Consider the following 230,686-nt stretch of genomic DNA (forward strand, 5'->3'; position numbering starts at 1 on the left):
CCAGGCACCTAATACGAAGAACCCCAGTACCGTTGGTACTGGGGTTTTTTCGTATTGGGCGGCGATGCCGCCCCTTACTACACAGGCCCATGTGACAAACCGATGCACCGCAGGTGCAGGTTTGGACGTCGGCTACGCCGACGCCCGTAGGGTCAGAAGCAGCGCTTCTGATCACTGTAGGTCATCCTTTAAGCTACTTCCGAACGCTGGCAGAATAAGCCCCGGAAGGCAGGCACCTAAAGCAGGTCATCGCTGTTCCCCCTTCAGCCAAGCTCAGCTCCTCACCATCGACTTATGACAGTCAACGCTCCGACGCTTAGGACCATCGCTCGCGATGAACGCAGTTCATCCACATAGCCTTTTCCACGCAGAGAACGACCTACGCATAACCCTAAGAGCAATCAGGGCGAGGGCGCCCCTCCTACGATAAGCATTCCCGCCACGGCTCCAGAGCAGGAGGTACGCCCTGGTGCCGATTGAAGCCAGCACTGTGGATAAATCAAAGCCAGTCGGCAAAGCGCGATGAGGACGTCGCTCCACTAATCAGGCGATACAGCGCCTCAGATGAATCATCCAGGCAGTGAGGAATATTGGAGAAGAGCGGAAGTGATGAAATGACCAGAGCGGCTTAAAAAGGAGAGGCCCGGTACACTTCCGTGTAGCTACGGGCCCCGTCAGGCTTCCTTTCCAGTCTTACGTCATCCATGAAGTAAGAGAGGGCATGCATCCAGTCATCTCACACGCATCCTTGCGACCCTCGATGGTTATTTTCACGGATAATGAAAAGGGTTTGTATAGGAAAAAATCCTATTTTACGGCTGCCTTCATGCGAGGCTTTAGAGTGGCTGCTACTGCAGTGGTCTTAGCTTTCCAGCATAAACGTGACAGGGCCATCGTTTTCGAGCGTGATCTTCATATCTGCACCGAACTCACCGGTCTGTATGCGGTTGTCGGACTCCTCAGCCCTGGCGACGAAATACTTATAAAGGGCTTCGCCCAATTCAGGAGGAGCGCCCCGGGAGAAGCCGGGACGCATACCCTTACGGGTATCGGCGACCAGGGTGAACTGGGATACCACCAGCATTTCGTAGCCGGTGTCAGCCAGGCTCAGATTCATGCGGCCGTCTGCATCGGGAAAGATGCGGTAATTCATTACCTTATGGAGCAGTTTATCTGACTTCGCCTGGTCATCTTCCTTGTCTACACCCAACAGTAAGAGAATGCCTTTCTGGATTGAGCCTATCTCTTCACCGCTTACACGAACGGAGGCATGGTTAACGCGTTGAATCAGTCCTTTCATCTCTTTTCTCTGTCAGGCGAGGCTTTCAGCAAATCGGTCAGTGGCACGAACCAGGTTATCGCTTATGCCTGGTTCAAAGGCGGAGTGCCCCGCATCACGAACAATGTGGAGTTCCGCATGTGGTGCGGCCTGCTGCAGTGCAAAGGCCTGCTCCACCGGGCAGACCATATCGTAGCGGCCATGCACTATGGTGAGTGGTATATCTTTCAATCTGTCGGCATCTTCCAGGATCTGATTTGGCCTTATGAATGCGCCGTTAATAAAGTAGTGAGCCTCTATCCTGGCCATAGCCAGGGCGAAGTGCGGGTCGGCGAAGTGATCGACAATCTCCGGGTTCGGATCCAGCGTTGAGCAGCGTCCCTCCCAGACTGACCAGGCTTTCGCAGCGGCCATGCGCACCAACTCGTTATCAGAGGTGAGTCGTTCATAATAGGCAGTGAGTAGGTCGTTACGCTCTTGCTCTGGAATCGGCTCCAGATAGTCCTGCCAGAAATCGGGGAAGACGAAGCTCGCGCCATCCTGATAGAACCAGCGGATATCGCGTTCCCGGCAAAGAAAAATTCCCCTGAGGATCAGCCCGCAAACGCGCTTCGGATGAGTCTGTGCATAAATCAGGCTCAGGGTGGAGCCCCAGCTGCCGCCGAAGAGCAGCCATTGCTCTATACCCAGGTGTTCACGAATCTGCTCCATATCACAGACCAATGCCTGGGTAGTGTTGTCGCTCAGGCTTGCATGGGGCGTTGAGCGTCCACAACCGCGCTGGTCAAACAGAATGATGCGGTACTTCTCAGGATTGAAGAAGCGGCGATGAGTGGGGGAGCAACCTCCTCCAGGCCCACCATGAATGAACAGAACGGGGGTGCCGCTAGGATTACCACTTTCTTCGACATGGATTCGATGACCCTGTCCGACCTCAAGAAGGTATTCCTGATTAACCTGGATTTCGGGGTAGAGGGTGCGCATTGAGGCTCTCCATGTCTGCTGGCTGGAGCTCTCAGTATAAGACGGCTGGTGGTGGGTAAAACAGGGGGTGAAACAAGAAGGGGCAGCGAATGCTGCCCCTTGGTCATACTAGAAGTAGGTTTTACTTCTTGCTGTTTGCACGCTTGCGCTCGTTTTCCTTGAGCAGCTTCTTACGGATGCGGATGCTCTCCGGCGTCACTTCGACCAGCTCGTCATCTTCGATGAAGTCCAGCGCCTGCTCGAGGGAGAACTTAATCGGCGGAGTCAGTACGATGTTTTCATCGGTACCAGAGGCGCGTACGTTGGTCAGCTGTTTGCCCTTGATCGGGTTGACTACCAGATCGTTGGAGCGGTTATGGATACCCAGCACCATGCCTTCATAAACCTCGATGTTCGGGTCGATGAATAGACGGCCGCGTTCCTGCAGGTTAAACAGCGAGTAACCGAGCGCTTTGCCATCAACCATGGAGACCAGGACGCCGTTGTTACGCGATACCATATCGCCCTGGAACAACGGACCGAAGTGGTCAAACACCGAGGTCATGATACCGGTGCCGGAGGTCATGGTGAGGAACTGGCTGCGGAAACCGATCAGGCCACGTGAAGGGACCATGAAGGTCAGACGCACACGGCCCTTGCCGTCAACTTCCATATTGGTCATTTCGGCGCGGCGCTGGCCGAGCTCTTCGATAACAGAGCCCTGGTGCTGATCTTCAACGTCGATCATCACCAGTTCGTAAGGCTCCTGGATTTCGCCGTCGATCTCCTTCTGAATAACTTCAGGACGTGATACACCCAGCTCAAAGCCTTCGCGGCGCATGGACTCGATCAGCACCGACAGGTGTAGCTCGCCACGGCCGGATACCTTGAATTTCTCTGGCGTCTCGCCGGGCTCAACACGCAGAGCCACGTTGTGGATCAGTTCGCGCTCAAGGCGGTCCATGATGTTGCGGCTGGTAACGAACTTGCCTTCTTTACCGGCGAAGGGGGAGTCGTTGACCTGGAAGGTCATGGAGACGGTCGGCTCATCAACGGTCAGAGCCGGCAGCGCTTCAATCAGCTCTGGATCACACAGGGTATCGGAGATGTTGAGTTCATCAAGACCGGTGATACAGATGATGTCGCCCGCCTGGGCCTCAGCCACTTCGACACGCTCAAGACCATGGTAGCCCATGATCTTCAGAACACGGCCGCTGCGGGTTTTGGCGTGACGATCGACGACTTTGACCTGGGTGTTGGTTTTGATCTGGCCACGGGTGACGCGACCAACACCGATAACACCGACGTAGGAGTTGTAGTCGAGGGCAGAGATCTGCATCTGGAACGGGCCGTCAACGTCAACCTTGGGCGCCTCAACATGTTTGACGATCGCTTCGAACAGCGGCGTCATGTCTTCAGCCATCTCTTCCGGATCGTTACCGGCGATACCGTTCAGTGCGGAGGCGTAAACCACCGGGAAGTCCAGCTGCTCATCGGTTGCTCCGAGGTTGTCGAACAGGTCGAAGACCTGGTCCATCACCCAGTCAGGGCGTGCGCCGGGGCGGTCAACCTTGTTGATAACCACGATCGGGCGCAGGCCGCGAGCGAAGGCTTTCTGGGTTACGAAGCGGGTCTGCGGCATCGGGCCGTCGACAGCATCGACGAGCAGCAGTACGGAGTCGACCATGGAGAGTACGCGCTCAACCTCACCACCGAAGTCGGCGTGTCCCGGGGTGTCGACGATGTTGATATGATAATCGTTCCAGCCGATAGCCGTGTTTTTCGCCAGAATGGTAATGCCGCGCTCACGCTCCTGATCGTTGGAGTCCATGATGCGCTCGGCGCCTTCGTCACGGCGTGCAAGAGTGCCAGACTGCTGGAGAAGTTTGTCGACAAGGGTCGTTTTGCCATGGTCGACGTGCGCGATAATGGCGATATTTCTGAGTTTTTCGATCACACGGATATACCTGGTTTGATTCTAAAGGCCAGCATTATACGCAAGGGGTGGAGAACAATCGATTACTGTCTGAACATTAGCAGAGGGATAGCGGCATTTAGCTCATTTGAGGTCATCTATCAGAGACCGCTGCCGCACCTTGAGGTATGATCGAAATGTCGCCGCGCAGAGGGTCAGCATAGCGGTTGATTGTGTTCTATATTGGTGCGTTAGTGTTTATTTGGCACTAATATGGTGCTTTGTGGCTCAGGGGCTCGGTTTTTCGTGCCCGATTTCATGGGGTGGGAGCACAATTTAGGTGCTGGCATGTATGTTGCTTTAAAATGCGGCATGGTTAGCCTGTTGGAAAAACGGGCGACTGAAACAGAATTAAGCGTCTGGCAAATTCATCGAGTGGAGAGAGTCACATGTCAGAGAAAACTCTGAATCTCATTAAAGAAAGCGAAGCACGCTGGGTCGACCTGCGTTTTACCGATTCCAAAGGTAAGGAACAGCACCTGACCCTGCCGGTTACCGAAGTTGGCGAAGACTTCTTCGAAGAAGGCAAAATGTTCGATGGTTCTTCCATCTCGGGCTGGAAAGGTATCAACGACTCCGACATGATCCTGATGCCGGATGATTCCGCTTCTCTGCTGGATCCGTTTGCTGAAGATGCTACCGTTATCGTGCGTTGCGACATCGTTGAGCCGATGACTGGTCTGGGCTACGAGCGTGACCCGCGTTCTGTTGCCAAGCGCGCAGAAGAATACCTGAAGTCTACTGGTATCGCTGACAGCGCCATGTTCGGTCCTGAGCCGGAGTTCTTCGTATTTGACTCCGTTGAATGGCACACCAACATGAGCGGTTGCGGTTACACCGTCAACTCTGAAGAAGCTGCCTGGTCTTCCTCTATGAAGATCGAAGGTGGTAACACCGGTCACCGTCCGCGCGTCAAAGGCGGTTACTTCCCGGTTCCCCCGGTTGACTCCCTGCATGATCTGCGTGGCGCTATGTGCGACGCCATGACCGCTATGGGTCTGGAAGTTGAAGTACACCACCACGAAGTAGCAACCGCTGGTCAGTGTGAAATCGGCGTTGCCGGTAACACTCTGGTAGCCAAGGCTGACGAAGTACAGGTCCTGAAGTACTGCGTACATAACGTTGCTCACTCTTACGGCAAAACTGCTACCTTTATGCCGAAGCCGATCGTTGGCGACAACGGTTCTGGTATGCACGTTCACCAGTCCCTGTCCAAAGATGGCGTTAACATCTTTGCAGGCGACGCTTACGCTGGTCTGAGCGAAACTGCCCTGTACTACATCGGCGGTATCATCAAGCACGCTAAAGCGCTGAACGCACTGTGCAACCCGGGCACCAACTCTTACAAGCGTCTGGTACCTGGCTTCGAAGCTCCGGTAATGCTGGCTTACTCTGCCCGTAACCGTTCTGCTTCCATCCGTATTCCTTACGTCACCAGCCCGAAAGGCCGTCGTATCGAAACTCGCTTCCCGGATCCGATCGCTAACCCGTACCTGGCGTTCGCTGCTCTGATGATGGCTGGTCTGGACGGTATCCAGAACAAGATTCACCCGGGCGATGCAGCTGACAAGGATCTGTACGATCTGCCGGCTGAAGAAGCGGCTGAAATCCCGACTGTCTGCGAAACTCTGGCTGAAGCTCTGGACGCTCTGGAAGCTGACCGTGAGTTCCTGACCAAGGGTGGTGTATTCACCGACGACATGCTGGATGCTTACATCGAGCTGAAGCGTGAAGAAGTAGCTACCGTCAACATGACTACTCACCCGGTTGAGTACGACCTGTACTACTCCGTATAAGTAAGACTTTCTGTCTTCGAAAAGGCCTCCTTCGGGAGGTCTTTTTTTTATCACTTCATTTTTTCACGTCTGCTGGTGGGTAAAACGAGTGCCAGTATGAAGTGCGTGTATATTTCTTGTTTGCACATTTATGGTGCAATATGAGTCCTCTGATTTAGTGTCCTGTACAGTGATGCTCCGAATATGCGCAGTTGTGGCGCTTTAGCGGGCACTCATTAGTTGGCGCTTAACTTGCATAATTGATCGACATTGAACTAGATAGAGCGGGTAGATGTTTCGTCAACAGTCACATAAACAGATCCTGGATAACCTGACCTCGTCGGTGTTGTTGCTCGACGAGTCGCTGTGCATTCAGTACATGAACCCCGCCGCCGAAATGCTCCTTGAGGCGACCCTTCGGCGTCTGAAAAGCCGCCCGATCGAGGAGTGGCTATCTCCCAGCGAAGAGGAGCTTAAAGTCCTTCGTGAGTCTTTCGATAGCGGTCACCCCTACAGTAAGCGTGAAGCGCGGCTGATTACCCAGAGCGGCCAGGAACTGATCGTCGACTACAGTGTGAACCCGGTTCCCCAGTCTGGTCTTCTGCTGGAGATACAGGCCAGGGATCGCCTGATCCGGATTGAACGCGAGGAGGAGATTCTCACCCGCCATGCGACTGCCCGCACACTGGTGCGCGGACTGGCTCACGAGATCAAGAATCCGCTGGGCGGTATTCGTGGTGCCGCGCAGTTACTGGAGCGTGAACTGGAAGATGAAAGTCTGCACGAATACACCCGCATCATTATCGAAGAAGCCGATCGCCTGCGTAATCTCGTGGACCGCCTGTTGGGACCGCACAAACTACCGAATATAGAGCTGGTGAATATCCATGCGATCCTGGAGCGGGTATGCAGTCTGATTCAGGTTGAGTCGGGCGGCCAGATTCGACTGGTGCGTGATTACGATCCGAGCATCCCCGAGTTTGAGGGGGATAGCGAGCAGCTGATTCAGGCCACATTGAACATTACGCGTAACGCGATGGAAGCGCTGCAGGAGGCGAAAACGCCAGAGCCCCAGATTGTTCTGCGCACCCGTGCCTTGCGTCAGATTACCCTGGGTACCGAGCGCCACCGGCTGGTGTGCTCCGTTGAAATTATCGATAACGGACCGGGTATTCCCTCAGACCTTCTCACATCCATTTTCTATCCCATGGTGACCGGACGAGCGGATGGTTCAGGGCTTGGTCTGTCGATCGCCCAGTCCATTGTTAACCGTCACCATGGGTTGATCGAATGCAACACGGAGCCGGGCGAGACCCGCTTCCAATTGTTTATACCGCTGGAGCAGAATCATGAAAACCTCAGGTAACGTCTGGGTTGTCGATGACGACCGTTCAATTCGCTGGGTGCTGGAAAAGGCGCTGTCTTCGGCGGGGGTGGAGACCCAGGTTTTTGAAAGTGCGGATGATCTTATGCGTCGGTTGGAGCGTGAGCAGCCAGACGCCGTAGTCAGCGATATTCGTATGCCGGGTACTGGTGGTCTTGAACTGCTCGATCATCTGCAGCAGGTGAACCCCGATCTGCCGATTATTATCATGACGGCCCATTCGGACCTGGACAGTGCAGTGGCCTCATACCAGGGCGGTGCGTTTGAATACCTGCCCAAGCCTTTTGATGTGGACGAGGCTGTAGCTCTGGTAAAGCGTGCCATTGAGCATGCCCATGAGCGTCGCGAAAAGGTGACCGAGCAGCAGGTCGACGCCAGCGCCGAAATTATCGGCGAAGCGCCCGCAATGCAGGAGGTGTTCCGCGCAATCGGTCGCCTGTCACACTCCAACATCACGGTTTTGATTAACGGTGAATCGGGTACCGGTAAAGAGCTGGTAGCGCATGCGCTGCATCGCCACAGTCCCCGTGCATCCGGGCAGTTTATTCCGTTGAACATGGCGGCGATCCCCAAGGATCTGATCGAGTCCGAGCTCTTCGGTCATGAAAAGGGCGCTTTTACAGGTGCCCAGGCTGCGCGCCGTGGCCGCTTTGAGCAGGCGGATGGTGGCACCCTGTTCCTGGATGAGATCGGTGATATGCCGGCCGACACTCAGACCCGTCTGCTGCGCGTGTTGGCTGATGGCGAATTCTACCGTGTCGGGGGACATACCCCGGTTAAGGTGGACGTGCGTATCATCGCGGCGACGCACCAGAACCTGGAGCGCCTGGTGAAAGAGGGGCGCTTCCGTGAAGACCTTTTCCATCGCCTTAACGTTATTCGTATTCACATTCCCAAGCTGGCTGAGCGCCGCGAAGATATTCCGCGTCTCGCGCGCCACTTCCTGGCCCACTCCGCTGAAGAGCTGGCGGTTGAACCGAAGATGCTCAGGACCGATACCGAGCAGTTCCTCTGCGATCTACCCTGGCCGGGTAACGTGCGTCAGCTGGAAAACATCTGCCGCTGGTTGACTGTCATGGCATCGGGGCGTGAGGTTCTGATCTCCGATCTGCCCACCGAACTGATCGAATCCCAGGAAGAGGGTGTTCCGGTTAGTGGCAGCTGGGAGCAGGCATTGCGTCTCTGGGCCGATCAGCAGTTGACCCGTGGTCAGCAGGGTATCCTTAATGAAGCGGTACCTCAGTTCGAAAAAGTGATGATCGAGGTAGCGCTAAAGCACACAGCCGGTCGCCGTCGCGATGCGGCCCAGCTGCTGGGCTGGGGGCGCAACACCCTGACCCGCAAGATCAAGGAGCTGGGCATGGACAGCGAAGATATGGGTGATGAGGACAGTGACGACTAAGTCCGTCACGGGTTAAGATCCGGCTCCCAGAGTTCGGGAGCCGGATAACATGTTAAACGTCGTACTTTACCAGCCAGAAATTCCCCCCAATACCGGTAACATCATCCGCCTCTGCGCGAATACCGGCTTCCATCTTCATCTGATTGAACCTCTCGGCTTTGAGCTCGATGACAAACGTCTGCGTCGTGCTGGCCTGGATTATCGCGAGTATGCCGAAGTGCGTACCTGGCCGACCCTGGCCGCCTGTGTCGAGTCGATAAAGCCTGAACGGGTCTGGGCGCTGACTACGAAAACCGATCGCTGCTATACCGAGGCTCAGTTCAGTGCCGGTGATATTCTGCTGCTGGGGCCTGAGACCCGCGGATTACCGCAGGATGTAAGGGAAAAGTATGACAGCCTCCGGTTGCCGATGCTGGATGGGAGTCGCAGTATGAACCTCTCCAATGCCTGTGCGGTCATTGTATTTGAAGCCTGGCGGCAGCTGGGATTTGCGGGAAGCAGCGTGGGAAAATCCGGTTGATGTGGGAGTGTAAACTGATGCAGCAGGTTCTGATAATCAACCGTCTGATACCGGAAAAGGATGCCAGTGGCGCGTTGGTTCGCCTCAGTGGCGTGACCCATGACGGACGGGCGGTCTCCTTCGAGAGTTGTGCGGAGCAGCGCATTAACCTGTTGGCGCTGGAGTTTCAGCAGACTCCTTTGGTGATGCTGACCGATCGGCTGATACAGCCGTTTTCCGAGATCTGGCAGGTACCAGCGGACGCGCTGGTGGCGGTGGTCCCGATCCCCGCTGACCAGGTACGCGCGCTGCTTGAACGTGGAGAGGGAGACAGCCTCAGGGATGCGGTAAAGGATCAGTTGTCAGCGGAGCCAGGCAGCGCATAGGTGTAACCAGCGATGGCGTCTGCCTGGGCGTTGCTTAGTTGCGGCAGGGAGAAGGTCGGATGCTCCCCGCTATAGTCCTGCGTTAGCATTAAAACGATCTCGTACTCCTGCATTTTGCGCTGGTTGAGCGGTAGCTTTTCCAGATGCCGACCCAGCCCTCGCTCTTCGTGACAGCCAGCGCAGTAGTATTCGTAGAGCTCATCGCCCTGGCTGAGGCGGGTGGGATCCTTGCTGTCGCAGGCCGCTAGGATCAAGAGGCCGGGTATCAGAACGAAGTGCCTTGCAACCATAGTAGGTCGGCTTAATCCAGGGTCCGTTGCCAGGGGAGCTGGCAGCCGGCCAGTGAGAGCGTGATCTGATTAAGCAGCAGCCAGGGATCATCGGAGCGCTGTCCCTTGATGGCCATATCCACCTCCGAGGCCAGGTCCAGCAACTGTTCAAGCTGTTCAGGTCTGAGTCTGCGGGTGGCATTGCGGACCAGATTCTTGCGCTTGCCGAAGATCCGTTCCCGCTGACACAGGGTATCCCAGGCCTGGCCGTTGGCTACACCACGGATGACCCTGTGCAGCATGCGAATATCCCGTGTCAGTGCCCAGAGCACCACCGGGGGTTCGTTACCCTCCTGGCGCAGTACCTGAAGGATGTGCTGACAGCGTCCGGCATCGCTCTGCAGGGCGGCATCGGTTAGTGCAAAGATATCGAAGCGGGAGCTGTCGCTGACCGCTTCTATCACCTGCTCGGCACTGAGGCGTTGTCCTGGGTAGAGCAGGGCCAGCTTATCCAGCTCCTGGCGTGCAGCCAGCAGGTTGCCCTCGATTCGGTCCGCCATCAGTTGTAGTGCTTCAGACTCCAGCTGAACGCCCTGGCTGGCGGCGCGCTGGCCCAGCCATTGCACCAGTTGATCGGCCTCGATCGGCCAGACCTCTACGACCGCGCCGCATTGCTCAACCTTTTTGAACCAGGCGCTCTGTTTAACGGAGCGGTCCATACGGTCGCAGATGATCAGCAGGGCGTTATCCGGTGCCGGGTTGGCGAGGTACTTTTGCAGCAATTCGCTGGCGGCTTTATTGAGTTTCTGGCTGCCGAGGCGGATTTCGATAATCTTGCGCTCGGCAAACAGGGAGAGGGCGTTGGCGCTTTCCAGCAGACTATCCCAGCTGAAACTCGCATCCACATGCATCACTTCGCGCTCGGTGAAGCCGAGTTGGCGCAGGTGCGCGCGGATCGCATCGATACTCTCGCCGCACAGCAGAGGTTCGTCACCGGTGACCAGATAGACCGGCAACGCCTCCTGCTGGCGCTTGAGCTGGCTGCCAAGCTGCTCGGGTTTGAGCTTCATCGCTGAGTTATTTCAGACTGAGATACTGACGCACGATCTGCTGCGCCAGCTGCTCTTCCAGAGCGCGTTCGATCTGACTCTGCAGCGCATCCCGGGCGGTGGTGTTTTCGTTGTTATTGAAAACACGCTCGGCACGCACTTCACGGTTGGTGATCAGCAGCTCACCGGCGCGGTTGCTGACGCTGAAATGCGCCGTGCCGATCAGTTCGTACTCCACCGTATCGGCTCTGATGCTGGTAGAGAGGCTACGGCGGCGAATGTTCTCATCAAGCACCTCAAGCCGGTAGTTGGCAGTATCGGTGATTTCGATACCGTTGATTTCCAGCAGGCTGGTGAGGTGGGTCCGAACGCCGCTGGGGCGGTCGGCCGGAATCACCAGGTTTACCTGGCGCAGCTCTTCCGGTACTTCGTAGTAACCGGCGAGATGAAAGCCGCAGGCGCTGATCAGCACCGAGGCAACCAGAGCAAAGAGCGGGGCGCGTAGTTTCAGCATTGGGCCTCCCAGCCTAGCCAACAACGATGTTTACCAGTTTACCCGGTACCACGATTTTCTTGCGCAGGGTTTTGCCTTCCATATGTTTCTGCACATTTTCTTCGGCCAGCGCCAGGTGGAGGATTACATCTTCATCGGCATCGGCTGCCACGTTGATCTTGGCGCGCAGTTTGCCGTTGACCTGAACAACCATCTCCAGGGAGGCGCGTACCAGAGCGTTCTGGTCTACGCTCGGCCAGTCTGCGGCGATGATGGCACCGTCGTGACCCAGCTGCTGCCAGAGCTCGTGGCTGAAGTGCGGCACGATCGGAGACAGCAGCAGCACGGCAGTTTCCAGCGCTTCCTGCATGACCGCGCGGCCAGGCTCGCTGACGTCGACAAAGCGACCGATGCTGTTAGACAGTTCCATCACCGCAGCGATAGCGGTGTTGAAGGTCTGGCGGCGCTCGATGTCGTCGCTGACTTTCTGGATGGTCTCGTGCACCTTCAGACGCAGTTCGCGTTGAGTGTCATTCAGATCTGCCTGATTCAGCGCAGAGCTAACCGGTGCGCCGGCATTCAGGTGGTCATGTACCTGTTTCCAGAGGCGGCGCAGGAAGCGGTTGGCCCCTTCTACGCCGGAGTCGGACCACTCCAGGGACTGTTCCGGCGGAGCTGCAAACATCATGAACAGACGTACGGTATCGGCACCGTAGCGGTCGATCATCACCTGAGGATCGATGCCGTTGTTCTTCGACTTGGACATCTTTGACATGCCGTCATGGATCAGGGCCAGGCCATCATCCTTGCGGCGTGCTGCAGTGATGCGACCCTTGTCGTCGGTATCGATGTCCACCTCGGTGGGGGAGACCCATACCTTGCCGCCGTTGTCGTCTTCGTAGTAGTAGCTGTCCGCCAGCACCATGCCCTGGCAGAGCAGGCGGGTGAACGGCTCATCCGAATTCACCAGGCCTTCGTCACGTAGCAGCTTGTGATAGAAGCGCGAGTAGAGCAGGTGCAGAATGGCGTGTTCGATACCGCCGATATACTGGTCCACCGGCAGCCAGTAGTTGGCGGCGGTCGGATCAAGCATCTTGTTGTCACTGAAGCGGCTGGCGTAACGGGCGAAGTACCAGCTCGACTCCATAAAGGTGTCAAAGGTGTCGGTTTCGCGCTCGGCGGCGCCACCGCACTTCGGACACTCGGTCTGGATAAAGCTGTCCATCTTCTTGATCGGGGAGCCGACGCCGTCGAACTCCACCTCTTCCGGCAGCAGCACCGGCAGCTGATCTTCAGGCACCGGTACGGAGCCGCAGCTGGCGCAGTTGATCACGGGGATGGGGGCACCCCAGTAACGCTGGCGGGAAACACCCCAGTCGCGCAGACGGAAGTGAATGGTCACTTCACCACGACCCTTGCTGGAGAGCTCCTTGGCGATCGCCTTGAACGCCACGTCAAATTCCAGGTCATTGAAGTCGCCGGAGTTAACCAACACACCTTTCTCGGTGAACGCTTCTTTGTCCAGGTCCACTTCGACCTTGCCGGACAGCGGGGCGATAACCTGTTTGATCGGCAGACCGTACTTCTTGGCGAACTCCCAGTCGCGCTGGTCGTGTCCCGGTACGGACATGACCGCGCCTGAACCGTAATCCATCAGTACGAAGTTGGCGGTCCAGACCGGTACCTTCTGGCCGGTCAGAGGGTGTGTCGCTTCGATACCCAGGGCCATGCCCTTTTTCTCCATGGTGGCCATGTCGGCTTCGGCAACCTTGGTGTGGCGGCACTCTTCGACGAAAGCAGCCAGCTCGGGGTTACCGGCGGCGGCCTTGATTGCCAGCGGGTGCTGGGCGGCAACAGCCACATAGGTCACACCCATCAGGGTATCCGGGCGGGTGGTGAATACGTCCAGGTCGCCCCAACCGTCAACGTGGAAGTTCAGCTCGACCCCTTCAGAGCGGCCGATCCAGTTGCGCTGCATGGTGCGCACCTGCTCGGGCCAATGCTCAAGCTTCTCGATATCGTCGAGCAGCTGGTCAGCGTAGTCGGTGATCTTCAGGAACCACTGCGGAATCTTCTTGCGCTCGACGATGGCGCCGGAACGCCAGCCGCGGCCGTCGATGACCTGCTCGTTGGCCAGCACGGTCTGATCGACCGGGTCCCAGTTAACCTCGGCTTCTTTCTTATAGACCAGTCCCTTCTCGAGCAGACGGGTGAAGAACCACTGCTCCCAGCGGTAGTATTCCGGGTGGCAGGTGGCCAGCTCGCGGTCCCAGTCGTAGCCGAAACCCATCTGGCGCAGCTGGTCGCGCATGTAGTCGATGTTTTCGTAGGTCCACTTGGCCGGTGGAACATTGTTCTTGATCGCGGCGTTTTCCGCCGGCAGACCGAAGGCATCCCAACCCATGGGCTGCAGTACGTTTTTACCCTGCATCCGCTGATAGCGGGAGATAACGTCGCCGATGGTGTAGTTACGCACGTGCCCCATGTGCAGGCGGCCGCTGGGGTAGGGGAACATGGATAGACAGTAGAACTTCTCACGGCTGTGGTCTTCCTGCGCCTTGAAACTGTCATTCTCCACCCAGAACTGCTGGGCGTTGGTCTCGATGTCCTTCGGGATATATTGTTCGTTCATTCTGGCCGCTAATAACTCGTTTAATAAGGCTACGCCTGAAACGCGACGGGCTGGAAATGGGGCAGCGTCGATCAGGGGCGTAGAAAAAGACGAAAGGCGCATAGCATACAATATTCGCCCAGCTGTCAACAGGGGCGAGGAGGTACACGGGACTGTAATCTGGCTGCAATCGAAATGCGCTAGTCTCGCTGGCCTGTTTAATGCGCGTTCAACGAGAGCGGCGCCGGTTGTTAGGGATATTGGCCAGGTGAGTACGACGCTATTTGATCTGTTATGGCAGTTAAAACGTGAGCTGGAAAAGAGTGGTGGCGAGCGGGTTGAACTGCCGCAGCTGATTGATGATCCAGCCTACCGGCAAACAGTGGTCGCAAGGCTTGCCTCAGCCTCGGTGTCGCCAGCGCTAAAGTCTTTGATTCCCTACCTGGACACTCCCGGCGTTCTGGATATCGGCCAGTCTCTGGAGCTGCCTGCAGATCATGTGGATGCAAGTTTGGATGCTGCCCAAACCACGTCATCCAAAAAGCCAGCCGTGGTGGTGAAGCCGAAGAAGCGTTCCACCGGCCTGATGCTGGTGTTTGTCGTTCTGGTCGCCGTTCTGGCGGGCATAGGCCTGATGGGGCGGGAGCTGTTGTCCGGTTTTGGCGAGGTGCCGCAGCGCTTGGTACGTGATGCCGAGCCTGCACCTGTGTCCCGCTCGGTAAACGCTGTTGCGGCTGCTCAGCCGCAGGCTGATGCAGCCGTGGCAGAGCCGAGTGTCGATACCCTGTTCCGTCTGCACGGCTCCAACACCATTGGAGAGTCTCTGGCGCCGGCGCTACTGGAAGCGTTTTGGGAGCGGGAAGGTATCAATGATATCAGTCTTGAACAGCTTGAGGCGGATGTGGAGCGCGATATGCTTATCCGCACCGAAGAGGGTGCTGAGCCGCAGAGGATAGAGCTGAAAGCACACGGGTCGAGCACCGGTTTCAAAGGATTGGCCAAGCAGCAGGCCGATCTGGCCATGGCATCCCGTCGCATCAAGGAAAATGAGCGCCAGGCGCTGGAGCCGTTATATGGTGATCTGAGCAGCGTGAATGCCGAACACGTTATCGGTATGGATGGACTGGCGATTATTGTTCATCCCGAAAATCCCTTGAACAGTCTGGCAACGGAACAGCTGGCGCAGCTGTTTTCGGGCGAGGTTAGTAACTGGAGCGAGCTGGGCGGTCCGGACCTGCCGGTGGTGATCTACAGCCGTGACAGTAATTCTGGTACCTGGGACTCGTTTAACTCCATGGTGTTGAAACAACATGCGGCAACGCTGAGTGAAGAGGCGATCCGCCTGGAGTCCAGTAGTGAGCTTTCCGAACGTGTCAGCCAGGAGGCGGGAGCGATCGGTTTTATTGGTCTGCCCTACGTCCTCAGAGCCAAGGCGCTGGCAGTGGCGGATGAGGTGGGTGCTCTGCCGGTCTTCCCTACCAGCTTTACTATTTCTACCGAGGATTACCCGCTTACTCGACGTCTCTATATCTATGAGCCGACAAACCTGCCGCTGGACAGTGTGGCGCATCGCTTTGTTGAATTTATCGGTTCGGAAGAGGGGCAGGAGGTGGTCCGGGAAACCGGCTTCGTATCGCAGAATATCCGTCGTATCCAGCCAGCGCTCAACGAAGAGCTGCCGGATGAGTATCTGGACATTGCCAGTGGCGGCAGCCGGCTTTCACTGAACTTCCGCTTCAAAAGTGGAACCTTCGTACTCGACAGCAAGGCGCAGCGAGATATGTCGCGGGTGATCCGCTTCTTTGAAAATAACCCGGGCCAGAGTGTGGTGCTGATCGGCTTCTCCGACAATGTGGGGGAGAGCGAAAGAAATCGCCAACTGTCGCTGCAGCGAGCCCAGATCGTGCGTGACGAGCTGCTGGCGCGTGGCATCAATGTGGTCGCGGTGCACGGCATGGGTGATCAGGTGCCGGTAGCTTCCAACGAGACAGCCGCTGGGCGGGATCGTAACCGCCGGGTGGAGGTTTGGGTGCGCGGCTATAACAGTGGTGTGGCTTTGCGCTAGGAGTCTGGCGCACCACTTCATTGATCCTGAGACCTTTGCTCTGCTTCAATCGGCGTATACTGTGAATAACAAATAGATCCACAGGCGTTTACGACAGGAGTGCCCCGATGAGCAGCCATGATAAAAAATCCCCCAAACACTCTCCCGATGCGCCCAGTGCCTATGATCGCATCCTCGACCGGCTGCGCGAGCGGCTTGATAAGGCCGGTGAGAACTCCTGGGACTTCATTCAGCAGCAGATAGAGGAAGCGGCCGAGATAGAGCTTGCGGCCGAAGAGATGACTCGCGATGAGATGGACCTGCTCAAGGCCTACATCCGTCGTGACCTGGTGCAGCTTGGCTATTACATTCACGAAACCGGTGCCGGCGTGGCTTCCTGGCTGCACTTCGACCTGGATGTGCTGGAGCGGACGGCGATGGATCGGTTGCTGGATCTGGCAGACCGGACCCGTGTCGGGCTCGAGTTGCTGCGTGAACAGCTAGACCACGGTGAGAACGAGTATATCGCCGGTGAAATCACCATTCCCGGTACGCTTGAGTGCGCGATCTGCGGCGAAGCTCAGTGCCTGACGTCCACCTCGGTGATCGAACCCTGCGGCTGCGGCTCAGTGGTGTTTCTGCGCCGCACGGATACGGCAGACCAGCAGGCCAGCCAGCAGCAGTAAGTTCAGCATCAACAGGGGGTAGACACCCGTCATCTGATAAGGTGTCCGCCCCTGCATCGGTGTGACTTCCCCGGTCAATACGCCTGCCTCATCCACCGGCAGCTGTGCCGTGATCTGTCCCTGGGGATCGATCAGTGCGGTGATACCGTTATTGGTGCCTCGCATCACCCAACGGCCGTTCTCCAGCGCCCTCATCCTCGCCATCTGTAGATGCTGATCCGGACCAATGGATCGGCCAAACCAGGTGTCGTTGGATACCGTCAGCAGAATATCGCTGAGTTGCCCTGACTCACGTACCAGTTCCGGATAGGCAATCTCATAGCAGATCGCCACGCCCAGCTCGTAGGGGCCTGCCTGCAGAGGCCCCTGGGGCTGGCGCGGCAGACTGAAGCTCGACATCGGCAGGTTGAAAAACTCGATCAGACCGCGCAGCACGGATTCCAACGGTACATACTCGCCAAAGGGCACCAGGCGCTGTTTGTTGTAGACGCCGGGTGTATTGCCAAGAGCAGCCACGCTGTTGTGATAAAGCCTGCGCTGGGCGTCATCCGGGTCCGGTTCTGTGGTGGGTAGTCCGGTGAGCAGGGTGCGGCTGCCCAGTTCGCTCAGCAGCGGCTGCATCTGGTCGGCCACCTGGTAGTAAAACGCCGGTATCGCATTTTCGGGCCAGACAATCAGCTCCGCTTCTGGATGTGCGCGGGTCATCTCGATCAGCTGGTTGAGAATCTCGTCGCGGCGCTGCGGATTCCATTTTTCCAGTTGCGGCACATTGGGTTGCATGACGGCAGCTTTAAAGGTGTCGCCGGACTGAAGGGTCCATTGGCTGGGTAGCAACAGGGTCAGGGCTACCAATAGCGTGGCGGGCAGGATTGGCCTGATTCTGCGTTGCAGAAAGCTTTCGACCGTGCCTACAGCAACCAGCAGTGTCAGGAATGTCAGTCCCCAGACCCCGGCAACGGGTGCCAGAGCGCGCAGAGGTGAATCGGTCCAGGCGTAGCCCAGGTAGAGCCAGGGAAAGCCGGTAAGAAACCAGCTGCGCAGCCACTCAAACAGCCACCAGAGGGCGATAAACCCGATCCAGGCGCTCTTGCCGCGAAACCAGCGCGCGCCAGCCCAGGCCTGGCCTGCAAAAAGCAGTGCCAGCGCCGCACAGAACAGAAAGGTCAGCCCGGCTGCCAGCGGTACAGGCGCGTTGCCGTAGGTGTGAATACTGACGTAGACCCAGGAGGTGCCGGCACCGAAAAAGCCGAGCCCATAGAGCCAGCCGCGGCGTATCGCCTGACCTGGCGAGGCTTCCCGTAATACCAGCCAAAGGCCGGCGACGGAAAGGATGGCAAACAGGGGGAGTGAGAAGGGCGCGAACGCCAGGCTGGCGCTGGCGCCACACAGCAATGCCGCCAGCCCCGGCAGAAGGGTTTTGAGCCTGTGCATACTCAATCGTTGGTGCGGTTGACCTGCAGCAGACGGATACGGCGGTTGTCGGAGCTCAGCACCTTGAAGCTGAAGCCTTCGAACTCAACACACTCATCCTTGTCCGGCAGGTGGCCGAAGTGTTGGGTCACGATACCGCCGATGGTATCGAACTCGTTATCGGGGAAGCCCACATCGAAGTATTCGTTGAAGTCTTCGATCGGGGTCAGCGCCTTGACGATATAGCCGTCATCATCGAACGCTTTGATGTTGCCTTCGTCGTCATCGGCGTCGTGTTCGTCCTCGATCTCGCCGACGATCTGCTCAAGCACATCTTCGATGGTGATCAGGCCTGCAATGCCGCCGTATTCGTCGACCACAATAGCCATGTGGTTGCGGGTGCCGCGGAACTCCTTCAGCAGCACGTTCAGGCGTTTGCTTTCGGGAATCATGGTGGCCTTGCGGATGCAGGCACTCAGGTCGAATTCATCGAGTCGGCTTTCTAGCAGGTAAGGCAGCAGGTCCTTGGCCAGCAGTATGCCGACGATCTCGTCAGGGTTCTCGCCGCAGACAGGAAAGCGGGAGTGAGCACTGGAGATGATCAGGGGCATGAAGTCGCGGGGTGACTGGTCGATGTGGACAACCGACATCTGTGAGCGCGGGATCATTACGTCGCGCACCTGCATGTCGGATACCTGCATGGCACCTTCGACGATGCTTACCGCATCCTGATCGAGGATGCCCTCTTCGCCAGCTTCATAAAGCACTTCCAGGACATCAGCCCGGGTCCGGGGTTCGTCTGAAAAGGCGTTGGTCAGCTTTTCCAACCAGCTTTTCGACGAGCTTCCCGATCGATCTTCGCTCATTTTATTCCTCTAGGGACGTTCAATTAGGTTCGGCATAAGGGTCTGCAATGCCTAGCCGTGCGAGCAGATCGCGCTCCAGCGCTTCCATCTCTTCGGCTTCGTCGTCATTTATATGATCGAAACCGAGCAGATGCAAGGTGCCGTGAATCACCATATGCGCCCAATGATCCTGGAGCGATTTTTCCTGCTCAACGGCTTCCTCAGCGACCACGTCGGCACAGATCGCCAGATCACCCAGCAGGTCCATGGGGATGCCGGGCGGCACGTCGAACGGGAAGGAGAGCACATTGGTGGGCTTGTCCTTGCCGCGGTACTCACGGTTCAAGGTCTGGCTCTCCTCAGGCGTGACGATGCGAATACAGATCTCACCGCGATCACGGCGTCCTTCGAGTGCCGTAGTCACCCAGCGTTCAACGCTCTCTGCGGATGGCAGGTCGGCGTTATCCACATCGATCTGCAGGTCGACGCTGTAGTTCATCCGTTATCGTCCTTACGGGCATTTTCCCGCTTTTCGAAGCTCTCGTATGCCTGAACGATGTGCTGTACCAGCGGATGGCGCACCACATCACGGGCGGAAAAGTGGGTAAAGCCGATGCCTTTAACGCCGTCGAGTACTTCGATGGCGTGCAGCAGGCCGGACTTGGTGCCCTTGGGCAGGTCGACCTGGGTAATATCACCGGTGATAACAGCGGTCGAACCAAAGCCAATACGGGTCAGGAACATCTTCATCTGTTCACGGGTGGTGTTCTGGCTTTCATCCAGAATCACGAAGGAGCCGTTCAGAGTGCGCCCGCGCATATAAGCCAGAGGAGCCACCTCGATCACGTTCTTCTCGATCAGTTTGGCAACCTTCTCAAAGCCGATCATCTCGTAGAGTGCGTCATACAGCGGGCGCAGGTAGGGGTCGACCTTCTGTGACAGGTCACCGGGCAGGAAGCCCAGTTTCTCGCCAGCTTCTACCGCCGGACGTACCAGCAGGATGCGGCTGACCTCGTCACGCTCCAGCGCTTCCACGGCGCAGGCCACGGCCAGGTAGGTCTTGCCGGTGCCGGCCGGACCGATGCCGAAGTTCACGTCGTGCTGATGGATGGAGCGCACGTACTTCTGCTGGTTTTCACCACGGGGGCGGATCAGCATTTTGCGGGTGCGGATGCTGACCTCTTTATCCTCTTTCAGCAGCTCGCTCTGCAGCTGCTCGATACCCGCCTGCTGCAGGTTCAGATGCACACGCTCCGGCGTGATCGTCTCGCCTTTAACGGCATCGGCGTAAAGTTGTTGCAGGATATCGGCCACGGCGCGGATCAGGTCCAGATCGCCGAGTAGCTGGAAAGCGCTGCCGCGATTGCGGATCTCGACGCCCAAGCGCTGCTCGATCAGTTTCAGGTGCTCGTCGAACTGTCCGCAAAGGTTGGCCAGCGCGTCCGGGTTTTCCGGCTCCAGGTGGAGCTTCATGGACGGCAGGGCGGGTGCGTTGTTGCTATCGGTCATAATAATCGCGTTGCCTGTATGGGTGCGTCTGGCTCAATCGAGCTCTGAAGATTCCAGTTCGCCCAGCAGTGAGTTGGCGTAGGCCTGGACGATCTTCACGTTGGCAAAGTGGCCGATCAGGTCCGGGTTGTCACAGCGGAAGTTGACCACACGGTTGTTTTCGGTGCGTCCAGATAGCTGGCCGGGGTCTTTCTTCGAGTAGCCGTTGACCAGGATGCGCTGGGTCGAATCGACCATGCGGCGGCTGATCTGCATCGCCTGGGCGGTGATGCGGTCCTGAAGAATCTTCAGGCGTGCCTTCTTGGTCTCTTCGGAGACATCATCCGGCAGATCCGCGGCCGGTGTACCCGGACGGCGGCTGTAGATAAAGCTGAATGAGGCGTCGAAGCCCACGTCGGCAATCAGGTTCATGGTCTGTTCGAAATCACGGTCGGTCTCGCCGGGGAAACCGATGATGAAGTCGGAGGAGAAGCTGATATCCGGGCGCAGCTTTTTGATACGGCGTAGCTTTGATTTGTACTCCAGCGCGGTATGGCCGCGTTTCATCGCCATCAGTACCTGGTCTGAACCGCTCTGTACCGGCAGGTGCAGGTGGCTGACCAGTTCGGGGACTTCGCCGTATACCTCGATCAGCGAATCACTGAACTCCACCGGGTGGCTGGTGGTGAAGCGGATGCGATCGATACCGTCGATGCTGGCGACGGTGCGGATCAGCTCTGCCAGGTCGGCCACATCACCATCGGAGGTAGCGCCACGATAGGCGTTGACGTTCTGTCCCAGCAGGTTGACCTCGCGTACGCCCTGTTCAGCCAACTCTACGCACTCGGCGATTACATCATCCAGCGGGCGGCTCACCTCTTCACCACGGGTGTAAGGGACAACGCAGAAAGTGCAGTACTTGCTGCAGCCTTCCATGACGGAAACGAACGCCTCGGCGCCTTCAACCTTGGGTGCCGGCAGATGGTCGAATTTCTCGATCTCGGGGAAGCTGACATCAACGATGCCCACTGAGCCGCCGCTTTGGCGTTCGTTGATCATATCCGGCAGGCGGTGCAGGGTCTGTGGGCCGAAAATCATGTCGACGTAGGGTGCGCGTTCAAGAATGGCAGAGCCTTCCTGGGAAGCTACGCAACCACCGACACCGATCACCAGATCGGGGCGTTCCTCTTTCAGCTTGCGCCAGCGGCCCAGCTGATGGAACACCTTCTCCTGAGCCTTTTCCCGGATAGAACAGGTATTCAGCAGCAGTACGTCGGCAGCGTCCTGATCATCGGTCAGTTCGAGCGCGTGGCTCTCGCCGAGAAGATCCGCCATGCGGGCCGAGTCGTATTCGTTCATCTGACAGCCATGTGTCTTGATAAACAGCTTTTTCGCCATGAATCACCTGTTACTTCGGGAGGGTATAGAATTAAGGACCGCACATTATACGTGAGAGCATAGCCGCAGACCAGAAATTGAACAGTGGAAACGGCCCGGGCGAGCCTTGTTTTCAGCCGCTATGACCCTATATTCGAGGCAGGATTTTAATTACGCAGGAGACACTTCAGGCCATGGCCAGTGAAGACCCTATTTACCGTGTTGCCTTTCTGAACCAGGACAAGGTTTACGAACTCTACGTGCGTCACGTCTATCCCAGTGATATGTGGGGATTTGTCGAGCTGGAAGGGTTTATTTTTGGTTCTCGCTCCGAGTTGCTGGTCGACCCGGGGGAAGAAAAGTTGAAGCAGCAGTTTGCTGATGTGAAACGGTCACTGGTGCCGATGCAGGCGATCATCCGTATCGATGAGGTGCGCCAGGAAGGCACCGCCAAGATCAGCGATGCCAAGGGGACGGTGACGGCCTTTCCGACCATCCCGCCCAAACTTTAGCAAGCGTTTACTGTGCGGCCAGGTTGTTCTGGCCGACGCCGACTCCACCACCGCAGGTGCCCAGTGCAGCAACGGCCGGAGATAGCTGGATCTGGTCCGCTTTGTAGTACTCAACTACGCCCTGGATGTCGATTACCTCGGCACCGTCGATACGGAAACAGGCGATCTTGTCGTTCTGCCATACCTTTTCCCAGCGCTTGTCGCCACTGCCTTCGCCCGGAGAAAACGGACCGGCAACACGCAGCCAGGCGTGGTCGCGACCGCTTTTCTTCGATTTGACCACTTCGCCAGCGTGGGTGTAAGCGGTGGTTTTAAACATCACGTATTCAAGGGTGTTTTTCGTGCCGTTACTGAAGTCGATATGAGCGGCAACGATTTTGTTTCTTGCCGGTGCTCCCGGATGCATACCGTTGATAACCAGAACAGGAAGCGGTTCGACCTTTTTCGGCGGCGGGGGCTGTTGAACGACCGGTTGCGGTTTTTCGGCACATGCGGCCAGCAGCAGTGCGCCAGCGACGGGAAGGGCGAAACGTACGGCGCTCCGGCGGGATCTGTTCTGTTGTTTCATTAACGGGCTCCGGGCCTTTGTGGTGTTAGTGTCTCGCCCAGATAACAGCTTTGCTGGGCGGGGGTGATATCCATATGCGTGTTGTATAAAACTTCAGTACCGGCTGCAAACATCCGTTTAAGAATGACCTGCTACTGGCCGGGCAGTAACAGGGTTTTTGATGGTTCTCCGGGTATTTCACGGGCCAGACGCGGGACGAGATAACCGGGCAGACATGCCTGAAGTTTCGCCACCAGTTGTTTGGCCTCGGCATCGCTGATATCGAAATGAGCGGCGCCCGCCACCGGATCGAGCACAAACAGATAGTAGGGTAGCACTCCGCACTCGAAAAGGGTTTCGCTGAGTGCTTTTTGAGTATCGACGCTTTCGTTGATTCCCCGCAGCAGAACCGCCTGGTTCAGCACCGTAATGCCGGCTCGGATAAGTCGCTTAATGGCGTCGCGGACGCTGTCGTCGATCTCCTGGGGGTGGTTGCAGTGCAGTACCAGCACCGGCTTCAACCGGGTGCCGGTCAATGCGTTGACCAACCCTTCGGTCACCCTGTCCGGAATCACGATCGGCAGCCTGGTATGCACCCGTAAGCGCTTCAGATGTGAACGCTGGGCCAGGTCGGCCACCATGCGCTTGAGTCTAGAGTCCGGTGTGACCAGCGGGTCGCCGCCGGAGAGAATGGCCTCTTCCAACTCTGGATGGGTATCGATATAAGTCAGTGCCTGTTGCCAGTGTTCGCCGCCGAGTTGGTTATCCTGGTAGGGAAAGTGGCGGCGGAAACAGTAACGGCAGTTGATGGCGCAGCCGCCGCTGCCGATCAGCAGTACCCGGTCGCGGTACTTGTGGACAACGCCGGGCATGGGGTTCGCGCCAAGCTCAGCCAGCGGATCGGCGCTGAAACCGCTCACCGGTATCATCTCCTGCTGTTGCGGTAGCACCTGCAGCAGAATTGGGTCCTCGGGGTCGCCTGGGCGGATTCGGGCTACCAGCTCTCTGGGTACGCGCAGTGCAAATTGCGCCAGGGCTGCTGCGTCGCCGAGCTGGACGGGAAGTGCCAGTTTTGCCAGCAATTCATTGGGGTCGGTAATAGCGTTGCGCAACGCGTGTTGCCAGGCATCGTGAGCGGGCCAGCAGGCGGTCATGTCGGAGTTCTTCAACGGGGGTGGATGTCAGTGCGCCATTCTGCCGAAGGAGCCGCCCGTGTATCAAGCAATCATCCGTGCATCCGGCTGTGCCAGTGGACTTGGCCAGAGGCTCCCCTGTACACTTTACCGCACTTTTTCTGCCGGCTTTTCCGGCACGTTTGCAAGTTTTCAAGCTTAATCCAAGCATAAAGCGGAACCATTCAATGGCTACATACTCCAGCAACCAGTTCAAAAACGGCCTTAAGGTGATGATCGAAGGCGATCCTTGCAGCATGGTCGATGTCGATTTCGTAAAACCGGGTAAGGGTCAGGCGTTTACCCGTGTGCGTCTGCGTAACCTGATGACCGGCCGTATCTGGGAACGGACATTCAAATCGAACGAATCGTTGGAAAGTGCCGATGTCATGGACCGTGACATGGAATACCTCTACAACGATGGCGAAATGTGGCACTTCATGGAGCCAAGCAGCTTCGAGCAGTTCGCCGCCGATGCGAACGCCGTGGGCGACGCTGGCAAGTGGCTGAAAGAGCAGGACAAGTGCATGGTCACCCTGTGGAACGACAACCCGATTGCCGTGACTCCGCCGAACTTCGTCGAGCTGGAAGTGGTTGAGACTGACCCGGGCCTCAAGGGTGATACCGCCCAGGGTGGCTCCAAGCCTGCGACGCTGAGCACTGGCGCTATCGTGCGTGTGCCGCTGTTCATTGAGCGCGGTGAAGTGCTCAAGATCGATACCCGTACCGGCGAATACGTCAGCCGCGCCTGATCGATCCGGCCGGCCCTGTATTGCGGGGCCGGCGTTCAAACCAGGGCGCTGGATGTTCATTAAATGAACATTAATTGCACTGCCGGGGATGGCATTGGCGTTTTTTTGTTGCTAGCATGTCCGTACGGATATCGATAGACGGAACAGGTCGCCCAACCTGCCCGTCACCCAAATATCGTTTCCGCATTCCAGCGAACGAGTCTCTCTCGAAAAGGCAAACCTGGCTCACCGGGTGCGCAAAGCTACGGGTTTAATCGGATTAGACCGCCGAGCTACCGAAAGAGAGATTCACCCCATCGCAGTTTGCTCATCATCTATGAGTTCCCCAATGTTAGCGATTCAAGACTGGCGTCCTGGTACGTCAATCGAGCGGCTCCGTGCCCGCGCCAAACTGCTGCGCCTTGTGCGCGAGTTTTTCTCCGACCGTGATGTTATGGAAGTGGATACACAGCTGCTTTCCCATTGCGCGGTCAGCGATCCCTTTATCGACTCCATCGAAGCCTCCTACCGGCCAGCGCCGGGTCAGGATGGACTATCGCTGTATCTGCAGACCTCACCCGAATACGCAATGAAGCGCCTATTGGCGGCGGGCAGTGGTGCGATCTACCAGCTTGGTAAGGTGTTCCGTAACGGCGAAAGTGGCAGCCGTCATAACCCGGAATTCACCATGCTGGAATGGTACCGGCCGGGCTGGGATGCACAGGCACTGATGGATGAAGTAGAGGCCTTGGTGGCCGAGGCGATACCCGGTTTCGTTGCACAGCGAATCAGTTATCGCGATCTGTTTCTACGTGAGCTTGGCGTGGATACGCATGTCGCAACATTGGACGAGCTGGCTGCGCTTTGCCGTCAGCATGTGGATGCGCCGTTTGCAGATGACGATCGGGACACCTGGCTTAACCTGCTGATGTCCGAAGTGATTGAACCACGGCTGCAGGCGCCGGTATTTGTGCACAGCTTCCCGGCGACCCAGGCGGCGCTGGCGCAGGTCGTAGAGGATGAGACCGGCACACCAGTGGCGACCCGGTTTGAGCTTTTCGTCCGCGGCATCGAGCTGGCGAACGGCTATCAGGAACTGACCGATGCACCGGAACAGGCGCGTCGCCTGGAGCTGGATCAGCAGAAACGCCATGCGCTCGGGTTGCCGGAGCGGCCGCTGGAGCATCGCCTGGTCAGCGCGCTGGAAGCGGGGATGCCAGACTGTGCCGGTGTGGCGCTGGGGTTTGATCGCCTGGCGATGCTGGCGCTGAATGCTGCGCGCATCGACGAGGTGATTCCGTTCAGCTTTGAGCGCGCCTGATGGCTCAGGTCGCGCTCAAGGCTTTAACGCTGAAGAGCTTGAACGCTTAAGCCGGCAAGGAGTTCAGCAAGGCGCGGCGGATTCGCTCCACCGCCTCTTCGAGCCGGGCTCTCGGGCAGCCGAAGTTCAAGCGCATATAGCGATCGTCACCAAAGTCCCGCCCCGGCGACATGCCGACACCGGCCTGCTCGAAAAAGTGGGCCGGGTTTTCCAACTTCGCGCCACTGACGTCGATCCAGGCCAGGTAGGTCGCCTCGATATTGTTCAGTTTCAAGCCGGGCAGGGCGTTGATCTGCTCGATCAGGTAATCGCGATTTTCGCGCAGGTAGTCCAGCTGGGCACGGTTCCACTCATCGCCATCGGCGTAGGCCGCCTGGGCTGCCGTGTAACCCATCAGGTTGACGTCCGGCACTATGCCCTTGCGGGCGCGCTGGAAGCGTCGCCTTAGTTGCGGCTCCTGGATTACCGCGAAGGAGCAGCCAAGCCCGGCGATGTTGTAGGTTTTGCTGGGCGCCATCAGCGTGATGGTGCGTGCGGCAATCTCGTCATTCAGTGAAGCCAGCGGGATATGAGTCAGGCCCGGCTCCAGTATCAGGTCACAGTGGATTTCGTCGGAGCAGACCAGCAGGTCATGGCGGATCAGAATCTCGGCCAGCTGCTCCAGCTCTTCACGGCGGTAAACGGTGCCGCCCGGGTTATGCGGGTTGCAGAACAGCAATAGCCGGGTCTGGGCGGTGATCGCCTGTTCCAGGGCATCAAAATCGATGCGCAGGCGGCCCTCGATATGAGCCATCGGCAGGGTGATCAGCTCCCGCTCGGAAAGCCTTGGCGCCGACATGAACGGGGGGTAGATCGGCTGTGGCGACATGACGGCTTCGCCCGGGCTGGCGGCTGTGCGGCAGGCCAGATGCAGACCGCACACCAGTCCTGGCAGCCAGACCAGATCATCGGCACTGACCGACCAGCTGTAGAGCCTTTGCAGCCGTTCGCACACCTGCTCGTTGAGCACGGCGGGGGTGTTGGTGTAGCCGAATACGCCGTGGTCGACGCGTTCATGCAGTGCCTCAAGCACGGCCGCAGGTGCCATGAAATCCGTATCGGCGACCCACATCGGTAGAATCTCCTGGTCACGGTACTTTTCCCACTTCTGACTTGCCGTATCGCGGCGGTCGATCAGGCGGTCGAAATCGGTCGGAGCCATGTTTCCCCTTCACTTAGCTGGTGAGCGTTGACCCAGGATCATCCTGGAAAAATGGTTTGTAGCAGCGGGTGTTAAAGCGGTGATTCAGGCGCTATATTAGCGCCGCATCCCCCTGCCATGGGCTGTATACTATAGCCCTGATCGTTATCGGACGCCCACGTCCAGGAATTCGGAGAACAGCATGAGTAGCCAGGATCGAGTCATAGTTTTTGATACCACTCTGCGTGACGGCGAACAGAGCCCGGGCGCATCGATGACCCGTGATGAAAAGCTACGCATTGCCCGGCAACTGGAGCGGATGCGTGTCGATGTGATTGAAGCAGGCTTTGCTATCGCCAGTGTCGGTGACTTCGAATCGGTACAGGCGATCGCCCGCACCATCAAGGACAGCACCGTCTGCTCACTGTCCCGAGCGCTGGATGGGGATATCGATCGCGCCGGTGAAGCGCTGCGTGAAGCCAACTCCGGTCGTATTCACACTTTTATCGCCACCTCGCCGATCCATATGAAGTACAAGCTGCAGATGGAGCCGGATCAGGTGGTCGAAAACGCCGTGCGTGCAGTCAAGCGCGCCCGTGGCCTGATCGACGATGTAGAGTTCTCGCTGGAAGATGCCAGCCGCTCCGAGATGGATTTCATGTGCCGCATCATCGAACAGGTGATCGACGCTGGCGCCCGCACCATCAATATCCCGGATACCGTCGGTTATGCGGTGCCGGAAGAGTTCGGCCAGCGCATCGGCGAACTGATTCAGCGTATTCCCAATGCCGACAAGGCGATCTTCTCCGTGCACTGCCATAACGACCTGGGTCTGGCCGTGGCTAACTCCCTGGCGGCGGTGAGTGCAGGTGCGCGTCAGGTGGAGTGCACCATCAACGGCCTGGGCGAGCGTGCCGGTAACGCGGCGCTGGAAGAGATCGTCATGGCGCTGCGCACCCGCAAGGATATGCTCGGTCTGGAAACCGCTATCGATACCACCCAGATCGTTCCTGCTTCGCGGCTGGTCTCCAGTGTGACCGGCTTCCCGGTGCAGCCAAACAAGGCGATCGTGGGCGCCAACGCCTTTGCGCATGAGTCCGGTATCCATCAGGATGGCGTGCTCAAGCATCGTGAAACCTACGAGATCATGACCGCCCAGGATGTGGGCTGGGGCACTAACCGCATGGTGCTGGGCAAACACTCCGGCCGTGCTGCGTTCCGCGCGCGTCTGGAAGAGCTGGGTACCACCTTTGCCACCGATGCTGAGCTCAACACCGCCTTTACCCGCTTCAAGGAGCTGGCGGATAAAAAACATGAGATCTTCGATGAAGACCTGATGGCGCTGGTCAGCGATGCGCGAGCCGAAGCCGCCAGCGAGAAGTATCGCCTCACCAGCCTCAGCGTTACCTCCCAGACCGGCGAGACCCCGGTGGCGAACATCAAGGTGATGATCGATGGTGAAGAGTACGCCGCAGAATCCGAAGGCAGCGGCCCGGTGGATGCGACCTTCAAGGCGATTGAGCAGGTGGCCAAGTCTGGCGCGAGCCTGTTGATCTACTCGGTAAACGCGGTGACCGAAGGCACTGATTCCCAGGGCGAAGTGACCGTGCGTCTCGAAAAGGGCGGCCGAATCGTCAATGGCCTGGGCGCCGATACCGATATCATCATTGCCTCAGGTAAAGCCTACCTGCATGCTTTGAATATGCTTGATGCCAATATCCAGAAAGCACATCCGCAGGTGTGAAGGTTAGTTGTTTGTGAGTTCGACCCAGCAGCAGAGATTTCAGCAGGAACAGCAGCGCCACGATTATCTGAGCGCCATCGGCATCACCAGTTGGCTGCCGCGCACCGAACTGCCGGGGGCGGCAACGTCTGCTGACTGGGTGGCTGGGTTCGTCCATGGCCAGGATGATGCCTGGGAAACGGATGATATCGATCTGGATCAGGCTCCTGCCGCCCAGAGCGCCCGGGAAGCGGTCGCGGCACTGGATACGGCCAAGCCTGCGCACCCCTCTGTTTCCGCAACAGAATCCGCGCCAGCGGCAGCGGTGGCAACGCCGGCCAACCAGGATGCGCGAGCTGCTGCCCGTGCGTCTCTGGAGCTTGAGCTTCCCTCCGACACAAAACCTGCCAGCAAGCCCAAGCCCGCAGCGGCTCAGCAGAGTCCTCAGCCCGATGAGGCGGCGGATAAGGTTAGTGTGGCGCCGCGCTCCGGTCCGCGTGTGGCGGCACCCCGGGTGAAGCTTGCGTTTATGCTGGCGGGTGATCTGCTGATTGTGGATAGCCTGCCGCCCGCCGGGCGTCAGGGCTTCGGTCGTCAGCACCAGCGCCTACTGCAGGGTATCCTCGCCTCGCTGGGGCAGAACGAAGCGGCCAGTGATGCCACGATTCTGTCCTGGCCGGTGTTGGCTGGCGCGTCCTTGAACCAGGGGCCGGATGAGTTGGCAAAGGCCGTAGCGCGCAAGCTGGAACATACCCTGGCGGTCAAACCGGTGAAACGGGCACTGCTGTTCGGCGAGAGTGCAGCACAGTGGCTGCTCGGGCGCGAAGAGGGACTGGATGCACTACGTGGCATCCGCTTTACCCTGCAGGCAGGTATCGCCTGCGTTGCCAGTCACAGTCTCAGTGAAGCATTACAGGTACCCGAAATGAAGGCGGATATCTGGCGTGATCTTCAGCCACTTTTGAGCAAAACGACTCATGGTTGAGCTGCGTCGGGCCAGTCTGGCTGACCTGGATACGATCCATAAACTGGATGACCGCAGCTTTCATGAGGCCTGGTCCGAAAAACAGTGGCACGGCATGCTGTCCAACCCCAAACGTTTCCGTTGCTGGTTGCAGGATCTGGATGGCCGGCCGCTGGGTTTCCTTCTTTTTGGCGTAGTGCTGGATGAGGCGGAGCTGCTGCGTATCGGTGTGGATCCGGCGCACCAGGGCGAGGGTCGGGCGACCGCCATGCTTGAGAGCGGACAGACCCTGCTGGAAGCGGAAGGGGTTGCTTCCTTTCACCTGGAGGTACGCGAATCCAACTCTGTGGCACAGCATCTCTATCACCGCTGCGGCTGGCAGCAGACGGGCCGCCGGCGCAACTATTACAACGATGAAGAGGGCAGCGAAGATGCGCTGCTTTTTAGCCGCTACCTGGATTGATCTGGGTCAGTGGTATTGACGGGCCACGCCAATCCAATGTCTTACACTAGACGTAACTCCCGTACTCCCGCACTGGAATTCGGTCAATGACCCCAAACGAAGGACTGGTGTCCGGAATCTGGCTGGGCATCTCCGCACTGATCTATATCGGCATTATGGCGTTCGCCCTCTGGCGACTGCCGTGGAATGTGCTTAAGCGCGAAAAGGGAATTCAGCACCTGCTGTTCGGTGCAGCGGTGGTGCTGATGTTGATGTGGACCCTGCGCGCCGGGTTGTCGCCAGGGCTGTCGATCCATTTCGTCGGCATGACTACGCTGACGCTGATGTTCGGTTGGGATCTGGCGATCTGCGCCGGTAGTGCGGCATTGATAGGCCTCACCCTGATAGGTCGGGAAGCCTGGCAGGATCTGCCGTTGAATGGGCTCTGCTGGGTCATCATACCCTCGCTGGTCAGTTTGGCGGTGCTGCGCATCGTCGAAGCGAAGCTGCCGCGTAACTTTTTCGTTTACCTGTTTCTCTGTGCCTTTCTCGGCGGCGGGCTTTCCGCCGCCGCCGGAGGCATGTCTATCGGTTCGCTGCTCTGGCTGGCCGATGTCTATCCCTGGAGCAAGATCTACCACGAATATGTGCGCTATCTGCCTTTGATCATGTTCCCGGAAGGTCTGCTTAACGGCATCATCATGACCGGTATGATGGTGTTTCACCCCGACTGGATCCGGACCTTTGACGCCCGCCGTTATATAGATGAACAGTGATTCTGTATTCTTCTTCGGCTAAAAACCGTTAACGTGCCTCGTAAAGTCCAGTGCTCTTACTTACATCCAGACAGTAGTGAGTACGTTTTATTGTTGAGCAAATTCTGGAATAAAGTTTAGCTCTGCACTGTTTATTTCCCTCTCCCGGTTATGGATACTCGATCTGAACTTACAGAGACGGCAGCTTGACTGCCGTTTTTTCAGGCTCTAATAATTAATCATAATTATTTATATTAATTGCCTGAATTCAGGAGCGCAGATGGCCGGACCTATCAAAAGACGACGCAAGCAGAAACTGTCCGACCTGATCGTTGATGAGGTGAAGGCGATGATCGTGGCGGAAAAACTGCTGCCGGGTGATCGCCTGCCGAGCGAGAAAGAGCTGATCGAAGAGTTCGGCTGTTCCAAGGGAACGGTGCGGGAGGCGCAGAAGGCGCTGGAGGTCGAGGGGCTGATCTGGACCCGCCCGGGTCCTGGCGGCGGTGCCTGGCTTTCGGAGGTGGGCACAGAGCCTGCCAGCAAGGCGCTGCGCAACTACCTCTACTTCAAGCACCTGTCGGCGGAACAGGTGTACCAGATGCGCAAGCTGATCGAGGTTGAGCTGGCCGTGTCGGTGGTGGGGCATCTCAAGGAGCGGGAGTTCGAACTGCTGGATGAATATATCCGCGCCTGCAGCGAACCGCCGGTTTCCGAAGAGGAGCAGCGCGAGCAGCGCATCGCCGAGCTGGAGTTTCACAACGTACTGGCGGATGCCTGCCCGAACCCGGTGCTCGGATTTATCGGTCGCTTTCTCAACGAAACCCTGCGCGATCTGGTGGTGCTGAAAAAGTCCTACCAGATTGATGCCTACGAATTCACCCGCTCAAACGTGGATTACCACGTGGAGCTGGTAACGGCCTACCGCAATGCGGATGAGGCTACTGTGCGTCGCCTGATGGGCGAACACATGTGCGAAGCCGAAGAGCACTTTGTCGCGCTTGACGGCCAGATCTCCCGAAAGATGTAACACCGATAACAATCAGATCCTGCCCACAGGATCGCCAGTGCCCAACCTCAAAGCGAAAAATAACAACACATTAAAAGCCCGAAAAAGAGGTAAACAGAATGCAAGTGACAACATGGAAAAAGCTTCTATCGGTAGCCGTACTTTCAGCTACGACAGCGGTTTGCTCAGCTGAGGAAGTCACCATTTACGGCGTGAAATCCCTCTCGGGTTCCTTCGCCAGCTACGGCAAGTTCGCCGATATGGGATCTAAGCTGGCGGTCGAGGAATACGGCGACCTGCTCGGTAGCCCGGTGAAGTACGAAGCGATCGACACCGAAGGTAACGCCGGCAAGGCGGTGCGCAAGGTGCAGGAAGCGATCAGCCAGGACGGGGCTCTGTTCTTTAACGGCGCGACTCTCTCCTCCACCGCGCTGGCGATCGGTAAAGAGGTTGATAAGGCAGGTGGTGTCTTCATGACTCCGGCCGGTGCCGACGAGCTGACCGGTACCGACTGCAACATGGCGACCTTCCGTTGGTCAGTACCCACTTACGGTGCGATTCACGAAACCGTTGAGCCGCTGATCAAGGCGCATCCGGAGTGGAAACGCTGGTACACCATCACGCCGCAATACGTTTTCGGCGAAGCGCTGCTGAGTAACGCCGAAGCGGTGTTCGAGGCGGAAGGGATCGAGCATGTGGGTAACAGCTACCACTCGCTGCAGGAACAGGAGTTCTCCGGCTACTTGACCAACGCCATGGCGGCCAAGCCCGATGTCCTGCTGCTGCTCAACTTCGGCGGTCAGTCCAGCAACGCGCTGCGCCAGGCGGTTAACTTCGGCCTGAAAAACGAGATGAAGATCCTGGTGGCCTGGTCTTCCGGTCTGGATCAGCTGCAGGAGCTGGGCCCGGATGTGGCCGAGGGTGTCTACTTCGGTGCTCAGTACTGGCACACAGTGGAGACACCGATGAACAACGAACTGGTGAAGAGCGTTCGTGAAGCCTACGACATGGCGCCGAACTACCCGATGGCCGCTGATTACATCGGCACCAAGGTAATTCTCGATGCGATCGCCAAGGCGGGCAGCACCGATGGTGCAGCCGTGGCCAAGGCGCTGGAAGGCACCGTCTACCAGGGCCCGACCGGTGAAGAAACCGTACGTGCGGCGGATCACCAGGTGCTGAAAGACTACTACCTGCTGGAAGGCAAGGCGGCATCCGAGATGCAGGACGAAGACGACTTTGCCGAGATCATCAGCTCCGGCGAGTCCTTCCCGGATGAATCCTCACTGGATTGCACACGTAGCTAAGCCGCTTACCGCGCCCGGCCCCGGCCGGGCGCGACTACCTTCTCTGTTGCAGGAGCAAACCCGATGAGTCTGTATCTCTTTCAGGCGCTGAACGGCATCGGGCTGGGGATGATCTACTTTCTGATCTCGGTCGGTCTGACGATTATCTTCGGCTTGTTGAACTTCGTGAACTTTGCCCACGGTGCCTATTACCTGCTGGGGTCGTACCTTTGCTTTACGCTGGTCTCACTGACCGGAAATTTCTGGCTGGCGCTGGTCGTAGCGCCGGTGGCCGTGGCGATGCTGGCCTGGGTAACGGAAAAGACGCTGATCCGTCGTGCCTACCACCTGCCGCATACGTTCCACATCCTGATTACGCTGGGGATCGCTCTGATTATCCAGGAGCTGAGCATCGCTGTCTGGGGGCCGATCGGTAAAACCGTCGCGGTGCCCGAAGCGCTGAGTGGCGTGTTCCGCATGGGCGACTTCTTCTATCCCAAGTACCGCCTGTTCGTGATTCTGTTTACCGCGGTGATCGCGGTGGGCCTGTGGCTGCTGCTCGAGCGCACCCGCTTCGGCGCCCTGGTGCGGGCCGGTAGTGAAGACGCCGAAACCGTGTCGCTGCTGGGTACCCATATTCACAAGCTGTTCGCACTGACCTTCGCGCTGGGGGTGGGTCTTGCTGGTCTTGCCGGTGTGCTGGCGGCGCCGATCCGAGGCGTGCATCCGTTTATCGGACCGGAGGTGCTCGGTCTTGCCTTCGTTGTCGTGGTGATCGGCGGTATGGGCTCCTTCAGCGGTGCGCTGGTGGGCGGTCTGCTGGTCGGTCTGGTGCAGAGCATGATGACCACCATCTGGCCCCAGGGTGCGAGCCTGATGATCTATGGCGCCATGGCGGTGGTGATTCTGCTGAGACCTTACGGTCTGTTCGGGAGGGCGTAATGAATACATCCAAGAAACAAGCCTCCATCTTCAGTGGCGTTACCCTGGCGGCCCTCGCTGCCGTGGTGCTGATGCCGCTGCTGCTGCCATCGGCAACGCTGGCAACCGAAATCCTGATCTTCGCCCTGGCGGCCCTGGGCTGTAACCTGCTGCTGGGTTACACCGGCCTGCTGTCTTTCGGTCAGGCGATCTTCTTTGGCGGTGGCGCCTATGTGGCCTCGCTGACCATGATCCATCTCGGTTTTGGTCTTCTCGGTGCGCTGTTCGCAGCGATGATTGCCGGTGCTGCGCTGGCGGCACTGGTGGGTCTGCTGGCGATCCGTCGTACCGGTATCTACTTCGTCATGCTGACGCTGGCGTTTACACAGATGGCGTACTTCCTGGCGTATACGCTGAGTGACTGGACCGGCGGTGATAACGGTCTGCTGGATGTACCGCGTCCGCCGCTGACGCTGTTCGGCTTTGAAATATCGGATTTGACCTCAAGCTACGCCTTCTACACCTTCGTGGCTGTGATGTTCATGCTGATCTTCGTGTTTGCCCGCCGTGTGATCCATTCACCCTTTGGCACCACGCTGGTGGCGATTCGCGAGAACGAAGGCCGCGCCTCGGCGGTAGGTTTCTCCACCAACCACTTCAAGCTGCTGGCGTTCGTTATTTCGGGCGGTATCACCGGTATTGCCGGTGCGCTCTACGCCATGCTGCTTAACTTCGCGCCGCTCTCCAACATTGAGCTGCTGATGTCCGAGAACATCCTGATCATGACGATCATCGGTGGCACCGGTTCGCTGCTGGGCTCGCTGCTGGGGGCAGGTTCCATCGTCATGCTCGGCGATCTGCTCTCTTCGGTCTGGCCGCGCTGGATGATCATCCTGGGTATCGCCCTGATCGCGGTGGTGCTGTTCATGCCGTCCGGTCTCTGGGGAGGCGTTGAGTCGCTGATCAAACGCTGGAAAGAGCGCCGTAGCGGTGCCTCTGAAAAAGCGGCTAAAGAAGCGGAGGCGAAGTGATGAGCGATTACATTCTCGAAACCGAACAGCTTGGCCTGCGTTACGGCGCCTTTGCCGCGCTGGGTAGCGTGGATCTGAAGATCCGTCGCGGCACCATCCATACCGTGATCGGCCCCAACGGTGCGGGCAAGACGACCCTGTTTCACTGCCTCACCGGTGAGCGTCGTCCCTCCAGCGGCAAGATCCGTTTTGATGGCAAGGACCTGACGCGCCAGCCGGCGCACAAGCGGGTTTCCTCCGGCATGTCGCGCTCGTTCCAGATCACCAGTTTGTTCCAGAACCTGAGCGTGCGCGAGAACCTGCGTCTTGCCGCCCAGGGGCGTGATGGGCTGGGAGCTTTGGCGTTTTGGTACTCCGACACGCATAGATCCAAGCACCTGGAGAAAGCCGATGAGGTACTGGATCGGATCAAGCTGACGCACTTGGCGAATACCGATGCGGGGGATCTCTCTCACGGTCAGCAGCGGGTACTCGAAGTGGGTATGTCGCTGTGCAGCGATCCCGAGCTGCTGCTGCTCGACGAGCCGACCTCCGGCATGGGCGTGGACGATATTCCGGTGATGACGAAGCTGATCTCCGAGCTCGGCAAGGACCACACCGTGATGCTGATCGAGCACAACATGAAGCTGGTGATGTCGATCTCGGATCGTATCACCGTCATGCACCAGGGCAACATCCTGATCGAGGGTGAGCCTGAAGAGGTGCGCGGCGATGAGCGGGTCAAGAAAGCCTATCTGGGGGAGAGCGGATCATGAAGCTCGAAATCAACAGGATTCATTCCTACTACGGCAAAAGCCATGTGCTGGAAGGTGTATCCCTTGAGGTTAACCCGGGGGAGCTGGTCACGCTGCTGGGGCGGAACGGCGCCGGCAAGACCACCACGCTGCGCAGTATCGCCGGCATCGTGCGCCCGGCCGAGGGCTCCATCGTTTTTGATGGCGAAGAGCTGATCGGCAAAGAGGTGTTCGAGATAGCCCGCCGCGGCGTATCGCTGGTGCCCGAGCATCGCGGCATCTTCGGCCTGCTCAGCGTCGAAGAGAACCTGGCTATCGCCGTGCGTGCCAGCAGCCGCTGGAGCCTCAGCGATGTGTACGAAATGTTCCCGCGCCTTTATGAGCGCCGCAAAAACGGCGGCAACGCGCTCTCCGGTGGTGAACAGCAGATGCTGGCCATCGCCCGGGCGCTGGTGAACGACCCCAAACTGCTGCTGCTGGATGAGCCCACCGAGGGGCTGGCGCCGGTGATCGTCGACGAGATCGTGCGCATTCTCGGCAAAATCCGCGAGGCCGGCGTATCGGTACTGCTGGTGGAACAGAACCTGGCGGTGTGTGAAAAGCTGGCCGATCGGCATTACGTCATCGAACAGGGCCAGGTGGTCTATAGCGGCACCGGCGAGCAGTTCCGTCAGGAGCAGGCGGTCAAGGACCGCTACCTGGCGGTTTAACGCGACAAACAGGACAAGATAATGGATATGAAAACTCAAGGGATGCCGCTGGATGGGCTCCTGACCGTAGACCGCGATCGTCTCTGGAACAGCCTGATGGAACAGGGAAAGATCGGCGAAACCGACAAGGGCGGGCTCAATCGCCAGGCGCTGACCGACCTGGACCGCCAGGTGCGTGAACTCTTTATCAGCTGGGGCAAGGAGGCCGGTTGCGAGGTTTCCATCGACCAGATCGGCAATATTTTTGTCCGCCGCCCGGGTGTGGATAACTCGCTGCCGCCGGTGATGACCGGTAGCCACATCGATACCCAGCCCACCGGCGGAAAGTTTGATGGCTGTTTCGGTGTCATGGCTGGCCTGGAGTCGATCCGCCGCATGAACGATCTCGGCATCAAAACCCAGGCACCGGTAGAAGTAGTCGCCTGGACCAACGAAGAGGGCTGTCGTTTTCCGCCCTGCATGATGGGTTCTGGGGTGTTCACCGGTGAGTTCGAGCTGGAGCCGACCCTGGCGATCCGCGATGCCGAAGGCATCTCAGTGGGTGAAGCGCTGACCAAGATCGGCTTCGCCGGCGAAAAGCCGGTTCCCGGCCACCCGGTAGGGGCTTACTTTGAAGCCCATATCGAGCAGGGGCCGGTGCTGGAAGATGCCGAGAAAACCATCGGTGTGGTGATCGGCGCCCTCGGCCAGAAATGGTTTGATCTCAGCATCCAGGGTGTTGAATCCCACGCGGGCCCAACTCCTATGTCACTGCGCCACGATGCGGGCCTGGTGGCGGCTGAACTGATCACCTTCGTGAACCGAACAGCGCTGGAACATGCGCCTCACGGGCGCGGCACCGTGGGCTGCCTGGATCTGTTCCCAGGTTCGCGCAACGTGATTCCCGGCCAGGTCAACATGACCGTCGACTTCCGCCACCTGGAAGCGGATGCGCTGGATGCCATGGTGAACGGGCTGAAAGCGAAAATCGCCGAACTCGAAGCGTTGCATGGCGTTCAGGTCAGCCTGACGCCCACGGCCGACTTTGCACCGCTCTATTTTGCGGATAACTGCGTTTCCTACGTACGTGATGCGGCTGCAGGACTCGGTTACGGGCATATGGATATCGTCAGTGGCGCCGGTCATGACGCCATCTTTCTGGCGGAGAAAGCGCCTGCGGGAATGATTTTCGTACCCTGCGAGGGTGGTATCAGCCATAACGAGATGGAACGCGCGGACGCCGATGATCTGGCGGCCGGTGCATCGGTGCTGCTGAATGCGCTGGTGAATGCAGCAGGAATTGAGGAGGCCAAATGAGCAACAACGGATACGAAGAGATCGCCGACCTGACAGCTATGGAGCTGGGGCGTCTCTATCGTCTTGGCGAACTCTCTCCGCTGGACGCCACCCGTGCGGCGCTGGCGCGGATTGAAGCCTGCAACAGCGAAGTGAATGCCTACTGCCATGTGGCCGAGGAATCAGCCCTGGAAAGCGCCAAGGCCTCGGAGCAGCGCTGGCTCAAGGGTGAAGCGCTGGGGCCCATCGATGGTGTGCCCTCGTCGATCAAGGATCTGACCAAAGTGGCCGGCATGCCGATCCGCAGCGGCTCGCTGACCAGCGCCGATGAGCTGGCCACCGAGGATGCACCGTTCAGTGCCCGTATGCGCGAGGCCGGCGCCGTGATCCTGGGCAAAACCACCACACCGGAGTTTGGCTGGAAGGGCGTCACCGACAGCCGTGCCACCGGTGTGACCCGCAACCCCTGGGATACCGGAAAAACCGCGGGGGGCTCCTCCGGCGGTGCCGCAGCGGCGGCAGCGCTGAACATGGGTGTGCTGCACCAGGGCAGCGATGCCGGCGGTTCTATCCGTATTCCCGGCGGCTTCTGTGGCGTGTTCGGTATCAAGCCCACCTTCGGTTTTATTCCGCAGTGGCCGGCCAGCGCCATGACGACGCTGTCTCACTTAGGTCCCATGACCCGCACCGTTGAAGACAGCCTGTTGATGATGGATGCGGTGGCGCAGCCGGATCACCGCGACTGGTACTCCGACCGCAAATTTGACGGTTACTGGATCGATATTCTCGACCGTCCGCTGGAAGGGCTGAAGGTCGCTTACAGCCCGACCCTGGGCTACGTGGATGTGGATCCGGGCGTGCGCGCCTGTGTCGATCGCGCCGTGGCCGCGCTGATCGAACTGGGAGCCGAGGTGGAAGAGGTGGATCCCGGTTTCAGCGATCCGCTGGAGATGTTCTCCACACTCTGGTTTGCCGGTGCCGGCAAGGTGGTCAGCGGTATGAGCGAGGCGCAGCGGGATCTTCTCGATCCGGGCTTTCGCGCCATCGGTGAACAGGGCATGAAGATCGATATCGTCGATTACATGAAAGCGGTCGATGCACGAGCTGCCCTGGGGATCAAAATGGGCGAGTTCCATCAGCAGTACGACCTGCTGGTGACCCCGACTCTGCCGATTACCGCCTTTGAGGCGGGCCGCGATACCACCGACGACAGTCAGAAATACTGGATGGAGTGGACGCCGTTCTCCTACCCGTTCAACCTGACGCAGCAGCCTGCATCGACTTCACCCTGCGGGTTGGTAGATGGTTTGCCGGTCGGTCTGCAGATTGTTGGCGCCAAGGGCGCTGATGCGCTGGTGCTGAACGCCTGTCGTCGTCTCGAGCGAGCGCTGCCGATGCAGTGGCTGGGCCGCCCGAAAGCGGGTTCCAGAGGCTGATGCGATGAGTAAAAATCTGCTCGGGCAGATCAGCGATATCGATCTGCGTCTACTGAAAGTGTTCCGCACCGTGGTGGAGGCGGGCGGATTTGCCCAGGCAGAGGTGGAGCTCAACGTCAGCAGCTCGGCGATCAGTGCCAGCATGGCGGATCTGGAAAAGCGGCTGGGGCTGAGGCTTTGTCAGCGCGGCCGCGCCGGCTTTGCCCTCACCGATGAGGGCCGCCAGGCCTACCAGGCGCTGCTGCAGCTGCATACCGCACTGGATGGCTTTCGCACCGAGATCAACTCCATCCATCAGCAGCTTAAGGGGGAGCTGGTGATCGGTATCACCGATAACCTGGTCACCCTGCCGCATATGTCGGTAACTCGGGCGTTGGCGGCGCTAAAGGCGCAGGGACCGGCAGTGAGTATCGATATCCGTATGCTGTCGCCGGGCATCGTTGAGCGTGGCGTTGTGGATGGGCAGCTGCACCTGGGGGTTGTGCCTCAGGTGCAAAAGGTTTCCGGCCTGGTGTTCCATCCGCTCTACAGCGAAACCTCAAGCCTCTATTGCAGCGCCGAGCACCCGCTGTTTGCCTGCGACGATGCTGATATCGACAGGGCTCTGTTGGCCCGGCAGGAGGCGGTGGGGCAGAGCTTTGCGCCCAGCCCTGAGATGAAAAAACTGCTGGAACAGCTCAATGTCACGGCCCGGGCGTCGGACCGGGAGGGGATCGCCTTTATGATCCTGACCGGTCTGTATCTCGGTTTTCTGCCCGATCATTACGCCGAGCGCTGGGTGCAGTCTGGCCAGATGCGGGCGCTGTGTCCTCGGCAGATGAACTATGAAATGGAGTACGCGGCGATCACTCGTAAGGGTGTGCGGCCCAATATGGTGCTGGACACCTTTCTGCAAGCGCTGGGTGCAGTCCCTGACGCATAGTCAGGCGCATCTGAGCTATCCGATCTAGCGCCTTACCGGGCGCTTCTGCAGTTTGCGCTGCAGGGTGCGGCGGTGCATCCCCAGCGCCCGCGCGGTAGCGGAGATATTGCCTTCGTGCTCGGTCAGCACCTTCTGGATATGCTCCCATTCCAGCCGGTTTACCGACATGGGGTCGGAGCTGATCTGCTGGCTGGCGTCCGCTTCCTGCTGGTTCAGCGCCGCCAGAATCTGATCCGCATCGGCGGGTTTGGGCAGGTAGTTGGTGGCGCCCAGCTTGATCGCATCCACCGCCGTGGCGATGCTGGCGTAGCCGGTGAGGATCAGGATCTTCATTTCCGGGTTGAGTTCTCTCAGCCCGGCAATCAGCTCCAGCCCCGAAGGCCCCTCCATCTTTAGGTCGACGCTGGCCAGTGCCGGAATCTCCTCCCGGGCCTGGGTCAGCGCCTCCTCCACGTTGCGTGCCACGCTCACCGTGTAGCCGCGGCGGGTCAGCGAACGCGCCAGTACCCGTGTAAAGGTTGGGTCGTCATCGACCACCAGAAACTGCTCGCTCACTCTGCCTCCTTATGGCCGGAGCCTGCTGTCGGTAACCGGACTTCGGTCAGTGTACCGCCTTTGGGGTGGTCGTACAGTCTGACCTCGCCCTCATGCTGGGCCAGGGTGGTGGCAGTCAGAAACAGTCCTATACCCAGCCCCTTGCCCTTGGTGGTGACAAACGGCCGTCCCAGGTTGGCGGAGCTACTCAGCGGCAGCCCTGGTCCCTGGTCATGAATACGCAGCCAGACATTGCTCTTATCCCAGTCCAGCTCGATATCGAGTGGCTCTTCGCTGGCGTCGGCGGCGTTATTGAGCAGGTTGGTCAGCGCCTGTTTCAGCTGTGGGCTGGTGGCCACCAGAGGTGAATTTCCCGGCTGGGTGTCCCTGCGTTGATATTGAGCCTGGGGACGAATGATCTGCCATTCGTCGAGCAGCTCATCGAGCAGTACCTTCATCGGTTTTTCATGAGTCACGTCCGCATCGCGGGCGCTACGGGCCATCGTCTGAAGGCGGTCGGAGCAGGCGCTGACCTGCTGCTGCAGCAGGGCGATATCCTCGGCGGTCTCAGGATCATCCTTATGGGTCAGCGCCATATCCTTGAGGATTACGCTCATGGTGGACAGCGGCGTGCCCAGCTCGTGGGCGGTGCCGGCGGCAAAGGTGGCCAGAGACACCATCTGCTGGCCGCGAATGCGGCGTTCACGCTCGCGGTTCAGGCGCCGTTCCTGCTGGCGCATGGAGTGTTGCATCCGCACGAGGAACCAGGTGATCAGCAGGACCGTCAGCAGGAAGTTCATCCACATGCCGATGATATGCAGGTCGAACAGAGCGCCGAGGCTGAAGTGATGTTCGGTCTGGGGCGGTAGCACCGGCAGGTAGTAGCGCAGCAACGAACTGTAGAACAGCACTACGATCACCGCCATCAGCCAGGTAAAGCGCCAGGAAAGCGTGGCCGCCGAGATCAGCAGCGGTACCAGCAGCAGGAAAATAAACGGGTTGGTGGCACCGCCGGTCTGATAAATCAGCGCGCCGTAAAGAATCGCATCGGCGCAGAGCTGGGAAAACAGCTCACTCTCGGTGACCGGCCAGTTTGAATGCAGGCGCGCGTAGGTGAACAGGTTAATCAGCGCCATCATGCCGAGGGTGGCGCAGATCAGCCAGACATCGACGCCGGCGCCGACCACATAGATGGCGGCAAGCACCAGGGTGCTGAGACCGAACAGGATCAGTACGCGGGTGTAGGTCAGCTGTAACAGGGTTTCGTGATAACCGGGCATGGCAGGCTTAGCTCGTAGGTGATGGTCTATTGTAACTGGGCAAGCTGATATGACTGATGGGGCAGAATGTCGCAGTCACTGCTAAAAATGAATCCAAATGGTGACATAAAAACAGATTTAGTGATTTGTTTGGCAGCCGACATAATCCATAATAATTAAAGGGTAATCCTAGCGCCCAAAAAAACAGGGATGATCTGCTCCACGCAGGATGTGTGGACACTATAAAAATACTCTCTGTTGAGGCCTTTACTGCATGAACATCCGTAGTATTCGAGTCAAAAGTTCTATCCCAAGCGTGCTCCTCGCCGCCACCATTCTTATCTCTCTGGTTCTCTCTTCAGGCCTGTTGCAGTTGCAGCAGCGGGGATTCGAGCATCAGACCAATAGCTTTATGCCGGCTATCTCCACCGTGCTGAATGCGGATCGCGACCTGTATCAGGCGCGCGAGGCAGAGTTGCAGCAGATCTACGGTCAGGGTGACATGGATAAGCTGGAGGCCGATCGTCAGGAGAACGCCGACCAGGTCAAAGAGCGCTTCCAGACCTATCGTGAATATATGTCCGAGTATCCGGCAGTTGTGGATAGCTTCAAGGGGTTTGATCGGGCTTTCTCTGATTGGCTGGCCGCATCTGATCGGGTGGTCGCCAGTGCCGGAGCTTCCAGATCTGAGCTGGACGCTGCGGAAAAGAAAGCGTCAGAAGCGTTCAGTCATCTGCGCAGTATTCTAGACAAGGCTGGAGAGGCAGCGCAGACCGCAGCTGTTAGCGAGCAGGAAAGTATTGAGAAGGAGGTGGAATCCGCTCAATTGCTGAGCGAAATTATCATCGCTGTGGCCATCCTGATTGCACTCTTCGTCAGTTACATCGTACCCAAGCGACTGGCGCGGCAGACCTCTGATCTTACCGCCAGCGTGCGCGAGATCGCCGAGGGCGATGGTGACCTGACGGCGCGTGTCGATGCCCGGAGCCATGATGAACTGGGGGATCTGGGGCGTGAGTTCAACCACTTCCTGGACAAGCTGCAGACACTGGTTGGCTCCATCATGAACCAGTCCAATGAATTCGGGCGCCTGCTCGAGACGCTGTCGGAATCCTCGGATCGGACGCGGGAAATCACCGGTAGCCTCGGTAACGCCTCCAACTCTATCGTCAGTGCCGTGCATGAGATGAGCCTGGCCAACAAGGAGATGGCGACAGTGGCCAACGGCACCGCCCAGGAGGCCGAATCCTCCACAGAACTGGTCGAGCAGGGCGAAACGGTTCTCGAGCGAACCAACAGCCGTATCGCCGAGCTGGCCTCGGAAATGGAGCAGGCCAGGGCGCGCTCCGACGAGCTGGAGAAAGAATCCAACGAGATCGCTTCGGTGGTGGATGTGATCGGTGATATTGCCGAACAGACCAATCTGCTGGCGCTGAATGCCGCCATCGAGGCAGCCCGCGCCGGTGAGCAGGGCCGTGGTTTTGCCGTGGTTGCTGATGAGGTACGTGTCCTGGCCACGCGTACTCAGGAGAGTACCGGTCGTATCCAGGGCATGATCGAGCGGCTACAGAAGAGTGTCGTGCAGTCGGTGAAGGTGATCGATGCCGGCAAGGCCTCGGCGGATGATTCCATGGTGAGCCTGGGTGAACTCAACCAGATGTTCGCCTCGCTGCGTGAGTCCTTTACCCGTGTCAGCGATCTGTCGGTGCAGACTGCCCAGGCCACGGAAGAGCAGAGCGCCGTATCCGATGAGATTGGCCAGAACCTCTCTTCGCTCAATGATCAGACCGCCTCCGCCGCTGAAGTTGCCGAGGCGAACGAGGCGCTGGCGTCGGATATCAACCGGCTGTCACAGCAGCTGTCTCAGCTTGTGGGGCGTTTCAAGGTCTGATCGATTGTCGTACGGCTTCTGATCGGCGAGAATAACGCCTTTTCGAATCCTGACCGCCGGATTTTCCGGCGGTCGCGCATAAAGCTGGAAACCCCGTACCCATGTCTCAGAACGTTCAGCAGGAAGTGGCCAAGCGCCGCACCTTCGCGATCATATCCCACCCTGATGCCGGTAAAACCACCATTACCGAGAAGCTGTTGCTGATCGGTCAGTTGATCCAGGTGGCGGGCACCGTAAAGGGGCGGGGTAGCGATCGGCACGCCACCTCCGACTGGATGAGCATGGAGCAGGAGCGTGGTATCTCCATCACCTCTTCCGTGATGCAGTTTCCCTACAAGGAACGCACCGTAAACCTGCTTGATACCCCGGGGCACGAGGACTTTTCCGAGGATACCTACCGCACCCTGACGGCGGTGGATTCTGCGCTGATGGTGGTCGATGGCGCCAAGGGTGTCGAGGAACGGACCATCAAGTTGATGGATGTCTGTCGTCTGCGTGACACGCCGATCTTCTCCTTCGTCAACAAGCTCGACCGCGATATCCGCGATCCCATCGAGCTGCTCGACGAGATCGAAGAGGTGCTCAAGATCCAGGCGGCGCCGATCAACTGGCCGATCGCATCCGGTAAGCGCTTCAAGGGTGTTTACAACCTCTATACCGATACCCTGCATCTGTTTACCCCGGGCATGGGCCACACCCTGGCTGAGGAAAAACTGATCCAGGGCCTGGAGTCTGACGAGGCGAAAGCGCTGCTGGAAGACGAATACGAAGAGTTTGTCGACGAGATCGAACTGGTCCGTGGTGCGACCCATGAGTGGGATCAGGAAGCCTACCTGGCCGGCCAGCTGACGCCGGTCTACTTCGGTACCGCACTAGGTAACTTCGGTGTGCGCGAAATGCTCGATGACTTTGTCGACTGGGCGCCGGCGCCGCCTGCCCGCGCTACCGAAAGCCGCGATGTGGAGTCCAGCGAAGAGAAGTTCTCCGGCTTCGTATTCAAGATCCAGGCGAACATGGACCCCAAGCACCGTGACCGTATCGCCTTCATGCGTATCTGCTCAGGCTCATACAGCCGCGGTATGAAGATGAAACACGTGCGGATCGGTAAGGACGTGAAGATCGCAGACGCGGTCACCTTTCTGGCCGGTGATCGTGAAAACGTGGATACCGCCTGGTCCGGCGATATTATCGGTCTGCATAACCACGGTACCATCCAGATCGGCGACACCTTCACCGAAGGCGAACAGCTGAAATTCACCGGTATTCCGCACTTTGCGCCGGAGATTTTCCGCCGCGTGCGCCCCACCGATCCGCTGAAGATGAAACAGCTGCAGAAAGGTCTGCAGCAGCTGTCGGAAGAGGGCGCGGTGCAGCTGTTCCAGCCGATGAAGAACAACGACCTGGTACTCGGTGCTGTGGGTCAGCTGCAGTTCGACGTGGTCATGTTCCGCCTGAAGGACGAGTACAAGGTGGAGTGTGTCTACGAGGGGATCAGTGTGGCCACCGCGCGCTGGGTGGATTGCAAGGACAACAAGATGCTGGACGAGTTTGAGCGCAAGGCCTATGACAACCTGGCCTATGATGGTTCGGGCCTGCTGACCTACCTGGCACCGACCCGCGTTAACCTGTCTCTGACCGAAGAGCGCTGGCCGGATATCGCTTTCCGCGCCACCCGGGAACACTGATCCCGGTTAGCGCTTTATCTGCCAGGCCGTCTCTCCGGCGGCCTGCTTTCCCTTCTGTGCCATACTGCGTCATATGTTGATCGACTCTCACTGCCATCTGGATTTCCCCGTTTTCGACAGCTGTCGTGAACAGGTGGTTGAGCGTGCCCGTCATGCCGGGCTCGGCGCCATTGTGGTACCGGGCGTTACCTCTGAACATTGGCAGCGCTGCCTTGCTCTTTGTGCAAGCCGTTTTGAGGGGGTGTCACTCTATCCTGCGCTGGGGCTGCATCCCTGCTTTATGGATCAGCACGTCAAGGACGATATTCAACGTCTAGACGAAGAGGTCACCCGGCATCGCGAGGCGTTGGTGGCGATTGGTGAAATTGGCCTGGATTTCCAGATCGAGGGCTTCGATCCTGAATCGCAGACTGAACTTCTTGTAGCCCAGTTGAAGATCGCCAAGTCGGCCGATCTGCCGGTGTTGCTGCATGTACGCAAGGCCCATGACCAGGTGCTGAAACAACTGCGCCGTTTCGCGCTGCCGCGGGCGGGCATCGTCCACGCCTTCTCCGGTAGCGAACAGCAGGCGCAGGAATACGTGAAACTTGGTTTCAAGCTTGGCTTCGGCGGAGCGATCAGCTTTAGCCGTGCTACCAAATTGCGGCGTCTGGCTGCTGAGCTGCCGTTGAGCTCAATAGTGCTGGAGACCGATGCGCCGGATATGGCGTTGAGTGACTGGCGCGATCAACCCAATGAACCGGTGCGTGTGGTGGATGTGGCAGGAATTATCGCGCAGCTGCGGGAGTCCTCTGTCGAGGAGGTAGCGAGAACCACCTCCCGGACGGTAAAAGAGCTGCTGGATCTGAGGGGGCTGTAACCCGCGAGGCGTGTTATTCAGTCAGCGTAGATCGATTCGTGGGCTTCTTGCAGTACATCCCAGACCAGGTCGGTCTGCTCGTTGATCGGCAGGCGGAGATAGCGGCCGTTTTCGTCCACCGGTGACGCCTTGTAGTCGCCATTGGGCGGGTCGATCATCAATCGGGCCAGGCTAAGCGGATAGTTCGGGCCCTTGAGGTCGGTATCGTAGCCGCGCTCGATTTTCGGGATCAGATGCAGGGCAGAGGCGAATGGAATCAGGTCGCGGCAGCTGTTGCTTAGCCCCTGGCAAAGGCGCAGCTTTTCGCTATCCAGGGTGTAGAACTGATCGATGGTCGGGTCCTGCTTCAGCAAATCACCACCACAGCCGGCCAGCGAAAGGGTGATCAGGCCTGCCGTCAGTGCGGTTCTTGTCTTGCTTCCGGTGCGCATCAGCTCAAGTCCTTGTATGGGTTTTCCACGTCCAGGCTGATCGGGTTGCTGTAACCCGGCAGCTCGATTTGATGTTCGCTGATCTTCAGGTCTTCGCCGTTCAGCACCTGATGATCGTAGAGGTAGGTGGGGCGAACCAGACCGCGGGTGGCATTCAGGTCATAGGCGGCGGCCTTTTCCTGCGTCGCTTCGCGGCGCTTGCGCCAGTCGGTCATGGCGCTTTCACCGTGGCGACGGGCCAGCATCTGTTCGGTGACCTGCGGCGAGAACAGGGTTGCTGTGGCGTTATTGCCGCCGAAGCCCTTGGCGTTGATCAGTACGGAATCCATGCGGTCGATGCCGGTTTCCAGGTGCTGCAGCGGAATGTGCAGGCGGTTCTGGTGGACATCATCGGCGATCGCCTTGGTGGTGGTCAGGCCTGGAATAAAGCCGTAGTGCCAGAGTCCCAGTGCCGCAGCGATCTGATCGCCGCCTGCGGTGCCCTGGGAGTGACCGATAAACGCCTTGACGGCGGATACTGTCCAGTCGGAGATATCGAACGCCTGGGCGATCTCGTCGATAACATGTGACTCTGTCACCCGGTTCTGCGGTGTGCTGGTGCCGTGCGCGTGCACGTAGCTGCGCTGGCGCAGGGAGTCGTCGCCAAGCATGCTGCGGATCAGTGCGGCGGATTTACCCAGTGTCATGTAGTTGCCGATACCGGGGGCGGAGATCGATTTCTTGTGGCCATCGGCATGGACGTACACATCGGGTACGCAGCCGTGGATATCGGCGCCCAGCTCCAGTGCCAGATCATCGCTCATCAGTACCAGGAACTGGCTGGATTCACCGATGGTAAAGCCGCAGTTCTCTCCGAACGGACGGCAGGCGAGGCGGTAATGCTCTTCGCTGAGCTGATCCAGGCCATCGAGTGCGGCCAGCTGGCGGTCTTCCGCCAGAGCACCCATGGCCCGGAAACCTTCGATGATTTCGGGCGTTACCGGTGCATCTGAGCCGCCGATCATCGCCAGTTTGCAGCGACCGCTGCGGATGGCATCGACGCCGTTCTTCAGGTTGTAAAGGAAGGTGGCACAGGCGCCAAGCGCACCGCCAGTGGTGCCCACGTTACCGAGCAGATAGGCGTTGATGAAGTCAGCCGGCATCTGGGCGTAACCCAGTGGCATCTGCTTGGAGGTGGTGCGTTTCCCCAGCCCTGGGAATTTGGTCAGGCCGCCGAAACCGAGATCGTCCATCTGACCGATGGAGTTGCTGGCAAATACCGCGAGCTGGTCCGGTGCCAGGCGGGTCATGATCTCTTCGTAGCTGATACCCACCGAGCTCAGCGCGTCTGATGCGGCGTAAACGGCCATCTGCAGCCCGCGCGGATGGTTGCGTGACTGGTAAAGCTGGCCGGGGTGAAAACCGGTGGGCAGCATGCCGGCGCTCTGCACCTGGGCTTCACGGGTATCCGGGAAGATCAGGCTGCACTGACCGCTGACGCTCACTTCGACCTGGCCGCCGTCCAGCTCGGTAACCTGCCAGTTGTCCGGCAGTGTGCCGGGCAGATGGCGGCGACGCAGGCGGAACTTCAACACGTCGTCTGCGCCACTGATGTTGGCGGGGCGGTTGAACGTGACAGCGTGAACGTCAAACCAGTCCGGGTGGATACGGCGGATCAGTGTGTTGTCGAGAACAGCCGATTCTACCGCGGCTACCAGTTCCGCCTCGCTGACTTTTTCACCGTCTGCGTTGAGGTAGCTGCCATCCTCGAAGCTCGCCAGACCCATCAGGGTGGCGAGGCCGATAACCGTTTCCTGTCGCGTCTCAGGGTCGAGCTTGTCCATGATCAAACGGCGGTAGCCGTGATGGAAGGACGCTCTTCCGGCCGGGCTGATACCACCGAAGCCGACTATGACGGGAAGATGGGGCAAGGGGAACTCCTCGGGCTGTCACGCGGATAGAATAATACTAATTAAGTCTGTGGACATTTTATCGGGACTCAACGCTCTAAGCCAGTGCACTCGGGCGTGCTTTGAACATCTGACGTCGCGATTAAGGCGGTGGCTTGAGGGTTTGTTGGCAGCTTGCTTGGCTTTTTTCATTTCTTGTTAAGCTATGCTGGGCTACACAGTGACTGAATGATAGTTTGTGGATGGAACCGCTTGGGCCTTTGCGGGTCTGCAACAGGATGTTTTCTGGAATGACTGTAGGAGCAATACAATGATTCATAAAGCAACTGCGGTATCGATCCTGTCTCTTGCCTTGCTGGGAGGGTGCACCACACTGGACCCCTACACCCAGGAAAGCAAGACGTCTCAGGCCACCAAGGGCGCCGGTATTGGTGCCCTGAGTGGAGCGATACTGGGCGCGGTCATCGCTGATGACAGCGAAGGTGCGCTCGCCGGTGCAGCGCTGGGTACCGCCATCGGCGGTGGTATTGGCTACTACCAGGATCAGCAGGAGATGCGCCTGCGTCAGGAGCTCGAAGGTACCGGAGTACGTGTCGAGCGCATGGGCGATGATATCCGCCTGGTAATGCCCGGCAATATCACCTTTGCCACCGACAGCACCCGAATCGACTCCGGCTTCTACCCGGTACTGGATTCCGTGGCCAAGGTGTTGATGAAGTTCGATAAAACCCAGGTGGATGTGGAGGGTTATACCGACTCCACCGGTAGTGCTGAATACAACCAGGATCTTTCCGAGCGTCGCGCTCAGTCAGTGGCTCAGTACCTGATGTCGGTGGGTGTGGACCGTCTGCGTCTGAATGCGCGTGGTTACGGCGAACGCAACCCGATTGCCGATAACAGCAGTGCCTCCGGCCGTGCGATCAACCGCCGTGTTGAAGTGCGCATCCGCGGCACCCAGCGCTGATCTTTTCCGCTGGTGTCTACCCTGCATTCTCCATTGAATGCAGGGTGCCCGCCTCAGGTGCTGAATCGCAGCACCTGGGGGCGGCGTGAAAAGGTTGCAATAAAGTTTTCTTCCAGCGCGATCAATGTGCCGCAGTCCAGTGAGCCCTTGCCCGCGATCAGAATAGGGTAGGGTTTGCCGCCAAACAGCCCACGCAACGGCTGGTTGTCGACGTGGCCGATCCCAAGCTGTCCGAGACAGCCTCCCGCTGCCAGTGCCGCTGCCAGTTTGAGCGAGACTACGATATGGCCGTGGGGCGCGTTTTTCAGTAGCCGAAAGCCGCTGTCCACATCTGGCCCCACGTACTCCTTGTAAGCCTCGCCGGCTTCGGTAGCCGAGGGGATCTCCAGAATTTCGATCTCTATATTTTCCGTGCCGATCGGTGCCGCCCAGGCGCCACCACGCAGATACAGGCCGTGCAGGTCAAAGAGGCGCGCATTGTAGTCCGCCACCATGGCGGCAAAGGCTTCGACGATGCCGAGCGCTTCAGCTGCATTGGCGGGTTCGGCCAGGAAAATGATTTCGTCGCCTGCCACGCGCCAGACGCGCAGTGCCGGCAGGTCATCGTGCTCGATAAAGGCCAGGGCCAGTTTGCCCATCAGAACGGCGGGGGCTTCTTTGAAAAAAGCGGTGAATGGCCGCAGCCACTCTGGTGTGGTGTCACCGGCGCTATGTGCCTGTTTGTAGGCGGTGGCGCCGGCGATATCGGCCGACAACAATAACAGCGTTCGCGACTTCATGGGTTACTCCCATCCGAAACGCCTGTGCTGTCGGCGTCCCTCTCATCAGATGGCCGCGCTTTCCTCAAGGCGGTCAAACATGCCCAACAGCTTCTTCAGGCGCTCATCATTCTGAGAAACTTCCTGCTTGAGCTCATCGCGCACTGCGCGCAACTCGCTGATTTCCAGGCGCAGGGTTTCCACTTCTTCGATCAGTGAATCCAGTTTGTTTTCCAGTTCGGAAAAGATCTCGCTCGACATCAAATGACTCCCGTCTCTACACGCAGCAATAGTCCGGAGCGCAGACTAAGAGGGGGGAGGTCAAGTGTCAATCAGCTTATCGAATGCTGTGGATAAGTATATAGCGTCTGAGTCCGAACGGAGCCAAAACTTTGCTATCGCAACGCCTTATCGCAGCACTGCGATATCATCACGCTGGATGTTGTGGCTGAGGCTGTCGCCGACGATGCGGCCGCGGGAGAAGCCAGGCTGAACCGTCTCAATCTTCAGTGTGACCTGGGTGTCATTCAGCTCGGAATAGGCACGCATCTGGTCGTCGTAGAAGGTCATGCGGCGAAGTATGGTGAAGCTGTCATCCTTCTTAACGCCCTGAGTGCTGCCGGCTTCTATCCAGATCTGATCGCCGCTGGTTCGGCTGATACGGGTAGCCAGAGACTCGCAGCGCAGGCGTTCATCGAGCCAGCCGGAGGTATCGTCGATCAGTGCTTTCACCTGCTGACCGTAATCCTGTTGCCAGAATACGGCACTGCCAAAACCGGTGCGTTCTTCCCGGGGGCGGGTCCAGCGACCCTGGGTATGAAACAGCTTGCGCTCTAGCAGCTGTCCGCTGAGGCCGTCGTAAATAAACAGCTCCAGTGCCAGATTGCGCAGGTGGCGTTTGCTCTTGTAGTCGGCGTCGTTATACAGATCGACGAAAATATTGGGTTCTTTGGGGCCCACCGGCGTGCGCATGGACATATCACGGATCACGCCGGAAATGATGAACTGCGCCTGGAGTGGCTCGCCGCTGCTGTGCAGGGCATTGCTCAGGCCGCCATCGGGTAATTGATTGGTGGGCGCGGTGGCGGCATCACGAATCAGGTTGCTACGGCTGAAGTCCAGCGGCTCAATAGCGCTGCTCTGTTGCAGTCCCTGGGCGAGAAGGCTTGGCAGGCGTGACTGAATTTCGCCGAGTGAGCCGGCGCTGGCCTGACCGGGATTGCTGAGCGGGAACAGTGTCAGGGCCACCCGTTTGCGGTGGCTGAGTGCATTGGGAGAGGGGCAGGAGGCGTTTTCCATTACCTCGGCGCTGATCCGCACGATCAGCATCTTGTTCTCGATCCGTTCATCCAGAACCTGCACGTTGCTCACCGTACCGAAGGTCTGGATCTTCATATCATCCACTTCGAGTACGCCGTCGCGGATCTCCTGAGTGGTGGAGATGTAGGCTGCGGCCTGCAGGGATGCCGCCTGACGAGCGTCGGCGATCGCCTGTTCGCGGGCCGAGGTAATATCGCCGTTGATCACCAGGGCACGTCCCTCGGCCTCGACCGGGATGGCCTGGACAGGAAGGGCGATTGCCAGTGTCAGGAGAACCAGCAGATGGCGAACAATACTCAACATAGACCGAGGCTGACCGATACAAGTAGTGACAGGACTTGCGAGAATGTAGCATAGAGCTGTTTCGGATAGGAATGTCGCTCCCGCAGGCTGAGCGTGTTAAAAGCTCGGGCAGTGAGAGCAAGGGTTTAAACAGGAAAGGTAACTCGCCGATGATCTCGCCGATAAACAAGGTGACAGCTGTAACAGCAGCATTGATGCTGACGCTGCTTGCCGGCTGCGCATCGCAGGAAGCTGCACTGGAGCCTGTGCAGGTGGAGCGCTTTGGCCCCGAGGCTCTGGCACAGGTCGAGTCGGTACTCAATCCTGGCGCTGAAAGCGGTCGCGTAGGGCGCACGGTAGCGCTGGCTCAGGTGAGTGATGCTGATGGATCTGTGGACCCTGTCAGCGAAGCGGTGCAGCAGATGGCCGGGCAACTGGTATCCGGGCTGGATGATAACCGCATTCGGCGTCTGCCGATGGCGGTGCTGAAATTTCATGATCTGATGCAGCGCGATAGAGTCGGGCCGATAGGCGAGCGTCTCAGTGACAGCTTTATTTTCCAGCTGGAGCATCTGGGTTATAACCTGGTGGATTATCGCGCCGTGAGTCTGACCACTACCGCGAAGCCGGAGCTGGACCCCTCATCCTTGTCGCTGCTGCGCAGAACCCATCGCATCTATTTTGTTTTGACCGGCACCTATGCCCGTCAGCCCAACGGTCTGGTGATCAACGCGCGAGTGCTGGATACCACCACGCGCCAGGTGCTGGCGTCCGGCCAAACCCATATCTCCAATGAGCAGCTGGAGGGGCGCTGGCCCGGTTACGATCCTTTGCGGGCGCTGCAATCCGGTATGATTATCGAAAACCGACAGGGGCCTGTGGGCCTCGACCGCTGAGCCAGGCAGGAACAGAATGGTGAAAAAACTTAATTTCGTATGCGCTTTGCTGGCACTGGTGATGCTCAGTGGTTGCGAGACCATCGCCCAGGGATTCTCCGATACGGTGGATGCGATGCCGGATGTGGATCATACACCGAGAATCGAAAAGTCGGCTCAGCCGCACTGGGTCAGCGCTACCGGGTATGCGCCGATCAGTCTGCAGCCCGGCGAGACGCCGCAGCAGAAAGTGCTGATGGCGATGCGCGCTTCGAAGCTGCGCGCCTACCAGGAGTTAGCCGGCGTGATTCATGGCCAGTACCTTTATGGCACCACCCAGGTGGATGACATGGTGGTGAGTAATGACCGCTTTAAGACCGCGGTGGCAGGCATCGTGCGTGGCGCCCGGGTGGTGAAATCCTACCCCGTACAGGATGATACCTACGCCACGGTGCTGGAAGTGGATATGAACCAGGTGCAGCGCGCCTGGGTGCGCGCCAGCGAGTAAAGCCGACTGCTCCTGACTTATTTCTCCTGACTTTTCTCGAAGGCAGCCAGCTGTTCGGCGGTTGCCTCCTGCTGATATTTCTTCTTCCAGTCGCTGTACGGCTCGCCGTAGACCAGCTCGCGGGCCTGTTCGTAGTCCACTGCCTCACCACGCTCCTCGGCGGCAGCTGAGTACCACTTGGACAGGCAGTTGCGGCAGAATCCGGCCAGGTTCATCAGGTCGATGTTCTGCACATCCTTGCGTTCATCCAGGTGCTGCAGCAGACGGCGGAACACCGCAGCCTCGATCTCGGTACGTTTTTCGTCGTTCATACTCTTATCCCATCACTCGCTTGCTTGTTTCTTATCGTTGATTATTGGGTGTGCTGGACGTGTTCGTCGAGCTGTTCGCAGATCGCTTTCTGTAGACGCTCACAGAGCTGTGGATCGCTGATCGGCTGATCGTTGAGGTCGGTGATGAAGAAAAAGTCCTCCACTCGCTCACCCACGTTGGCGATCTTCGCCTTGCGCAGGGTGATGCCGAACTCGACGAAGATATGACCGATACGTGCCAGCAGTCCGGGACGGTCTGCAGTAATCACTTCCAGTACGGTCTGCTGCAGGTTTGGATCGTTGCTCACCAGCACCCGGGTCTTGGTGGCAAAAGCCTTGAGCTGTCGCGGTACGCGACGCTGGACGATATCGGGGTAGTCGTCCGGGTCGTCCAGTTCTTCCACCAGGCGCTGCCGGATGTCGTTCAGATAATCCGGGTTATCGGACAGCGGCTGGTCGTCGTCGGTCAGTACCGTGTAGTTGTTCAGCGCGTAGCCGTTTTCACTGACGATAATGCGCGCATCCTGAACGCTCAGCTGAAGCTGATCCAGGGTGGATACCGTGGCGGCGAACAGGTTGGGGGCGTCCTTGGTATAGATGAAGATTTCCGTGGCGCCCTCATGGCTGCGGTAAGAGGTTTTCTCCAGCGTAACCAGGGGAATCTCAGGGTAGGGGTGCTCCAGAATCGCCTGGGTGTGATGAGCGATCGCCTTGGGTTCTTCACGCAGGAAGTAGTCGTCGCCCAGGGTTTCCCAGAGCTCGCGGGCAGCCTGTTCGGAAACGCCCATGCGGGACAGCGCCTGCAGCGCTTCGTGCTGTACCTGGGCGATGCGCTCGGTCTTGTTGACCGGGTTTTCCAGGCCGCGACGCAGTGCGCGCTTGGTTTCCATGTAGAGCTGGCGCAGCAGGCTGGCTCGCCAGCTGTTCCATAGCGTGTGGTTGGTGGCGTTGATATCGGCCACCGTCAGCACATAGAGATAATCCAGGTGGATGCTGTCGCAGACCTGCTCGGCGAAAGTATGGATCACCTGCGGGTCTGACAGATCGCGGCGCTGGGCCGTCATCGACATCTTCAGGTGGTTACGTACCAGCCAGGCGATCAGCTGGGTGTCCCACTGGGCGATATGGTGACGGCGACAGAAGGCGATCACATCATCAGCGCCCAGTTCTGAATGGTCGCCGCCGCGGCCCTTGGCGATATCATGGTAGAGGCCGGCGATGTAGAGCAGCTCGATCTTCGGCAGCTGATTCACCACCCGGTGCGCCACCGGCAGGCTGTCGCGGTGATCGCGGTGGCGGAACTGACGCATCATCTGAATCACCTTCAGCGTATGCGCATCTACGGTGTAGATGTGGAACAGATCGTGCTGCATCTGACCGACGATACGACCGAACTCCGGCAGATAGCGTCCCAGAATGCCATAACGGTTCATCCGCTTGAGCTCGGTGGATACGCCCTCGGGTGAGCGCAGCAGCTCCATAAACAGCGAAGTATTGCGGATATCGTTGCGGAAGGTGTCGTCCACCAGGTGGCGGTGGTTGCGGATCAGGCGGATGGTGGAAGCACGTACGCCCTTGATCTCGGGGTGCTGTGCCATCAGTACGAACAGTTCCATCAGCGCAAAGGGATGGTGTTCGAACACCTTGTCGTAGGTCACCTCCAGGTAGTCGTTATGGACCTGAAAGCGGTTGTTCAGTGGGCGCAGGTGCTGTTCATCCTCCGCACGAAGTATGACCTCGTCGAAGTACTGCAGCAGCATGTCGTTGAACTCCGACATCGCCTTGGCGACGCGGTAGTACTTGCTCATGAACTGTTCGACCGCCAGGGCGCTTTCGTCGTCCTGGTATTTGAAAAAATCGGCCAGCGATCGCTGATGGTCGAACAGTAGCCTGTCTTCACGGCGGCCGCTGATCATGTGCAGAGCGTAGCGCACGGTCCAGAGGTAGAGCTCGCCGCTGTTGAGCGTATCCAGCTCCGACTCGGTCAGAAAGCCGTGGGCCACCAGATCGCGGATATAGGTAGCACCGAAGTGGCGTTTCGCGACCCAGCCGATGGTCTGCAGATCGCGCAGGCCCCCGGGTGAGTTCTTCAGGTTGGGCTCAAGGTTGTACTCGGTGTTGTTGGTCTTTTCATGACGCTCTTTCTGCTCGGCGTACTTGGCGCGGAAGAACTCCTTGTCGGTCCAGGCGCCTTCGGAGGTGACGCGTTCGTACATCTCTTCCTGCAGCTTTTCGCTGCCGACGATGGTACGTGACTCAATCAGGTTGGTGGCGATGGTAATATCGTTGCGCGATTCCTGATAGCAGTCCTCGATGGTGCGCACGCTGGAGCCGATGTCGAGGCCGATGTCCCAGAGCAGCGTCAGGAAGCTGCTGATGCTCTCTTCGAAACTCTCCGCCTCGATACCGTTCACCAGGATGAGGATGTCCACATCCGAAAACGGGTGCAGCTCGCCCCGGCCGTAACCACCCACGGCGACCAGGGCGACACTGTTGGCGTCGGGCCACTCAAAACGGTGCCAGGCCAGCGTCAGGATCTGATCCAGTACCCAGGCGCGCCCATACACCAGGTGGCGTATATCTTCGCCCTGGCGGAAGGCTTCGTTCATCGTTTCCTGGGAGTCGTGCAGCGCCTGCTTCAGAACCTTGAACGGCGGGTTCTGTTCAAGCTCCTGGGATAGCGACGCGACATCCAGGTAGCGGGCGAACTGCTCGGTTGGCTGGGTACGGGTTGTCATAACGCGGTTTACTCCGTTACTGCGGACAGGACGATCAGAGCTTTTCTTCTGCGCGTAGAGTCAGGATCTCGTGACCTTCCGGGGTGACCAGGATCGTATGCTCATACTGGGCGGTCAGGCGGCGATCCGCGGTTTCTACGGTCCAGCCGTCACGCTTGTTCAGTTTTACGTGGCGCTTGCCGGCGTTGATCATCGGTTCGATGGTCAGGCACATGCCCGCTTCCAGGACTTCGCCAGTGCCGGCGCGGCCGTAATGCAGAACCTGTGGGTCTTCATGGAAGCCGGCGCCGATGCCGTGACCGCAGTACTCGCGGACAACGGAGTAGTGGTGGCTTTCGGCGTGCTTCTGGATAACCGCACCGATATCTCCCAGGTGTACGCCCGGTTTGACCAGTTCAATACCCAGGTTCATGCACTCCTGAGTCACCTGGCACAAACGCTCGGCATGGGGGGCGATTTCACCGACGAAGAACATCTTGCTGGTATCGCCGTGGTAACCATCCTTAATGACGGTGATGTCTATATTAAGGATATCGCCCTGCTTGAGTTTTTTCGGTCCTGGGATGCCGTGGCAGACCACCTGGTTGACCGAAGTGCAGATCGACTTGGGGAAGCCGTGGTAATTCAGCGGGGCAGGAATCGCTTTCTGCTCGTTGACGATGTAGTCGTGGCAGATGCGGTCGAGCTCTTCGGTGGTGACGCCCGGGACGACATGCGGCTCGATCATCTCGAGAACTTCGGCAGCCAGACGGCCGGCGACGCGCATTTTTTCGATTTCATCCGGGGTTTTGATAATGATGCTCATAAGGCTCCGGGGGTTGGGTGGAGTGGATAGCCTGATTTGTCGTAAAGGCGAGAAAGGTAAATTGTAGCGAAAAACGCCGTAGCATAGAAAGGCGGCTTCAATAGGACGGTGCTTTGTGGTATAAAAGCGCTCCCAAAAATTCGTGCCCTTGGCACATAACAAAACACACACATGTCGACACGCCGCTCCTGGGTGCCGCTGACGCGGTTGGACGGTGGGATATGTGGAGGTTTTAACCCGTTCAGAGGAAATATCAGAATGGCTAAAGTAAGCATGCGTGACCTGCTCAAGGCAGGCGTTCATTTCGGTCACCAGACCCGTTACTGGAACCCGAAGATGTCTCAGTTCATCTTTGGCGCACGCAACAAAATCCATATCATCAACCTTGAGCACACTCTGCCGGCGCTGAACTCTGCGCTGGACGTGGTCAAAGGTATGGCTGCCAACAAGAACAAGGTTCTTTTCGTCGGTACCAAGCGCGCTGCCGCTAAGGTCGTGAAGGAAGAAGCTAGCCGTGCTGGCATGCCTTACGTCAACCACCGCTGGCTCGGCGGTATGCTGACTAACTACAAGACTATTCGCCAGTCTATCCGTCGTCTGCGTGAGCTCGAAGCTCAGGCTCAGGATGGCACTTTCGAAAAGCTGACCAAGAAAGAGGCGCTGATGCGTACTCGCGAAATGGAAAAGCTGGAACTGTCCATCGGCGGTATCAAGGACATGGGCGGTCTGCCTGACGCGCTGTTCGTCATCGACGTCGATCACGAGCGTATCGCCGTGAACGAAGCCAACAAGCTGGGTATCCCGGTTATCGGTGTTGTCGACACCAACAGCAACCCGGACGGTATCGATCACGTTATCCCGGGTAACGACGATGCTCTGCGTGCGATTCAGATCTACGCGCAGTCCGTTGCCGATGCATGTGTCGAAGGCGCTGGCGAAAACGCTGGAGATAAGAGCGAATTCGTAGAAGTTGAAGAGCAGAACGCTGCCGAGTAATCGGGCTGTCAAAGGCGACTGCTAAGCTTGAACGATTCGCAAAGGGGAGCCTGGCTCCCCTTTTTTGGATTCAGAATTAACGCGAACAATTTAAAGGGGTAACCGACATGGCGAACATCTCCGCAGCGATGGTTAAAGATCTGCGTGAACGTACTGGTCTGGGCATGATGGAGTGCAAAAAAGCACTGGTCGAGGCTGAAGGCGATATCGATAAGGCGATCGACGATCTGCGTAAATCATCCGGTATGAAGGCGGCTAAAAAAGCCAGCCGTGTTGCCGCTGATGGTGTCGTATCCGTCAAGGTTGCAGACGACAACAGCTACGCAGTCGTGGTTGAAGTTAACTCTGAAACCGACTTCGTTGCCCGTGATGACAACTTCCTGGGCTTTGTTGCCAAGGTTGTTGAAAAGGCGTTTGCTGACAAGCAGGAAGACGTTGCTGCCCTGATGGCTGGCGACCTTGAATCTGCTCGTGAAGCACTGGTTCAGAAAATCGGCGAAAACATCACCGTGCGCCGTGTGATGGTCGTTGAGGGTGCTGTTGTTGACGGTTACGTTCACAGCAACAACCGTATCGCTTCCATGGTCGTTCTGGCCGGTGGTGAAGCTGAGCTGGCTCGTGACGTTGCTATGCACGTTGCAGCGGTTAACCCGCGTGTGGCCAAGCCGGAAGATATGCCGCAGGAAGAGCTGGATCGCGAAAAAGAGATCATCAAGGCTCAGCCGGATATGGAAGGCAAGCCGGAAGAGATCAAGGAAAAGATGGCTGGCGGCCGTCTGAAAAAATTCCTGTCCGAAAACAGCCTGGTCGAGCAGCCGTTCGTTAAGAACCCGGATCAGACCGTTGGTCAGCTCGTTAAAGCCGCTGGTACCGAACTCGTGTCTTTTGTACGCGTTGAAGTCGGTGAAGGTATCGAAGTTGAACATAAAGACTTCGCTGCAGAGGTTGCTGAACAGCTGAAAGGCTAATCAGTAACGTAACGGGCCGGGCTTCGCCTGGCCCGTATTGATGTTTTACACTCTGTCTCAGTTCCCACCTCTTTGGAGTATCCACCCATGCCTCCTACCGATAAACACGCAAAATATAAACGTATCCTGCTGAAGCTGAGCGGCGAAGCGCTGATGGGCGATGAGAACTTCGGTATCGATCCGAAGGTTCTGAATCGTGTCGCGCTCGAGATCGGGCAGTTGGTTGGTATCGGCGTGCAGGTCGGGATGGTGATCGGGGGCGGTAACCTGTTCCGCGGTGCAGCACTCAGCGCAGCCGGATTGGATCGGGTCACCGGCGATCATATGGGAATGCTGGCGACAGTGATGAACGCCCTGGCGATGCGAGAAGCGCTTGAGCGCTGCAATATTGCTACCCGCGTCATGTCCGCGATTCCGATGAGCGGCGTGGTGGATCATTACGATCGCCGTAACGCCATGCGCTACCTGAATCAGGGAGATGTGGTAATCTTTGCCGCCGGTACCGGTAATCCGTTCTTTACCACCGATTCCGCAGCCTGTCTGCGTGGTATTGAAATCGAGGCTGACGTGGTGCTGAAGGCAACCAAAGTGGATGGTGTGTTTACCGCTGATCCGATGAAGGATCCCAAGGCGGAGCGTTACACTCGTCTGAGCTTTGATGAAGTTTTGGAAAAGCAGTTGGGTGTCATGGACATGACGGCCATCTGTCTGACGCGCGACCATAATATGCCGGTGCGCGTGTTCAACATGAATAAGCATGGTGCGCTCGTCAACCTGGTGGTCGGCGGTGACGAAGGCACCCTGATTGACTGCGGCACTACCGCTGGAGAATAAAATGATCAATGAGATAATGTCAGACGCCGAAGCGCGTATGAAGAAAAGTATCGAGTCTCTGACCGAACATTTCAAAAAGATCCGCACGGGACGTGCTTCTCCGGCGATTCTGGATGCGGTGCAGGTTTCTTACTACGGCTCCATGATGCCGATTCAACAGGTGGCTAACGTCAGTGTCGAGGATGCTCGCACGCTGATGATCAATCCCTGGGAAAAGAAAATGGTGCCGGAGATCGAAAAAGCGATCATGAAGTCCGACCTGGGCCTCAATCCTGCCACCAGTGGCGATGTGATCCGCGTGCCGATGCCGGCGCTGACCGAAGAGACCCGCAAGGGCTACATTCGTCAGGCGCGTGTTGAAGCGGAAAACGCCCGTGTGGCGATCCGTAACATCCGTCGCGATGCCAATGGTGACTTCAAGGATCTGCTGAAGGAAAAAGAGATCACCGAAGACGAAAACCGTCGTGGTGAAGACCAGGTTCAGAAAATTACCGACAAGTACGTTGGCGAAGTTGATGCGCTGCTGGCGCAGAAAGAAACTGACCTGATGGAAATCTGATGCAACAAATGGGGCGGCCTGGCCGCCCCATTTGTTTGTTGAGTGACCATGTCTGACGCAACGATTAAAAATCTCCCACACGGGAAAGCGCCTCCGCGTCATATCGCAATCATCATGGATGGCAACAATCGCTGGGCTAAGCTGCATCGCAAAGGAGTGTTGGCGGGGCATCGTGCCGGCGTGAATAGCGTCAAACGGGTGATCGAGGGCTGTATCGAAAACGGTGTCGAAGCGCTGACGCTGTTTGCTTTCAGTAGCGAAAACTGGCGACGGCCGGCACTAGAGGTGCGCGGCTTGATGGAGCTGTTCCGTATCGCCCTGATTCGCGAAGTACCGAAGCTGGTGAAGAACAATATTCGCCTGCGCATCATCGGTGATCGCAGTCGTTTCAGTAAGGATCTGCAAAAGCGGATTGCCCAGGCTGAAGAAGATACCGCCGGATGCACAGGGTTTCAGCTGAATGTGGCCGCTAACTACGGCGGACAGTGGGATATCTGCAATGCCGCCAAGCAATTGGCGGAAGCCTGCGTTCGCGGTGAACTGAGCCCTGATCAGATCGATGCTGAGCTGCTTGATCGTCATACCTGTCTGTCTGACCTGCCTAAGCCTGATCTCTGTATCCGTACCGGAGGTGAGCAGCGCGTCAGCAATTTCCTTATCTGGCAATTTGCCTATACCGAGTTCTACTTCTCTCCGCTGTTCTGGCCCGACTTCGGGCGTGAACAGATTCGGGAGGCGATCCTGGACTTCTGTACCCGGGAGCGGCGGTTCGGCAAAACCAGCGAGCAGCTAAAGGCTGAACAACATGATTAAACAGCGGTTGATCACCGGAGTCATTCTTGCTGCTCTGGTGCTGCTGGGTGTCTTCTATCTATCTCCTCTCGTTTTTGCATTCTGTGCCGCCGGTGTTGTCGCGCTGGCCGCCCATGAGTGGGGTAATTTTGCCTCCCTGGGCGCAGCGGGGCGCTGGCTCTACATGCTGGTATGTCTTGCTGCCGTGGCGCTGCTTCATTTCGTTACGCCAGCGGTGAATACGCCTGTTCTCGTTATCGCTGTGCTGTTCTGGCTCTGGGCCTGTTATATGGTGGTCAGCTATCCCGCCAGAAAACTGGACTGCCAGAAGTTGAAGCTTCTGGTCGGGCTGGTGGTGATTGTGCCGGCCTGGTTGGCGCTGGTGATGCTCAAATCCATGCAGGAGGGCGAGCTCGCGCTGGTGATGCTGATGCTGTTGGTTTGGGGCGCGGATACTGGCGCCTACTGTGCTGGCAAGCTGCTGGGACGGCGTAAGCTGATTCCGAATGTCAGTCCAGGCAAGACCGTTGAGGGATTGCTGGGTGGTCTGGCTACCAGTGTAGTGATCGGCCTGGCAATCGGACTGTGGCGCGAACTTCCGGCATCGGCGCTTGTCTATCTGGTGGCGTTGTCACTGGTCACCTGTCTGGCGTCGGTGCTCGGCGATCTTTTCGAGAGCCTCTTCAAGCGCGAGCGCGGAATTAAAGATAGTGGTCGTATTTTGCCAGGCCATGGTGGGATTCTGGATAGAATTGACAGTCTTACAGCAGCAGCCCCCATCTTTATGCTGGGTCTGCACTGGGCGCCGATGTTTTAACCCCCGGAGATCTTAATGAGTATTGTGCAAACGCTGCTCGCCACGCTCGTGACCCTAGGAATACTGGTTACCATTCACGAGTGGGGGCATTTCTGGGTAGCGCGCCGTTGTGGTGTCAAAGTACTGCGTTTTTCGGTGGGCTTTGGTAAGCCTCTGTGGATGCGTACTGGGCGGGACGGTACCGAATATGCGGTGGCGATGATTCCGCTGGGCGGCTATGTGCGCATGCTCGATGAGCGTGAGGGCGATGTGCCCGAAGCGCTTAGATCTCAGGCGTTCAATAACAAGCCGGTGTTGCAGCGCATGGCTGTGGTGGCGGCGGGCCCCGTCGTTAATCTGGTGTTTGCCGTATTGGCATACTGGTTCCTGTTTATCTGGGGCAGTACCGTTGTTATTCCAGTTGTCGGCAACGTCCAGACCGACTCTCTGGCGGCGCAGGCGGGTATCACGCCGGGCGTTGAGTTGATGGCTGTGGATGGCCATGAGGTTCAATCCTGGGACGAGGTTAATCTGCGTCTGGCGGCTCGAGTGGGAGAAACCGGCTCGATTGAACTGCGCGCCGGCGAGCCGGATCGTGGCGTTGCTCGGGATTACCAGGTGCAACTCTCCGACTGGAATGTGGATCTGGAGAAAGAGTCACCGATCAGTGCTTTGGGTCTTCGCCCCTATCAGCCGGAAATTCCGGCGGTGATCGGGGTGCTGACCGATGGCGGCGCAGCACAGGGTGCCGGGCTTGAGGTCGGTGATAAGGTGCTGGCAGTCAACGGATCACCGGTTGCAGACTGGCGAGCACTGGTCGAGACGGTGCGTTCGGCGCCCGGTGAATCGCTGCGTTTGACGGTGCTAAGAGGGAGTTCTGAGCAGGGCCTCACGGTGACTCCTGATACGCGAGTCGATGACGCTGGGCAGCAATACGGGTTCATTGGTGCCGGTGTGCAGTCGGTGGAATGGCCGGATCATATGCTGCGAGAGATCAGTCATGGGCCGGTGGAAGCGCTGTGGATAGGGGTGCAGAAAACCGGTCAAATGATCGGTCTGACACTGGATGCCATCGGTAAAATGATCGCCGGGGCGATCTCGGTAAAAAACTTGAGTGGCCCGATTACCATTGCTAAAGTGGCGGGGGCTTCGGCGGCCTCGGGGCTGGAGTCTTTCGTCAGCTTCCTAGCTTATCTGAGTATCAGTCTCGGCGTTCTCAATCTGCTGCCGATTCCGATGCTGGATGGCGGGCATCTGCTGTACCAGTTTGTGGAATTGGTCAGGGGGCGTCCGGTCAGCGAAAAAGTGCAGATGATGGGCCTGCGTATTGGAATGGCGTTGTTGTTTAGTCTGATGGCCCTGGCCATCCTGAATGACATTGCGAGACTCTAAGTACGCTTCGATAAGAATTCACTATACGGAAATTAAGACCTGCAGCATGAAACGTAAGCTGGGATTGTTACTTATATCGTTCTTGTGGATTGTTCAAGCGAAAGCGGCTGAATTTCCTTTTACTGTCAACGATATACGTCTAGAGGGACTGCAGCGTGTCGAGCCCGGAGTGGTGTTTCGCTATTTTCCCATAAACGTGGGCGATGAGCTGAGTCGTAGACAGTTGTCGGAAGCGACCCGTGAGCTGTTCGCGTCCGGCTACTTTGATGACGTGGATATCCTGCGCGATGGCGACGATGTCGTGCTTCAGCTGCATGAACGGCCGTCTCTGTCGCTGATCCGTATCGATGGTAACGACTTTATTTCCGAGGACGACCTGCGTGCGGGTCTCGAGCAGTCGGGCGTTCAGGAGGGCGATGTTTTCCGCCGTTCAGCGGTAGATCAGATTCGTCTGGACCTGCTGCGACTCTATGTGAGTCAGGGCCGTTACGGCGCGGATATTCAGACCGAAGTGGAGCCGCTCTCCGGTAACCGCGTTGCGCTGAACGTAAATATTACCGAAGGTCGTGAAGCGACAATTCAGCACATCAATATTGTGGGTAACACGGTGTTTGATGATGAAGAGCTGAAAGAACTCTTCTCTCTCAAGCTTCCCAATTTCTGGACCTTCTATACCAAGAGCGACCGCTACTCTCGCGAGAAGATGTCCGGCGACCTGGAGCGTCTGCGTTCCTATTACATGGACCGCGGTTATATCAATTTCGATATCGAATCCGCCCAGGTTTCCATCACTCCGGATAAACGTCACGTCTACATCACCGTCAATATCACCGAAGGCCAGCAGTACTCGGTCAGCAGTGTTGGTGTGGCCGGTGACCTGGTGGTGCCGCGTGAAGAGCTGGAATCGCTGTTCGTGCTGCAGCCGGGTGATACTTTCTCACGTCAGGCAATGACCGATACCCAGGATAAACTGGTACGCCGTCTGGGTGATGAAGGCTTTATGTTTGCCAACGTCAGTCCGGTGCCGGAACTGGCCGATGATGGCACCCTGTCGGTGCGCTACTTTGTCGAGCCGGGCAAGCGGACCTACGTGCGCCGTATCAACATCCGCGGCAATACCGAGACAGCCGATGAAGTGCTGCGTCGCGAGATGGAGCAGATGGAAGCCGGTGTGGCGACCACTGAGGCGATTGAGCGTTCCAAGGAACGACTGGAGCGTACCGGTTACTTCAAATCGGTGAACGTTGAAACCGTTCCGGTGCCGGGTACCGATGATCAGGTCGATCTGGAGTACGCTGTTGAAGAGCAGCAGTCTGGTCAGTTCTCTGCGTCAGTCGGCTTCTCCGACAGTGACGGCATCATCTTCCAGCTCGGTGTGCAGCAGGATAACTTCCTCGGCACCGGCCGTAAGTTCGGCGTCAACCTGTCCAACAGTGATACGCTGACCGAGTACAGCTTCAACTACACCAATCCGTATTACACCATGAACGGTGTGAGCCGAGGTTTTGAAGCCTACTACCGTGAACGTGATTACGATGAGGATGATGTCAGCTCCTACACCACCAACGAGTTTGGTGGTGGTATGAACTTCGGCTATCCGATCGACGATTATCAGCGTCTCTCTTTTGGCCTCGGTATCGATCTGACCGAAATTAATACCTACGACGATACTGCCGACATCATCAAGGATTTTGTTGATGAAGAGGGTGAGGATTACTTCTCTTACCAGATGACCTTTGGCTGGAGCGATAACCATCTGAACAAGGGCCTGTTCCCGACCGACGGTTACTCCCAGCGCGCGAATATCGAGATCGCACTGCCAGGCAGCGACCTGACTTACTATCGCGCCAACTACAATGTCACCTGGTATAACCCGATCGACGATAATGAAATCTGGGTAACCGGCCTGAAGGGGCGTATCGGTTACGGTGACAGCTGGGGTGACAACCGTTATCCGTTCTACCGTAACTTCTACGCAGGTGGTCTGAGCAGCGTTCGTGGTTACCAAAATAACTCGTTGGGCCCGCGCGAGGGCTGCACCACGATCAACGGTGTCACCGACTGTAGCGATCAGGATGCTTTCGGTGGCAATCTGATACTCACCGGTAGCGCAGAATTCGTCTTCCCGATGCCGTTTGTCGGAGATAAGAGCGCCTGGCGTTCACTGTTGTTCCTCGACGCGGGTAATGTCTATTCCACCGATTGCCAGCCGGGTCAGAATAACTGTTCCAGTGATGTAGACCTTGGCGAACTTCGCTACTCGGCGGGCTTCGGACTTAGCTGGCTGACGCCGGTCGGTCCGCTGTCGATAGCGATTGCTATGCCTCTGAATGAAGGCGAAGACGACGAGACAGAAAACTTCCAGTTTGCACTGGGCCAAACCTTCTAAGGAGAAAGCATGAAATCTATGAAAACGCTGTGCGCAGCTCTCTGTCTTACGCTGAGCGCGCCGGTTTTCGCCGGTAAGCTGGCCGTGCTAGACGTGCGCGAAGCGCTGCTCACCTCCGATGCAGCTGAGGCTTTTCGGAACCAGATGAAACAGGACTTCGCATCGGATCAGCAGGCGCTGGTTGATCTGGAGAAACAGGCCAAATCTCTGCAGCAAAAAATGCAGAAAAATGCTGGCCTGAGCTCCGAGGACGAAATGAAGCAGCTGCGTATGCAGTTCCAGAAAGCGTTTGGCGAGTACCAGCGTAAGGGGCAGCAGTTGCAGCAGGAACAGTCCCAGCGTGAACAGAGCTTTCTGGGTGATATGAAACCGAAGTTGGATGAGATCATCCGCAACATGATCAAGGAAGAGGATATCGACCTGATCATCAGCAAAAATGCATCGGTTTACGTTAATCCGGATCTGGATATTACCGACGAAGTGACCGAACTTCTGAACAAGCAGTAATCGATGAAAAGATCATCAGGTTATACGCTCGAGGAACTGGGTCTCCGCTGCGAGGCCCGGGTGGTAGGCGACAAGGGTCGCGTTATCCACTCTCTGGCAACTTTACAGACAGCTGGCCCAGGCCAGCTGTCGTTCTTTGCGAACAGCCGTTATCTGAAGCAGCTGAAAGCAAGCGCGGCCGAGGCTGTGCTGGTGACCGAAGCGCACCTCGACGAAGTCCAGGGCTCTGCTTTGGTGGTCGCCGATCCCTACCTGGCTTTCGCCCGCCTGACCCACATTTTCGATTGGCGTGACCCGTGTTCGCCTGGGATTCATCCATCGGCGAGTATCGATCCTGGGGCGAGTGTTTCACCGGATGCAGAGGTGGGCGCTGGTGTTGTGATAGCTGCCGGTACCCAGGTTGAGGCCGGGGTTGTTATCGGAGCCAATACCTCGATAGGTCGTGACTGTCGCCTCGGCGCCGGGACGCGGCTGGAAGCGGGCGTAACTCTTTATCGAAACGTGCAGGTCGGTGAACGCGTACTTATCCACAGCGGTGCGGTGATCGGTGCCGATGGTTTTGGTTTTGCACCTGATAAAAAAGGTGGCTGGGTTAAAATCTGCCAGCTTGGTGGCGTCGTCATCGAGGATGATGTGGAGGTCGGTGCGGGTACCACCATCGACCGGGGGGCTCTCGATAACACCCACATAGAGCGGGGCGTTAAACTGGATAATCAGGTCCAGGTGGCGCATAACGTCCGAATCGGTGAAGGTACTGCGATTGCGGGCTGTACCGCCATTGCCGGAAGCACTAAAATTGGCCGCCGCTGCACGATCGCCGGTATGAGCGGCATTACCGGGCACCTCGAAATCGCGGATGGCACCCATGTGACGGCGATGACACTGGTCAGTCGTTCGATTACCCAGCCGGGTGCCTATTCGTCAGGAACCGGTATTGAGCCCCATCAGCAATGGAAGCGAAACGTTGTCCGTTTCCGGCAGCTGGATGAGCTGGCCAGGCGCGTACGTAAACTCGAAAATAGACTCGAGCATATTTCTACTGAAGGTCAAAAAGATGATGGATGTTAAGGAAATCCGGGAATACCTGCCCCACCGCTACCCGTTTCTACTGGTGGACCGTGTGGTTGAGCTGGTCCCGGGAGAATCAATCGTGGCATATAAAAACGTCACGGTAAACGAGCCCTTCTTTAACGGGCATTTTCCGGATCATCCTGTGATGCCTGGTGTTCTGATCGTCGAGGCTATGGCTCAGGCGGCGGGCATTCTGGGCTTTAAAACCATGGATAAAACTCCACAAGATGGTTCTATCTACTATTTTGTAGGAGCGGACAACCTGAGATTCAAACGTCCGGTGGTGCCGGGAGACCGTTTGCAGCTGGAAGCCAAGGTGCTTTCAGAGCGTCGTGGCATCTGGAAATTTGAAGTCCGTGCCAGTGTCGACGGTGACACCGTCAGTTCAGCAACTATTCTCTGCGCAGACAGGAAGGTGTGAGTGATTCATCCACAGGCTATCGTTGAACCCGGAGCAAAGCTGGCCGACAACGTCGAAGTAGGCCCGTGGAGCTATATCGGTGCCGATGTTGAAATCGGTGCCGGTACACGTATTGGTCCGCACGTTGTGATCAAGGGCCCCACCGTGATCGGTGAGGATAACCGGATCTTCCAGTTCGCCAGTGTCGGCGAAGAGTGCCAGGACAAAAAGTACAATGGTGAACCCACCGAGCTGATTATCGGGGACCGTAACGTCATCCGTGAAGGCTGTACCATTCATCGTGGCACCGTACAGGACGAGGGGATCACGCGGATCGGCAGTGATAACCTGTTGATGGCGTACGTTCATGTGGCCCATGACTGTATCGTCGGCAGTCACTGTATTCTGGCGAACAGCACTGCGCTCGCGGGGCATGTAAAACTGGGTGACTACGCAATTCTTGGCGGCTTTACCGCCGTGCATCAGTTCTGCCAGATCGGCCCCCATGTAATGTGTGGTGCAGGTACAGTGGTACTGAAAGACATTCCTGCCTACGTGATGGCCACCGGTAACACCGCCAAGCCGCACGGCATTAACCTGGAAGGGCTGCGTCGTCGCGGCTTTACCCCGGAAGCGCTGAAAACTCTGCGTCAGGCATATAAAACTATCTATCGCAAAGGCCTGACCACGGCCGAAGCCCTGGAGCAACTGCAGCTGCTCGCGAATGATGAACCGGCCGTTCAGCCGTTAATCGATTCGCTCAACAGCTCGGCCCGCGGCATCATTCGCTGAGCCGATGCGAACGCTCAGAGTAGGTATCGTCGCCGGCGAGGCGTCCGGCGATATTCTAGGCGCCGGACTGATGCAGTCGTTGCAGCGCCGCTGTCCAGGAATCCAGTTCGAAGGTATCGGCGGTGAGTTGATGCTTGAGGCCGGTTGCCGCTCGCTCTATCCCATGGAGCGTCTGTCGGTGATGGGGCTGGTCGAGGTGCTTGGCCGGGTACCGGAGCTGCTGCGCGAGCGTCGTCGTCTGGTGCGTCATTTTATCGCCAATCCGCCCGACCTTTTCATCGGTATAGATGCACCGGACTTCACCCTGGGTATGGAACGCCAGCTGAAAGAAGCGGGTATACCGACCGTTCACTATGTGAGCCCTTCGGTCTGGGCCTGGAAGCGTAAACGCATCTTCAAGATCAAGCGTTGTGTTGACCTGCTGCTGACGCTGTTTCCGTTTGAAGCCGGCGTGTACGAGCCGACCCAGCAGAATCTCAGGTTCGTGGGACATCCGCTGGCGGAGATTATCCCGGCCCAGATCGATATGGATCTGGCCAAGGAGAGTTATGGGGCTGCGCCAGGACAGCAGATGCTGGCGGTTCTGCCGGGCAGTCGTGGCAGTGAACTCAAGTATCTGGCGAAGCCGTTTCTTGAAACCGCTCGCTGGCTGCAGGCGCGCCATCCCGATCTTGTCTTCGTGATGCCGGCCGCTAACCAGCGTCGTTATGACCAGTTGGCGGAAATGGTTGCCGCAGAGTATTCCGATCTGAACCTCAGGCTGGTGCGCGGCCACTCCCGTGAAGTGATGGCGGCCGCGGATGCGATTTTGATCGCCTCGGGCACTGCTACACTGGAGGCCTGTCTGCTGTGCAAGCCGATGGTGGTGGCCTACCGCATGGCGGGTCTGACCTACAAAATCTACTCGCGCATGATCGAAAGCCGCTGGATCTCTCTGCCCAACGTTCTCGCCGGTGAGGAGATGGTGCCTGAGATACTGCAGGAACAGGTACGTCCCGAGGTGCTTGGGCCGTTGCTGCAGAAAGCGCTGGATGATGTCGAGTACCGCCAGCGAATCGAGCAGGTGTTTGGTGAGATTGGCGAGACGTTGCGGCAGAACGCCAGCGAGCGCGCGGCGGAAGCGGTGCTGGAGCTATTGGCGCAACGGGAGAAACAGAGTGGATAATCCCGGATTTGATTTTCGCCCAGCCGGCCTGGTTGCCGGTGTCGACGAGGTGGGCCGCGGCCCGCTGATCGGCGATGTGGTAGCGGCGGCGGTGATTCTGGATCCGGCCAGGCCGATTCAGGGTCTGACCGACTCGAAAAAACTCAGCGCGAAAAAGCGCGAGCTGCTGTTCGATGAAATCCAGGAGAAAGCCCTGGCCTGGTCTATCCAGAGCGCTTCTCCGGCTGAAATCGATGAGCTGAATATCCTTCACGCCAGCATGCTGGCGATGCGCCGTGCGGTTCTGGCACTGGATCCGCAGCCGGAATACGCCATGGTCGATGGTAACCGCTGTCCAGAGCTACCCTGCCCATCGGAACCGGTGGTTAAGGGTGACCTGCTCATCGCTGAGATCAGTGCCGCATCGATTCTGGCCAAGGTCTACCGTGACCGGCAGATGGAAGAGCTGCACGAGCAATACCCGGAATACGGCTTTGCCAGCCATAAGGGATACCCGACCAAGGCGCATCTGGAAGCCTTGGGCCGGCTAGGCCTACTACCGCATTACCGCCGTAGTTTCGGGCCCGTAAAACGCTTATTGAACCAGGAGTAGAGATGTCTGCAGCCAACTTCATTCACCTGAGGGTGCATACCGAATATTCCCTGTTCGATGGTCTGGTTCGCATAAAAGAGCTGGTCAAGGCAGCCGCAGAGGCCGGAATGCCCGCTGTCGGCATGACCGATCAGACCAACATGTTTGCGCTGGTTAAGTTCTACAAGGCGGCTCTTGGCGCCGGTATCAAGCCGATTATCGGTGTTGATCTCTGGGTTGAGAACGAGCAGGAACCCGAGAGCGATCCTTACCGGATCACGCTGTTGGTGCGTAACGGTGAAGGTTACCGCAACCTGATGGAGCTGGTTTCCCTGGCCTATGAAAAGGGGCAGGGTATCGTTGCTGACCGTGCGCTGGTCAAACGTGAGTGGGTCAGGGAGAAATCCGCGGGGCTTATTGCGCTTTCTGGATCCCGTCTGGGTGAAGTGGGTCGTGCTGTCCTGTCTGAAAGCAGTGATGCTGCGGATATAGTGCGCGAGTGGATGGATATATTCCCGGACAGCTTCTACCTGGAGATCCAGCGCACCGGACGCACGGGTGATGAAACACTGGTGCACGGCAGTGTTGCTCTTGCCCGTGAAACCGGCTGTCCGCTGGTGGCTACGAACGAAGTGATGTTCATCAACGCGGCGGATTTTGAAGCCCACGAGGCGCGAGTCTGTATCAACATGAGCCGCGCTCTGGAAGACCCCACCCGGCCGCGCAATTACTCCGATCAGCAGTATTTCCGCACCCCGGAAGAGATGACGGAGCTGTTCTCCGATATTCCCAGCGCCCTGGCCAACACGGTCGAGATCGCCCGCCGTTGTAATATCGAGATAGAGCTCGGCACCTACTATCTGCCGCGTTATCCGATCCCGGAAGGGATCCTGATGGACGACTACTTCCGTTACCGCTCGCGCCAGGGGCTGGAAGAACGCCTCGAATTTCTCTATGACACCAGCTCTCCTGAGTTCGCCGAGATCCGTAAACCCTACGATGCGCGGCTGAAGTTTGAGCTCGACATCATCATTCAGATGGGTTTCCCCGGCTACTTCCTCATCGTGATGGACTTCATCAAGTGGGGTAAAGACAACGGTATTCCGGTAGGGCCGGGACGAGGCTCGGGTGCCGGTTCCCTGGTGGCGTACGCGCTGAAGATCACCGACCTGGATCCGCTGGAATACGATCTGCTGTTCGAACGTTTCCTTAACCCGGAACGTGTCTCCATGCCTGACTTCGATATCGACTTCTGCATGGATAACCGCGACCGGGTTATCGACTACGTGGCCGGCAAGTATGGCCGTGATGCGGTGTCCCAGATCATCACCTACGGCACCATGGCGGCCAAGGCGGTGGTGCGTGACGTGGCCCGAGTGCAGGGCAAACCGTTCGGTCTGGCGGACCGTCTCTCCAAGCTGATCCCGTTTGAAGTGGGTATGACCCTCTCCAAGGCCTGGGAGCAGGAAGAGCAGTTGCGCGAATTCGTTGAGTCCAGCGAAGAAGCACAGGAGATCATGGAGATGGCGTACAAGCTTGAGGGCGTTACCCGTAACGTCGGCAAGCACGCCGGTGGTGTGGTTATCGCACCGACCAAGCTCACCGACTTCGCCGCGACCTATTGTGACGAAGAGGGTCACGGCCTGGTGACCCAGTTCGATAAGAACGATGTGGAAGAGGCGGGCCTGGTTAAGTTCGACTTCCTGGGTCTGCGAACGCTTACCATCATCGATTGGGCGCTGGAGATTATTAACGATCAGCGTAAGCGCCGCGGTGAGGATAACCTGGAGATCGAAGGGATCGATCTGGAGGATCCGGAAACCTTCAAACTGCTGCAGAGTGCACAGACAACCGCGGTATTCCAGCTCGAATCCAGCGGTATGAAGGATCTGATCCGCCGCCTGCAGCCGTCGCGCTTCGAGGATATTATCGCCCTTGTGGCCCTGTTCCGTCCGGGCCCGCTGCAGTCCGGCATGGTGGATGACTTCATCAACCGTAAGCATGGCCGCGCCGAACTGGCCTGGCCACACCCGGACTATCAGCTCGATTCCCTGCAACCTGTGCTTGAACCCACCTACGGCATCATCCTGTACCAGGAACAGGTTATGCAGATCGCCCAGGTGATGGCGGGCTATACCCTCGGCGGCGCGGATATGCTGCGTCGAGCCATGGGTAAGAAAAAGCCGGAAGAGATGGCCAAGCAGCGCGCCATCTTCCTGGAGGGTTGCGAAACCCAGGGGATAGATAAAGGCCTGGCCGGCAACATCTTCGACCTGGTGGAAAAATTCGCCGGTTACGGCTTTAACAAGTCGCACTCTGCGGCCTATGCGCTGGTCTCCTATCAGACCGCCTGGCTGAAACAGCACTACCCGGCGCCGTTTATGGCGGCGGTGATGTCCTCTGATATGCAGACCACCGAGAAGGTGGTGATCTTCATTGAGGAGTGCCGCCAGATGGGGCTGACCGTGCGTCTGCCCGATGTTAACGATGGCGAGTACAAGTTCACCGTTAATGACAAAAACGAAGTGATCTACGGTCTCGGCGCCATTAAGGGCGTCGGTGAGGGCCCGGTCGATGCCATCGTTAAGGCCCGTGCCGACGGCGGCGTGTTCACCGATCTGTTCGACTTCTGTAAGCGTGTTGGCAGTAAACGCCTGAACAAACGTGTGCTTGAAGCGCTGGTGCGCTGTGGTGCGCTGGACAGCCTGGGCGCAACCCGTGCTGTGCTCTGGCAGGCGATACCGGCGGCGCTGAAGTCGGCGGACCAGGAGGAGCAGAACCAGAGCGCCGGCATGTTCGACCTGTTTGGCGAGATGGAAGCCCAGGAAGAGAGCGATCCTTACGAGAATTATCGCGACGCCCGTGAGTGGAGCGACAAGGAACGACTCACTGGCGAAAAGGATACCCTGGGGCTCTACGTCACTGGGCATCCCATCGATGAGTATGAAGCGGAGCTCAGGCATTTTGTGCGCAAAAAACTGGTCGATCTGCAGCCGGCCCGGGGGCAGGCGCAGAAGATGGCCGGTCTGGTGGTCGATATGCGCATGAAGAAAACCAAAAAGGGCGCCACGCTCTGTTTTGTGACCCTGGACGATCGCAGCGCCCGTATGGATGTCACCCTCTTTGGTGATGCCTATGATGCCGCGCGCAACAAGATCGCCAAGGATGCAGTGCTGATCATCGAGGGCGAGGTCGCTAACGATGACTACAATGGTGGCTTGAAGGTGCGCGGTAACAAGGTCTACGGCATGGCCGATGCGCGCTCCATGTATGCCAGTCATGTGGAGGTCAGCTGCCGTCATGACCAGATCAAGCGCCAGACACTTAAGAGCCTTGCCGAGACGCTCGGACGTGAACGCACCCAGGATGGTGGGCTGCCAGTGATACTGAACTACCGGCGGGAAGATGCTGAAGGCCCGCTCTGTTTCGGTGACAACTGGCGGGTACGGGCCAGCGATGATCTGATCATCGCGTTGAAGGAACAGTTCGGTAACGAGCAGGTCCAACTGCGCTTTGACCGCTGAACGCTAAGGTACCCGGAACCGGGGTGGAGTCTATGACCCTCTCCCGGTAGAATCTCCCTATTTCGGCAGGCCTCTATGGGCGCCGTTTAACACACTAAAAGAGCAGAAGCAGACGCGCATGAATCCTAACTATCTGGATTTCGAACAGCCGATCGCCGAGCTGGAAGCAAAAATCAACGAGCTGCGCCTCGTCGGTGAAGACAATGAAGATCTCAATCTGGCCGATGAAATCGGACGGTTGCAGGACAAAAGCCGCAGCCTGACGCAGAGTATTTTCTCTGACCTGACCGCCTGGCAGATCTCCCAGCTGGCGCGTCACCCCAAGCGTCCGTACACCTTCGACTACGTGAAGCACGCCTTCGAAGAGTTTGAAGAGATCCACGGTGACCGTCATTTCTCCGATGATCAGGCGCTGGTCGGTGGTATCGCTCGTCTGGATGACAAGCCGGTGATGATCGTGGGCCACCAGAAGGGCCGCGAAGTGAAAGAGAAGGTGAAGCGTAACTTCGGTATGCCGCGTCCTGAAGGCTACCGCAAGGCGCTACGCCTGATGGAGATGGCAGAGCGTTTCAACCTGCCGGTGCTGACCTTTATCGATACACCGGGGGCTTACCCGGGCATCGACGCCGAAGAACGCGGCCAGTCGGAAGCGATCGCCTATAACCTGGCGAAAATGTCGCACCTGCGTACGCCGATCATTTCCACCGTTATCGGTGAGGGTGGCTCCGGTGGTGCGCTGGCGATCGGTGTTTGTGACGAGCTGCTGATGCTGCAGTACAGCACCTACTCCGTTATCTCGCCGGAAGGTTGTGCGTCTATCCTGTGGAAGAGTGCCGAGCGTGCCTCCGATGCTGCCAAGGCGATGGGTATCACCTCTGAGCGCCTGCACGAGCTGGGCCTGGTTGACCGTGTAATCTCCGAGCCGTTGGGCGGCGCACATCGTGATCCTGCGTTGATGGCGGCGAACCTGCAGCAGGTGCTGGTAGAAACGCTGGATCGCATGCAGGGCATGTCGATCGATGATCTGCTTGATCGCCGCTATGCACGCCTCAGGGACTACGGGCGCATTGTCGACTGATCTCGCTGAGCTCCTGCTTGGGCGCCTGGAGCGCCTGCCCGACAGCCGCCGCTGGGTGATCGCACTCAGCGGCGGTGTTGATTCCAGGGTACTGCTGGAGCTCTGCGCCAGAACCCTGCCGCGGGAAAAACTGCTCGCGCTGCATATCAATCATCAACTTCAGGCTGATGCCGGCGCCTGGCAAGACTGGTGTGCCAGCGAGTGTCAGCGCCTCGGTGTTGCGTTTACTTCATTGTCGGTGGATCCGGGAAGCGGCTCCGAGGCGGAGCTGCGTGATGCCCGTTACCGGGCATTCGAATCTGTGCTCAAGCCTGGGGACTGGCTGCTGCTCGCGCAGCATGCGGATGATCAGGCCGAAACCTTTCTGCTAAGACTGCTGCGCGGTGCCGGTGTGCGCGGACTGTCGGGCATGCCCTGGCAGCGTCCGGTGGGCCAGGGGCAGCTGTATCGTCCGTTAATGGATCAGCCGCGCGCGGTGTTGGAAGCCTGGGCGCGGCAGGAACAGATTGAATGGGTGGAAGATCCCAGTAACGCCAGCGACCGTTACGATCGCAACTGGATTCGGCAGCGGATACTGGCTCCGCTGAAGCAGCGAAAACCCGCCGTGTTAGAGAGGCTGGTGGCGACAACGGCCCAACTCGCTGAAACCGATCAGTTGCTCGATGAAATAGCAGCCGGTGATCTGGCCGCGATGCAAACAGTAGCCGAGTGTTTGCCCCTGGCCGCGTTGCAGCAGCTCTCGCTGCCGAGGCAGCGTAATCTGATCCGCCACTGGGTGTTTACCTGCACAGGTGACAGGTTGTCCCAGGACGAGTTGCTTGAGGTCGAACAGTCGGTGATCGCCGCTGGTGAAGATCGTACCCCGCTGCTTCGTTTGGGCGGTTTCGAGCTTCGACGTTATCGAGGCCAGCTGTTTTTGACTGAGGCGCTGGCGCCACGGTCGGAACCGTTTGACCTAAACTGCACTGCGCATGGCTCGGTAGTGCTGGCACAGGGCGTTATCGAATTTCATCCCGCCAATGGGGTTGGGCTGGCTGAAGGCGAGACGTTGAGACTGGATTACCGGCGCGGTGGCGAGCGGCTGAGGCCGCTGGGACGCGGCGGTTCGGTCAGTCTGAAACAGCTCCTGCAGGAGGCGGGAGTGCCACCTTGGCTGCGGCCGGGCTGGCCAATTCTCTATCGTGGCGACCAGTTGGTTGCCGTGCCCGGCATCTGCCTTTGTGAAGAGGTGGTGACAACGGGCGGCTTGATCCCTTCATGGCGACCTTCGGGTTTGTCTGAAGGGGTCTGCTTTGGTAGACTGTAACCCCATCTTGAGTACGTTTTTCCCTCCTAACTTTCGATCTGACAGGTTCCGCATGACGCGTTATATTTTCGTCACCGGCGGTGTTGTGTCCTCATTGGGCAAAGGCATCGCATCTGCTTCTCTGGCGGCTATTCTTGAGGCGCGTGGCCTCAAAGTCACAATGCTCAAGCTGGACCCGTATATCAACGTGGACCCGGGCACGATGAGCCCTTTCCAGCATGGTGAAGTATTCGTTACCGAAGACGGCGCCGAGACCGACCTGGATCTGGGTCACTATGAGCGCTTTATTCGCACGACGATGACCAAGCGCAACAACTTCACCACTGGCCGCGTATACCAGCATGTGCTGCGTAAAGAGCGTCGTGGCGACTACTTGGGTGGAACCGTACAGGTGATCCCGCACATCACTGACGAGATCAAACGTCGTGTGATCGAAGGTGCAGGCGATGCCGACGTGGCGCTGGTTGAGATCGGCGGTACCGTGGGTGATATCGAATCCCTGCCGTTCCTGGAAGCGGTACGTCAGTTGAAAGTTGAGCTGGGCTCCAACCGTGCGCTGTTCATGCACCTGACGCTGGTGCCTTACATCGCTACAGCGGGCGAAACCAAGACCAAGCCGTCACAGCACTCGGTCAAGGAACTTCGCTCCATCGGTATCCAGCCGGATATCCTGATCTGCCGTTCCGAACAGCCGATCCCGGAATCCTCACGTCGTAAGCTTTCCATGTTCACTAACGTGGAAGAGCGTGCCGTGGTTTCCCTGCCGGATGCCGAGTCTATCTACAATATTCCGCGGATGCTCAGCGAGCAGGGGCTGGACGATATCGTTATCGACCGCTTCCGTCTGGCCGGCTGCCCGGCGGCTGATCTGCGTGAGTGGGATCGTGTGGCCGATGCCTTCCTTAACCCGGAAGGTGAAGTACGCATCGCCATGGTCGGTAAGTACATGGAGCTGCTCGATGCCTACAAGTCGCTGATCGAAGCGATCACCCACGCCGGCATCACCCTGCGTAAGAAAGTACGCATCGAGTATATCGACTCCGAGCGCGTTGAGCGTGAAGGTGCCGAGATCCTCAAGGATGTCAGCGCGATTCTGGTACCGGGTGGGTTCGGTGAGCGCGGTGTCGAGGGCAAGATCAGCGCTGTGCGCTATGCCCGTGAAAACAAGATCCCTTATCTGGGCATCTGCCTGGGTATGCAGGTTGCGGTGATTGAGTTCGCGCGCCACGTGGCGCAGCTGAGCAACGCCAATTCCACCGAGTTCGATATCGAAAGCGAGCATCCGGTTATCGGTCTGATCACCGAGTGGACCGATGCCAGCGGTGAAGTTGAACAGCGTACCGAAGAGTCTGACCTGGGCGGCACCATGCGTCTTGGCGCACAGATCTGCCACCTCAAGCCGGGTTCCAAGGTCGCTGACGCTTACGGTCGTATCGATATCAAGGAACGCCACCGTCACCGCTACGAATTCAACAACAACTACACTCAGCGTCTGGAAGAAGCGGGTCTGCTTATCTCCGGCCGTTCTGAGGATGGAGAACTGGTGGAAGTGGTCGAAGTACCCGATCATCCCTGGTTCGTAGCCTGTCAGTTCCACCCGGAATTCACCTCCACGCCGCGTGACGGCCATGGATTGTTTACCGGCTTTATTAAAGCCGCGCTTGAGCGTCAGGCGCAGCAGGCTGAAACTGAATAAGCTAAATAACGGAGAAAATTAGAATGGCTCAGATCGCTGATATTAAAGCGCGCGAAGTACTCGATTCCCGCGGTAACCCCACTGTTGAAGCCGACGTAATCCTGGCTTCCGGTGTTGTTGGTAGTGCCTGCGCTCCTTCGGGTGCTTCCACCGGTTCCCGCGAGGCGCTGGAACTGCGCGACGGCGACAAGTCCCGTTACCTGGGCAAGGGCGTTCAGAAAGCCGTGGCTGCCGTAAACGGCACCATCCGCGAAGCACTGGTTGGTATGGACGCGGCTGACCAGCGTGCTCTCGACAACAAAATGCTCGAGCTGGATGGCACTGATAACAAGGCTACCCTGGGTGCCAACGCTATTCTGGCGGTTTCCCTGGCTGCAGCCAAAGCGGCAGCAACCGAAAAAGGTATTCCGCTGTACGCTCATATCGCTGAGCTGAACGGCACTAGCGGCCAGTTCTCCATGCCGGTACCGATGATGAACATCCTCAACGGTGGTGAGCATGCAGACAACAACGTTGATATCCAGGAGTTCATGGTACAGCCGGTAGGCTTTACCAACTTCGCTGATGCCCTGCGTTGCGGCGCCGAGATCTTCCACGCGCTGAAGAAGGTTCTGCAGAGCAAAGGCCTGAACACCGCTGTGGGTGACGAAGGTGGCTTTGCACCGAACCTGGGTTCCAACGAAGAAGCTCTGGTGATTATCAAGGAAGCGATCGCTGCAGCCGGCTATGAGCTGGGCAAAGACGTAACCCTGGCCCTGGACTGCGCCTCTTCCGAATTCTACAAAGATGGCAAGTATGACCTCTCCGGTGAAGGCAAGGCGTTCGACGCCGAAGGTTTCGCTGAGTACCTGGCCGAGCTGACCCGTAACTACCCGATCGTCTCCATCGAAGACGGTATGGATGAGTCTGACTGGAACGGCTGGGCTGCGCTGACCCAGAAGATCGGGGACAAGGTACAGCTGGTCGGCGACGACCTGTTTGTAACCAACACCAAGATCCTGAAGGAAGGTATCGATAAGAGCATCGCCAACTCCATCCTGATCAAGTTCAACCAGATCGGCTCTCTGAGCGAGACTCTGGACGCGATCAAGATGGCCAAGGATGCCGGTTACACCGCGGTGATCTCTCACCGTTCCGGTGAAACCGAAGATACCACCATCGCCGATCTGGCCGTGGGTACCGCTGCAGGGCAGATCAAGACCGGTTCACTGTGCCGTTCTGATCGCGTTGCCAAGTACAACCGTCTGCTGCGCATTGCTGAGGAGCTGGGCGCGGGCGCGGTTTACAACGGTCTGAAAGAGATCAAAGGCCAGGGCTGATCGCCCGGTCTTAAGGAAAGGGGGCTGAAAAGGCCCCTTTTTTTTGCACCTTAGGTAGGATAGGACAGGTTTAGCCGGGCGCTGAGCCTGTTTAGTGTGCGCTCCGGCAAGAAAAAGCGTAGAGAGGCGTTTGTGTACCGCTGGCTTTTGTTAATTTTGCTGCTGATGTTCGCGGGTTTGCAGTACCGGCTCTGGTTCGGTGAGGCCAACCTGCGCCAGGTCTGGCAACTCGAGGATCAGATCGAGCAGCAGCGGCTTGAAAATGCGCGCCTGGTTGAGCGGAATACAAGGCTCGAAGCCGAGGTGCAGGATCTGAAAAAAGGGCTGGCGGCGCTGGAAGAGCGTGCGCGCAGCGAGCTGGGCATGATCCGGGAAGGGGAGACCTTTTTCCAGCTGATCGAGCCTGAGCAGGAGAAGAGCAAACGTTGAGCGACTATCAAACTACACCGGCCGGTCAGGACACTGAAACGCCTCGCTGGCGGGACACCCCCGTGTGGCTCCATGGCGAACCCGGCGTCAGTGCGACCCTCAGGGCCGAGCCGGAAGATTTCCGCGTGGTTGAAAACCTGGGTTTCGAGCCGGATGGCGAGGGGGAGCACCAGTTCCTCTATATCCGTAAGACCGGTGAGAATACCGACTGGGTGGCGCGTCAGCTGGCAAACTTCTGCCAGGTGAGCCCCCGGGATGTGAGTTACGCCGGTAAAAAAGACCGTCACGCGGTGACCGAGCAATGGTTCTGTGTACATATGCCCGGGCATCGGGCCAGCCTGAACTGGAAGCTGTTCGGTGGTGATAGCATTGAGGTGCTGCGGGCTGAAAAACATGGCCGCAAACTGCGTCTTGGTTCATTACAGGGTAACCGTTTCGAGCTGCGTCTGCGTGATGTATCCGACGGTGCTGAACTGGAGCGCCGCTTTGCGCTGTTGGCCCAGGGCGTGCCTAACTATTTTGGTGAGCAGCGCTTTGGTCATGATTTCGGTAATATCGAGAAAGGCCTGGCGCTGATTGCCGGTCGCTTCAAAGAGCGGCAGCGGCACAAAAAGGGGCTCTATATCTCGGCGGTGCGTTCCTGGTTGTTTAACCGGCTGATTTCTGAGCGGATCGAAAGAGGTCTTTGGGATACATTGATAGAAGGCGATGTGCTGATGATCAATGGTTCGCAAAGCTGTTTCCGCTATGATAGCGCGGACGCGTCAATGGCCGAGCGCCTGCACGGCGGCGAGCTTAACTTGACGGGGCCCTTGTGGGGTCGGGGTGAGCTAATGACCGAAGCCGCCGCCCGCGAGTTCGAACAGGATGTTTACGGCACGGAGTCGACCGTCTGTGAACAGCTGGAGCAGTTGGGGCTGAAGCAGGAAAGACGCTCGCTACGCCTGGTACCGGAGTCGCTTGCGATAGAGCGTGAGAGTGACGGACAATGGCGACTGAGTTTTGATCTGCCCGCTGGCTCCTTTGCAACCAGCGTACTGCGTGAATTATGCAACTGGCAAACACCTCAGAGTGGCGCCGGGCAGTAAGTTTTAAATACGAATCTTTGACAGCAGTTTGATTGGATACAGGGCACAGAGAAGGCCCGGCGGAGTATTCCCACCCGATGCATATTTTGATTTCTAACGATGATGGCGTTTACGCGCCGGGCCTTGCAGCTTTGGCCAAGGCTCTGCAGAAAGACGCCAAATCGGTTTGCGTGGTCGCACCGGATCGTAACCGTAGCGGCGCCAGTAACTCACTGACGCTGGACCGGCCGCTGGAAGCGCATACGCACGATTCAGGATTTATCAGTATCAACGGTACGCCCACTGATTGTGTTCACCTGGGTGTCTCCGGTCTTTTCAGTGCAGAGCGTAAACCCGATGTGGTGGTCTCCGGTATCAATGCCGGCGCTAACCTGGGCGATGATGTTATTTATTCGGGCACGGTAGCGGCGGCCATGGAGGGGCGCAACTGCTCCCTACCTGCGATCGCGGTCTCGCTGTGCAGCTTTCATCCCAAGCATTTTGAAACCGCTGCCGAGATTGTGCGCGAGCTGCTACAGCGGCTTGAGTCTTTGGTGCTGGCGCCGCGTACCGTACTGAATGTCAATGTGCCGGATCTGCCACTGGATCAGATCAAGGGGATTCACGTGACCCGCCTTGGGCATCGTTTTGCCGGTGAGGCACCGGTGCAGACCCAGGACCCCCGTGGGCGTACACGTTACTGGATCGCCGGCACCGGCGAGCCGGCGGACAGCGGTCCCGGCACCGATTTCTACGCGGTTGCCGAGGGCTATGTGTCGATCACGCCACTGCAGATCGATATGACGCATTATTCGGGTATGGATAACCTGGCGCTCTGGCTGGAGGAGATGAATTGAACGACGTTCTGTTTCAGGGCATAGGGATGACCTCCCGAAGGACTCGGGACCGCCTGGTAACGCGATTACGTGAACAGGGTATAGAAAACGACAAAGTACTGACGGTGGTGCGTGACACCCCAAGACATATCTTTATTGACGAGGCGCTGTCGCATCGCGCCTACGAAGACAGCTCTCTTCCCATCGGTTTTAACCAGACCATCTCCCAGCCCTACATCGTCGCCAGAATGACCGAACTGCTGTTAGAGGACGGACCACGGCAGAATGTGCTGGAAGTGGGCACAGGGTCCGGCTATCAAACCGCGATACTGGCTCAGCTGGTGGGCCAGGTGTACAGCGTGGAACGTATCCGCCCGCTACAGGAGAAGGCGCGCAAACGGATTCAGCAATTGCGTCTGCATAACGTGATGCTGCGTCATACCGATGGTGGTATGGGTTGGCCCGACAGAGGCCCCTTCGATGGCATTCTGGTCACGGCAGCGCCGGAAAAAGTCCCCGAAGAGCTGCTAGAGCAGCTGACTATCGGCGGCGTGATGGTATTGCCGGTGGGTGACGGGGAGGGTCAGATATTGATGCGCATCCGTCGTACCGGAGAGGAAACCTTTGAGCGCGAAGAGCTCGAAGCCGTTCGTTTTGTGCCGCTGCTGGCGGGGACCGTGCGTTGAATCAGGAAGGTGTACGCGTGCGCAGCGCAAGGGATTATCTGAAGCTGGCCGGCAAGGGCATGATGATGGGCGCGGCCGATGCCGTGCCGGGCGTTTCCGGCGGCACCATCGCATTTATTACCGGGATCTACGAAGAACTTATCGAAAGCATCCGCCGCTGTGATCTGCAGGCGCTGCGGATTCTGTTTAGCCAGGGGATCGGAGCCTGCTGGCGCCATATCAACGGTACTTTCCTGGTCACGTTGCTTTCCGGCATCATCATCAGTCTGGTGACCCTGGCGCGGGTGGTGCTCTATCTGCTGGATAATCAGCCGGTATTGCTCTGGTCATTCTTTTTCGGCCTCATACTCGCGTCTGTCTGGAGTCTGGTGCGGCATGTGAAAGGCTGGAACCTGAACTCTAATCTGACCTTCCTGCTGGGTGCGCTGGTCGCTTACGTGATCACCTCTATGGTGCCCGGTACGGTTAGTGTCACGCCCTGGACCCTGTTTGGCTCAGGCATGCTGGCGATCTGCGCCATGATTCTGCCCGGCATATCCGGAAGTTTTATTCTGCTTTTGCTGGGGATGTACGCGCCAATACTGGCTGCAGTAAAAGGTTTCGAGTTTGTCTCGCTGGCGCTTTTTGTGGGCGGTTGTGTGATCGGCTTGATTAGCTTTTCACGCCTGCTAAGCTGGGCCTTCCACCATCATCGGCGCATGATTCTGGCGTTGTTGGGCGGGTTTATGCTGGGCTCGTTGAACAAGGTCTGGCCATGGAAGTATACCCTCTCCTACACCCTCGATCGCCATGGTGAAGCGGTCCCGCTGCTGCAGCGTAATGTCTTTCCGTCGGCCTTTAACGAGCTGACAGGTCTGCCGGCGCAGCTTTGGCCGGCGTTGGCATTGATGCTGGTAGGCGTGGTGCTGGTATTGGTACTGGATAGAAATACGGGCGGCAGCTCGGGGCACTAGCCCGGGCTGGTAGCTCAGATGAGTCGCTCAGAGTAGCAACAACAGCAAGGAGGTTGGGTGCGGAGTGTGAAGCGCAATATGCAGATCTGGGTAGTTGTACTTGCTGCATGCGCTCTTGCTGCCTGCTCTGGTGGTTATGCCCCGGTCACCGAGCAATCGCTTGGCAGCCGCTACAACGGCCCAGTGCCTTCCACCTATACCGTCAGCCGTGGTGATACCCTCTATTCCATCGCCTGGCGCTACGGTCTCGATTTCAAATCCGTCGCTCGCCTCAATGGTATCGACAGCCGTTATCTTATATATCCAGGCCAGAAGCTGCGCTTGAAGGGCCAGGCGGTTGCTTCCAGCCCGCGTCCGAGTGGAACCAAAAGCTCTCCCCCGGCTCAAACTCCTTCGACTGCCAGTCGGCCAAAGAGTACCGCCAAGCCGATGCCGGCACCCGCGGTGTCATCCAGCGATATTCAGTGGCGTTGGCCTACCCAGGGTAAATTGATCGGCGGCTATTCCTCTGGCTCCAGTCCCAATAAGGGGATAGATCTGGCAGGCAATACCGGTGATCCCGTCTATGCGGCGGCCTCCGGCACGGTGGTGTATGCAGGCAGCGGACTTCTGGGATACGGGAATCTGGTTATCCTCAACCATAACCGCCAGTACTTAAGTGCTTATGCACATAACAGTCGCATCCTGGTCAAGGAAAGTGATAGTGTGAAGGTCGGCGATAAGATTGCCGAGCTTGGAAATACTGGTGCCAATCGTCCGATGCTCCATTTCGAGATCAGGCGTGACGGTAAGCCTGTAAATCCGCTGCAGTATCTGCCCAAAAAACAATAATAAGTCAGATAGCGTCAATGCTAGATGCATGGGGGAAATCAGATGGTAACAGTCGGAACCAAGGACTACGACACCTTGAATTCGGGTCCAGATCAAGATGTGGATACCGACGACGAGATGGAGATGAACCAGGCGGACGAGCCCGATACCAGCGATTCGGATGACTCGAACGAAGTACCTGACTTCATCAACAGTGGCCGTGGTCGAGGAAGTATGGCGCATAAGGATCTGGTGAATGCCAAGACCCTGGATGCCACTCAGCTATACCTGAACGAAATCGGCTTTTCACCTTTGTTGACTGCGGAAGAGGAAGTTTACTTCTCACGCAGGGCTCTGAAGGGGGATGAAGCCTCCCGCAAGCGAATGATTGAGAGCAATCTCCGGTTGGTGGTGAAAATCGCCAGGCGTTATATCAATCGCGGCCTCTCTCTGCTCGACCTGATCGAAGAGGGTAACCTCGGCCTGATCAGGGCGGTGGAAAAATTCGATCCCGAACGCGGTTTCCGCTTCTCGACCTATGCCACCTGGTGGATTCGTCAGACCATCGAACGGGCGATCATGAACCAGACCCGAACGATTCGCTTGCCGATCCATGTGGTCAAGGAGCTCAATGTCTATCTGCGAGCCTCGCGTGAGCTGGCGCAGAAGCTGGACCACGAGCCCTCAGCCGAAGAGATCGCCCAACTGGTCGATAAGCCGGTAGAGGATGTGGAGCGGATGCTGGGCCTGAATGAGCGCATCGGTTCAGTGGATACGCCGGTGGGTGGCAGCAGTGATAAATCGTTGCTCGATACTATCGCCGACCAGGTCTCCGGGGATCCGGAAACACTGCTGCAGAACACCAATATCAGCGGTAACCTGAACAAATGGCTGGATATGTTGCCGGAGAAGCACGCCGATGTGCTATCCCGTCGTTTCGGATTACGCGGACATGAGATGTCCACGCTGGAACAGGTGGGACGCGAGATCGGTCTCACCCGCGAGCGTGTGCGCCAGATCCAGGTAGAGGCACTGCGTAAACTCAGAGAGATCGTGGAGAAAAACGGTCTTTCGGGCGAAGATCTATTGCAGTGATCTCCGCCCACAGAAAAGGGGCCATCTGGCCCCTTTTCTGTGTCTGACAGTTGCTAACGCTGCAGATATTTCAGTTTGTCTTCAACCCCGTTCCACTCTTCCGCATCGTCCAGGGGCGCCTTGCGCTCGTTGATATTGGGCCAGACTTCGGCGAGCTCCGCGTTCAGCTCCACGTAGGGTTGCTGTGCGTCGTTCAGATCATCTTCCGAGAGTATCGCCTCGGCCGGGCATTCCGGTTCACAGAGACCGCAGTCGATACACTCATCCGGATGGATGACCAGAAAATTGGCTCCCTCGTAGAAACAGTCAACCGGGCAGACATCGACACAATCGGTGTATTTGCAGCGGATGCAGTTCTCGGTTACGACATACGTCATCGTAAAGACTCCCTGTAGCGGCGGTTTGAAGGCAGTATAGTCAGCCCTGCTTCTACTGGAGGCTTAGCGCGCCAGTTTTTTCAGCTCATAGAGCAGGTCCAGCGCTGCACGCGGGGTCAGCTCATCAGGATCGATCGCTTCCAGCTTCTGCTCCACTTCTGAGGGTACCGGCGCGATAAACAGATCGTTCTGGATCGGGCTTTCTTTCGGTGCGTTGGTCGGCACCGGCCGCAGATCGGCAGCGCGGGAATCCTGCTCAAGCTGAACCAGTTTTTCCCGAGCCTGGCTGATCACATGGGGCGGCACGCCGGCCAGCTGAGCGACCTGAAGACCGTAACTCTGGCTGGCGGGACCGGCCTGGACCTCATGCATAAAGACGATATGGTCGTTGTGTTCAACGGCGGTCAGATGCACATTGCTGACCCCTTCGCACTGATCGGGCAGGGCGGTCAGTTCGAAGTAGTGGGTGGCGAATAGAGTAAAGGCACGCACCTCTCGGGCAAGAAACTCGGCAGCGGACCAGGCCAGTGACAGACCATCAAAGGTGCTGGTACCGCGGCCCACCTCATCCATCAGCACCAGGCTGCGATCGCTGGCGTTGTGCAGAATGTTGGCGGTTTCGGTCATCTCCACCATAAAGGTGGAACGCCCGCCGGCCAGATCATCGGATGAGCCCATACGGGTAAAGATCCGATCAACGATACCGATGGTGGCTTGACTGGCCGGTACATAACTGCCGATATGGGCCAGCAGCGTGATCAATGCCGCCTGGCGCATGTAGGTGGATTTACCGCCCATGTTCGGGCCGGTAATCACCAGCATGCGGCGTTCCGGATCCAGATCGAGATCGTTGGCTACGAATGGTGTATCCAGTACCGCTTCGACCACCGGATGGCGGCCCTCACGGATCTCGATACAGGGATGCTCGACCAGCGCTGGTGCCTGATAGCCCAGGGTTTCGGCGCGCTCGGCCAGGTTCTGCAGTACATCCAGTTCGGACAGGGCGGAGGCGCAGTCCTGCAACGGCGCGAGCTCGGCGGCCAGGCTTTCCAGCAGTGCCTCGTAAAGCAGTTTCTCGCGGGCCAGGGCGCGGCCCTTAGCACTCAGTGCCTTGTCCTCGAACTCCTTGAGTTCAGGGGTGATGAAGCGCTCGGCATTTTTCAGCGTCTGACGGCGCTGGTATTCCGCGGGCATATCTACAGCCTGGGCCTTGCTGACCTCGATGAAGTAGCCGTGCACCCGGTTATAACCGACCTTCAGCGTGCTGATATCGGTGCGTTTGCGCTCGCGTGCTTCCAGCTCCAGCAGATAAGCGCCGGCGTTCTCGCTGATGCCGCGCAGCTCGTCCAGCTCTTCGTCGTAGCCCTCGGCGATCACGCCGCCGTCGCGGATCAGCATCGGGGGTGTTTCGATAATGGCTTTCTCCAGCAACTGAGCAAGCGCCGGGAAGGTACCGATCTGTTCGGCCAGCTCATGGATACGCGGCGCGTCGTCGGTGGCTAACTGCTGCTGCAAAGTTGGCAGGCAGGCCAGGGCCATTTTCAGTCGTTCCAGGTCGCGGGGACGGGCAGAGCGCAGCGCCACGCGGGAGAGGATACGTTCCATATCGCCCACTGAGCGCAGGGTGTCGGAGATATCCTCAAACTGAAATCCCTGGCGCAGCCAGCCGATGGCGCTCTGACGGGCCAGCAGGGTGCTGCGATCACGCAGCGGGCGGTGCAGCCAGCGCCGCAGCAGACGTCCGCCCATGGGCGTGCGGGTTTTGTCCAGTACCGAGGCCAGGGTGTTTTCCGTACCGCCGCCCAGGTTCTGATCCAGCTCCAGGTTACGTCGCGTCGAGGCGTCGAGCAGTACCGCCTCCGAACGCTGTTCCACCTGAATACGGCGGATATGGGGCAGAGCGCTGCGCTGGGTGTCGCGCGCATACTGCAGCAGGCAGCCGGCGGCGCCGATCGCCAGTTCCAGGTGGTCGCAGCCAAAGCCGCTCAGATCCTTGGTATTGAACTGCTGACACAGCAGACGCTGCGCGGTATCAAATTCGAAGTGCCAGGGCGCCTGTGGACGCAGGCCGCGACGGTTCGCCAGCACGCTGCTCAGGCCCGAGTGCTCAGGGTAAAGAATCTCCGCCGGGCGCAGACGCTCAAGCTCTGCCAGCAGGCCCTCTTCCGAGTCCACCTCCAGCAGACTGAAACGGCCCGAGCTGATATCCACAAGCGCCATACCGAAGCTGCCGTTATGGGCATCGATCGCCGCCAGCAGGTTATCTCGGGTTTCATCCAGCAGCGCCTCATCGCTCAGCGTTCCCGGCGTCACTATACGCGCTACCTGGCGCTCCACCGGCCCCTTGCTGGTGGCGGGATCACCGACCTGTTCACAGATCACCACTGACTCGCCTGCGCGGACGATCTTGGCGATATAGGCTTCAGCGGCGTGATAGGGAATTCCCGCCATCGGGATAGGCTCACCGCCTGATTTTCCCCGCGCGGTCAGCGAGATATCGAGCAGCTTGGCGGCTTTCTTGGCGTCGTCATAGAACAGCTCGTAGAAGTCACCCATACGATAGAAAAGCAGCTGATCAGGGTGCTCGGCCTTGATCTTGAAATACTGCTGCATCATCGGGGTGTGCTTGGTGTCGGGGGCTGTTTTGACTTTGCTTGTGTCCATGATTCTTCCGGGGAGCGGTTGGGTGCAATGCAGCGCGTCAGAGTACCAAACCCGCTGTGGCAAAGACAGGTTCAGGTTGTGTCCTGTGTGGTAGACGGGGCTCCGCTGCCTCAGCAGTAGCCCAGGGCTTGAGCGCTCTACGGCGAGTAGAAAACTCGTTGTGAGTTATCTACAAAAGCTGTGGATAACACTGTTAAGGAACAGTGGCCCTTTGTCCCTGAGGTAGCATCGGCGGGAATTCCGCGGGTCTGGTCGAAGATTAGACGGGTCAAAGGAGGACCATCGAGTTTTGGCGATTATTTATGCACTGGAAATGAGAACTGTTTACTGTAGAGTCTTGTCCTGTCTGAGACGGTGGGCTCTGGCCCCGACCGGCTTTTATCTTTCTGTTCACTGAAGCTGGTTTCCGGCATGAGGCGTTTTATGCAACCTGGTGCGCTCGAAGCCGTACGCTCTTTCCGGGAGAGTGATTTTCTCGAGTTTGGGCAGGAGTACGGTATCGATTATCGCTTTCCTGATCGGAGCCTCTCAAACAGCTCTAGCGCTCAGGCCGAGCCGAACCCAGTGATTGCCCAGGGTCGGATCGACGAGGTTTCGCTGCCCTCCGGCTTTCGTTTTACCGCGTCCGAACTGGAACTGTTTCAAACCTACAGCTCAACCTCCCGTGGGCATGCACCGCTGTTAATCGTAATCGTCTTGCAGGGGATCGTTGAGCTCTCTGTCGGTGCCCTTAGTCGTGAGTTGATAGCGGGGCAGGCGCTCAGTCTGCAGCTGCGCCCCGAGTTTGCGCTTGAGGCCCGGCAACAGGCGGGGCAACAACTTAAGAGCCTGACACTGGCATTCGATCCCGCGTTGGTGAGCCAGTCCAGCGCCATGACCCCCTCATTAACTTCACTCCTGCAGGCGATCGAAAACAGCGTGCATGCCTGGGCGGTGCCGTCGCTGCTCCTGGCGCAATTGGATAAGTGCTTGCTGCCCAGCGTGGCTGAGTTACAGCGCAATCTTGTACTGGAGGGGCTGGCGCTGCAGTTGATCGGCCAGGGACTGCCGGAGTTTGCTTATCATCCTGCAGATACTGCACCGACCCGGCAGAGAGATTTCCGGCGGCTGGAGACGGTGCGGCAGCAACTGGAGTTTGAACCGACCCGTGACTACACCCTGGATGGTCTGGCTCAGCAGGCGGCGATGAGTGCAAGTAGCCTGCGCAGTAAATTCCGGCTGGTCTATGGTGTCTCGGTATTCGATTACCTCAGACGCTGCCGGCTTGAGTTGGGGCGTCGCTATCTGGAGCAGGGGTATAGCGTGCAGCAGGCGGCGCACCGGGCGGGTTATCGCCACGCCACCAACTTTGCCACGGCATTTCGGCGCGAGTTCGGAGTCTCCCCCCGCGGTTTTATCTAACGCCGCCGCCCACTTTTTGTCATTGCGCATACATTCCCTGTCATCTCTAATACCTTTTTGTGGATAAAAACGAGAATAATTCGCATTACAGTTACATAATAAGCGAAGAGGTTTCTCTGATGTTCCGACCCTCCAAGATATCCCTCGCAGTCGCGCTTGCCCTGGGTGGTATCAGCTCGCCTGTCGTGTTTGCCGCAGAAACGCAGGATGCTTCCGTCACTCTGAATATGTTGGAGGTCACGACCACCCGCGGCGCTACCAAAACGGAGACCCCCTTTGTGGAGACGCCGCAGTCGATCTCCCTGGTATCCGAGGAGCAGATTGAAGAGCAGGGCGCCCGCAATGTGCAGGAAGCCACTCGCTACACCGCAGGTGTGTTCACCGGTCAGTACGGCTCCACCGCCGGGCGTTACGACGCGATCAAGCTGCGCGGCTTTGGCAGCGACAGTATCGATAACCAGTATCTCGATGGCCTGAAGCTGCTCAACGACAAGGGCACCTACAGCATCATGCAGATCGACCCCTATTTCCTGGAGGGGATCGAGGTGGTTAAAGGACCTTCATCGGTGCTTTATGGCCGCGCGGCACCGGGCGGTATCGTGGCGCTGACCAGCAAGAAGCCGCTGTTTGAACAGCATCGCCAGATTCAGGCGGGCATAGGTAATAACGGCACCGCCAGCCTCGGCTTCGATATGGGCGATACGATCGGCGAGTCCGGCAGTGCTGCCTACCGTGTGGTCGGGCGGGTGTACCAGTCCGATACCCAGTGGGACAAGGTGGAAGAGGAGCACTACAGCCTGGCGCCCTCGTTAACGCTGGATCTAAGCGATGCCACCACGCTGACGCTGATGGCCTATCTGCAGAAAGATCCGGAAGGTGGATTCTACGGCGGCCTGCCGGCAGAGGGGACGCTGTTTGATCATAACGGGCGCCGCATCTCCAACGAGTTTTTCGACGGCGAAGAGAACTTCGAAGAGTTCGACCGTGAACAGACCATGGTCGGCTACCAGTTGGAGCACCGCTTCAACGATGTCTGGTCAGCGCGTCAGAACGTTCGCTACGTGAATACCCAGGTGGATTATGGCCAGGTGTATAACCTGGGTTACTGGGTCGGTGATACGCTGCCGCGCACTTACTTCGGCGCCGATGAGGAGCTGGACGCCTTCGCCATCGATAACCAGCTGCTCGCAGAGTTTGAGGCCGGGGCCACCCGGCATACGCTGTTGACCGGCCTGGATTACCAGCATCGCACCACCGATGCTTACTGGACCTCCGATTACGATGCGGCCTACAACACCGACTTCGCGCCGATCGATGCTTTTGATCCGGTGTACGGTGCTTCAGGCCGGATCAACCCGTACCAGGATAACGAGCGCAGGCTGGAGCAGACCGGCGTCTATTTGCAGGATCAGATTGCGCTGGATCGCTGGCGCCTGACTCTGGGCGGCCGCTATGACTGGGTCGAGGTGCGCAACGAGTACGACAACATGCTCACCGGTGTACAGGGTGATGAAGAGCTGGAAGATGAACACTTCAGCGGTCGTGCGGCGCTGATGTACCTGTTCGATAACGGTGTCGCGCCCTATATCAGCTACTCCGAGTCGTTCAGCCCCAGCGCCAACGTCGATGAAAACGGTGATCTGATTAAGGCCACCGAAGCGAGCCAGTACGAGTTCGGTCTTAAGTACCAGCCCAACGGTTCAGGTGATCGCTACAGTGTTGCGCTGTTCCAGATCGATCAGGATAACGTCGCCAACATGAACCGCACCACCTATGCCTACGAGGCGGTGGGCTCGGTGCGTTCCCGCGGTGTTGAACTGGAAGCGCTCTCACGTTTGACCGATAACCTGACCCTGCAGGCCAGCTACACCTACACCGATGTGGAAGTGCAGAAATCCACCACCGGCACCGAGGGCAAAACGCCGGTGGCGACACCGGAGCATATGGCGTCTGCCTGGGGTGCCTATGAGTTTCATGACGGCTCGCTCAACAGCCTGAAACTGGGTCTTGGGGTGCGCTACATCGGCGAAAGCTGGGTCAATGAAAGCAATACGCTGGAAGCACCGAGCTACACTCTGACCGATGCCCTGGTGAAATATGATCTCAGCAATGTGGGGCTGGATGGCGTCTCCGCTCAGCTGAACGTCAACAACCTGTTTGACAAGGAGTATGTCGGTGCTTGCTACAGCGAATCGATCTGCTACTTCGGCGCAGGACGCAGCGTGATGGCGACACTTAGCTACGATTTATAATCCCCTTCAGAACCGTACCTTTACAACATCGCCTTCGGGCCAGGGAATGCCCGGTTTTTCTTCAGCCGGCCTCGCTTTGCAGCGATGGCCGGCTTTTTCGTTTCAGGCTTTGGCTTTCCTGTCCTTGGCTGGCGCTTCAGCTATCCCATTCAAAAACGTCTGCAATAAAAAACCAAAAGCCTGCTTGACCTAAAGTTTACTTGAGGCAGTAAAGTCAGCAGATCTTAGGTTAGGTGAGCAAAGATTGACCGCTGTTTGGCGGCTTTGATCGCGACTACCCGAACGACTTTTAACCCAACAGTGATTGACCCGAACAGGGCATGCCCAGAACCGGACGCTCCGGATGAAGGCCGCTGGGCAATGAAATAGTTAGGACGGATTGCCAATGACGCCACAGGTGCAGAATGAGTCTTCTCCCGCCAAGGGAGCAGGGTGGAAGACACTGATCGTTGTTCTTCTCGTACTGGCCGCGATTATCAGCGGTCTCTGGTTTTGGAAAACGCAGAACTCTGCATCCGGTGGCTGGCATGGCGGCGCGCCGGTGGATGTGACGGCAATCAGGCTGGAAAGCCAGGATGTGCCCGATACGCTGGAGGTGCCCGGTGAGCTGGAAGCGGTACAGCAGGTGATGCTCACAGCTGAGGTCTCCGGCAAGGTCGCGTCTATCGATTTTAGCGCCGGCCAGCAGGTAGCCGCCGGTGACGTGCTGGTGACCCTGGATACCTCGGTGGAAGAGGCGGATCTCTCCGCAGCGAAAGCCCGTGAGAAATTTACCCGTAACCAGTTGGCTCGTGCCCGCCAGCTGGCGCCCTCCGGCGCCATGACCCAGGAAGAGCTGCAGCAGCGCCAGGCCGAGTATGATCAGGCCCGCGCCCAGATTGCACAGTTGGAGGCGCGTATCCAGCAGAAGCGCATCATCGCGCCCTTTGATGGCGAGGTGGGCCTACGTCATATCGATCTCGGTCAGTATCTGAATCCGGGTGATACTGCAGCCTCTCTGACCAACCTGTCCGAGCTCTTTATCAACTTTGATCTGCCGCAGCGCCAACGCAGTAATATCGCCGTGGGCCAGCCGATCCAGCTGATCACAGAGGGCGCAACGCTGACCGCCAAGGTCAGCGCCCTGGAACCTCAGGTAAACCGCGATACCCGCAACCTGCGGGTGCAGGCGCTGATGGTCAACGAGGGCCAGCAACTGCGTCCCGGCATGTATGTCAGCGTGCGGCTGGATCTGCATACCGAGCCCGATGCACTGCTGTTGCCGGCCTCTGCGGTCATGACGTCCGCCTACGGCGATTCCGCGCTGGTGGTGCGTGAGCTCAACGCCGAACAGATTGGTAAACCTGAGTTTGTGCCGGTCACTGTCAGCCGCCGCATCGGTGACCAGGTGGTGATCGGCAGCGGCCTTAAGGCGGGCGATCTGGTGGTCACCGAGGGTCAGCTGCGGGTACAGCCGAACAGCCAGCTCAAGGTGGTCGGCGCCGGCTCCGATAACAGCGGTCAGAATGCGGAGGAGGCAGCGGCCGTCGAGGGTGGGCAGTCATGACCTTTACCGATCTCTTTATCCGGCGACCGATCCTCTCCATCACCCTGAGTACGTTGATTCTTCTGGTAGGTCTCTCCTCTCTGTTCTCGCTGCCGGTACGTCAGTATCCGAAGATGGAAAGCGCCACCATTGTGGTGACCACCCAGTATCCGGGTGCCTCCCAGGAGGTGATGCAGGGGTTTGTGACCACGCCGATCTCCCAGGCGATCGCCAGTGCCAACGGCATCGAATACCTGACATCGACCTCAACCATGGGACGTAGCGAGATCCGCGCCAAGCTGGTGCTGAACGCCGATGCCGACCGTGCCATGACGGAGGTGCTGGCCAAGGTGCAGCAGGTGAAATACCGCCTGCCGGAAGGCGCCTTCGACCCTCAGATCCAGAAGATCACCGACGGTGTCTCGGCGGTGCAGTACCTGACCTTTGAAAACGACAGCCAGACCATTCCGGAGATCACCGATTACATCTCTCGCGTGGTACAGCCTCTGATCACCTCGGTGCCCGGTGTGGCCGGTGCCGATGTGAACGGTGGGCAGACCTACGCTATGCGTCTCTGGGTTGATCCTGTGAAGCTGGCGGCTTACCGTCTCACCGCCGGCGATCTCTCCAACGCGCTGCGCGCCAACAACGTGCAGGCGGCCCCCGGTGCTTTACGCGGCAAGGACACGCTGATCCCGATCCAGGCATCCACCGAGGTGCGCAGCATCCAGGGGTTCCGCGATATGGTGGTGAAACGCGCCGATAACAGCGTGGTGCGCCTTGGCGATGTGGCCACCGTGGAGCTGGGTGGGCAGAACTACGATGCAAGCTTCCTCGGTGCCGGTAAACGCGTGGTCTCCATCGCGATCACACCAACGCCGGACGGTAACCCGCTGGAGATCGTCGCTGGGGTCGAGGCGTTGCTGCCGGAACTGCGTAAGGCGGCGCCGCCGGGGATGGAGATCGTCAACGTCTTCGATATGGCGCGCTTCGTAAACGCCTCCATCGATGAGGTGATCAAGACGCTGCTCGAGGCGGTGGTGATCGTTATCGTCGTGATCTTCCTGTTCCTCGGTTCGTTCCGCTCGGTGATTATCCCCATCGTTACCATCCCGTTGTCGCTGGTGGGCACGGCGGCGCTGATGCTGATGTTCGGCTTCTCGCTGAACCTGCTGACGCTGCTGGCGATGGTGCTGGCCATCGGCCTCGTCGTGGATGACGCCATCGTCGTGGTGGAGAATATCCACAGGCATATCGAAGAGGGGCTGACGCCGGTTAAGGCGGCGATTCTCGGCGCCCGCGAGATTGTCTGGCCGGTGATCGGCATGACCATCACCCTGGCAGCGGTCTATGCGCCGATCGGCTTGATGGGCGGCCTCACCGGCGCGCTGTTCAAGGAGTTTGCCTTTACCCTGGCCTGCGCCGTGCTGGTCTCCGGTGTGGTAGCGCTGACGCTGTCACCGATGATGAGTAGCGCACTGCTGAACAGCTCTGTATCGGAAGGGCGCCTGGCGCAGACTATTGACCGGGCGATGACCTCGCTGGCCAACGCCTACGGTCGTCTTTTGGACCGAGTCCTGCATGCCCGTGCGGCGGTGCTGCTGGTCAGCGTTGTGGTGCTGGCCGGTATCGTCTTCCTCTTCCTTGGCGTTAAGCGCGAGCTGGCGCCGGGTGAAGACCAGGGCTATGTGTTCACCGCGGTGAAGGCGCCGCAATACGCCAACGTGGATTACACCGAGCGCGCCTCCAAGGCTGTTGAAGGCCTGTTCCGTCAGCTGCCCGATTACCAGAACAGTTTCTTCCTCAACGGCACCGATGGCCAGAACAACGCCTTCGGCGGTGTGGTGCTGACCCCCTGGGAGGAACGCCAGATGAGTGCGTCCCAGGTGGAGGCGACACTGAATGGTCGCGGATCCTCGGTGACCGGGGCCTATGTCACCGCTTTCCAGCCGGCGCCTCTGCCAGCGGGCAGCGGCGGTCTGCCGGTGCAGATGGTGTTGCGCGCGCCGGCGGAGTTCACCGAGCTCTATAGCGCGCTGGAGAATATCAAGGGTGCTGCCTGGGGCAGTGGTCTGTTCGCCTACGTGGACAGCGACCTGGCCTTCGACAGCCCGCTGGCAAAGCTGACGGTGGATGCGGCCAAGGCCGGTGAGATGGGGGTTTCCATGTCGGAGATCGCCGATACCCTGGCGATGCTGGTGGGGGAGAACTACGTCAACCGCTTCAACTGGTTCGACCGTTCCTACGATGTCATCGCCCAGGTGCCCCAGGACAAACGTCGCGGTCCCCAGGATCTGACCGGTTACTACGTGCGCTCCCAGTCCGGCGAACTGCTGCCGTTGGCGAACCTGGTGGATGTCAACATTCAGGCGGCGCCCAACCGATTGCCGCAGTTCGACCAGATGAACGCGGTGACCCTGTCGGCGGTGCTGATGCCCGGTGTCACCATGGGCCAGGCGGTGGACTTTCTGAAGAGCCAGCCGCTGCCGGCCGGTGCCAGTATCGACTGGCTCTCCGACAGTCGTCAGTTCGTGCAGGAGGGCAACCAGCTGGTGATCTCCTTCGGCTTCGCGCTGATCGTGATCTTCCTGGTGCTGGCGGCTCAGTATGAGAGCTTCCGTGATCCGCTGGTCATCCTGGTGACCGTGCCGCTGGCGATCTGTGGCGCGCTGCTGCCGATCTGGCTCGGTTACACCACCATGAACATCTATACCCAGATCGGGTTGGTGACGTTGATCGGCCTGATCTCCAAGCACGGCATACTGATGGTCTCGTTCGCCAACGATATCCAGCGCAACGAGAAGCTCGGGCCCATGGCGGCGATGCACAAGTCGGCAGTGATCCGTATGCGCCCGGTACTGATGACCACGGCGGCTATGGTGGCCGGTTTGGTGCCGCTGCTGTTCGCCGGTGGCGCCGGTTCCGCCAGCCGCTTTGCCATCGGCATCGTCGTGGTTACCGGGATGCTGATCGGCACCCTGTTTACGCTGTTTGTGCTGCCGACCATCTACAGCCTGATTGCGCGCAATCATGCACAGCCGTCCAAGCGTGATCTCGAAGCGGGCCTAGCCGTAGAGGAGCAATCTCATGCCTAAGATTGTACAGATCAAGCGGCTCACTCTGCTGATAAGCCTGACCTCCCTGACCGCCGCCTGCTCGCTGGCGCCGGAGTATGAAAGACCGGCAGCGCCGGTGCCGGACAGCTGGCAGCAGCAGGAGGTTGTCGGTGCAAATACCGCTGCTCAGGCAGCTCAGCTTTTGGATTGGCAGAGCTTTGTGACCGATCCGGCGCTGGCCCGGATGGTTCAGGTGGCGCTGGATAATAACCGCGATCTGAAGCAGGCACTGCTCAACGTGGAAGCGGCCCGCGCCACCTACGGCATCCAGCGCAGCGAACAGCTGCCGGGGCTCAACCTTAACTCCGAGGGTCAGGGGCAGCGGCTGCCGGATGATCTGCGTACCCCCGGCAGTAACAATGTTCAGCACCAGTACCAGACCAACCTGGGGATGGCCGAGTTCGAGCTGGACCTGTTTGGCCGGGTGCGCAACCTCTCCGATGCTGCGCTGCAGGAGTACCTTGCCACCGAGGAGGCGGCCAACAGCGCCCGTATCAGCCTGGTGGCGGAGGTGATCCGTACCTTCCTCGCCCGCAACGGTGCGCAGCAGCGTTATTCACTGGCCAACCGCACCCTGGAGGCACGGGAGGAGTCGCTGAAGCTGATCGCCGCCCGGCGTGAGTTTGGCGCAGCCACCGATCTGGATTACCAGGAGGCGCTGGGTCTGGTGCAGCAGGTGCGGGTGGAGCTGGAGCGGATCGACCGTGAGGTGCGCCAGGCCGGCAACGCGCTGATGCTGCTGACCGGCATCACCGAGGAGGATTCGCTGCTGCCGGCGGAGCCGGTTGCGGGCTACCTGATCCAGCAACAGCTGCAACCCGGCATGCCCTCGGAGCTGCTGGAACAGCGCCCCGATATTCGCGCTGCCGAGCGTCAGCTGATGGCGCGCAACGCCCGTATTGGCGCGGCGCGGGCGGCGTTTTTCCCGCGTATCTCGCTGACCGGTTCCTACGGCAGCGCCAGTGCCGAGTTGTCCGACCTGTTTTCCTCAGGGCAGCGCAGCTGGGCCTTTATGCCACGGCTGACGCTGCCTATTTTTGATGGCGGCCGTAACCAGGCTAATCTCGATCTCGCCGAAGTACGCAAGTCGATGGCCATCCAGGCCTACGAACAGTCGATCCAGCAGGCGTTTACCGATGTGGCGGATGCGCTGGTGGCCAACGATACTTTGCAAAGAGAGGAAAGCGCTCAGCGGGCCCTGGTAGGATCCAGTACCGAGGCGCTACGGTTATCGCAGTCACGCTATAACGCCGGTGTCGATGATCACCTGCGTTACCTGGAGGCGCAGCGTAATGACTTCAGCGCCAAGCGTGGCCTGGTAGATGTTCAGACTCAGCGTCAATTGGCGCTGGTCGGCTTGTTCCGCTCGCTGGGCGGCGGCTGGCAGGGCGGTGGCTCTCAGACACTGAGTCCATCACTGCTTGCTAACACTGAAGGCCCTTAAATCCAGCGATTTTCCGGAGCGTTCCGGTTAATCGGGCGCTCCGGCTTTTTAGGACTAATCTAGACCAACCGAACAACGATAAGAGAGGACAGGGCTTTGGATAAACCCGCAGGCCCCCCAAGAGAACTCAGCGTGGGCGAAGTATCCCAGCGCAGCGGTGTCGCCGTTTCGGCGATCCACTTTTACGAATCCAAGGGGCTGATCATCAGCAAGCGCAACAACGGCAATCAGCGTCGTTATACGCCCAGCGTGCTGCGCTACCTGGCCATCGTCAAAGTGGCCCAGCGTGCCGGTATCCCCCTGGATGAGATCAAGGAGACCCTGGGCAGCTACGAATATGGCGTAAAGATCAGCCTGGAACACTGGAAGCAGGCGTCCTCGCGCTGGAGCGAGATTCTCAATAGCCGTATTGAAACCCTGCGTCGGCTACGTGACGAGCTGGACGGCTGCATAGGCTGCGGTTGTCTTTCACTGGACGACTGTCCGCTGAAAAACCCGGATGACGTGCTCGGTGACGACGCCAGCGGGCCGGTGTTGCTGGAGCGCGAATAATGGGATGATCCCGACAGGTTGCAGTTGCCTTCTGTGGCGGCGAAAGGAAAGATAGTGAGTCAATTCCCATTCCTTGAGGCGGTTGAATGGCAAAGGGTTTTTTCCCCAAGCAGCACTGGGTCGAGGTGCTCGCCCATCTGGATAGCGACAGCACAGAACCTGTAGAGATCGAGCTCAACCAGTACGGTGTGATCGTCGATCACACGATGGTGTCGTTCATCACCGATACCGACAAGGATATCCTGCTGGAGGTTGAGCGCGCCGGTTTGCTTAAGAGTGATTTTGCAGGCCTGGTGGTGCTTGAATACCGGGCGCCAGACTGCCTGCGGATTAGCGATGAAACCGCGGGGCAGAGCGTCGATGTAAGGGTGCTGGCGCTTAAAGACGACTGACGGGACAGGGCGCGTTCGCCAGTATTAGAAAACCGCAAACTCCTCCAGCGGAACGCGGCTGGCGCGTAGCGAGTTGATCTGTTCCTCCTCATCGACGTAACCCAGGGCCAGGCCACAGGCCAGCATCAGCTCCGGAGGAGCCTGGGTAACCTCGTTAACGCTGGTGTGGAAAAAGGACCAGTAGCCCTGGGCACAGGTGCCTAGGCCTCGTGACTCCGCCAGCAGCATCAGGTTCTGCAGATACATCCCCAGATCCATCCATTGCCCCGGCCCCAGGCGCCGGTCGATATAGGCAAAGATGCCGACGCTGGCGCCGAATAGCTGGGAGTTCTTGGCGAACTGGGCGTGCCGCCCCTGTTTGTCATCACGGGCGATGCCGATCAAGCGGTAGAGATCTTCTCCCACCTCCTTGCGGCGCTCGTTATAGAGCTCCGGCAACGGGCGTGGATAGACCTCGTACTCCGGCGTGTCCATCGGTGCGCCGGACTCCAGCCGGTCTAGCATGTTAAGTTTCAGCCGCTCCAGTTTCTCGCCGGTCAGCACATACAGCTTCCAGGGCTGGAGGTTACCGTTGGATGGAGCCCTGGCCGCCAGTGTAAGGATCTCGCGCAGCAGCTCGTCCGCCACCGGCCGGTCGGTGAAGGCGCGGATGGTGCGGCGGTTAATAATGGCTGTATCGACGTTCATTAAATCACCTCATCCCTGGGGCCGGGCGTCAGACGCCCAGCCACTGGTGCTGTGTTGCTTTGTCCTCACGGATCTCGTTGGCGCTGCCACGCCAGACCACCTGGCCCTTACCGATGATCGACACATCGTCCGCGAGGCTGGTGGCGAAACCGAAGTTCTGTTCCACCAGCAGGATAGTCAGCCCCTGCTGTTTCAGGACGCTCAACTGCTTGTGGATCTGCTTGACGATAATCGGCGCCAGACCTTCGGTGGGCTCGTCCAGAATCAGCAGTTTCGGGTTCATCAGCAGAGCCCGGGCGATGGTCAGCATCTGCTGCTCGCCGCCGGAGAGTTCGTCACCATAGTTTCCGGCGCGCTCCTTGAGACGGGGAAACGCCTCGTAGATCTTCTCCAGAGTCCAGCCATTATCACCGCCGCGGTGTTGAAACCGACGCTGGGTGAGCTCCAGATTTTCCAACACGGTTAACGATGGGAAAATATCTCGGGTTTCCGGCACATAGGCGATCCCCATATCGGCCACCTTGAACGGCTGCCGACCGGAGATCTGTTCGCCATCGAACTCTACCGCGCCCGACTTGGCTTTCAACAGTCCCATCACGGTTTTCAGCGTGGTGGATTTACCCGCGCCGTTTCGACCCAGAATGGCGTGCACACGGCCGGGTTTAACCTGAAGGGAAACATCGAACAGAACCTGAGTCTCGCCGTATCCTGATTGCAGTTCGTTAATATCAAGCATCGTCCCAAGCCCCAAGATAGATTTGCTGTAACATCTCGCTTTCGCGCGCCTCGCCGGGCGTGCCTTCAAACACCACTTCGCCGTAGTTGAGCACGGTCATGCTGTCGGCCACATCGAAGGCCAGGTCCATATCGTGTTCGATAATGACGATGGTCAGTTCCCGCGACAGGCGCCCGAGCAGGCGGTGAAAAGCGCCGATCATCTCCGGGCCAACGCCGGAAGTGGGCTCATCCATCAGCAGCACGCTGGGCCGGGTCGCAAGCGCGAGGCCAACCTCCAACTGACGCCGGATACCGTAGGAAACATCCGATACTCTGGCACCCAGGTTATCTTCCAGCCCGACCTGTTCGGCGGTATCGCGTACGATCGCCTTAACGTCCGCATCCTGGAGTGAATCTTTCCAGAACCACATCGACTTTGAAGTGGATACCGCGGCCGCCAGCCCCAGGCTCTCTCCGATGGTGATGCCGTCAAACAGGGTGTTCTGCTGGTAGCTGCGGGAGAGGCCAAAGCGAGCCCGCTTCTCCACTGACCAATCGCCAACCTCCTGACCATTGACCTTGATTGAGCCGGAGTCAGGAATGATTTCGCCCACCAACTGGTTGAACAGAGTGGTCTTGCCGGCGCCGTTAGGTCCGAGAATCACGCGGCGTTCACCCTTTTCCAGGCGCATGCTCACGTTCTTGGTGACTTCCAGAGCGCCGAAGCGTTTACATAGATCGGACACCTCTAACATCTCAGTGCTCCTTTTTCAGTCCGGCGTGGGAGAGGCTGTGCTCTTTGGTTTTCTCTTTGGCCTGCTTTGGGGCTTGTTCTTTTTGCACTCTCTTGGCGCATCTTTTGGCAATACGGTGCTCGATTTCGCCATAGATACCGCGGGCTCCGGCCATCACTACGATGATCAGGATAATGCCGACGATCAGATGCCAGTGATCGGTGTAATTGCTGACTTCGTGCTTGAGCAGGACGAAGGCCGCAGCGCCGATAATCGGCCCGATCAACGTGCCGAGCCCACCCAGAATAACGATTACCAACGCTTCACCTGAGTGGGTCCAGGAGAGCAGGTTGGGTGAAATGAACATGATGTGCTGGGCACTCAGGGAGCCGGCCAGACCTAAAATCAGACCAGACAGAGCGAACACCTGGGCTTTGATCTGCACCACATTCTGTCCCAGTGCGCGGGAGCGTTTCTCGTTGTGCATGATGCCAACAAGGCTGCGGCCCAGGCCGGAGGTGAGAATGCGCCAGGCAAACAGGTAGGCGACCAACAGGCAGGCCAGGCAGAGCAGGGCAAACTGCTTGGAGTCGAACAGATCAATGCCGATCATGCTGAGGTCCAGGCGTGGAATGCCAGCCATGCCGTTGTCGCCGCCGAGGTAAGAGGACTCAAACACAAAGGAGTAAGCCATCTGACCGAAGGCGAGGGTGGCCATGATGAAGTAGATACCATGTGTCTTGGAGCAGATGGTGCCGATCACCCAGGAAACCGCGCCGGTAATCAGTGCCGCTATGCCCATGGCGAGCAGCGGGTGCAGACCGAGCTTGGCGGTAAATATCGCAAAGATATAAGCGCCCACGCCGGCCAGGGCGCCATGACAGAGTGAGACCATGCCGCCAAAGCCGGCCACCAGGTCAAGCGCCAGAACGATCATCGCCAGTATGATGATCTCGGTGAGTATTTCGACACCGAAGTACTCGGCGGTGAAAGCAGCGTAGATGCAGGCAAGCGTGAACAGCAGAAGGACCGCAGTGCGCAGTGGTGTCTGGTAAAACATCGCTTATCCTCCCTTAGCCGGAAAGAGACCGCTTGGGCGCATGACCAGAACCAGTGCCAGTAGCACATAGATCATCACCGAAGCGAGTTGAGGCGCGAAAACGGCACCGAAGGTCTGCACAAAGCCGTAGATCAGTGAGCCGACGATGGCACCTTTCAGGCTGCCGAGACCTCCGATTACGATCACGATCAGTGTGGGAATCAGGATATCCACACCCATCTCCGGCACCACGGAGAGCAGTGGTGCGGCCACTGCTCCTGCAAGGCCAGCCAGTGCACAGCCGACACAGAACACCAGGAAGAAGAGACGCTCCACGTTGATCCCCAGGCAGGCGGCCATTTTGTCATTATCGACACCTGCGCGGATCATCGCACCCAGCTGTGTTTTGGTGAGCATCAGGTGGAGTACCACCAGGGCTACCAGTCCCACTGCCATCACGAAAAAGCGGTATACCGGGTATTCGATGCCACCGATGCTGACGCGGCCGGCCAGCAGTTCTGGCACATCAAGGGCCAGTGCGAGATCACCCCAGATCAGCCGGGTGATATCGAGCAGCGCAAAGATTAGGCCGAAGGTTACCAGCACCTGAGCCATGGGACCGCTGGAGCGCATCCGCTTGATCAGGAACTGATAGAGGATCAGCCCCAGCACGGCGACCGCGAAAGGCGCCACCAGAACCCCCGCCCAGTAGCCCATCGATGCGGCGACACTGGCGGCGATGTACGCGCCCAGCGCATAGAGTGCACCGTGCGCGAGATTGACGAAGTGCATGAGTCCGAAAATAACCGTCAGCCCGACGGATAACAGAAACAGCAACATCGATAGCTGCAGAGCATTAAGCAGCTGCAGTATCCAAAAACTGATATCCATGAAACTTTCCCCAGGAACTTTGCCCAGGGCCGGACACGAGGTCCGACCCATTGCTTGTGAGCTAGCTTAGAGAGAACAGCCGTCTGCCGGAGCCTTGGTGGTAGGCAGCTGGGCAAGTACCTTCTGCGTCAGGCCATCGCCCTCGGCAACGGTCTCATACACGTACAGGGGTTGGACGATGTTGTTGCTGGCCGGGTCGATGTGGACCTCGCCACGGGGGCCGGTGAAGGAGACCTTGGAGATCGCCGCGGCGATCGACTCGCGGTCATCAGCTCCACCCTTGATCGCCAGTGCGAGCGCATGGGCGGCATCGTAGCCCGCCACCGAGTATTCGGAAGGTGAGCGGCCCTCGTTCAGCTGCTGAAACTTCTGCACGAAGCTGTTGTTCATGTCGGAGTCGATGGTGGGCACATAGTGCAGCACGGTCTTCACACCAATAGCGGCGGGGCCTTCGGCGTTAACGTACAGCGGGGAGGTGAGGAAGCCCGAGCCCATCAGCGGCAGGGATGACTTCAGGCCGAAGCTGTCGTACTGCTTGACGAAGGAGATTGCCTCGCCGCCGGCATAGAAGGTGTAGATCGCTTCGGCGCCGGAGGATTTTGCCTTGGCCAGGTACGGGCCGAAGTCCTTGGTTTTACGGAACGGGGTGTATTCGCTGCCGACCACCTGGCCGCCAGCGGCCTCGAAGGTCTTGGTGAACGCCTCGATCATCTCATGGCCGGCGGTGTAGTCCGGCGCCATGGTGTAAACCTTGGTGATGCCCTGGTCGTAAACCCACTGGCCCATGGGGCCGTTGACCTGGCTGTTGGAGAAGGAGAAACGGGAGATATAGGGGCTGCAGCTGGAACCGGTGATGCTGTCGTTACCGGCGTTGGTCACCATCAGCGGGACCTTGGCGCCGTGGACGAAATCACGCAGTGCGCCGGCAACGGCGGAGGAGACGATACCGGTCATCACATCGACCTTATCCTGCAGCACCAGCTTGCGGGCCTTGGCCAGGGACTTGCCCGGGTCCGCTTCACTGTCTTCCTTGACGATCTCTATATCGAGGTCTGGCCCAAACTCCTGAAGTCCGAGGTTGAAACCTGCTTCGATCTCGTTGCCCAGTGCGGCGTAAACGCCGGAATAGGGCAGCAGCATACCCACTTTGACAGTCTCGGCACTGACATTTGCTACGTTAAACGCGCCCAGGGTCAGTGCAGCGGCGATGGCCACTTTCTTCATGTGTAGACTCCTTATTCTTATTTTCGTCATAGGCCGGTTGTTCCAGCGCAGCAGGACCCGGCCGATCCGCTGCGTGTTTATCGATACTCGGTATCGCCTGTTATGGCTTCAGTGATCTCCTGTTTCGAGATAGGGCTGTACGACGCGCTTGAGCTCCTGAGTGCAGTCGCCGATATCGCGTCGCGAGGTATTGAGTACGTAATCTGCCTGGCTGTAATCGATCTCGCGCTCCTCAAGAATCAGTCGCAGATCCTCGATCGCCTCGTCGAAGCCGGCCATGGGGCGGGTATCCCCCTGGGACATCACCCGGGAGAGATGCTCTTCCGGTGAGGTTTTCACCCAGATGGAGAAAAAGTTTTCCAGCAGCTGATTGAAGGTTTCGGTCTGGGAAACCAGGGATCCGCCGGTTTCGAGGATCACCGGCTCGCCCATATCCAATACTTGCTGGAGCGCCTGGGACTCGATGCGGCGGAATTTTTTCTGTCCGCCCAGGTCGAGAATCGCACCGATCTTCATGCCGGCAAGCTCTTCTATCAGAGATGACAAGCGTACAAAGGGGCGTCCGGTCTGCTCGGCGAGTTGTTGTCCGAGGGTGGTCTTGCCCGCGCCCCTGAGGCCGATCAGGGCGATGCCGTGGCCGGTAGACACCTGGTCGTTGAAGCGGCGCTTGAGAATCTGCAGCGCCGTGGTCTGCTGGTCCGCATTCAGTGAAGAGATAAACCGTGCCAGCACCGGGCTGATCTGGTCCCGCTGCAGATCGGGAATCAGCGCTGAAAACGGAATATCGAACGCCTCGGCCACGCGCCAGAGGATCGCCAGGGTGATATTCGATTTGCCGGTTTCCAGCTGCGCCAGGTAACGCTCGGATACATCCGAGTGCTTGGACAGGTCCTTGCGCGTCATGCCGCGCTTGGCCCTGAGGCCACGAACCCGGCTGCCTATATCGTCGATATAGCGCTGCAGAGTTTCCTCGTTATCGAGAACGTTGTCGTTCGCTCGATCATCCATGTTTACTGCCTCCGGCATCCATGTAGTTCTGGATACGCTCACGGATATCCGTGGGGATATCGATCTTTTTCATATTCTTGTCGACGAAGACGTTGACGGTACGACCGTCCACCGCCTTGGTGCCGTCTTCCAGGAATATCTCTACATGGAAGATTACCGAAGAAGTACCGAGCTTCTCCACCAGAATCGGGCAGCGCAGCGGGCCACGCGGCGTGATCGGTTTGTAGATGTCGTAGCTGACCGAGACGAACGGGGTTCCCATGTTGTGGTCCATGTTCATCTCGAACCAGGCGATACCGACCACTTCGCGCATGAAGTGGTCAATTGCTTCGATCACGTAATCAGCGATACGTCCGGTGAAGACAATATGTGCCGCGTCGGTGTCGCTCCACTGCGGCTGTCTCAAATACTCAACGGGAGCCTGGGTCACGGTCTGGCCTCTAATCCGGTTAACTCAGTAAGTCTCGATATGGTAGCGGCCGTCATTTCTCAGTTGCTGGCGCAGCTGCGGCCAATCCAGCCCTCTATCAGCACATAGGCTGTTAAAGGTTTCCTCAACACCTTGCTCCATCCCCTTTAGTCCACAGACGTAGATATGGGTGTTTTCGTCGTTCAGCAGAGCCGCCAGGTCTTCCGCACGCTTGGCCATGCGGTGCTGGACGTACTCCTTATTGGAGTCATCGATGTTGCTGATACGTGAAAATACCAGCTCCTGGTCGAGCAGTGATTTAGGCAGCTTCTGCAGTGGGCCGAAGTAGGGCAGCTCACTGGGTGAACGGGCGCCGAAGAACAGCAGCATTTTACCCTTGCCGTGGCCGCCAAGGCGACGGCGGCGTTCGGTCATGCCGCGGAACGGTGCCGCGCCGGTGCCGGTGCATATCATGATCAGGTTGGCGTCCGGATCATTGGGCATCAGGAAGGTGCTGCCGAACGGGCCGGTAACCATTACCTCATCGTTCTTCTTCAGGTTGCACATGTAGCCGGAGCCCAGGCCCTCTTGGGTGGCGCCATCGGCCTCGAAGGTGACCCGCTTTACTGTCAGCGCCAGGTTGTTGTAGCCCGGGCGCTCACCGTCACGAGGGCTGGCGATGGAGTAAAGACGCACCTGGTGCGGTTTGCCCTTGGCATCGGTCCCGGGCGGGATAATGCCGATGGACTGGCCTTCCAGCACTGGGAAAGACTGGGCGCCGAAGTCCAGCACGATATGGTGGATATCGGACTCGGTGCCCTCTTCGGTAATGCGGTAGTTACCGGTAACCGTGGCGCGGGCAGGTTTCTCTCGCGTCCAGAGATTAATTCGGGGTTTGGAGGACGTAGCAGGTGCAGGCACTATGCCGTTACCGGCATGGGCGATCTCAAGGATATCGGTGGCTTCGCTTTCGCTGGCCTCGCTGCCATCTTCGGCACCGGAATCCTGGATTTCGATCTGCTCGGGCAGCTCGTCCCAGGAGTATTGATCGTCGAGAGAGTAAGCGTTCTCTACCACCCGCCAGCTATCGATAGCACCGGTGGGGCAGGGAGAAATACAGCTCATGCAGTAGTTACACAGATCCGCGTTAACAACGTAGTTGTCCTCGTTGTGCTCGATGGCTCCCTCGATCGGACAGTTCTCTTCGCAGGTGTTACAACGGATACAGACTTCAGGGTCGATTAGATGCTGACGTAGCGCTGTCATAACGGGCTCTCTCGATTCTTATTATTTGGGTGCCCCACCGGATTGCCGGTGGGGCGTTCTCAGCGATGGATCAGGCGAGACGAACGTATTCGAAATCACCCGGCTGGCTGTTGATGCCAACCTTGGGTTCCTTGATCCAGCCGGCATACTGACCGCGTTCATAACAGGGCTTCATCAGGCCGTTGATGAACACCAGGTCCGCTTCGCTAGGCATGTAGTTCTCCAGGTTGGCGGTGAAGGTGTCTGCGTCTACAACTTCACCTTCAGGGGTCACATTGATATCGGAGAACTGACCGATCTTGCGGTTGAATGCCTTATGCGGTGCCTTCAGTTCAAAGTCGATACCCAGCTTGGCGATCGCCTTGTTCCAGCGCTTGATGCCTCCCTTGGCATCGGTGATGTAGTCATCCAACAGGCGACTGTTGATAGCGGCGATGGCGTTCTCATCCTTCTCTACCAGCTGGCCGTCGACCACCTGCATAACCGGATAGGTTTCGTTGTAGAGCTGGTGATCGTCTTCCAGTTTCTCCTCCTTGAAGCGGCCCTTGAGACCCGCCTCGAAGGCCGCTGCCGCGTTGGTGGAGAGCTCGGCGCCGAACAGGTCGTGGGTCACCGACATGTGGAAGTTGAGCTTCTTCTGGATCGTCGGCAGATCGATAACGCCCAGGGCACGGATCGCCTCGATATCGTACGGATCGCTGATACCGGCTTCGTTCATCGCATCGCAGGTACGCTCCAGCACACGTTGAACGCCGGACTCGCCGACAAACATGTGGTGGGCTTCTTCGGTCAGCATGAAGCGGGTGGTGCGCGATAGCGGATCGAAGCCTGACTGAGCCAGAGACTCGAGCTGCATCTTGCCATCACGGTCGGTGAAGTAGGTGAACATGAAGAACGACAGCCAGTCCGGCGTCTCTTCGTTGAAGGCACCGAGAATACGCGGTTTGTCATCGTTACCGGAACGACGCTCCAGCATCATCTTGGCTTCTTCACGACCGTCCTTACCGAAGTATTTCACCAGCAGGTAGACCATCGCCCAGAGGTGGCGGCCCTCTTCCACGTTGACCTGGAACAGGTTACGCATGTCATACAGGGAAGGTGCGGTGGCACCCAGGTGACGCTGCTGCTCAACGGAAGCGGGTTCCGTATCGCCCTGAATCACGATCAGGCGGCGCAGCATGGAACGGTACTCAGCGGGAACCTCTTCCCAGACCGGCTCGCCCTTGTGCTTGCCGAACGGGATGGTGCGGCCTTCTACCTTCGGTGCCAGCAGCACACCCCAGCGGTAATCGGGCATCTTGACGTGGTCGAATACGGCCCAGCCCTTGGGGTCTACGCCGACGGCGGTGCGCAGGTAGACCTCTTTGTCGTTCCAGCCCTCGGGGCCCATATCTTTCCACCAGTCGATGTAGCCGGGGTGCCACTCTTCCAGTGCTTTCAACAGACGACGATCGCTCGAGAGGTTGACGTTGTTGGGGATCAGGTCGTCGTAATTTACTTCTACGCGTACGGATTCACTCATTTTTATTTTTCCTACCTTGCGTGATCGTTAGACACGGTTGAAGTCGAAGTTGGGGCGGGTACCCGTGCCGTAAAGCTTCAAAGCCCCCTCTTCGGATACAGCGTTGGGACGCTGGAAGATCCAGTTCTGCCAAGCTGTCAGGCGACCGAAAATCTTGGTCTCCATGGTTTCGGGGCCGGCGAAGCGCAGGTTGGCTTCCATCCCCGTGAGTGCGTCTGGTGAGAAGCTGGCGCGCAGGTCGATAACCGCGGGTACTTCATCTTCCCAGTCGATGTCATCCAGGGAGTCGGTGACCAGTCCCAGAGATTTGGCCGCGCTGGCGTCCAGCGCTTTACCAATCTGTGCTTCTGCGCGGGTCACGGATTCCGGCTCGCCAAGGAAACGGGTTTCCAGTCGGCTGATACCATTGCTCATCGGCAGTGGCCCGAAGTTCATTGCGCTGAGTTCGATGCTGGCGGCGGGACGGTCATCATCTTCGAACTGACCATCCAGCATGTAGGTGCGGTCGGAGGCGAACAGGAGCTCGGCGATGAAGCCACCGAAGCAGCTGCCCGGTTCCACCAGGGTGAACAGCGAGCGCGAGGACATGTCGACACGCTTCATGGTGCGCTTCCAGTAGGCGATCACTTCGCGGATAAACCAGTTATCGGCGTTGGCCTGCAGGAAGGCATCGGCGGCCATTACGGCGCTCAGATCGCCCTGGGTTTTCAGGCTGATCACGCCTTCGAGGGTTTCATTGGTACGCAGATGCAGCAGTGCATCGTCCAGCTCGCGAGTCAGGCGCAGCGGCCAGAACTGATCGCCCTGGGCCAGCGCCGCAGCGGCATCGGCGGGCATCTCGGCGGCGTTGGTTTTCAACGTGATGCTGGCAGTGCGCTTGTCATGATCAATGGATACGGAGACGGTGGAGTACTCGACACCGTTGTCGCTGATCTCGCGCTGCAGCGGGCTTAACTGACAGCCTGCACCGCCGGGGCGGTCGCTCAGTGCGGCCAATTCAGTGGCGCGGGTGAGCACCGCTTCAGCGAATTTGGAACGCGGAATGGACTGATCGACCAGACGCCAGTCTACGGCGCGCTGACCGCGGGCGCCCTCTTCGATGGAGCAGAAGATATCGGCATGGTCGCGACGCACCTTACGCTTATCGACCACGCGGGTCAGGCCGCCGGTACCCGGCAGTACGGCCAGCAGCGGCACTTCCGGCAGAGAAACAGCAGAGTTGCCGTCATCAATCAGCAGGATTTCGTCGGTGGCCAGGGCCAGCTCGTAGCCGCCGCCGGCAGCGGTGCCGTTAACAGCGGCAATAAATTTCATGCCGGAGTTTTCGCTGGCGTCTTCGATGGAGTTACGGGTCTCGTTGGTGAACTTACAGAAGTTAACCTTGTGGGCGTGGGTGGAGAGACCCAGCATGCGGATGTTTGCGCCAGCGCAGAAGATCTTTTCGTTGGCAGAGGTCACGACAACCGTTTTGACTTCCGGATGTTCGAAGCGCAGACGTTGAATGGCATCGTAAAGCTCGATATCCACACCAAGGTCATAAGAGTTCATCTTCAGCTCGTAGCCCGGCTTGAGCGTCGCTTCTGGGGAGACGTCCATCACCAGGGTGGCAATGTCACCGTCAAACTTCAGCTTCCAGTGCTTGTACTCAGAGGGTTGGGTTTGGAAATCGATCATCTCTTGTCCTCGGTTATTATTTTTAAGAGCGTGATATGTAATATAGTGCATGCTTCTTTGATGTTCCACAATAAAGTGCAATATGTTTACTTGAAAATGACTAATAGTTCCTATCTGGTCGTTGAGTGGGGCTCAAAGTGGTACCGGAAGTACTCAGACGCGCTCGATAATCGCTGCGATACCCTGGCCTACACCGATACACATGGTGCAAAGTGCATATCGGCCGCCGGAGCGATGCAGCTGGTAGGTGGCGGTGGTCACCAGGCGGGCGCCACTCATGCCAAGCGGGTGACCCAGCGCAATTGCGCCTCCCTGGGGATTGATGCGGGGGTCTGCCGGGTCCAGATTCAGTCCTTTCATAACGCCCAGGGCCTGGGACGCGAATGCTTCGTTGAGCTCGATAAGGTCCATCTGCTCAAGGCTGAGGCCGGTCAGGCGTAGCACCCGTTTGACCGCATCGATGGGGCCTACTCCCATGATGCGCGGGTCGACTCCCGCGGTGGCCATGCCCAGTACGCGGGCCTTGGGCTCAAGCTGATGACTGTTGCAGGCCGACTCGCTCGCCAGTAGCAGCGCACAAGCGCCATCATTGATACCGGAAGCGTTGCCGGCGGTGACCGAGCCGCCCTCGCCGTTGACCGGTTTCAGGCTGGCCAGTTTTTCCAACTGGGTGTCCGGGCGCAGATGCTCGTCGCGATCGACACGCAGAGGATCCCCCTTGCGTTGCGGAATCTGGATCTCCAGGATCTCATCGTCGAACAGCCCCTTGCTTTGCGCAGCGTGGGCCTTCTGCTGACTGTTAAAAGCGAACAGATCCTGGTCTTCTCTGGATATCTGATATTCCGCGGCCACGTTGTCCGCGGTCTGCGGCATGGTGTCGACGCCATGCATCTGCTTTAGCAGCGGGTTGATAAAGCGCCACCCCATGGTGGTGTCTTCCAGCTTGTGGCTGCGCGCGAAAGCACTTTCCGCTTTGCCCATGACGAAGGGCGCACGGGACATGGACTCGACACCGCCCGCCAGGGCGATCTCCAGCTCGCCGGCCTTGATCGCCCGTGCCTGGGTGCCGACAGCATCGAGGCCTGAGCCGCACAGACGGTTGACCGTGGCAGCGGGCACGCTGGAGGGCAGCCCCGCCAGCAGTGCCGACATGCGCGCCACGTTGCGGTTGTCTTCGCCGGCCTGGTTGGCGCAACCCATCAGAACATCATCGATGGCGGCCGGATCAAAGCTGGGCAGCGTCTTGAGTGTGCCGGCGATCACCTGTGCCAGGAGATCATCAGGTCGAATACCGGCCAAAGAGCCTGCGTAACGGCCAATGGCAGAGCGTTTGGCCGCGCAAATAAAGGCTTCAGACATCAGAGTTCTCCTTGAGCTGCATAAAACGACTGGCCCAGACGGGACTGAACACGCAGCGCCGGCGACAGGCGATAGCGGTCGTCGGCATAAAAACGTGCGGTGTTTTCCAGCACCTCGGCTACATAGGCCGGGCGCAGCTGGTCGGCCCATGCAAACAGACCCTGTGGATAATTGAGGCCTGCCTGCATCGCATCGTCGATACCCTGGGCGCTGGCGATTCCCAGGTGCAGTGCATCGCAGGCTTCGTTGATCAGCATGGCAACGGTGCGCATCACTACCAGTCCGGGCATGTCCTTGACGCGGATGCTTTTGATACCGAGGAAGTCGAGCAGAGCGTAAACCTCGGTCCAGACCTCTTCTGGCAGTTCCGGTCGGGCACTGATCGCCAGGGCGGTGCAGCTGGTGTAGTCCTGGGCCAGATCCATCTGAATCAGGAAGGGATCGTTCATCGCCTGGCTGCGCTCCAGCGTGGTCTGGCCGTTCGTCAGCATCAGGCGGGCGCCGTTGGCAAAGCGGATCTCGCCGGTTTCGCCCTCGGACAGTTGGGGGATAACGACCCCGCTATCCTGAATCCGTGTCACTAGGGCACCGATTGCCGGCGAGTTGACCACTTCGCGAATCTGGAAAAAACCGCCGAAGCGGATTTCGTCCCATTCCGGTTCCTCTGCCTGTTGTTTGCCCTCTTCGTAGCGGTAGAAGCCACGGCCGGACTTGCGTCCCAGCCAGCCGGCATCGACCAGCTCTTTCTGTACCAGTGAAGGTTTAAAACGGGGGTCGTTGTAGTAGGACGCGAACACCGAGCAGGTGACGGCGTAGTTCACATCCTGACCGATCAGATCGGTGAGCTCGAACGGCCCCATGCGGAAGCCGCCGCTCTGGCGCATCAGTGCATCGACCAGGGCGGGTTCGGCAACGCCCTCTTCAACCAGTCGCATCCCCTCGGCATAGAAGGGACGGGCGACGCGGTTGACGATAAAGCCAGGAGAAGACTTGGCAGCGACGGCCACCTTGCCCCAGCCTTTGGTAAGCTCGAGCAGCGTATCGATCACCGGCCCGGCCGTGGCCAGGCCATGAATCACCTCGACCAGCTTCATCACCGGCGCGGGGTTGAAAAAGTGCAGACCGGCAAAGCGCTCCGGGTGTTTCAGTGCCGAGGCGATGGAGGTGATGGATATCGATGAGGTGTTGCTGGCAAGAATCGTGGTATCGCTGCAGATGGTTTCCAGCTCGGCAAACACCGACTGCTTCACCTCCAGCTTCTCTACGATCGCCTCAACTACCAGCTGGGTGTCGGCCAGAGCGCTGAGCTCCTGGGCGGGGTTGATGCGGTTGCCGATCTCATCGGCTGCAGCCGCAGTGATCTTGCCTTTCTCGGCCAGTCGGCTCAGGGCCTTACGGATGCCTGCGATGCCGCGCTCCAGCGCTTCGGCGTTCATATCCACGAGGATCACCGGATGACCGGCCTGGGCCGCCACCTGGGCGATGCCGGCACCCATGGTGCCTGCGCCGATAACGCCGACGGTTTTAATGGCGTCGGCGGTGAGATAGTTAGTTGTCATGGCATTACTTCTTATTATTCAGAAAAGCGTTAACGCGCTCCCAGAACGCCGGGTTGCGTCCGGCCAGCTTCTGGCAGCTGCTCTCGAGTTCGAGCTGGGTCGCGAAGTCGTTTTCAAACGCCAGGTACATGGAGCGCTTGATCAGCTCCATACCCAGCGCCGGACGACCGGTGAGTTTGGCGATCATCTCCTGCAGGTAGGTATCGAACCGGTCGTCGTCCACCGCCGCCCAGATCAGGCCCCAGCGTTCAGCCGTTTCCGCATCCACCGCTTCGCCGAGCAGTGCTATCGCCAGCGCCCGGGACTGGCCCAGGTTACGTACCAGTGTTGAGGTGCCGCCGGCATCCGGTATCAGTCCCAGATGGCTGAACGGGAAGGTGAACTTGGCGGAGCGCTTGGCAATCACAATATCGGCGGCCAGCGCCAGAGAGGCGCCAGCACCGGCCGCAACGCCATTGACGGCAGCGATCACTGGCACCGGCAGATCGCGCAGGGCGGCTACCAGCGGGCTGTAGGTCTGTTTCAGAGAGTCGCCCAGGTCTGGCTTGGGCTGACCTTCAGGAATGCGGCGCTCCTCCAGATCCTGGCCGGCACAGAACGCCCGTCCTTCGCCGGTCAGCACCAGAACCCTGAGGCCCTCCATCCTTTTGATCTGCTTGATCGCCTGTTTCAGCTCGCGGTGCATCTCGCTGCTGAAACTGTTCAGGCGGGCCGGACGGTTGAGGCGTAGCTCCGCTACGCCCTCCGCTTCGCTGAGAATCAGCGTTTCAAATGCCGGGGCTTCGCTCATTATCAGAGCTCCTCACCTAGCAGGGTGCTGGCGCGGGCAGCATTGGTCTGCACGGCGGTGCGTACATGGTAGAAGGCGAGGCCGCGCAGACCGCCCAGCTCCTGGCCGCCACCGGCCCGGCCCGGACCACCGTGGTTACACATCGGCATCACGTTGCCGTGGCCGGAGTGGCTGCGGGCGATGCTGTCATCGACGATCAGCAGACGGCCGTGGCTTGAGGCCAGTTCGGTCACGGCGCTGATGGCAAAGCCGTCATCGTTGCTGAATACGGAGCTGACCAGCGAGCCACCGCCGCGACGCACCAGGTCGAAGAGCTGGGCGTCATCGTCGTAAGGCAGTAGCGTGGCCACCGGGCCGAACACTTCGGTCTCATGCACCAGGCTGGCCTCGGCCGGGTTGGCGCAGAGCATCAATTTCGGGGTGAAATAGTACCCGCCCGCTTCGCCATCGATGCTGCCGGAATCGCCCTCAAAGACCAGCTCGCATTCGCCGGCGAGGCGAGTGCTGCCTTCGATAGCGGCGGTTTTCTGGGCTGCGCTCACCAAAGGCCCCAGGGTGACGCCTTCCCGTTTAGGATCGCCGGCTTTGGCTTTAGCAAGCTTCGCGATCAGCGCACTCTGTGCGGCTTCAAGCTGGGAGCGGGGCACAAAGATACGGCGGATGGCGGTGCACTTCTGGCCAGCCTTGATGGTCATCTCGCGGGAAACTTCGTGAATGAAGGATTTGAAACCGTTGGATTCCGCATCCAGGTCGGGGCCAAGAATCGACGAGTTGATGCTGTCCGCCTCGGCGTTGAAGCGCACGTTCTCGCTGATCATGCGCGGATGGCTCGCCAGCGCTGCGGCTGTTTCCGCAGAGCCTGTGAAGGCGACCGCATCCTGGCCGGTGATGTGATCGAGGATATCGCGACCGCCACCGGCAACCAGGCTGATGGCGCCCGGCGGCAGAATCTCGGCATCGACGATATCCTTCACCATGGCATAGGCCACCGGCAGCGTGGAGGTCGCCGGCTTGATCAGCATGGGGACGCCGGAAAGCAGCGCCACGGCCACTTTCTCCAGCATCCCCCAGCCGGGGAAGTTGAAGGCGTTGATATGTACGGCAACGCCGCGCAGCGGTGTCATCAGGTGCACGGCGCGGAAGTTTTCATCCTTGGTGACCTGCTCGGCGGCACCATCGGTGAGCCAGTGACGCTCGCCCAGCCCCTTGGCTAGCGACGCGTAATATTTCACCGTGCCGATACCACCCTCCACATCGAGAAAAGTGTCCATCTCGGTGGCGCCGTTGTTACGGTAGCTGAGATCGGCGTAGTGCTCTTTGTTGGCCTCCAGGGTCTTGGCGATGCTGCGCAGCAGCTGGCCGCGTTCGGCATAGCTGAGTTTTCGCAGGGCGCTGCCGCCCTCGCTGCGGGCGTATTCCATCGCCTGGCCCATGTCCGCGGAACAGGCGGCAACTTCACCCATCTCCGACCCATCCAGGGCGCAGTAAACTTTTGCAGCAAGATCGCCGTTGTCCTGCCATTGGCCCGAGAGATAGCTACTGATACGCATACTGGCTCCTTGAGGTTTTAAACTGTCTGGTATTTGCTGATGAATCCGCTGATGGCGCCGATCAGTTCGGCGGGCGCATCGCGATGAATGGCGTGGCGGCAGTTGGGCAGAAGTACCGGTTCACAGGCGCCTCCGGCCTGTCTGCAGATCGCGTTGATCTGGTCGGTGGTGCCGTATTCGTCGTTTTCACCCTGCACCGCCATCAGAGGCACACGGATGCCGGGGAGGTATTCCTCGATGTTCCATGCCATGAAGTCAGGGTGCAGCCAGGCCTGGTTCCAGCCCCAGAACGCCACGTCCACGTTGTCGCCGTGGTAGCGCGCCAGAGAATCCCGTAACCCGCCCTGTTCGTAGACCTCTTTGGCCTGCTCGATGCTGGCCACGCAGACCGGTTCATTGAACACATGGGCGGCCAGGGTGATGACGCCGCTGATGCGGGGATCGGCACAGGAGCCGGCATGGATCAGCGCGATCGAACCGCCATCGCTGTGGCCCACCAGCATCAGCTTTTTATAGTCGAGACTGGCCAGAATTTTCGGTAGCCAGACCTCGGCTTCCTCATGCATGTAGCTCAGCGGGCGTGGCACCTTCACCGGGGAGGAGTCGCCGTAACCTGCGCGGCTGTACGCCACCACATCCATGCCGGTGGCATCGGCCAGTGCCTGGGGAAAGTTTTTCCACAGGGCGACACAGCCCAGACCTTCATGCAGAAGTACAAAGGCGCTGTCAGGAAACAGGTAGGCTTCAGGCGTGAATACCCTGGTTTCGTGGCGGCGGCCATCGATATCGATAAACATGCTCACTCTTCCAGCTGACGCAGTTTGAAACGCTGGATCTTGCCGGTGGCGGTCTTCGGCAGCTCCTCGACATAGACAAACCAGCGCGGGTACTTATAGGGCGCCAGCTGCGATTTAACGAAATCCTTCAGCTCGGCGTTGAGCTCGTCGCTGGCCTCGAAACCTTCGTTGAGCACGATGTAGGCCTTGGGCTTGATCAGCTCATCTTCCTGTTTGGCACCGATGACCGCTGCTTCCAGCACCGCCGGATGCTGGATCAGCGTGGCTTCCACTTCAGCGGGTGAGACGTAGATGCCGCTGACCTTGAGCATGTCATCGCTGCGACCGGCATAGACGTAGGATCCCTCGTCGTTGATGTAGTACTTGTCGCCGCTGTGGGTCCAGCGTCCCTTGAAGGTGGCGGTGGTTTTGCCGCGGTTATTCCAGTACATGATGGCGCTGCTGGGGCCTGATACCTCCAGGTCGCCGATCTCGCCCTTGGGTACCTCGTTGCCGTCGATATCCACCAGACGGATCTCGTAACCGGGTACCGGTGTGCCGGTGGTGCCCGGGCGCACATCGTCGATACGGTTGGAAAGATAGACATGCAGCATCTCGGTGGAGCCGATGCCGTCGATGATTTCGGTGCCAAAGGCGTTGCGCCAGCGGGTCTGCAGCTCTGCCGGCAGTGCTTCGCCGGCGGAGGTGCCGATGCGAATCGCCAGCTCCTCTTTATTGGGGATCTCCTTGGAGGCGAGCATGCCGGCGTAAAGTGTAGGCACGCCACAGAACACCGTAGGCTGGTGTTCGACCAGACGCTTGAACACCGCATCAGGTGTGGGGCGTTCCGCCATCAGGACGGTGGTAGCGCCAAATGCCAGCGGAAAGCTCAGGGCGTTGCCGAGTCCGTAGGCGAAGAACAGTTTCGCTGCGGAGAAGATACGGTCGTTTTCGTCGATCTTGAGAATCTGGCGGCCGAACAATTCGGCGGTGTAGATCATTGAGGAGTGGATATGGACTGTGCCTTTTGGGGCGCCGGTGGAGCCGGAAGAGTAGAGCCAGAAACAGGGATCGTCGCTGGTGGTGGCCGGGCTCTCAAACTGATCGCTGCCGCGCTCCTCAAGCTGATGGATTGATATATGGCTGTCGATCCCTTTCTTGTCCGCGATGATCAGTGCTTCCAGAGTGGGGATCTCTTCCAGAAAGGGCTCGAACTCATCGCAGAGATGCGGGGAGATCACCGCCACCTTGGCGCGGCAGTCCCTGAGCATGTAGGCGTAATCTTTAGGTGTCAGCAGGGTGTTGACCGCCACCGGAACCACGCCGGCCTTGATGGCGCCAAGAAAGGCTACCGGCCAGTCGATGCTATCCAGAGCACAAAGAAACAGGCGCTGCTCCTGCAGCAGTCCGAGTGAGGCTAGGGCGGAACCAAAACGGTTGGAGCGACGGTCGAGCTCGCCGTAGGTGCATTCACCGTTATCGTCGATGTAAGCCAGTTTGTCGCTGCGACCGGCCTGGATATTTCTTTCCATCAGGTCGCGGGCGGCGTTGTAGATACGCGGTATATCGATTTCAGGGGGAGTCTGCGTGTGATCACACACGCTGATAGCGTTTGCCATGATTAGAACCCTACTTATTTTTATATCGTCTTAAACAGGCGTGGCAGGTGATCAGTTACGCGTGAACTCGATAGCACCTTCCGGGAGTAGATAGAGCACAAAGGCTTCGCCACCGGTGACGGTGGGTTTGTGGGCTGACCCTGGTGGATAGACCTTCCAGCCCTCAGAGGTGCCATCAAAGGCGGCGCCATCGGTGAGAGGGAGGATCAGGTCGATCTCGCCATTGGGGTGGGCGTGATGAGGTCCGACAACGTCTTTCATCAGGACAATATCGACGCTGAGGTTATGCAGGTCAGCGGACGGTTTGATAACGCGGCCAAAACGGATGCCGCCGGCCTCGTGCTGGCAGATCCAGCCCTCTTCGGTGCCGCGGTTGCAGATGGAGAGGAGGTTTTGATACCACTCGCCGTCGTGGGGGAAGTGGGTGTTCAGTTCGTCAGCCAGTGCAGGATCAATGGTTTTACCGTTGATAAAATTGGCCACAGGCTCGATCAGATCGTGCAGTAGTTGGGTGCTCATAGACTCAGCTCTTGTATTATTTTTCTGGTTCGCGCTGGTATCACTGTGCAATGTGAATTGATTTATAGTGCATAATCGTAATTTGTGTCAATGCATGATAATGCATCATTTGCCGCTGTAGCTTGCAGGCCGTTTCTCCCTGAATGCGGCAATACCCTCCTGTTTATCAGTGCTGGAGAGCAGTTTTGCGAACTCCTCGCGCTCAATCATCAGACCCTGATCCAGGAGCTGATCTGAAGCGGCATTGACTGCACGCTTGATGCTGGCCGTCGCAAGGGGCGCTTTTTTACTGATCAGTCCGGCTACTTCGAGACTGCGTTCCAGTGTCAGTTCCGGTTCACAGAGTTCAGTGACCAAGCCGATATTCAGAGCTTCTGAAGCGTTAATAAACTCTCCTGTCAGTATCCAGCGCATCGCTTTCGCCTTGCCGGCAAGCTGGGTCAGGCGCTGGGTACCGCCGGCCCCCGGCAGTATCGCCAAGTTCACTTCCGGCTGGCCGAACTGAGCGTTATTGCCCGCAATCAGGAAGTCACAGAGCATCGCCAGCTCGTTGCCGCCGCCCAGACAGAAGCCGTTTATCGCACCGATCAGTGGTTTGTTAAGCGAGCGGATTACGGCCCAGTGCTGGTTGCGTGGATCCGTGGCGACCATCTCGCCAGTCTTGTTTGCCAGCTCATCGATATCGGCGCCAGCGGCAAAGGCACGGTCGCTGCCGGTGATTACCATCACCGCAACGCTGGGGTCCTGGTCTGCCGTTGTCAGTGCGTCGGCGATCTGACCGAGCATGGCGTTTGACAGGGCGTTCAGTTCCCGTGGCCGGTTCAGCTGGATAAGAAGCACCGCCTCCTGTTGCATGAACAGGAGGTTGGGGAAGCGTTCGGCAGAGTAGGGCGACTGGGCCGTCATAGGGAAACTCCATCACTTTTTATGGTTGTATTTGTGTACGGAAGATGAAATATAGTACATGTTAGAGTGTCGAATAAACTCAAGGATAATAAGAACTATGCCTTTCTATCGACTCGACGGGGTTACGCCCGTTGTAGATCCCTCCTCCTATGTGCATCCAACCGCCGTCATCATCGGTGATGTCATTATCGGCCCGCACTGCTATATCGGCCCGCTGGCCAGCCTGCGTGGTGACTTCGGCCCGATCCGTCTGGGATATGGTGTGAATATTCAGGATGCCTGCGTGGTACACAGCTTTCAGGACCTGACTGTTCAGGTTGATGACTACGCCCATATAGGTCATGGAGCTACGCTGCATGGCTGTCAGATCCGCTCCGGTGCCATGGTGGGCATGAGCGCCACTGTCATGGACAAGGCTGAAATAGGCGAGCGCTGCTTTGTCGCCGCCCACAGCTTTGTCAAAACCGGCGATCGATTTGAGGCGGGGCAGATGATTATGGGCACTCCCGCCAAGGCGGTACGAGCGTTGGCCGAAGAGGAGATGGCCTGGAAGCACTCGGGTACCGAGGCCTACATCGAACTGGCCGATCGCTGCTTGCGATCCTGTGTCGAAACCGCACCGCTAAGCCAGGTTGAGGAAAACCGGCCCAGCATCCATTTCGACACCAAGGTAGCCACCAAGCAGGACACACTCAATAACAACTAATTCGGAGGTGCATCCAATGGGACTCAACACTCTGGGCGGTCAGCCCGTCTCCAAACTCTGCCTGGGCACCATGACCTGGGGCGAACAGAACACTGAAGCCGAAGCGCATTCGCAGATCGACTTCGCGCTGGAACGCGGAATCAATTTCATGGATACCGCGGAGATGTATCCGGTGCCGCCGGTGGCGGAAACCGCGGGGCGCAGCGAGGAGTACATCGGCAGCTGGATCGAGAAATCCGGCAAGCGCGACCGCTGGATCATCGCCAGCAAGGCGGCAGGTCCGGGCCGCGCCCTGGAATACATGCGCGGTGGTCCCAAGCATACCCGAGACCAGTTGAAGGCAGCGGTCGACGCCAGCCTGAAGCGGCTGAAAACCGATTATCTCGATCTCTATCAGCTGCATTGGCCTGACCGGAACACCAATATCTTTGGCCAGCTGGGGTATCGCCATAAAGAGATCGATGAAACCCCGGTGGATGAGATTCTGCGCGGGCTTCAGGACCTGGTGCAGTCCGGTAAGATCCGCGCCTTTGGCCTTTCCAACGAGAATCCCTGGGGCGTGATGAAGTTTCTGCATTACGCCGAGGTAGAGGGGCTGCCCAGGGCAGAGACGGTGCAGAACCCTTACAGCCTGCTCAACCGGACCTATGAGAGCGGGCTGGCCGAGATATCCCATCGCGAGGATATCGGTCTGATGGCCTATTCGCCGCTGGCGTTCGGCATGCTGAGCGGCAAATACCGTCATGGTCAGCAACCGGAAAACGCCCGCCTGACCCTGTTTGAGCGTTTCGCCCGTTACTCGGGGCCGGAGGCGGTTGCGGCAACCGAAAAATACTGTCTTCTGGCAGAACAGAACGGCTTGAACCCGGCGCAGATGGCGTTGGCGTTCGTAAACAGCCGACCGTTTCTACTGTCGACCATTATCGGCGCTACCTCACTCGAACAGCTCGAAATCAATATCGGCAGCCTCGATGTTGAACTGGATCAGGATCTCTTAAAAGCCATTGAGGCAATCCATCGGGGCTTTCCGAATCCGGCTCCTTAGGCTGATTCACTGATAATTCCCATATAGCGCCAGTCCCTGCTTATATCGAGGCTGGTGCTGCTGATTTTTTAAGTCTTCTGAACTCGTCTCTTTTTGATTTTCGTATAAACCTGAGATTTTTATCCTGCGTGTTTTATCTGTCTCAGAATGAGACGCTGCAATGAGACACCTGTCTCAAACCGAGATAACCGACATGGATAAATAACTGCAAATTTTTTATAACCAGATGAAAATTAAAAGTTTTTACTGAACGGCACAGAACCTGCTTTTTACTGACGGCCAAACAACAAATATAAAAAGGTTAAACAATGAGCCGACACACTATGCCAACCTTCGCCCTCTCGGCGATAGCCTCCTCGTTGCTGATGATGCCTGTTGCCGGTCAGGCCGCGCAGATTGCTACCGACTCGGGCGACTACAGCCCGCTCCCCGCCGGTATCGACCTGGGTATCATCTACTACCAGCACACCCGCCACGATGAATTTTATGCCTCCGGCGATGAGATCTCCGACTTAGCCGGCATCGAAGAGCTGAAGACCGATATCGGCCTGCTGCGTTGGGTTCATTACATCGATGTGGGTGGTTATATCGTCGATCCTCAGATCATCATCCCGTTCGGTAAGGTTACCCTGGATACGGTGGCTGGTAGCACCAGCAGCTCGGGGGTTGGCGATCCCATCGTCGGTGGTACGGTCTGGCTCTACAACAACCAGGAGTCCAAGCGAGCCTTTGGTTTGACAGCACTGGCATCCATCCCCATCGGCCAGTACGACGCCGATAAGGGCCCGGTCAATATCGGTGAAAATCGCTGGAAATTGATCACCCAGGCGGCCTATGTAACCCCTCTGACCGAAACCTTTTCCCTGGAGCTGATCGGCGAATATACCTTCTTCGGCGATAACGACGACTTCGTAGGCATGGACCGCGAACAGGACGATCAGTACGGCGTTCAGGCTCACCTGAGCAAGAGTTTCGGCCAATCCACCAAAGCGGTGTTGAGCTACTACCATGACTTCGGCGGTGAAAGCAGTCTGGATGGTATCGATCAGGATGACGAGCTGGATAACAACCGCTGGCAGGCCAGTCTGCAGCACTTTATCACCCCTGATATGCAGCTGCAGTTCCAGTACGGTCGCAGCATCGACGTTGAAAACGGCTTCTTTGAGGACAACCGTTTTAACTTTCGTTTCGTCAAAGTTTTCTAATAAGGGGTGTTGACTCTTAGCGCGTTAAAACTCCCTTACTCAAAGCCCTCTAATAAACGCTCTGCAAACAGAGCTCTAATAAAAAACGGACGCTTATGAATAACCTGATGATAAGCCGACGCAAGTTCCTGCAAACAGCGTCGATGGTGGCCGCCGCGGTAAGCGTGTTACCCGGCATCAACGCCTTCTCTGGTGTACTCACCGAAGACTCCCGCATGACCGACCTGGAGCGGCAGGTATTCGGCAAAATGTTGCAGATAGCCCTGCCCACCGACGGCAGCAGCCTTGTTGCTCCCTCATCACTGCCGGTGCAGCCCACGCTGGAGCAGGCGCTCCTGGCTGGCATGGCACCTCACATCCGTCAGGGGCTGCGCGGCGGCATCGGTTATTTCAACGAGGGGCCGGTGGAGCAGTTTGGTGGCACCTTTGTGGAGCTAAACGACGCAGACGCGAGCCGCTTTGTGGATCAGTGGGCCGATTCCAATGAGGTGCCGCAGCGGGCGCTGGCCATGGGCCTGAAGAAGCTGACCGTACTTGCCTACTGGGCGATTCCGGATACCTGGGCGCCGCTCGGCTACGACGGCCCCGTCTCCGACAAATGGAATCTTCCCTCGCTGGGCAACACGCCCGAGCCCCAGGCCTAAAGCAGAAGGTTGTAAGTTATGGCTAATCAGAACAATACGTTGAATATCCAGACCGCCACTGACATCGCCGGGCCAGAGGTCAATATCGATGCCGATGTGGTGGTGATCGGTTCCGGGGCTGGTGGCGCCATCAACGCCTATGAGCTGGCCCGCCAGGGTAAGAAGGTTGTGGTACTGGAGGCGGGTCCCTATGTACCTTCATCACAGTTTGCCGAGATGCTCGCAGTGGCCATGGGCACGCTTTACCAGGATGAAGGTGGTCAGGCCAATACCCATGGTGATATCTCGGTGCTTCAGGGCGCCTGCGTGGGTGGTTCCACCGTGGTCAATGCGGCCCTCTGTTTCCGCACGCCTGAATATTATCTCTCTCTTTGGGCCAAGGAGTTTGGCCTGAGCAACCTGACGCCTGAGCTGATGGCCGGCTATTTCGACAAGGTGGAAAAAAACCTCAGTATCAGTGAAAACGGCCCCCAGGAAACAAGCATTGGCGCCGAGCTGATCTCCAAGGGGCTGGAAAAGCTCGATATACGCAAAGGTGTTGCACACCGAAACATTCGTGACTGTGCCATGACCGGCTTCTGCTTCGCCGGCTGCAAGACCGATCGCAAGCAGTCGATGCTGGTGACCTATCTACCCTGGGCCTGTAACCACGGCGCGAAAATCTACGCCGACACCCGGGTGACACGGATAATCACCGAAAACGGCCAGGCCAGCGGTGTCGAGGCGCAGGTGATCGATCCGAAGACCAAGCAGCTCAAGGCGAGCATGAAGGTCAAGGCGCCGATCGTGGTTCTGGCAGCGGGTCCAGTGCAGTCGCCGATCATTCTGCAGCAGTCCGGCATCGCCAATTCCAGTGGCCAGGTTGGCAAGAACTTCGCCTGTCACCCGACCCTGTCTGTGACCGCGGTCTATGACCGCGAAGTGGATGACTTTCACGGTGCAACTCATTCCCTTTACGTGGATACACATACCCTGCCGGAAGAGGGCGGTTACCTGCTGCTGAACGCGGTTCAGGAGCCGGTGGAAGCGAGTTTCCAAGCGGAGCCGGGGACCGGTAAACCCTATGTCGCCTACATGGAGAAGTACCGCAATACCATCCGTCTGATCACGCTGATCCACGATAAAAACGTCGGTGAAGTGCGCTGGAAAGAGGGTGCCAAAGAGATCATCTACGAGGTTGACGATTACGATTTCGAGGCGATGAAAAAGGGGCTGAAGTACAACGCCCGTATCCTGTTCGCGGCCGGCGCAAGCTTCCTTTACCTGCCCACTTCCGACAAAACGCTGATCGAGAGTGAAGGCGATATCGACCGGGTAATCGATGCGTTGGAGAATGAGCCGGCCCGTTACCGCTATGTCTCTTTCCACCCCCAGGGTACGTGCCGCATGGGTGCAGATCCGGCCAGGTCAGTGGTGAACCCCTATGGCGAAACCCACGATGTGAAACGCCTATATATCGCCGACGCAAGCCTGTTGCCGACCTCCATCGGCTACAACCCGTCCGAAACCGTGTATGCGTTGGCCACCTATATTGCCGACCAGATCGCCAAGGCGAACTTTAGCTGACAGGAGAGCAGGTTATGAATCTATCAGTCATTCATCAGGACAACGGAAGTTTTGAATTCGCCAACGGCTTCACAGGGTCGCCGTTCGATATTACTGAACCGGCCACCGGGCAGAAGCTTGGACAACTCAATTCGACCAGCATCGCCGAACTGGATCGGTTGGTTGAACAGACCGCTGCAGCACAGACAGCATGGGCAGCCACCGACTTCGACAGAAGGGCCCGAGTGTTACGCACCTTCGGCGGTCTGCTGGAGCAGAATGCCGAGTTGATCAACGCCTGGAACGCCCGCGAATGCGGCTCCATCGCCGGCAAGGCGGGCTGGGAACTGCAGGCGTGTATCGAACAGAGCTTCATGTGTGCGGCGATGCCGATGAACCCCTATGGTGAGGTTTACCCCTCCAGTATGCCGGGGCGAGAGAACATCTGTATCCGCGTCCCCCTCGGTGTGGTCGGCGTCATATCCCCCTGGAACTTCCCGCTGCTACTTTCGCTGAGGGCGGTGCTGCCGGCGTTGGCGATGGGCAATGCCGTCGTGCTCAAGCCTGATCCGAACAGTTCGGTAATCGGCGGCGTGTTGATCGCGGAGCTGCTGCAACAGGCGGGCCTGCCGGAGGGCGTCTGTTCCCTGGCGCTGGGTGGCGCCGATGTGGGGCAGCATCTGGTGTCTCATCCGCAGGTCAACATGATCGCTTTCACCGGCTCTACGGCTGTGGGGCGACAGATCGGTGAAGTCTGTGGTCGGCAATTGAAGAAAGCTGCGCTGGAGCTGGGTGGTAACAACGCGCTGCTGATTATGGATGACGCCGATATCGCTGCGGCATCTTCATGCGCCGCCTGGGGCTCCTTCCTGCACCAGGGGCAGATCTGCATGCAGTCCGGGCGTCATATCGTGGAGCGCTCGGTGGCGGATGCCTATATCGATGCCCTGAGTGAACGGGCCCGGAAGCTAGTGGTCGGCGATCCCTACAGGGAAAACGTGCACCTGGGGCCAATCATCAGCGAGCGCCAGGCAGATCGGGTGATGAGCCTGATTGAACAGTCTCTAGCCATGGGCGCGCGGATCGTCTGTGGTGGCAAACGCGATGGGCTTTTCATCGAGCCCACGGTGATCGCCGATGTCACGCCGGAGATGCCGGTTTACAAGGAAGAGGTGTTTGGTCCGGTCGCGCCGGTTATCGCTGTCGACAACGAGGATGAAGCGGTGAGCCTGGCCAATGACAGTGACTATGGGTTGGCGGCAGCGGTGCAGAGTAGCAACCCCGTCAGGGCAAAGCGAATTGCCCAGCGCCTGCAGGCGGGGATGGTCCACATTAATGACCAGACCGTGAACAACGAATTCCAGGTGCCCTTTGGCGGGATGAAGGCCTCGGGCAATAGCGGTCGCTTTGGTGGCCCTGAGAATATGGAAGAGTTCACCGAGAAAAAATGGATTAGCTCGATCGATGCGCCGTTGGGCTATCCGTTTTAGCTATCCCCTTTGCTAAGTAGTGTTAAACCTACCCTTTCAGTACTCATGTAAGAGCACCCCTGAAGACGCTATCTGACTCCCTGGCGTCATTTGTTAGCCCTGCTTAATGCAGGGCTTTTTTTTGTTTTTTGCGCGCTTGCTTTGGTTTTTTTTATTGGGCTATTCTGGTCTCTATTGGCCTTATTGAACCGTTTTTAAGCGATGGTAGAAAAGTACTAAAAAGTTTAAAAGGTCCAAAAAATAATAAAAATAAAATTAAGGATGTAGCTGAAATGCATAGTATTTCTGTCATTCGCAGTGAATTCGCAAAGGGTGATTACAGTGCCGCCAGAATGTTGGATCATCCGGTTTATGAATCCTGGCAAAGATGCTCTTCCAATAAATTGTCCATGGATGGCGGTGTCGACTATGGTTTTCTATCGCATCAGCAGCTAGGTGATACGCTGCTACAACATAAGCCCCTCCTCGACAGCGCAAGTGATCCTCTGGAGCGACTCTACCGCTCTCTGGGCGGAGCCGGCTGGTCGGTGCTGTTTACCGACCGCAACTGCCATGCGCTCAGGGTCTATCCCAGCAAAAACGTGTCTGAACCGGGTATCGCCAAGGCGTTTCGTCAGGGGGCTGTGCTCTCCGAGGAGTTGATCGGCACCTCGGCTATGTCCTGCGCTATGGCGTCCCAGCGTTTCGTTCGGGTGTTTGGGCAGGAGCACTACAAGTCGTTCCACAGCAGCTTCAACTGTGCCGCCTCGCCGGTGTTCGATCCCCAGGGTTTTGTCTGCGCCAGTGTGGATATCACCAATGAAGCGCCTAACCGTGATAACGGGGCATTTTTCCTGCTCGAAGCCTGCGCGCGAAATATTCAGAATGAACTGATACGGACTCTGCCTGAGGCGATCGTGGTTGAACTCCAGGTCGCAGGTAATCAGTTCGGGGGCGACAGTCTGGTGCTGGCCTTCGGCTACGATCAATCGGTGACAGGCGGCAATCAGGTCTCACAGAACTTTTTCGGACTGGATCTGAGGTCCAGTCGGGTGAGTTTTGATGACCTTTTCGACGAAGCGTTCGCGGTATTGTTCGACAGAGGTCTGTTGCGGGATGAGCCCTTTCAGCTGACCCTCAGAGGCGGGATCAGATTGTTTGGGAGGGTGATTAACGCCGATGAAAAAGAAAGCACGAGGTCTTATGCTGCCCGCGCATCTCTGTTTGATAGGTCGGAGTCCGTGGATATCGAAGGCGACTCTGTACCGAATCGCTCCAGCAGGTTCTATTTCGGTGATCAGCGCGTTGAAGCGGCACTCAAGTCCAGCCTGAATGCGGTGGCCCGGCTACCGGTTCTGTTGTTGGGCGAATCAGGTGTTGGCAAGGATGTGATGGCGAGAATGATCCATGACGCAAGTTATGCAGGGAATGGGGCGTTTGTTTCCCTGAATTGCGCCTCGATTCCGGAATCACTGATCGAGAGCGAGCTGTTTGGCTACGATAGCGGCGCATTCACCGGTGCCAGCAAGACGGGTCAGATGGGTAAAATCCAACAGGCTGATGGTGGCACCCTGTTTCTCGACGAGATCGGCGATATGCCTCCCGCATTGCAAACCAGGTTGTTGAGAGTGCTGGAAACCCGGGAAGTGATTCGCCTCGGGGCGTCGAAGCCGGTGAAGGTCAACTTCCAGCTGATCTGCGCAACCAACAGAGATCTCAGTGCTGCTATCAACAGTGGATTGTTTCGCCAGGATCTTTTCTATCGCATAAACGGTTATGAGCTGCAGATTCCTGCTTTGCGGGAGCGGGCGGATATTGTCGGTGTGGCACAGTCGATCCTCGATGAAGTGGCCGCGCCGGGCAGGGCATTTGCGGCATCAGCCCGCAGCCTGATCGATGCCTATGCCTGGCCGGGTAATGTCAGAGAGCTGCGTAATGCGATCATCTTTGCCGATACCCAGACTCCGACGGGGCAGGCGATCGAAGCAAAGGATTTCCCACCTGCGTTACAGCAGCAGATCACCCCATCCGTTCAGGATTTTACGATCACTTATGAGTCCACTGTTGTTAATGGCGATGGGCAGCTGAAAAACGCCTGCGATGACCTGATTCTCAAAGCGATCGATGAGTGCGGCGGCAACATGACCCAGGCCGCGAAACAGCTTGGGATCGGGCGAGCCACGTTGTACCGCAAACTGGCCAAAATCAAACATTGATCGGGCCAGGCATTGGGAGCATGCCGGGCTCAGTCGTCCAAAGTTTTCGGGATCTCTTCCACCAGGTAATCGATTAGGCTGCGCACCGAGGGCAGCATGCCGCGGGGGCGCGGATAGACCAGGTAAATGGTGTGTCTTGAGCCGCTCCACTCGGGCAGCACGTGTATCAGTTCGCCACTGCGCAGGGCGTCTGAGGCTATAGGCTCGGGGAGCAGGGCGATGCCGACTCCGTCAGCGGCCGCCTCGACCTGCACGCGCAGATCGTTGGTGACAAGCCTGGGGGTGAGATCAAGGGTATGGCTATGCCCGTCTGCGGTTGATAGTGGCCACTGCACTTCGCCATCCTGAATATCGGAGATGATCGCCTGAGCGTTCAGGTCCTCCGGCTTTTCCGGGTGACCGTTACGTTCCAGGAAATCCGGGCTGGCTACCAGAATCCGGCTGGCACCGCCCAGCTCGCGGGCGACCAGACTGGCGGAATCCTCGATGGCCGGGGTGACACGCAGTGCCAGGTCGAAGCGTTCCTCTATAAAGTTGATCTGTCGATTGGTGGCCACCACCAGCAGGGAAACCTTGGGATAGGCTTCCATAAAGCCGGATAAGATCGGCGCCAGATAACTCTGCGCCAGAATCACCGGGCAGCTCAGTTTTACCTTGCCGCTGGGCTCATTCTTCAGCTCGGCGATGCTTTCATAAGCCTGCTCCGCATCATCCACCACCTTCTGGCACTGCTGATAAAAGCGCTCGCCGGCTTCGGTCAGTGTCATGGAACGGGTCGAACGGCGCAGTAGACGTAGGCCAAGGCGCTTCTCCAGGTCCGCCACGCGGCGGCTCAGGCGGGTTTTCTCCACCCCGATCGCCCGCGCTGCGGCGGAAAAACCGTTGTGTTTGACCACGGCTGAGAAGAAGTAAAGGTCGTTAAGATCGTCCATTTTATTGTTGCTCTCATGCACTAATCTTTGGTGTTTTTACCATATTATCACGACGACAGTGCACTAGTAGAATAGCAGTCACTAGAAAGAAACACCGTACATCCCATCGTAAATCAGCTTCTTTACCGGTGTCCCTCCTTTACGAAGAAGCTCGCAAAACAGAGGTATTTATCCATGAAAGGTATCGAAAAATTCGCACTTGCTGCAGCACTCGTTGGTTTCGCTGGCATCGCCCAGGCAACCCCTGCAAATGACACTGCTGAAAGCGCCAAGGCTCAGAACGAAATCCACCTGGCCCAGGCTTCTACTGCTCGCGATCAGGCGGTAAAAGCAGAAGATAAAAGCGACAAAGAGTCCAAAGAAATTCTGACCAGCGGCGAGCGTGACTACCTGTTCACCATTACTCACCCGAACCTGTAATCGGTTCAACGCTGGATCGCAACAGAGTTTCCCCGCGTAAACATTGTATAGAAAAGCTCAGGGATATTATTCGCTGTCTTTTAAGGTATAGAGTTTCAGGTATCGAGCCTCAGTTATCACGCAACAAGAGTAGTCAAGGCAACCCTGGCTGCAACTATACAATGACTTGCTTTAGGGCTTCTTCAGCCCTGTCTATCCCTAGCGAACTGGGCCTTTAAGCCTTTTTCTCTCCCTTCGCCAGGCGAGCTACAAACCGGGATGATGGATCATCTCGGTTGGGCTCAGACCTTCATTATATATTCCCCTTTTATTTATCCTTCCTTTTTAAATCCCGTTTATTGGGATTTTTCTTTTTATTTGTCGTTATTAAATATCTTATTGTTAGTGTTAGTAATATTTGATTCGTGGCTAATCGCTGGCGCCAATTAACTTATTATTCGTGCACGAATAGGCGCAGGTTTCGCCTGCTGGCGAGTCAAGGATCTTGGACAGCCAAGATCCTTAACAATCCTAAGCCGCCCCGACAGCTTGATCGGCTGCGCCGATTACCCTGTGCTTCTCGTCTGAAAGAGAGGGATCTCCAAACTCGCCGCTGCGCGGCTCAGACAGTCGATCCCTTATTCCTCTTTCAGTCTCCGATGCTCGGCTGCGCTGAAGGGGATTCGGGTGCGCTCAGTTAGCCTGCTGTTGAATTCATTCTGTTGGAGCCTATGGGGATAGTTGCAGAAAACCTGCCGAGGTGAGCTGCTGGAAATACAGACCATTATTTACCTTGGTGGATAGGCAAGCCTCGGCAATAAAAATCCCGGCACCAAGGCCGGGATTAAAAGCTTGTTAGCTGGCGCTATCAGCTCAGAAAATCTGCCACCATTTCCGGGTATCCACACCGGTCAGTACCACGGTGCAGCTGGTGCCGGCGGTGAGGGTTTCACCTTCGGGTATCTCTTCGATGCTGATGCGCACCGGGATACGGCGGGCCAGGCGCACCCAGTCGAAGGTGGGGCTGACGTTGGCGGTGAGTTCATTGCTCTGCGGGTTGTCCGCATCGTAGATACCGCGGGCGATGCTCTCCACCTGACCTTTCATCTTCACACCGCTCATCATGGTGATATCCACAGCCGCGCCGGGTTTGACCAGCGGCAGCTTGGTCTCTTCGAAATAGCCGTAGACCCAGAAGGAGTGTTCATCGATCAGCGCCAGTGAAGCCTGGCCGGCGTGCACGTAATCACCGGTGTGAACGTTGAGGTTGGTGATATAGCCATCTTCCGGCGCGAAGACTTTGGTACGCTCAAGGTCGAGCTGGGCGGCGTCGAGCTGGGCGCGGGCCTGGTCCAGTTCTGCCTTGGCGGTCTGGGCGGCGCGTTCGGCCTGGTCGCGACTTTCGCGGGAGACGACCAGGGCATCGGCATCGGCGCGACGGCGGGCTTCATCGGTGCGCAGCGAAAGCATCGCTTCCTGGGCTTCCACCTGGGCCTGGGCGCGTTTTACCGCCAGCTCATAACGGGCCGGATCGATCTGCAGCAGCAGGTCGCCCTTCTTCACGCGCTGGTTATCCTGCACATTGAGGGCGACGACGGCGCCGGTTACGTCCGGGGCGATATTGATCACGTCTGCGCGGACGCGGGCGTCGCGGGTCCAGGGATCGTTCATATAGTGCAGCCAGAGCAGGCGCACCATCAGCAGTGCTGCAAGCACGATCACCAGGGTAAAAACGATACTGTAGAGTTTTTTCAGAGTCATAGCTGGACCTCAGCGATAAACAGGCAGCGTCAGCGCGCAGCTGATGCCGACATAGATGGCAAGACGTAACAGGGTGGGATGCCAGGCCCAGCGGTAAAGGCCGGTGCCGGCAAGGATGCGATCCACACCCCAGGTAATCAGCAGTGCGGTGATAAACAGCACGGTGACGGTCGGAAAATAGAAGCCGTAAAAGGCGATCTCACGCGGCATGGGCGACTCCCTGTTCTAAAGTGGCGTTGTTCTGCTCGCGGTACATAGCGAGCGGGCCTTGCGGGTCGAGCAGCGAGACCTTGATAAAGTGCAGGTAGCTCAGCAGCTGGCGCCGCGGTGAATTGGAAAAGTGTTCCTGTTCTGGCTCCAGCGCGGGACGCAGTTGCTCGATAGCCAGTTCGACCTGTTCCATGGCGCGCTCGAAGCTGCGTGCGCCCGGTTTGATGTAGAGCCGGCTCAGCGCCCGTCCCATCTGGTCCAGGGTCTGGCGCCAGGGGGTATCAGGATCGGTATCCTTGAGCGTTTCCGAGCGCAGCAGGGTACGCAGCTCGATTACCGCATGTCCCACTTCCTGGATATGGCAGCACCACTCCAGCGCGATCTGCTGTTGCTGTGGTTGTCCGCCGGACATGTTGTAGGTCTGGTTGAGCAGGTCACGGCTGCGGCTATCCAGTTGCGCGGCCAGCCCCGGCAGCGGAGCGGTAAGCGCTTTTACTGCCAGGTCTCGCATATCACGCAGCATCACCCGATGCAGCCAGCGTCCGCTCGGCGGGAACAGCAGGGCGAGCAACACGCATGACATCAGGAACCCGGTGACGCTGGCGATCGACTGGTTGGCAAACTGCTGTGGCAGGAAGCTGGCCGGGTTATCCGGCGAGGCCACAAAGCAGAAGTTCACCACCGAGCCAAAGCCAAGCCCTGCCCAGCGCGGCGACAGGCTCATCCAGGCGCCCATGATGAATACCGGCGCAATGGCGGCCATCATCAGCGGGAAACCATCCACATAGGGCAGCACGAAAAAGCTGACGATAAAGCCGACGATACAACCGACTATGGCGCCCTGGGCCACGGACTGGGCCATCTTGTTCGGGTTGGGTACGGTGGATGTCAGCACCGCGGCGATGATCGCGTTCTGGATCGACATGGTGCCGCTCTCCCAGCCGCTGGTGATCCAGAACCAGGCCACAAACAGAATCACCAGGGCGGAGCGGGTGCCGGTGGTGACGGCGTAAAGCGGGTTGGTGTGCGAGCGAAAGCCGGTGTACTGCGTGTCGAACTCCGGCGCCTTTTCATCGTCCAGGCGGCTGTAGTCGCGCAGGTACTGGCCGAGCTGCTCGGCAAACCGGACCATCAGTTCGACCAGGGTATCGAAACGCTCCATCGCTTCCCGGTCGGTAACTTGCTGGCGCAGATCGGCGCGGGTATCGCGGATGTTCTGCTTAAGACTGGCTTCGATCAGTTCGAACTCACGCAGCAGCTGGCCGGCAACCTGGGGTTGAGGTGGTGCTTTCTCCAGCCGTTGCATCAGCTCCAGCAAAGGCGCAGCGACAGGTTCGACCCGGGCAAGAATAGTGGCCTCGGCTTGTGACTCTTCGGCTCTGCTGCGCAGCTGCTCCAGCAGGCGGCCGATGGAGTGCAGGCGTGTCCCCATCGCCATGTACTGGCGGTTCAGCGCTTTCAGCAGCGGGTTTTTCTGCTTCAGCTGCAGGTTCTCTACCGTGGCGGCCTGGCGCAGCACCTCAATAGAGACGCTCTCCGCTGCCAGGGCGCGGCCGCGGGCGTTGCGGCTGTCGCGATCCAGCGTACCGAGCAGGGATGCGCGAGCAAAACCGCAGAGGCGACCGACCCGGCTGACCAGCTGATTACGCATGGAGCCTGCGGTCTCGCGCGGAAAGATCACCGCACTGACCACGCCACCGCAGATGATGCCGATCACCACCGCCAGCATCCGGCCCACCGCCAGGTTCACCGCCGCATCGGGGGTGATCGCTGCGGGTACGCCGATCATGCCGACGGTATAACCTGCCAGCAGGAAGGAGTAGGAGCGCATATCGCGGTAGTGCACCGCGCCGGAGACGCAGACACCGCACCAGAGCGCGGTGCCGAGGATGAACATCTGCGGCTGCTGGTGAAACAGCGCCACCAGCGTCAGCATGGCGATCAGACCGAACAGGGTGCCGATCAGACGGAAGATACTCTTGGTCAGTACCTGTCCCGCTTCCGGCTGCATCACGATCAACACAGTCAGCGCCGCCGAACGTGTGTGCGGCAGCTCCAGGATCATCGAGGCGTAGTAGGCCAGGCTCATCGCCAGCAGCACCTTGGCCACATAGAGCCAGCCGTTGCCGTTGCCCAGGCGCCAGTTTAGGAATGCGCTGCGGTGTGCCTCCCGGCTGAACAGTTCCTTGCTTAACGTACTCATGGTGCACTGATCTCTGCACTGACTTCTACGCGAGCTGGCGTCAGCTGTTCATCGTCTGGCTGCGCCATGAACTGCACGCCACCGCCCAGGGATAGGGCCAGGTCTGCCTGCACACGGAGCAGCTGTGCGTGGATCTGTTCGCGGGCGATGCGCTGGTCGAGCAGTCGGGTCTGGGCATCCAGCACATGCAGGTAGTCGGTCAGGCCGCGCTGAAACGCTTTTTCTGCCGTGTCGTACACCTGTTCCGCCTGCTGTACCGCGAGGTCTGCCAGCTCCGACTGATCCTTGGCCGAGCGCTGGCGGATCAGCTGGTCGCTGACCTCCTGCAGGGCGTGCCTCAGGGTGTTGTTGTACTGCTGCACCGCCTCGTCATATTCGGCTGCGGCGATACCGAGCCGGGCGCGACGGGCGCCGCCATCGAAGATCGGTAGTGACAGCGCAGGGCCTGCGGTAAAGGTGCGACGCTCGGCATCGGCCCAGTCATTGAGGGCACCGTTGGTCAGCACCTGGCCCAGGCTCGCCACCAGGTTGATGTTGGGATAGAAGTCGGTGCGCGCCATATCTACGGCGCTGGCCTGGGAGGCGATCTGCCAGCGGCTCAGCACCAGGTCCGGACGGCGGCCGATCAACTCCAGCGGCAGATCGCTGGGCAGGCTTAGCTGACGGTTCAAAAGCAGGCTGGGACGGATCAGCTCGGCCGCTTCACTTAAGGGTCGTGCTGCCAGCGTGACCAGCGTATTGCGGTTGAGCTCGATCGCTTCTTCCAGGGCGCGGATACGGCGCTGGGTCACCGGAAGCTGGGCGCGGGCCTGTTGCAGATCGTAGCGAGTGCCGATGCCCGCCTGTAGCTGCTTTTGGGTCAGATCGACGATCTGATGCTGCTGCGCCAGGCGTGACTTCTGCACGTCCAGCTGGGCGTAGTTCAGCGCGTAGGCGATATAGGTGCGGATCAGGTTGGCGGTCAGGTCCAGCTGTACCACGCGGGCGCTGGCTTCGCTGACGGCCACATCCTGCTGGGCGCGCTGTTTACGGTCCTGCTGGCGGCCGAACAGATCGAGCTCGTAGCTGAAGCCGAGCATCGCCTGGTTATCCCAGGTTTCGGTATCGGCCATGGCACCTGGGCCGTAGTGATCATCGGTGGGCCAGCCGTGAATACCGGCGTTCACGTCGGCACTCAGCTGCGGGGCGGAGGGCGATAGTGTCAATCCAGCCTGGGCCTGAGCACGGCGAATGCGTGCGGCGGCGGCTTCCAGGGTTGGGTTATCCAGCATCGCCTGTTCAACCAGCTTGTCGAGCTGCGGATCGGCAAAGCTCTGCCACCAGCGGATGCTGGGCCAGTTATCGCTGTTTGCGGCCGGATGGCTGACACCCTCGACGGCTTCAGGCTGTGTCAGCGCCGCCTGGGGGTGAATCCCCTCCGGTGAAGCGCAGCCTGCCAGCACAAACGCCGCGGTCAGGCCCGCCAACCACAGGCGGCTTTTAGCCCCCAAAGTGGGTCTATTGATGGATGAGTTCATAATGTTTAAATCTTGTAAAAGTCGGGTGTAAAGCCCGCTACAGAGCCAGGGACCTGGCTACTTAAACCGGCGGGTTGCCGGATTCGGGCAGCAGAAAAATACTCAGTACTTCATCGACAATGCGCTGTTCCAGGTTGCTCGCGCTTCGGGTATGTGCAGGCAGCAGCGCCGGTGTCGTCATCGGTAACGCCAGTGCCGAGGTCAGCATACGCACAAACAGCTCGGGCTCCCGGGCTGCGACCACGCCAGCCGCCTGTGCTTTGCGTACGATGCCGTGAGCGGGCAGCAGCAGTGGCCGGGTCAGCTTCTCGATAATGATTTCAAGACGCAGGGAGTGGGCGTTGGACTCCTGCAGCAGGAAGGCGGTAAACGCCGGCGTTGCCATGCAGATATCCGCATAGAGGCGGATAAAGCCCTCCAGTGCCTGTCGCGGCGATTGCTCACTGAGGCTCTCCAGTGCGGCAAGCCTGTGTGCATAATCCGATTCAAATTTTTCCGCCAGATGAGCGATAACCGCCTGCCAGAGCTGCTCCTTGTTACCGAACAGCCTGGCGCAGAGCGCCACATCAACCTGGGCCTCGCGGGCGATCATGCGCAGGCTTGCACCCTCATAACCCCGTTGGGCAAAGGCGCGAATCGCCGCGTGGATCAGCGCTTCGCGGCCGGAGATATCCTGGCTGCTGCGCCGACCCCGCCGACGCGGTGCGTCAGGTTTCTGTTGCTCGGTCATAGGGTCTGGAGTACTGGCTTATCGGTGTAAGTTCTGCGGGGGAATTAAATCAACAACTGTTGATATTTTTTCTGATCGGAAGGAAAGAATCAATTCGAAACTCTGCAACGCCACTGTTGCCGGGAGCGAACCAATAGAACGTGAGGACGGATTTTTAGCGGTAAATATGCAACGTCTGTATGGCGTTAAGGGAGCTGGCGCCGAGCCGTAAACGCCTGGCTCAAAGGCCTGGGGCGTTATTGAACCAGCGCTGTTCACGCAGGAAGTCGATTAACGCATCCCGGAACACCCGGGCGCGAATCGACAGGGCGCGTTGATAGGGCCAGATCAGGTAGATCGGCCGGTCGGCACCGCTCCACTCGGGCATTACTCGCACCAGGCTGCCGTCAGCCAGGGCTTCATGCACCAGGCTCAGCGGCAGCAGGGCAACGCCGGCACCCGCCTTGGCCAGATTGAGGGTCACCGACATATCGTTGCTGAGATGCTGATGCTGTTTCTTGATCGGCTGCGACTGTTCTCCTGAATGCAGCGTCCAGTCACTGAAAATATCGGCGGCGATGGTCGGTGCCTCGGCCAGGGTGTCGAGCGTTTCAGGCTGAGGTCCCTGAGGAGCGGCCACCAGCACCGGTGTTATCGAGCCGAGATGTTTCTGGATCAGACCCGAGTTCTTCTGCTCGCCGGAACAGATATTCAGGTCGGCGCGGGCGTCGGTCATATCGGCGCTGGGATCCACCAGGTTCAGGCTCAGCGAGATCTGGGGATAACGGGTCACGAACTGCTGCCAGAACAGATCCAGCGGGCCGCTGCCGATATTGCGCGGCGCGCAGATGCGAAGGCCTCCGGCCAGCTCGTTCAGGGAGGCATCCAGATCGGCCAGGCGGGTTTCCACCTCGCGTATATAGGCGGCGCATTCATCGTAATAGCGCTGTCCCGCAGGCGTCAGGCTCAGCCCCCGGTTGCTGCGGTGGAGCAGTTCCGAGCCCAGGCTTTTCTCCAGCTCGCTGACGCGCCGGGATACGGTGGCGATGGTCATATCGAGTGCAGCAGCGGCGCCACTGAGGCTGCCCTGTTCAACGGCGGCGATAAAAATACGCAGGTTATCCAGCATGTTTTCGGGCTCTGGTTTTCATAAATGCAAACAGTGCTATCGATTATCGGTATGTTCGATAAATATGCAATTGAATAGGCTGGGCGCATCGATTAACCGGATAGGAGACTTTCGATGAAGCTTTCCATGAATCTTGCTATGAAGCACCGGATTCTGTTTGCGATCCTGATGTCGCTGGTACTGACCTTTTTCATGTCCGCCTGGGTTACTTTTCTTAACGTGGGGTTGATCGAGGGCTTTCTCGATTACTGGATGCACGCCTGGGTACTGGCCTGGCCCGCGGCTGGGGTGATCTCGTTTATCAGCGGCCCGGGGATTCACCGCTTTGCTCATTACCTGGCGAAAACGGAGCAAAGCTAGGCCACCTTGTCATATAGAAGATGCAATTATTTGAACAGATCGCCAAGCCGACTTAACCTGTTTAATAGTCTTGCTGCCCGGAGCAGCTAATCGGTAGCCACGGCAACAAACAGGAGTGCCATGAAAACCCCTAAACGCCTTATCCCGCTGTTGGAGGATGGCCTGATCGACGAAGTGCTGCGGCCGTTGATGAGTGGCAAAGAGGCCTCGGTTTATGTGGTTCGCTGCGGGGACGAAGTGCGCTGCGCCAAGGTGTATAAGGATGCCGAGAAGCGCAGCTTCAAGAAGGCAGCTCTGTACCAGGAGGGGCGCAAGGTACGTAACTCCCGCCGCGCCCGCGCCATGGAGAAGGGTTCCCGTTTCGGTCGCAAGGAAACCGAAGAGACCTGGCAGAACGCCGAGGTGGATGCGCTTTACCGCCTGGCCGCCACCGGCGTGCGTGTGCCGGAACCCTACGGTTGCTTCGATGGTGTGCTGCTGATGGAGCTGGTCACCGACGATGAGGGCCGGGTGGCGCCGCGTCTCAATGACGTGGGCATGTCCGCCGAACAGGCGCGGGAAGATCACCTGATGGTGATGGAGTACGTCAAACGCATGCTCTGCGCCGGTCTCGTGCACGGCGACCTGTCGGAATTCAACGTGCTGGTGGATGACTACGGCCCGGTGATCATCGATCTGCCCCAGGCGGTGGATGCCGCCGCCAACAACAACGCCCGCTCCATGCTGGCCCGGGATGTGGATAACATGACCCGCTACTACGCCCAGTACGCACCGGAGCTGATGGAAACCCGCTATGCCGCGGAGATGTGGCACCTGTTCGAAGCGGGCGATCTGACGCTGGAAACCGAACTGACCGGCCTGGTGGAAGAGGACACCCACAGCGCCGATGTGGATTCGGTAATGGCCGAGATCCAGCAGATCCTGCGCGATGAAGAGAAGCGGCGGGAACGGTTGAAGGCGGGGATGGAGGATGAGTAGTCAGTCCAGTAAGGGCCTGGCTTCAATACTCAACTGAGACCAAAACGGGCTGCGGAACGATGAATGTTATGTCCTTCAGTGAAGCGAGTTTCGATTTAGAGCAGGTAATGATGAAGTCTGTGACTCTCATGAGCCTGCTTTGCTAAAAAGGCGTAAAGGAGAGCCAGTAGTTATTCTGTCCAAGCGTGACTACGACGGCATGATAGAGACCCTTCATCTGCTCAATAGCCCGGCCAACGCAGCGCGCCTGCTGCAATCGGTGGCACGTATCGAGGCCGCAACGCTAGATGATCGACAAGGGTCTGAACTGAAAGCGGCTGTGCTGGACGGGGAACAAAGCGGAGAGAGCAATTTATCACTGCGTGATATTGCGGCTGAAATAGAGCGCACGAAGGTCTAAAGAGGGGAGCTCATAGTTTTTTCCATGGTGGCGTCCCGCCCTTTTTCCGGTAGTTCCGAGCTTGCGAGCCGCCTTAGTATCCCGCGCTGAAGCTGTCGTCTCGCGGCTCGACTGTTTATCACCTCGACGTATAGCTCCGGCTTCCCGGACGCTTTGGCAAAGCGCATCGAACAATGAGTCATCCATATTCAGCTCTCCTCACTTACTTGCTGTTCAATAGCCTAAGCGTCTTTGCAAGGGAAGTCAGCAACGCCCGTTGATCAACCCCACAACTCCCCAAATCGATCGCGGTGACAAAGATACAGCCGCAGATCGAACTCCAGTTGATGGTAATCCGGCTCCATATAGCTGCAGAGCTTGTAGAACGCCTTGTTGTGTTCCTTCTCGCGCAGATGCGCCAGTTCATGGACCAGGATCATCCGCAGCAGCGGCTCCGGCACCCGCCGGAACAGGGATGAGACCCGGATCTCGTTTTTTGCCTTCAGCTTGTTGCCCTGCACCCGCGATACATAGGTGTGCAGCCCCAGCGCGTTGTTGATCACATGGATCTTGTCGTCATAGATCACCTTGCTGATCGGTGACGAGCTACGCATAAACTGGTTCTTGATCCCCTGGGCGTAGTCATACAGCGCCTTTTCCGAACCGAACTCATGAGGCTGGGGATATTTCTTCAGCAGCCAGGGGCCGGTCTTTTCGTTATCGAGCAGGGACTGGGCCTGTTGCTGGATCTCGGGGCTGTAGCAGCTGAGGTAATTGGTGGTTTTGCTCATGTTTTGCTGGCGCATTGGCTAAGGGCGAAAACTTCATTTTATTTCGATGGCTCCCGTTAAGGGTAGTGTTTCAGCGAGCAGGTTTCGCCTGCTGGCGAATCAAGGATCTTGGACGGCCAAGATCCTTGATAATCCTAAGCCGCCCCGACAGCTTGATCGGCTGCGCCGATTACCCTGTGCTTCTCGTCTGAAAGAGCGGGACGACTCTTTACCTTAGGGAAAGTCGCCCCTTCGCGGCTCAAACAGCCCTTCCCTTGTTTCTCTTTCAGCCTGCGATGCTCGGCTGCGCTGAAGGGGAATTGGTCTGCCCTTAGTTGGCTTGGGTAGAAATTAACCTTGCTTTCAGCGTTTCTTAAAACTTGATGCCTACACTGAATTCAAAGACCTTGGATCAGGCCGGATCAAAGAGATGGATACGCTTACCCAACCGGACACACTGGATCGTGAACAGACACTCAGGCAGCAGTATTACCGTGACCGGTTGCCGGAGATGCGTCTGCTGGAAAAGCTTATCCACAAGGGAGGGGATGCGTTTCGGGTCGAGGTGCTGACAGAGGTACTCGACGGCAAAGCGCCGGAGGGTGGGCTGGCGTTGCCGGTTTATAGCCTGGAGCTGGGTAGCGCTGATAAGGATGCGCCGGTGCTGCTGCTCAGCGGCGGTGTGCACGGCATCGAGCGGATCGGCACTCAACTGCTGCTGGCCCAGCTGGGTACCCTGATCAGCCGTTTGAAGTGGGATGAAGGGCTAAACCATTCGCTCACCAAAATGCGCCTGGTGATGATTCCGCTGGTGAACCCGGTGGGGATGGCCAGGGGACTGCGCAGCAACGGTCAGGGTGTCGATCTGATGCGCAACGCGCCGGTGGATGCGCTGGCGCCCCGTCCCTGGCTGGTCTCCGGCCATCGCTACAGCCGCTGGCTGCCCTGGTATCGCGGCCGCAAGGGCGACCCGATGGAGGCCGAGGCCGAGGCGCTCTGCGAGCTGGTCAGCCGGCAGATCGAGCACGCCCCGTTTACGCTGGCGCTGGACTGCCACTCCGGTTTCGGTATGCGTGACAGGGTCTGGTTTCCCTATGCCAATGATCTGAGGATGATGGAGCACGCCGCCGAACTGCACGCCATGGTGCGGCTGTTTGAGAAGGCGCATCCGAACCATCCTTACCTGTTTGAGCCCCAGTTTCACCACTACCGTACCCATGGCGACCTTTGGGATTACCTCTACAGCGAACATCTGGAGCGCGCCGGCCAGGTGTTTCTGCCGCTGACGCTGGAGATGGGCTCCTGGCTCTGGGTGAAGAAAAACCTGCGCCAGCTCACCAGCTACAAGGGGCTGTTTAACCCCCTGGTACCACACCGGCAGAAGCGCACCCTGCGCCGCCACCATCTGCTGCTGGAGTTTATGATCAACGCCGTGCGCTCCTGGCAGAACTGGCTACCGCTGGAGCAGGAGCGGCAGCGCCATCATCGCAACGCCGAACGCCGCTGGCTGGAAGAGGAAAAGCAGGGATGACCGGGGAACGCCAGAGCATGCCAATCGAGAAAAACGAACAGAAAACCGAACTGAAAAATGATGCCCCCTGGATTCTGTTGCGCGGGCTGGCGCGGGAGAGCCGTCACTGGGGTGACTTCCCCGAGCAGTTAAGCACAGCACTGGGCGTTGAAGTACTCTGCCCCGATACCCCGGGCAACGGCAGGCTCAACGGCGAAACCAGCCCGCTGAGCATCAGTGCAACGTTGGAAAGGGTAAGACGGGAGATTGGCTACCGTTCCCCGGTTAATCTGCTGGGCCTCTCCATGGGCGGCATGATCGCCACCGAGTGGGCGCGGCTTTATCCACAGGAGGTCAGTGCCCTGGTGCTGGCCAATTCCAGCTTTGGCAACTTCAGCCTGCCGTGGAAGCGGCTTTGGCCCAACGCTTTTCTATCCCTGATGGGATCGCTGCGGCTGGCCAGCGAACAGCGTGAAGCGCGGGTGTTCGACCTGATCTGCCAGCGCTCGGAGGATCGGCAGGCGCGGGTGGATGAATGGGTAGGTTATTCCCTGGAGTGTCCGCTAAACCCGTCCAACTTTGCTCGGCAACTGGCGGCAGCAGCCAGGTTTCGGGCTCCGGCTCAGACACCGGTTGCCAATACGCTGGTGATCAGTGGATTGAGAGATCGACTGGTGAACCCGGATTGCAGTGCGGCGATAGCCCGGCGCTGGGGTGTGGAGCTGCGGGCGCATCCGGATGCGGGTCATGATTTGACGCATGATGCGGGGGAGTGGGTTATCAGCCAGATTGCGGAATTGGCTGCTAACGGTTCGTTGTCATCTGGCAGGTGATTTGTGCTGACGAGCACTGGCTTATTGCAGGTTTCGCCTGCTGGCGAGTCAAGGATCTTGGACGGCCAAGATCCTTAACAATCCTAAGCCGCCCCGACAGCTTGATCGGCTTCGCCGATTCCCCTGTGCTTCTCGTCTGAAAGAGCGGGACGGGAAACTCACCGCTTCGCGGTTCAAACAGCCCGCCCCTTATTCCTCTTTCAGCCTGCGATGCTCGGCTGTGCTGAAGGGGATTGGGCTGCGATTAGATGGTTTTAGAGTAATTGGGGCTGACGATATTTTACTCTGCCCCCAATTCCCCAGTGAAGATGAAGCGATCTCCCTGATGTCGGTGGCCGCGGACTTTGGTGTGACCCAGGTTGTGGATGGCAACTGGGGTGTACATGGGGTTATTGAGAAGGGGATTTTTCCGGCTAAGTAGTTAGCCGTATTTGTTGTGGAAGCAGGCTGCTCGACTTGGGTTGGGTGGTCTGCTTTTTTGTTTGTCTGTTCGGTGGTGGATTTGTGCTTGGCAGCACTGGCTTAGCGCAGCTTTCGCCTGCTGGCGAGTCAAGGTACTTGTGCGGACAAGTACCTTAACAATCCCAAGCCGCCCCGACAGCTTGATCGGCTGCGCCGATTGCCCTGTGCTTCTCGTCTGAAAGAGCGGGACGGGAAACTCGGCTTCGCCTCAAACAGCCCGTCCCTTGTTTCTCTTTCAGCCTGCGATGCTCGGCTGCGCTGAAGGGGATTGGGCTGCGATTAGATAACCTTTTTCAAAAAGATAAAAATAGGCTTAGCCAAAATTACGAGAGAGGAAAAACCGATTTATCTTTCTATTTTCTATACGTTTTTCCACAAATTTTACAGTTGAAAAAAACGTTTGATTTCGTTTTATAAACGGTTATAGCTTGTTTTTTATCCAAAAAACATTTTTTACAATATGTAAGACCATCAACATAAAACAGATCTTTTTCAATCTCTACTTTTGGTTTTTTACTGTGCAATAATGAGTATCTATAAATTTTATTATATTGAGGCGTATTCAAAATACCAGTTAACGTAGATATAGGTACAAAGCCATTAAATTTATTTTTACCATCATTGATAGCAGAGCCTAGCGTAGCTATCCCAACAACTTCCAACTTTTCATTTAATACCGGACCCCCACTATTCCCATGTATCACCGGTATGTCAATAAGCCAGAATCTCTTCCCAAACCTTAATATTGACTGGACTATTTTACCCCTATTAATGTATGCCGTTTCCCCTTCACTATAGTCTGGATAACCAACAACTATAATGCTATCTCCAACTCTTAGATTTTTATCGTTTCCTATTGGGAGGGGAGGAATATTATTAAAGTTAGCAGTAGCCAAAAAAATAGCGATATCTTTTGATGCGCTAGAGTACACAAAAGAAGAATTCATTTTATTTTTTACATCATCTTCTCTGTAAAAATCAACCAACTCATGATTTTCATGATCAATACCTTCAACCACATGCTGATTTGTAACAATACCAATATCGTCTAGAAGAAACGCTGATCCCTGCTCACATAAAAGGTTGTTTTCAACTATAAAAACTGAGTCTGATATAACTTCTTCAGCCTTTCTAAGGAAAAGATGATTCGGCTTACCCATCGCCAATGTCATTTGATAAGCTAGCTTTCGATATATAGGATCTGCCCTGCCCCGAACCATTTGTATATAGTTAACACGTCCTTTAACAACATCGATAAAAAACTCACCATCATTTTTAGCTATTGACTTAGCTTGTCTCGGTAGAATATCTTTTTCTAGATAATTACTAATATAATGTTCTTGTGCCTTAATGGAACCAAATTTTCTCCACGCATGAATCATTGAACGAGTTTTTCTTATAAATTTCCGTTCTACATTTGTAAATTCATTGACTGTTATTCCTGTAACCTCTTGTCTCTGACTTCTTCCTTTTAGCCTTACTTTCTCATAGTTTATATTAAAACCATTCTCTTTTATTATTCTTTCTAAAGAACTTCCAACTACAACGACACCATCATTATCAAAGTCCAATATGCTTTTTGGTATATATTTTTTATTACAACTAAAAGAAAATGTTATGTCGTCAGCATACCTAGTATAATGGCAATTGTTTTTTGCAGCCAATGTCTGAAGTTGCGCATCTAGCTTCCAACATATTAGGTTAGATATTATCGGAGAAGTAGGTGCGCCTTGAGGTAAAACACCATCCTTACAACATATTTGGGCAAGAACAGTTGCAGCACTATGAGAGTATAAAAAAGGCTTACTAATAAATAAATTACGCACACGACCAAAATGTATTGTTCCAAAGAAATCTTTCAGATCCACATTAAATACGAACTGTTTTCCTACATGTCTATATGCATTTGTAACGATACTTCGAGACTCAGTAAAACCATGACATGACAGCTTAGGATTATAATATTTCATAATCTTATCCACTATCATTCTTTGTATTTTCTTTAGATTTTTCTTTGGAACACTTATCGTACGTTCGCCACCACCTTTTTTCTTAATAGTAAATGTACGATAACTTTTATTGGTCGTTGGGTAAATAAATGATGAAAGCTGTTTATAGCTCATACCAAGCTCATTAGCTATTGTCTGAGCAGTCGAGAAAAAGTTTTCGCCAAGAGGTAAGGTCATAGTATCAAGATAAGGGCACGAACAAGGGGCTAATTTTCTCTTATACACTGCAGCACATCGTCAGCGCATCCCAGGAGGCCGAGCTGCAAAAGAAACGTAATAATTACCGCCGCAGATAGTCAGCGGAAAGTTAAATCAGAGCCCCTCGCTCGTGTCCCTATATATTTCCCTGTTTATATAATTACTGTCAAGAGTTTACGTCATTTCCTGAGGAGAGAACCAAAAAACCGCGACTATATAGAGCTTTAAACTATAAGAAATCGGGGGCAGAGTAAAATATCGATACTCCAATCACACCGAAACCAACTAATCGCACCCCATTCCCCTTCAGCGCAGCCGAGCATCGCAGGCTGAAAGAGAAACAAGGGAAGGGCTGTTTGAGGCGAAGCCGAGTTTCCCTTCCCGCTCTTTCAGACGAGAAGCACAGGGAAGGCCGCGAAGCGGGCCAAGCTGTCGGGGCGGCTTAGGATTGTTAAGGATCTTGGCCGTCCAAGATCCTTGACTCGCCAGCAGGCGAAAGGTGCGTTAGACAAGTACGCAGTACTTAAAACCAACCACCCAAACGCGAAACCTCAGCAAACCCCAGACCTCTCAAGCATCGCATGCAACAACACATTGCACCCCACCGCCAGATCCTCCGGATCTGCATTCTCAATCTCGTTATGACTGATGCCATCCTCACAGGGCACAAAGATCATCCCCGCTGGGCAGACTTCGGCCATAAAGATGGCGTCGTGGCCGGCGCCACTGACGATATCCATATGCGGGACGCCTAAACGCTGGGCGCCGGTGCGCACTGCGTTGACGCAGTCGTCGTGGAAGTAGAGGGCAGGGAAGTTGGCGGTGGGCTTGAGTTCAAGCTCCAGGCCGTTTTCGGTTTTCAGTTTCTCCAGCACCTTGTCCAGTTCGCTGATCATATGCGCGAGCTGGTCTTCCTCCAGGTGGCGGAAGTCGATGCTGACCAGTACCTCGCCGGGGATCACGTTGCGTGAGCCGGGGTAGGCTTCGATATGGCCGCAGGTGCCGCAGGCGTAGGGCTGGTGTTCCAGGGCGATGCGGTTGACCGCCTGAATCACTTCGGCGGCGCCCAGGAGGGCATCCTTGCGCAGGCTCATCGGAGTCGGGCCGGCGTGGGACTCGACGCCCTTAAGGGTCAGGTCGAACCATTTCTGGCCCAGGCAGCCGATGACGACGCCGATGGTTTTCTCTTCGTTTTCCAGGATCGGGCCCTGTTCGATATGTGCCTCGAAGTAAGCGCCCACTTTGTGGCCGGGTACCTGCTGCTGGCCCAGGTAGCCGATGCGCTTGAGTTCGTCGCCGACCTTGGCGCCCTCGTAGTCGGTGATGGCGTAGGTCTCTTCCAGGTCGAACTTACCGATAAATACGCCGGAGCCCATCATGCAGGGGGCGAAGCGAGAGCCCTCTTCGTTGGTCCAGACGGCGACTTCGATAGGCGCTTCGGTGACGATGTTGTGATCGTTAAGGGTGCGGATCACCTCGAGGCCAGACATAACGCCGAAGCAGCCGTCGAACTTGCCGCCGGTGGGCTGGGTGTCGATATGGCTGCCGGTCATGATCGGCGGCAGGCTGTTATCCTTGCCGGGGCGGCGGGCGAAGATGTTGCCGATCACATCGATGGTGATGCTGCAGCCGGCGTCTGTGCACCACTTCACGAACAGGTCGCGGCCCTCGCGGTCCAGATCGGTCAGCGCCAGACGGCAGACACCGCCCTTGGGTGTGGCGCCGAGCTGGGCCAGGTCCATCAGCGATTGCCACAGGCGCTCGCCGTTGATGTTCAGGTTGGCGATATCGCTGCTGGTTCCTGCTTCGTTGACTAGCGTCTCAACAGACATGTTGTCCTCCTTGCAGTTATTCGAAAACGGGCTGCGTGGCGGGTACTGCGGTAAAACCGGCAAGGCGTTTTGATGTCTGGGCCGTGCCGGTTATCTCTCGTCGCTACAGTCTCGTTCAGGTTTACATCTTTGATGTTCAGGCTTCGCGGTACGGGTTGCGCGGGTCCTGGGTCCAGTTCATATAGGGCAGGCCGGTCTCCTGCGGCACCATGGTGATGCACTGATCCACCGGGCAGGTGATCTCGCAGAGGTTGCAGCCGACACATTCGTCATCGTTAACGGTGTAGATGTTGCTGCCGTCCGCCTGCAGCAGTTTGTTGATCGCCTGGTGCGAGGTGTCTTCGCAGGCGATATGGCAGCGGCCGCAGTTGATGCACTTGTCCTGGTCGATCTGGGCGATGGATTTGTAGTTGATATCCAGGTACTTCCAGTCGGTGGTGTTGGGCACGGCCAGGCCGCGGAAATCCTCGATGCGGGCGTAGCCTTTCTCATCCATCCAGCGGGAAAGTCCGTCCTTCATCCCTTCGACAATACGAAAACCATGCAACATCGCTGCCGTGCACACCTGCACCGAGCCGGCGCCCAGGGCGATGAACTCGGCGGCGTCGCGCCAGTTGCTGATGCCGCCGATACCGCAGAGGCGTTTGCCGGCGGTTTCCGGGTCACGGGCGATCTCGGCCAGCATGTTCAGCGCGATCGGTTTTACCGCCGGGCCGCACATGCCGCCGTGGGTGCTCTGGCTGCCAACGATGGGGCGCGCCACCATGCGGTCCAGATCGAGACCGGTGATGGAGTTGACGGTGTTGATCAGTGATACCGCATCGGCACCGCCGCGGAAGGCGGCGCGGGCCGGGTGGCGCACGTCGGTGACGTTGGGGGTCATCTTCACCATCACCGGCAGGCTGGAGTACTGCTTGCACCAGCGGGTGACCATCTCGACATATTCCGGCACCTGGCCGACGGCGGCGCCCATGCCGCGCTCCGGCATGCCGTGGGGGCAGCCGAAGTTGAGTTCCACGCCATCGGCGCCGGTCTGCTCCACCTGTTTGACGATTCGTTTCCAGGCGTCCTCTTCACAGGGCACCATCAGCGAGACGATCAGGGCGCGGTCGGGCCAGTTGCGCTTGGTGTCTTCGATCTCGCGCAGGTTCACCTCCAGCGGACGGTCGGTGATCAGCTCGATGTTGTTAAAGCCAACCACATCGCCGTGGGCGTCGTAGCTGGCGGAGTAGCGGGAGGAGACGTTCACCGCGGCCGGGTCTTCACCCAGGGTTTTCCACACGACACCGCCCCAGCCGGCTTCAAAAGCGCGTTCCACGTTGTACTGCTTGTCGGTGGGCGGAGCGGATGCCAGCCAGAAGGGGTTGGGAGCCTTGATACCCGCGAATTCGATACTCAGGTCAGCCATGATTATTTATCTCCTGCTGCCATCAGGTCATGATGGATAGATTCTGCTGCTTTCTTGCCCTGCTGCACCGCTTCCACGGTGAGGTCCTGACCGATACCGGTGCAGTCGCCGCCGGCATAAACGCCGGTCAGGGTGGTGTGCAAACTCTCGTCGACCAGCAGCTTGCCGCCGCTAAGTTCGATGGCCGGGTCCAGCTCGTCGCTGACAAGCGTCTGGCCGATCGCCTTGAAGATCGCTTCCGCTTTGAGGCTGAAGCCGCGGTCGCTGTCGACCAGCTTGCCGTCATCTTCGGCGGTGCGGACAAAGCGCATACCGGCAACCTTGCCCTCGTTATCCAGCTCGATCTCCGCCGGGCGCGCCCAGGTGCGGATCTGTACGCCCTCATTGCGGGCCAGTGCCTGTTCGTGATCGGTGGCGGACATCGCCTCTTCGCCGCGGCGGTAGACCAGGTAAACCTGTTCTGCTCCCAGGCGTTTTATCTGCACCGCCATATCGATGGCGGTGTTACCGGCGCCGATCACGATGGCGTTTTCCGGTACCGGCAGTGCGCTCAGGTCATCGCTCTGGCGCAGTTCGCGGATGTAATCCACGGCGGTCATTACGCCCGGCGCCTCCTCATGGCCTAGCGCCAGGGTGCGCGTGGAGCCCAGGCCAATGGCCAGGAACACCGCATCGAATTCGGACTGCAGCGCCGACAGGGAGATCTCCCGGCCCAGAGCACTGTTGTAGACGATCTCGATACCGCCGATGCCAAGCAGGAACTCCACCTCTTTCTGGGCGAAGTCATCGGTCATCTTGTAGCTGGCGATACCGTATTCATTGAGGCCGCCACTTTTCGCCTGGGCTTCGTGGATCACCACATCGTGGCCGAGCATGGCGAGACGGTGGGCGCAGCTGAGACCGGCAGGGCCGGCACCGACGATGGCGATCCGCTTGCCGGTGGACTCGGCACGCGCAAACGGGTGCGCACTCTTGTCGGCGTTATCGGTGGCGTAGCGCTGCAGCTGGCCGATCAGGACCGGTGCACACTCATCGGTCTTGTTTCGCACGCAGGACTGCTCGCAGAGAATCTCGGTGGGGCAGACGCGGGCGCAGCTGCCGCCGAGGATGTTCTCGCTCCAGATGGTTTTCGCCGCACCGTTGACGTTGTCCTGGGCGACCTGGCGGATGAACTCCGGAATATCGATATCGCTCGGGCAAGCGTTAACGCAGGGTGCGTCGTAGCAATACAGGCAGCGGGCGCTTTCCAGCGCCGCCTGGCGTTCTGTCAGGGGTGGAGCTATGTCGGAGAACTTCAGCTCCAGCGTTTCCGGTTTTACCGGGGTGTTTGCCAGATGTTTGAGTGGCTCGATCATGCTGTGACAGCCTCTTTCTTCGTTGTAATTCGGTCATCCGGTAATGCAGAGGCTGTGCCATCTTCTGACCATTTGGTCAAAAGGTTAGTGTTTCCGTTGGTGGTTTTTTGTTCTAAGTCTGTGAATGGAAAAGGGTATTCACCGATAAAAAATAGGACTTTTTATTTGCAGGTGAGGTCAGGGCGAAACGAAAAAACTGTGGATAAAAGCTTGGATTGGTCCTCAATTGGCGCTTAACTCTGTGTCTGGGTACCATACTGGTGCAACCTTGGAGGCTAATGCGGGCATTGATTCCTGCGCATGGCTGTCGCTGTATTGGGTGGATAAAAGATGACCGAGAAGAAAAAAACGGCCAAACGCACACGCCGGCCGTTGACCGAAATCCGGCAGGAAAACATTGACCAGATAGTCAAGGCGGCGGAGAAGCAGTTCGCCGACAACGGCTTTTCCGGCACCACGGTCTCTTCTATTGCCGAGGCGGCGGGTCTGCCCAAGCCCAACGTGCTCTACTACTTCAAATCCAAGGAAGGCCTCTACCGCGCGGTATTGAAGCGGATCCTGGAGCTGTGGATGGAGGCGATGCACGATCTGCACGCCGAGGATCATCCCCGCGAGGCGCTGCGCGGCTATATAGTGCGCAAGCTGCGGCAGTCCCGCGATTTTCCCGATGCCTCCAAGATCTTTGCTGCCGAGATCCTGCATGGTGCACCCTATGTGCGCGAAGAGCTGGAAGGCCCGCTGAAGCGTCAGTTCGACGATACCGTGGCGGTGTTCCGTGCCTGGATCGCCAAGGGCTGGATGGACCCGGTGAATCCCGAGCACCTGCTGTTCACGCTCTGGGCATCGACCCAGTCCTACGCTGACTTTGCCTTGCAGATGAAGGTGTTGCTGGGCCGCGAAGAGCTCGCCGATGATGACTTCGATAACGCCATCGAGCTGCTCACCAGGCTGGTGCTGAAAGGCTGCGGCGTCAAAATGGTGTGAACGCTAACTGCCTTGCCTTTCCTTTCCTTGCCTTGGCTGCCTCGATAACGCTTTCTAAACTCAGCTGAGCATTTCTGGCCTCTTCATCTTTTAACCAGCTGGTCAAAAGTGCACCAATACGGTTCCTCGCGCTCATAATCTGCTCATATAGCTCGCGCTTTTCTAACTGACCGGTCAGCTCTGTTGGCTGGTTGAACAGTTTTCTTTACTAAAAATACCCTTATCTTTTCAAAGGGTTGATCGCTTTCTGTACTAACCTTTTGTCCGGTTGGTCAAACTATTGCATAGCCTCTGCAGTTTCTACATTTAGCTGCGCAGAGGATTGTCATGGCTCTACTTATCAAGAACGGCACAGTCATCAATGCCGATCAGACACTGAAAGCGGACGTACTGTGTGACGAAGGTAAGATCCTGGCGGTGGGCCCGGATCTGGAGGCGCCGGCGGGCGCAGAAGTGATCGATGCCGCCGGTCAGTATGTAATGCCGGGCGGCGTTGATCCCCACACCCATATGCAGCTGCCGTTTATGGGCACCGTGGCCAGCGAAGACTTCTTTACCGGTACGCGGGCGGGTCTCGCCGGCGGTACCACCATGATCATCGACTTTGTTATCCCCAGCCCTCAGCAGAGCCTGCTGGAGGCGTACGGCACCTGGCGTGAATGGGCCAGCCGCTCCGTCTCCGATTACTCCTTCCATGTGGCGGTGACCTGGTGGGATGAATCGGTACGCGACGAGATGAAGATCCTGGTCGAACAGGAGGGGGTGAACAGCTTCAAGCACTTCATGGCGTACAAGAACGCCATCATGGCCGAAGACGAAACCCTGGTGAACTCCTTCACCCGCTGCATGGAGCTGGGCGCCATGCCTACCGTGCATGCCGAGAATGGCGAGCTGGTTTACCACCTGCAGAAGAAGCTGGCGGAACAGGGGATCACCGGCCCCGAAGGCCATCCGCTATCGCGCCCGAGCGAAGTGGAAGGCGAAGCCGCCAACCGTGCTATCCGTTTTGCCCAGACCCTGGGTGTGCCTCTGTATCTGGTGCATGTCTCCTGCAAGGAGGCGCTGGGTGAGATCTCCCGCGCGCGTCAGGAAGGCCAGCGGGTTTACGGCGAAGTACTGGCCGGCCATCTGGAGCTGGATGACAGCGTTTACCGCAGCGACAACTGGGACTTTGCCGCGGCCCACGTGATGAGCCCGCCGTTCCGTCCGAAGGAGCATCAGTCCGCACTCTGGAAGGGCTTGCAGGGCGGCACGCTGCAGACCACCGCCACCGATCACTGCTGCTTCTGCACCGATCAGAAGGCGATGGGCAAGGACGATTTCTCCATGATCCCCAACGGCACCGCAGGCGTTGAGGACCGCATGATGATCATGTGGGACTCCGGTGTGAACACCGGTCGCCTGACCATGAACGAGTTTGTCGCGGTCACCTCCGCCAATGCAGCGCAGATCTTCAATATCTACCCGCAGAAGGGGCGCGTGGCTGAGGGTTCCGATGCCGATATCGTGATCTGGGATCCGGCCCAGAGCAAAACCATCTCCGCCAAGACTCACCACCAGAACGTGGACTTCAACATCTTTGAGGGCCGCACCGTGACCGGCGTACCGAGCCACACCATCAGCCAGGGCAAGGTGGTTTACGCCAACGGCGAGCTGTTCGTGGAAGAGGGCGCGGGCCGCTATATCAAGCGCCCGGCCTTTGCCTCCCCCTTTGCCGCCCAGAAGCGCTTCAACGAAGCGCACACGCCTACCGCCGTGGAACGTGACTGAGCAGTGCGCCCTGATCAGGAGGAAAGAGTTGGAGGAAGCAATGGATATGACGGTAAACACGCAGCCCGCTTCAAGTCCCGAGAGGGCGAAGGAAGAGGCCCGCAAGATCATCGCCATCGAAGACCTGTCGCTGGTGTTCGAGACCAACGATGGGCCGGTGAACGCGCTGTCACACATCGATCTGGATATTCACGCCGGGGATTTCGTTTCCTTTATCGGCCCGTCGGGCTGCGGCAAGACCACGTTGCTGCGGGTGATCGCCGATCTGGAGCGCCAGACCGAGGGCTCTATCCAGGTGGATGGCACCTCGCCGGAGGATGCACGCCTGAACCGTCTTTACGGTTACGTGTTCCAGGCGCCGGGGCTGTTCCCCTGGCGCACCATCGCCGGTAACTGCAAGGTGCCGCTGGAGATCTTCGGCATGAGCAAGGAGCAGCAACAGCGCCATGTGGATAAGTACCTGGAGCTGGTAGGCCTGGGCGATTTCCACAAGAAGTTTCCGTGGCAGCTCTCCGGCGGTATGCAGCAGCGGGCGTCCATCGCCCGGGCCCTGAGTTTTGAGCCGGAGCTGCTGCTGATGGATGAGCCCTTTGGTGCGCTGGACGAGATCACCCGCGATCACCTCAACCTGGAGCTGCTGAAGATCTGGCGCGAGACCCGCAAGACCGTGGTGTTCGTGACCCACTCGATCCCCGAAGCGGTGCTGCTGTCGACCCATATCGTGGTGATGTCGCCGCGACCGGGACGGATCGCCAAGATCATCAAGAGTCCGCTGCCGCGGGAACGCACGCTTGAGGATCGCGAGAGCCCTGAATTTATCGCGCTGGCGCAGGAAGTGCGTGAAGCGCTGGCCAACGATCATCGCATCAACTGACGGAGGCGGACCGATGTTCAAGTCGCTTCACAAAAGTCAGGCCGCCGCGCTGACGTTGATGGTGCTGGCCCTGCTGGTGCTCTGGTATCTGGGTGCTCTCTGGCTCAACAGCGATCTGCTGATCAACGGCTATGAGCGGCGCAATATCGACTGGAGTTTCAGCCAGCTGCTGGCTGACGCCTATTCGATGAAACGGCCGCTGCTGCCGACGCCGGATCAGATCGCGGCGGAGCTGTATAAGTCGATCTTCGATACCAAGATCAGCTCCAAGCGCTCGCTGGTTTATCACACCGGTATCACCCTGTCGTCCACGCTGCTCGGCTTTCTGATGGGTGCTGTGCTCGGCATCGTGCTGGCCATCGGCATCGTGCATAACCGTACCCTGGAGCGCAGCCTGATGCCCTGGGTGATCACCTCACAGACGATTCCGATTCTCGCCATTGCGCCGATGATCATCGTGGTGCTGGGGGCGCTGAACTTCACCGGCCTGGTGCCCAAGGCGATCATCTCCATGTACCTCTCCTTCTTCCCGGTCACCATCGGCATGGTGAAAGGGCTGAGGGCGCCGGACAAACTGCATATGGAGCTGCTGGCCACCTACAGTGCCAAGCCCGGTGAGTTCTTCTGGAAGCTGCGTTGGCCCACGGCGCTGCCGTATCTCTTTGCCAGCCTAAAGATCGCCATCGCCGCCTCGCTGGTGGGCGCCATCGTGGCTGAGTTGCCCACCGGTGCTCAGGGCGGTCTGGGTGCACGACTGCTGAGTGGTTCCTACTACGGCCAGACGGTACAGATCTGGGCGGCCCTGGTAGTTGCAGCGGTGCTCGGCGCGGTGCTGGTGGCGCTGGTCGGCATGATGGAACGCAAGATCAATCGACGTATGGGGATCGCCGCATGACCTCCGCTATGACTTTTAATACGCAGAGTGCGCCGGTGAGCCGGTTGGTGTTGATCGCAGCAGGCGCTGCGGCGCTGATTCTCAGCCTCTGGATAACCGGCGGTGAGCCCGGCGCCTACAGCCGCCAGCCGGTCTGGCTGGTGCTGATTCCGCTGATGCTGTTGGGCGGCTGGTTTGCCATGGAACAGCTGACCGCCCTGGGTGACCGGTCGGAATCGAAAGCGGTCGCACGTGCGGTGAATCTTGCTGTGCCGACGCTGTTTGCCGTGCTGCTACTGGTACTCTGGCAGCTGATCTGCACCGGCTTTGCTGTACCTTCGGTGCTGCTGCCTGCGCCTGGCACCATCGGCTTCACCTTCTTTTCCGAGCTGGAAACCCTGGCCAAGGACTTCGCCCAGACCTGGCTCAAGGCGGTGCTGGCAGGTTGGCTGATCGGCTGCGGTAGTGGCTTTGTCGTCGCACTGCTGATCGATCGCAGCCCGTTTCTGCAGAAGGGGCTGATGCCGATCGGCAATATCATGTCGTCGATCCCCATCGTCGGTATCGCGCCGATCATGGTGATGTGGTTCGGCTTTGACTGGCAGTCCAAGGCTGCCGTCGTGGTGATCATGACCTTCTTCCCGATGCTGGTGAACACCCTGGCCGGGCTGCATGCCAGCGACAACCTGCACCTGAATCTGCTGCACACCTATGCCGGCAACCGTCGCCAGACGCTCTGGTATGTGCAGTTGCCGGCGGCGCTGCCGTTCATCTTCAATGCGCTGAAGATCAACTCCACGCTGGCGCTGATCGGTGCCATCGTCGCGGAGTTTTTCGGTACGCCGATTGTGGGCATGGGCTTTCGCATCTCCACAGAGGTGGGACGCATGAACATGGATATGGTCTGGGCCACGATTCTGGTCGCTGCTCTGGCCGGCTCGATCAGCTACGGCCTGCTGGCGCTGCTGGAGCGCAAGCTGACCTTCTGGCACCCCTCAACACGGGCTGCGGGTTAAACGTTCTTCGTACAGCAGTGCTTAGTAAACAGGGTTAGAAAAACGGTTTTTAAATCAAATAGCCAAAACACGGTTTGTCAAAGCAGGAGCTACACAGGATGAAGAAAAACATCAGTTCTCTGATTGCAGGATGTACGCTGGCTTTTTCGGCGCTTTCCACGCTCTCCATGTCAACAGCGGCGCAGGCGGCGGACCCGCTGACGCTGCAGCTGAAGTGGGTGACCCAGGCGCAGTTCGGCGGTTATTACGTGGCGCTGGCAAAGGGCTTCTATGAAGAGGAAGGCCTGGATATGACCGTGAAGCCAGGCGGCCCGGATATCGCGCCGCCGCAGGTGATCGCCGGTGGCGGTGCCGATGTGATCGTGGAGTGGATGCCGGCGGCGCTGGCTTCCCGCGAGAAAGGGCTGCCGCTGGTAAACATCGGCCAGATCTTCAACAAGTCCGGCATGATGCTGACCTGCCTGAAAGACTCCGGTATCGAGCAGCCGATGGACGTGGTGGATAAAACCCTGGGTGTCTGGTTCTTCGGTAACGAGTATCCGTTCCTGGCGTGGATGTCCAAGCTGGGCATCGCCACCGATGGCAGCGAAGGCGGCGTCACCGTGCTGAAGCAGGGCTTCAACGTGGACCCGATCTTCCAGGGCCAGGCGGACTGCGTCTCTACCATGAACTACAACGAGTATGGCCAGGTACTTGATGGCGGTCTGACGCCGGAAGAGCTGACCGTATTCAGCTATGAAGATCAGGGCGTGGCGATGCTGGAAGACGGCCTCTACACCACCGAAGAGAAACTGGCTGACCCGGAAATGGTCGACAAGCTGGCGCGCTTCCTGAAAGCCTCGGTGAAGGGCTGGAAATACGCCGCCGAGCACCCGGAAGAAGCCGCCGAGATCGTACTGGAGTATGACGACACCGGCGCCCAGACCGAAGATCACCAGATCCGCATGGCGAAGGAAGTGGCCAAGCTGCTGGAAGGTAACCCGAAAGAGATCGGCTACCTGGATCCGGCTGCGTTCGACCGCACCGTGGATATCCTGCTGAGCGGCGATTCCGCCCCGGTTATCACCAAAAAACCGGAAGGCGCCTGGACTCATGAGGTGTATGAAAAATCGGGCCTTTAATTAACGCTGGAACCAATACGCTAGCCTGACCAGAAGCTCCCGATCCGGGAGCTTCGTTTTTTCTGTTAGCAAAAATCCTTTTGCCAATCACATTCTTGGATTCATTCATGGAGCGGTAGTGAGGCTCCGTTGCTATCACCGCATTGAATGCAGAAGCAAAAGAGCCTGCCTGCTGAGTGCCTCTGCCAGGGGATCAGGCACGGAATCTGTCGGTCAGTTCTTTCAACGCGGTGGCTACCTCACTGAGCTCGGTAGCACGCTCGCGCCCGTCGCGAGCCTGGGTAGCCAGTGCTTCAGATACCGTTCGGATCTGCTCCGTATTGCCGCTCATCTCTGAGGACACGGCGTTCTGTTCTTCGACGGCGCTGGCGATCTGTACCGCCATATCGCGAATATGTGTATTGGACTCATCGATCTGACGCAGTCTGTCCGCAGCCTGGACGGCCTTTTCCACGCTCTCGTGAGCCATGGACTCGCTGGATTTCATACCGCTGACCGCCTGTTGAGTGACCTGCTTCAGCGCTTCGATCATGGCGTGAATCTCTTCAGTGGACTCGTGTGTGCGGCTGGAGAGACTGCGTACTTCTTCTGCAACCACGGCGAAACCGCGGCCGTGCTCGCCGGCACGCGCTGCCTCAATCGCTGCGTTAAGTGCCAGCAGGTTGGTCTGTTCGGCCACTCCCTGGATGGTGGCAAGAATGCCAGTGATGCTATTTACCTGTTCCTCCACTTCGCCGATCACTCCGCCGGCCTGGTTCACCTGTTGCGCCAGACGGTCGATGCCTGCGCGGTTCTCTTCAACCACATTCAGGCCGACCCGGGTGGAGTCTGCTGCGTTTTGTGCGGCGTCGGCGGTCAGTTCGGCATTGCTGGCGATCTCGCTGGTGGCCACTGACATTTGCTCGGCCGCCGCTGAGAGCTGCGACAGCTCGTGCTGTTGATGATCCACCTTGGTCAGTGTCAGGCGGCTTTGTTCCGCTGAGGTCTGGGCGTCATCGTTCAGGCGCAGCGTCAGTTGGATGACTTCCCTGATCGTGGTCTGGAGGCGTTCGATGAACTGGTTGAACGCCAGGCTGACCTGGCCGAGCTCGTCGTTTCGTTCTACCGTCAGGCGCTGGGTCAGGTCGCCGTCGCCGGTGGCGATGTCGTTCATCAGGCTTGCCAGGCGCTTGAGAGGCTGGGTGAGGTAGCCGACCAGCACCAGCATCACCACGGCAACAACTACCATAATGGCGAGGCCTATACCGCCCAGCTGCCAGACCAGCTCACTCTGAGCCACGGTTGCCTCTTTTTTATCGACCAGAAGCAGTAGCCGCCATCCGGTATCCGGCAGCGTTTCAGTGGCGATAAACCAGTCACGACCCTGGTAGTGAAGCGTGCTGATCTCACCCTGAGCCTTGGGTAGCTGGTCGGTAGGAATCAGGGCGTCAACCGGAGTCTGGAAGTGGTCTTCGTTGGGGTGGGCGATCAGCTTACCGGATGCGCCTATCAGCCAGAGCTGTGAATTCCAGCGTGTCTCCAGGGAGAGCAGCTCCTGTGTCAATGACGCCAGCTGAATATCTCCGGCGAGTACGCCATCACTGCCGTTCTTAAGAGGGCTTGTCAGGGAGATAAGCGGCACTGCCGGGCTGGCGCCCATGTAGGGCTCGGTAACGGTGAGTTGTCCGCTTCGCTTGGCCGCTGCGTACCAGGGTCGCTTACGCGGATCATAGCCTTCCGGCAGCGGCGGGGCAGGCCGGGATTGGATCATTTCTCCCGTTCCTGTTCCCACATAGGTCAGGTCGTAGCCGGCGGCGTCCCGTACCAGGGTCAGGGCCTCTGGCCAGCGCTGCTCGTCTCTATCAAGGTGTTGCGCCAGCGCTGCAAGTACATCGCCTTTCGCCTTCAGCCAGCCATCGATAAACGTGTGTGCCGTGCGTAAAGTGCTATTGATCTCACTTTGCGTGGCTTGCTGAACCTCGTTGTTTAACATTCGGTTAGCCGACAGTCCCAGGCTGATCAGGCCGACCAGCAATAGGGCCAGTATGGGAATGAGTAACCGCTGTCGAAATGAAAGGGTCATAGTGGGGCGAGGTCTCCGGCTGTATCTGCGGCTTTGGTTTTGTTCCGCCCTTTAACGACCGATCGAGGCACAGCGTCGGCGCAACTGAGGGCCTGTTTAAAGGGGGCGAAAGTGTAGCGATTAAAATGTATTTGTCATGCAATTTTGTCCTGTATATATGACATTTATTTAAAAATACCTTTGCGGTGAGGCTTTTATCGCGCGCTGGATGGAATTTCGGGTCAGACTTCCGGAAAGACGCGGGGAGCCGGGATGGTTCGATAAAGACTGCCTGGGTGGTATCGACGGGCCTGCGTGCAATCGGGGCTGGTCATCGTCGTAATGGCTTATATACTGGTTCGACTAAAGTCTTATAAAGAGCGTCGCAAACATAAATACGCAGAAGAGTGCGGCGCATAATTAGAACGATGGGGGGAGTATGGAAGCACTGGCGCGCAGTGTTGGAGAAGCACTTTTGAAGGCCGGGGCTTCGGCGATTACCGCTGAGTCCTGCACCGGCGGTTGGGTTGCCGAGGCATTGACGGCGATTCCGGGCAGTTCGGCCTGGTTTGAGGGGGGCTTTGTCAGCTACTCCTACGATGCCAAACAGCGGATGCTCGGGGTGAAAGCGGAAACGCTGGAGCAGTACGGTGCGGTCAGCGAACCGGTCGTAGCCCAGATGGCTGAGGGTGCCCTGGCTAACTCCAGTGCTGATATCTCGGTGGCGATCAGTGGCATCGCCGGCCCCGATGGCGGCTCGAAACAGAAACCTGTGGGTACGGTCTGGCTGGCTTGGGCCGTGCGCGGAAAACCCACGGTTACCTGCTTGAGTTTTTTTCATGGTGACCGCGAGACGGTGCGCCGACAGGCCGTGATTCAGGCGCTTGAGGGGCTGTTGGCCTATCTCCCCGACTGAGGTTGCAAATTAACCTTTTTCTGGAATAATACTGGTCAGGTATACAGTATTTTGAACCGGCTTTTACGGCTCTCGATAAAAGCTCTGGCTTTGATAAAGGTTGAGTGATGGACGATAACAGAAAGAAGGCGCTTGATGCGGCGCTATCGCAAATTGAACGTCAGTTCGGTAAGGGCGCGGTCATGCGCATGGGCGACCAGCCCCGTGAGGCGATTCCGGCTGTTTCGACCGGTTCGCTCGGCCTGGATATCGCGCTGGGCATAGGCGGTCTGCCTTACGGTCGTATCGTTGAGATTTACGGTCCTGAATCCTCCGGTAAAACCACACTGACCCTGCAGGTGATCGCCCAGGCGCAGAAGCAGGGCAAAACCTGTGCGTTCGTCGATGCCGAGCACGCGCTGGATCCGCAGTACGCTGAAAAGCTGGGCGTGAATGTGGACGAGCTGCTGGTCTCCCAGCCGGATACCGGTGAGCAGGCGCTGGAAATCACCGACATGCTGACTCGCTCCGGCGCGGTTGATGTGATCATCGTCGACTCCGTGGCAGCGCTGGTACCGAAGGCGGAAATCGAAGGCGAGATGGGCGATTCTCACGTGGGCCTGCAGGCGCGTCTTATGTCCCAGGCGCTGCGTAAGCTGACCGGTAACGTCAAGCAGGCCAACTGCATGCTAGTGTTCATCAACCAGATCCGTATGAAGATCGGCGTTATGTTTGGCTCCCCGGAAACCACCACCGGTGGTAACGCGCTCAAGTTCTACGCTTCAGTGCGTCTGGATATCCGTCGTACCGGTGCGGTCAAGCAGGGCGATGAGGTTGTCGGTAACGAAACCCGCGTTAAAGTGGTTAAGAACAAGGTATCCCCGCCGTTCCGTCAGGCCGAGTTCCAGATCATGTACGGCGCCGGTATCTATCACATGGGCGAGGTGATCGATCTGGGCGTGCAGCAGAAGCTGATCGATAAGTCCGGCGCCTGGTACGCTTACCAGGGCAATAAGATTGGCCAGGGTAAAGCCAATGCGGCACGCTACCTGGAAGAGCACCCGGAAGTGGCGGATGAGATCGAAACCGCTATTCGTGCCGAGCTGCTCAATGTGGCTAAGCCGAAAGAAGAAGCCGGCAAAGAAGACGCTGATAAAAACGCTGAACTTGAATTTTAAGTTCGACGCAGCGATATAGAATGAAAAAGGCCCTTCGGGGCCTTTTCTGCGTTCTGGAGGTGGCGAGATTTATGTTTGGCCAGGGAAAAAGAAAAAGTGACAAACTGATCGAAACCGAATCGGCGCTGGTAGAAGCGGTTATCCAGTTGCTGGCGCGGCGGGAATACAGTCGTCATGAGCTTGAAAGCCGCTTTCGCAGTCGTGTTGCTGAACAGGAGCTGCTGCAGAAAGTGCTCGATCGTATGGCGGCAGATGGCTACCAGAGCGATCTGCGCTGTGCCGGTATGATTCTCCGCCAGCGAGTCGGCCAGGGCTATGGCGAGCGCCGCGTCCGCTTTGATTTGCAGAACAAGGGGATCGCCTCGGCGCTGGTTGAACAGGTACTGGAAGAGGAAGACGTGGACTGGTTTGAACAGGCCAGAGAGCTGGCTGAACGCAAGTACGGAGGGCGCCCTGTGACGGATATGAAAGAGAAAGCGAAACGGGTGCGTCATCTTCAGGGGCGCGGATTCGGCTTTGACGAGATCCGGTATGCGCTGGAAGTGAACGAAGACTGAGCGTTTTCGGCGCTGAATGCCTTGAATCTGCCGCTTTTCAGCCGCTAAAAGTATTCGAACAAAAAACAGACACGTTATATACTGTTCCGCCATTTTTTGCGGTGTTTGCACGCGCCAGGGCGCGAAAACGCGAATCGAATAACCAGGCACAAGTACTGGTGTTTGAGTTCGGCGGCTGCGCCAGAGACATTCCCGCTGTTATACGCAGCAATAGGAAACTAGGAAAACGGTTTATTCAGATGAAATACATGACGAGTGCCGAAATTCGCCAGGCGTTCCTGAACTACTTTAACGAGCATGGGCATGAGGTTGTTCCCTCCAGCCCGCTGGTGCCCGGTAACGACGCGACCCTGCTGTTCACCAACGCAGGTATGGTTCAGTTCAAGGATGTTTTCCTGGGAACCGACAAGCGCTCCTACAGCCGTGCGACCACTTCGCAGCGTTGCGTGCGTGCCGGTGGTAAGCACAACGACCTGGAAAACGTCGGCTACACCGCCCGTCACCACACTTTCTTCGAGATGCTGGGTAACTTCAGCTTCGGTGATTATTTCAAACGTGACGCTATCAAGTTCGCCTGGACCTTCCTGACCGAGGTGCTGGGTCTGCCGAAAGAGAAACTCTGGGTCACCGTGCATTACACCGATGATGAAGCGGAAAAGATCTGGAAAGAGGAGATCGGCGCCGATCCCGAGCGTTTCTCCAAGCTGGACGAAGACAACTTCTGGTCCATGGGCGATACCGGCCCTTGCGGTCCTTGCTCAGAGATCTTCTACGATCACGGCCCGGAAGTGGCGGGTGGCCCTCCAGGCAGCCCGGATGAAGATGGTGATCGTTACATCGAGATCTGGAACCTGGTTTTCATGCAGTTCAACCGCTCCGCCGATGGTGAGATGACGCCGCTGGCAGCGCCGTCCATCGATACCGGTATGGGACTGGAGCGTATCGCTGCGGTGATGCAGCAGGTACACAGCAACTACGAGATCGATCTGTTCCAGAACCTGCTCAAGGCCGCGGCCGAGGTGCTGGGCTGGCAGGATCTTACCGCCAAGTCACTGCGCGTGATTGCGGACCATATCCGTTCCTGCGCCTTCCTGATTATCGATGGCGTGCTGCCGTCCAATGAAGGCCGCGGCTACGTGCTGCGCCGCATTCTGCGTCGTGCCGTGCGTCACGGTAACAAACTGGGTGCCAAGGGTACCTTCTTCCACAAGCTGGTGGCTCCGCTGGTGGCCGAGATGGGTGAAGCCTATCCGGAACTGAAAGAGCTGCAGGCGCAGGTTGAACGCGTCATTCTCAAAGAGGAAGAGCAGTTTGCCCGCACCCTGGATAACGGTCTGTCACTGCTGGAGCAGGCGATTGCCGATCTGGATGGCAAGGTGCTGCCCGGTGAAACCGTATTCCGTCTGTACGACACCTACGGCTTCCCGGTGGACCTGACCGCCGACGTGGCCCGAGAGCACGAAGTCACCCTGGATATGGATGGCTTTGAGTCCGAGATGCAGAAGCAGCGTGAAAGAGCGCGCGCCTCCGGTCAGTTCTCCGTGGATTACAACGCCCGTATCGAGGTGGATGGCGAAACCCGCTTCACCGGCTACGAAGCGTTTGAAGACCAGACCAAAGTGGTCGGCCTGTTCCGCGATGGCGAACCGGTCAGTCAGCTGAGCGCTGGTGAGCGCGGCACTGTGGTTCTGGAAAACACCTCCTTCTACGCCGAGTCCGGTGGTCAGGTGGGCGACAGCGGTGTGATCCGCTGGGATCGCGGCCTGTTCAACGTGGGCGACTGCACCAAAGAGGGCAAGGTTCACCTGCACCACGGTGAAGTGGCCGAAGGTGTACTGGAAGTTGGCAACAGCGTTGCCACCGAGATCGATGTGGAAAAACGTCGTGCGGCGGCGCTGAACCACTCTGCGACCCACCTGCTGCATGAAGCGCTGCGCATTGTGCTCGGCAGCCACGTACAGCAGAAAGGCTCTCTGGTTAACGAAGATCGTCTGCGTTTCGACTTCTCTCATTTTGAGGCCGTGACCGACGAAGAGCTGCAGCGGGTTGAAGATATCGTCAACGCTCAGATTCGCGCCAACACTGAGGTGACCACCGAGGTGATGCCGATCGACGAAGCCAAGGCCAAGGGTGCTGCGGCGCTGTTCGGCGAGAAGTACGACGAAGTAGTGCGTGTGCTGAGCATGGGTGAAGACGGCTTCTCCGTCGAACTCTGCGGAGGTACCCACGCCAGCCGTACCGGCGATATCGCCCTGATGAAGATCGTTTCAGAAAGCGGTATCGCTTCTGGCGTGCGCCGTATCGAAGCGGTTACCGGCAAGGCCGCGCTGAACTGGTTCCGCGCTACCGAAGCCGTGGTCGGCGATCTCTCCTCCCTGGTGAAAGGGACCCGTGACTCGGTAGTGGAAAAGGTGCGTAACCTGAATGACCGCAACCGTCAGCTGGAAAAAGAGATTGAGCGACTCACCGCCAAGCTGGCCTCTGCCGCCAGTGGTGATCTGCTTAACCAGGTGATCGAGGTCCAGGGCATCAAGGTGCTTGCGGCCAAGCTGGAAGGCGTTGAGGCCAAGTCTCTGCGTGACAGCATTGATCAGCTGAAGAACAAACTGGGTAGCGGCGTGGTCGTGCTGATGACCGCCCAGGGCGAAAAAGTCAGTGTTGCCGCTGGCGTCACCAAGGATCTGACCGACCGCGTTAAGGCTGGCGATCTGGTGCGTGATCTGGCAGCTAAGCTGGGTGGTAAGGGCGGTGGTCGCCCGGATATGGCGCAGGGTGGCGGAACCGACGCATCGGCCATGCCGGCGGCGCTGGAATCGGTGCCGGAGCTGGTATCCCAGGCACTCTAAGATTGGCAAAAGGCGCTCTGGCAGGGGCGCCGTTTGGGAATAGATACAGAAAATGGCGTTATACGTTCAGAAATACGGCGGCACTTCCGTAGGCTCTGTGGAGCGCATAGAGGCGGTCGCGGAGAAGGTCAAAGGGTTCCGCGAGCGCGGCGATGATGTAGTGGTGGTTGTCTCCGCGATGAGCGGTGAAACCAACCGTCTGATCGGCCTGGCCAATGAGATTCAGGATACTCCCGATCGTCGCGAGATGGATGTGCTGGTCTCTACCGGTGAACAGGTCACCATCGCGCTGCTGGCCATGGCGCTGAAAAAACGCGGTGTTGATGCGCGCTCCTACACCGGCGGTCAGGTCAGAATCCTGACCGACAGCTCGCATAGCAAGGCGCGTATCCAGGATATCGAAACCCAGCGTATGCGCACCGACCTGGAAGCGGGTCGTGTGGTGATCGTCGCTGGTTTCCAGGGCGTAGACGAGCAGGGCAATATCACTACCCTGGGCCGTGGTGGTTCAGACACTACCGGTGTGGCTCTGGCAGCGGCGCTGAAAGCCGACGAATGTCAGATCTATACTGATGTGGATGGCGTATATACCACTGACCCGCGTGTCGTTGCCGGCGCCCGTCGTCTTGACAGGATCACCTTCGAGGAGATGCTGGAGATGGCCAGCCTTGGCTCGAAAGTGCTGCAGATTCGCTCGGTGGAGTTCGCCGGCAAGTACAAGGTGCCGCTTCGCGTGCTGTCCAGTTTTCAGGACGGCCCTGGCACGCTGATCACAATAGAGGAAGAAGAGACAGTGGAAAAACCCGTTATTTCCGGCATCGCGTTCAACCGTGACGAAGCCAAGCTGACGGTGGTGGGTGTGCCCGATATTCCGGGTGTAGCATCCCGTATCCTGGGGCCGATCAGTCGTGAGAACATTGAAGTCGACATGATCGTCCAGAACGTGGGTGCCGATCAGACCACCGACTTCACCTTTACCGTTCACCGCAACGATTTCGAGCGTGCTCAGACTATTCTCGAAAAGATTGTGGCGGAGCTGGGCGCTCGCAGTCATGCTGGTAACAGCAAGATCGCCAAGGTGTCTATTGTCGGTGTAGGAATGCGCTCTCACGCGGGCGTGGCGAGCAAGATGTTTGACGCCCTGGCGCAGGAAAACATCAACATTCAGATGATCTCCACATCCGAGATCAAGGTCTCTGTGGTGATTGCTGAGAAGTACATGGAGCTGGCGGTTCGAGCCCTCCATACGGCGTTTAACCTGGACAACGCGGATACTGTCTGCGAATAAAAACGACTTGCTGACCTTTTGGGCTATAGTGCATATAAGAGCATTCTGAACTTAGTGAAGCTTGCAGACTCTGTGGTATATGCTTAAGTGCATAGTTCATGCAGCCAGGATGTAAGCCAGGATGTATCAAAAGGTCAGCGCCCACAGGACGTAATAAGGAGATCCACCCATGCTGATTCTTACCCGCCGCGTTGGCGAAACCCTGATGGTCGGCGATGAGGTCACTGTGACCGTGCTGGGCGTCAAAGGCAACCAGGTCCGTATCGGTGTAAACGCGCCGAAGGATGTGTCTGTACACCGTGAAGAGATCTATCAGCGCATTCAGCGCGAGAAAGGTGACCAGGAGGAGTCTCAGGACTGATCCCTAAAGAGGCGTGATACGCCTCTTTGCAGGGCTGGAAGCTGGTCGTTTTTTGACCGTCCAGATTTTTTTCAAATTAGTGCTTTCCTTTTGAAAATCAGTCTTGTAGTATACGCGCCGTTGTCAAGGTGAGATGGCCGAGTGGCTGAAGGCGCACCCCTGCTAAGGGTGTATACCTCCTGGGTATCGAGGGTTCGAATCCCTCTCTCACCGCCATTTAGCGCCCGTAGCTCAGCTGGATAGAGTACCTGGCTACGAACCAGGCGGTCAGAGGTTCGAATCCTCTCGGGCGCGCCATTAAATGGACAACATGCGGTAAAGCTTTCAAGTGTGCGCCCGTAGCTCAGCTGGATAGAGTACCTGGCTACGAACCAGGCGGTCAGAGGTTCGAATCCTCTCGGGCGCGCCATCCTTTGATCGTTGAATCCGTTTCGGCAATGCGCCCGTAGCTCAGCTGGATAGAGTACCTGGCTACGAACCAGGCGGTCAGAGGTTCGAATCCTCTCGGGCGCGCCACTTCTAACTCCCCCACATGTCGCCCCATGAAATTCATCATTAAGCTCTTTCCCGAGATTACCATCAAGAGCCGGCCTGTCCGTAAGCGCTTGATCGCACGTCTCCAGAACAACATCCAGATTATTCTTGGTCGTATCCATCCCGAAGTGAAAGTCAGTGGCTTCTGGGACAAGATCGAGGTGGTCTACGAAGGCGGCTTGTCCATCATGCCGGCAACCCTGCGTGATGACCTGGTCGATGCGCTGAAGCGTATCCCGGGTATCCAGACCTTTCTGGAAGTTGAGCAGCATCCGCTGGAAGACTTTCATCAGGCCTATGAGCGTACTCGTGACGCCTATGCCGAGAAGCTCAAGGGAAAGACCTTCAAGGTGCGTGTACGCCGTTCCGGCAAGCATGAGTTCACCTCGGTGGAGATGGAGCGTTACGTGGGTGGCGGGCTACGTCAGCACACTGAAGCAGCCGGTGTTGATGTGCACAAGCCCGAGGTCTGGGTTGACCTTGAGGTGCGTGATGATCGCCTGTTTATCGTCACCGATATCCATCAGGGCCTGGGCGGTTACCCGCTGGGTACTCAGGAGCCGGTGCTGTCATTGATCTCGGGTGGTTTCGACTCGATCGTTGCCTCGTGGATGACCATGCGCCGCGGCTGCAAAACCCACTTCCTGTTTTTCAATCTGGGCGGTCATGCCCATGAAATAGGTGTGAAACAGGTTTCTCTGTACCTGTGGAAGCGCTACGGCTCCTCTGCGCGCGTTAAGTTTATTACCGTGCCGTTCGAAGAGGTGGTGGGCGAAATTCTGCAGAGCGTTGATCGTTCGCACATGGGTGTCGTGCTTAAGCGGATGATGATGCGTGCGGCGGACAAGGTGGCTGATCGCATGAAACTGCCTGCGCTGGTCACCGGCGAGAGCATCGCCCAGGTCTCCAGTCAAACGCTGCCCAACCTGAACCTGATCGACAACGTGGCCGAGCATCTGGTGATCCGTCCGCTGGTGACTATGGATAAGCCGGATATTATCGAACATAGCCGTCAGATCGGCTGTTTCGAGTTTGCCAGTGCCATGCCGGAGTTTTGTGGTGTGATCTCTGACAAGCCGACCACAGCCGCCCGTAAGGAGCGTGTCGAGCGAGAAGAGTCCGGTTTCGATTTCGAGGTGCTGGAGCGCGCGCTGACCCAGGCGGAAGTGATCTCCATCGATGAAATCGTGGAAAACCAGAACATTAACTCCGAGATCCAGGCGCTGACCCGTGTTGACGCCAACCAGTCGATTATCGATATCCGCGCACCCCATGAAGAGGAGCGCAAACCGCTGAACCTGCCCGGCTGCAAGATTCTCAAGATCCCGTTTTACAACCTGGAAACCGAGATCAAAACGCTGGATGGCGAACGTGAGTACCTGCTGTATTGCGAGAAGGGGGTGATGAGTCAGATGCACGCTCAGAATCTGGTAGAAAAAGGATTCAGCAATATCGGCGTTTATCGTCCGGCGACCAGCAAGTAAGCCCAAGCCGACCGGGCATTAGGTTTTCATGGTTACCCCTGCGTAACCGTGCTACAAACTAGGACCGGGCGCTTGCGGGCGTCCGGAGTGACCGGAATCAATATCCTGTCGCAAACAGGGTAGTCGGGTACGTATCCCAATATTGACAGGGATCGCCCCACTGCCTACCTTCTTTTATCTCCACTGATAGCCTTTCCCTGACAGAGTGCAAAAACGACTTTTGCACTGAATGTCGTCGAATTTCTGTAAAAAAATTACATATCCTCCTTAATCTTGCTTTTACCCATAGAGTTCGGGATAGAATAGCCGCTCGGTTACGTTGCTTTACTTGTGTTCAAGTATCAGTCACTTGCCGATTCATCCGTCCATGCCGGTTCGGGCACAAGCGATGTGACCGGCGCGGCCACAAGCCGAAATGGGCGAAAGGGTTATGTAACGAACAGGAGCACCCATAGATGGATAATCTTTTATCGGAAGGCCTGGAACTGATGGTCTTTGGTATGGGGTTCGTCTTTGTCTTCCTGACGCTGCTGGTGATCAGCACCGGCGTCATGTCGAAACTGGTGAACAAGTACGCCCCGGCGCCCGTCGCCAAAGCAGCGACAGCACGTAAGCCGGCTGCGGCAGCACCAAGCGCTGGCGCAAGTGCGAATAACGACGAACTGGTTGCTGTGATGACGGCTGCCATCAAGAAGTATCGCTCGTAAGTAGCGTACAAATAATCATAAACGAGATTGAGATAAGGCCAATCCCATGTCCGACGCAAAGAAAGCACTAGGCATTACCGACGTCGTACTGCGAGATGCGCATCAGTCCCTGTTTGCCACTCGCCTGCGACTGGACGACATGCTGCCGATCGCAGAAAAACTCGACAAAGTCGGTTACTGGTCACTTGAAAGCTGGGGCGGAGCGACCTTCGATTCCTGCATTCGCTATCTTGGCGAAGATCCCTGGACCCGTATCCGTGAGCTCAAGGCTGCCATGCCCAACACCCGTCAGCAGATGCTGCTGCGCGGCCAGAACCTGCTGGGCTACCGCCACTACGCCGACGATGTCGTTGAAAAGTTCGTTGAGCGCGCCGCTGCCAGCGGTATCGACGTGTTCCGAATTTTCGATGCGATGAACGATCCGCGTAACCTGGAAACCGCCATCAAGGCGGTCAAGGCGACCGGCAAGCATGCCCAGGGCACTATCTCTTACACCACCAGCCCGGTGCACACCGTTGAGAACTGGGTCGAGTACGCCAAGACACTGGAAGATCTGGGCGCTGACTCCATCTGTATCAAGGATATGTCCGGTATCCTGACGCCTTACGGTGCTTTCGATCTCGTTTCCCGTCTGAAAGCCCAGACCGGCCTGGAAGTGCAGCTGCACGCCCACGCTACGGCGGGTCTTTCCGACATGACTATCCTCAAGGCGGTGGAAGCCGGTATCGACCGCGTTGATACCGCGATCTCCTCCATGTCCATGACCTACGGTCACACCGCAACCGAATCCGTTGTAGCTGCGCTACAGGGTACCGATCGCGATACCGGCCTGGATCTGGTTCAGCTGGAAGAGATTGCTGCATATTTCCGTGAAGTACGGAAAAAGTACGCCAAGTACGAAGGCTCTCTGCGCGGTACCGATTCCCGCATCCTGGTTGCTCAGGTGCCGGGTGGCATGCTGACCAACATGGAAAGCCAGCTGAAAGAGCAGGGCGCAGCCGACAAGTTTGATGAAGTGCTGGCGGAGATCCCGCGCGTACGCGAAGACCTGGGCTTTATCCCGCTGGTGACGCCGACCTCTCAGATCGTCGGTACCCAGTCTGTGATCAACGTCCTGATGGGCGAGCGCTACAAGACCATCTCCAAAGAAGTTCAGGGTATCCTCAAGGGTGAGTACGGTGCAGCACCTGCGCCTTACAACGCTGATCTGCAGGAGCGTGTTCTGGCTGGTGCCGAGCCGATCACCTGCCGTCCGGCGGACCTGCTGGAAGCCGAGATGGACAAACTCAGCGCTGAGCTGAAAGAGATTGCCGGGCAGAAGGGGATCAAACTGGAGCAGGGCGAGCATCAGATCGATGATGTTCTGACCTATGCGCTGTTCCCGCAGATCGGCCTGAAATTCCTGGAAAACCGTGGTAACCCCGACGCCTTTGAACCTGCCCCGACGCTTGAGGACGCAAAAGCCATGACAGCACCGAAGAAATCCGGACCGGAAGTCTACACCATCACCGTAAACGGCCAGAACTACGTGGTTCAGGTGGCTGAAGGTGGCGATATCTCCAACGTGGCAGCCGCACCGGCCGCCGCTCCTGCGCCCGCCGCTGCACCGGCTGCAGGCCCGGGTGAAGAAGTACCGGCCCCTCTGGCAGGTAACATCTGGAAAGTGATGGTCAGCGCCGGTCAGGCGGTTCAGGAAGGCGACGTGCTGGTAATCCTGGAAGCGATGAAGATGGAAACCGAAGTCCGTGCGGCCCGTGCCGGCAGCATTGTTTCCGTTGATGTTAAAGAGGGTGATGCCGTACAGGTAGGCGATTCTCTGGTCACTCTGGCCTGAAGCCACGAAAGGTGTGAGTAATGGATAAACTACTCGATCTATGGGTGGCATCGGGGATCTATAACATCAGCCCCGGTCAGGCGCTGATGATGGCGATCGGCCTGGTGCTGCTCTTTCTTGCGATCCGCAAGAACTTTGAGCCGCTGCTGCTGGTGCCGATCGGTTTCGGTGGCATCCTCGCCAATATCCCGGAAGCGGGTCTGGCGTTCTCGGCGGTGGAAAATGCCATCCACTTTGCCAAGCCGGAAGTGCTGGCTGGTCTGGCCAGTGCACTGGGTGTCGACTCTGCCGATCCCCATGCGGTGCTCGATGCCTATAAGACTGCATCGCACTCCGCGCACACGGCTGCCACTGATGTGGCGCTGGACTCCGGCTACAACAACGGCATGCTGTATAACTTTTACAGCGTGGCTATCGCCTCTGGTGCTGCGCCGCTGATCATCTTCATGGGTGTTGGCGCCATGACCGATTTTGGTCCGCTGCTGGCGAATCCGAAGACGCTGTTCCTGGGCGCTGCTGCTCAGTTCGGCATCTTTGCCACCGTGTTGGGTGCGGTAGCTCTGAGCATGACCGGCGTGATGGACTTCTCCATCCAGGATGCGGCCGCTATCGGCATCATCGGTGGTGCTGATGGTCCGACAGCGATCTACGTGGCTAGCCTGCTGGCTCCGCATCTGCTGGGTGCCATCGCCGTTGCCGCATACTCTTACATGGCTCTGGTGCCGATGATTCAGCCGCCGATCATGCGCGCGCTGACCACCGAGTCTGAGCGTAAGATCAAGATGCATCAGCTGCGTCATGTGTCGAAAACCGAGAAGATCCTCTTCCCGATTCTGCTGCTGATTCTGGTTGCTCTACTGCTGCCGGATGCGGCACCGCTGCTGGGTATGTTCTGCTTCGGTAACCTGATGCGTGAATGTGGTGTGGTCGATCGTCTGAGTGATACTGCCCAGAACGCGCTGATCAACATTGTGACCATCTTCCTGGGTCTGTCTGTGGGCTCCAAGCTGAGCGCTGACAAGTTCCTAGATCTGGAAACACTTGGCATTCTGGTTCTTGGTGTTATCGCCTTCGGCATCGGTACTGCCTGTGGTGTACTGATGGCGAAGCTGATGAACAAGATGCAGGGTGGTGATGCGATCAACCCGCTGATCGGTTCGGCGGGTGTATCCGCGGTGCCGATGGCTGCTCGCGTATCCAACAAGATCGGCCTTGAAGCCAACCCGCAGAACTTCCTGCTGATGCACGCCATGGGTCCGAACGTGGCTGGTGTTATCGGCTCTGCAGTTGCGGCCGGTGTGATGATCAAGTTCGTCGGCTGATTTCAGCGCACGAACGCATAGAAAAGGGCTGCCATTTGGCAGCCCTTTTTCGTTCTATCCACTGCCCGAACAGCTCGCGCTTCCTGGTCTTTTTCATAGGAGTGGAGCCCCCGTCGCGATGCTTTTCGCTCGGTGCCTTAGGCTGATAACGCTTCCAGGTGGGCCAGTACGCTGAACGCCAGGGCGATCGGGTTGTAGCCCCCTTCAAGCACTGAGACCAGGCGGTCGTTGCAGTGTTTGTTTGCCACTGCCATCAGCTGTTCGGTGACCCAGCGGTAATCTTCCTCCTCCAGATTCAGATCGGCCATGGGGTCTTCCTTGTGGGCATCAAAGCCGGCGGATATGAAAATCATATCGGGCTTGTGTTCCTCCAGCGCCGGGAGCCAGCGTGTTTCTACTGCTTCGCGCCATTCGCTGGCAGGACTGAAGGCGGGAAGAGGGCAGTTGATGATGTTGGGGCGGTCTATTTCGCAGTAGCGTTCCGGATAGAAGGGGTGCTGAAAGGTGGAGCAAACCAGTACTTCCGGCCGGTCCTTAAAGATATCCACAGTGCCGTTGCCGTGGTGCACGTCGAAGTCCAGAATCGCGACCCGTTCAATCCCTTCGTGTGCCAGCGCGTGTGCTGCGGCAATCGCGACGTTGTTGTAGAAGCAGAAGCCCATGGCGGCCTTGAATTCGGCGTGATGGCCAGGCGGACGAGTAGCGACAAACGCGTTTTTGACCTGGCCAGAGAGCACCTGGTCGGTGGCAAGCACGGCGCCACCGGCGGACAGGCTTGCAGCGTGCAATGAGTCTGGGCAGAGAGCTGTGTCTTCGTCGGTATAGACGACGCCCTCACTGGGAAGCTTCATCTCGAGGCGGGTCTGGTGAAGTTCTGCATGTACCCGTTTGATCTGCTCCGCCTCCACATGGGGAGCCTGCAGAGACAGCAGCTGGTCGATAAGGCCGGAGCGCTCCAGTACCCGCTGAATGGCGTGCAGGCGTATGGGACTCTCCGGATGTTCCGGGCCCATGTTGTGAAGGCTGCAGTCCTGATGGCTGATGTATGCTGTTGTCATTATTAGTTCCTACTTCCCATCTGCTTCCATCTTATTACAAATGCGCTTCACTGCCTTTAAGGCGAAGGTCTTAAAGCTGCTTTTGTCACTCGTTTGTCTTTGTTGACTCAGGTCATAACGCTGCGGCCGTCCGCAGAGTAATCTGCACTTACAGCATAGAACTGTCTTTGGCACCGAATGTTTTCACCCGACATCGGTGCCTTTTCTTTTTCCGCCTCCGGCCCATTCTTCTTAGCTTCCCTAACTCTCTGTATACTGGCGTTTGAATTCCTGACTTCCATCTTTGGAACTGGCTTTGCCCGGTTCAACAGGGTGAGCGAATACGCTAGTGGCTCCGCCGAAAATCGACTACTCCGACAAAAATGTCCTGCTCGTAGATAGCAGCGGCAATATGCGCTCGACCATCTTTTATATGCTGCGTGAGCTGGGCGTCCAGAACCTGAGGGCGACCACGGTCAGCGAGCGTGTGCTGGAGATGATTCGAGAGGAGGCGTTCGACATCATTCTGCTGGGGCATAACAGCAGCGATATGGTCAGCGGTGCCCAGATTCTTGAAGAAGCCCGCTATCGGGGCTATATCCGCCCCACGGCCGGCTGGATTTTTATGACCTCCGATGCCTCCCAGGAGTTGGTGCTTCACGCTATCGACAGCCGTCCAGACTTTCTGCTGACCAAGCCCTTTTCAGTGGAAGAGCTTAAACAGCGTCTGGATCAGCTGGTGCTCCGCAAACGGACGCTGTTTCCGGTGGAGCAGGCGATCGAGATCGGAGATCTTGAAGCGGCCGTCGATGCTTGTCGTGATATTCCCCGCTCCGATCCCTGCTATGAGCAGGCGATGCGTCTGCGTGCCCGCTGCCTGATCGATCTGGGTCGCACTCAGCAGGCCTGCGAAGAGCTTGAGCGGCAGTACTGGAAAGATGATGACAAGGACACAGGGCTGCTGCTTGCGGAAGCGCTTTGTCGCCTGGAGCGCCTCAGTGACGCCGAGGAACTGCTCAACGGCCTGATCGAGTCTCACCCCTTATTGATTGCAGCCTTTGATCTCCTGGCTAAGGTCCATGAGAGTAACGGCATGCTGCATGACGCCCGGGAAACCCTGAAAGAGGCGACCCAAAAGGCGCCGTTGGGTATTCCCAGGCAGATGGAGCTGGGCCGAGTCGCAACCCAGTCCAAAGCGCTGGAAACAGCGGAGGGTGCGTACAAGCGCTCCATCGTGCTTGGCCGGCGCAGCTGTTTCCGTTCGCCTGAGCCGTTTCTGCGTCTTGCCAATGTGCGTCGGCTTGAGATGCAGGGCGCGGATGCGCGCCGTAGCATCGAGTTGCGTAATGAGTTCGATACTCTGCTTAACAACGCTGAGTATAACTTTCCCAAGGATCCTGCCTTGAAGGTGAAGTCAGCGCTGCTGCGTGGGAAGCTGGCCGGTGATCTGGGAGAGGAAGACGAGGTTAATCGTTTTCAGAAAGAGGCTCAGCGCTATAACCAGGCGTTGGATAACCCCATGGACCTGGCCCGCGCGGACCTGGTTCTCAGTGGCGACAAAGTGCCGGTTCTGGAACCTCAGCCGACACCGGCCCAGTCGGCGGTTCGTCGGGATGCTGAGATGGCGGCCAAGGTGAATCGTTTGGGCATCAAGCACTACATGGCGGGTAAGCTCTCTCAGGCGACGCGCTATTTTGGTCTCGCGATTGAATATGATCCGGGCTATCCCGTCGCGCTGCTGAATCTGGCCCAGCTTTATCTGGAATCCGCCAGGGATAATGTGAACCGTCGCGAAGAGCGTTTGAAGATGGTGGATCGCTATCTGCGTTTGACCCAGCAGCTGCCCTTGGATGCGACGACGACGGAGCGTTTGAACAGATTTAAGGAGTTGCGGCAACTGCCTGTAGATGGCTTGCCGGCCGGCTCATTGGCGGTGTTGCTGCGCTGAAAGCGTGCTCAAAGGACGTAACGTGGAACGGCGTGAGCGAGGTTAAGCGGAAAAGAAATAGTGGTCTCCCCACAGGGATTCGAACCCCGATCTAACCCTTAGGAGGGGTTTGTTCTATCCATTGAACTATGGGGAGACGGCGCGCATTGTAACGGCAAAGAGAGGATGTCGCCAGTGGGAGGCTTCAGGCTTTGCCGATGCGGCTTTGGGTGCTGAAGTTATTGCGCGCACCCGAGCGGCCGTAGAGCTCGCTTTTCTGGTTTTTGCCCTGCAGCAGGCTCAGTAGCCGTGCGGTATTTTCCTGTCCGCGGTGCACCAGCTGCTGGTTGATCTGGCTGGCTTTCTGCACCTGCTCGAGTAACTGGTCAAGCTCGGTCCAGGCGTCGCTCAGTGGCTTGGCTTCTGTCACCGGCAGATCGGCAATGAAGCTGTCCCACCCCTCGGCGGAGAGTTCTATCCCTGCGGCTTCCATAGCACTGTGACGTTCATTGAAGTTCGCGCCGACGCGGTTGAGCAGATCTGCTTTGAGCTCGGTGGTTTTCTGGATGGCATCCAGATTACGCTTTTCCAGAGCCTGGCGTTCTTCCGCCAGCAGTGAATCGAGCTCGCGCAAAAGCTCCACGCCCTGAGTAATCAGAGGGTGGAGTTGCGCTGAAATCTGCGGGTTGGGCATCGGTCGGCCGCTGAGTAGGCTTAACTGAACAGGGAATCGAATGCGAGCATGCGGTCTGCGACGCGCTCAGCATCTACTTTATAATCGCCACTATCGATCGCAGCCTTGAGTTCGGCCACGCGATCACTGTTCACTTCCGGCTCAGACTCCAGGCTCTTAGCAGCGCCCTGAATTGCTTGGGCTGCATCACTGATCTTGACTGTATCTGCTGATGCCTGCTGGACCGATGGCTGAGCGGCGCCCGTCCCACCGGCGTTACCGGCAGTGTTCTGCTGCTCATTGCTGACCCTGTTGCCCCGTCCGTTGCTACTCTGAGCGTTGGAAAGGGTGGTTAGATCGATTGCCATCTTACATACCTCTTATCTGTTACAGCTAAGGGTATCGGTTAGCCGGTCGGAAACTTTAGGCGAATTTTAAAAAAAACTGACAAAAATCATCGGAGACTCTGAAATCAGGTCCCTTGATGACTGTGGTGTCAGTATAACCTGAGCGCTGACGAGGGCCAACCGGCGGCAATTAAGCAGGGCTTAGTCCATCCTGACCGTGCCGGGAGCTGTGACGGTGCCCCTTAACTCGCGTCCTGAGCGCAGGTTTTTGATATCTATCTGCTGATTGAGGTGCCCATCCTCGAGCGCGACGCCTTTGGTCCGAATTACCAGGCTGCCTTTACGAGCCTCAAGTGTGATCTGGTCGCCCCGGCGCACGGCCAGCGTAGCCTCAAGCACCCGTGGAGAGATAACTTCACCATTGTCGATCGGTGTGCGGGCGGTTTGTCCGGCCACATCCTGAAGCCGTGTAAAGTAATCCCCGCGCAGGCGCATCACATTTTGCTCGCTCAGTGTCAGCGCCCCGGCCTGGATCTTGGTATTTCTGGGAATCGGCCGGCGTGCGGTCACCACGTCGATAAATTGTTCGACACGGGCTGTGACGAACAGGCTCCAGGGGCGGGGAGATGAGCAGCTGACCTTGGCAGTAACACGCTCTCCGCTGGCGAAGGGCAGATCGATAACTAGACTGTGAGCGCAGGGTGTCAGAGAAAGTGTACGGTTGGTGGGGTTTACTGTTACCTTTGTGCGACTATCTGGTACTCTTGAGCGGTAAGTCTCCTCAATGGTCGACTTGACCTGATTCTCTATGTCAGAGTTGATGTCGCTGGCCGCGAAAGAGGATCTTGAGGGGAAAGCCAGAAAGGTGGCGATGAGCACACCAAAAAGTATTATATTGCGGAAGTTCACGCCTGAGTCCTGATTATGCAGGGCTGTTCTATAGGGCATTACTACGCTGGCCTTGGGGTTTGGATCGATCATGTCAGGTATCTTGGATAGTGTAAACCTACGCACCCAGATGGTAGGGCAGAACCGGCTGGAGCTGCTCCTTTTCGGTCTGGAGACGTCGCAGAAATACGGTATTAACGTATTCAAAGTTCGAGAGGTTCTGCAGTGTCCCGATCTGACGGAAGTGCCTCGTCAGACCACCGCGATCAAGGGGATGGCGCACATTCGTGGCGAGACTATTCCGGTGTTGGATCTGTCCGAAGCGATCGGACGTAAGCCGATCCCGGAAGAAGACCAGCTCAAGTGCTTCCTGATCGTCGCCGAGTATAACCGACGTACCCTGGCATTTCTTGTGCGCAAGGTCGATCGGATCTTCAATACACAATGGGATCAGATCATGCCGCCGCCGGCAGAGATCGGTTCCGAAAACTACCTCACCGCTGTTTTCGAGCACGAAGGCAAGCTGATCGAAATCCTCGATGTCGAGCAGATTCTCGCCGATCTCTATCCGATGCCGACGGACGTCAGCGAAGAGGTGGCAAACAGCCAGGTACGACAGCAGGCTCAGCAGTACCATGTCCTGATCGTCGATGACTCCGCGGTGGCCAGGAACCAGATGCAACGCTCCCTGGAGAGTCTCGGCGTTAAGGTGACCTCGGCCAACAACGGCAAGCAGGCCTGGGATCTGCTGCGCGGTATGGCAGACAAAGAGATCGACGTTGAGAAAGCTTTCCTGATGGTTATCTCCGATATCGAGATGCCGGAGATGGATGGCTATACCCTGACCGCGATGATTCGGGAAGACACCCGCATGCAGCGTATGCATGTGGTGCTGCACACCTCGCTCAGCGGCGGTTTTAACGTCTCGATGGTTAAAAAAGTGGGAGCGGATGGCTTCCTCGCCAAATTTAACCCTAACGATCTGGCGTCGGTTGTGGTCAACCGTATCAACCAGATTCGTGAAGCCTGAGGGCAGGTGCAACGGTGACTCACGCTTTCAGTATCACCACAGAAGATTTCCGCCAGTTCAGTAAGTTTCTCGAAGAGAGCTGCGGAATTCTGCTGGCGGAACATAAGCAATACCTGGTGCAGAGTCGTCTCAGCAAAATCATGCGTGAACAGGCCTGCGGGTCGCTGAAGGATCTGGTCGACAGACTCAAGCGCCCAGGCGGTAATGCGCTGAAAGAAAATGTCATCAATGCGATGACCACCAACGAAACCCTCTGGTTTCGAGATATCCACCCCTACGATATTCTTGCCAAACGGTTGCTGCCGGAGATCGCCTCGGAGCGTAAGTTTCAGAAGCTGAGAATCTGGTCTGCCGCCTGCTCTACAGGTCAGGAGCCCTATTCGATCAGCATGGTGATCGATGAGTTCAAGCGGACCAACCCCGGCATGCTCAGCTCCGGTGAAGAGATTCTCGCCACCGATATTTCAACCCAGGTGCTCGAGCAGGCCAAGCGAGGCGAGTATGAGATGCTGGCGTTGAGCCGAGGCTTGTCTCAGGAGCGGTTGAAGAAGTATTTCAACTCGTCTTCCGATGGTTCCTGGCAGGTGCAGGCCGGTATCAAGTCCCGGGTGCGCTTTCAGAGCCTGAATCTGCTGGGCCAATACGGCGCGCTTGGCCAGTTCGATATCATCTTCTGCCGTAACGTGCTGATCTACTTCTCTTCCGATGTGAAGCTGGAGATTCTGCGCAAGATGCGGCGTCAGCTGCGTCCGGGCGGTTATCTGCTGCTGGGCGCGTCTGAGTCTCTCTCCGGTTTGTCCGATATCTACAAAATGATCCACTGTCGTCCGGGTATTATCTACCAGGCGATTTGACGCCGCTTTGTTAGCCGGCAAAGGCGGCAAGGCGGCAGCTCTTGCCGCCGGTTAGAGGCACCGGGTTGCCGCTCTGAAAGTCATTGCTTCACCCTCCTGTTCTACATCACCCGTGATAGCGCCGCTTTCTCACTCTGGTACGCCATTTGCTTTACTTAATGAGCAACCAAGAGGAGAGCTTCATGGCCATCAGTTTCGATTCTGCACTGGGTATTCACGACGACGCACTGCTGCTGCGTGCACGCCGTGCCGAGGTGCTGGCCAATAACATCGCCAATGCTGACACGCCGGGCTTTCAGGCGCGTGATATCGATTTTGCGTCGGTACTGCGCGGTGAGCAGGACGCCATGAGCATGGAGCTCGAGACCACCTCTACAGGGCACAACAGCGAATTTATCGAGCCCGACTTTGCCGCTGAGCTGATGTTCCGTAATCCGCATCAGCCCTCGGTCGACGGCAACACTGTTGAGGTACAGGAAGAGATGGCACGCTACACCGATAACGCCATCCGTTTTCAGAGTTCCTTTACCTTCCTCAACAGCAAATTCACGGGTCTGATGAACGCAGTAAAAGGTGAGTAAGCATGTCACTGTCTAACGTATTTGGTATCGCCGGTTCTGCCATGAATGCGCAGAGCATCCGTCTGAACACCACTGCAAGTAACCTGGCCAACGCCGAGAGCGTTAGCTCCAGCGAGGGCGAGACCTATCGTGCCCGCAAGCCGGTGTTCACCGTGCAGCAGCCGACCGCCGATGACTATGCAGCCGCCGAAGCCGGTCTGGTACCGGGGCAGGGCGTGAACGTGGAAGGGATCGTCGAAAGCGATGCGCCTCTGCGAATGGCCTATGAGCCCAGCCATCCCATGGCGGACGAAAACGGCTACGTGTACTACCCCAATGTAAATGTTGTGGAAGAGATGGCAGATATGATCTCCGCCTCCCGCTCTTTCCAGATCAATACGGAGATCATGAATACCGCCAAGCAGATGCTGCAGCGTACGCTGACGCTTGGGCAGTAAATCCGGCGACGATAGCTCTTGATAGCGACCGCGCCTTATAGAGGTAGATGCCATGAGTACGATTGACGGTACTGGCAACAGTCAAAACGTTTACGACCAGATCAATCAGCGTAACCAATCAGGTGCGAATACTGAGCAGAGCCAATCCGCTCAGGATAGCCAGATGTTCATGGAGCTGATGATTGCCCAGCTGCAGAATCAGGATCCGACCAATCCCGCGGATACCACCGACTTCATGCAGCAAATAGCGACCATGAGCCAGGTTGAGAGTCTCAACACACTGGTATCCACGGTGGAAGACATGAGTAACTCCATGCTTAGCAGCCAGGCTGCGCTGCAGGCATCTTCTATGGTGGGGCAGACCGTTTTCACCGAAGGCGGTGATAAAACGCTCTATCAGGATGGCTCATATGCGCGGGGCATGGTCTCTCTCGAGGCCAGCGCGCCCAATGTAAATATCGAGATATATGACGCCAACGGTCAGTTGGTGTCTACCGCCTCCATGGGCAACCTGGAAGCGGGAGATCATGATTTTGTCTGGGGTGGTGAAGGTTATCCGGCAGGGGAATATTCCCTGGTTGCGAAATCTACTTCCGGTGACGGGGTTACCGAGGTACCCATATTCACTGGCCAGACGGTCAATAGTGTGTCCCTGGGACAAAACGGTATCGGTATGCGGGTTAATACCGATGCTGGCTCATTCAGCATGAACGATATTCGTCAGATCGGTTAAGCGAGGATTATTAAATGGCAGGTTTTAACACGGCCGTCACCGGCCTGAAGTCAGCATCATCGCTGCTCGACGTGGCGGGTAACAACATTGCGAACTCAAGTACCGTGGGCTTTAAATCCTCACGTACCGAATTCGGCGATATTTACGCAACCGCTGTAGTGGGCGCAGGCTCAAGCAATACCGCGGGTTCCGGTGTGACCGTGACCGATATTGCCCAGGATTTTTCCGGCGGCACCATTGAGTTCACCAACAGCAACCTGGATCTGGCGATCAACGGCTCCGGCTTTTTCCAGCTGGATGATGGGCAGGGCAACATAACCTATACCCGTGCCGGTGCTTTCGAGCTGGATAAAGATGGCAATATCGTCAGCAAGAACGGCAAGTTTCTGCAGGGTTATGGTCTCGATGCCCAGGGTAACCAGTTGCCGATCCAGAATCTGTCAGTGACCGAAAAAGAAAGCCCGCCAAAGGGGACTGAGCAGATTGATCTGTCCTTCAACATCAACTCCAACTCCGATGCCGAAGACCTCAGCCGGGTATTCAACCGCACTGATCCGGGTTCTTACTCATATTCAACCACCGTTGGTACCTTTGATAGCCTCGGTAACGAACACAGTATCCGGTTTTATTTCGCCGAACAGCGTCCGGTTCGTGAAGTTTATGAGTTTAACGGTATGGGTACCGTGAATAATGCCACGCCTGCAATCGATTTTACCGCGGGTGGTGGGCAGGCGATGTTATCTGACTTTAACCTTGGCGATGGCACAGGTGTAACGCCAGCGGCAGATGCGGCTGATCCTGATACGCTCTACTTTACTCAGGCTACGGATGGTAGCGGTAACTGGGTTTTGACTGCAGCGTCAGCGGAAAAGCTTCAGCAGGATGGTGGTGATCCACGTATTGCTGCTGACACCGTGTATGTAGACAGCGCGGGTACGCTGAATTTTGAGGCTAATGCCGAGTATACCGGCTACGGCGATTACGCGGTGTTTGACTCCAGTGGAGATGAGGTCGTCAACGCACTGACAGGCAATAACACCGAGCGTGATGCCAATGAAGTTCAGTATTTGCGTCTCGATAATTCGCTCTTCACTGCTGGCCCGGATAGTAATCTGCTGAGCTCGCCTGTAACCATGTCTATCGCTGGGGTCAGCATCGAGGTGACTGATACGGGCGAGAAAACAATCGATGATGTGGGTGAAGAAATCGCCACCTATGAGCAGGAGATTCTGGATAGTAATCCAGATATCGAGTCTGTTATTTATAACGCAAATAACAATCGTCTTGAGATCACCTGGAAGGCTGACGCCGGCGATGTTGATCTGGCGGATGTAAACCAGACGGCTCAGCTGTTTACACCGGATGGCACTGAAATCGCAGTTGAGGCGTTCAAAGGTGATAACAGCTACGTGGGTGTTTATCGTGCCTATGCATTCCTGAACGACACCGAGCAGCTCAACATCGGTAAAACACCGGATCCGGGCGCAGGCGGCGCAGGCGGTGCCAACCCCAGTGAAGTAGGGCCGATACTGATCAGTTTTAACTCCACCACCGGTGTGCTGGAAGAGGTCAACGGTGAGCGGGTGGCAGGAAATGGCCAGGCTCCGAATATCACTATTCTTGGAGCGGACCCTGCTAACCCTGAAGATCGAATTCTGGACTCGGATATCGATCAGCTTGCTGGTATCCAGTTGGATATTACCGACTCCAGCCAGTTTGCCTCCGAGTCGATCGTGAAAAGCCAGCAGCAGGATGGCTACACCAAAGGTGACCTTATCGGTGTGAGCTTTGCTGAAACCGGTGAAATGGTAGCCAGCTACTCCAACGGTCAGAGAGCTAACCTGGGTCTTGTTGCTGTGGCAACTTTTGAAAACCAGGATGGCCTGCAGCCCAGCGGTAACACAGAGTGGATCGCTACTCTGGCCTCCGGCAATGCGATCGTAAACCCGCCAGGTACCGGTCTGAACGGTACTCTGCGTTCGGCCGCGCTGGAGCAATCCAACGTCGATCTGTCGGAAGAGCTGGTGAAGCTGATCGAAGGTCAGCGTAACTTCCAGGCCAACTCGAAGACTCTGGAAACACTGAATACAGTGACCCAGGCGATTCTGCAGATTTAATCGCTTTAATCCGTCTGGCTTGCCGGCGGATCCCTTAATAAGGGCGCTGCTTCCGGATCGGGGGTGGCGCCTTTTGCGTAAAGACACTTCCGCTTAACCCCTCGAAATCTATTGGCACACGCCTTGCTTTATCAGGGTATAGGCCGCTTAAAGCGGCAACCTTTTTCCTGATGGAGCTGTTATGGACAAGTTGTTGTACGTATCGATGACTGGAGCTCGCGAGAACATGCTGGCCCAGCAGGTGCACGCCAATAACCTGGCCAATGCCACTACCACCGGATTCAAAACCGACCTGGAGCAGGCTCGCGCAATGCGAGTGCTGGGGGATGGCTTTGAATCCCGGGTTTACTCCATGAGTGAGCGTCCCGCAACAGATACGACTGCCGGTACGCTTATCCAGACCGGACGAGAGCTGGATGTGGCTGTTCATGGCGATGGCTGGATCGCGGTTTTGGGCCCGAATGGTCAGGAGGCCTATACCCGTGGCGGTGAACTGCAGATCAATGCCGCTAACCAGTTGGTAACTGGCAGTGGTTTGCCGGTGATGGGCAATGGTGGCCTGCCGGTAGTCATTCCGCCGGCGGAAAAGATCGATATCTCCGGGGATGGCACGGTGACTATTCGTCCTCTCGGGGATGACGCGACCAACCTGGTGCAAATCGATCAGATCAAGCTGGTGTTGCCTGAGCAGGGAAGCCTGTTCAAAGGTCAGGATGGTCTGATGCATGCGGACAACAACGAAGTATTACCAGCGGACCCCGCCGTAAGCCTGAGGGCCGGGTATCTTGAATCGAGCAATGTTAACGCGGTTGCGGAGATGACCTCGATTATCAACCTGGCTCGACAGTTCGAGGTGCAGGTGAAAATGATGCAAACCGCTGAAGAGAATTCCAGCGCAGCTGCCAATATTCTGCAGCTGAGCTAAACCGGAGGATAGGTATGAACGGGGCGCTTCACGTCGCTAAAACTGGTCTCAGCGCACAGGATACTCAGCTGAAGGTCATCTCCAACAACCTGGCAAACGTCAGTACCGTTGGTTTCAAGAAAGACCGGGCAGTATTTGAAGACCTGCTTTACCAGATCCGCCGTCAGCCCGGCGCTGAAAGTGCCGCAGATTCCCAGCTGCCTTCAGGTCTTCAGCTCGGTAACGGTGTGCGTACTGTAGGCACCCAGAAGCTTTATCAGCAGGGTGACATGCAGGTCACCGGTGAAACCTTCGATGTGGCGATCAACGGCCAGGGCTTCCTTCAGGTGGAAATGCCGGATGGTGAGATCGCTTACACCCGTAACGGTCAGTTCCATCTGGATGGTGAAAACCGCTTGGTTACGGCCGAGGGCTTTTTGATCGAGCCGGCGATCACCCTGCCGGATGAGGTGGAAAACTTCACCGTCGCGAATGACGGTATCGTCACGGTGACCGTTGCCGGAGATCCTCAGCCCCAGGAAATTGGCCAGCTTGAGATAGCGAACTTCGTCAATCCTCAGGGGCTGCAGGCTATCGGTCAGAACCTGCTGATGGAGACCGCCGCCAGTGGTGCTCCTCAGCTGTCTGTTCCTGGTGAAGATGGCACAGGTACGTTGAGACAGGGCATGCTCGAGGGCTCCAACGTTAATGCGGTTGAAGAGCTGGTCAACATGATCACCACTCAGCGTGCATACGAGATCAACTCCAAGGTGATCTCGACGGCGGATCAGATGCTGTCGTTCGTGACGCAGCAGCTTTAAATCGAGGATGGGTGGCATGAGCACTAAGTTAAAAATCGCTGTCCTGTTCGCTGCAGTACTGGGCATGGTGGGGTGCGTTAATACGCCTCCCAAACCGGACAACCCCTACTACGCGCCGGTAGAAGCAACGCCGCAGCCGAACCTGCAACCGGTCACCGGTTCGATCTATAACTCTGCCACTGCAATGGATCTGTATGGCGACGGTCGTGCTCACCGTGTGGGTGACATCATCACCGTAGCACTGCAGGAAAACACCCAGTCCACGAAAAGCAGTTCAACTCAGATCGATAAGTCGAATAGCAATGAGGTGGGTATGGGGACCGTATTTGGTCAGGACCTCTCTGCCTTTGGCAATCCTTTGTCAGCCTCGCTGGGCAGCGAAAGTGCCTTCGATGGCCAGGGTGACTCCGACATGAGCAACAGTCTCAGCGGCAATATCACCGTGACTGTGCACAAGGTGCTGCCCAACGGCAACCTGCTGGTTCGTGGTGAAAAATGGCTGACCCTGAACCAGGGTGATGAATATATCCGTGTCAGTGGTCTGGTGCGGCCTCAGGATATCGACGAGGCCAACACCGTGGCTTCCACCAAACTGGCTGATGCGCGCATCGCCTACAGTGGTACCGGCTCGGTGCAGGATGCCAATGTGATGGGCTGGCTGTCCCGCTTCTTTATCGGCCCGTTGTGGCCGTTTTAACGGGCTTTTAAACAGGGCTTCGCGATGAAAATATTTTCAGTACTGATTCTGGCTTTCACTCTGCTCGCACCCAGTGCTTACGCCGAGCGCTTGAAGGACATCACCTCTGTTTCCGGTGTGCGCAGTAACCAGCTCGTGGGTTATGGTCTGGTAGTCGGTCTGGATGGTACCGGTGATGGCACCGATTTCACCTCCAAAACCTTCCGGAACATGCTGAACAACTTCGGTGTGGCGATCCCGGCAGATGTGGATCCTGAATCGGATAATATCGCGGCCGTGGCGATCTCCGCCGATCTACCTCCTTTCGCCAAGCCGGGGCAAAATATCGATGTCACCGTATCTACTATCGGTGATGCCAAAAGCCTGCGTGGTGGCACTCTGCTGATGGCGCCGCTCAAGGGCGCGGATGGCAATGTCTATGCGGTGGCTCAGGGTAATCTTGTGGTTTCCGGGTTTGGTGCCCAGGGTGCGGATGGCTCACGCATTTCGGTGAATGTGCCCAGTGTCGGACGTATTCCCAATGGTGCGTCGGTGGAGCGTGCCGTTCCCAACGCTTTTTCTCAGGGTGACTCGCTGGTGCTGAACCTGAACCAGCCGGACTTTACCACCGCCCGTCGTGTGGCTGAGCAGATCAATGGGCTGCTGGGGCCTGATGTGGCTCGTGCCATGGACGCGACCTCTATCCGGGTGCGTGCACCGCGTGACTCCTCGCAGCGGGTCTCTTTCCTCTCTGTGCTGGAAAACCTCACCGTGCAGCCGGGGCAGGAGGTGGCCAAGGTCGTGATCAACTCCCGTACAGGTACCATCGTGATTGGGCAAAATGTGACCATCTCGCCGGTGGCAATTACCCATGGTGGCCTGACTATCGCGATCAATGAAAACTTTGACGTTAACCAGCCGAACGCCCTGGCGGATGGTGAGACCGTGATTACGCCGCGTACCGGTATCGAGGTCGACGAGGGCTCAGGCCATATGTTCGAGTTTGCACCGGGTCCGACCTTGAGCGATGTGGTGGAGGCGGTTAACCAGGTGGGGGCCGCACCGGGCGATCTGATGGCGATCCTGGAAGCCCTGCGTCAGGCTGGCGCTCTAAAAGCCGAACTGGTGGTGATCTGATGGATAGCAAAATTCCAGGTCAGGCCGATGCCGCTCTGTACAGTGATTTCACTTCGCTGAGCAAGCTCAAGGCTGAGGCTTCGAAGGATAAGGACGCCGCCCTTCAGCAAGTGGCGGAGCAGTTTGAGCAGGTGTTTATGAACATGATGCTCAAAACCATGCGCCAGGCGAATGAGGCGTTTGCTGAAGATAACCCGTTCAACTCCGGTGAAGTGGAGATGTACCAGGGTATGCTCGACCAGCAGTTGACCATGGAGCTTTCCCGAGGTAATGGCTTTGGCCTGGCTGACATCATCGTCAGGCAACTGGGCGGTAGTGATATGAACCCGGAAACGCTCCGGCAGGCACTGCAGATGCCGGGTGATGATCAACAACTGGATGAAGCGGTACGCCAGGGCGAATCTCTCAACGAGGCGCTGCTGAATCTTGCGGCACGCCGGGTGGCGGGTAGTTCGCTGGATGCGGTTACGCAGATCAGTGAAAAACTAAGTTCATCAGCAGGCGCTGTTGCTAGCGACGATGCAGGGCTGAGAGAGGAGCCTGCGGTTACCAGTGCCGAGCGTACCTCAGAAATATTCGACTCCCCCGAACAATTTGTTGAACGGTTGATGCCTTTAGCCGAGAAAGCCGCGCAGTCGCTGGGCGTTGATCCCCGGGTTCTGGTCGCCCAGGCGGCACTCGAAACCGGTTGGGGGCGCTCCATTATCCGCGATGCGGCCGGCAGCAGTAACAACCTGTTCAATATCAAGGCCAGTGGTGGCTGGTCTGGCGACAAAGTGGCTGTGCAGACGATGGAATATCGCGATGGGCTGCCGCAACCGGAGCGCGCCGAGTTTCGTGCCTACGACTCCCTCGAGCAGAGCCTGAACGATTATGTTCAGTTTATTCAGAACAACCCGCGTTATGAAAACGCCCTGAAGCAGTCCGGTAACCCGGTTGCTTATCTGCAGGAGCTGCAGCGCGCGGGGTATGCCACTGACCCGGAATACGCCAGTAAGATCGAACGGATTTTTAGCGGTAATACGCTGGCGGCGATCACCGGTCAGCCTCAAGAAGGCTGATGCTCAGCCGATAAGCAATAGATAACCAGCCGATACGGAATGGCAAAGTTCAAGGCGTCCAAGACCGGGTGCCGCGGAGATTAAAATGAGTTCCAGCATACTCAATATTGGTGTTCAGGCGCTTAACGCTAACCAGAGCGCTTTGACGACCGTCGGCCAGAACATCGCCAACCTGAATACTGAGGGCTATAGCCGTCAGACAGTTCAGTTTGGCACTCAAGATCCGCCGATCCTCGGTGTTCAGATCCAGGATATCAATCGCGTGACCGACCAGTTTCTGGTGCGTCAGGTCTGGTCTGATAACTCGACGTTTAGCAGTAATGAGGCGTTCTCGGAAAAGATCGCACTGCTGGACAGCATGCTGGTATCAGAGTCCACCAGCCTGTCTGCGTCTATGGACAGCTATTTTGCGTCTTTGCAGCAGGTTGTGGATGACCCGCTGTACATTGCCAATCGTGAACTCTTTCTCGCCGAAGCTCAGTCATTGACCAACTCCTTTAATGACTTTGATTCTCGGCTTCGTAGTCAGACGGATTCCATCAATACTGAAATCCGCAGCATGGCCCAGACGGTCAACTCGATTACCCAGAACATTGCCGATCTGAACGTGCAGATCGGTACCCTGGAGACGGCGGGACAGAACTCTAACGAGCTGCAGGACCGGCGCGATCTGCTGGTAAAAGAGCTCTCAGGCTATGTATCGACCAATGTTATCTCTCAGGATGGCATCACCTATAACGTGATGATGGGGGATGGTCAGCCACTGGTGGTAGGTAGTAGCGCGGCGACGTTGCAGGTACGTACGGGGGACGCAGATCCAACCCAGCTTGATATCTATATGACCAATGGCAGTGGTGTGGAAGCCAGAGTTACGGATCAGCTTGGCGAAGGCTCTATCGGTGGTATGGTGCGTTATCGTGACGAGGTGCTTCAGCCCACGATCAATGAAGTTGGGCGTTTGGCGCTGGTTTTCTCAGAAACAATGAATGAGCAGCACCGCAAAGGGATGGACCTGAACGGTGATATGGGGCAGGACCTGTTCCGCGACATTAGAAGCGGAGAAGTCACGGCCAACGCTAACAATAAGAATCTTAATGTTTCCGCGTCGGTTGGTTTTTACGATGTAGGAGCGCTGACCGCCAGCGACTATCGTGTCGAGGCAACCGGTGTCGATACGTTTACAATCACCCGGTTAAGTGATGGTAAAAAAATCACCTCGGCCGAGCTGAGTGATCTGTCCTCTTTGCCTCAGGACGAGCGGGATCTGGACCAGTCCGGGGTGTTTGTCCGCGACGGCAATCAGTTGACCATCAGCCTCGACGGCATGACCATGAAGTTCAATGGTCAGATGTCGCGTGGAGATAGTTTCCTCGTCCAGCCTACTCGCTCTGCGGCACAGTTGATGGATGTGGAAATTACCAACCCCCGTATGCTCGCTTTGGCTTCGCCTTTGCGAGTTGAGCCTGCCACCACCAATAGCGGTAATGCAGAAATCACTAATGTGGAGATTGCCGCCACCCAGGATAGCTCGCCGTTACGCCAGGTCGTGCCGGTAAACCTGGAGGTCGTATTCAACGCGGATGGTAGTTACAGCGTTTATGACGTGCGTGACGAAAATAATCCCCAGCAGATTGATCTGATCGACGCCGAGGGTAATACAGTAAGTGCCTTGCCTTACGTCGCGGGTGAGCCGATCAGTTTCAGTCTCGCCAGCACGGCAGACGGTCAGCAGGCGGGCGACCTGGCGGAGGGCTACGATTTCAGTATAACGCTGACAAACCAGCCCAATGCCGGCGATCGCTTCACCATCGAGCGCAACGTGGATGGTTATTCCGATAACAGTAACGCCCTGGCTATGTCCAATCTGCAGAATGCTGAAACTGTTGATGGTTTTAGCTATCAGGATACCTATGGTCAGATGCTGGCTTGGGTGGGCACTCAGGCAAGTACTGCTGAAATCGCTTACAACTCAAGCCGTTCAGTGCTCCAGTCCAGCGAGAATGCGCTGCAGAGCGTAGCGGGTGTAAATCTGGATGAAGAAGCCGCCAACCTGGTGCGTTTCCAGCAGGCTTACTCTGCGTCCGCCCAGCTTATAACGGCTTACCAGACCATATTCGACAGCCTGATTTCGGCTGTGCGGAGGTAATTATGCGTATATCCACAGGCCAGATTTACACTAATGCCAACCAGAACATGATGGAGAATCAGTCTTCTCTGGCTGATATCCAGAATAAGTTGGCCAGTGGCAAGGAGTTTACTTCTCTGGCGGAAGATCCCGTGGGAGCGAGTCGGGTGGTTAGTTTGCAGCGTGAGCTGGCGCAGCTTGAGATGTATCAGGGCAACGTAGATGCTTCACGGCGTCGGCTTCAGCTGGAAGAAACCACCATTGGCGACCTGAACACTGCCACCGATCGTATGCGCGAGCTGGTGTTGCAGGCGGCTAACGGTACGATGTCCGATCCGGACCGTGTGGCCATCTCTTATGAACTGGAAGACCTGGTGGAGTATGCCGCTGGTTTGATGAACACCCGTGATGCCAAGGGGGAATACCTGTTCTCAGGCTCTCAGGGCAGCACCCAAACCTACGTAAAAGGGGTCGATGGCCGCTACGAATACATGGGTGACAGCAGCTCCCGCTCGATTCAGGTGTCCAGCGCGCTCTACGCTCAGTCAACGGACTCGGGGCAGTTTCTGTTTGAGTCGGTACTGAGTGAGGCCGGGATCAAGCAGGTCGGTGGTGATGACCCTGGATTAAATGGCTCTCTGCTTGAGTTTGATGTAACCGACGCTGAGGCTTACGAGTCATTTATGCGCGAGCATGGAGATTTGAAGCTCAGTGTAACCAGTGGCCAGGATGATGGCAGCGGGACCTCAGTCTACCGCTATGCGCTGATCGATAGCGCGGGTCAGGTTTTGGCGGAGGGCGCGTACGACGAAACCGCAGCTGCAGAAGACCGGGTCGAAACCTTTGAACTGGAGGGTATCTCCTTTCAGGTTCAACTACCGGACAGTGTTGATAATCCAGACTACAGCATCAGCAATAGTGCGTTGATTGACTCGGTGGCCATCTCTGACAACCAGGCTTATTCTGATTTAATGCGCCTTGCGGGCGGCGAGGTCAGTATCCAGACAGCAGGGGATGAAACCAGCGGTTTTACCTATTCGCTCGTCGATTCCGCTGGAGACCCGGTTTCTAGCCTGGCCGGTGTAACGTTATCAGGCACGCCGCCGCAGTTTACCGTGTCAGTGGATTCTGGAGCGGGTTCTGTGCCCGCCTTGGATATCATCCGCAATGTCGCGACCGATGATACAAACGGGCCGGTAACACTCTCTTTTATCCCTGCGGATGAAACGACGCTTCAGTTTGATCAGCCACCAACCAATATACTCAACGAAATGCTGGATACCGTTGAGCTGATGCGCGAACCGATTGCCGGTTATCCGGAAGGGCTAGCCAAGCTACAGGAGCGTTTTGCCCTCACGCTGGATCAGCTGACGATGTCGCAGGAGCGTTTATCGGAGGCGAATGCGACAGTAGGATCGCGTCTCAACAAGCTGGATAACGCAGAGTCCAGCAATATGGATTTTCAGCTGATGGCTGAGTCCACCCTGTCATCGGTACAAGACTTGGACTACGCGGCCGCATCGACTGAACTGGCTAAACGTCAGTTGGCGTTGGAAGCAGCGTATGCCAGCTTTAACCGGATTCAGAGTCTGAGTCTGTTCGATTATATCCGGTAACCCGGTAGGGCATCATTGGAAGTAGGTTTTGAGGGACTGGCCGGTTGAACTTGAGTCTACCGGCCGTCTCCACTACTGCTAACTAACTGAAGCCTTATTTGAACTGACCATAGGCTTTGCTGGCCTTCTTACTGCGCATCAGCTGGTTATGTTCTTTACCCAGCTCATCGCGTTTTTGAGTCAATAGCTGCAAGACTTTCTTTTCCAGCTCCCGCGATTGCGCAATAAGCTTTCTGGCTTCCGCTACCTCTTCATCCGGCCATTGTTGCCTACTTGCTTTATCCAACTCGGCAACCAAAGTGGCCCGCTGTTGCTGAAGGCCGGTAATAGGCTCGAGCTCTCCGGCCTGGGTTTTGTCGTAGAGAGCCAGGGTTATCTGAAGCAGTTCCAAGGCTAGCTGATTTAAACTCTGCATCTCGGGGCACTCCGCTTAAGGGCGCGTAAGATTGGAATAGGTCACTTGATTAAAGCTCGCAATCATCCAGGTCAGTTCTTCTGGAGGGAAATTGCCGGGTGTTAGTTCGAAGTGGGCCATCCTGCCAACCATTGTGACCGGTTTTGCCAGCCGCTCTACCACGTGATAGTACGGACGGTCACCATAGTCATCGAACAGAACGATGGTTGGTTTTCTTATTTTCATGACGGCAGCCACGAAGCAAGCAACCCTGAAACGGCCGTCAATCAGAATGACGTCAGGTTCAGTAAAGTCGTCTCTATCCCAGACGCTTAAGGGATATTTGTGGAAGTTACGCCAGCTTGAATCGTTAATTGGATAAGCCCAGGGGCCTGTCTTTCCAACGTTTACGGTGTGAATGATAGCGGGAGAGGGGGGCGCTGCCTGCTCAAGATACTGAACGATGTTAGCTGCCCAGTTCAGGTCATTTTCGACTGTGAAAACCTGCTTGTTTTCCATCTCAGAGGCAAGGACAGTTGAGCCGCCACTGCCGTACTCCAGGATGCAGGTAGCATCTGAGTAAACTTTTTTAAGATATTTGGCGACCTCTGTGGGTAGAGTCAAATCAGGCCGTTTTATCGACGTCGATGTTGTTTCTGCACCCGTGTCGGTTGGCTCTGGGCTTGGAGCCTGCGTGGGCATAAGGCGTGGTTTTTGGCGAACACCAGACGCTGGCACATGTGGCTGCTTACTAGCAACTTCTTGGCGGACTTTATACTGGATGTACTTTTCGGCCTCTTCGTCGGAGTTGCGGCCAAGCACTTCGTAGCCAAGCCCTTCCAGACTAAATACCGTATCCGCAATGAAGGCGAGCTTTCTGCGTTGGTTCGTGGAGAGTGACTCCATACGCTCATGGCTGGGGATAAAGAGCGCGGTCGCTGAAACCAGCTCGTCGGCGTAGTTGTTAGCACCAATAATGTTCTGTGGCACCGGTGTGCGGCTCTCTTCCTGATTTAAGCAGTAGAACCGGAAACCGTGTCTTGCTGCCCAATGTGATACTTCAGCCAAATTGGGCTGGCGATCATGAGTTGCCTGAAACACGATGTCAGTCTGAATCAGCAGGGTGTCCTTCAATGCTTCAGAGCCATGTTCCAGTACCTCAACGCTATTGTTCAGGTTGTCGAGTATCAGCCAGTCGATTGCCGGTAGCTCACTGACTTTATCGAGCTCCAGGGTATTGATCGGTAACTCTGCCAAGGTTGTTAACGAGTTCTTTAGTTTCTCGGTAAAGTGAGCGTCACCTTTCGGTTTCAGAGTTCCACTTAGTTTTGCATCCTGGCAGGCATAGAGTGTTGCTGGGCTGCCTGAGCCCAGCAAAATATTGGGGTAGTAATGTACTCCCTGCGCCTGCCTTAGAGGGTGCTTTAACTTGTTGCTTGCGGGATCAAAGGCGATTAGCTCAAGTGTGCCCTGCTCCAGCATCTGTTTAATCACGGGTACACCAAATAGCTGTGCACCGTGGTCAATGGCGATGACCTTGCCTTCGAATTCCCAACGATAGGTTCTTGCCTCATCTTCGGGAGGAGGCTCCGGGTGTTGGAGTATCACTGGCTCTGACTCACCTTGAAAGAGCACTTCACCGTTCTCGTTAAAGTTAAGCGCGGCTGGTGTCTTGCTTTCGCAATGACGCTGCCAAATCGCACGTAGCGCGTTGTTGAGGTGGCCTGCAAAGGAGGCTGCATCACAGACGGGCGATTTCTGCAGAACTTCTCGAAGATGAGTACGAATCACGGCGAGACTGTCGACGTCTGAGGCAAGCTCAATGGCGCGATCGCGGTACTCTTCCCAGCTATGAGTTACAAGTTCTGGCATCCCTGCGTTAATGAGGTGTGTAGTCGAGTGGCGACCCGCGAACGTGGGGCCGGGCATAGTGACCACTGGAACACCCATTATAAACGCCTCACAGGTTGTTAAGCCTCCAGAGTACGGCCAGGTGTCCAGTGCAATATCGACGCGGTGGTAGCACTTGAGTAGGTCCGGGTGAGGGGAGACGCCTTCTAGAATTACTCGCTCGCGCACGATGCCCTGCTCTTCGAATTGCGTCAGAATCTTCTCGCAGAACTCAGGAGCACCGTAACTTTTACTTTTCAGGAATAATCGTGAGTTGGGTACTGCGCCTAGAATACCCGCCCATTGCTCGATCAGTTCAGCGTTAACCTTCATACCGTTATTGAAAGAGCCGAACGTGATGTAACCGTTTTGCTTAGCTGGCAGGCTGCTCTCTTCAGGGAGATAGGAGGGAGGTTCATAACAGATATAGTCACCGGGCAGGCGTACCAGCTTTTCTGTGTACATTGAATCCGTGCCCTCGGGCGTTTCATAGCGGTCGCTCAATAGGTAATCCAGAATTTCTGAGCCGCTGGTATTGATCAGCCCGCCGACCCATTTGATCTGAATCGGTGCGGGCTTTTGTGTCAGGGTAAGCATGCGTGAACCGCTGTGATGACCTGCCATATCAATCAGTATATCGATCTGGTCCGCGCGAATTTGATCGGCCAATGCATCGTCAGTTATATGATTGACCAAGCGATAATTGCATATCTTTTTAAATCGTCGGGTAATCGCATCCTCGCCAGAGAACATGCTATATGCGTAAAACTCATAGGCATAGCCGGGCAATCGCTCGAGTGCGGCAATAATCATCTGGCCGACAGGATGGAACTGAAACCCCTCGGATATCATGCCGAGCCTTAAAACTCGTGAGGGGACGGGGTCTGTCTGGGTGTTGCTCGGCGCTGGTGGAAAGAGCTTGTCCCACTCCAGGCATGCCTCGTAAATCGATGCTTGGGTCTCTTGGGGGTTGTAGTGGCGGTTAGTGATCAGATTGCTAAAAATATAGGCATTTTGGGGGGCTAGTTCGGCAGCTTTTTGCAAGCATTCCCGAGCTTTTTCGGGCTGACCCAAGATGTTGTGCAGGTTGGAAGCGTTGTTCCAGTAGCGGGCGTTATGAGGGTGTTGCTCAAGTAGACCGTTGAGCACATCCAGTGCTTGCGCCTCTCGATTTAGCCCCTGCAATACCATCGCTTTATGTGCCAGGTAGATCTCGTTATCAGATACCTTTGCTAAAGCCTGATCGATCGCTTCTAGAGCCTCGGCTAATCGGCGCAGGCGTTCCAGAGCGAACGAGCGGAGGTATTGATTCTGGGCATTTCCAGGGTCGACGGAAACAGCTCTTTCGAGCGTGTTGAGTCCTTCTATGTAAGCACCAGCGTTAATTTGGGCCTGTCCCATGAGCTGCAGTGCACGAGCGTGCTTCGGCGATATATCAAGGATCTTCTGCAGAAGTTCTTCTACCTGGTACCAGTCGGCGCTATTCATCGCTTGCAGCGCCAGAGTCAACCAGGACTGGATAATTTTACTATCGGAATTTGTTCTGGAAGAGGTGGCGGGGTACTTTCGCTTGTTTGACATGGGGTGCGGGACCTTGTAGCCGGTTTGAAGCCATCCTAGACAATCTCACTTCCAAGTACCAGATAAGGCGGCCGCTGCAGAGGCCGTTCAGTTGGTTTAAAAAAGCGACAAAAAAAATTTAAAGTCTGTGGACTGGGCGCCGATAACAGAATTCACAGGCAGTAATTGCTTTGAACCTACAGAACGAGTGCTAACGCCGCTCAGACTAGCCGAACTTTTGAGGAGAAACTCTCATGGCTATGGTAATCAACTCCAATATCATGTCGCTCAACGCGCAAAACCAGCTGACCAAGAGTCAGAACGACCTCAATACTTCCATGGAACGTCTGACCAGCGGTAAGCGCATCAACTCTGCAGCGGATGATGCTGCTGGCTTGGCTATCGCAAACCGTATGACCTCTCAGATTCGTGGTCTCGACCAGGCTGTTCGAAATGCTAACGATGGTCAGGCGCTTATCCAGACCGCGGAAGGCGCGCTGGATGAGACTACCAATATCCTGCAGCGTATGCGTGAGCTCTCTATCCAGTCTGCGAACGGTACTTACGATTCCGGTAACCGTGCGACCCTGAACGCTGAGGTTGTTCAGCTTCAGGAAGAACTGACCCGTATCGCTGAGACTACAAGTTTTAACGGCCAGAACCTGCTTGACGGTTCCATGGGTGACCTGATTTTGCAGGTTGGTTCGGAAGCGAACCAGACTATCTCTACCACCATCGGCAAACTTGATGCTGAAGGCCTTGGCGGCACTGCGGCCGGTGATGTTGTCGGCACTGAAGCAGGCTCTGCGCTGGTTACTGCGCTGGTCGCTTTCAACAGCACTAACACTCTGACAATCAATAACCAGAGCGTCGGTGATCTGTCCGATTCCGCAAACCTGCAGGAAGCGCTGGATACAATCAACTCCAACATTTCAGGTGTCGAAGTTTCCGCGTTCACTGAGATGACCGCTGCTGATGAAGGTACCGGTGTAATCCGCGGTACCGCTGTGCTTGAAATTAACCTGATCGGCCCGGGAGCTGAATCCAATCAGCTGCAGATTACCGATACTGGCAGCATGGAAGAGCTGGTTGCCAAGATCAACGAACAGGGTGAAGGCATGATCAGCGCCTCTCTGGACGAGGATGGTAAACTGCAGCTGGCCAGCGAGACCGGTGCTACGATTACTGTGACTGACGGTACTGGTGGGGTAGCAGCTGGCCTGACCGATGGGAGTGGTGATGTTACCCAGAATGCGCAGCTTTCCTTCACCATCACAGACAGCAACGTGGACAGTGTAGATATCGGTACCACTGGTACCGTAACTACTGCCATGCTGACCGCTGCAGGTGTTCAGACTCGTGACGGTGGCGAGATCACCGGCTTCACCATCACGGCTACTGGAGCGATTACTGAGGGTGACTTGGTTATCAATGGTGTTGAGATTGGCGAAGTTGATGCTGGTGCAGCCGTCGGCGGACAGGGTGATAACCTGGCGGATGCAATCAACGAGAAAAGTGCAGAAACCGGTGTCGTTGCTACTTCAGATGGTAGTGGCGTGCTGAGTTTGAAAACAGTTGACGGCAGCGAGATGTCTATCTCCTTCCGTGAAGATGGTACAGCATCAACTGCTACCACCGGTCTTCTGGAAACCAATGACGCAGACTCCGTCGGCAACTCCGTAGCAGATATCGATATCTCTACCGTCGCCGGTGCTCAGAAAGCGATCGACATTCTTGATGAAGCCCTGGAACAGGTCAGCTCCATCCGTGGTGATCTGGGTGCGGTGAGCAACCGTCTGGATTCCACCATGACTAACCTGTCTAACATCTCTGAGAACCAGGCAGCTGCACGTTCTCGAATCGAAGATGCAGACTTCGCGAAAGAGTCGGCTAACCTGTCCCGTGCGCAGGTGCTGCAGCAGGCTGGTACCGCAATGCTGGCCCAGGCTAACGCCCAGCCGCAGCAGGTACTGTCACTGCTTCAGTAAGCATCAGGGTAGTGTACTCTTGATGTAATAGAGGCCGCCCTCCAGTGGAGGGCGGCCTTTCTAACCTAAGAGGTAAGCGTTATGACCATCGATGCCTCCGGCCTAAACAGCAACAACACTCAGCTCTTACCGCAATCGAGTGTGTCTTCCCGTCAGTTGCCTGAAAGTGCGGATATAGCCAGCAATGCCAGTGTTCCCGTGCGTACCCTGAATGCGTCCACCGAGGCGGTTCAGCAAGGCGGAGCTGCTGAGCAGCCTGGTCCCACAGCAGAGGATCTGCAGGCTGCTGTCGAGAAGATGAATCAATTGATGGATAATACTAATCGATCGCTGCGTTTTGCTGTGGATGATTCCACGAGCGAAATGGTTGTCAAAGTGATCGATATGACCACGGATGAAGTAGTACGTCAGATTCCCACGGAAGAGCAGCTCAAGTTCTCTGAGTTTCTAGAGGGCATGGTTGGCTTGATATTTGATGAACGCGCCTGATTGAAAGGCGAAGCGTTGAAGGAGGTTCGTTATGGCGAATAACATTATTTCTTCCCTTGGGGGAGGGTCCGGTATCGATACCGTTAACCTCGTTACCTCATTGGTAGAAGCCGAACGAGCCCCGCAGGAACAAAGGATCGATAGAAAGTCGGAAGAACTCAGTGCCCAGATTTCCGCTTATGGAACGCTGAAAAGTGCACTGTCCGATTTTCAGAGCATGCTTTCACCGCTGGCCAACCCTAATACTTTTTCGGCCCGCTCGGTGGCGTTTCCAGAAACCGATCTGATTACTCCAGACTCGCTCGATCCCGGGGCTCAGACCGGCAGTTACCAGATCGAAGTCCTTGACGTTGCCAGTGCCCAGACTTTGGTCATGGGTAGCAATAGCGATGCAAATGCCGCGCTCGGTGGCAGCGGTACGCTGGATATTCAGTTTGGCACCTGGACATATGCGGGTACAGATCCTGATAGCTTCGCAGCCAATGCAGATAAGCCCGCGCTGAGTATCGAGATCCAGGAGTCCGATTCTCTTGAGGATATTGCAGATAAGATCAACGGCACGGATTCAGGTATTCAGGCCAGCGTTATGCGTGTGGGTGATCAGTATCAGCTGATGCTGAGTTCTCCTTCAGGAGAAGCCAACGCGCTGTCTGTCACCGGTAATGATGATGGAACGGGGTCTGCGCCGGCGCTGCTGCAGGGTTTCAATTTCAATCAGAGTGGCCAGTCCGCCAGCGTCACCGAAACCCAGCAGGCCAGTGATGCAGTGCTGAAGGTGAACGGCCTTGAGATCCGTCGCGAAAGCAACAAGATGACTGATGTTATCGAGGGCTTCAATTTCACGGTGAACAAGGCATCTGTTGGCGAGAAGATTAATTTCTCGGTAGAGGCAGATTCTTCGGTGGCTGAACAGGCGATCCGGGATTTCGTCGATGCCTATAACGCATTTCAGGAAGTGGCCGAAAACCTGACCGGCTACAGTCGTGATGAAGAGAACGTGTTGGTGCGTGGCGATTTGGCTTCAGACAGCTCAGCCAAGTCGCTGGTGCGTCAGTTACGAAGCTCCCTTACGTCTGAAGTTGCGGGACTTGAGTCTGGTTTCACCGCCTTGACCAACCTGGGTATTCGTACTGAAAGAGATGGCACGCTTTCCATTGAGGAAAGTGAGTTCAGCTCTGCCATCAGCAATAATTTTGACGAGGTCGCCGATCTGTTTGCACGTAAAACGTCATCAGAAAACGGCTATGTTGAAGTGGGGATGGGAACGCGTATCGGTGCAACCCAGCCCGGCAAGTACGAAGTGGAAGTGACTCAGGACGCGGCCAAAGGTTATCTGACAGGCGAAGCGTTCGATGCAGCGACCTTGTTCGGCGGAGGCCCGATTGATGCCAGCGCCGGTGATTACAGCTTCCGCGTCAACGTTAACGGGACTATATCCAGTATCATCCAGCTCAGTGGCACTTATGCGAACGCTGAAGAGCTGCGTAGCGATCTGCAGTCGCAGATCAACGGTGACGACAATATCAAAGGCGTCAACGCAGCAGTGGATGTTCGATTTGATGAGGCTACCGGGCAGTTCTCTTTTGAATCCAGGGAATTTGGTCAGGACTCCAAGGTGACTCTGAGTCTTCAGGGGGCCGATATGGCCAGCATTGGCTTGGGTGCGACCTCTGCGATAACCGCTGAAAATGGGCAAGACGTAAAGGGCACGATAAATGGTGTGGCCGCGTTTGGATCCGGCAATGTTCTGCTGCCTGAGCTATCTTCCGATGCATACGGTTTAAACCTGACGGTGTCCCCGGGCGCTGCGGGAACCGGGCCGTTCGATATCAGCTTCTCGAGGGGCGTGGCCGGTACCATGGACAGCCTGCTCAGTCGCTTCATGTCAAACGAGGGTGTTATCGCTCTGCGTGAAGAGAATATGAGTAACCAGCTGGATGGGCTGGAAGAGGACAGGGATGAACTCGATCGCCGAATGGAAAGGTATGAAGCCCGTTTGAGTGCGCAGTTTCTCGCGATGGAGCAGATTGTCAGCAGCCTGAATGATACCGGTGATTCGCTGGAAGGGCTTCTGGACCGACTGCCCTTTACCGCACAGAATTGATAATCCGGTGCGTAGGTACCGGTCAACAAGGTAGAGTGAAAATGAATACAAGCCCCCTGGCTCAATACAAGAGCATCGATCTGAATACTGCTGCTAACTCTGCCAGCCCTCATGAATTGATCAGTATGCTGTTCAAGGGCGCGCTGGAAGCACTTGCCAAGGCGAACGGTGCAATTGAGCGTAAGGATGTTGAGCTGCGAGTTAAGCAGATCAACAAGGCTTCCTCTATTATCGTAAACCTGAAAGGCTCGCTGGACTTTGAGAATGGCGGAGAAGTTGCCGCTAACCTGGATACACTTTACGACTACATGGTCACTACGTTGATGCAGGCAAATCGCGAAAACAGTGCGGAGAAAGTCACTGAAGTCGCAGGTCTTCTATCTGAGGTCTTTCAGGGCTGGGCTGCCATCCCGGCGGAAGAGCACAACAAGACCTCCGTAAAGTAAAACGTTCTGGCTGCTGCGATATCCCAAGCCGGCTCCTTGTGAGCCGGCTTTCGTTTATGGGGACGCGGCCGGATGTGCGGCTCCTCAAACACCGGGTTAGGGTTTCACCGCAAATCCAGCTAAAATTGCCCACATCCTGATACCTCAACAAAGATGCGGCCACACCCTTGGCTGCCGGTGGACCCATGCTCAAGAAAAACCAGCTCGAACTCCTTAGCCCCGCCCGCGATGCCGGTATCGCGAGGGAAGCGATTCTTCACGGTGCTGACGCCGTTTATATCGGTGGTCCGGGTTTTGGTGCCCGCCATAACGCTGCTAACTCTGTTGAGGATATCGCCGGGCTGGTGGAGTTTGCCCATCAGTATCACGCGCGGGTGTTCGTGACCTTAAATACCATCCTGCATGAAGATGAGCTGGAGCCGGCGCGGGCGTTAATCCATCAGCTGTATAACATCGGTGTGGATGCGTTGATCGTGCAGGATATGGGCATCATGGAGATGGATATCCCGCCGATTGAGATCCACGCCAGCACCCAGTGTGATATCCGCCGTCAGGAAAAGGCGGAGTTTCTGTCGCAGGTTGGCTTCTCGCAGATCGTGCTCGCCCGTGAGCTGAACCTGCAGCAGATCCGTGATATCAGCGACAGCGTTGATGCGGCCGTTGAGTTCTTTATCCACGGGGCTCTGTGCGTGGCCTTCTCGGGGCAGTGCAATATCTCCCACGCCCAGACCGGCCGCAGTGCCAACCGTGGGGACTGCTCCCAGGCCTGCCGCTTGCCCTATACGCTGAAAGACGACAAGGGGCAGGTGGTGGCCTATGACAAGCACCTGCTGTCGATGAAGGACAACAACCAGAGCGACAACCTGCGTGCCTTGGTTGATGCCGGCGTACGTTCCTTCAAGATCGAAGGCCGCTATAAGGATGTCAGCTACGTCAAAAATATCACTGCTCATTATCGCAAACTGCTGGATGAGATCCTGGCGGAGCGCCCCGATCTCGAACGGGCGTCGAGCGGTATAACCGAGCACTTTTTCCAGCCGGATCCGGACCAGACCTTCCATCGCGGCAGCACTGATTATTTCGTCTCCGAGCGCAAGATCGATATCGGCGCCTTCGATTCACCCAAGTTTGTGGGGTTGCCAGTCGGCGAACTGATCGGTGTCGGCAAAAAGGATCTGACCGTTCAGACCACGACCCAGCTTAATAACGGCGATGGTCTCAACGTGCTGGTGAAGCGTGAGGTAGTGGGTTTCCGGGTAAATAACGTCTACCCCTTGTGTGACTTTCCGTCCGGTGAGGATGACGGCGTTCATTTCTGGCAGTACCGGGTGGTGCCCAATGAGATGCCGCAGGAGCTGGCCAAGGTTCGCCCGCCGCTGAAACTGAACCGCAACCTGGATCATGACTGGCAGCAGGCACTGACCAAGACCTCTGCCGAGCGTAAGGTGCTGGTGAACTGGCAGTTGGACTCCAGCGAAGACAGGCTCAGCGCAAGGCTCGTCAGCGAAGAGGGCGTTGAGATTAGCGCTGAGCTGGCCGGGCCGTTTGAAGCCGCCAAAAACGTCGAAAAGGCACAGCAGCAACTGCATGACAGCTTCGCCAAGTTGGGTAATACCATCTACCACGCTGAAGAGAGCAGCATTAGCGGGGACGCCCGGTTTATTCCAGGCTCGCAACTGAAAGCTCTGCGCCGAGATATGATCGAGCAGCTTTCAGAGGCGCGACTGAAGATCCACCCGCGCGGCTTCCGTAAGGCGGTGAGCGACCCGGCTCCGGTGTACCCGGATACCCAGCTGTCGTTCCTCGATAACGTCTATAACGAAAAGGCCCGCGCCTTTTATAAGCGCTTCGGCGTACAGCTGATCGAAGCGGCGTTTGAGGCCCACCAGGAAACCGGCGACGTACCGGTGATGATCACCAAGCACTGCCTGCGCTTTTCGTTCAACCTCTGCCCGAAACAGGCCAAGGGTGTGACCGGCGTAAGAACCAAGGTGAGCGATATGCAGCTGGTGCATGGCGATGAGGTGCTGACCCTGAAGTTCGACTGCAAGCCCTGTGAAATGCATGTGGTCGGCAAGATCAAGCCACATATCTTTAACAGCGCGCTGCCGGGTAGCCAGGCCAGTGGCTCTGCTCACAGCTTTGACCCTGCCAGCTTGATTGCGACCAGCAGCGATTGATTTAAACGCATTGTATGATCGCGACGGGGCGCTGCTTCTACAAGGGCGCCCGCTTTAATCTGTCAATTCCTTGACAATCCCCTGAGGTCGAGTAACTTGTCAGAATACTGACGCAACCCGGATCGACCGATGCAACTCAGCGGATCTAATGTTCTGATCATTGATGATGCCCTGGAGCGGCGTGCTCATCTGCAGGGGATCTGCGAGTTCCTTGAACTCCAGTGTCATGTTTTTGACTTCGTGACCTGGCTGCAGCAGGGCAAGTCCTTTGATCTGTCGACTACCTCGGTGGTGTTTCTGGGCGAAAGCAGCCTGCCGATCTCCCTCAACAAGCTGATTGCCGATCTTAATGACCAGGGGCGAATCCTGCCCAAGGTGCTGGTGTGCGACTGGCCGGAGCTGTCCGAATCTGACTTTGAAAATGCTGGCGGGGTCGGGCATCTGCAGGAGCCCTACAGCTACGCGGTCATGCTTGATCTGCTGCATCATTGCTATGTGTTTTCCACGCAGCAGCACTCACCGTCTCATCCTGAGCTTTCGTCCCTAATGGGGCAGAGCCCTTCGATTCTTGAGGTTAAGCGGCTGATCGCCCAGGTGGCGCCGCGCGATATCAGTGTCTTGATCACCGGTGAATCTGGCACAGGTAAAGAGGTGGTAGCCCGCTGTCTGCATGAGCAGTCTTCCCGGGCAGAGGGTCCGTTTGTGCCGGTGAACTGCGGCGCGATTCCTGCCGAGCTGCTGGAAAGTGAACTCTTTGGCCATGAGAAGGGCGCTTTTACCGGCGCGATCTCCAGCCGGGCAGGGCGGTTTGAACTGGCTCAGGGCGGTACGCTGTTCCTGGACGAAATTGGCGATATGCCGCTGCCGATGCAGGTGAAGCTGCTTCGCGTGATTCAGGAGCGTCAGTTTGAGCGTGTCGGTGGCACCAAAACGCTGGAAGCGGACGTGCGTATCATCGCCGCCACCCATAAGGATCTCGAAACGATGATCGAGGCGGGTGAGTTCCGTGAGGATCTCTATTACCGCCTGAATGTGTTCCCCATCGAGATGCCCGCATTGCGTGATCGACTCGATGATCTGCCGTTGTTGGTCAATGGGCTGATCGAGCGTCTCAAAAACGAGGGGATCGGCAGTTTTCGCTTTCATCCTTCGGCACTCGAGTCGCTGCAAAAACATGCCTGGCAGGGCAATGTGCGAGAGCTGGCCAACCTGCTTGAGCGACTGGCCATTATCTATCCCGACGGCATCGTCGGCGTCTCTGAGCTACCGCCAAAATTCCGCCATATCGATGAACCTGACCCCGGCCGCTATGAGGCAGATGCTGAGCAGTTGCTTCTGGTCGAAGCGCCTCCAGTATCGACACCGCCTCTGCCGATTTCCGGTGATGTCCAGTTGCCACCGCAAGGCATAGAGCTGAAGCTGTTTCTGGAAAAACTGGAACGCTCGCTGATCAATCAGGCATTGGAGCGCTGTGCCAATGTGGTAGCCCGTGCCGCCGACGAGCTGGGTATTCGCCGTACTACGTTGGTGGAGAAAATGCGCAAATATGGTATCTCCCGACAATAAGTGCCAACTAATAGGTCCCAGGTACTTACGCTCCAGATATTCAGTATCCGATAAGTAAGCCCCGAGCAGTGAGCGCCGCAGAATGAGTTCTATGCAATGAGTGACAAACAGCGGATTGCTGAGCTGGAAGCAGAGGTAGCCCGTCTTAAAGAGGAGCGTCAGGCTCTGGCGCGGCTGCGGCGTCTGATCGACCAGATGCCCAGCGGAGTGCTGGTGATCGATAACCGGGGTCTGATTACCGAGAGCAACCCCGCCGCGCGGGAGCTGCTGGGCACCGAGCTCAGCGGCCAGCGCTGGGTGGATGTGATCAACGCCTGTTTTGCGCCTCGCCCCGATGATGGTCACGAAGTTTCGCTGAAAAACGGCAAACGGGTCAGTCTCGCCACGAGAGCGTTGGAAGGGGAGCCGGGGCAGCTTGTGTTCCTCTCCGATCAGACCGATACACGTCTATTGCAGAACAAGCTGCACCACTACCAGCGCCTGTCGGAAATGGGCCGGATGATGGCCTCACTGGCGCATCAGGTGCGCACGCCGCTCTCTGCAGCGCTGTTGTACGCCAGCCATCTCGGCGCGCCCCAGCTGGATGATGACAAGAGGATCCGCTTTGCCGGCAAGGTGAAGTCACGCTTGACTCACCTGGAGCAGCAGGTGCGCGATATGCTGATCTTTGCCCGCGGAGAAACCAAGCTTGAAAACCGGGTCACCGGGCGAGAGCTGGAGCTGCGTATCGATGATCTGCTGGATACGCCTCTGGCCGGCGCGGATGCGGACTGTCACCTGGTTAATCAGGCGCCTGATGCGGTGATCCAATGCAACCTGGAAGCGCTGCTGGGGGCCGTCATGAACCTGGTCAACAATGCTCTCCAGGCCTGTGGTGAGGGGGCTGAACTGACGATTCGCCTGGCGCAGGAAAATGAAAAATTGCGCCTGGATGTAATCGATACCGGGCCGGGGATGAGCCCGGAGCAGGTGCGTCGGGCGATGGAGCCGTTTTACACCACCAAGTCTCATGGCACCGGGCTGGGCCTTGCTGTGGCCCAGGTGATCGCCCGTGCCCATCACGGTGAATTTCAGATTCTATCCAAGCCGGGAACTGGCACCTGCGCTACCTTTTTACTACCCCTAATGGAAACGGCCGCTGACGATTCAGTGGTTGAACAGAGCGGAAAGGATTTATGACCCCTAGTGTACTCATCGTCGAAGATGATCTGGAACTGCGCGAAGCGCTGGCGGACACGCTGGAGCTGGCCGATATCGAGCATCTGACTGTAGGCAGTGGTGAGGAAGCGCTGGAGCTGCTGAAGAAGCAGCCGGTTGAGATGGTGGTGTCCGATGTGAACATGCCGGGGATCGATGGCCATCAGCTGCTGGCGCAGGTGCGCAAGCACTACCCGGCGACGCCGGTGGCGCTGATTACCGCCTATGGTCAGGTGGAAAAGGCGGTGGACGCGATTCGTAACGGCGCCGTGGATTACCTGATGAAACCGTTCGAGCCGGAACAGCTGATCGAACTGATCCGCAATCACGCCGCTATTGGTGGTAACAGCGGTAATACCAAGGGTAGCGAGCGCGAAGCGCCGGTGGCAGAGTCCGCTGGCAGTCAGCAACTGCTGCAGCTTGCCCAGCGGGTCGCGCAGACCGATTCCACTGTGCTGGTCACCGGTGAATCCGGCACCGGTAAAGAGGTGCTGGCGCGCTATATTCACGATCACTCCCCGCGTAGCACAGCGCCCTTCGTGGCGATCAACTGTGCGGCGATCCCGGAAAACATGCTTGAGGCCACGCTCTTCGGTCACGAAAAGGGCGCCTTTACCGGTGCCTATACCAGTGCTCCGGGTAAGTTCGAGCAGGCCAACGGCGGTACGCTGCTGCTGGATGAGATCAGTGAAATGGACCTCGGTCTGCAGGCGAAGCTGCTGCGCGTGCTGCAGGAACAGGAGGTGGAGCGGATCGGCGGGCGCAAGACAATCCAACTGGATGTGCGCGTGCTGGCAACCAGTAACCGCAAGCTCGAAGAGTATGTGTCTGAAGGCCGTTTCCGCGAGGATCTCTACTACCGTTTGAACGTATTTCCGTTGCAGTGGCAGCCGCTGCGTGAGCGCCGTGAGGATATCGTCCCTTTGGCACGGCGGATTCTTGCCCGCCACAGCAGCAAGATGAAACGTGGTCGTGTGCAACTCACGCCAGCGGCGGAAGCGTTGCTACGCGAGCACGACTGGCCCGGTAATGTGAGGGAACTCGATAACGCGATTCAACGGGCCCTTATCCTGCAGCCAGCCAGCCTGATCGATGGCGCTGATCTGCATCTTGCCGGCGGTGCGATTCCTTTGGCGGGTGCTGCGGTGGCGCCTGTGTCGGCGGCACCGGTCGTGGCCGCTGAAACTGATGAACAGGCCGGTGTACTCGGCCAGGACCTGCGTCAGCGGGAGTATCAGTTGATCATCGATGCGCTCAACGCCTGTGGCGGTAGTCGCAAGGATGCATCGGAGAAGCTGGGGATCAGTCCGCGCACCCTGAGGTACAAGCTGGCGCGAATGCGGGAAGAGGGGATCGAGTTCTAAACGGTTTTGCCATAAATATTGTTCATAGTCAGGCTTGAGCGCTATACCCCTGTTTGTAAGTGCTTACGTACTTGCAATTACCAAGTTCTTTAGTCTAAGAATCGATAGACCAATGTCTAATTCAGGGGCTTAGCACCACTCAAGTATAACTCTATGCAGATTATGAACACTCAACTCTGGCCGCATACAACTTCATAATTACACCAGGCCAGAGCAAGATCTGTATAAAAACAAAATACCAAGGCTAGGGGCAAAACCATGAGTGAAGAGAAAATCTACTCTGTAGATCCAGCGTTCGCGGCCAACGCACATGTCGATGCTGAAAAATACGCGGCAATGTATGAGCAGTCGGTCAATGATCCGGAAGCCTTCTGGGGCGAGCACGGCAAGCGACTGGACTGGTTCAAGCCGTACACCAAGGTCAAAAACACCACCTTCGATCCGCACAATGTCTCCATCAACTGGTTTGAAGATGGTACGTTGAACGCCTCCTACAACTGTCTCGACCGTCACCTGGAAACCCGTGGCGATCAGGTTGCTATTATCTGGGAAGGCGACGATCCCAGCGAAGATCAGAAAATCACCTACCGCGACCTGCATGAACGCGTCTGCCGCTTCGCCAATGTGCTGAAGGCGCAGGGCGTTGAAAAGGGCGACGTGGTTACGCTTTATCTGCCGATGATCCCGGAAGCGGCCGTGGCCATGCTGGCCTGTGCCCGTATCGGTGCGGTTCACTCCATCGTCTTCGGTGGCTTCTCTCCGGAAGCACTGGCGGCGCGTATTGAGGGCGCAGGCTCCAAGCTGGTGGTGACCTCCAACTATTCTCTGCGCGGCGGTAAGGCCGTTCCATTGAAGGCCAACGTTGATAAGGCGCTGACCCACGAAGGTGCGAAGAAGAGCTGCGAGACAGTCGTGGTTGTTAAGCGCGTCGACAAGGAAACCGAGTGGGATGACAGCCGTGATGTCTGGTACGAAGAAGCCGTAGCGGCTGCGTCCACAGACTGCCCGGCGGTAGAGATGGAAGCGGAAGCGCCGCTGTTCATCCTTTACACCTCCGGTTCAACCGGTGCGCCTAAAGGCCTCAAGCACACCACCGGTGGCTACATGGTTTACGCTTCCATGAGCCATGAATATGTATTCGATTACCACGATGGCGATATCTACTGGTGTACTGCCGACGTGGGTTGGGTGACCGGTCACAGCTATATCGTTTACGGCCCGCTGGCCAACGGCGCGACCACCCTGATGTTTGAAGGTGTGCCGAGCTACCCGGATAACAGCCGTTTTGGCCGTGTTATCGAGAAGCACAAGGTTAACCAGTTCTACACCGCACCGACCGCGATCCGCGCACTGATGCAGCAGGGTGAAGATGTACTGGGCGATTCCGATCTGTCTACCCTGAAGCTGCTGGGCTCGGTCGGTGAGCCGATCAACCCGGAAGCCTGGGAGTGGTACAACCGCGTGATTGGTAAAGGCAAGTGCCCGATCGTTGACACCTGGTGGCAGACCGAAACCGGCGGCATCATGATCGTGCCGCTGCCGGGCGCTACCGCAGCCAAGCCGGGCTCCGCGTCCATGCCGTTCTTCGGTGTGCAGCCGGCGCTGGTGGACAACGAAGGCAACGAGATTGAAGGTGCCGCAGAGGGTAACCTGGTGATCAAGGACTCCTGGCCGGGCCAGAGCCGCTCCATCTGGGGTGATCACGAGCGCTTCACCAACACCTACTTCTCAAGCTTCAAGGGTTACTACACCACCGGTGATGGTGCCCGTCGCGATGCTGATGGTTACTACTGGATCACCGGCCGCGTCGATGACGTAATCAACGTGTCCGGTCACCGCATGGGTACCGCCGAGGTCGAATCTGCGCTGGTGGCGCACGAAGCGGTGGCGGAAGCGGCCGTGGTCGGCTATCCGCATGACCTTAAAGGTCAGGGGATCTACGTCTATGTCACGCTGCAGTCAGGTTTCGAGCCCACCGACGAGCTGATGAAAGAGCTGCGCAACTGGGTACGTTCAGAGATCGGCCCGATCGCCTCTCCGGACCTGATTCAGTTCGCACCGGGGATGCCGAAAACCCGTTCCGGTAAGATCATGCGTCGTATCCTGCGTAAGATTGCTGAGGACGATTACAGCGCACTGGGCGATACCTCTACTCTGGCGGATCCGAGCGTTGTCGATGACCTCATCGAACACCGCATGAACCGTAAAGGCTGATAGGCGTTAGTCGCCCACAGTTTTGCAGATAAAAAACGCCCTGTAGGCACACTGTCTACAGGGCGTTTTTCGTTGATACCTGATATGATCCTCAGCGTATAAATTCCGGAATCAGGCAAGATCCCGTAGAAGGATCGAAAGCGAGGGGGAACGAGGTATGGAGCTGGCCCAGAAAATCATCATTGCTGACGACCATCCGCTGTTTCGTGCGGCGTTGAAACAGGCGGTGATGCAGGCAGTGCCGGGAGTCACCATCCTGGAAGCGGATACTCTGGCCGCCGTGCAGGAAACCGCAGAAGCCCATGGCGATGCCGATCTGGTTCTGCTCGATATCCATATGCCGGGCGCCCAGGGATTTTCCGGCCTGGTCTTTATGCGCGGTCAGCATCCAGGAATTCCCGTCGTGGTGGTCTCCGGCAGCGAAGAGCCCCATGTGATGAAGCGGGCGATCGATTACGGAGCTTCAGGTTTTATCCCCAAATCAGCACCGCTGGAAGTGATCTCCGAAGCGATTACCGCTGTGCTCCAGGGGGAGGAGTGGCTGCCGCAGGAGATCTCCGAAACCCTCGATGATCTGGTCACCGAAGAGGACCAGAAGTTTGCCGCAGCGCTGGCGTCACTGACGCCTCAGCAGTTCCGCGTACTGACCATGCTGACCGAAGGCCTGTTGAACAAACAGATCGCCTACGAACTCAGCGTTTCCGAAGCCACCATCAAGGCCCATGTGACCGCTATCCTGCGCAAGCTCGGTGTTCATAGTCGTACCCAGGCCGTGATCGCGGCGCAGCGTCTCGGTGTAGAGCCGCCAAAGACCGAAGTTTAACCCGGTTTTGTCGGCGCGAGGGCCTCGATGGTTTTGATTTACGCCCGTGCCAACCCAGTCGGCACGGGGACGTACCTCCTACAAACCCTCGTTCTGAGCTAGTCTTTCCGTGCGATCGATACGGTAAACATACCGGTGTTATCCACCAGCATGCCTATCTTTTTAAACCCCTCGGCTTCAACCAGCGCATCCATTTCCGCCTGAGTGCGGCAGCGCATGGACCAAAGCTTGCCTTGATGATCGTTCAGGGTTTTTGCTATCAGTTTCTGCTGCGAGTGCCAGGGCTGGTTGGTGTATACGTAGAACCCCTGATCGCTAAGCTGACGATGGATGCCTTTGATCGCCTGGGTGATGAAGGCATTGGTGTTGAACAGCTCAAATACGCCGGATGACACGGCTATCTGGTAAGGTTTTTCTTCAGCGTAACTCTCGGCCGCAAAGGCATCGGCCTGGACAGCCTGCGCACGATCGCTAAGACAGCGCTCGGCTATCACGCCGGACATGATGTCGATGTTATTGCCCTTCAGATCACGAAGCTCCAGTTCCAAATCCCCATGTTGGGCGGCCAGCTCGAACAGGTACTGGCCGTTGCCGGCGGCGATATCGACGATGCGTATGGGTGATGAGTCCTCGTTCTCCCGCCCTGCTTTGAGTGAATCGATACACTGGTTGATCTGCTGCTTCAGCAGCACCTTGCGCTGCCGGATGCCCTGCCAACCCGGTGAATCCAGGTAGATCCGGTCGATCAAGCGGCCGATGGGAGTCTTGCCTGTGGCGGTGTTGTTGTAGACATATTCCAGTGAGGCGCCGGAATCGAAGCCCAGCTCCCGGCCGATTTTTATCCCCTGACTGATACCACCAAACTGTTTTATAGCCCAGCGTGATAGCGGATAGCTCGGGTTGTAGCAGGGCAGGGCCAAGGCATCGAAGCGGTCGCGGCTGTAACCGTGTTGATCGGCGTTGCACAGGTCGGGCACCTGGTGCTCACGCTCAAATACCGATTCGACAAATGTCAGGCAGCGCTGGTAGGTCGCGTTGCGGTCGTCTTCGATAAACAGTGCGTGGTGGGCGCTGGAGTTGTAATGCCACTCCTTGTGTTCTGAACTCAGTTGCTCGTAGAACCTGCGCTGGGGTGAGCGGTGCACTACCCAGTCCTTGCCGGCAGAGAGCAGCAACAGCGGGGTGGTGATGGCGCCGGCGTCATCTACCAGTCGGCGGCCGGTTTTAAGCGTATCCAGCAGCAGGGGCGTAGAGATCGACGTGGAGATCAGCGGGTCTTCGTTATAGATCTGCTGTTGCTGGCGATCGTGGGTCAGCATACGCGATTTTACGTAGCTGCTGACCCGGGGCATGAGTTTGAGTTTCTGCGCCAGTGCCAGTAAGGGTTCTGAAAACGGTATGTACAGGCGGATCTTGAACGCCGGGGTGGCGAGGATGATACCGCGAATCTTCGGCGCGTAGTCATGTAACCAGGCCGTGGCAATCACGGCGCCCACACTGCTGGCGATCACTACGAATTGATCGCGCTTAATGCCGCTGTCCTCTTCGATACGCTGGATAAATAGATCGAGATCGTGCGCCAACTGGGCGTAACTCTCGGCATGATCGCGCTCACCCTCAGACAGGCCGTTACCACGCGCGTCCCAGGCATAAACGCTGTAACCCTGCTGAACGAAAAAAACGGCCATTTCCGCCATGCGCGCGGAGTGTTCATGGCCGCGATGCAGCAGCACCAGAATACGTTGGTTGGAAGTTTCAGGATGCCAGTGGCGAAATACGATCCTGGTGCCGTCTGCTGCATAAAAATGATCGAGCTTGTCCTCAAGGGGGGCGGCAAGTTTGTCCTTATCCATGGAATTTAATCACCTTCTGGCTGCGGTTGAGGATGGTGAGGGCTGCGAGGATATTCAGAGCGATAAACAGGAAACTGCCGATGCTGCCCAACAGGTCCGGCGCAACGGCGAACAGCAGGGCGATTGCGGACATCGCCAAGGCGCGGTCACTTTTGCCCAGGGGGCCTGAATTGATTCTTTGTTGGCACAGGCTGTAGCCGAGGATGGCGACCACCTCACCGAGCCAGGCGAGCAGTACGAATAGATATACTGAAAAGTCGCTGAACGCAGCGATACCGATAAAGGCGAGATAGAGCGCCGCGTCGGAGATCAGGTCACCGGTCTCGTTGAGGACGACGCCGGCGCGGCTGGTCATGTTGTGCTCACGGGCCAGCATGCCGTCGATGGCGTTCAGCATCATTCTCAGCAGCAGAAAGATCGGCAGTCCCAACCAGAGGGCGGTGGTGTTGATAAAAAAGAGCACTAATCCGTAGGCGATCGATGCGATACAAGCCGCGGCCGTCACCTGGTTGGGGGTGATGCCTGCGGCGGCGCAGCGGCTGACGATCGGGCGCAGCAGGTTCTGAAAAGCGGGTTTTAAGTCGTAGAGGGTCATCTAAGTCCATTTAGCCTTTTGCCAGGCGCCGTCCAGTTGGCTGCCCGGGAGGTTTGAATCTCGTACACCGCGAACTATACGCAAGAGCGCGATGACTTGAATTGATACACCTTAGTAAAAGTCGACTACGAGGTGTTTCCAGTAGTTCCCCGGCTTGGTTCCAGCGCAGTGAGTGCCGCCTGTGTATATGAAGGATGAAAAGCCCCGGCCCGGTGGGTGGGGTGGGGCTTTATGCATGAAAACAGCCGAGCGTTTATATCAGGCTCTGGCAGTGGCGATCATCTTGTTGATCAGCGCCCTCAGGGCGGCGGGTTTCACCGGTTTGGTCAGCAGCTGTGCGCCCCAGGCAAGAATCTCTTCACGCACCTCGTCGGTGCGGTCGGCGGTGATCACCACGGTGGGGATCGGCTTGCTCCAGCAGGGACTCAGGTCGTTCAGGGCCATAATACCGGTCTCGGTTTCACCCAGGTGGTAATCCACCAGCATGATGTCCGGTTCCCAGTTTTCCGCTTTTACTTTATCCACTGCCTCCGCACCGGAGAGTGCGGTCAGCACCTCGCAGGACCAGCCTTTCAGCAGTGCTGACATCCCCTCGATAATCTTCGGCTCGTTATCGATTACCAGCACCTTGATGCCGTTAAGGCCCTTGCTGCGGATCCAGCCGCGCTGTTCCGGTTTGGGTTTCTGCGCCTTGCTGGCGTCACCCAGCGGCACGCTGACGCTGAATACCGTACCCTGGCCGGGCCAGGAGCGCACGTTAACGCTATGCCCCAGCATACGTGCGATACGCTCGGTGATGGCCAAGCCCAGGCCCAGGCCCTTCACTTCGCTGTGCTTCGGGTTATCGATACGGCGGAACTCCTCGAACACCTCGGAGAGCTTGCTTTCGGGAATGCCGACACCGGTATCCCAGACCTCCAGCCGCAGGCTGTTGTCCTGGTGGCGTGCGCCCAGCAGCACCTTGCCCTTGGCGGTATAGCGGATGGCGTTGGAGAGAAAGTTCTGCAGAATGCGGCGCAGCAGCGCCTGGTCGGAGTAGACCACCTGTTTGCAGTTGACGTGATGGAAGCTAAGACCCTTCTCCTTGGCCACCGCATTAAACTCGGTGGAGAGATGCTGGAACATCGAATCCAGCGCGAAGTGGCTAAAGTTCGGCTCCAGGGCACCGGCGTCGAGTTTGGAGATATCGAGGATGGCGGTGATCAGCTCTTCGGCAGCGTGCAGGGCGTTATCCAGATTGCCCACCAGCTGAGTGGTTTCCGGCTCGTGTGACTGCTGTGCCAGGGCCGAGGTGAACAGACGCGCCGCGTTCAGCGGCTGCAGCAGGTCGTGGCTGGCCGAGGCGAGGAAGCGGGTTTTACCCAGGTTGGCGGCTTCCGCATCGGACTTGGCCTGGCGCAGCTCGTCCTCCATCAGGGCGCGGATGGTGTTCTCCTTACGCAGCTCCTTGTTGACCACCGACAGGGCGTGGGTTCGCTCGCGCACACGCTGCTCCAGGTTCTCGTTGGTTTCCTGCAGCGCGATCTCCGCCTTACGCCGTTCGGTAATGTCCTGGTAGAGGGTGAAGTAACCGAGCAGGTCTCCGTATTCGCCGATATGCGGGATATAGGTTACCTCGGCGTATCGCTCCGAGCCGTCTCGGGTCGGCATGCGAGTTTCAAAGCGCTGGCGCTCGCCGTTCAGTACCTTGCGAATGTAGTGGTGTCGGTGCTCATGTTCATCCGGCGGCAGAATGTTGCGTGATGGCGTGCCGGCGATGGTGTGGCGGTCGATGCCGAAGGTGTCGGCATAGGCCTTGTTGACGAACAGGAAGTTCCGGTCCGGATCCAGGTAGGCGATCAGGACCGGCACGTTGTCCGTGTAAACGCGGATGTTCTGTTCACTCTCACGCAGAGCTTCTTCGGTACGCTTGTGTTCGGTGATATCCATGTAGGTGTTGACGTAGCCGCCGTTGGGCATCGGGTTGCCGCGGACTTCGAGTACGGTGCCGTCAGGGCGGTAGCGCTCAAATGCATGGGGCTCGCCGGAGCTGATCACCGCTAGACGCTCGGCCACCTGATCATCCAGGGTGCCGTTGCTAAGGCCATATTCCCCGCGCACGGCGTTGTAGCGGAAGATCTCCTCAATAGGGCGACCCACGCAGACCAGTCCCTCGGGGTAGTTGAACATGTCGATATAACGCTGGTTCCAGGCGACCACGCGCATATTCTGATCGACCACGCTGATGCCGAGGCTGATGTTCTCGATGGTGGACTGCAGCAGGGAGCGACTGAACCTCAGTGCCTGAGACGCTTCATCGACAATCGCCACCACGTCGCCGATCTCCATATCCTTGCCGCGCAGGGTGGAGTCCATGACGATACGGGCGGATGAAGCGCCGATAGCACCGGCAAGCAGGCGTTCGGTGTGCTGTATCAGCTCCGGTGTTGCCTTGGAGCCGGGCAGTGCCGGGTCTTCGCCGCGATGCAGGGCGTAGGTGGTAAAGGCGTGTTGGGTACGGCTGATGCCGAGGAAACGCTCTGTGAGCATCTGCAGGTCGCCAACGGATACCTGGCTGGTCATGCGGCCAGGCTCGGCGAAGTGCTTGGTATGTACGTTGGTGAAGGCACTGGCCTGGATTCTGTCCACCAGGCGCTGGCTGGTGAGCATCGATACACCAATATAGAGCAGCAGGTTAATGCTCAGGCTCCAGATCACGCCGTGGGTCAGCGGATCGAAATAGCTCAGCCCGAAAAGCGAAGTGGGCGCAGCCCAATCCGGCGTATCCCAGCCCGGTAGCAGCTGTGTCGGGATAAGGTGGGCGGACTGCATGGCCGGTACGACCAGGGTATAGACCCAGAGCAGGAAGCCGGCGGTGAGTCCTGTCAGTGCGCCGCGACGGTTGCCGCGTTTCCAGTAGATGCCGCCGACAATGGCAGGCAGGAACTGAATTGCAGCGACGAATGCCAGCAGGCCGAAGGAAGCCAGTGAGCCCTGATCGCCAAGAATACGGTAGTAGAAGTAACCGAGCAGCAGCAGGGTGACGATGGTGATGCGGCGTACGCGCAGCAGCAGCGATCCCAGATCTGAGGTTTCTGCGAGTTTGAGGCGCGGTATCCGCAGCAGCACCGGCATCACGATATCGTTACACACCATGGTGGCGAGGGTGATGCTGGCGACGATAACCATGCTGGTGGCGGCGGACAGGCCGCCGATAAAGGCGAAGGTCGCCAGGTATTCATGTCCGCCGATCAGGGGCAGCAGCAGAACGAAGATATCCGCTTCCTGGCTGGAGGGGCCAAAGTAAAGAATGCCGCCGGTGGCGATAGGCAGCACGAACAGGGATAGCAGAATCAGGTAGAGCGGGAACAGCCAGCGAGCGGTGCGCAGGTTGCGGTTACGGGTGTTCTCCACGATGGTGACGTGAAACTGCCGTGGCAGACAGATAGCCGCGCCACAGGCGAGAATAATCTCCGTCAAAAAACTGTCGCCCAGTGGCGCGGTGAAATTGGTGTTGTTCTGTAACTGGTGCTGGAGGTTGTTCAGCATGGTGTCGACACCGCCGAACAACCCGAAGGTGACGAACAGGCCTACCGAGAGGAACGCGGTGAGTTTTATGATCGATTCGAACGCCACCGCCAGTACCAGGCCTTCGTGGTGCTCGGTGGCGTCGATATGGCGGGTACCAAACAGAATGCCGAATACCGCCATCGCCAGCGCCACGAACAGAGCGGTATCACTGCCCTTGCTCAGGGCCTCGGTGGCGCCAGGTGCCAGGGCGTTGTAACTGATCGCCACCGCTTTCAGCTGCAGCGCGATATAAGGGATGGTGCCGAGCACCCCGATCAGTGTGACCAGCACCGCCAGGCTCTGGCTCTTGCCGTAGCGGGAGGAGATAAAGTCGGAGATCGAGGTGATGTTTTGTTGCTTGCTGATCAGGATGATCTTCTCGATCATCCGCCAGGCCAGCAGGAACACCAGCACCGGGCCCAGGTAGGTGGCCATGAACTCCCAGCCAGTGGAAGCTGCGCGCCCCACCGCGCCGTAAAAGGTCCAGGATGAGCAGTAAACCGCCAGCGACAGGGAGTAGACCACCGGGTTACTCGCCCACTTTTTGCCCGCGTCGCTTTTATCCCCGTAGTACGCCAGCCCGAAGAGCAGGCAAAGGTAGGCGAGGGAGATCAGTATGATGGTCCAGCCCGATAACATGTCGACAATGTCCAGTTTGTTCAACGTGAATACGGTACACAGTGTAACTCGGTAAAGGCTGGCTGGGGACTGTCGTGGCACAAGCCTGAGCGTAAAGCCCTACTTATCGTAAGACCTTGGTCTAGGTTGTTTTTTAACCAGGGCGGCCACTAATCTGTGATGGATGCTACTGGCGCGGTCGTTGTGGCGCCAGGGATTGGATTGTCGACACTATGAATCCGACTAAAGTCGGGGATTTTATCTTGCGACTCCTTTGTTAGATTCAGCCTGTCTGCTTCCACCAACTGAAATAAAAACAATAGATAGGATGGTGCCATGTCTAGCAACAACAGCAGTGCGCAGGCGTACTGGAAAGAAAACCTGCGAATCATCATGACCTACCTGGCGATATGGTTCGTCGTGTCCTACGGATGCGGCATCCTCTTCGTCGACGCTCTCGATCAGATCCAGTTCTTTGGCTTCCCGCTGGGATTCTGGTTCGCTCAACAAGGTTCTATTTACGTCTTCCTCGGGCTCATCTGGGCATACGTGTTCAGCATGAACAAGCTCGACGAGAAGTATGACGTTCACGAATAACAATAAGTACGAAGGACGCTGACCATGAGTCTTGATCTGCTCACATACCTGTTTATCGGGGGGTCGTTTGCGCTCTATATCGGTATTGCGATATGGGCGCGTGCGGGTTCCACCAAAGAGTTCTACGTTGCAGGTGGCGGTGTACCGCCGGTTGCCAACGGTATGGCGACTGCCGCTGACTGGATGTCAGCTGCATCGTTTATCTCCCTTGCCGGTATTGTTTCCTTTATCGGTCGTGACGGTACCGCTTACCTGATGGGCTGGACCGGTGGTTACGTGTTGCTGGCGATGCTGCTGGCTCCCTACCTGCGTAAGTTTGGTAAGTTCACCGTGCCTGACTTTATCGGTGACCGTTACTACTCCAATACGGCACGTACCATCGCCGTTATCTGTACCATCGTTATCTCCTTCACCTATGTGGCGGGGCAGATGCGTGGTGTAGGTATCGTATTCTCCCGTTACCTCCATGTTGAGATCGAAATGGGCGTGGTGATCGGGATGGCGATCGTCTTCTTCTACGCCGTACTTGGCGGTATGAAAGGTATCACCTACACCCAGGTGGCGCAGTACTGCGTACTGATCCTGGCGTTCATGGTTCCGGCGATCTTCCTGTCCATGCAGGTAACCGGTCACTTCCTGCCGCAGACCGGTCTGGGCGCCACTCTGGAAAGCGGTAAGTCGGTACTGACTACCCTGAACGAACTCTCCGTCGAGCTGGGCTTTGCCGAGTACACCGCCGGTAAGAAAACCACTATCGATATCTTCTTCCTGACCGCTGCGCTGATGTGCGGTACTGCGGGCCTGCCGCACGTAATCGTACGTTTCTTCACCGTGCCGCGTGTGAAGGATGCGCGTATCTCCGCTGGTTGGGCGCTGCTGTTCATCGCTATTCTGTACACCACCGTTCCGGCGGTTGCAGGTTTCGGTCGCGTAAACCTGATCCAGACCATCAATGGCCCGGATAACGCAGGTACCGAGTACGCTGAAATGCCGTCCTGGTTCAAGAACTGGGAAAATTCAGGCCTGATCGCCTGGGCTGACAAGAACGGCGACGGCAAGGTCAAGTATGAAGCTGGCGCTGCGTTTGACGGTAAGCCTGCCTTCGGTGAAGGCCGTGTGAACGGTGACGAAAGCATGCAGCGTATCACTACCAATGCGTCCGACAGCGTGAACGAAGTCTACGTTGACCGCGACATCATGGTACTGGCCAACCCGGAAATCGCTCAGCTGCCGGATTGGGTAATCGCCCTGGTTGCAGCCGGTGCGGTTGCGGCGGCACTCTCCACCGCGGCGGGTCTGCTGCTGGTAATCTCGACCTCGATCTCGCATGACTTGATGAAGAAGACCATCAATCCGAATATCACCGACAAGCAGGAGCTGATGTACGCACGACTTGCGGCCATTGTGGCAATCCTGATTGCCGGCTACTTCGGTATCAACCCGCCGGGCTTCGTGGCTCAGGTGGTGGCACTGGCCTTCGGTCTGGCAGCCTCCTCGGTGTTCCCTGCAATCATCCTGGGTATCTTCAGTACCCGTATGAACACCCAGGGCGCGGTTGCCGGTATGCTGGTTGGTCTGGTCTCCACCATGGCTTACATCATCTACTTCAAGTTCATGGGCGGTTCTTCAGACCAGTGGTTCCTGGGTATCTCTCCGGAGGGCTTCGGTACCGTCGGTATGATCCTGAACCTGATCGTGGCAACTGTCATCTCCCGGGTGACTCCGCCGCCGCCGGAAGAGATCCAGCATATCGTCGAGGATATCCGTATCCCGCGTGGCGCTGGCGCCGCACAGAGCCACTGATCGCTGATCAGTAGATAGAAAAGAGAAAAAGGGCGCGCCGGCGAGAGTTGGCGTGCCCTTTTTACTAACGACAGTTTTTTCCAGGCGTTACGCATGTCACGTTGAGAGGCGTGACGGTTGGAAAGGTCTGACGGATCTTCCAGAAACAAGATAAAAACAACAAGAGCCGGGTTGTACCGGACGGGTTTGATGCAGAGGTGTGAGGCCGATGTCCGATTCATTCAAGATGGATAACATTCCGTTCAGTCTATTGACGCCGGAAGAGCAGGCGACGGTAGAGGCAAGCCTGGACCTGGAGTATTACCAGCAGGGTGAGAAGATCATCACCGCTGGTGAAGCGCCGGAAGGGGTCTATATCATCCTCAAGGGGCGGGTTCGCGAAAGTGAAGGCGCCGATGAGGATCAGCATATCTATGTGCACTACCAGAACGAGGATTACTTCGGTGGCTGGTCATCGCTGCGAGGCGAGGCGATTCACGACTTCACCGCTGAAGAGGAGACTATCTGCCATATCCTGCCAACCAAGGTTCTGATCGACCTGATCCAGAGCAACGCCCTGTTTGCCGACTATTTTCAGCAGAACTTCAGTGCCAAGAGTGAGATTGTCGCTCAGCACAGCCGCAATCAGGATATGGCGGAGTTCATGCTTTCCAAGATCGGTAACGCCACCGTGCGTGAGCCGCTGGTGGTGGAAGAGGGCACCAGCATCCGTGAGGCGACCCGTCTGATGCGTGAGCACAAGGCGGACTGTGTGCTGGCGCGCAAGGGTGGTCGTTACGGTATGGTGACGGGTACAGACCTGCTCGACGCAGTGGTGCTGAAAGAACGGTCTTTGGATGATGATGTGTCCGAGATCGCCTCCTACCGTTTGGTGACTGCCGATCCCGAGGACTACCTGTTCAATGCGCTGATCACCATGACGCAGCAGCAGATCGAGCGCGTGGTGGTGATGTCCGGTCAGGAGATGATCGGTATCGTCGAATTGACCGATGTGCTCAGCTATTTCTCCAGCCACTCCCATGTGATCGGTTTACGTATCGAACGTGCCAACTCCCTCGATGAGCTGCGCGAAGCCGCGCGAGGGCTCAACGACCTGATTAAGGCTCTGATCTCCACCGGCGTTAAGATCCGCTTCACCATGGATCTGCTGGCGGCCATGAACGGACGAATTATCGCCAAGCTGTTTGATCTGACGATTCCCAGCGATATGCAGCCCCATGTCTGCCTTATCGTGATGGGCTCGGAAGGGCGCGGTGAGCAGATCATGAAAACCGACCAGGATAACGCGCTGATCTTCCGTGACGGCCTCTCGTGGAAGGATATGCAGGCGACGATGAACCGCTTCAGCGAAACGCTGATCTCCTTCGGCTTTCCACCCTGTCCGGGCAATATCATGGTATCCAACCCCCAGTGGGTGAACTCCGTGGGTGACTGGACCCAGAAACTGAATGACTGGGCCGAGAGCTGCGAGGGTGATGCTCAGATGAATCTGGCGATCGCCGTGGATGCCAAGCCTGTCGCCGGGAATCAGGCGCTGTACAAGGTGGCGCGAAACTGGTTTCTGCGCCATCTGCGTAACAACGATGTGTTCTTCTCGCATTTTGCCAAGGCTGCGATCGAGTTTGATACGCCGTTAACCTTCTTCGGCAATATCCGCGAGCGTGGCGAGCTGGATATCAAGAAGGGCGGTATCTTTCCCATCGTGCATGGTATTCGCACCATGGCGCTGGAACACAGGATTCTGGCGACTAACACCTATGAGCGTATTCAGGCGCTGGCTGATGCGGGGCAGATCCGCGATGACAACGGCAAGGATATTTCCGAGGCGCTGTCGCTGTTTGTACAGCTGCGTCTGCGCCAGCAGATTCGCCGTGTTGAAGAGAGCGAGGATGGCTTTGACCCGACTCCGAACCTGATTGAGCTGGATAAGCTCAACAAGATGGAGCGTGATCTGCTGCGTGATGCGTTGCAGATCGTCAAAGGCTTCAAGAAGCACCTGTCACTCCGCTACCATCTGGGAGGCTGATTTTTAATGATAATTCCAAGAACTATCCGCCGCCTGCAGGAGCGTCGGACCCATAAAAACGGCCCCTGGGCAGAACTGTTCGAGTCCTACAGCGGTGATGAGATCGTCTCACTGGACTGTGAGACAACCAGTCTGGATGTCTCCAAGGCGGAAATTCTCTCCATTGGAGCTGTGCGGATTAAGGGTCAGAAGGTTAAGACCAGCGACCGCCTGGATATCCGTCTCAAGCCGCCGGCGAGCCTCACCAGTGAATCGATCAAGGTTCACAAAATCCGCGCCAGTGATCTCAGTGATGGCATCGAGTTGGACGAGGCGCTGGATAAGCTGCTGGCGTTTATCGGTAACCGGCCGATTCTGGGTTACTACGTCAATTACGATATCCGCATGATCGACAAATTCCTGCGACCCAAATATGGTTTCGGACTGCCGAACAAGGCGATCGAGCTTTCCCATGTTTATCATGACATTATCAAGTGGAAGCATGTGGGTGGTGATGTGGACCTGCGCTTCGATACCATCGCCAGCAAGCTGGATATACCAATCATCCAGCGTCATACCGCGCTGGGCGACGCCATTACCGTGGCGCTGATGTATGTTCGCCTCAAGCATGGCCAGGCGCCTACCAACACGCATTAGGCCTTGCGCGTTAGAAGCCACAGCAGCCGGATCAACCACCGGGATATTGGTTGGCAGTTGTAGCAAGCCTAACCGGCGCGAGGTTCGTGCCTTCTGCAGAAAGAAACCGGGCGCTTGGTCCGGTTTTTGCTTTATTTCCCTTTGGTCAGGCTTTTCATACTCAAGTGACGTTTATTTGTCGCTTTTGCGAGTCGCTGAGCTTGATGTAGTGGGCGTTGAGCCTATAATGTCAAAATAATGCCGCTCGGGCAGGGGGGAGTATGGTCGATCGAGCTGATATCAACGGCGTTCTGGCGCAGATGCGTGAGTTAAGAGCTCAGGCTCAGCAGGGCGTGCGTCAGATCGATATGCCGAACCCGATTCAGCAGCCAAACCAGGTCGAAAAGACCGAGCAAAGCGAGTTTGGCGATCTGCTTAAGATGGCGATCGATCAGGTCAATAATCATCAGGCGGAAGCCTCCCGGTTAAGAACCGCCTATGAACTGGGCGATCCCAGTGTGGATCTGCCGCAGGTCATGATCCAGGCCCAGAAGGCCTCCGTCTCTTTTCAGGCGATGACCCAGGTGCGCAACCGTCTGGTTAGCGCTTACGAAGATATAATGAATATGGCGATCTGATCGTCGAACTCCGGTTTCTTGAGGCTGCATGGCAGATACGGCGGGACAGTTCGGGAAAAACAGCTGGGTCTCGGGCTTTAATGGCCTGAGCATGCTGCGTCAGCTCGGCCTGATGGTCGGGCTTGCGGCCAGTATTGCCATCGGTTTCGCCGTGGTGCTCTGGTCGCAGGCGCCGGATTATCGCGTCCTGTTTTCCAATCTGACCTTTGCTGACGCCAACGAAGTGATCGAGCAGCTCGATCAGCTTCAGATCCCCTATGAATTCGATACCGCGGGGCGTGCCATTCTGGTACCCCAGGATCAGGTGCATCAGGCGCGCCTGCGCCTTGCCGCCCAGGGCTTTACCAACGACAAAACCGTAGGCTTTGAACTGCTGGAGCAGGATCAGGGTTTAGGCACCAGCCAGTTTATGGAAACGGCCCGCTATCGGCGTGGCCTTGAAGGTGAGCTGGCAAGAACCATCGCCAGTATGGTGGCGGTGCGCAACGCCCGGGTTCACCTGGCGATCCCCAAAGAGTCTGTTTTTATCCGCGACTCCCGCAAACCGCGGGCTTCCGTCTTTGTTGAGATGTTCTCCGGTCGTCGCCTGGAGCGTGACCAGGTGGCCGCTATCGCCAATCTGGTCGCGTCCAGTATCCCCGAACTCGATGTGAAAGATGTCACCGTCGTGGATCAGAAGGGCCGGCTGCTCAATACGCGTGACGCCGATACCGATGTGGTGCTGGCTGCGAAACAGCTGGAGTACACCCGCAGTGTCGAAGATACGCTGCTGAACCGGGTTAACAGCATTTTGCAGCCGGTTGTCGGTCTTGGGAATTTCCGCGCCGAGGTTTCTGCTGACGTCGACTTTACCCAGATTGAGCAGGCCGATGAAATGTACAATCCGGACCTGCCTGCGCTGCGTAGCGAAAAGACACTGGAGGAGAACCGTGCTGCCGGTGAAGCGGTGGGTGGCGTGCCCGGGGCGCTATCGAACCAGCCACCGGGACCCAGCAGTGTGCCCGAGGAGGTGAATGCTCAGGGCGGTGCGGGTGCCGGCGCTAACGGTGTGGCAGGAAGCAGTCGCGAACAGTCGGTAAAAAATTACGAGCTGGACCGCTCGGTCAGTTATACACGGCATCAGCAGGGCCGCATTCAGCGGATCAGCGTTGCGGTAGTGGTTGATGATCTGGTCAGCATCAATCCAGCCGATGGCTCCCAGTCCCGGTCTCAGTGGCAGCAGAACGAGCTGGAGCGCCTTAAGGTGCTGGTTGAAAACGCGGTTGGCTACTCTGCGGCCCGGGGCGATAGTGTTACCGTGGTTAACTCACCCTTTGTGCCGCCAGAGCAGGTTCAGGATGTAGAGCTTTCGTTCTGGCAGCAGGACTGGTTCTGGGATCTGGGCAAACAGCTGATGGCGGCGCTGTTTGTGCTTATTCTGGTGCTGTTTGTACTGCGTCCGATTCTGAAAAGCCTGGCTAGTAGCGACAACCAAAAAGATGAGCTGCACCTGGGGCCTGCCGGCGATGTCTCCGCCGAGCTTGAGGGGCTGGATGGTACCGACGTCTCTGATGACAAGGTGACCTTTGGCGGTATCGATAAAAGCATGATGGCGACACCGAACGAAAGCTTTGACTATCAGCTCAACGCCATACGCAGCATGGTGGCGGAAGATCCGGAAAAGGTCGCTCAGGCGGTTCGGCAGTGGGTAATTGAACGTGAGTGAACTGACCGATATTGAAAAGGCGGCGATTCTGCTGATCAGCCTTGGCGAGTCCGATGCGGCCGAGATTCTCAAGCACCTGGGCCCGAAAGAGGTCCAGAAAATCGGCGAGGCGATGACTCAGCTCGATAACGTGCCTCAGTCCCGCGTGGAAACCGTGGTGTCTGATTTTCTCGGTGTGGTCAGTGATCAGACCGGTATCGGTATCAACAACGACCGCTATATCCGCGCGATGCTGAATCAGGCACTGGGTGAGGAAAAAGCCAAGACGCTGATCGACCGTATTCTGATGACCACCAACACCTCCGGTTTGGATACCCTGCGTTGGATGGATGCGCGTCAGGTGGCGGAAATTCTGCGTTACGAACACCCCCAGATACAGGCGGTGATCGTGGCTTACCTGGATCCTGATCAGGCGGCCAGCGTGCTCAGTTTCTTTGATGAGAAGGTGCGTATCGAACTGGTGATGCGCATCGCAGCGCTGGATCGTATCCAACCTCAGGCGCTGCAGGAGCTTAACGATATGCTGGAGAGTCAGTTCACCGGCACTCGCACCAGCCAGACCACTACCTTGGGTGGTGTACGCCAGACCGCCGATATCATGAACTACCTGGATTCGAGCATCGAAGCAGAGCTGATGGAGTCCATCCGCGAAACCGACGAAGGTCTTGCGCTTGAAATCCAGGATATGATGTTCGTGTTTGACAACCTGCTCGACGTGGATGATCGCAGTATTCAGGTTATCCTGCGTGAAATCTCCACTGATGTGCTGGTCGTGGCGTTGAAAGGCGCCGACACCTCCCTGCAGGAAAAGATCTTCAAAAACATGTCCAAACGTGCCGCCGAGCTGCTGCGTGATGATCTGGAGGCCAAGGGCCCGGTTCGCGTCAGTGAGGTGGAAACAGCGCAGAAAGAGATTTTGAGCGTGGCGCGCCGCCTGGCCGACGAGGGTGAGATTGTACTCGGCGGTGGCGGTGAAGATATGATCTGATGTCATGAAGCGAGAAACTCCATCCCCTGTCCTTATTCGTGCCCGTGATGCCGGTCGTGTCAGCGCCTGGAAGCTGCCGGACATGACCGACGATGAGCGCGATCGACTTATTGCGCTGGCGCAGAAGCCGGAGCCCGAACCGATCACCGAGGTAAAGGTGGTTGAGGAGGAGGTCTACGCCGAAAAATTGACACTTGCTCAGTGGGAGGCAATTGTCGAAGAAGCGCGTGCCGAAGGCCTTGAGCAGGGGCGTGAAGAAGGGCTCGAAGCGGGCCGCAAGGAGGGCTTTGAGCAGGGGCTCCAGCAGGGGCTGGAGGAAGGTCAGGCTAAGATCGACGCTCAGTTGCAACGGCTGGAGGCGTTGATTGGGGCTTTGCAGCGGCCCCTGGAAGAGCAGCATCAAGCCCTGGAGGCGACAATTCTTACGCTGGTGGAGCAGCTTGCTGGCGCGGTCGTGCAGGCAGAGCTGGCCAGTCGTCCCGAGTTGCTCACCGCTGCTATTGCGCAAGCCCTGGACTGTTTGCCGCCAAATCCTGGACCCGTTCGCCTACGGCTGAATCCCGAGGATAGCGCGCTGCTCGAGACGCAGGCCGAGCTCCAGGGCTGGGAGCTGATCGAGGATCCTGCCATGACCGCCGGAGGCTGTGAATTGCTTGCCGGTGCATCCCGTGTCGATGTGAGTGTCGAAAGCCGCTTTGCTCAGGTAGCGGATCAGCTTAAACGCCGCTTACTGCCGGCGGCCGCTGATGAGCTGCCTGACGGAGGCGGCGAGGCCGATCCGAAATGACGCTCAACGAGCGGCTGTCCAAGTATCTTAATATCCCCTACCAGGCTCCGCGTCCCGGCACCGAGGGTCAGATCACCCGTATGATCGGCCTGACGCTGGAGGCTGTGGGGCTGCGTGTCGCCCTTGGTGATAACTGTGTGGTTGAGGTCGCGCCGGGCCTGTCAGCCGAAGCTGAAGTGGTTGGCTTTGCCGGTGACCGCATCTATCTGATGCCGCTTGAAAGTATCGATGGTTTGAGCCCTGGTGCTCGCGTGGTGCCGCGGCTTGGCGCCAGTCTGGTCCCTGTTGGGCCCGGGCTGCTGGGTCGGGTGATCGATGGCATAGGGCGGCCGTTAGATGGTCTGGGGCCAGTCCAGGCTGACGCCATGGTGTCGCTCAGCGGCGAGACTATTAATCCGCTGAATCGTCACCCCATCGAAACTACACTGGACGTAGGTGTTCGCGCGATCAACGGTTTGCTGTCGGTTGGTCGTGGGCAGCGCCTTGGGTTGTTTGCCGGTAGTGGTGTCGGTAAGTCGGTGCTGCTCGGGATGATGACCCGCTTTACCGAGGCGGATATTACGGTGGTGGGGTTGATCGGCGAGCGTGGTCGAGAGGTTCGCGAGTTTATCGACCAGAGTTTGGGGAAGTCCGGTCGCGAGCGCTCGGTGGTGGTCGCAGCTCCCGCTGATGACTCGCCCCTTATGCGGATGCGGGCAGCACAGCTGACCACGCGCATCGCTGAATACTTCAGGGCCCAGGGCAAGAACGTACTGCTGTTGATGGATTCCCTGACCCGTTATGCCCAGGCGCAGCGTGAGATCGCGCTGGCGGTGGGAGAGCCGCCGGCAACCAAGGGGTATCCGCCGTCGGTGTTTGCCAAGCTACCCAAGCTGGTAGAGCGTGCTGGGAATGGCGAAACCGGTGGTGGCTCCGTGACTGCGTTTTACACGGTGCTGACCGAGGGGGATGATCAGCAGGACCCTGTAGCGGACTCCGCCCGCGCCATTCTGGATGGTCATATCGTGCTTTCCCGGGACCTGGCCGAGCAGGGACACTATCCGGCCATCGATATCGAGGCCTCCATCAGTCGTGCGATGCCGCAGATCGTGGATCCTACCCATCAGCAGTTTGCGCTGCAGATGAAACGCACCTGGGCACGCTATCATCAGAATGAAGACCTGATCTCTGTCGGTGCCTATAGCCGCGGCAGTGATGCGGATATTGACCGCTCCATTGAGCTGTTGCCGGCGATGCGCGCATACCTGCAGCAGGGAATGCAGGAGCCGATGCCGATGAAGCGCTCTATCCAGGAGCTGGTGATGATAATGCAGGCCAAACCTGAACCGCAGAATCAGGCCCAGGGGCAGCCGGCTCCGGCGGCTGGTCTGAGGCGCAAGCCCTGAAAGGTTGAGAGGCGCGGATGTCGAAAAAGATTGACCGGTTTCAACTCCTGCTGGATCTGGCAGAGCGCAAGCGCAAAGAGATGGAGCGGTTGCTTGGGGAGTCTCAGCAGCGCGTTGCCCAGGCCGAGGCGGGTCTCAGGCAACTTAAACAGTATCAGCTGGAATACCAGCAGCAGTTCCAGCAGGCGGGGCGCAGCGGCCTTTCCAGCGGCGGTATCCAGACCTATCAGGCATTTATTTCCAAGGTGAGTGCCACCACTCTGCAGCAGGAGCAGGCGCTGAAGCAGAGTCAGGCTCAGCTGGAGCAGGTTGAGATCCATTGGCGTCAGGCGATGGCCCATCACAAGGCGATGCAGAAACTGCTCGACAAGGCGGTGGATGAGCAGCGCAAGCTCGATGACAAGCGCCTGCAGCAGGAGCTTGACGAGCGCTCCCAGCATACCCGTCCCAACTTTATCTAAGCGCTTTTTTCACTGGCTGTTCGATCTGGCCCTTTTATTGCTCCATCCCGGTGTTAGTCGTCGATTAGTTTTGAGGAACGACCATGCCGTCATCCAGTGTTTCCGTTTCACCGATCAGTGTTTCGGTTTCCATATCTCCATCCAGGCCCGCTGCGGCAGGCTCTGCAGCAGCCGTCGAATCCGAAGCAGGCTTTCAGCAGTGGATGAATAACGCTCAGAACAGGCAAAGGACATCCGGAGGGGAGGGCGGCGACCCGTTGCCGTCTGAAGGAAAAGATCTGCCCGCGCAGCGGCAAGAAGCTCAAGGAGTCGCCGCGGATAAGACTCCGAACGGCGATATGGATAAAGCCTCGGGTAGCGAAGCGGAAAAGTCCCATAAAGGTGATGTGGATAATGCCTCGGGCGGCGAGACGGATTTAGCGCATCGCGCAGATGCAGATAAGAATCCCGCTGCCGAAGCCGATGAGGCTGAGAGCGGTGACACCGATAAGGCTCAGCGAACGGAAGCGGATAACTCTCAGAATGATGCGTCGCAGGAAATTCCGAGGGCTGATCTCAGTGGGGCGTCGGATGCTGTCTCGGCTGATGATGTCCAAAAGGTCGATGGTGAGAGTTCGGCTCTGACGGGCGATACGTCTCGGGCTGGCCAAAATGAAGCTCAAAAGGTAGCTGGCGAGACGGAACCTAAGGCTGCTGCGGATTCAAAAGTTGGCGACGTTCCGGATGTGGCTTCAAAGCCGGCGTCGGGTGTCGACTTGCCGGAAGGGGCGGGTAAAGCCACAGAGTCGCAAATGGCTCAAGCTCAAGCTGGAGCTGCAGTAGCGGAGGCAGCAAATGAGCCAAGTGTCAGGGTTTCGACTCCGACTGCTGATGCGCAGGCCTCAACAGCGAGTGGAGTCTCGCAGGCAGGAACTGGTAAGCGCGTTCAGGATACGGAACAGGCCGGTGATGTTGGAAAGGTTGCTTCAAGGGAGAGGGGCGATAAGCCTCAGTCGCCTGAGGTCGTTGGGGCTGGTTCACGGGATTCGGCCAATGATCGTTCCCATATAAGTGCTGAGGGCAGAAGTATTCCGGAGCCTCCGCCTCTGCCAGAACAGGCGGCTCGCCCGGAAGTACGCGAAGCTGCGCTGGAAAATGGTCGTGTTGGGCCGCAGCAGACTCAATCCGAGCCGGTTCGAGGTGATCGCCCTGTGGCTGAAATGCCGGGGACGGGGGCTCAGTCTGATGTCGAAGCTGTAGCTTTGAAGAGTGAGGCGCCGTCGGCTGCTCCTGCCGCAATTGATGGCGCTGGCGGAGATGTTGCTCAGGGGCGTGTCGAGCAGCGAAATGTTGAACAGGGTCATGTCGGCACGGCTGTGCAGGTAGGGCAGGCAGAGCAGGTTGTTGAAGGTCGCGATACCGCTGCGGCGGCGCAACTGGCTGCGCAAGCACAGCCGGTGACCGATTCAGATCCCTCGATTGAGCAGGTTCGCCCGCTGTCAGCTCGGGATACGGTAGCGCAGGCGGTTGAACGCAATACGGATATGGGAACTGCGGCAAAGCACCCCGGCGATGGCTCGGCTCAGTTCGTGGCTCAGGGCGCGCAAAGTCCTCAGCAGGGGGCTGCCCGTGCGCAATCAGACCCGTTGCTTTCCCAGCAGGCGCAGCAGTTGCAGTCGGGTGGCCAGCCGGCGCAATCAGCGGATACTGATCAGAATGGGCAGTCCTCAAAAGCGGGCGGTGCGCTGTTTACGGCGGATAGCCGTAGTAGTGCGGATCCCGGGGGGCTTGGCGCTCAGTCGCAACAGCAGAACTCGGCTACTACGCAGCCTGGCGTCGCTGCCCAGCGTTTTGAAGCTTCTGCAGTAGCGCTTGCCCAGCGCTTGCAGGATCCTGCCTGGGGTCGGGCGATGGGGCAACGGGCGGTGATGATGGCGCAGTACGGTCCGCGTTCTGCGGAGATTCAGCTCGATCCACCGGAGCTGGGCGCGATGCAGGTACGTGTCCATCTGAACGGCAAGGATCAGGTCAGTGTCAGCTTTACCTCACCGCATCCGCAGGTTCGTGAGGCGATTGAGCAGCAGCTGCCCCGTCTTAAGGAGATGTTTGCCGAACAGGGAATGGATCTGAATCAGTCGTCGGTGTCGGATCAGTCGGCTCGGGAGCAGCGTGATGAATCCGGTGGCGAACGTGGTCGCCAGTCAGGTTCCCAGGCCTATGGTGACAGTGGCAGCGCAGGTGAAAGCCTCATCAATGTTACCCAGGCTCCGGTAGGGCTCGTCGACTATTACGCCTGATGCTTTAGAGCTAAAATCAGTGTGTTATATTAGCGGCAGGTTCGAGCGCCCTCCGAAAAGGTTGGCGTATGAGTAGGGTAACGAGGAACGTATGGCGGACGACGCGCAGGCCGGAGATCAGGGAAAGAAGGGTTCCAAGAAGAAGCTGTTTATTATCATCGCGCTGGTTGCCTTGCTGTTGATTGGTGGTGGCGGTGCAGCGGCGTTTTTTCTGTTGGGTGGTGATAGCGAGCAGGCTGCAGAACCGGCAGAGCCGGTGCGTAAAGAGGCGATCTATACCAAGGTGCGCACGCTGGAAGGCAAGCCGATGTTCGTGGTGACGCTGCAATCAGCCGATGAGAAGCGCCACTATATGCAGGCCTATATTGAGGCGAAGAGCCGTGATCAGGAGGTTGCAGACGCGCTGACCCTGCACATGCCGCTGATTGTGGCGCGCCTGAACACCCTGTTCTCGACGCAAACATTCGAACATCTGATGACCATAGAGGGTAAGCAGGAGTTGCGTGCTCAGGCTACTGATCTGGTTCAGTCGATCATGCGTGAAAAAATAGGGCGGCCCGGTGTTGAGTCGATTCTGTTCACCAATCTTGTAATGCAGTAAGCGGAGACGCCATGTCGGTAAAAGATCTGCTGTCGCAGGATGAGATCGATGCGCTGCTGCATGGCGTCGATGACGGTGACGTAGACACCGCTGACGAAGAGGGCAGCGAGGAAGACGAAAGCGGCGTCCGCAGTTACGACCTGGCCAGCCATGAGCGGATCGTGCGCGGTCGCATGCCGACGCTCGAAATGATCAATGAGCGTTTTGCCCGCCATACCCGTATCAGCCTGTTCAACCTGTTGCGCCGTACCGCCGATGTGACGGTGGGCGGTGTGCAGGTGATGAAGTACGGCGATTACATCCATACGCTGTACGTGCCTACCAGTATGAACCTGGTCAAGGTGGAGCCGTTTCGCGGTACCGGTCTGTTTATTATGGACGCCAAGCTGGTGTTCAAGCTGGTTGACCAGTTTTTCGGCGGTGACGGGCGTCATGCCAAAATTGAAGGTCGTGAATTCACGCCGACTGAAACACGGCTGGTTAATAAGACCCTGCTACAGCTGTTCAGGGATCTGGAGGAGGCCTGGCGGCCGGTTTACAAGGTCAAGTTTGAGCATATAGGTTCAGAAGTGAACCCCGCCATGGCCAATGTAATTAATCCCAGCGATGTGGTTGTGGTCAGTACCTTTCAGGTCGATCTCGAGGGTGGTACCGGTGAACTGCATGTCACCCTGCCTTACGCGATGCTTGAGCCGATTCGTGAGATTCTTGTTTCCGGACACCAGAATACCGAGGAGCATCAGGATGAGCGCTGGCGTACCGCGCTGAATCGCGATGTCATGCTGGCTCCTCTGGACCTGAACCTGATTGTCGCTGAGCGTGAGATGACGCTGAGGGATGTGATCGAGTTTGAGGCGGGGGACATTATTCCCGTCGACATGCCGGAGAAGCTCGAGCTTTACGCCAACGGCGTACCGATCTACAACTGCCAGCTAGGGACCTCCCGTGGTAATCTGGCAATCAAGATTCTGGAACAAATCAAGCAGCCGGACTAACCCTCGTCTGCGGAGAGATTTAACGTGAGTGACGAAAATAACGATCAGGATCAGCAGGCGCTTGCCGACGAATGGGCGGCGGCCCTGGAAGAGCAGGTGGGCGGTGCCGGCGGCATGGAAGCGATCAGTGATGATGGCGCCAAATCTGTAGATCTGGATGAGCTTAAGGATGAATCCACGGCGGTGGGCGATCCCAAGCTGGACGTCATTCTGGATGTGCCGGTGCGCATGACCATGGAGGTTGGTGGTACCGAGATTCCGATCCGTAATCTGCTGCAGCTTAATCAGGGATCGGTCATTGAGCTGGACCGTGTTGCCGGTGAGCCCCTGGATGTGAAAATCAACGGGACACTCATCGCCCATGGCGAAGTGGTGGTGGTTAACGACCGCTACGGAATTCGCCTTACCGATGTGATCAGCCCGCAGGAACGTATCCGGCGGTTGAAGTAATGCGTTTGGGTCTTGCTGTCCTCATTTGCCTGATCAGTCAGGCTGGCTACTCTGCCGAAAACAGTACCGTATCTTCCGCCATGCCCAATCCTTTGGGCTCAGGTGCCGTTATTGAACTGGTGCTCGGTCTTATTGCGGTTATCGGTCTTATTCTGGCGTTGGCCTGGGTGGTCAAACGGCTGAATGTCTTGCCGGGGCAGCGCGCCGGGATGCAGATTGTGGCGGTACTTCCATTGGGGCAGCGGGAAAAGGCGGTACTGATCCAGGTGGGCGAGCAGCAGATGCTGCTGGGCGTCAGCAGTTCCCATGTATCGCTACTGGAGAAGTTTGACACTCCGGTGATCGAGCCGCGCAGGGCGCCTGAGGGCGCCTTCGCCAAC

At 57.5% G+C, this 230,686-nt stretch carries 197 protein-coding genes, 5 tRNA genes, 1 pseudogene and 1 riboswitch (1 of these 204 cut by a window edge); of the genes and pseudogenes, 134 read left to right on the top strand and 69 right to left on the bottom strand.

Annotated elements, in window-relative coordinates; genetic code table 11:
- Positions 1 to 862: 862 nt before the first annotated feature.
- The 3 genes from dtd to typA all read right to left on the bottom strand — a co-directional run bounded on the left by dtd (position 863) and on the right by typA (position 4,199).
- Entirely contained in the window at positions 863 to 1,300 is a 438-nt protein-coding gene (gene dtd / locus CLV83_RS08540) for a D-aminoacyl-tRNA deacylase (protein WP_132290515.1), read from the bottom strand.
- 12 nt (positions 1,301 to 1,312) lie between these two features.
- Complete coding sequence (pip, locus tag CLV83_RS08545; protein WP_132290518.1) at positions 1,313 to 2,263, bottom strand: prolyl aminopeptidase; 951 nt, start codon at positions 2,261 to 2,263, stop codon at positions 1,313 to 1,315.
- Positions 2,264 to 2,384: 121 nt separating this feature from the next.
- Entirely contained in the window at positions 2,385 to 4,199 is a 1,815-nt protein-coding gene (typA, locus tag CLV83_RS08550; protein WP_132290521.1) for a translational GTPase TypA, read from the bottom strand.
- Between the two features lie 407 nt (positions 4,200 to 4,606).
- On the opposite strand from typA, the gene glnA reads away from it, so the two are divergent.
- From glnA to CLV83_RS08575, 5 genes are all read left to right on the top strand, one after another.
- A complete protein-coding gene (gene glnA / locus CLV83_RS08555; RefSeq protein ID WP_132290524.1) occupies positions 4,607 to 6,013 on the top strand; it encodes a glutamate--ammonia ligase in 1,407 nt (468 codons plus the stop codon).
- 271 nt (positions 6,014 to 6,284) lie between these two features.
- Positions 6,285 to 7,358, top strand: a complete 1,074-nt coding sequence (glnL, locus tag CLV83_RS08560; RefSeq protein ID WP_132290527.1) for a nitrogen regulation protein NR(II) — start codon at positions 6,285 to 6,287, stop codon at positions 7,356 to 7,358.
- Complete coding sequence (gene glnG, locus CLV83_RS08565) at positions 7,342 to 8,778, top strand: nitrogen regulation protein NR(I) (protein WP_132290530.1); 1,437 nt, start codon at positions 7,342 to 7,344, stop codon at positions 8,776 to 8,778. Before glnL ends, glnG begins: the two co-directional genes overlap by 17 nt.
- A gap of 49 nt (positions 8,779 to 8,827) precedes the next feature.
- The gene (locus tag CLV83_RS08570) at positions 8,828 to 9,298 is read left to right on the top strand and encodes a tRNA (cytidine(34)-2'-O)-methyltransferase (RefSeq protein ID WP_132290533.1); all 471 of its coding nucleotides are present in this window, start codon (positions 8,828 to 8,830) and stop codon (positions 9,296 to 9,298) included.
- Positions 9,299 to 9,315: 17 nt separating this feature from the next.
- The gene (locus CLV83_RS08575; protein WP_132290536.1) at positions 9,316 to 9,663 is read left to right on the top strand and encodes a hypothetical protein; all 348 of its coding nucleotides are present in this window, start codon (positions 9,316 to 9,318) and stop codon (positions 9,661 to 9,663) included.
- Here CLV83_RS08575 and CLV83_RS08580 read toward each other — a convergent pair.
- The 4 genes from CLV83_RS08580 to leuS are packed head-to-tail and all read right to left on the bottom strand — an operon-like array spanning position 9,633 to position 14,106.
- The gene (locus tag CLV83_RS08580) at positions 9,633 to 9,953 is read right to left on the bottom strand and encodes a c-type cytochrome (RefSeq protein WP_132290539.1); all 321 of its coding nucleotides are present in this window, start codon (positions 9,951 to 9,953) and stop codon (positions 9,633 to 9,635) included. The two genes, CLV83_RS08575 and CLV83_RS08580, sit on opposite strands and share 31 nt — an antisense overlap.
- 11 nt (positions 9,954 to 9,964) lie before the next feature.
- Positions 9,965 to 11,002, bottom strand: coding sequence for a DNA polymerase III subunit delta (holA, locus tag CLV83_RS08585; RefSeq protein ID WP_132290542.1), 1,038 nt, complete (start codon positions 11,000 to 11,002; stop codon positions 9,965 to 9,967).
- 7 nt (positions 11,003 to 11,009) lie between these two features.
- Positions 11,010 to 11,495, bottom strand: coding sequence for an LPS-assembly lipoprotein LptE (locus CLV83_RS08590; RefSeq protein WP_132290545.1), 486 nt, complete (start codon positions 11,493 to 11,495; stop codon positions 11,010 to 11,012).
- A 13-nt stretch (positions 11,496 to 11,508) separates the two neighbouring features.
- Entirely contained in the window at positions 11,509 to 14,106 is a 2,598-nt protein-coding gene (gene leuS / locus CLV83_RS08595) for a leucine--tRNA ligase (RefSeq protein ID WP_132290548.1), read from the bottom strand.
- Positions 14,107 to 14,353: 247 nt separating this feature from the next.
- On the opposite strand from leuS, the gene CLV83_RS08600 reads away from it, so the two are divergent.
- Positions 14,354 to 16,150 carry a substrate-binding domain-containing protein gene (locus tag CLV83_RS08600; RefSeq protein ID WP_165900268.1) on the top strand — a complete coding sequence of 599 codons (1,797 nt, stop codon included), beginning with the start codon at positions 14,354 to 14,356 and terminating at the stop codon, positions 16,148 to 16,150.
- A 107-nt stretch (positions 16,151 to 16,257) separates the two neighbouring features.
- Positions 16,258 to 16,815, top strand: a complete 558-nt coding sequence (locus CLV83_RS08605; RefSeq protein WP_132290554.1) for a zinc ribbon-containing protein — start codon at positions 16,258 to 16,260, stop codon at positions 16,813 to 16,815.
- On the opposite strand, the gene lnt is transcribed toward CLV83_RS08605, so the two are convergent.
- From lnt to miaB, 5 genes are read right to left on the bottom strand one after another with little or no spacing between them, the layout of a single operon-like run.
- A complete protein-coding gene (lnt, locus tag CLV83_RS08610) occupies positions 16,756 to 18,246 on the bottom strand; it encodes an apolipoprotein N-acyltransferase (RefSeq protein WP_132290557.1) in 1,491 nt (496 codons plus the stop codon). The genes CLV83_RS08605 and lnt overlap by 60 nt on opposite strands.
- 2 nt (positions 18,247 to 18,248) lie before the next feature.
- Positions 18,249 to 19,091, bottom strand: coding sequence for an HlyC/CorC family transporter (locus CLV83_RS08615; RefSeq protein ID WP_132290560.1), 843 nt, complete (start codon positions 19,089 to 19,091; stop codon positions 18,249 to 18,251).
- A gap of 19 nt (positions 19,092 to 19,110) precedes the next feature.
- The gene (gene ybeY, locus CLV83_RS08620) at positions 19,111 to 19,569 is read right to left on the bottom strand and encodes an rRNA maturation RNase YbeY (RefSeq protein WP_132290563.1); all 459 of its coding nucleotides are present in this window, start codon (positions 19,567 to 19,569) and stop codon (positions 19,111 to 19,113) included.
- Complete coding sequence (locus CLV83_RS08625; protein ID WP_165900269.1) at positions 19,566 to 20,579, bottom strand: PhoH family protein; 1,014 nt, start codon at positions 20,577 to 20,579, stop codon at positions 19,566 to 19,568. The genes ybeY and CLV83_RS08625 overlap by 4 nt, the downstream gene beginning before the upstream one ends.
- A 33-nt stretch (positions 20,580 to 20,612) precedes the next feature.
- Positions 20,613 to 21,956 (bottom strand): tRNA (N6-isopentenyl adenosine(37)-C2)-methylthiotransferase MiaB, encoded by a 1,344-nt coding sequence (gene miaB, locus CLV83_RS08630; protein ID WP_132290566.1) that lies wholly within the window; start codon positions 21,954 to 21,956, stop codon positions 20,613 to 20,615.
- 173 nt (positions 21,957 to 22,129) lie between these two features.
- On the opposite strand from miaB, the gene CLV83_RS08635 reads away from it, so the two are divergent.
- Entirely contained in the window at positions 22,130 to 22,447 is a 318-nt protein-coding gene (locus CLV83_RS08635; RefSeq protein WP_132290569.1) for a DUF1820 family protein, read from the top strand.
- A 7-nt stretch (positions 22,448 to 22,454) separates the two neighbouring features.
- Here the strand turns inward: CLV83_RS08635 and CLV83_RS08640 are convergent, their stop codons facing one another.
- Complete coding sequence (locus CLV83_RS08640) at positions 22,455 to 23,015, bottom strand: hypothetical protein (RefSeq protein ID WP_132290572.1); 561 nt, start codon at positions 23,013 to 23,015, stop codon at positions 22,455 to 22,457.
- 131 nt (positions 23,016 to 23,146) lie between these two features.
- On the bottom strand, positions 23,147 to 24,148 hold the full coding sequence (gene epmB, locus CLV83_RS08645) for an EF-P beta-lysylation protein EpmB (protein ID WP_132290575.1): 1,002 nt from the start codon (positions 24,146 to 24,148) through the stop codon (positions 23,147 to 23,149).
- Between the two features lie 206 nt (positions 24,149 to 24,354).
- Between epmB and efp the strand changes: the two genes are divergently transcribed.
- Both efp and epmA read left to right on the top strand, forming a co-directional pair.
- Complete coding sequence (efp, locus tag CLV83_RS08650; RefSeq protein WP_132290578.1) at positions 24,355 to 24,918, top strand: elongation factor P; 564 nt, start codon at positions 24,355 to 24,357, stop codon at positions 24,916 to 24,918.
- Between the two features lie 203 nt (positions 24,919 to 25,121).
- A riboswitch (cyclic di-GMP riboswitch) is annotated at positions 25,122 to 25,198 on the top strand.
- Between the two features lie 48 nt (positions 25,199 to 25,246).
- Positions 25,247 to 26,218, top strand: coding sequence for an EF-P lysine aminoacylase EpmA (gene epmA, locus CLV83_RS08655; RefSeq protein ID WP_132290581.1), 972 nt, complete (start codon positions 25,247 to 25,249; stop codon positions 26,216 to 26,218).
- Positions 26,219 to 26,264: 46 nt separating this feature from the next.
- Here epmA and CLV83_RS08660 read toward each other — a convergent pair whose 3' ends face one another.
- Entirely contained in the window at positions 26,265 to 27,419 is a 1,155-nt protein-coding gene (locus CLV83_RS08660) for a MalY/PatB family protein (protein WP_132290584.1), read from the bottom strand.
- A gap of 181 nt (positions 27,420 to 27,600) precedes the next feature.
- Here CLV83_RS08660 and CLV83_RS08665 point away from each other — a divergent pair, with 181 nt between their 5' ends.
- From CLV83_RS08665 to CLV83_RS08725, 13 genes are all read left to right on the top strand, one after another.
- Complete coding sequence (locus CLV83_RS08665; protein WP_132290587.1) at positions 27,601 to 29,142, top strand: 2-isopropylmalate synthase; 1,542 nt, start codon at positions 27,601 to 27,603, stop codon at positions 29,140 to 29,142.
- Between the two features lie 13 nt (positions 29,143 to 29,155).
- Entirely contained in the window at positions 29,156 to 30,106 is a 951-nt protein-coding gene (locus CLV83_RS08670; protein WP_132290590.1) for a uracil-DNA glycosylase family protein, read from the top strand.
- Positions 30,099 to 30,548 carry a ribosomal protein S18-alanine N-acetyltransferase gene (rimI, locus tag CLV83_RS08675; protein ID WP_132290593.1) on the top strand — a complete coding sequence of 150 codons (450 nt, stop codon included), beginning with the start codon at positions 30,099 to 30,101 and terminating at the stop codon, positions 30,546 to 30,548. Before CLV83_RS08670 ends, rimI begins: the two co-directional genes overlap by 8 nt.
- Before the next feature lie 86 nt (positions 30,549 to 30,634).
- Positions 30,635 to 31,303: an energy-coupling factor ABC transporter permease gene (locus CLV83_RS08680; protein ID WP_132290596.1), complete on the top strand. Its 669-nt coding sequence runs from the start codon at positions 30,635 to 30,637 to the stop codon at positions 31,301 to 31,303.
- A 259-nt stretch (positions 31,304 to 31,562) separates the two neighbouring features.
- A complete protein-coding gene (locus CLV83_RS08685; RefSeq protein ID WP_132290599.1) occupies positions 31,563 to 32,309 on the top strand; it encodes a FadR/GntR family transcriptional regulator in 747 nt (248 codons plus the stop codon).
- 98 nt (positions 32,310 to 32,407) lie between these two features.
- On the top strand, positions 32,408 to 33,595 hold the full coding sequence (locus CLV83_RS08690; RefSeq protein ID WP_132290602.1) for an ABC transporter substrate-binding protein: 1,188 nt from the start codon (positions 32,408 to 32,410) through the stop codon (positions 33,593 to 33,595).
- Positions 33,596 to 33,658: 63 nt separating this feature from the next.
- Positions 33,659 to 34,516: a branched-chain amino acid ABC transporter permease gene (locus tag CLV83_RS08695; protein ID WP_104003802.1), complete on the top strand. Its 858-nt coding sequence runs from the start codon at positions 33,659 to 33,661 to the stop codon at positions 34,514 to 34,516.
- Complete coding sequence (locus tag CLV83_RS08700; protein ID WP_132290605.1) at positions 34,516 to 35,526, top strand: branched-chain amino acid ABC transporter permease; 1,011 nt, start codon at positions 34,516 to 34,518, stop codon at positions 35,524 to 35,526. Before CLV83_RS08695 ends, CLV83_RS08700 begins: the two co-directional genes overlap by 1 nt.
- Positions 35,526 to 36,281 (top strand): ABC transporter ATP-binding protein, encoded by a 756-nt coding sequence (locus CLV83_RS08705; RefSeq protein ID WP_132290608.1) that lies wholly within the window; start codon positions 35,526 to 35,528, stop codon positions 36,279 to 36,281. Before CLV83_RS08700 ends, CLV83_RS08705 begins: the two co-directional genes overlap by 1 nt.
- Positions 36,278 to 36,970 carry an ABC transporter ATP-binding protein gene (locus CLV83_RS08710; RefSeq protein WP_104003799.1) on the top strand — a complete coding sequence of 231 codons (693 nt, stop codon included), beginning with the start codon at positions 36,278 to 36,280 and terminating at the stop codon, positions 36,968 to 36,970. Before CLV83_RS08705 ends, CLV83_RS08710 begins: the two co-directional genes overlap by 4 nt.
- 21 nt (positions 36,971 to 36,991) lie before the next feature.
- Positions 36,992 to 38,266 carry a Zn-dependent hydrolase gene (locus CLV83_RS08715; protein ID WP_243642343.1) on the top strand — a complete coding sequence of 425 codons (1,275 nt, stop codon included), beginning with the start codon at positions 36,992 to 36,994 and terminating at the stop codon, positions 38,264 to 38,266.
- Complete coding sequence (locus tag CLV83_RS08720) at positions 38,263 to 39,681, top strand: amidase (protein ID WP_132290611.1); 1,419 nt, start codon at positions 38,263 to 38,265, stop codon at positions 39,679 to 39,681. Before CLV83_RS08715 ends, CLV83_RS08720 begins: the two co-directional genes overlap by 4 nt.
- A gap of 4 nt (positions 39,682 to 39,685) precedes the next feature.
- Positions 39,686 to 40,603 carry a LysR family transcriptional regulator gene (locus CLV83_RS08725; RefSeq protein ID WP_132290614.1) on the top strand — a complete coding sequence of 306 codons (918 nt, stop codon included), beginning with the start codon at positions 39,686 to 39,688 and terminating at the stop codon, positions 40,601 to 40,603.
- 24 nt (positions 40,604 to 40,627) lie between these two features.
- Here CLV83_RS08725 and CLV83_RS08730 read toward each other — a convergent pair whose 3' ends face one another.
- On the bottom strand, positions 40,628 to 41,158 hold the full coding sequence (locus CLV83_RS08730; protein WP_132290617.1) for a response regulator transcription factor: 531 nt from the start codon (positions 41,156 to 41,158) through the stop codon (positions 40,628 to 40,630).
- Positions 41,155 to 42,417 (bottom strand): ATP-binding protein, encoded by a 1,263-nt coding sequence (locus tag CLV83_RS08735; protein ID WP_132290620.1) that lies wholly within the window; start codon positions 42,415 to 42,417, stop codon positions 41,155 to 41,157. Before CLV83_RS08735 ends, CLV83_RS08730 begins: the two co-directional genes overlap by 4 nt.
- A gap of 253 nt (positions 42,418 to 42,670) precedes the next feature.
- Here CLV83_RS08735 and CLV83_RS08740 point away from each other — a divergent pair, with 253 nt between their 5' ends.
- The 3 genes from CLV83_RS08740 (at position 42,671) to CLV83_RS08750 (ending at position 46,831) form a co-directional block, all read left to right on the top strand.
- Positions 42,671 to 44,287, top strand: a complete 1,617-nt coding sequence (locus CLV83_RS08740; RefSeq protein ID WP_132290623.1) for a methyl-accepting chemotaxis protein — start codon at positions 42,671 to 42,673, stop codon at positions 44,285 to 44,287.
- A 101-nt stretch (positions 44,288 to 44,388) separates the two neighbouring features.
- Positions 44,389 to 45,972, top strand: coding sequence for a peptide chain release factor 3 (locus CLV83_RS08745; RefSeq protein WP_132290626.1), 1,584 nt, complete (start codon positions 44,389 to 44,391; stop codon positions 45,970 to 45,972).
- Between the two features lie 73 nt (positions 45,973 to 46,045).
- On the top strand, positions 46,046 to 46,831 hold the full coding sequence (locus CLV83_RS08750) for a TatD family hydrolase (protein WP_132290629.1): 786 nt from the start codon (positions 46,046 to 46,048) through the stop codon (positions 46,829 to 46,831).
- Positions 46,832 to 46,848: 17 nt separating this feature from the next.
- On the opposite strand, the gene CLV83_RS08755 is transcribed toward CLV83_RS08750, so the two are convergent.
- Together CLV83_RS08755 and CLV83_RS08760 are read right to left on the bottom strand one after the other, a co-directional pair.
- A complete protein-coding gene (locus tag CLV83_RS08755) occupies positions 46,849 to 47,262 on the bottom strand; it encodes a hypothetical protein (RefSeq protein ID WP_132290632.1) in 414 nt (137 codons plus the stop codon).
- Complete coding sequence (locus CLV83_RS08760; protein WP_132290635.1) at positions 47,262 to 49,172, bottom strand: beta-ketoacyl synthase; 1,911 nt, start codon at positions 49,170 to 49,172, stop codon at positions 47,262 to 47,264. The genes CLV83_RS08755 and CLV83_RS08760 overlap by 1 nt, the downstream gene beginning before the upstream one ends.
- 289 nt (positions 49,173 to 49,461) lie before the next feature.
- Between CLV83_RS08760 and CLV83_RS08765 the strand changes: the two genes are divergently transcribed.
- Entirely contained in the window at positions 49,462 to 50,115 is a 654-nt protein-coding gene (locus CLV83_RS08765; protein WP_132290638.1) for a YiaD family glycine zipper/OmpA-like lipoprotein, read from the top strand.
- Between the two features lie 53 nt (positions 50,116 to 50,168).
- Here the strand turns inward: CLV83_RS08765 and CLV83_RS08770 are convergent, their stop codons facing one another.
- The 3 genes from CLV83_RS08770 to CLV83_RS08780 all read right to left on the bottom strand — a co-directional run bounded on the left by CLV83_RS08770 (position 50,169) and on the right by CLV83_RS08780 (position 52,496).
- Positions 50,169 to 50,894, bottom strand: coding sequence for a hypothetical protein (locus tag CLV83_RS08770; protein WP_132290641.1), 726 nt, complete (start codon positions 50,892 to 50,894; stop codon positions 50,169 to 50,171).
- 45 nt (positions 50,895 to 50,939) lie between these two features.
- Positions 50,940 to 51,134 carry a cell division protein ZapB gene (gene zapB, locus CLV83_RS08775; RefSeq protein ID WP_132290644.1) on the bottom strand — a complete coding sequence of 65 codons (195 nt, stop codon included), beginning with the start codon at positions 51,132 to 51,134 and terminating at the stop codon, positions 50,940 to 50,942.
- Between the two features lie 147 nt (positions 51,135 to 51,281).
- Positions 51,282 to 52,496 carry a flagellar assembly protein T N-terminal domain-containing protein gene (locus tag CLV83_RS08780; protein WP_132290647.1) on the bottom strand — a complete coding sequence of 405 codons (1,215 nt, stop codon included), beginning with the start codon at positions 52,494 to 52,496 and terminating at the stop codon, positions 51,282 to 51,284.
- A 149-nt stretch (positions 52,497 to 52,645) separates the two neighbouring features.
- Here CLV83_RS08780 and CLV83_RS08785 point away from each other — a divergent pair, with 149 nt between their 5' ends.
- Positions 52,646 to 53,371, top strand: coding sequence for a FlgO family outer membrane protein (locus tag CLV83_RS08785; protein WP_132290650.1), 726 nt, complete (start codon positions 52,646 to 52,648; stop codon positions 53,369 to 53,371).
- Between the two features lie 19 nt (positions 53,372 to 53,390).
- Positions 53,391 to 53,858 carry an LPP20 family lipoprotein gene (locus CLV83_RS08790; RefSeq protein WP_424399121.1) on the top strand — a complete coding sequence of 156 codons (468 nt, stop codon included), beginning with the start codon at positions 53,391 to 53,393 and terminating at the stop codon, positions 53,856 to 53,858.
- 17 nt (positions 53,859 to 53,875) lie between these two features.
- Here CLV83_RS08790 and CLV83_RS08795 read toward each other — a convergent pair whose 3' ends face one another.
- Genes CLV83_RS08795 through map form a run of 3 tightly spaced genes read right to left on the bottom strand, consistent with a single transcriptional unit; the run spans position 53,876 to position 57,712 of the window.
- Positions 53,876 to 54,169: a DUF1244 domain-containing protein gene (locus tag CLV83_RS08795; protein ID WP_132290656.1), complete on the bottom strand. Its 294-nt coding sequence runs from the start codon at positions 54,167 to 54,169 to the stop codon at positions 53,876 to 53,878.
- A gap of 41 nt (positions 54,170 to 54,210) precedes the next feature.
- Positions 54,211 to 56,907, bottom strand: coding sequence for a [protein-PII] uridylyltransferase (locus CLV83_RS08800; RefSeq protein ID WP_132290659.1), 2,697 nt, complete (start codon positions 56,905 to 56,907; stop codon positions 54,211 to 54,213).
- 34 nt (positions 56,908 to 56,941) lie between these two features.
- Positions 56,942 to 57,712: a type I methionyl aminopeptidase gene (map, locus tag CLV83_RS08805; protein ID WP_132290662.1), complete on the bottom strand. Its 771-nt coding sequence runs from the start codon at positions 57,710 to 57,712 to the stop codon at positions 56,942 to 56,944.
- Positions 57,713 to 57,970: 258 nt separating this feature from the next.
- Here map and rpsB point away from each other — a divergent pair, with 258 nt between their 5' ends.
- The 26 genes from rpsB (at position 57,971) to rpoS (ending at position 85,743) form a co-directional block, all read left to right on the top strand.
- Complete coding sequence (rpsB, locus tag CLV83_RS08810; RefSeq protein ID WP_132290665.1) at positions 57,971 to 58,708, top strand: 30S ribosomal protein S2; 738 nt, start codon at positions 57,971 to 57,973, stop codon at positions 58,706 to 58,708.
- Positions 58,709 to 58,815: 107 nt separating this feature from the next.
- Positions 58,816 to 59,676: a translation elongation factor Ts gene (gene tsf, locus CLV83_RS08815; protein ID WP_132290668.1), complete on the top strand. Its 861-nt coding sequence runs from the start codon at positions 58,816 to 58,818 to the stop codon at positions 59,674 to 59,676.
- 87 nt (positions 59,677 to 59,763) lie between these two features.
- Complete coding sequence (pyrH, locus tag CLV83_RS08820; protein WP_132290671.1) at positions 59,764 to 60,510, top strand: UMP kinase; 747 nt, start codon at positions 59,764 to 59,766, stop codon at positions 60,508 to 60,510.
- Between the two features lies 1 nt (position 60,511).
- Positions 60,512 to 61,069, top strand: coding sequence for a ribosome recycling factor (gene frr / locus CLV83_RS08825; protein ID WP_132290674.1), 558 nt, complete (start codon positions 60,512 to 60,514; stop codon positions 61,067 to 61,069).
- A 48-nt stretch (positions 61,070 to 61,117) separates the two neighbouring features.
- Positions 61,118 to 61,882 (top strand): polyprenyl diphosphate synthase, encoded by a 765-nt coding sequence (gene uppS / locus CLV83_RS08830; protein WP_132290676.1) that lies wholly within the window; start codon positions 61,118 to 61,120, stop codon positions 61,880 to 61,882.
- The gene (locus CLV83_RS08835; protein ID WP_132290678.1) at positions 61,875 to 62,678 is read left to right on the top strand and encodes a phosphatidate cytidylyltransferase; all 804 of its coding nucleotides are present in this window, start codon (positions 61,875 to 61,877) and stop codon (positions 62,676 to 62,678) included. Before uppS ends, CLV83_RS08835 begins: the two co-directional genes overlap by 8 nt.
- 15 nt (positions 62,679 to 62,693) lie before the next feature.
- Positions 62,694 to 64,049 (top strand): sigma E protease regulator RseP, encoded by a 1,356-nt coding sequence (gene rseP / locus CLV83_RS08840; RefSeq protein ID WP_132290680.1) that lies wholly within the window; start codon positions 62,694 to 62,696, stop codon positions 64,047 to 64,049.
- A gap of 46 nt (positions 64,050 to 64,095) precedes the next feature.
- On the top strand, positions 64,096 to 66,438 hold the full coding sequence (gene bamA, locus CLV83_RS08845) for an outer membrane protein assembly factor BamA (protein WP_132290683.1): 2,343 nt from the start codon (positions 64,096 to 64,098) through the stop codon (positions 66,436 to 66,438).
- 9 nt (positions 66,439 to 66,447) lie between these two features.
- The gene (locus CLV83_RS08850) at positions 66,448 to 66,945 is read left to right on the top strand and encodes an OmpH/Skp family outer membrane protein (RefSeq protein ID WP_132290686.1); all 498 of its coding nucleotides are present in this window, start codon (positions 66,448 to 66,450) and stop codon (positions 66,943 to 66,945) included.
- A gap of 3 nt (positions 66,946 to 66,948) precedes the next feature.
- Complete coding sequence (gene lpxD / locus CLV83_RS08855) at positions 66,949 to 68,013, top strand: UDP-3-O-(3-hydroxymyristoyl)glucosamine N-acyltransferase (RefSeq protein WP_132290689.1); 1,065 nt, start codon at positions 66,949 to 66,951, stop codon at positions 68,011 to 68,013.
- Positions 68,000 to 68,437 (top strand): 3-hydroxyacyl-ACP dehydratase FabZ, encoded by a 438-nt coding sequence (gene fabZ, locus CLV83_RS08860; protein ID WP_104003770.1) that lies wholly within the window; start codon positions 68,000 to 68,002, stop codon positions 68,435 to 68,437. Before lpxD ends, fabZ begins: the two co-directional genes overlap by 14 nt.
- The gene (gene lpxA / locus CLV83_RS08865) at positions 68,438 to 69,208 is read left to right on the top strand and encodes an acyl-ACP--UDP-N-acetylglucosamine O-acyltransferase (protein WP_132290692.1); all 771 of its coding nucleotides are present in this window, start codon (positions 68,438 to 68,440) and stop codon (positions 69,206 to 69,208) included.
- Between the two features lie 4 nt (positions 69,209 to 69,212).
- Complete coding sequence (lpxB, locus tag CLV83_RS08870; RefSeq protein ID WP_132290695.1) at positions 69,213 to 70,373, top strand: lipid-A-disaccharide synthase; 1,161 nt, start codon at positions 69,213 to 69,215, stop codon at positions 70,371 to 70,373.
- Complete coding sequence (rnhB, locus tag CLV83_RS08875; protein ID WP_165900266.1) at positions 70,366 to 70,965, top strand: ribonuclease HII; 600 nt, start codon at positions 70,366 to 70,368, stop codon at positions 70,963 to 70,965. The genes lpxB and rnhB overlap by 8 nt, the downstream gene beginning before the upstream one ends.
- Before the next feature lie 2 nt (positions 70,966 to 70,967).
- The gene (dnaE, locus tag CLV83_RS08880) at positions 70,968 to 74,468 is read left to right on the top strand and encodes a DNA polymerase III subunit alpha (RefSeq protein WP_132290701.1); all 3,501 of its coding nucleotides are present in this window, start codon (positions 70,968 to 70,970) and stop codon (positions 74,466 to 74,468) included.
- A 118-nt stretch (positions 74,469 to 74,586) separates the two neighbouring features.
- Entirely contained in the window at positions 74,587 to 75,546 is a 960-nt protein-coding gene (gene accA / locus CLV83_RS08885) for an acetyl-CoA carboxylase carboxyl transferase subunit alpha (RefSeq protein WP_132290704.1), read from the top strand.
- Positions 75,536 to 76,852: a tRNA lysidine(34) synthetase TilS gene (gene tilS, locus CLV83_RS08890; protein ID WP_165900270.1), complete on the top strand. Its 1,317-nt coding sequence runs from the start codon at positions 75,536 to 75,538 to the stop codon at positions 76,850 to 76,852. The genes accA and tilS overlap by 11 nt, the downstream gene beginning before the upstream one ends.
- 52 nt (positions 76,853 to 76,904) lie before the next feature.
- Positions 76,905 to 78,548: a CTP synthase gene (locus CLV83_RS08895; RefSeq protein ID WP_132290710.1), complete on the top strand. Its 1,644-nt coding sequence runs from the start codon at positions 76,905 to 76,907 to the stop codon at positions 78,546 to 78,548.
- 23 nt (positions 78,549 to 78,571) lie between these two features.
- Positions 78,572 to 79,867, top strand: a complete 1,296-nt coding sequence (eno, locus tag CLV83_RS08900) for a phosphopyruvate hydratase (protein WP_132290713.1) — start codon at positions 78,572 to 78,574, stop codon at positions 79,865 to 79,867.
- Between the two features lie 132 nt (positions 79,868 to 79,999).
- Entirely contained in the window at positions 80,000 to 80,296 is a 297-nt protein-coding gene (gene ftsB / locus CLV83_RS08905) for a cell division protein FtsB (protein ID WP_132290716.1), read from the top strand.
- Positions 80,293 to 81,384, top strand: coding sequence for a tRNA pseudouridine(13) synthase TruD (truD, locus tag CLV83_RS08910; protein ID WP_243642345.1), 1,092 nt, complete (start codon positions 80,293 to 80,295; stop codon positions 81,382 to 81,384). The genes ftsB and truD overlap by 4 nt, the downstream gene beginning before the upstream one ends.
- A gap of 77 nt (positions 81,385 to 81,461) precedes the next feature.
- Complete coding sequence (surE, locus tag CLV83_RS08915; RefSeq protein WP_132290719.1) at positions 81,462 to 82,220, top strand: 5'/3'-nucleotidase SurE; 759 nt, start codon at positions 81,462 to 81,464, stop codon at positions 82,218 to 82,220.
- Complete coding sequence (locus CLV83_RS08920; protein WP_481318834.1) at positions 82,217 to 82,885, top strand: protein-L-isoaspartate(D-aspartate) O-methyltransferase; 669 nt, start codon at positions 82,217 to 82,219, stop codon at positions 82,883 to 82,885. Before surE ends, CLV83_RS08920 begins: the two co-directional genes overlap by 4 nt.
- Entirely contained in the window at positions 82,882 to 83,838 is a 957-nt protein-coding gene (locus CLV83_RS08925) for a polyprenyl-phosphate transporter (protein WP_243642346.1), read from the top strand. Before CLV83_RS08920 ends, CLV83_RS08925 begins: the two co-directional genes overlap by 4 nt.
- A 78-nt stretch (positions 83,839 to 83,916) precedes the next feature.
- Complete coding sequence (locus CLV83_RS08930) at positions 83,917 to 84,669, top strand: peptidoglycan DD-metalloendopeptidase family protein (RefSeq protein WP_132290722.1); 753 nt, start codon at positions 83,917 to 83,919, stop codon at positions 84,667 to 84,669.
- Positions 84,670 to 84,711: 42 nt separating this feature from the next.
- Positions 84,712 to 85,743: an RNA polymerase sigma factor RpoS gene (gene rpoS / locus CLV83_RS08935; RefSeq protein ID WP_132290725.1), complete on the top strand. Its 1,032-nt coding sequence runs from the start codon at positions 84,712 to 84,714 to the stop codon at positions 85,741 to 85,743.
- A gap of 53 nt (positions 85,744 to 85,796) precedes the next feature.
- Here the strand turns inward: rpoS and fdxA are convergent, their stop codons facing one another.
- Together fdxA and mutS are read right to left on the bottom strand one after the other, a co-directional pair.
- On the bottom strand, positions 85,797 to 86,120 hold the full coding sequence (gene fdxA, locus CLV83_RS08940) for a ferredoxin FdxA (protein WP_132290728.1): 324 nt from the start codon (positions 86,118 to 86,120) through the stop codon (positions 85,797 to 85,799).
- Between the two features lie 63 nt (positions 86,121 to 86,183).
- Entirely contained in the window at positions 86,184 to 88,784 is a 2,601-nt protein-coding gene (gene mutS, locus CLV83_RS08945) for a DNA mismatch repair protein MutS (protein ID WP_207894824.1), read from the bottom strand.
- 423 nt (positions 88,785 to 89,207) lie between these two features.
- On the opposite strand from mutS, the gene CLV83_RS08950 reads away from it, so the two are divergent.
- The 7 genes from CLV83_RS08950 to CLV83_RS08980 all read left to right on the top strand — a co-directional run bounded on the left by CLV83_RS08950 (position 89,208) and on the right by CLV83_RS08980 (position 99,466).
- Positions 89,208 to 90,185, top strand: a complete 978-nt coding sequence (locus tag CLV83_RS08950; protein WP_132290731.1) for a helix-turn-helix transcriptional regulator — start codon at positions 89,208 to 89,210, stop codon at positions 90,183 to 90,185.
- 119 nt (positions 90,186 to 90,304) lie between these two features.
- On the top strand, positions 90,305 to 92,437 hold the full coding sequence (locus tag CLV83_RS08955; RefSeq protein ID WP_132290734.1) for a TonB-dependent siderophore receptor: 2,133 nt from the start codon (positions 90,305 to 90,307) through the stop codon (positions 92,435 to 92,437).
- Positions 92,438 to 92,822: 385 nt separating this feature from the next.
- Positions 92,823 to 93,983, top strand: a complete 1,161-nt coding sequence (locus tag CLV83_RS08960; protein ID WP_132290737.1) for an efflux RND transporter periplasmic adaptor subunit — start codon at positions 92,823 to 92,825, stop codon at positions 93,981 to 93,983.
- A complete protein-coding gene (locus CLV83_RS08965) occupies positions 93,980 to 97,057 on the top strand; it encodes an efflux RND transporter permease subunit (RefSeq protein WP_132290740.1) in 3,078 nt (1,025 codons plus the stop codon). The genes CLV83_RS08960 and CLV83_RS08965 overlap by 4 nt, the downstream gene beginning before the upstream one ends.
- Positions 97,050 to 98,522 (top strand): efflux transporter outer membrane subunit, encoded by a 1,473-nt coding sequence (locus CLV83_RS08970; protein WP_132290743.1) that lies wholly within the window; start codon positions 97,050 to 97,052, stop codon positions 98,520 to 98,522. Before CLV83_RS08965 ends, CLV83_RS08970 begins: the two co-directional genes overlap by 8 nt.
- Positions 98,523 to 98,618: 96 nt before the next feature.
- On the top strand, positions 98,619 to 99,074 hold the full coding sequence (gene soxR / locus CLV83_RS08975) for a redox-sensitive transcriptional activator SoxR (RefSeq protein WP_132290746.1): 456 nt from the start codon (positions 98,619 to 98,621) through the stop codon (positions 99,072 to 99,074).
- Positions 99,075 to 99,160: 86 nt separating this feature from the next.
- Positions 99,161 to 99,466, top strand: coding sequence for a hypothetical protein (locus tag CLV83_RS08980; RefSeq protein WP_132290749.1), 306 nt, complete (start codon positions 99,161 to 99,163; stop codon positions 99,464 to 99,466).
- Between the two features lie 24 nt (positions 99,467 to 99,490).
- On the opposite strand, the gene CLV83_RS08985 is transcribed toward CLV83_RS08980, so the two are convergent.
- From CLV83_RS08985 to CLV83_RS09075, 19 genes are all read right to left on the bottom strand, one after another.
- Positions 99,491 to 100,153, bottom strand: a complete 663-nt coding sequence (locus CLV83_RS08985) for a nitroreductase (protein ID WP_132290752.1) — start codon at positions 100,151 to 100,153, stop codon at positions 99,491 to 99,493.
- A gap of 28 nt (positions 100,154 to 100,181) precedes the next feature.
- Positions 100,182 to 100,889 (bottom strand): ABC transporter ATP-binding protein, encoded by a 708-nt coding sequence (locus tag CLV83_RS08990; RefSeq protein ID WP_132290755.1) that lies wholly within the window; start codon positions 100,887 to 100,889, stop codon positions 100,182 to 100,184.
- Positions 100,882 to 101,625 (bottom strand): ABC transporter ATP-binding protein, encoded by a 744-nt coding sequence (locus tag CLV83_RS08995; protein ID WP_132290758.1) that lies wholly within the window; start codon positions 101,623 to 101,625, stop codon positions 100,882 to 100,884. The genes CLV83_RS08990 and CLV83_RS08995 overlap by 8 nt, the downstream gene beginning before the upstream one ends.
- Position 101,626: 1 nt before the next feature.
- The gene (locus tag CLV83_RS09000) at positions 101,627 to 102,664 is read right to left on the bottom strand and encodes a branched-chain amino acid ABC transporter permease (protein WP_132290761.1); all 1,038 of its coding nucleotides are present in this window, start codon (positions 102,662 to 102,664) and stop codon (positions 101,627 to 101,629) included.
- Positions 102,665 to 102,667: 3 nt separating this feature from the next.
- Positions 102,668 to 103,534, bottom strand: coding sequence for a branched-chain amino acid ABC transporter permease (locus CLV83_RS09005; RefSeq protein WP_132290764.1), 867 nt, complete (start codon positions 103,532 to 103,534; stop codon positions 102,668 to 102,670).
- 66 nt (positions 103,535 to 103,600) lie between these two features.
- Positions 103,601 to 104,758, bottom strand: coding sequence for an ABC transporter substrate-binding protein (locus CLV83_RS09010; protein ID WP_132290767.1), 1,158 nt, complete (start codon positions 104,756 to 104,758; stop codon positions 103,601 to 103,603).
- A gap of 108 nt (positions 104,759 to 104,866) precedes the next feature.
- Complete coding sequence (locus CLV83_RS09015) at positions 104,867 to 105,766, bottom strand: helix-turn-helix transcriptional regulator (protein WP_165900271.1); 900 nt, start codon at positions 105,764 to 105,766, stop codon at positions 104,867 to 104,869.
- Positions 105,759 to 106,196 carry an acyl-CoA thioesterase gene (locus CLV83_RS09020; protein ID WP_132290773.1) on the bottom strand — a complete coding sequence of 146 codons (438 nt, stop codon included), beginning with the start codon at positions 106,194 to 106,196 and terminating at the stop codon, positions 105,759 to 105,761. The genes CLV83_RS09015 and CLV83_RS09020 overlap by 8 nt, the downstream gene beginning before the upstream one ends.
- A 24-nt stretch (positions 106,197 to 106,220) precedes the next feature.
- Entirely contained in the window at positions 106,221 to 107,441 is a 1,221-nt protein-coding gene (gene boxA, locus CLV83_RS09025) for a benzoyl-CoA 2,3-epoxidase subunit BoxA (RefSeq protein WP_132290776.1), read from the bottom strand.
- A gap of 70 nt (positions 107,442 to 107,511) precedes the next feature.
- The gene (gene boxB / locus CLV83_RS09030; protein WP_132290779.1) at positions 107,512 to 108,963 is read right to left on the bottom strand and encodes a benzoyl-CoA 2,3-epoxidase subunit BoxB; all 1,452 of its coding nucleotides are present in this window, start codon (positions 108,961 to 108,963) and stop codon (positions 107,512 to 107,514) included.
- Between the two features lie 27 nt (positions 108,964 to 108,990).
- The gene (boxC, locus tag CLV83_RS09035) at positions 108,991 to 110,637 is read right to left on the bottom strand and encodes a 2,3-epoxybenzoyl-CoA dihydrolase (protein WP_243642347.1); all 1,647 of its coding nucleotides are present in this window, start codon (positions 110,635 to 110,637) and stop codon (positions 108,991 to 108,993) included.
- Positions 110,638 to 110,790: 153 nt separating this feature from the next.
- Positions 110,791 to 111,996 carry a 3-oxoadipyl-CoA thiolase gene (gene pcaF / locus CLV83_RS09040; protein ID WP_132290785.1) on the bottom strand — a complete coding sequence of 402 codons (1,206 nt, stop codon included), beginning with the start codon at positions 111,994 to 111,996 and terminating at the stop codon, positions 110,791 to 110,793.
- Positions 111,996 to 113,555 (bottom strand): 3-hydroxyacyl-CoA dehydrogenase, encoded by a 1,560-nt coding sequence (locus CLV83_RS09045; protein WP_132290788.1) that lies wholly within the window; start codon positions 113,553 to 113,555, stop codon positions 111,996 to 111,998. The genes pcaF and CLV83_RS09045 overlap by 1 nt, the downstream gene beginning before the upstream one ends.
- A 4-nt stretch (positions 113,556 to 113,559) precedes the next feature.
- Entirely contained in the window at positions 113,560 to 114,345 is a 786-nt protein-coding gene (locus CLV83_RS09050; RefSeq protein WP_132290791.1) for an enoyl-CoA hydratase-related protein, read from the bottom strand.
- 2 nt (positions 114,346 to 114,347) lie between these two features.
- Positions 114,348 to 115,895, bottom strand: a complete 1,548-nt coding sequence (locus CLV83_RS09055; RefSeq protein ID WP_132290794.1) for a 3,4-dehydroadipyl-CoA semialdehyde dehydrogenase — start codon at positions 115,893 to 115,895, stop codon at positions 114,348 to 114,350.
- 17 nt (positions 115,896 to 115,912) lie between these two features.
- Complete coding sequence (locus CLV83_RS09060; RefSeq protein WP_132290797.1) at positions 115,913 to 116,692, bottom strand: alpha/beta fold hydrolase; 780 nt, start codon at positions 116,690 to 116,692, stop codon at positions 115,913 to 115,915.
- A 2-nt stretch (positions 116,693 to 116,694) separates the two neighbouring features.
- Positions 116,695 to 118,290, bottom strand: a complete 1,596-nt coding sequence (locus CLV83_RS09065; protein ID WP_132290800.1) for a benzoate-CoA ligase family protein — start codon at positions 118,288 to 118,290, stop codon at positions 116,695 to 116,697.
- Positions 118,291 to 118,341: 51 nt separating this feature from the next.
- Positions 118,342 to 118,809, bottom strand: coding sequence for a 4-hydroxylaminobenzoate lyase (locus tag CLV83_RS09070; RefSeq protein ID WP_132290803.1), 468 nt, complete (start codon positions 118,807 to 118,809; stop codon positions 118,342 to 118,344).
- 105 nt (positions 118,810 to 118,914) lie between these two features.
- Complete coding sequence (locus CLV83_RS09075) at positions 118,915 to 119,715, bottom strand: enoyl-CoA hydratase-related protein (RefSeq protein WP_243642348.1); 801 nt, start codon at positions 119,713 to 119,715, stop codon at positions 118,915 to 118,917.
- Between the two features lie 97 nt (positions 119,716 to 119,812).
- Here CLV83_RS09075 and CLV83_RS09080 point away from each other — a divergent pair, with 97 nt between their 5' ends.
- The 7 genes from CLV83_RS09080 (at position 119,813) to CLV83_RS09110 (ending at position 128,545) form a co-directional block, all read left to right on the top strand.
- Positions 119,813 to 120,421: an acyltransferase gene (locus CLV83_RS09080; protein WP_132290806.1), complete on the top strand. Its 609-nt coding sequence runs from the start codon at positions 119,813 to 119,815 to the stop codon at positions 120,419 to 120,421.
- Between the two features lie 16 nt (positions 120,422 to 120,437).
- A complete protein-coding gene (locus tag CLV83_RS09085; RefSeq protein WP_132290809.1) occupies positions 120,438 to 121,466 on the top strand; it encodes an NADP(H)-dependent aldo-keto reductase in 1,029 nt (342 codons plus the stop codon).
- A 308-nt stretch (positions 121,467 to 121,774) separates the two neighbouring features.
- Positions 121,775 to 122,671: a transporter gene (locus CLV83_RS09090; RefSeq protein WP_132290812.1), complete on the top strand. Its 897-nt coding sequence runs from the start codon at positions 121,775 to 121,777 to the stop codon at positions 122,669 to 122,671.
- 95 nt (positions 122,672 to 122,766) lie between these two features.
- Positions 122,767 to 123,315 (top strand): twin-arginine translocation signal domain-containing protein, encoded by a 549-nt coding sequence (locus CLV83_RS09095; RefSeq protein ID WP_132290815.1) that lies wholly within the window; start codon positions 122,767 to 122,769, stop codon positions 123,313 to 123,315.
- Between the two features lie 18 nt (positions 123,316 to 123,333).
- The gene (locus CLV83_RS09100; protein ID WP_132290818.1) at positions 123,334 to 124,881 is read left to right on the top strand and encodes an FAD-dependent oxidoreductase; all 1,548 of its coding nucleotides are present in this window, start codon (positions 123,334 to 123,336) and stop codon (positions 124,879 to 124,881) included.
- A 14-nt stretch (positions 124,882 to 124,895) separates the two neighbouring features.
- On the top strand, positions 124,896 to 126,350 hold the full coding sequence (locus CLV83_RS09105; RefSeq protein ID WP_132290821.1) for an aldehyde dehydrogenase family protein: 1,455 nt from the start codon (positions 124,896 to 124,898) through the stop codon (positions 126,348 to 126,350).
- A 272-nt stretch (positions 126,351 to 126,622) separates the two neighbouring features.
- Positions 126,623 to 128,545, top strand: coding sequence for a sigma-54-dependent Fis family transcriptional regulator (locus CLV83_RS09110; RefSeq protein ID WP_132290824.1), 1,923 nt, complete (start codon positions 126,623 to 126,625; stop codon positions 128,543 to 128,545).
- A 29-nt stretch (positions 128,546 to 128,574) separates the two neighbouring features.
- Here the strand turns inward: CLV83_RS09110 and CLV83_RS09115 are convergent, their stop codons facing one another.
- A complete protein-coding gene (locus CLV83_RS09115; RefSeq protein WP_132290827.1) occupies positions 128,575 to 129,477 on the bottom strand; it encodes a LysR family transcriptional regulator in 903 nt (300 codons plus the stop codon).
- Between the two features lie 174 nt (positions 129,478 to 129,651).
- Between CLV83_RS09115 and CLV83_RS09120 the strand changes: the two genes are divergently transcribed.
- Positions 129,652 to 129,897 carry a hypothetical protein gene (locus CLV83_RS09120; protein ID WP_132290830.1) on the top strand — a complete coding sequence of 82 codons (246 nt, stop codon included), beginning with the start codon at positions 129,652 to 129,654 and terminating at the stop codon, positions 129,895 to 129,897.
- A gap of 852 nt (positions 129,898 to 130,749) precedes the next feature.
- On the opposite strand, the gene CLV83_RS09125 is transcribed toward CLV83_RS09120, so the two are convergent.
- From CLV83_RS09125 to CLV83_RS09150, 6 genes are all read right to left on the bottom strand, one after another.
- Positions 130,750 to 131,637, bottom strand: a complete 888-nt coding sequence (locus tag CLV83_RS09125) for an efflux RND transporter periplasmic adaptor subunit (protein WP_132290833.1) — start codon at positions 131,635 to 131,637, stop codon at positions 130,750 to 130,752.
- Positions 131,638 to 131,646: 9 nt separating this feature from the next.
- Complete coding sequence (locus CLV83_RS09130; RefSeq protein WP_104003746.1) at positions 131,647 to 131,847, bottom strand: DUF1656 domain-containing protein; 201 nt, start codon at positions 131,845 to 131,847, stop codon at positions 131,647 to 131,649.
- Positions 131,837 to 134,050 (bottom strand): FUSC family protein, encoded by a 2,214-nt coding sequence (locus CLV83_RS09135; protein WP_132290836.1) that lies wholly within the window; start codon positions 134,048 to 134,050, stop codon positions 131,837 to 131,839. The genes CLV83_RS09130 and CLV83_RS09135 overlap by 11 nt, the downstream gene beginning before the upstream one ends.
- On the bottom strand, positions 134,047 to 135,567 hold the full coding sequence (locus CLV83_RS09140; protein WP_132290839.1) for an efflux transporter outer membrane subunit: 1,521 nt from the start codon (positions 135,565 to 135,567) through the stop codon (positions 134,047 to 134,049). Before CLV83_RS09140 ends, CLV83_RS09135 begins: the two co-directional genes overlap by 4 nt.
- Positions 135,568 to 135,628: 61 nt before the next feature.
- The gene (locus CLV83_RS09145) at positions 135,629 to 136,297 is read right to left on the bottom strand and encodes a TetR/AcrR family transcriptional regulator (protein WP_132290842.1); all 669 of its coding nucleotides are present in this window, start codon (positions 136,295 to 136,297) and stop codon (positions 135,629 to 135,631) included.
- A gap of 220 nt (positions 136,298 to 136,517) precedes the next feature.
- Positions 136,518 to 137,405 carry a LysR family transcriptional regulator gene (locus tag CLV83_RS09150; protein WP_132290845.1) on the bottom strand — a complete coding sequence of 296 codons (888 nt, stop codon included), beginning with the start codon at positions 137,403 to 137,405 and terminating at the stop codon, positions 136,518 to 136,520.
- Between the two features lie 114 nt (positions 137,406 to 137,519).
- On the opposite strand from CLV83_RS09150, the gene CLV83_RS09155 reads away from it, so the two are divergent.
- From CLV83_RS09155 to CLV83_RS09165, 3 genes and pseudogenes are all read left to right on the top strand, one after another.
- Positions 137,520 to 137,765 carry a DUF2798 domain-containing protein gene (locus CLV83_RS09155; RefSeq protein ID WP_243642349.1) on the top strand — a complete coding sequence of 82 codons (246 nt, stop codon included), beginning with the start codon at positions 137,520 to 137,522 and terminating at the stop codon, positions 137,763 to 137,765.
- A gap of 120 nt (positions 137,766 to 137,885) precedes the next feature.
- A complete protein-coding gene (locus CLV83_RS09160) occupies positions 137,886 to 138,743 on the top strand; it encodes a PA4780 family RIO1-like protein kinase (RefSeq protein WP_132290848.1) in 858 nt (285 codons plus the stop codon).
- Between the two features lie 121 nt (positions 138,744 to 138,864).
- Positions 138,865 to 139,143, top strand: a pseudogene (locus CLV83_RS09165) (type II toxin-antitoxin system Phd/YefM family antitoxin); the annotation flags it as partial.
- A 260-nt stretch (positions 139,144 to 139,403) separates the two neighbouring features.
- Here CLV83_RS09165 and CLV83_RS09170 read toward each other — a convergent pair.
- Positions 139,404 to 139,913 carry a M48 metallopeptidase family protein gene (locus tag CLV83_RS09170; protein ID WP_132290851.1) on the bottom strand — a complete coding sequence of 170 codons (510 nt, stop codon included), beginning with the start codon at positions 139,911 to 139,913 and terminating at the stop codon, positions 139,404 to 139,406.
- A gap of 409 nt (positions 139,914 to 140,322) precedes the next feature.
- Here CLV83_RS09170 and CLV83_RS09175 point away from each other — a divergent pair, with 409 nt between their 5' ends.
- Together CLV83_RS09175 and CLV83_RS09180 are read left to right on the top strand one after the other, a co-directional pair.
- The gene (locus tag CLV83_RS09175; protein ID WP_132290853.1) at positions 140,323 to 141,423 is read left to right on the top strand and encodes a M14 family zinc carboxypeptidase; all 1,101 of its coding nucleotides are present in this window, start codon (positions 140,323 to 140,325) and stop codon (positions 141,421 to 141,423) included.
- 17 nt (positions 141,424 to 141,440) lie between these two features.
- Entirely contained in the window at positions 141,441 to 142,235 is a 795-nt protein-coding gene (locus CLV83_RS09180) for an alpha/beta fold hydrolase (protein ID WP_132290856.1), read from the top strand.
- A gap of 815 nt (positions 142,236 to 143,050) precedes the next feature.
- On the opposite strand, the gene CLV83_RS09190 is transcribed toward CLV83_RS09180, so the two are convergent.
- From CLV83_RS09190 to CLV83_RS09205, 4 genes are all read right to left on the bottom strand, one after another.
- Entirely contained in the window at positions 143,051 to 144,820 is a 1,770-nt protein-coding gene (locus tag CLV83_RS09190) for a trypsin-like peptidase domain-containing protein (RefSeq protein WP_165900272.1), read from the bottom strand.
- Positions 144,821 to 145,455: 635 nt separating this feature from the next.
- Positions 145,456 to 146,736, bottom strand: coding sequence for a Zn-dependent hydrolase (locus CLV83_RS09195; protein ID WP_132290865.1), 1,281 nt, complete (start codon positions 146,734 to 146,736; stop codon positions 145,456 to 145,458).
- Positions 146,737 to 146,872: 136 nt separating this feature from the next.
- A complete protein-coding gene (gene preA, locus CLV83_RS09200) occupies positions 146,873 to 148,144 on the bottom strand; it encodes an NAD-dependent dihydropyrimidine dehydrogenase subunit PreA (RefSeq protein ID WP_207894826.1) in 1,272 nt (423 codons plus the stop codon).
- Between the two features lie 2 nt (positions 148,145 to 148,146).
- On the bottom strand, positions 148,147 to 149,499 hold the full coding sequence (locus tag CLV83_RS09205) for an NAD(P)-dependent oxidoreductase (RefSeq protein WP_132290871.1): 1,353 nt from the start codon (positions 149,497 to 149,499) through the stop codon (positions 148,147 to 148,149).
- A gap of 330 nt (positions 149,500 to 149,829) precedes the next feature.
- Here CLV83_RS09205 and CLV83_RS09210 point away from each other — a divergent pair, with 330 nt between their 5' ends.
- The 6 genes from CLV83_RS09210 (at position 149,830) to CLV83_RS09235 (ending at position 156,138) form a co-directional block, all read left to right on the top strand.
- Positions 149,830 to 150,483 (top strand): TetR/AcrR family transcriptional regulator, encoded by a 654-nt coding sequence (locus CLV83_RS09210; RefSeq protein WP_132290874.1) that lies wholly within the window; start codon positions 149,830 to 149,832, stop codon positions 150,481 to 150,483.
- Positions 150,484 to 150,810: 327 nt separating this feature from the next.
- Positions 150,811 to 152,253: a dihydropyrimidinase gene (hydA, locus tag CLV83_RS09215; protein ID WP_132290877.1), complete on the top strand. Its 1,443-nt coding sequence runs from the start codon at positions 150,811 to 150,813 to the stop codon at positions 152,251 to 152,253.
- Positions 152,254 to 152,293: 40 nt separating this feature from the next.
- On the top strand, positions 152,294 to 153,127 hold the full coding sequence (locus CLV83_RS09220; RefSeq protein WP_132290880.1) for an ABC transporter ATP-binding protein: 834 nt from the start codon (positions 152,294 to 152,296) through the stop codon (positions 153,125 to 153,127).
- 13 nt (positions 153,128 to 153,140) lie between these two features.
- Positions 153,141 to 154,022 (top strand): ABC transporter permease, encoded by an 882-nt coding sequence (locus CLV83_RS09225; RefSeq protein WP_132290883.1) that lies wholly within the window; start codon positions 153,141 to 153,143, stop codon positions 154,020 to 154,022.
- Positions 154,019 to 155,017 (top strand): ABC transporter permease, encoded by a 999-nt coding sequence (locus tag CLV83_RS09230; protein WP_243642350.1) that lies wholly within the window; start codon positions 154,019 to 154,021, stop codon positions 155,015 to 155,017. Before CLV83_RS09225 ends, CLV83_RS09230 begins: the two co-directional genes overlap by 4 nt.
- A gap of 98 nt (positions 155,018 to 155,115) precedes the next feature.
- A complete protein-coding gene (locus CLV83_RS09235; RefSeq protein ID WP_132290886.1) occupies positions 155,116 to 156,138 on the top strand; it encodes an ABC transporter substrate-binding protein in 1,023 nt (340 codons plus the stop codon).
- A 193-nt stretch (positions 156,139 to 156,331) separates the two neighbouring features.
- Here the strand turns inward: CLV83_RS09235 and CLV83_RS09240 are convergent, their stop codons facing one another.
- Positions 156,332 to 158,200, bottom strand: coding sequence for a methyl-accepting chemotaxis protein (locus tag CLV83_RS09240; protein ID WP_132290889.1), 1,869 nt, complete (start codon positions 158,198 to 158,200; stop codon positions 156,332 to 156,334).
- A 418-nt stretch (positions 158,201 to 158,618) separates the two neighbouring features.
- On the opposite strand from CLV83_RS09240, the gene CLV83_RS09245 reads away from it, so the two are divergent.
- The 14 genes from CLV83_RS09245 to CLV83_RS09310 all read left to right on the top strand — a co-directional run bounded on the left by CLV83_RS09245 (position 158,619) and on the right by CLV83_RS09310 (position 171,185).
- A complete protein-coding gene (locus tag CLV83_RS09245) occupies positions 158,619 to 159,095 on the top strand; it encodes a CinA family protein (RefSeq protein ID WP_132290892.1) in 477 nt (158 codons plus the stop codon).
- Positions 159,096 to 159,202: 107 nt separating this feature from the next.
- Positions 159,203 to 160,252, top strand: a complete 1,050-nt coding sequence (recA, locus tag CLV83_RS09250; protein WP_132290895.1) for a recombinase RecA — start codon at positions 159,203 to 159,205, stop codon at positions 160,250 to 160,252.
- A gap of 71 nt (positions 160,253 to 160,323) precedes the next feature.
- Positions 160,324 to 160,809, top strand: a complete 486-nt coding sequence (locus CLV83_RS09255) for a regulatory protein RecX (protein ID WP_132290898.1) — start codon at positions 160,324 to 160,326, stop codon at positions 160,807 to 160,809.
- Positions 160,810 to 161,057: 248 nt separating this feature from the next.
- Positions 161,058 to 163,655, top strand: coding sequence for an alanine--tRNA ligase (gene alaS / locus CLV83_RS09260; RefSeq protein WP_132292636.1), 2,598 nt, complete (start codon positions 161,058 to 161,060; stop codon positions 163,653 to 163,655).
- Between the two features lie 52 nt (positions 163,656 to 163,707).
- A complete protein-coding gene (locus CLV83_RS09265; RefSeq protein ID WP_132290901.1) occupies positions 163,708 to 164,943 on the top strand; it encodes an aspartate kinase in 1,236 nt (411 codons plus the stop codon).
- Positions 164,944 to 165,112: 169 nt separating this feature from the next.
- A complete protein-coding gene (gene csrA, locus CLV83_RS09270) occupies positions 165,113 to 165,304 on the top strand; it encodes a carbon storage regulator CsrA (protein ID WP_132290904.1) in 192 nt (63 codons plus the stop codon).
- Between the two features lie 127 nt (positions 165,305 to 165,431).
- Positions 165,432 to 165,520, top strand: a tRNA-Ser gene (locus CLV83_RS09275).
- Between the two features lie 4 nt (positions 165,521 to 165,524).
- A tRNA-Arg gene (locus CLV83_RS09280) sits at positions 165,525 to 165,601 on the top strand.
- Positions 165,602 to 165,636: 35 nt separating this feature from the next.
- A tRNA-Arg gene (locus CLV83_RS09285) sits at positions 165,637 to 165,713 on the top strand.
- Positions 165,714 to 165,743: 30 nt separating this feature from the next.
- Positions 165,744 to 165,820 (top strand) — tRNA-Arg (locus tag CLV83_RS09290).
- A gap of 26 nt (positions 165,821 to 165,846) precedes the next feature.
- A complete protein-coding gene (thiI, locus tag CLV83_RS09295) occupies positions 165,847 to 167,322 on the top strand; it encodes a tRNA uracil 4-sulfurtransferase ThiI (protein WP_132290906.1) in 1,476 nt (491 codons plus the stop codon).
- Positions 167,323 to 167,777: 455 nt separating this feature from the next.
- Positions 167,778 to 168,029 carry an OadG family protein gene (locus tag CLV83_RS09300; RefSeq protein ID WP_132290909.1) on the top strand — a complete coding sequence of 84 codons (252 nt, stop codon included), beginning with the start codon at positions 167,778 to 167,780 and terminating at the stop codon, positions 168,027 to 168,029.
- A 46-nt stretch (positions 168,030 to 168,075) separates the two neighbouring features.
- Positions 168,076 to 169,863: a sodium-extruding oxaloacetate decarboxylase subunit alpha gene (gene oadA / locus CLV83_RS09305; RefSeq protein ID WP_132290912.1), complete on the top strand. Its 1,788-nt coding sequence runs from the start codon at positions 168,076 to 168,078 to the stop codon at positions 169,861 to 169,863.
- A 20-nt stretch (positions 169,864 to 169,883) separates the two neighbouring features.
- Positions 169,884 to 171,185 (top strand): sodium ion-translocating decarboxylase subunit beta, encoded by a 1,302-nt coding sequence (locus tag CLV83_RS09310; protein ID WP_132290915.1) that lies wholly within the window; start codon positions 169,884 to 169,886, stop codon positions 171,183 to 171,185.
- Positions 171,186 to 171,322: 137 nt separating this feature from the next.
- Here CLV83_RS09310 and CLV83_RS09315 read toward each other — a convergent pair whose 3' ends face one another.
- Entirely contained in the window at positions 171,323 to 172,243 is a 921-nt protein-coding gene (locus CLV83_RS09315; RefSeq protein ID WP_132290918.1) for a histone deacetylase family protein, read from the bottom strand.
- 328 nt (positions 172,244 to 172,571) lie between these two features.
- Between CLV83_RS09315 and CLV83_RS09320 the strand changes: the two genes are divergently transcribed.
- Positions 172,572 to 174,170: a response regulator gene (locus CLV83_RS09320; RefSeq protein ID WP_132290921.1), complete on the top strand. Its 1,599-nt coding sequence runs from the start codon at positions 172,572 to 172,574 to the stop codon at positions 174,168 to 174,170.
- 61 nt (positions 174,171 to 174,231) lie between these two features.
- Here CLV83_RS09320 and CLV83_RS09325 read toward each other — a convergent pair.
- The 4 genes from CLV83_RS09325 to flgA all read right to left on the bottom strand — a co-directional run bounded on the left by CLV83_RS09325 (position 174,232) and on the right by flgA (position 176,150).
- Positions 174,232 to 174,306: transfer RNA gene (locus tag CLV83_RS09325), tRNA-Arg, on the bottom strand.
- 48 nt (positions 174,307 to 174,354) lie between these two features.
- Complete coding sequence (locus CLV83_RS09330; RefSeq protein WP_132290924.1) at positions 174,355 to 174,843, bottom strand: flagella synthesis protein FlgN; 489 nt, start codon at positions 174,841 to 174,843, stop codon at positions 174,355 to 174,357.
- A 20-nt stretch (positions 174,844 to 174,863) separates the two neighbouring features.
- On the bottom strand, positions 174,864 to 175,190 hold the full coding sequence (gene flgM, locus CLV83_RS09335; protein WP_132290927.1) for a flagellar biosynthesis anti-sigma factor FlgM: 327 nt from the start codon (positions 175,188 to 175,190) through the stop codon (positions 174,864 to 174,866).
- 180 nt (positions 175,191 to 175,370) lie between these two features.
- Positions 175,371 to 176,150 (bottom strand): flagellar basal body P-ring formation chaperone FlgA, encoded by a 780-nt coding sequence (gene flgA, locus CLV83_RS09340; RefSeq protein WP_132290930.1) that lies wholly within the window; start codon positions 176,148 to 176,150, stop codon positions 175,371 to 175,373.
- On the opposite strand from flgA, the gene CLV83_RS09345 reads away from it, so the two are divergent.
- The 13 genes from CLV83_RS09345 to flgL all read left to right on the top strand — a co-directional run bounded on the left by CLV83_RS09345 (position 176,149) and on the right by flgL (position 190,149).
- A complete protein-coding gene (locus CLV83_RS09345; protein WP_132290933.1) occupies positions 176,149 to 177,087 on the top strand; it encodes a chemotaxis protein CheV in 939 nt (312 codons plus the stop codon). The genes flgA and CLV83_RS09345 overlap by 2 nt on opposite strands.
- A gap of 14 nt (positions 177,088 to 177,101) precedes the next feature.
- Positions 177,102 to 177,941 (top strand): CheR family methyltransferase, encoded by an 840-nt coding sequence (locus tag CLV83_RS09350; protein WP_132290936.1) that lies wholly within the window; start codon positions 177,102 to 177,104, stop codon positions 177,939 to 177,941.
- Between the two features lie 182 nt (positions 177,942 to 178,123).
- Positions 178,124 to 178,522: a flagellar basal body rod protein FlgB gene (flgB, locus tag CLV83_RS09355; protein WP_132290940.1), complete on the top strand. Its 399-nt coding sequence runs from the start codon at positions 178,124 to 178,126 to the stop codon at positions 178,520 to 178,522.
- Positions 178,523 to 178,524: 2 nt separating this feature from the next.
- Positions 178,525 to 178,959 (top strand): flagellar basal body rod protein FlgC, encoded by a 435-nt coding sequence (gene flgC, locus CLV83_RS09360; protein ID WP_132290943.1) that lies wholly within the window; start codon positions 178,525 to 178,527, stop codon positions 178,957 to 178,959.
- 52 nt (positions 178,960 to 179,011) lie between these two features.
- Positions 179,012 to 179,692: a flagellar hook assembly protein FlgD gene (locus tag CLV83_RS09365; RefSeq protein WP_132290946.1), complete on the top strand. Its 681-nt coding sequence runs from the start codon at positions 179,012 to 179,014 to the stop codon at positions 179,690 to 179,692.
- Between the two features lie 14 nt (positions 179,693 to 179,706).
- Complete coding sequence (locus CLV83_RS09370) at positions 179,707 to 181,809, top strand: flagellar hook-basal body complex protein (protein WP_132290949.1); 2,103 nt, start codon at positions 179,707 to 179,709, stop codon at positions 181,807 to 181,809.
- Positions 181,810 to 181,990: 181 nt separating this feature from the next.
- Positions 181,991 to 182,734, top strand: a complete 744-nt coding sequence (flgF, locus tag CLV83_RS09375; protein WP_132290952.1) for a flagellar basal-body rod protein FlgF — start codon at positions 181,991 to 181,993, stop codon at positions 182,732 to 182,734.
- 14 nt (positions 182,735 to 182,748) lie between these two features.
- Positions 182,749 to 183,534 (top strand): flagellar basal-body rod protein FlgG, encoded by a 786-nt coding sequence (flgG, locus tag CLV83_RS09380; protein WP_132290955.1) that lies wholly within the window; start codon positions 182,749 to 182,751, stop codon positions 183,532 to 183,534.
- A gap of 16 nt (positions 183,535 to 183,550) precedes the next feature.
- The gene (flgH, locus tag CLV83_RS09385; protein ID WP_132290958.1) at positions 183,551 to 184,231 is read left to right on the top strand and encodes a flagellar basal body L-ring protein FlgH; all 681 of its coding nucleotides are present in this window, start codon (positions 183,551 to 183,553) and stop codon (positions 184,229 to 184,231) included.
- A gap of 24 nt (positions 184,232 to 184,255) precedes the next feature.
- A complete protein-coding gene (locus tag CLV83_RS09390; protein WP_132290961.1) occupies positions 184,256 to 185,347 on the top strand; it encodes a flagellar basal body P-ring protein FlgI in 1,092 nt (363 codons plus the stop codon).
- Complete coding sequence (gene flgJ, locus CLV83_RS09395) at positions 185,347 to 186,408, top strand: flagellar assembly peptidoglycan hydrolase FlgJ (RefSeq protein ID WP_132290964.1); 1,062 nt, start codon at positions 185,347 to 185,349, stop codon at positions 186,406 to 186,408. The genes CLV83_RS09390 and flgJ overlap by 1 nt, the downstream gene beginning before the upstream one ends.
- 85 nt (positions 186,409 to 186,493) lie before the next feature.
- On the top strand, positions 186,494 to 188,554 hold the full coding sequence (gene flgK, locus CLV83_RS09400; protein ID WP_132290967.1) for a flagellar hook-associated protein FlgK: 2,061 nt from the start codon (positions 186,494 to 186,496) through the stop codon (positions 188,552 to 188,554).
- Between the two features lie 2 nt (positions 188,555 to 188,556).
- Entirely contained in the window at positions 188,557 to 190,149 is a 1,593-nt protein-coding gene (gene flgL / locus CLV83_RS09405; RefSeq protein WP_132290970.1) for a flagellar hook-associated protein FlgL, read from the top strand.
- Positions 190,150 to 190,243: 94 nt separating this feature from the next.
- On the opposite strand, the gene CLV83_RS09410 is transcribed toward flgL, so the two are convergent.
- Positions 190,244 to 190,564: a flagellar protein FliT gene (locus CLV83_RS09410; RefSeq protein ID WP_132290973.1), complete on the bottom strand. Its 321-nt coding sequence runs from the start codon at positions 190,562 to 190,564 to the stop codon at positions 190,244 to 190,246.
- 15 nt (positions 190,565 to 190,579) lie between these two features.
- Positions 190,580 to 194,014 carry an O-linked N-acetylglucosamine transferase, SPINDLY family protein gene (locus CLV83_RS09415; RefSeq protein ID WP_132290976.1) on the bottom strand — a complete coding sequence of 1,145 codons (3,435 nt, stop codon included), beginning with the start codon at positions 194,012 to 194,014 and terminating at the stop codon, positions 190,580 to 190,582.
- Positions 194,015 to 194,247: 233 nt separating this feature from the next.
- Between CLV83_RS09415 and CLV83_RS09420 the strand changes: the two genes are divergently transcribed.
- The 10 genes from CLV83_RS09420 (at position 194,248) to CLV83_RS09465 (ending at position 208,364) form a co-directional block, all read left to right on the top strand.
- A complete protein-coding gene (locus CLV83_RS09420) occupies positions 194,248 to 195,981 on the top strand; it encodes a flagellin N-terminal helical domain-containing protein (RefSeq protein WP_132290979.1) in 1,734 nt (577 codons plus the stop codon).
- 81 nt (positions 195,982 to 196,062) lie between these two features.
- On the top strand, positions 196,063 to 196,470 hold the full coding sequence (locus CLV83_RS09425; protein ID WP_132290982.1) for a flagellar protein FlaG: 408 nt from the start codon (positions 196,063 to 196,065) through the stop codon (positions 196,468 to 196,470).
- A 31-nt stretch (positions 196,471 to 196,501) separates the two neighbouring features.
- A complete protein-coding gene (fliD, locus tag CLV83_RS09430; protein WP_104003678.1) occupies positions 196,502 to 198,574 on the top strand; it encodes a flagellar filament capping protein FliD in 2,073 nt (690 codons plus the stop codon).
- Between the two features lie 41 nt (positions 198,575 to 198,615).
- Positions 198,616 to 199,020 carry a flagellar export chaperone FliS gene (fliS, locus tag CLV83_RS09435; RefSeq protein ID WP_104003677.1) on the top strand — a complete coding sequence of 135 codons (405 nt, stop codon included), beginning with the start codon at positions 198,616 to 198,618 and terminating at the stop codon, positions 199,018 to 199,020.
- A 185-nt stretch (positions 199,021 to 199,205) separates the two neighbouring features.
- The gene (locus CLV83_RS09440) at positions 199,206 to 201,200 is read left to right on the top strand and encodes a peptidase U32 family protein (RefSeq protein WP_132290985.1); all 1,995 of its coding nucleotides are present in this window, start codon (positions 199,206 to 199,208) and stop codon (positions 201,198 to 201,200) included.
- A gap of 129 nt (positions 201,201 to 201,329) precedes the next feature.
- A complete protein-coding gene (locus CLV83_RS09445; protein WP_132290989.1) occupies positions 201,330 to 202,766 on the top strand; it encodes a sigma-54 dependent transcriptional regulator in 1,437 nt (478 codons plus the stop codon).
- A 96-nt stretch (positions 202,767 to 202,862) separates the two neighbouring features.
- Complete coding sequence (locus CLV83_RS09450; RefSeq protein WP_132290992.1) at positions 202,863 to 203,945, top strand: sensor histidine kinase; 1,083 nt, start codon at positions 202,863 to 202,865, stop codon at positions 203,943 to 203,945.
- Complete coding sequence (locus CLV83_RS09455; RefSeq protein ID WP_132290995.1) at positions 203,942 to 205,327, top strand: sigma-54-dependent transcriptional regulator; 1,386 nt, start codon at positions 203,942 to 203,944, stop codon at positions 205,325 to 205,327. The genes CLV83_RS09450 and CLV83_RS09455 overlap by 4 nt, the downstream gene beginning before the upstream one ends.
- Positions 205,328 to 205,585: 258 nt before the next feature.
- A complete protein-coding gene (gene acs, locus CLV83_RS09460) occupies positions 205,586 to 207,541 on the top strand; it encodes an acetate--CoA ligase (protein WP_132290998.1) in 1,956 nt (651 codons plus the stop codon).
- A gap of 157 nt (positions 207,542 to 207,698) precedes the next feature.
- Positions 207,699 to 208,364, top strand: a complete 666-nt coding sequence (locus tag CLV83_RS09465) for a LuxR C-terminal-related transcriptional regulator (RefSeq protein WP_132291001.1) — start codon at positions 207,699 to 207,701, stop codon at positions 208,362 to 208,364.
- Between the two features lie 98 nt (positions 208,365 to 208,462).
- Here the strand turns inward: CLV83_RS09465 and CLV83_RS09470 are convergent, their stop codons facing one another.
- From CLV83_RS09470 to CLV83_RS09480, 3 genes are all read right to left on the bottom strand, one after another.
- Positions 208,463 to 210,217, bottom strand: a complete 1,755-nt coding sequence (locus CLV83_RS09470) for a bifunctional alpha/beta hydrolase/class I SAM-dependent methyltransferase (RefSeq protein ID WP_132291004.1) — start codon at positions 210,215 to 210,217, stop codon at positions 208,463 to 208,465.
- Positions 210,210 to 210,812: a CDP-alcohol phosphatidyltransferase family protein gene (locus CLV83_RS09475; protein WP_132291007.1), complete on the bottom strand. Its 603-nt coding sequence runs from the start codon at positions 210,810 to 210,812 to the stop codon at positions 210,210 to 210,212. Before CLV83_RS09475 ends, CLV83_RS09470 begins: the two co-directional genes overlap by 8 nt.
- A gap of 258 nt (positions 210,813 to 211,070) precedes the next feature.
- Positions 211,071 to 215,000 (bottom strand): hybrid sensor histidine kinase/response regulator, encoded by a 3,930-nt coding sequence (locus tag CLV83_RS09480; RefSeq protein WP_132292639.1) that lies wholly within the window; start codon positions 214,998 to 215,000, stop codon positions 211,071 to 211,073.
- Positions 215,001 to 215,315: 315 nt separating this feature from the next.
- Between CLV83_RS09480 and CLV83_RS09485 the strand changes: the two genes are divergently transcribed.
- The 15 genes from CLV83_RS09485 to fliO form a co-directional block, all read left to right on the top strand.
- Positions 215,316 to 215,576 (top strand): DUF4212 domain-containing protein, encoded by a 261-nt coding sequence (locus CLV83_RS09485; protein WP_132291010.1) that lies wholly within the window; start codon positions 215,316 to 215,318, stop codon positions 215,574 to 215,576.
- A gap of 24 nt (positions 215,577 to 215,600) precedes the next feature.
- Complete coding sequence (locus tag CLV83_RS09490) at positions 215,601 to 217,379, top strand: sodium:solute symporter family protein (RefSeq protein ID WP_132291013.1); 1,779 nt, start codon at positions 215,601 to 215,603, stop codon at positions 217,377 to 217,379.
- A 208-nt stretch (positions 217,380 to 217,587) separates the two neighbouring features.
- A complete protein-coding gene (locus tag CLV83_RS09495; RefSeq protein ID WP_132291016.1) occupies positions 217,588 to 219,405 on the top strand; it encodes a putative nucleotidyltransferase substrate binding domain-containing protein in 1,818 nt (605 codons plus the stop codon).
- 6 nt (positions 219,406 to 219,411) lie between these two features.
- Positions 219,412 to 220,041, top strand: coding sequence for a 3'-5' exonuclease (locus CLV83_RS09500; protein ID WP_132291019.1), 630 nt, complete (start codon positions 219,412 to 219,414; stop codon positions 220,039 to 220,041).
- Positions 220,042 to 220,301: 260 nt separating this feature from the next.
- A complete protein-coding gene (fliE, locus tag CLV83_RS09505) occupies positions 220,302 to 220,658 on the top strand; it encodes a flagellar hook-basal body complex protein FliE (RefSeq protein WP_132291022.1) in 357 nt (118 codons plus the stop codon).
- Positions 220,659 to 220,686: 28 nt separating this feature from the next.
- Positions 220,687 to 222,363, top strand: a complete 1,677-nt coding sequence (gene fliF / locus CLV83_RS09510) for a flagellar basal-body MS-ring/collar protein FliF (RefSeq protein WP_132291025.1) — start codon at positions 220,687 to 220,689, stop codon at positions 222,361 to 222,363.
- On the top strand, positions 222,356 to 223,351 hold the full coding sequence (fliG, locus tag CLV83_RS09515) for a flagellar motor switch protein FliG (RefSeq protein ID WP_243642351.1): 996 nt from the start codon (positions 222,356 to 222,358) through the stop codon (positions 223,349 to 223,351). The genes fliF and fliG overlap by 8 nt, the downstream gene beginning before the upstream one ends.
- 4 nt (positions 223,352 to 223,355) lie before the next feature.
- Positions 223,356 to 224,138 carry a flagellar assembly protein FliH gene (locus CLV83_RS09520; RefSeq protein ID WP_132291031.1) on the top strand — a complete coding sequence of 261 codons (783 nt, stop codon included), beginning with the start codon at positions 223,356 to 223,358 and terminating at the stop codon, positions 224,136 to 224,138.
- The gene (gene fliI, locus CLV83_RS09525; RefSeq protein ID WP_132291034.1) at positions 224,135 to 225,523 is read left to right on the top strand and encodes a flagellar protein export ATPase FliI; all 1,389 of its coding nucleotides are present in this window, start codon (positions 224,135 to 224,137) and stop codon (positions 225,521 to 225,523) included. Before CLV83_RS09520 ends, fliI begins: the two co-directional genes overlap by 4 nt.
- A 17-nt stretch (positions 225,524 to 225,540) precedes the next feature.
- A complete protein-coding gene (gene fliJ / locus CLV83_RS09530; protein ID WP_132291037.1) occupies positions 225,541 to 225,984 on the top strand; it encodes a flagellar export protein FliJ in 444 nt (147 codons plus the stop codon).
- A gap of 1,199 nt (positions 225,985 to 227,183) precedes the next feature.
- Positions 227,184 to 228,260: a flagellar hook-length control protein FliK gene (locus CLV83_RS22585; protein ID WP_243642377.1), complete on the top strand. Its 1,077-nt coding sequence runs from the start codon at positions 227,184 to 227,186 to the stop codon at positions 228,258 to 228,260.
- A 91-nt stretch (positions 228,261 to 228,351) separates the two neighbouring features.
- Positions 228,352 to 228,861: a flagellar basal body-associated FliL family protein gene (locus tag CLV83_RS09540; protein ID WP_132291043.1), complete on the top strand. Its 510-nt coding sequence runs from the start codon at positions 228,352 to 228,354 to the stop codon at positions 228,859 to 228,861.
- An 11-nt stretch (positions 228,862 to 228,872) separates the two neighbouring features.
- On the top strand, positions 228,873 to 229,856 hold the full coding sequence (gene fliM / locus CLV83_RS09545; protein ID WP_132291046.1) for a flagellar motor switch protein FliM: 984 nt from the start codon (positions 228,873 to 228,875) through the stop codon (positions 229,854 to 229,856).
- Between the two features lie 24 nt (positions 229,857 to 229,880).
- Entirely contained in the window at positions 229,881 to 230,306 is a 426-nt protein-coding gene (gene fliN / locus CLV83_RS09550) for a flagellar motor switch protein FliN (RefSeq protein WP_132291049.1), read from the top strand.
- Positions 230,306 to 230,686, top strand: partial view of a flagellar biosynthetic protein FliO gene (fliO, locus tag CLV83_RS09555; protein ID WP_132291052.1) — the 5' portion only. It continues 42 nt past the right edge of the window; only the first 381 of its 423 coding nucleotides appear in the window; its start codon is at positions 230,306 to 230,308; its stop codon lies beyond the right edge, outside the window. The genes fliN and fliO overlap by 1 nt, the downstream gene beginning before the upstream one ends.

Origin of the sequence: Marinobacterium mangrovicola (genome assembly GCF_004339595.1) — a bacterium.
GTDB lineage: Bacteria > Pseudomonadota > Gammaproteobacteria > Pseudomonadales > Balneatricaceae > Marinobacterium_D > Marinobacterium_D mangrovicola.

What these genes read in the sequence shown, in the direction of transcription:
- CLV83_RS09330 (WP_132290924.1), bottom strand. Translation starts at nt 174,843, where the DNA reads ATGCCCAACCCGCAGATTTCAGCGCAACTCCACCCTCTGATTACTCAG.
- fliM (WP_132291046.1), top strand. Translation starts at nt 228,873, where the DNA reads ATGTCGGTAAAAGATCTGCTGTCGCAGGATGAGATCGATGCGCTGCTG.
- recA (WP_132290895.1), top strand. Translation starts at nt 159,203, where the DNA reads ATGGACGATAACAGAAAGAAGGCGCTTGATGCGGCGCTATCGCAAATT.
- frr (WP_132290674.1), top strand. Translation starts at nt 60,512, where the DNA reads ATGATCAATGAGATAATGTCAGACGCCGAAGCGCGTATGAAGAAAAGT.
- flgK (WP_132290967.1), top strand. Translation starts at nt 186,494, where the DNA reads ATGAGTTCCAGCATACTCAATATTGGTGTTCAGGCGCTTAACGCTAAC.
- ybeY (WP_132290563.1), bottom strand. Translation starts at nt 19,569, where the DNA reads ATGAACTACAGCGTCGACCTGCAGATCGATGTGGATAACGCCGACCTG.
- pcaF (WP_132290785.1), bottom strand. Translation starts at nt 111,996, where the DNA reads ATGTCTGAAGCCTTTATTTGCGCGGCCAAACGCTCTGCCATTGGCCGT.
- CLV83_RS09210 (WP_132290874.1), top strand. Translation starts at nt 149,830, where the DNA reads ATGACCGAGAAGAAAAAAACGGCCAAACGCACACGCCGGCCGTTGACC.
- boxB (WP_132290779.1), bottom strand. Translation starts at nt 108,963, where the DNA reads ATGAGTGAATCCGTACGCGTAGAAGTAAATTACGACGACCTGATCCCC.
- dtd (WP_132290515.1), bottom strand. Translation starts at nt 1,300, where the DNA reads ATGAAAGGACTGATTCAACGCGTTAACCATGCCTCCGTTCGTGTAAGC.
- CLV83_RS09390 (WP_132290961.1), top strand. Translation starts at nt 184,256, where the DNA reads ATGAAAATATTTTCAGTACTGATTCTGGCTTTCACTCTGCTCGCACCC.
- CLV83_RS09425 (WP_132290982.1), top strand. Translation starts at nt 196,063, where the DNA reads ATGACCATCGATGCCTCCGGCCTAAACAGCAACAACACTCAGCTCTTA.
- CLV83_RS09100 (WP_132290818.1), top strand. Translation starts at nt 123,334, where the DNA reads ATGGCTAATCAGAACAATACGTTGAATATCCAGACCGCCACTGACATC.
- CLV83_RS08800 (WP_132290659.1), bottom strand. Translation starts at nt 56,907, where the DNA reads ATGACAACCCGTACCCAGCCAACCGAGCAGTTCGCCCGCTACCTGGAT.
- CLV83_RS08985 (WP_132290752.1), bottom strand. Translation starts at nt 100,153, where the DNA reads ATGAACGTCGATACAGCCATTATTAACCGCCGCACCATCCGCGCCTTC.
- CLV83_RS08995 (WP_132290758.1), bottom strand. Translation starts at nt 101,625, where the DNA reads ATGTTAGAGGTGTCCGATCTATGTAAACGCTTCGGCGCTCTGGAAGTC.
- CLV83_RS08660 (WP_132290584.1), bottom strand. Translation starts at nt 27,419, where the DNA reads ATGGCTCCGACCGATTTCGACCGCCTGATCGACCGCCGCGATACGGCA.
- flgA (WP_132290930.1), bottom strand. Translation starts at nt 176,150, where the DNA reads ATGATCGATCCAAACCCCAAGGCCAGCGTAGTAATGCCCTATAGAACA.
- CLV83_RS09145 (WP_132290842.1), bottom strand. Translation starts at nt 136,297, where the DNA reads ATGACCGAGCAACAGAAACCTGACGCACCGCGTCGGCGGGGTCGGCGC.
- CLV83_RS09235 (WP_132290886.1), top strand. Translation starts at nt 155,116, where the DNA reads ATGAAGAAAAACATCAGTTCTCTGATTGCAGGATGTACGCTGGCTTTT.
- epmB (WP_132290575.1), bottom strand. Translation starts at nt 24,148, where the DNA reads ATGACCGCCTGCTGGCCCGCTCACGATGCCTGGCAACACGCGTTGCGC.
- CLV83_RS09480 (WP_132292639.1), bottom strand. Translation starts at nt 215,000, where the DNA reads ATGTTATCGGGCTGGACCATCATACTGATCTCCCTCGCCTACCTTTGC.
- CLV83_RS09125 (WP_132290833.1), bottom strand. Translation starts at nt 131,637, where the DNA reads ATGACTCTGAAAAAACTCTACAGTATCGTTTTTACCCTGGTGATCGTG.
- eno (WP_132290713.1), top strand. Translation starts at nt 78,572, where the DNA reads ATGGCTCAGATCGCTGATATTAAAGCGCGCGAAGTACTCGATTCCCGC.
- CLV83_RS08750 (WP_132290629.1), top strand. Translation starts at nt 46,046, where the DNA reads ATGTTGATCGACTCTCACTGCCATCTGGATTTCCCCGTTTTCGACAGC.
- CLV83_RS09055 (WP_132290794.1), bottom strand. Translation starts at nt 115,895, where the DNA reads ATGCGTATCAGTAGCTATCTCTCGGGCCAATGGCAGGACAACGGCGAT.
- CLV83_RS09085 (WP_132290809.1), top strand. Translation starts at nt 120,438, where the DNA reads ATGGGACTCAACACTCTGGGCGGTCAGCCCGTCTCCAAACTCTGCCTG.
- glnA (WP_132290524.1), top strand. Translation starts at nt 4,607, where the DNA reads ATGTCAGAGAAAACTCTGAATCTCATTAAAGAAAGCGAAGCACGCTGG.
- CLV83_RS09265 (WP_132290901.1), top strand. Translation starts at nt 163,708, where the DNA reads ATGGCGTTATACGTTCAGAAATACGGCGGCACTTCCGTAGGCTCTGTG.
- csrA (WP_132290904.1), top strand. Translation starts at nt 165,113, where the DNA reads ATGCTGATTCTTACCCGCCGCGTTGGCGAAACCCTGATGGTCGGCGAT.
- CLV83_RS08715 (WP_243642343.1), top strand. Translation starts at nt 36,992, where the DNA reads ATGGATATGAAAACTCAAGGGATGCCGCTGGATGGGCTCCTGACCGTA.
- CLV83_RS09540 (WP_132291043.1), top strand. Translation starts at nt 228,352, where the DNA reads ATGGCGGACGACGCGCAGGCCGGAGATCAGGGAAAGAAGGGTTCCAAG.
- flgM (WP_132290927.1), bottom strand. Translation starts at nt 175,190, where the DNA reads ATGGCAATCGATCTAACCACCCTTTCCAACGCTCAGAGTAGCAACGGA.
- mutS (WP_207894824.1), bottom strand. Translation starts at nt 88,784, where the DNA reads ATGGACACAAGCAAAGTCAAAACAGCCCCCGACACCAAGCACACCCCG.
- CLV83_RS08895 (WP_132290710.1), top strand. Translation starts at nt 76,905, where the DNA reads ATGACGCGTTATATTTTCGTCACCGGCGGTGTTGTGTCCTCATTGGGC.
- CLV83_RS09115 (WP_132290827.1), bottom strand. Translation starts at nt 129,477, where the DNA reads ATGGACGATCTTAACGACCTTTACTTCTTCTCAGCCGTGGTCAAACAC.
- flgH (WP_132290958.1), top strand. Translation starts at nt 183,551, where the DNA reads ATGAGCACTAAGTTAAAAATCGCTGTCCTGTTCGCTGCAGTACTGGGC.
- zapB (WP_132290644.1), bottom strand. Translation starts at nt 51,134, where the DNA reads ATGTCGAGCGAGATCTTTTCCGAACTGGAAAACAAACTGGATTCACTG.
- CLV83_RS08615 (WP_132290560.1), bottom strand. Translation starts at nt 19,091, where the DNA reads ATGAGCGAAGATCGATCGGGAAGCTCGTCGAAAAGCTGGTTGGAAAAG.
- CLV83_RS08955 (WP_132290734.1), top strand. Translation starts at nt 90,305, where the DNA reads ATGTTCCGACCCTCCAAGATATCCCTCGCAGTCGCGCTTGCCCTGGGT.
- CLV83_RS09220 (WP_132290880.1), top strand. Translation starts at nt 152,294, where the DNA reads ATGGATATGACGGTAAACACGCAGCCCGCTTCAAGTCCCGAGAGGGCG.
- boxA (WP_132290776.1), bottom strand. Translation starts at nt 107,441, where the DNA reads ATGACAGCGCTACGTCAGCATCTAATCGACCCTGAAGTCTGTATCCGT.
- pyrH (WP_132290671.1), top strand. Translation starts at nt 59,764, where the DNA reads ATGCCTCCTACCGATAAACACGCAAAATATAAACGTATCCTGCTGAAG.
- CLV83_RS08980 (WP_132290749.1), top strand. Translation starts at nt 99,161, where the DNA reads ATGGCAAAGGGTTTTTTCCCCAAGCAGCACTGGGTCGAGGTGCTCGCC.
- CLV83_RS09195 (WP_132290865.1), bottom strand. Translation starts at nt 146,736, where the DNA reads ATGTCTGTTGAGACGCTAGTCAACGAAGCAGGAACCAGCAGCGATATC.
- glnL (WP_132290527.1), top strand. Translation starts at nt 6,285, where the DNA reads ATGTTTCGTCAACAGTCACATAAACAGATCCTGGATAACCTGACCTCG.
- CLV83_RS08590 (WP_132290545.1), bottom strand. Translation starts at nt 11,495, where the DNA reads ATGCTGAAACTACGCGCCCCGCTCTTTGCTCTGGTTGCCTCGGTGCTG.
- CLV83_RS09365 (WP_132290946.1), top strand. Translation starts at nt 179,012, where the DNA reads ATGAGTACGATTGACGGTACTGGCAACAGTCAAAACGTTTACGACCAG.
- CLV83_RS09130 (WP_104003746.1), bottom strand. Translation starts at nt 131,847, where the DNA reads ATGCCGCGTGAGATCGCCTTTTACGGCTTCTATTTTCCGACCGTCACC.
- fabZ (WP_104003770.1), top strand. Translation starts at nt 68,000, where the DNA reads ATGATGGATGTTAAGGAAATCCGGGAATACCTGCCCCACCGCTACCCG.
- CLV83_RS08640 (WP_132290572.1), bottom strand. Translation starts at nt 23,015, where the DNA reads ATGAAACAACAGAACAGATCCCGCCGGAGCGCCGTACGTTTCGCCCTT.
- CLV83_RS08960 (WP_132290737.1), top strand. Translation starts at nt 92,823, where the DNA reads ATGACGCCACAGGTGCAGAATGAGTCTTCTCCCGCCAAGGGAGCAGGG.
- CLV83_RS09450 (WP_132290992.1), top strand. Translation starts at nt 202,863, where the DNA reads ATGAGTGACAAACAGCGGATTGCTGAGCTGGAAGCAGAGGTAGCCCGT.
- CLV83_RS09140 (WP_132290839.1), bottom strand. Translation starts at nt 135,567, where the DNA reads ATGAACTCATCCATCAATAGACCCACTTTGGGGGCTAAAAGCCGCCTG.
- CLV83_RS09075 (WP_243642348.1), bottom strand. Translation starts at nt 119,715, where the DNA reads ATGACGGCCCAGTCGCCCTACTCTGCCGAACGCTTCCCCAACCTCCTG.
- surE (WP_132290719.1), top strand. Translation starts at nt 81,462, where the DNA reads ATGCATATTTTGATTTCTAACGATGATGGCGTTTACGCGCCGGGCCTT.
- CLV83_RS09180 (WP_132290856.1), top strand. Translation starts at nt 141,441, where the DNA reads ATGCCAATCGAGAAAAACGAACAGAAAACCGAACTGAAAAATGATGCC.
- CLV83_RS09015 (WP_165900271.1), bottom strand. Translation starts at nt 105,766, where the DNA reads ATGGATGATCGAGCGAACGACAACGTTCTCGATAACGAGGAAACTCTG.
- fliS (WP_104003677.1), top strand. Translation starts at nt 198,616, where the DNA reads ATGAATACAAGCCCCCTGGCTCAATACAAGAGCATCGATCTGAATACT.
- CLV83_RS09225 (WP_132290883.1), top strand. Translation starts at nt 153,141, where the DNA reads ATGTTCAAGTCGCTTCACAAAAGTCAGGCCGCCGCGCTGACGTTGATG.
- CLV83_RS09245 (WP_132290892.1), top strand. Translation starts at nt 158,619, where the DNA reads ATGGAAGCACTGGCGCGCAGTGTTGGAGAAGCACTTTTGAAGGCCGGG.
- CLV83_RS09315 (WP_132290918.1), bottom strand. Translation starts at nt 172,243, where the DNA reads ATGACAACAGCATACATCAGCCATCAGGACTGCAGCCTTCACAACATG.
- CLV83_RS09420 (WP_132290979.1), top strand. Translation starts at nt 194,248, where the DNA reads ATGGCTATGGTAATCAACTCCAATATCATGTCGCTCAACGCGCAAAAC.
- CLV83_RS09155 (WP_243642349.1), top strand. Translation starts at nt 137,520, where the DNA reads ATGAAGCTTTCCATGAATCTTGCTATGAAGCACCGGATTCTGTTTGCG.
- CLV83_RS09175 (WP_132290853.1), top strand. Translation starts at nt 140,323, where the DNA reads ATGGATACGCTTACCCAACCGGACACACTGGATCGTGAACAGACACTC.
- fliI (WP_132291034.1), top strand. Translation starts at nt 224,135, where the DNA reads ATGACGCTCAACGAGCGGCTGTCCAAGTATCTTAATATCCCCTACCAG.
- hydA (WP_132290877.1), top strand. Translation starts at nt 150,811, where the DNA reads ATGGCTCTACTTATCAAGAACGGCACAGTCATCAATGCCGATCAGACA.
- CLV83_RS09160 (WP_132290848.1), top strand. Translation starts at nt 137,886, where the DNA reads ATGAAAACCCCTAAACGCCTTATCCCGCTGTTGGAGGATGGCCTGATC.
- dnaE (WP_132290701.1), top strand. Translation starts at nt 70,968, where the DNA reads ATGTCTGCAGCCAACTTCATTCACCTGAGGGTGCATACCGAATATTCC.
- CLV83_RS09410 (WP_132290973.1), bottom strand. Translation starts at nt 190,564, where the DNA reads ATGCAGAGTTTAAATCAGCTAGCCTTGGAACTGCTTCAGATAACCCTG.
- CLV83_RS08770 (WP_132290641.1), bottom strand. Translation starts at nt 50,894, where the DNA reads ATGAAGTCGCGAACGCTGTTATTGTTGTCGGCCGATATCGCCGGCGCC.
- fliJ (WP_132291037.1), top strand. Translation starts at nt 225,541, where the DNA reads ATGTCGAAAAAGATTGACCGGTTTCAACTCCTGCTGGATCTGGCAGAG.
- pip (WP_132290518.1), bottom strand. Translation starts at nt 2,263, where the DNA reads ATGCGCACCCTCTACCCCGAAATCCAGGTTAATCAGGAATACCTTCTT.
- CLV83_RS09300 (WP_132290909.1), top strand. Translation starts at nt 167,778, where the DNA reads ATGGATAATCTTTTATCGGAAGGCCTGGAACTGATGGTCTTTGGTATG.
- CLV83_RS09310 (WP_132290915.1), top strand. Translation starts at nt 169,884, where the DNA reads ATGGATAAACTACTCGATCTATGGGTGGCATCGGGGATCTATAACATC.
- CLV83_RS08720 (WP_132290611.1), top strand. Translation starts at nt 38,263, where the DNA reads ATGAGCAACAACGGATACGAAGAGATCGCCGACCTGACAGCTATGGAG.
- fliE (WP_132291022.1), top strand. Translation starts at nt 220,302, where the DNA reads ATGGTCGATCGAGCTGATATCAACGGCGTTCTGGCGCAGATGCGTGAG.
- CLV83_RS08705 (WP_132290608.1), top strand. Translation starts at nt 35,526, where the DNA reads ATGAGCGATTACATTCTCGAAACCGAACAGCTTGGCCTGCGTTACGGC.
- CLV83_RS08850 (WP_132290686.1), top strand. Translation starts at nt 66,448, where the DNA reads ATGAAATCTATGAAAACGCTGTGCGCAGCTCTCTGTCTTACGCTGAGC.
- miaB (WP_132290566.1), bottom strand. Translation starts at nt 21,956, where the DNA reads ATGGCGAAAAAGCTGTTTATCAAGACACATGGCTGTCAGATGAACGAA.
- CLV83_RS09440 (WP_132290985.1), top strand. Translation starts at nt 199,206, where the DNA reads ATGCTCAAGAAAAACCAGCTCGAACTCCTTAGCCCCGCCCGCGATGCC.
- CLV83_RS08835 (WP_132290678.1), top strand. Translation starts at nt 61,875, where the DNA reads ATGATTAAACAGCGGTTGATCACCGGAGTCATTCTTGCTGCTCTGGTG.
- tsf (WP_132290668.1), top strand. Translation starts at nt 58,816, where the DNA reads ATGGCGAACATCTCCGCAGCGATGGTTAAAGATCTGCGTGAACGTACT.
- CLV83_RS08755 (WP_132290632.1), bottom strand. Translation starts at nt 47,262, where the DNA reads ATGCGCACCGGAAGCAAGACAAGAACCGCACTGACGGCAGGCCTGATC.
- thiI (WP_132290906.1), top strand. Translation starts at nt 165,847, where the DNA reads ATGAAATTCATCATTAAGCTCTTTCCCGAGATTACCATCAAGAGCCGG.
- CLV83_RS08785 (WP_132290650.1), top strand. Translation starts at nt 52,646, where the DNA reads ATGATCTCGCCGATAAACAAGGTGACAGCTGTAACAGCAGCATTGATG.
- oadA (WP_132290912.1), top strand. Translation starts at nt 168,076, where the DNA reads ATGTCCGACGCAAAGAAAGCACTAGGCATTACCGACGTCGTACTGCGA.
- flgJ (WP_132290964.1), top strand. Translation starts at nt 185,347, where the DNA reads ATGGATAGCAAAATTCCAGGTCAGGCCGATGCCGCTCTGTACAGTGAT.
- efp (WP_132290578.1), top strand. Translation starts at nt 24,355, where the DNA reads ATGGCTACATACTCCAGCAACCAGTTCAAAAACGGCCTTAAGGTGATG.
- CLV83_RS08665 (WP_132290587.1), top strand. Translation starts at nt 27,601, where the DNA reads ATGAGTAGCCAGGATCGAGTCATAGTTTTTGATACCACTCTGCGTGAC.
- lpxB (WP_132290695.1), top strand. Translation starts at nt 69,213, where the DNA reads ATGCGAACGCTCAGAGTAGGTATCGTCGCCGGCGAGGCGTCCGGCGAT.
- CLV83_RS08625 (WP_165900269.1), bottom strand. Translation starts at nt 20,579, where the DNA reads ATGACCGATAGCAACAACGCACCCGCCCTGCCGTCCATGAAGCTCCAC.
- CLV83_RS09105 (WP_132290821.1), top strand. Translation starts at nt 124,896, where the DNA reads ATGAATCTATCAGTCATTCATCAGGACAACGGAAGTTTTGAATTCGCC.
- lpxD (WP_132290689.1), top strand. Translation starts at nt 66,949, where the DNA reads ATGAAAAGATCATCAGGTTATACGCTCGAGGAACTGGGTCTCCGCTGC.
- CLV83_RS09000 (WP_132290761.1), bottom strand. Translation starts at nt 102,664, where the DNA reads ATGTTTTACCAGACACCACTGCGCACTGCGGTCCTTCTGCTGTTCACG.
- flgF (WP_132290952.1), top strand. Translation starts at nt 181,991, where the DNA reads ATGGACAAGTTGTTGTACGTATCGATGACTGGAGCTCGCGAGAACATG.
- CLV83_RS08965 (WP_132290740.1), top strand. Translation starts at nt 93,980, where the DNA reads ATGACCTTTACCGATCTCTTTATCCGGCGACCGATCCTCTCCATCACC.
- CLV83_RS09345 (WP_132290933.1), top strand. Translation starts at nt 176,149, where the DNA reads ATGTCAGGTATCTTGGATAGTGTAAACCTACGCACCCAGATGGTAGGG.
- CLV83_RS09240 (WP_132290889.1), bottom strand. Translation starts at nt 158,200, where the DNA reads ATGACCCTTTCATTTCGACAGCGGTTACTCATTCCCATACTGGCCCTA.
- CLV83_RS08795 (WP_132290656.1), bottom strand. Translation starts at nt 54,169, where the DNA reads ATGAACGACGAAAAACGTACCGAGATCGAGGCTGCGGTGTTCCGCCGT.
- CLV83_RS08740 (WP_132290623.1), top strand. Translation starts at nt 42,671, where the DNA reads ATGAACATCCGTAGTATTCGAGTCAAAAGTTCTATCCCAAGCGTGCTC.
- CLV83_RS09455 (WP_132290995.1), top strand. Translation starts at nt 203,942, where the DNA reads ATGACCCCTAGTGTACTCATCGTCGAAGATGATCTGGAACTGCGCGAA.
- CLV83_RS08695 (WP_104003802.1), top strand. Translation starts at nt 33,659, where the DNA reads ATGAGTCTGTATCTCTTTCAGGCGCTGAACGGCATCGGGCTGGGGATG.
- fliF (WP_132291025.1), top strand. Translation starts at nt 220,687, where the DNA reads ATGGCAGATACGGCGGGACAGTTCGGGAAAAACAGCTGGGTCTCGGGC.
- CLV83_RS09495 (WP_132291016.1), top strand. Translation starts at nt 217,588, where the DNA reads ATGTCCGATTCATTCAAGATGGATAACATTCCGTTCAGTCTATTGACG.
- CLV83_RS09370 (WP_132290949.1), top strand. Translation starts at nt 179,707, where the DNA reads ATGGCAGGTTTTAACACGGCCGTCACCGGCCTGAAGTCAGCATCATCG.
- rimI (WP_132290593.1), top strand. Translation starts at nt 30,099, where the DNA reads ATGGTTGAGCTGCGTCGGGCCAGTCTGGCTGACCTGGATACGATCCAT.
- CLV83_RS09445 (WP_132290989.1), top strand. Translation starts at nt 201,330, where the DNA reads ATGCAACTCAGCGGATCTAATGTTCTGATCATTGATGATGCCCTGGAG.
- CLV83_RS09255 (WP_132290898.1), top strand. Translation starts at nt 160,324, where the DNA reads ATGTTTGGCCAGGGAAAAAGAAAAAGTGACAAACTGATCGAAACCGAA.
- CLV83_RS09230 (WP_243642350.1), top strand. Translation starts at nt 154,019, where the DNA reads ATGACCTCCGCTATGACTTTTAATACGCAGAGTGCGCCGGTGAGCCGG.
- CLV83_RS08780 (WP_132290647.1), bottom strand. Translation starts at nt 52,496, where the DNA reads ATGTTGAGTATTGTTCGCCATCTGCTGGTTCTCCTGACACTGGCAATC.
- glnG (WP_132290530.1), top strand. Translation starts at nt 7,342, where the DNA reads ATGAAAACCTCAGGTAACGTCTGGGTTGTCGATGACGACCGTTCAATT.
- CLV83_RS09060 (WP_132290797.1), bottom strand. Translation starts at nt 116,692, where the DNA reads ATGTTTATCGATATCGATGGCCGCCGCCACGAAACCAGGGTATTCACG.
- CLV83_RS09470 (WP_132291004.1), bottom strand. Translation starts at nt 210,217, where the DNA reads ATGGATAAGGACAAACTTGCCGCCCCCCTTGAGGACAAGCTCGATCAT.
- flgB (WP_132290940.1), top strand. Translation starts at nt 178,124, where the DNA reads ATGGCCATCAGTTTCGATTCTGCACTGGGTATTCACGACGACGCACTG.
- CLV83_RS08950 (WP_132290731.1), top strand. Translation starts at nt 89,208, where the DNA reads ATGCAACCTGGTGCGCTCGAAGCCGTACGCTCTTTCCGGGAGAGTGAT.
- CLV83_RS09090 (WP_132290812.1), top strand. Translation starts at nt 121,775, where the DNA reads ATGAGCCGACACACTATGCCAACCTTCGCCCTCTCGGCGATAGCCTCC.
- lnt (WP_132290557.1), bottom strand. Translation starts at nt 18,246, where the DNA reads ATGCACAGGCTCAAAACCCTTCTGCCGGGGCTGGCGGCATTGCTGTGT.
- CLV83_RS09475 (WP_132291007.1), bottom strand. Translation starts at nt 210,812, where the DNA reads ATGACCCTCTACGACTTAAAACCCGCTTTTCAGAACCTGCTGCGCCCG.
- rpoS (WP_132290725.1), top strand. Translation starts at nt 84,712, where the DNA reads ATGGTAACAGTCGGAACCAAGGACTACGACACCTTGAATTCGGGTCCA.
- accA (WP_132290704.1), top strand. Translation starts at nt 74,587, where the DNA reads ATGAATCCTAACTATCTGGATTTCGAACAGCCGATCGCCGAGCTGGAA.
- CLV83_RS09485 (WP_132291010.1), top strand. Translation starts at nt 215,316, where the DNA reads ATGTCTAGCAACAACAGCAGTGCGCAGGCGTACTGGAAAGAAAACCTG.
- CLV83_RS08570 (WP_132290533.1), top strand. Translation starts at nt 8,828, where the DNA reads ATGTTAAACGTCGTACTTTACCAGCCAGAAATTCCCCCCAATACCGGT.
- uppS (WP_132290676.1), top strand. Translation starts at nt 61,118, where the DNA reads ATGTCTGACGCAACGATTAAAAATCTCCCACACGGGAAAGCGCCTCCG.
- fliD (WP_104003678.1), top strand. Translation starts at nt 196,502, where the DNA reads ATGGCGAATAACATTATTTCTTCCCTTGGGGGAGGGTCCGGTATCGAT.
- alaS (WP_132292636.1), top strand. Translation starts at nt 161,058, where the DNA reads ATGACGAGTGCCGAAATTCGCCAGGCGTTCCTGAACTACTTTAACGAG.
- flgG (WP_132290955.1), top strand. Translation starts at nt 182,749, where the DNA reads ATGAACGGGGCGCTTCACGTCGCTAAAACTGGTCTCAGCGCACAGGAT.
- CLV83_RS09050 (WP_132290791.1), bottom strand. Translation starts at nt 114,345, where the DNA reads ATGAGCGAAGCCCCGGCATTTGAAACGCTGATTCTCAGCGAAGCGGAG.
- CLV83_RS08605 (WP_132290554.1), top strand. Translation starts at nt 16,258, where the DNA reads ATGAGCAGCCATGATAAAAAATCCCCCAAACACTCTCCCGATGCGCCC.
- CLV83_RS08580 (WP_132290539.1), bottom strand. Translation starts at nt 9,953, where the DNA reads ATGGTTGCAAGGCACTTCGTTCTGATACCCGGCCTCTTGATCCTAGCG.
- CLV83_RS08745 (WP_132290626.1), top strand. Translation starts at nt 44,389, where the DNA reads ATGTCTCAGAACGTTCAGCAGGAAGTGGCCAAGCGCCGCACCTTCGCG.
- CLV83_RS08725 (WP_132290614.1), top strand. Translation starts at nt 39,686, where the DNA reads ATGAGTAAAAATCTGCTCGGGCAGATCAGCGATATCGATCTGCGTCTA.
- leuS (WP_132290548.1), bottom strand. Translation starts at nt 14,106, where the DNA reads ATGAACGAACAATATATCCCGAAGGACATCGAGACCAACGCCCAGCAG.
- CLV83_RS08710 (WP_104003799.1), top strand. Translation starts at nt 36,278, where the DNA reads ATGAAGCTCGAAATCAACAGGATTCATTCCTACTACGGCAAAAGCCAT.
- CLV83_RS09465 (WP_132291001.1), top strand. Translation starts at nt 207,699, where the DNA reads ATGGAGCTGGCCCAGAAAATCATCATTGCTGACGACCATCCGCTGTTT.
- CLV83_RS09135 (WP_132290836.1), bottom strand. Translation starts at nt 134,050, where the DNA reads ATGAGTACGTTAAGCAAGGAACTGTTCAGCCGGGAGGCACACCGCAGC.
- CLV83_RS08575 (WP_132290536.1), top strand. Translation starts at nt 9,316, where the DNA reads ATGCAGCAGGTTCTGATAATCAACCGTCTGATACCGGAAAAGGATGCC.
- epmA (WP_132290581.1), top strand. Translation starts at nt 25,247, where the DNA reads ATGTTAGCGATTCAAGACTGGCGTCCTGGTACGTCAATCGAGCGGCTC.
- CLV83_RS08970 (WP_132290743.1), top strand. Translation starts at nt 97,050, where the DNA reads ATGCCTAAGATTGTACAGATCAAGCGGCTCACTCTGCTGATAAGCCTG.
- CLV83_RS08690 (WP_132290602.1), top strand. Translation starts at nt 32,408, where the DNA reads ATGCAAGTGACAACATGGAAAAAGCTTCTATCGGTAGCCGTACTTTCA.
- CLV83_RS09045 (WP_132290788.1), bottom strand. Translation starts at nt 113,555, where the DNA reads ATGACAACTAACTATCTCACCGCCGACGCCATTAAAACCGTCGGCGTT.
- flgC (WP_132290943.1), top strand. Translation starts at nt 178,525, where the DNA reads ATGTCACTGTCTAACGTATTTGGTATCGCCGGTTCTGCCATGAATGCG.
- acs (WP_132290998.1), top strand. Translation starts at nt 205,586, where the DNA reads ATGAGTGAAGAGAAAATCTACTCTGTAGATCCAGCGTTCGCGGCCAAC.
- CLV83_RS09170 (WP_132290851.1), bottom strand. Translation starts at nt 139,913, where the DNA reads ATGAGCAAAACCACCAATTACCTCAGCTGCTACAGCCCCGAGATCCAG.
- rpsB (WP_132290665.1), top strand. Translation starts at nt 57,971, where the DNA reads ATGGCTAAAGTAAGCATGCGTGACCTGCTCAAGGCAGGCGTTCATTTC.
- CLV83_RS09415 (WP_132290976.1), bottom strand. Translation starts at nt 194,014, where the DNA reads ATGTCAAACAAGCGAAAGTACCCCGCCACCTCTTCCAGAACAAATTCC.
- preA (WP_207894826.1), bottom strand. Translation starts at nt 148,144, where the DNA reads ATGGCTGACCTGAGTATCGAATTCGCGGGTATCAAGGCTCCCAACCCC.
- CLV83_RS22585 (WP_243642377.1), top strand. Translation starts at nt 227,184, where the DNA reads ATGCCGGGGACGGGGGCTCAGTCTGATGTCGAAGCTGTAGCTTTGAAG.
- CLV83_RS09065 (WP_132290800.1), bottom strand. Translation starts at nt 118,290, where the DNA reads ATGGCAAACGCTATCAGCGTGTGTGATCACACGCAGACTCCCCCTGAA.
- CLV83_RS08990 (WP_132290755.1), bottom strand. Translation starts at nt 100,889, where the DNA reads ATGCTTGATATTAACGAACTGCAATCAGGATACGGCGAGACTCAGGTT.
- CLV83_RS09205 (WP_132290871.1), bottom strand. Translation starts at nt 149,499, where the DNA reads ATGATCGAGCCACTCAAACATCTGGCAAACACCCCGGTAAAACCGGAA.
- rseP (WP_132290680.1), top strand. Translation starts at nt 62,694, where the DNA reads ATGAGTATTGTGCAAACGCTGCTCGCCACGCTCGTGACCCTAGGAATA.
- CLV83_RS09005 (WP_132290764.1), bottom strand. Translation starts at nt 103,534, where the DNA reads ATGGATATCAGTTTTTGGATACTGCAGCTGCTTAATGCTCTGCAGCTA.
- holA (WP_132290542.1), bottom strand. Translation starts at nt 11,002, where the DNA reads ATGAAGCTCAAACCCGAGCAGCTTGGCAGCCAGCTCAAGCGCCAGCAG.
- CLV83_RS09110 (WP_132290824.1), top strand. Translation starts at nt 126,623, where the DNA reads ATGCATAGTATTTCTGTCATTCGCAGTGAATTCGCAAAGGGTGATTAC.
- CLV83_RS08735 (WP_132290620.1), bottom strand. Translation starts at nt 42,417, where the DNA reads ATGCCCGGTTATCACGAAACCCTGTTACAGCTGACCTACACCCGCGTA.
- CLV83_RS09190 (WP_165900272.1), bottom strand. Translation starts at nt 144,820, where the DNA reads ATGAGCTATAAACAGCTTTCATCATTTATTTACCCAACGACCAATAAA.
- CLV83_RS09150 (WP_132290845.1), bottom strand. Translation starts at nt 137,405, where the DNA reads ATGCTGGATAACCTGCGTATTTTTATCGCCGCCGTTGAACAGGGCAGC.
- CLV83_RS09520 (WP_132291031.1), top strand. Translation starts at nt 223,356, where the DNA reads ATGAAGCGAGAAACTCCATCCCCTGTCCTTATTCGTGCCCGTGATGCC.
- map (WP_132290662.1), bottom strand. Translation starts at nt 57,712, where the DNA reads ATGAGCATCATTATCAAAACCCCGGATGAAATCGAAAAAATGCGCGTC.
- boxC (WP_243642347.1), bottom strand. Translation starts at nt 110,637, where the DNA reads ATGATCGATTTCCAAACCCAACCCTCTGAGTACAAGCACTGGAAGCTG.
- CLV83_RS09095 (WP_132290815.1), top strand. Translation starts at nt 122,767, where the DNA reads ATGAATAACCTGATGATAAGCCGACGCAAGTTCCTGCAAACAGCGTCG.
- CLV83_RS08765 (WP_132290638.1), top strand. Translation starts at nt 49,462, where the DNA reads ATGATTCATAAAGCAACTGCGGTATCGATCCTGTCTCTTGCCTTGCTG.
- fdxA (WP_132290728.1), bottom strand. Translation starts at nt 86,120, where the DNA reads ATGACGTATGTCGTAACCGAGAACTGCATCCGCTGCAAATACACCGAT.
- CLV83_RS08680 (WP_132290596.1), top strand. Translation starts at nt 30,635, where the DNA reads ATGACCCCAAACGAAGGACTGGTGTCCGGAATCTGGCTGGGCATCTCC.
- CLV83_RS09120 (WP_132290830.1), top strand. Translation starts at nt 129,652, where the DNA reads ATGAAAGGTATCGAAAAATTCGCACTTGCTGCAGCACTCGTTGGTTTC.
- CLV83_RS09010 (WP_132290767.1), bottom strand. Translation starts at nt 104,758, where the DNA reads ATGAAGAAAGTGGCCATCGCCGCTGCACTGACCCTGGGCGCGTTTAAC.
- CLV83_RS09490 (WP_132291013.1), top strand. Translation starts at nt 215,601, where the DNA reads ATGAGTCTTGATCTGCTCACATACCTGTTTATCGGGGGGTCGTTTGCG.
- CLV83_RS08700 (WP_132290605.1), top strand. Translation starts at nt 34,516, where the DNA reads ATGAATACATCCAAGAAACAAGCCTCCATCTTCAGTGGCGTTACCCTG.
- CLV83_RS09080 (WP_132290806.1), top strand. Translation starts at nt 119,813, where the DNA reads ATGCCTTTCTATCGACTCGACGGGGTTACGCCCGTTGTAGATCCCTCC.
- CLV83_RS08930 (WP_132290722.1), top strand. Translation starts at nt 83,917, where the DNA reads ATGCAGATCTGGGTAGTTGTACTTGCTGCATGCGCTCTTGCTGCCTGC.
- flgL (WP_132290970.1), top strand. Translation starts at nt 188,557, where the DNA reads ATGCGTATATCCACAGGCCAGATTTACACTAATGCCAACCAGAACATG.
- CLV83_RS09500 (WP_132291019.1), top strand. Translation starts at nt 219,412, where the DNA reads ATGATAATTCCAAGAACTATCCGCCGCCTGCAGGAGCGTCGGACCCAT.
- bamA (WP_132290683.1), top strand. Translation starts at nt 64,096, where the DNA reads ATGAAACGTAAGCTGGGATTGTTACTTATATCGTTCTTGTGGATTGTT.
- CLV83_RS08685 (WP_132290599.1), top strand. Translation starts at nt 31,563, where the DNA reads ATGGCCGGACCTATCAAAAGACGACGCAAGCAGAAACTGTCCGACCTG.
- CLV83_RS09070 (WP_132290803.1), bottom strand. Translation starts at nt 118,809, where the DNA reads ATGAGCACCCAACTACTGCACGATCTGATCGAGCCTGTGGCCAATTTT.
- CLV83_RS08635 (WP_132290569.1), top strand. Translation starts at nt 22,130, where the DNA reads ATGGCCAGTGAAGACCCTATTTACCGTGTTGCCTTTCTGAACCAGGAC.